199 protein-coding genes, 8 tRNA genes, 6 rRNA genes and 4 pseudogenes (1 of these 217 cut by a window edge) are annotated in these 230,092 nt (G+C 58.9%); 91 read left to right on the top strand and 126 right to left on the bottom strand.

All coding sequences use genetic code 11. The features are described 5' to 3' along the window. Positions 1-1,090, bottom strand: partial view of an FAD-linked oxidase C-terminal domain-containing protein gene (locus JZI28_RS01085; protein WP_349376460.1) — the 5' portion only. 359 nt of this gene lie to the left of the window's left edge; 1,090 of the gene's 1,449 nt are visible here — the first part of the coding sequence; it begins with the start codon at positions 1,088-1,090; the stop codon falls past the left edge of the window. Positions 1,091-1,240: 150 nt separating this feature from the next. Between JZI28_RS01085 and JZI28_RS01080 the strand changes: the two genes are divergently transcribed. Both JZI28_RS01080 and rpiB read left to right on the top strand, forming a co-directional pair. After that, positions 1,241-1,597, top strand: a complete 357-nt coding sequence (locus JZI28_RS01080; RefSeq protein WP_375698953.1) for a hypothetical protein — start codon at positions 1,241-1,243, stop codon at positions 1,595-1,597. A gap of 115 nt (positions 1,598-1,712) precedes the next feature. Further along, positions 1,713-2,162, top strand: a complete 450-nt coding sequence (rpiB, locus tag JZI28_RS01075; protein ID WP_375698952.1) for a ribose 5-phosphate isomerase B — start codon at positions 1,713-1,715, stop codon at positions 2,160-2,162. A 50-nt stretch (positions 2,163-2,212) separates the two neighbouring features. On the opposite strand, the gene rlmH is transcribed toward rpiB, so the two are convergent. Both rlmH and rsfS read right to left on the bottom strand, forming a co-directional pair. Next, on the bottom strand, positions 2,213-2,683 hold the full coding sequence (gene rlmH, locus JZI28_RS01070; RefSeq protein WP_295455438.1) for a 23S rRNA (pseudouridine(1915)-N(3))-methyltransferase RlmH: 471 nt from the start codon (positions 2,681-2,683) through the stop codon (positions 2,213-2,215). Between the two features lie 105 nt (positions 2,684-2,788). After that, positions 2,789-3,220, bottom strand: coding sequence for a ribosome silencing factor (rsfS, locus tag JZI28_RS01065; protein ID WP_295455436.1), 432 nt, complete (start codon positions 3,218-3,220; stop codon positions 2,789-2,791). 394 nt (positions 3,221-3,614) lie between these two features. On the opposite strand from rsfS, the gene leuC reads away from it, so the two are divergent. From leuC to JZI28_RS01045, 4 genes are all read left to right on the top strand, one after another. After that, positions 3,615-5,021 carry a 3-isopropylmalate dehydratase large subunit gene (gene leuC / locus JZI28_RS01060; protein ID WP_295455434.1) on the top strand — a complete coding sequence of 469 codons (1,407 nt, stop codon included), beginning with the start codon at positions 3,615-3,617 and terminating at the stop codon, positions 5,019-5,021. 13 nt (positions 5,022-5,034) lie between these two features. Then, positions 5,035-5,640 carry a 3-isopropylmalate dehydratase small subunit gene (gene leuD / locus JZI28_RS01055; RefSeq protein ID WP_375698951.1) on the top strand — a complete coding sequence of 202 codons (606 nt, stop codon included), beginning with the start codon at positions 5,035-5,037 and terminating at the stop codon, positions 5,638-5,640. A 503-nt stretch (positions 5,641-6,143) separates the two neighbouring features. Further along, complete coding sequence (locus JZI28_RS01050) at positions 6,144-6,977, top strand: hypothetical protein (RefSeq protein ID WP_295455430.1); 834 nt, start codon at positions 6,144-6,146, stop codon at positions 6,975-6,977. 29 nt (positions 6,978-7,006) lie between these two features. Further along, a complete protein-coding gene (locus tag JZI28_RS01045) occupies positions 7,007-8,107 on the top strand; it encodes an endonuclease/exonuclease/phosphatase family protein (protein WP_375698950.1) in 1,101 nt (366 codons plus the stop codon). On the opposite strand, the gene JZI28_RS01040 is transcribed toward JZI28_RS01045, so the two are convergent. Continuing rightward, positions 8,104-9,024: an epimerase gene (locus JZI28_RS01040; RefSeq protein ID WP_375698949.1), complete on the bottom strand. Its 921-nt coding sequence runs from the start codon at positions 9,022-9,024 to the stop codon at positions 8,104-8,106. The two genes, JZI28_RS01045 and JZI28_RS01040, sit on opposite strands and share 4 nt — an antisense overlap. Before the next feature lie 95 nt (positions 9,025-9,119). Between JZI28_RS01040 and JZI28_RS01035 the strand changes: the two genes are divergently transcribed. Together JZI28_RS01035 and leuB are read left to right on the top strand one after the other, a co-directional pair. Continuing rightward, positions 9,120-10,070, top strand: a complete 951-nt coding sequence (locus JZI28_RS01035; protein ID WP_375698948.1) for a LysR family transcriptional regulator — start codon at positions 9,120-9,122, stop codon at positions 10,068-10,070. A 30-nt stretch (positions 10,071-10,100) separates the two neighbouring features. Beyond that, positions 10,101-11,204: a 3-isopropylmalate dehydrogenase gene (leuB, locus tag JZI28_RS01030; protein WP_375698947.1), complete on the top strand. Its 1,104-nt coding sequence runs from the start codon at positions 10,101-10,103 to the stop codon at positions 11,202-11,204. A 109-nt stretch (positions 11,205-11,313) separates the two neighbouring features. Here the strand turns inward: leuB and JZI28_RS01025 are convergent, their stop codons facing one another. Next, positions 11,314-12,900: a Na/Pi cotransporter family protein gene (locus JZI28_RS01025; protein WP_375698946.1), complete on the bottom strand. Its 1,587-nt coding sequence runs from the start codon at positions 12,898-12,900 to the stop codon at positions 11,314-11,316. Between the two features lie 261 nt (positions 12,901-13,161). Here JZI28_RS01025 and JZI28_RS01020 point away from each other — a divergent pair, with 261 nt between their 5' ends. The 7 genes from JZI28_RS01020 to eda all read left to right on the top strand — a co-directional run bounded on the left by JZI28_RS01020 (position 13,162) and on the right by eda (position 19,875). After that, positions 13,162-15,084, top strand: coding sequence for a glycosyltransferase family 2 protein (locus tag JZI28_RS01020; protein WP_375698945.1), 1,923 nt, complete (start codon positions 13,162-13,164; stop codon positions 15,082-15,084). Positions 15,085-15,144: 60 nt separating this feature from the next. Next, positions 15,145-17,187 carry a hypothetical protein gene (locus JZI28_RS01015; RefSeq protein WP_375698944.1) on the top strand — a complete coding sequence of 681 codons (2,043 nt, stop codon included), beginning with the start codon at positions 15,145-15,147 and terminating at the stop codon, positions 17,185-17,187. Beyond that, positions 17,105-17,374 carry a hypothetical protein gene (locus JZI28_RS01010; RefSeq protein ID WP_375698943.1) on the top strand — a complete coding sequence of 90 codons (270 nt, stop codon included), beginning with the start codon at positions 17,105-17,107 and terminating at the stop codon, positions 17,372-17,374. Before JZI28_RS01015 ends, JZI28_RS01010 begins: the two co-directional genes overlap by 83 nt. Positions 17,375-17,407: 33 nt before the next feature. Then, positions 17,408-18,165, top strand: a protein-coding gene (locus JZI28_RS01005; protein ID WP_375698075.1) for an IS5 family transposase whose coding sequence is annotated in 2 segments (ribosomal slippage) — positions 17,408-17,735 and positions 17,735-18,165 — 759 coding nt in all. Because the reading frame shifts where the segments join, the coding sequence is not laid out codon by codon here. Beyond that, positions 18,119-18,286, top strand: coding sequence for a hypothetical protein (locus JZI28_RS01000; protein ID WP_375698942.1), 168 nt, complete (start codon positions 18,119-18,121; stop codon positions 18,284-18,286). Before JZI28_RS01005 ends, JZI28_RS01000 begins: the two co-directional genes overlap by 47 nt. Beyond that, positions 18,283-19,116 carry an NAD-dependent epimerase/dehydratase family protein gene (locus JZI28_RS00995; protein WP_375698941.1) on the top strand — a complete coding sequence of 278 codons (834 nt, stop codon included), beginning with the start codon at positions 18,283-18,285 and terminating at the stop codon, positions 19,114-19,116. Before JZI28_RS01000 ends, JZI28_RS00995 begins: the two co-directional genes overlap by 4 nt. A 108-nt stretch (positions 19,117-19,224) precedes the next feature. Next, positions 19,225-19,875 (top strand): bifunctional 4-hydroxy-2-oxoglutarate aldolase/2-dehydro-3-deoxy-phosphogluconate aldolase, encoded by a 651-nt coding sequence (gene eda, locus JZI28_RS00990; protein ID WP_295455401.1) that lies wholly within the window; start codon positions 19,225-19,227, stop codon positions 19,873-19,875. 79 nt (positions 19,876-19,954) lie between these two features. Here the strand turns inward: eda and JZI28_RS00985 are convergent, their stop codons facing one another. Both JZI28_RS00985 and murA read right to left on the bottom strand, forming a co-directional pair. Beyond that, complete coding sequence (locus JZI28_RS00985; RefSeq protein WP_295455400.1) at positions 19,955-20,431, bottom strand: DUF2948 family protein; 477 nt, start codon at positions 20,429-20,431, stop codon at positions 19,955-19,957. A 3-nt stretch (positions 20,432-20,434) separates the two neighbouring features. Next, complete coding sequence (gene murA, locus JZI28_RS00980) at positions 20,435-21,703, bottom strand: UDP-N-acetylglucosamine 1-carboxyvinyltransferase (protein ID WP_375698940.1); 1,269 nt, start codon at positions 21,701-21,703, stop codon at positions 20,435-20,437. Between the two features lie 245 nt (positions 21,704-21,948). Between murA and JZI28_RS00975 the strand changes: the two genes are divergently transcribed. Next, positions 21,949-22,023 (top strand) — tRNA-Thr (locus tag JZI28_RS00975). Positions 22,024-22,205: 182 nt separating this feature from the next. Then, positions 22,206-22,481 carry a hypothetical protein gene (locus JZI28_RS00970; protein ID WP_375698939.1) on the top strand — a complete coding sequence of 92 codons (276 nt, stop codon included), beginning with the start codon at positions 22,206-22,208 and terminating at the stop codon, positions 22,479-22,481. A 73-nt stretch (positions 22,482-22,554) separates the two neighbouring features. Here JZI28_RS00970 and hisD read toward each other — a convergent pair whose 3' ends face one another. Further along, positions 22,555-23,859, bottom strand: coding sequence for a histidinol dehydrogenase (gene hisD / locus JZI28_RS00965; protein WP_375698938.1), 1,305 nt, complete (start codon positions 23,857-23,859; stop codon positions 22,555-22,557). Positions 23,860-23,990: 131 nt separating this feature from the next. Beyond that, positions 23,991-25,152, bottom strand: a protein-coding gene (locus JZI28_RS00960) for an IS3 family transposase (RefSeq protein WP_375698937.1) whose coding sequence is annotated in 2 segments (ribosomal slippage) — positions 23,991-24,876 and positions 24,875-25,152 — 1,164 coding nt in all. Because the reading frame shifts where the segments join, the coding sequence is not laid out codon by codon here. An 85-nt stretch (positions 25,153-25,237) separates the two neighbouring features. Between JZI28_RS00960 and JZI28_RS00955 the strand changes: the two are divergent. Both JZI28_RS00955 and JZI28_RS00950 read left to right on the top strand, forming a co-directional pair. After that, positions 25,238-25,363: pseudogene (locus tag JZI28_RS00955) on the top strand (IS481 family transposase); the annotation flags it as partial. Positions 25,364-25,428: 65 nt separating this feature from the next. Further along, positions 25,429-26,516, top strand: a protein-coding gene (locus tag JZI28_RS00950) for an IS3 family transposase (RefSeq protein ID WP_375697739.1) whose coding sequence is annotated in 2 segments (ribosomal slippage) — positions 25,429-25,690 and positions 25,690-26,516 — 1,089 coding nt in all. Because the reading frame shifts where the segments join, the coding sequence is not laid out codon by codon here. Between the two features lie 495 nt (positions 26,517-27,011). On the opposite strand, the gene JZI28_RS00945 is transcribed toward JZI28_RS00950, so the two are convergent. The 7 genes from JZI28_RS00945 to JZI28_RS00915 all read right to left on the bottom strand — a co-directional run bounded on the left by JZI28_RS00945 (position 27,012) and on the right by JZI28_RS00915 (position 35,587). Next, a tRNA-Met gene (locus tag JZI28_RS00945) sits at positions 27,012-27,088 on the bottom strand. Positions 27,089-27,182: 94 nt separating this feature from the next. Beyond that, a 5S ribosomal RNA gene (gene rrf, locus JZI28_RS00940) occupies positions 27,183-27,297 on the bottom strand. Between the two features lie 262 nt (positions 27,298-27,559). Beyond that, positions 27,560-30,387, bottom strand: a 23S ribosomal RNA gene (locus JZI28_RS00935). 451 nt (positions 30,388-30,838) lie between these two features. After that, a tRNA-Ala gene (locus JZI28_RS00930) sits at positions 30,839-30,914 on the bottom strand. 21 nt (positions 30,915-30,935) lie between these two features. Beyond that, positions 30,936-31,012 (bottom strand) — tRNA-Ile (locus tag JZI28_RS00925). A gap of 259 nt (positions 31,013-31,271) precedes the next feature. Continuing rightward, positions 31,272-32,731: ribosomal RNA gene (locus tag JZI28_RS00920) — 16S ribosomal RNA — on the bottom strand. Together the 16S, 23S and 5S rRNA genes with 3 tRNA genes alongside form the textbook arrangement of a ribosomal RNA operon. 762 nt (positions 32,732-33,493) lie before the next feature. Continuing rightward, positions 33,494-35,587, bottom strand: a complete 2,094-nt coding sequence (locus JZI28_RS00915) for a molybdopterin oxidoreductase family protein (protein ID WP_375698936.1) — start codon at positions 35,585-35,587, stop codon at positions 33,494-33,496. 231 nt (positions 35,588-35,818) lie between these two features. On the opposite strand from JZI28_RS00915, the gene JZI28_RS00910 reads away from it, so the two are divergent. After that, a complete protein-coding gene (locus tag JZI28_RS00910) occupies positions 35,819-36,442 on the top strand; it encodes a TetR/AcrR family transcriptional regulator (protein ID WP_375698935.1) in 624 nt (207 codons plus the stop codon). Positions 36,443-36,450: 8 nt separating this feature from the next. After that, positions 36,451-37,485, top strand: a complete 1,035-nt coding sequence (locus tag JZI28_RS00905) for an NADP-dependent oxidoreductase (RefSeq protein WP_375698934.1) — start codon at positions 36,451-36,453, stop codon at positions 37,483-37,485. 116 nt (positions 37,486-37,601) lie between these two features. Here JZI28_RS00905 and JZI28_RS00900 read toward each other — a convergent pair whose 3' ends face one another. From JZI28_RS00900 to JZI28_RS00890, 3 genes are all read right to left on the bottom strand, one after another. Further along, entirely contained in the window at positions 37,602-37,784 is a 183-nt protein-coding gene (locus JZI28_RS00900) for a hypothetical protein (RefSeq protein ID WP_054463722.1), read from the bottom strand. 222 nt (positions 37,785-38,006) lie between these two features. After that, entirely contained in the window at positions 38,007-38,813 is an 807-nt protein-coding gene (locus JZI28_RS00895; protein ID WP_297339371.1) for a crotonase/enoyl-CoA hydratase family protein, read from the bottom strand. 80 nt (positions 38,814-38,893) lie between these two features. Further along, positions 38,894-40,663: an acyl-CoA dehydrogenase gene (locus tag JZI28_RS00890; RefSeq protein ID WP_375698933.1), complete on the bottom strand. Its 1,770-nt coding sequence runs from the start codon at positions 40,661-40,663 to the stop codon at positions 38,894-38,896. Between the two features lie 148 nt (positions 40,664-40,811). On the opposite strand from JZI28_RS00890, the gene JZI28_RS00885 reads away from it, so the two are divergent. Next, entirely contained in the window at positions 40,812-41,876 is a 1,065-nt protein-coding gene (locus JZI28_RS00885) for an AraC family transcriptional regulator ligand-binding domain-containing protein (RefSeq protein WP_353402505.1), read from the top strand. Between the two features lie 103 nt (positions 41,877-41,979). On the opposite strand, the gene JZI28_RS00880 is transcribed toward JZI28_RS00885, so the two are convergent. The 6 genes from JZI28_RS00880 to JZI28_RS00855 are packed head-to-tail and all read right to left on the bottom strand — an operon-like array spanning position 41,980 to position 49,128. After that, positions 41,980-43,602, bottom strand: a complete 1,623-nt coding sequence (locus JZI28_RS00880) for a GMC family oxidoreductase (RefSeq protein ID WP_375698932.1) — start codon at positions 43,600-43,602, stop codon at positions 41,980-41,982. Next, positions 43,583-45,235 (bottom strand): amidohydrolase, encoded by a 1,653-nt coding sequence (locus JZI28_RS00875; RefSeq protein ID WP_375698931.1) that lies wholly within the window; start codon positions 45,233-45,235, stop codon positions 43,583-43,585. The genes JZI28_RS00880 and JZI28_RS00875 overlap by 20 nt, the downstream gene beginning before the upstream one ends. A gap of 46 nt (positions 45,236-45,281) precedes the next feature. Then, positions 45,282-46,298 (bottom strand): extracellular solute-binding protein, encoded by a 1,017-nt coding sequence (locus JZI28_RS00870; RefSeq protein ID WP_348153106.1) that lies wholly within the window; start codon positions 46,296-46,298, stop codon positions 45,282-45,284. A gap of 45 nt (positions 46,299-46,343) precedes the next feature. After that, entirely contained in the window at positions 46,344-47,147 is an 804-nt protein-coding gene (locus JZI28_RS00865) for an ABC transporter permease (protein ID WP_295454315.1), read from the bottom strand. Then, a complete protein-coding gene (locus tag JZI28_RS00860) occupies positions 47,144-48,058 on the bottom strand; it encodes an ABC transporter permease (protein ID WP_348294486.1) in 915 nt (304 codons plus the stop codon). Before JZI28_RS00860 ends, JZI28_RS00865 begins: the two co-directional genes overlap by 4 nt. After that, entirely contained in the window at positions 48,055-49,128 is a 1,074-nt protein-coding gene (locus tag JZI28_RS00855) for an ABC transporter ATP-binding protein (protein WP_295454319.1), read from the bottom strand. Before JZI28_RS00855 ends, JZI28_RS00860 begins: the two co-directional genes overlap by 4 nt. A 497-nt stretch (positions 49,129-49,625) precedes the next feature. Between JZI28_RS00855 and JZI28_RS00850 the strand changes: the two genes are divergently transcribed. Continuing rightward, the gene (locus JZI28_RS00850; protein WP_375698929.1) at positions 49,626-50,555 is read left to right on the top strand and encodes a LysR family transcriptional regulator; all 930 of its coding nucleotides are present in this window, start codon (positions 49,626-49,628) and stop codon (positions 50,553-50,555) included. 6 nt (positions 50,556-50,561) lie between these two features. On the opposite strand, the gene argE (JZI28_RS00845) is transcribed toward JZI28_RS00850, so the two are convergent. From argE (JZI28_RS00845) to JZI28_RS00815, 7 genes are all read right to left on the bottom strand, one after another. Then, positions 50,562-51,698 carry an acetylornithine deacetylase gene (gene argE / locus JZI28_RS00845; RefSeq protein WP_375698928.1) on the bottom strand — a complete coding sequence of 379 codons (1,137 nt, stop codon included), beginning with the start codon at positions 51,696-51,698 and terminating at the stop codon, positions 50,562-50,564. Beyond that, positions 51,695-53,764: an FAD-dependent oxidoreductase gene (locus tag JZI28_RS00840; RefSeq protein ID WP_375698927.1), complete on the bottom strand. Its 2,070-nt coding sequence runs from the start codon at positions 53,762-53,764 to the stop codon at positions 51,695-51,697. Before JZI28_RS00840 ends, argE (JZI28_RS00845) begins: the two co-directional genes overlap by 4 nt. A 63-nt stretch (positions 53,765-53,827) precedes the next feature. Next, the gene (locus JZI28_RS00835; RefSeq protein ID WP_375698926.1) at positions 53,828-55,324 is read right to left on the bottom strand and encodes an aldehyde dehydrogenase; all 1,497 of its coding nucleotides are present in this window, start codon (positions 55,322-55,324) and stop codon (positions 53,828-53,830) included. A 17-nt stretch (positions 55,325-55,341) separates the two neighbouring features. Continuing rightward, complete coding sequence (locus JZI28_RS00830; protein ID WP_375698925.1) at positions 55,342-56,016, bottom strand: DUF1028 domain-containing protein; 675 nt, start codon at positions 56,014-56,016, stop codon at positions 55,342-55,344. A gap of 4 nt (positions 56,017-56,020) precedes the next feature. Beyond that, positions 56,021-56,437 (bottom strand): RidA family protein, encoded by a 417-nt coding sequence (locus tag JZI28_RS00825; RefSeq protein ID WP_027239228.1) that lies wholly within the window; start codon positions 56,435-56,437, stop codon positions 56,021-56,023. A gap of 19 nt (positions 56,438-56,456) precedes the next feature. Further along, complete coding sequence (locus JZI28_RS00820) at positions 56,457-57,734, bottom strand: flavin-containing monooxygenase (protein WP_375698924.1); 1,278 nt, start codon at positions 57,732-57,734, stop codon at positions 56,457-56,459. A 228-nt stretch (positions 57,735-57,962) separates the two neighbouring features. Next, positions 57,963-58,244, bottom strand: a complete 282-nt coding sequence (locus JZI28_RS00815; RefSeq protein ID WP_375698923.1) for a hypothetical protein — start codon at positions 58,242-58,244, stop codon at positions 57,963-57,965. 9 nt (positions 58,245-58,253) lie between these two features. Here JZI28_RS00815 and JZI28_RS00810 point away from each other — a divergent pair, with 9 nt between their 5' ends. Then, positions 58,254-59,072 carry a TetR/AcrR family transcriptional regulator gene (locus JZI28_RS00810; protein ID WP_375698922.1) on the top strand — a complete coding sequence of 273 codons (819 nt, stop codon included), beginning with the start codon at positions 58,254-58,256 and terminating at the stop codon, positions 59,070-59,072. A 58-nt stretch (positions 59,073-59,130) separates the two neighbouring features. On the opposite strand, the gene JZI28_RS00805 is transcribed toward JZI28_RS00810, so the two are convergent. The 11 genes and pseudogenes from JZI28_RS00805 to JZI28_RS00755 form a co-directional block, all read right to left on the bottom strand. Further along, positions 59,131-60,567, bottom strand: coding sequence for an NAD-dependent succinate-semialdehyde dehydrogenase (locus JZI28_RS00805; protein WP_375698921.1), 1,437 nt, complete (start codon positions 60,565-60,567; stop codon positions 59,131-59,133). Between the two features lie 2 nt (positions 60,568-60,569). Next, positions 60,570-61,616 (bottom strand): tartrate dehydrogenase, encoded by a 1,047-nt coding sequence (locus JZI28_RS00800; protein ID WP_375698920.1) that lies wholly within the window; start codon positions 61,614-61,616, stop codon positions 60,570-60,572. A gap of 22 nt (positions 61,617-61,638) precedes the next feature. After that, positions 61,639-63,102: an aldehyde dehydrogenase family protein gene (locus tag JZI28_RS00795; RefSeq protein ID WP_375698919.1), complete on the bottom strand. Its 1,464-nt coding sequence runs from the start codon at positions 63,100-63,102 to the stop codon at positions 61,639-61,641. A 321-nt stretch (positions 63,103-63,423) separates the two neighbouring features. Next, positions 63,424-63,984 (bottom strand): recombinase family protein, encoded by a 561-nt coding sequence (locus JZI28_RS00790; protein ID WP_047998007.1) that lies wholly within the window; start codon positions 63,982-63,984, stop codon positions 63,424-63,426. Positions 63,985-64,096: 112 nt separating this feature from the next. Next, entirely contained in the window at positions 64,097-67,024 is a 2,928-nt protein-coding gene (locus JZI28_RS00785; protein ID WP_375698918.1) for a Tn3 family transposase, read from the bottom strand. A 206-nt stretch (positions 67,025-67,230) separates the two neighbouring features. Beyond that, the gene (locus JZI28_RS00780) at positions 67,231-67,395 is read right to left on the bottom strand and encodes a peptidase inhibitor family I36 protein (RefSeq protein WP_375700060.1); all 165 of its coding nucleotides are present in this window, start codon (positions 67,393-67,395) and stop codon (positions 67,231-67,233) included. A gap of 458 nt (positions 67,396-67,853) precedes the next feature. Continuing rightward, a pseudogene (locus JZI28_RS00775) lies at positions 67,854-68,345 on the bottom strand (FAD-dependent oxidoreductase); the annotation flags it as partial. Next, positions 68,342-68,641 carry a (2Fe-2S)-binding protein gene (locus JZI28_RS00770; RefSeq protein ID WP_297339597.1) on the bottom strand — a complete coding sequence of 100 codons (300 nt, stop codon included), beginning with the start codon at positions 68,639-68,641 and terminating at the stop codon, positions 68,342-68,344. The gene JZI28_RS00770 and the pseudogene JZI28_RS00775, both read right to left, overlap by 4 nt. After that, entirely contained in the window at positions 68,638-70,629 is a 1,992-nt protein-coding gene (locus JZI28_RS00765) for a hydantoinase B/oxoprolinase family protein (RefSeq protein WP_375698917.1), read from the bottom strand. Before JZI28_RS00765 ends, JZI28_RS00770 begins: the two co-directional genes overlap by 4 nt. After that, the gene (locus JZI28_RS00760; RefSeq protein ID WP_375698916.1) at positions 70,622-72,688 is read right to left on the bottom strand and encodes a hydantoinase/oxoprolinase family protein; all 2,067 of its coding nucleotides are present in this window, start codon (positions 72,686-72,688) and stop codon (positions 70,622-70,624) included. Before JZI28_RS00760 ends, JZI28_RS00765 begins: the two co-directional genes overlap by 8 nt. A gap of 97 nt (positions 72,689-72,785) precedes the next feature. After that, positions 72,786-73,676 carry a LysR family transcriptional regulator gene (locus tag JZI28_RS00755; protein WP_375698915.1) on the bottom strand — a complete coding sequence of 297 codons (891 nt, stop codon included), beginning with the start codon at positions 73,674-73,676 and terminating at the stop codon, positions 72,786-72,788. 104 nt (positions 73,677-73,780) lie between these two features. On the opposite strand from JZI28_RS00755, the gene JZI28_RS00750 reads away from it, so the two are divergent. After that, entirely contained in the window at positions 73,781-74,875 is a 1,095-nt protein-coding gene (locus JZI28_RS00750; RefSeq protein WP_375700059.1) for an NAD(P)/FAD-dependent oxidoreductase, read from the top strand. Positions 74,876-74,877: 2 nt separating this feature from the next. Here JZI28_RS00750 and JZI28_RS00745 read toward each other — a convergent pair whose 3' ends face one another. Then, on the bottom strand, positions 74,878-76,203 hold the full coding sequence (locus tag JZI28_RS00745; protein WP_375698914.1) for an NAD(P)/FAD-dependent oxidoreductase: 1,326 nt from the start codon (positions 76,201-76,203) through the stop codon (positions 74,878-74,880). A gap of 171 nt (positions 76,204-76,374) precedes the next feature. On the opposite strand from JZI28_RS00745, the gene JZI28_RS00740 reads away from it, so the two are divergent. Then, on the top strand, positions 76,375-76,881 hold the full coding sequence (locus JZI28_RS00740; protein ID WP_375698913.1) for an Lrp/AsnC family transcriptional regulator: 507 nt from the start codon (positions 76,375-76,377) through the stop codon (positions 76,879-76,881). Here the strand turns inward: JZI28_RS00740 and JZI28_RS00735 are convergent. The 8 genes from JZI28_RS00735 to argE (JZI28_RS00700) form a co-directional block, all read right to left on the bottom strand. Further along, entirely contained in the window at positions 76,878-78,539 is a 1,662-nt protein-coding gene (locus JZI28_RS00735; RefSeq protein WP_375698912.1) for an ABC transporter ATP-binding protein, read from the bottom strand. The genes JZI28_RS00740 and JZI28_RS00735 overlap by 4 nt on opposite strands. Beyond that, positions 78,539-79,399 (bottom strand): ABC transporter permease, encoded by an 861-nt coding sequence (locus JZI28_RS00730; RefSeq protein ID WP_348484060.1) that lies wholly within the window; start codon positions 79,397-79,399, stop codon positions 78,539-78,541. Before JZI28_RS00730 ends, JZI28_RS00735 begins: the two co-directional genes overlap by 1 nt. Continuing rightward, positions 79,396-80,301 (bottom strand): ABC transporter permease, encoded by a 906-nt coding sequence (locus tag JZI28_RS00725; protein WP_375698911.1) that lies wholly within the window; start codon positions 80,299-80,301, stop codon positions 79,396-79,398. Before JZI28_RS00725 ends, JZI28_RS00730 begins: the two co-directional genes overlap by 4 nt. A 138-nt stretch (positions 80,302-80,439) precedes the next feature. After that, the gene (locus JZI28_RS00720; protein ID WP_375698910.1) at positions 80,440-82,050 is read right to left on the bottom strand and encodes an ABC transporter substrate-binding protein; all 1,611 of its coding nucleotides are present in this window, start codon (positions 82,048-82,050) and stop codon (positions 80,440-80,442) included. A 290-nt stretch (positions 82,051-82,340) separates the two neighbouring features. After that, entirely contained in the window at positions 82,341-83,252 is a 912-nt protein-coding gene (locus JZI28_RS00715) for a 2-hydroxyacid dehydrogenase (RefSeq protein ID WP_375698909.1), read from the bottom strand. Further along, on the bottom strand, positions 83,249-84,637 hold the full coding sequence (locus JZI28_RS00710; RefSeq protein ID WP_375698908.1) for an aspartate aminotransferase family protein: 1,389 nt from the start codon (positions 84,635-84,637) through the stop codon (positions 83,249-83,251). Before JZI28_RS00710 ends, JZI28_RS00715 begins: the two co-directional genes overlap by 4 nt. 3 nt (positions 84,638-84,640) lie before the next feature. Further along, positions 84,641-85,459: a GNAT family N-acetyltransferase gene (locus tag JZI28_RS00705; RefSeq protein WP_375698907.1), complete on the bottom strand. Its 819-nt coding sequence runs from the start codon at positions 85,457-85,459 to the stop codon at positions 84,641-84,643. Positions 85,460-85,586: 127 nt separating this feature from the next. Continuing rightward, positions 85,587-86,702 (bottom strand): acetylornithine deacetylase, encoded by a 1,116-nt coding sequence (argE, locus tag JZI28_RS00700; RefSeq protein WP_375698906.1) that lies wholly within the window; start codon positions 86,700-86,702, stop codon positions 85,587-85,589. Positions 86,703-86,910: 208 nt separating this feature from the next. On the opposite strand from argE (JZI28_RS00700), the gene JZI28_RS00695 reads away from it, so the two are divergent. Both JZI28_RS00695 and JZI28_RS00690 read left to right on the top strand, forming a co-directional pair. After that, entirely contained in the window at positions 86,911-87,576 is a 666-nt protein-coding gene (locus JZI28_RS00695) for a haloacid dehalogenase type II (RefSeq protein ID WP_375698905.1), read from the top strand. After that, positions 87,576-88,865 (top strand): NAD(P)/FAD-dependent oxidoreductase, encoded by a 1,290-nt coding sequence (locus JZI28_RS00690; RefSeq protein ID WP_375698904.1) that lies wholly within the window; start codon positions 87,576-87,578, stop codon positions 88,863-88,865. The genes JZI28_RS00695 and JZI28_RS00690 overlap by 1 nt, the downstream gene beginning before the upstream one ends. 16 nt (positions 88,866-88,881) lie before the next feature. On the opposite strand, the gene JZI28_RS00685 is transcribed toward JZI28_RS00690, so the two are convergent. From JZI28_RS00685 to JZI28_RS00670, 4 genes are all read right to left on the bottom strand, one after another. Beyond that, on the bottom strand, positions 88,882-89,829 hold the full coding sequence (locus JZI28_RS00685) for an N-acetyltransferase (protein ID WP_375698903.1): 948 nt from the start codon (positions 89,827-89,829) through the stop codon (positions 88,882-88,884). A gap of 265 nt (positions 89,830-90,094) precedes the next feature. Continuing rightward, positions 90,095-90,391 (bottom strand): AzlD domain-containing protein, encoded by a 297-nt coding sequence (locus JZI28_RS00680; protein ID WP_375698902.1) that lies wholly within the window; start codon positions 90,389-90,391, stop codon positions 90,095-90,097. Beyond that, positions 90,388-91,020: an AzlC family ABC transporter permease gene (locus tag JZI28_RS00675; protein WP_375700058.1), complete on the bottom strand. Its 633-nt coding sequence runs from the start codon at positions 91,018-91,020 to the stop codon at positions 90,388-90,390. Before JZI28_RS00675 ends, JZI28_RS00680 begins: the two co-directional genes overlap by 4 nt. A gap of 44 nt (positions 91,021-91,064) precedes the next feature. Beyond that, a protein-coding gene (locus JZI28_RS00670; RefSeq protein ID WP_375697739.1) for an IS3 family transposase occupies positions 91,065-92,152 on the bottom strand; the annotation gives its coding sequence in 2 pieces (ribosomal slippage) (positions 91,065-91,891 and positions 91,891-92,152; 1,089 coding nt in all). A gap of 72 nt (positions 92,153-92,224) precedes the next feature. On the opposite strand from JZI28_RS00670, the gene JZI28_RS00665 reads away from it, so the two are divergent. After that, positions 92,225-93,157, top strand: coding sequence for a recombinase zinc beta ribbon domain-containing protein (locus tag JZI28_RS00665; protein ID WP_375698901.1), 933 nt, complete (start codon positions 92,225-92,227; stop codon positions 93,155-93,157). Between the two features lie 359 nt (positions 93,158-93,516). On the opposite strand, the gene JZI28_RS00660 is transcribed toward JZI28_RS00665, so the two are convergent. From JZI28_RS00660 to JZI28_RS00650, 3 genes are read right to left on the bottom strand one after another with little or no spacing between them, the layout of a single operon-like run. Then, a complete protein-coding gene (locus JZI28_RS00660) occupies positions 93,517-96,615 on the bottom strand; it encodes an efflux RND transporter permease subunit (protein ID WP_375698900.1) in 3,099 nt (1,032 codons plus the stop codon). After that, complete coding sequence (locus tag JZI28_RS00655; protein ID WP_375698899.1) at positions 96,612-97,910, bottom strand: efflux RND transporter periplasmic adaptor subunit; 1,299 nt, start codon at positions 97,908-97,910, stop codon at positions 96,612-96,614. The genes JZI28_RS00660 and JZI28_RS00655 overlap by 4 nt, the downstream gene beginning before the upstream one ends. Before the next feature lie 4 nt (positions 97,911-97,914). Beyond that, complete coding sequence (locus JZI28_RS00650; protein ID WP_173486852.1) at positions 97,915-98,412, bottom strand: cytochrome b; 498 nt, start codon at positions 98,410-98,412, stop codon at positions 97,915-97,917. 96 nt (positions 98,413-98,508) lie between these two features. Here JZI28_RS00650 and JZI28_RS00645 point away from each other — a divergent pair, with 96 nt between their 5' ends. Beyond that, entirely contained in the window at positions 98,509-99,102 is a 594-nt protein-coding gene (locus JZI28_RS00645) for a TetR/AcrR family transcriptional regulator (RefSeq protein WP_173486853.1), read from the top strand. A gap of 138 nt (positions 99,103-99,240) precedes the next feature. Here the strand turns inward: JZI28_RS00645 and JZI28_RS00640 are convergent, their stop codons facing one another. Next, positions 99,241-100,233 (bottom strand): helix-turn-helix transcriptional regulator, encoded by a 993-nt coding sequence (locus JZI28_RS00640; RefSeq protein ID WP_375698898.1) that lies wholly within the window; start codon positions 100,231-100,233, stop codon positions 99,241-99,243. Between the two features lie 237 nt (positions 100,234-100,470). Here JZI28_RS00640 and JZI28_RS00635 point away from each other — a divergent pair, with 237 nt between their 5' ends. Next, entirely contained in the window at positions 100,471-101,067 is a 597-nt protein-coding gene (locus JZI28_RS00635; RefSeq protein WP_375698897.1) for a hypothetical protein, read from the top strand. 14 nt (positions 101,068-101,081) lie between these two features. Here the strand turns inward: JZI28_RS00635 and JZI28_RS00630 are convergent, their stop codons facing one another. Continuing rightward, the gene (locus JZI28_RS00630) at positions 101,082-102,347 is read right to left on the bottom strand and encodes a tyrosine-type recombinase/integrase (protein ID WP_375698896.1); all 1,266 of its coding nucleotides are present in this window, start codon (positions 102,345-102,347) and stop codon (positions 101,082-101,084) included. Positions 102,348-102,938: 591 nt separating this feature from the next. On the opposite strand from JZI28_RS00630, the gene JZI28_RS00625 reads away from it, so the two are divergent. The 5 genes from JZI28_RS00625 to JZI28_RS00605 are packed head-to-tail and all read left to right on the top strand — an operon-like array spanning position 102,939 to position 105,517. Further along, positions 102,939-103,187 (top strand): DNA-binding protein, encoded by a 249-nt coding sequence (locus JZI28_RS00625; protein ID WP_048599799.1) that lies wholly within the window; start codon positions 102,939-102,941, stop codon positions 103,185-103,187. Then, positions 103,184-103,447 (top strand): hypothetical protein, encoded by a 264-nt coding sequence (locus JZI28_RS00620; RefSeq protein WP_375698895.1) that lies wholly within the window; start codon positions 103,184-103,186, stop codon positions 103,445-103,447. The genes JZI28_RS00625 and JZI28_RS00620 overlap by 4 nt, the downstream gene beginning before the upstream one ends. After that, a complete protein-coding gene (locus JZI28_RS00615) occupies positions 103,444-103,839 on the top strand; it encodes a VRR-NUC domain-containing protein (RefSeq protein WP_375698894.1) in 396 nt (131 codons plus the stop codon). The genes JZI28_RS00620 and JZI28_RS00615 overlap by 4 nt, the downstream gene beginning before the upstream one ends. Further along, a complete protein-coding gene (locus tag JZI28_RS00610; protein WP_375698893.1) occupies positions 103,836-104,846 on the top strand; it encodes a helix-turn-helix domain-containing protein in 1,011 nt (336 codons plus the stop codon). The genes JZI28_RS00615 and JZI28_RS00610 overlap by 4 nt, the downstream gene beginning before the upstream one ends. Beyond that, positions 104,843-105,517 carry a hypothetical protein gene (locus tag JZI28_RS00605; RefSeq protein ID WP_375698892.1) on the top strand — a complete coding sequence of 225 codons (675 nt, stop codon included), beginning with the start codon at positions 104,843-104,845 and terminating at the stop codon, positions 105,515-105,517. Before JZI28_RS00610 ends, JZI28_RS00605 begins: the two co-directional genes overlap by 4 nt. Before the next feature lie 197 nt (positions 105,518-105,714). On the opposite strand, the gene JZI28_RS00600 is transcribed toward JZI28_RS00605, so the two are convergent. Continuing rightward, entirely contained in the window at positions 105,715-108,237 is a 2,523-nt protein-coding gene (locus tag JZI28_RS00600; protein WP_375698890.1) for an AAA family ATPase, read from the bottom strand. After that, positions 108,230-108,517 (bottom strand): hypothetical protein, encoded by a 288-nt coding sequence (locus JZI28_RS00595; RefSeq protein WP_375698889.1) that lies wholly within the window; start codon positions 108,515-108,517, stop codon positions 108,230-108,232. Before JZI28_RS00595 ends, JZI28_RS00600 begins: the two co-directional genes overlap by 8 nt. A 339-nt stretch (positions 108,518-108,856) precedes the next feature. Here JZI28_RS00595 and JZI28_RS00590 point away from each other — a divergent pair, with 339 nt between their 5' ends. The 4 genes from JZI28_RS00590 to JZI28_RS00575 all read left to right on the top strand — a co-directional run bounded on the left by JZI28_RS00590 (position 108,857) and on the right by JZI28_RS00575 (position 111,461). Next, positions 108,857-109,156, top strand: a complete 300-nt coding sequence (locus tag JZI28_RS00590; RefSeq protein ID WP_375698888.1) for a type II toxin-antitoxin system HigB family toxin — start codon at positions 108,857-108,859, stop codon at positions 109,154-109,156. A 19-nt stretch (positions 109,157-109,175) separates the two neighbouring features. Further along, the gene (locus tag JZI28_RS00585) at positions 109,176-109,565 is read left to right on the top strand and encodes a type II toxin-antitoxin system HigA family antitoxin (protein WP_110280934.1); all 390 of its coding nucleotides are present in this window, start codon (positions 109,176-109,178) and stop codon (positions 109,563-109,565) included. 427 nt (positions 109,566-109,992) lie between these two features. After that, positions 109,993-111,255 (top strand): site-specific DNA-methyltransferase, encoded by a 1,263-nt coding sequence (locus JZI28_RS00580; protein ID WP_375698887.1) that lies wholly within the window; start codon positions 109,993-109,995, stop codon positions 111,253-111,255. After that, on the top strand, positions 111,255-111,461 hold the full coding sequence (locus tag JZI28_RS00575) for a hypothetical protein (protein ID WP_375698886.1): 207 nt from the start codon (positions 111,255-111,257) through the stop codon (positions 111,459-111,461). Before JZI28_RS00580 ends, JZI28_RS00575 begins: the two co-directional genes overlap by 1 nt. Before the next feature lie 9 nt (positions 111,462-111,470). Here the strand turns inward: JZI28_RS00575 and JZI28_RS00570 are convergent, their stop codons facing one another. The 4 genes from JZI28_RS00570 to JZI28_RS00555 form a co-directional block, all read right to left on the bottom strand. After that, positions 111,471-112,040, bottom strand: coding sequence for a DUF3489 domain-containing protein (locus JZI28_RS00570; RefSeq protein WP_375698885.1), 570 nt, complete (start codon positions 112,038-112,040; stop codon positions 111,471-111,473). A 35-nt stretch (positions 112,041-112,075) separates the two neighbouring features. Further along, positions 112,076-112,477 carry a hypothetical protein gene (locus tag JZI28_RS00565; RefSeq protein WP_375698884.1) on the bottom strand — a complete coding sequence of 134 codons (402 nt, stop codon included), beginning with the start codon at positions 112,475-112,477 and terminating at the stop codon, positions 112,076-112,078. A gap of 111 nt (positions 112,478-112,588) precedes the next feature. After that, positions 112,589-112,864: a hypothetical protein gene (locus tag JZI28_RS00560; protein WP_375698883.1), complete on the bottom strand. Its 276-nt coding sequence runs from the start codon at positions 112,862-112,864 to the stop codon at positions 112,589-112,591. Positions 112,865-112,874: 10 nt separating this feature from the next. Then, positions 112,875-113,057 carry a hypothetical protein gene (locus JZI28_RS00555; protein ID WP_375698882.1) on the bottom strand — a complete coding sequence of 61 codons (183 nt, stop codon included), beginning with the start codon at positions 113,055-113,057 and terminating at the stop codon, positions 112,875-112,877. Between the two features lie 121 nt (positions 113,058-113,178). On the opposite strand from JZI28_RS00555, the gene JZI28_RS00550 reads away from it, so the two are divergent. From JZI28_RS00550 to JZI28_RS00515, 8 genes are read left to right on the top strand one after another with little or no spacing between them, the layout of a single operon-like run. Further along, on the top strand, positions 113,179-113,733 hold the full coding sequence (locus tag JZI28_RS00550) for a hypothetical protein (protein WP_375698881.1): 555 nt from the start codon (positions 113,179-113,181) through the stop codon (positions 113,731-113,733). Further along, positions 113,681-115,720 (top strand): phage terminase large subunit family protein, encoded by a 2,040-nt coding sequence (locus JZI28_RS00545; protein ID WP_375698880.1) that lies wholly within the window; start codon positions 113,681-113,683, stop codon positions 115,718-115,720. Before JZI28_RS00550 ends, JZI28_RS00545 begins: the two co-directional genes overlap by 53 nt. Before the next feature lie 3 nt (positions 115,721-115,723). Next, the gene (locus JZI28_RS00540; RefSeq protein ID WP_375698879.1) at positions 115,724-115,933 is read left to right on the top strand and encodes a phage head-tail joining protein; all 210 of its coding nucleotides are present in this window, start codon (positions 115,724-115,726) and stop codon (positions 115,931-115,933) included. Continuing rightward, the gene (locus tag JZI28_RS00535) at positions 115,933-117,429 is read left to right on the top strand and encodes a phage portal protein (protein ID WP_375698878.1); all 1,497 of its coding nucleotides are present in this window, start codon (positions 115,933-115,935) and stop codon (positions 117,427-117,429) included. Before JZI28_RS00540 ends, JZI28_RS00535 begins: the two co-directional genes overlap by 1 nt. Beyond that, positions 117,429-117,848 carry a hypothetical protein gene (locus JZI28_RS00530; protein WP_375698877.1) on the top strand — a complete coding sequence of 140 codons (420 nt, stop codon included), beginning with the start codon at positions 117,429-117,431 and terminating at the stop codon, positions 117,846-117,848. Before JZI28_RS00535 ends, JZI28_RS00530 begins: the two co-directional genes overlap by 1 nt. Then, positions 117,838-118,131, top strand: a complete 294-nt coding sequence (locus tag JZI28_RS00525; protein WP_375698876.1) for a hypothetical protein — start codon at positions 117,838-117,840, stop codon at positions 118,129-118,131. The genes JZI28_RS00530 and JZI28_RS00525 overlap by 11 nt, the downstream gene beginning before the upstream one ends. A gap of 2 nt (positions 118,132-118,133) precedes the next feature. After that, a complete protein-coding gene (locus JZI28_RS00520; protein WP_375698875.1) occupies positions 118,134-118,766 on the top strand; it encodes a hypothetical protein in 633 nt (210 codons plus the stop codon). After that, complete coding sequence (locus JZI28_RS00515) at positions 118,766-119,992, top strand: radical SAM protein (protein WP_375698874.1); 1,227 nt, start codon at positions 118,766-118,768, stop codon at positions 119,990-119,992. The genes JZI28_RS00520 and JZI28_RS00515 overlap by 1 nt, the downstream gene beginning before the upstream one ends. Positions 119,993-120,105: 113 nt before the next feature. Here the strand turns inward: JZI28_RS00515 and JZI28_RS00510 are convergent, their stop codons facing one another. The 18 genes and pseudogenes from JZI28_RS00510 to JZI28_RS00425 all read right to left on the bottom strand — a co-directional run bounded on the left by JZI28_RS00510 (position 120,106) and on the right by JZI28_RS00425 (position 143,152). Further along, entirely contained in the window at positions 120,106-120,576 is a 471-nt protein-coding gene (locus JZI28_RS00510; protein WP_375698873.1) for a hypothetical protein, read from the bottom strand. 82 nt (positions 120,577-120,658) lie between these two features. Beyond that, complete coding sequence (locus JZI28_RS00505; protein WP_375698872.1) at positions 120,659-121,189, bottom strand: hypothetical protein; 531 nt, start codon at positions 121,187-121,189, stop codon at positions 120,659-120,661. Continuing rightward, complete coding sequence (locus tag JZI28_RS00500; protein ID WP_375698871.1) at positions 121,186-122,340, bottom strand: DUF4268 domain-containing protein; 1,155 nt, start codon at positions 122,338-122,340, stop codon at positions 121,186-121,188. Before JZI28_RS00500 ends, JZI28_RS00505 begins: the two co-directional genes overlap by 4 nt. Before the next feature lie 5 nt (positions 122,341-122,345). Then, positions 122,346-124,454, bottom strand: a complete 2,109-nt coding sequence (brxL, locus tag JZI28_RS00495) for a BREX system Lon protease-like protein BrxL (RefSeq protein WP_375698870.1) — start codon at positions 124,452-124,454, stop codon at positions 122,346-122,348. Between the two features lie 11 nt (positions 124,455-124,465). Continuing rightward, on the bottom strand, positions 124,466-126,967 hold the full coding sequence (gene pglZ / locus JZI28_RS00490; protein ID WP_375698869.1) for a BREX-1 system phosphatase PglZ type A: 2,502 nt from the start codon (positions 126,965-126,967) through the stop codon (positions 124,466-124,468). Further along, positions 126,960-129,050, bottom strand: a complete 2,091-nt coding sequence (gene pglX / locus JZI28_RS00485) for a BREX-1 system adenine-specific DNA-methyltransferase PglX (protein WP_375700057.1) — start codon at positions 129,048-129,050, stop codon at positions 126,960-126,962. Before pglX ends, pglZ begins: the two co-directional genes overlap by 8 nt. Positions 129,051-129,109: 59 nt before the next feature. Continuing rightward, positions 129,110-129,931: pseudogene (locus JZI28_RS00480) on the bottom strand (IS5 family transposase); the annotation flags it as partial. A gap of 712 nt (positions 129,932-130,643) precedes the next feature. After that, a complete protein-coding gene (locus tag JZI28_RS00475) occupies positions 130,644-132,023 on the bottom strand; it encodes an exonuclease domain-containing protein (protein WP_375698868.1) in 1,380 nt (459 codons plus the stop codon). Between the two features lie 297 nt (positions 132,024-132,320). Further along, the gene (locus JZI28_RS00470) at positions 132,321-133,043 is read right to left on the bottom strand and encodes a hypothetical protein (RefSeq protein ID WP_375698867.1); all 723 of its coding nucleotides are present in this window, start codon (positions 133,041-133,043) and stop codon (positions 132,321-132,323) included. Between the two features lie 405 nt (positions 133,044-133,448). Next, positions 133,449-133,525: transfer RNA gene (locus tag JZI28_RS00465), tRNA-Met, on the bottom strand. Between the two features lie 94 nt (positions 133,526-133,619). Next, positions 133,620-133,734: ribosomal RNA gene (gene rrf / locus JZI28_RS00460) — 5S ribosomal RNA — on the bottom strand. 262 nt (positions 133,735-133,996) lie between these two features. Beyond that, positions 133,997-136,824: ribosomal RNA gene (locus JZI28_RS00455) — 23S ribosomal RNA — on the bottom strand. 451 nt (positions 136,825-137,275) lie between these two features. After that, positions 137,276-137,351: transfer RNA gene (locus JZI28_RS00450), tRNA-Ala, on the bottom strand. A gap of 21 nt (positions 137,352-137,372) precedes the next feature. After that, positions 137,373-137,449, bottom strand: a tRNA-Ile gene (locus JZI28_RS00445). 259 nt (positions 137,450-137,708) lie between these two features. After that, positions 137,709-139,168, bottom strand: a 16S ribosomal RNA gene (locus JZI28_RS00440). Positions 139,169-139,898: 730 nt separating this feature from the next. Continuing rightward, positions 139,899-140,510, bottom strand: coding sequence for a protein-methionine-sulfoxide reductase heme-binding subunit MsrQ (msrQ, locus tag JZI28_RS00435; protein ID WP_375698866.1), 612 nt, complete (start codon positions 140,508-140,510; stop codon positions 139,899-139,901). A gap of 166 nt (positions 140,511-140,676) precedes the next feature. Beyond that, positions 140,677-141,588 carry a protein-methionine-sulfoxide reductase catalytic subunit MsrP gene (msrP, locus tag JZI28_RS00430; RefSeq protein WP_375698865.1) on the bottom strand — a complete coding sequence of 304 codons (912 nt, stop codon included), beginning with the start codon at positions 141,586-141,588 and terminating at the stop codon, positions 140,677-140,679. Between the two features lie 73 nt (positions 141,589-141,661). Next, entirely contained in the window at positions 141,662-143,152 is a 1,491-nt protein-coding gene (locus tag JZI28_RS00425; RefSeq protein ID WP_348155523.1) for an FMN-binding glutamate synthase family protein, read from the bottom strand. A gap of 119 nt (positions 143,153-143,271) precedes the next feature. Here JZI28_RS00425 and JZI28_RS00420 point away from each other — a divergent pair, with 119 nt between their 5' ends. After that, positions 143,272-143,718 carry a DUF302 domain-containing protein gene (locus JZI28_RS00420; RefSeq protein ID WP_297340343.1) on the top strand — a complete coding sequence of 149 codons (447 nt, stop codon included), beginning with the start codon at positions 143,272-143,274 and terminating at the stop codon, positions 143,716-143,718. A gap of 95 nt (positions 143,719-143,813) precedes the next feature. Here JZI28_RS00420 and clpB read toward each other — a convergent pair whose 3' ends face one another. After that, on the bottom strand, positions 143,814-146,432 hold the full coding sequence (clpB, locus tag JZI28_RS00415; protein WP_375698864.1) for an ATP-dependent chaperone ClpB: 2,619 nt from the start codon (positions 146,430-146,432) through the stop codon (positions 143,814-143,816). Positions 146,433-146,695: 263 nt separating this feature from the next. Between clpB and pyrF the strand changes: the two genes are divergently transcribed. Further along, the gene (pyrF, locus tag JZI28_RS00410) at positions 146,696-147,403 is read left to right on the top strand and encodes an orotidine-5'-phosphate decarboxylase (RefSeq protein WP_348155482.1); all 708 of its coding nucleotides are present in this window, start codon (positions 146,696-146,698) and stop codon (positions 147,401-147,403) included. Positions 147,404-147,927: 524 nt separating this feature from the next. Here pyrF and JZI28_RS00405 read toward each other — a convergent pair. Beyond that, positions 147,928-148,326: an NUDIX hydrolase gene (locus tag JZI28_RS00405; protein WP_375698863.1), complete on the bottom strand. Its 399-nt coding sequence runs from the start codon at positions 148,324-148,326 to the stop codon at positions 147,928-147,930. Positions 148,327-148,423: 97 nt separating this feature from the next. Here JZI28_RS00405 and JZI28_RS00400 point away from each other — a divergent pair, with 97 nt between their 5' ends. Beyond that, entirely contained in the window at positions 148,424-149,677 is a 1,254-nt protein-coding gene (locus tag JZI28_RS00400) for a DNA polymerase IV (RefSeq protein WP_375698862.1), read from the top strand. A 33-nt stretch (positions 149,678-149,710) separates the two neighbouring features. On the opposite strand, the gene JZI28_RS00395 is transcribed toward JZI28_RS00400, so the two are convergent. Beyond that, the gene (locus JZI28_RS00395) at positions 149,711-150,577 is read right to left on the bottom strand and encodes an N-formylglutamate amidohydrolase (RefSeq protein WP_375698861.1); all 867 of its coding nucleotides are present in this window, start codon (positions 150,575-150,577) and stop codon (positions 149,711-149,713) included. Positions 150,578-150,734: 157 nt separating this feature from the next. Between JZI28_RS00395 and JZI28_RS00390 the strand changes: the two genes are divergently transcribed. From JZI28_RS00390 to JZI28_RS00365, 6 genes are all read left to right on the top strand, one after another. Next, positions 150,735-150,809 (top strand) — tRNA-Val (locus JZI28_RS00390). Positions 150,810-150,889: 80 nt separating this feature from the next. Next, positions 150,890-151,015, top strand: coding sequence for a type B 50S ribosomal protein L36 (gene ykgO, locus JZI28_RS00385; protein ID WP_008205324.1), 126 nt, complete (start codon positions 150,890-150,892; stop codon positions 151,013-151,015). A gap of 286 nt (positions 151,016-151,301) precedes the next feature. Next, entirely contained in the window at positions 151,302-152,318 is a 1,017-nt protein-coding gene (locus tag JZI28_RS00380) for a Fe(3+) ABC transporter substrate-binding protein (RefSeq protein WP_295455357.1), read from the top strand. A gap of 114 nt (positions 152,319-152,432) precedes the next feature. Beyond that, complete coding sequence (locus JZI28_RS00375) at positions 152,433-152,981, top strand: helix-turn-helix domain-containing protein (protein WP_375698860.1); 549 nt, start codon at positions 152,433-152,435, stop codon at positions 152,979-152,981. Continuing rightward, a complete protein-coding gene (locus JZI28_RS00370) occupies positions 152,978-153,523 on the top strand; it encodes a GNAT family N-acetyltransferase (RefSeq protein WP_375698859.1) in 546 nt (181 codons plus the stop codon). The genes JZI28_RS00375 and JZI28_RS00370 overlap by 4 nt, the downstream gene beginning before the upstream one ends. Before the next feature lie 113 nt (positions 153,524-153,636). After that, the gene (locus tag JZI28_RS00365; protein ID WP_375698858.1) at positions 153,637-154,500 is read left to right on the top strand and encodes a CobW family GTP-binding protein; all 864 of its coding nucleotides are present in this window, start codon (positions 153,637-153,639) and stop codon (positions 154,498-154,500) included. 20 nt (positions 154,501-154,520) lie between these two features. Here the strand turns inward: JZI28_RS00365 and JZI28_RS00360 are convergent, their stop codons facing one another. After that, on the bottom strand, positions 154,521-156,197 hold the full coding sequence (locus JZI28_RS00360; protein WP_348152889.1) for an iron ABC transporter permease: 1,677 nt from the start codon (positions 156,195-156,197) through the stop codon (positions 154,521-154,523). Between the two features lie 268 nt (positions 156,198-156,465). Between JZI28_RS00360 and JZI28_RS00355 the strand changes: the two genes are divergently transcribed. Beyond that, entirely contained in the window at positions 156,466-156,963 is a 498-nt protein-coding gene (locus tag JZI28_RS00355) for a DinB family protein (protein ID WP_375698857.1), read from the top strand. 153 nt (positions 156,964-157,116) lie between these two features. Here the strand turns inward: JZI28_RS00355 and JZI28_RS00350 are convergent, their stop codons facing one another. From JZI28_RS00350 to JZI28_RS00320, 7 genes are all read right to left on the bottom strand, one after another. Further along, positions 157,117-158,334 carry a phenylacetate--CoA ligase family protein gene (locus JZI28_RS00350; RefSeq protein WP_295455346.1) on the bottom strand — a complete coding sequence of 406 codons (1,218 nt, stop codon included), beginning with the start codon at positions 158,332-158,334 and terminating at the stop codon, positions 157,117-157,119. 18 nt (positions 158,335-158,352) lie between these two features. Further along, a complete protein-coding gene (locus JZI28_RS00345; RefSeq protein ID WP_295455344.1) occupies positions 158,353-159,189 on the bottom strand; it encodes an ABC transporter ATP-binding protein in 837 nt (278 codons plus the stop codon). A 132-nt stretch (positions 159,190-159,321) separates the two neighbouring features. Next, entirely contained in the window at positions 159,322-160,605 is a 1,284-nt protein-coding gene (locus JZI28_RS00340) for an ABC transporter substrate-binding protein (RefSeq protein ID WP_348152883.1), read from the bottom strand. Positions 160,606-160,704: 99 nt separating this feature from the next. Then, the gene (locus tag JZI28_RS00335) at positions 160,705-161,781 is read right to left on the bottom strand and encodes a branched-chain amino acid ABC transporter permease (protein WP_295455339.1); all 1,077 of its coding nucleotides are present in this window, start codon (positions 161,779-161,781) and stop codon (positions 160,705-160,707) included. A 3-nt stretch (positions 161,782-161,784) separates the two neighbouring features. Continuing rightward, positions 161,785-162,039 (bottom strand): hypothetical protein, encoded by a 255-nt coding sequence (locus JZI28_RS00330; RefSeq protein WP_295455337.1) that lies wholly within the window; start codon positions 162,037-162,039, stop codon positions 161,785-161,787. 111 nt (positions 162,040-162,150) lie between these two features. After that, positions 162,151-163,146 carry a branched-chain amino acid ABC transporter permease gene (locus tag JZI28_RS00325; RefSeq protein ID WP_295455335.1) on the bottom strand — a complete coding sequence of 332 codons (996 nt, stop codon included), beginning with the start codon at positions 163,144-163,146 and terminating at the stop codon, positions 162,151-162,153. 29 nt (positions 163,147-163,175) lie between these two features. Beyond that, entirely contained in the window at positions 163,176-163,994 is an 819-nt protein-coding gene (locus JZI28_RS00320) for an ABC transporter ATP-binding protein (protein WP_375698856.1), read from the bottom strand. Between the two features lie 88 nt (positions 163,995-164,082). Here JZI28_RS00320 and JZI28_RS00315 point away from each other — a divergent pair, with 88 nt between their 5' ends. Further along, positions 164,083-164,268, top strand: coding sequence for a hypothetical protein (locus JZI28_RS00315; RefSeq protein ID WP_375698855.1), 186 nt, complete (start codon positions 164,083-164,085; stop codon positions 164,266-164,268). 53 nt (positions 164,269-164,321) lie between these two features. On the opposite strand, the gene JZI28_RS00310 is transcribed toward JZI28_RS00315, so the two are convergent. After that, on the bottom strand, positions 164,322-166,286 hold the full coding sequence (locus JZI28_RS00310) for an AMP-binding protein (RefSeq protein WP_375700135.1): 1,965 nt from the start codon (positions 166,284-166,286) through the stop codon (positions 164,322-164,324). 275 nt (positions 166,287-166,561) lie between these two features. Here JZI28_RS00310 and JZI28_RS00305 point away from each other — a divergent pair, with 275 nt between their 5' ends. The 4 genes from JZI28_RS00305 (at position 166,562) to JZI28_RS00290 (ending at position 171,935) form a co-directional block, all read left to right on the top strand. Further along, entirely contained in the window at positions 166,562-168,901 is a 2,340-nt protein-coding gene (locus JZI28_RS00305) for a caspase family protein (protein ID WP_375698854.1), read from the top strand. A 71-nt stretch (positions 168,902-168,972) separates the two neighbouring features. Next, positions 168,973-170,874, top strand: coding sequence for a PAS-domain containing protein (locus JZI28_RS00300; protein WP_375698853.1), 1,902 nt, complete (start codon positions 168,973-168,975; stop codon positions 170,872-170,874). Then, complete coding sequence (locus tag JZI28_RS00295) at positions 170,871-171,575, top strand: response regulator transcription factor (RefSeq protein ID WP_295450257.1); 705 nt, start codon at positions 170,871-170,873, stop codon at positions 171,573-171,575. The genes JZI28_RS00300 and JZI28_RS00295 overlap by 4 nt, the downstream gene beginning before the upstream one ends. A gap of 132 nt (positions 171,576-171,707) precedes the next feature. After that, the gene (locus tag JZI28_RS00290; RefSeq protein WP_295450259.1) at positions 171,708-171,935 is read left to right on the top strand and encodes a WGR domain-containing protein; all 228 of its coding nucleotides are present in this window, start codon (positions 171,708-171,710) and stop codon (positions 171,933-171,935) included. A 19-nt stretch (positions 171,936-171,954) separates the two neighbouring features. Here JZI28_RS00290 and JZI28_RS00285 read toward each other — a convergent pair whose 3' ends face one another. Further along, a complete protein-coding gene (locus JZI28_RS00285; RefSeq protein WP_375698852.1) occupies positions 171,955-173,148 on the bottom strand; it encodes a hydantoinase/carbamoylase family amidase in 1,194 nt (397 codons plus the stop codon). A gap of 298 nt (positions 173,149-173,446) precedes the next feature. On the opposite strand from JZI28_RS00285, the gene JZI28_RS00280 reads away from it, so the two are divergent. The 8 genes from JZI28_RS00280 (at position 173,447) to JZI28_RS00245 (ending at position 180,106) form a co-directional block, all read left to right on the top strand. After that, entirely contained in the window at positions 173,447-174,097 is a 651-nt protein-coding gene (locus JZI28_RS00280) for a histidine phosphatase family protein (protein ID WP_375698851.1), read from the top strand. Between the two features lie 48 nt (positions 174,098-174,145). Beyond that, positions 174,146-174,760 carry a glutathione S-transferase family protein gene (locus JZI28_RS00275; protein WP_375698850.1) on the top strand — a complete coding sequence of 205 codons (615 nt, stop codon included), beginning with the start codon at positions 174,146-174,148 and terminating at the stop codon, positions 174,758-174,760. Between the two features lie 11 nt (positions 174,761-174,771). Then, positions 174,772-175,824 carry a saccharopine dehydrogenase gene (locus JZI28_RS00270; RefSeq protein ID WP_375698849.1) on the top strand — a complete coding sequence of 351 codons (1,053 nt, stop codon included), beginning with the start codon at positions 174,772-174,774 and terminating at the stop codon, positions 175,822-175,824. Continuing rightward, on the top strand, positions 175,824-176,072 hold the full coding sequence (locus JZI28_RS00265) for a SemiSWEET family sugar transporter (RefSeq protein ID WP_375698848.1): 249 nt from the start codon (positions 175,824-175,826) through the stop codon (positions 176,070-176,072). The genes JZI28_RS00270 and JZI28_RS00265 overlap by 1 nt, the downstream gene beginning before the upstream one ends. 12 nt (positions 176,073-176,084) lie before the next feature. Further along, a complete protein-coding gene (locus JZI28_RS00260; RefSeq protein ID WP_349387111.1) occupies positions 176,085-177,227 on the top strand; it encodes a saccharopine dehydrogenase family protein in 1,143 nt (380 codons plus the stop codon). A 165-nt stretch (positions 177,228-177,392) separates the two neighbouring features. After that, complete coding sequence (locus tag JZI28_RS00255; protein WP_349387112.1) at positions 177,393-177,986, top strand: Crp/Fnr family transcriptional regulator; 594 nt, start codon at positions 177,393-177,395, stop codon at positions 177,984-177,986. An 89-nt stretch (positions 177,987-178,075) separates the two neighbouring features. After that, entirely contained in the window at positions 178,076-178,267 is a 192-nt protein-coding gene (locus JZI28_RS00250) for a DUF2892 domain-containing protein (RefSeq protein WP_375698847.1), read from the top strand. Between the two features lie 162 nt (positions 178,268-178,429). Next, a complete protein-coding gene (locus JZI28_RS00245) occupies positions 178,430-180,106 on the top strand; it encodes a U32 family peptidase (RefSeq protein WP_375698846.1) in 1,677 nt (558 codons plus the stop codon). A 115-nt stretch (positions 180,107-180,221) separates the two neighbouring features. Here the strand turns inward: JZI28_RS00245 and JZI28_RS00240 are convergent, their stop codons facing one another. From JZI28_RS00240 to JZI28_RS00205, 8 genes are all read right to left on the bottom strand, one after another. After that, complete coding sequence (locus JZI28_RS00240; RefSeq protein ID WP_297339905.1) at positions 180,222-180,545, bottom strand: DUF3775 domain-containing protein; 324 nt, start codon at positions 180,543-180,545, stop codon at positions 180,222-180,224. A gap of 106 nt (positions 180,546-180,651) precedes the next feature. Then, the gene (locus JZI28_RS00235) at positions 180,652-181,938 is read right to left on the bottom strand and encodes an adenylate/guanylate cyclase domain-containing protein (protein WP_375698845.1); all 1,287 of its coding nucleotides are present in this window, start codon (positions 181,936-181,938) and stop codon (positions 180,652-180,654) included. Continuing rightward, on the bottom strand, positions 181,938-183,149 hold the full coding sequence (locus JZI28_RS00230; protein WP_375698844.1) for a DNA recombination protein RmuC: 1,212 nt from the start codon (positions 183,147-183,149) through the stop codon (positions 181,938-181,940). The genes JZI28_RS00235 and JZI28_RS00230 overlap by 1 nt, the downstream gene beginning before the upstream one ends. Next, on the bottom strand, positions 183,149-185,068 hold the full coding sequence (gene mutL / locus JZI28_RS00225; protein WP_375698843.1) for a DNA mismatch repair endonuclease MutL: 1,920 nt from the start codon (positions 185,066-185,068) through the stop codon (positions 183,149-183,151). Before mutL ends, JZI28_RS00230 begins: the two co-directional genes overlap by 1 nt. Before the next feature lie 122 nt (positions 185,069-185,190). After that, on the bottom strand, positions 185,191-186,120 hold the full coding sequence (locus tag JZI28_RS00220; RefSeq protein WP_375698842.1) for a metal ABC transporter permease: 930 nt from the start codon (positions 186,118-186,120) through the stop codon (positions 185,191-185,193). Continuing rightward, complete coding sequence (locus JZI28_RS00215; protein ID WP_375698841.1) at positions 186,117-187,322, bottom strand: metal ABC transporter permease; 1,206 nt, start codon at positions 187,320-187,322, stop codon at positions 186,117-186,119. Before JZI28_RS00215 ends, JZI28_RS00220 begins: the two co-directional genes overlap by 4 nt. A 13-nt stretch (positions 187,323-187,335) precedes the next feature. Then, positions 187,336-188,115, bottom strand: a complete 780-nt coding sequence (locus tag JZI28_RS00210) for a metal ABC transporter ATP-binding protein (protein ID WP_375700134.1) — start codon at positions 188,113-188,115, stop codon at positions 187,336-187,338. 41 nt (positions 188,116-188,156) lie between these two features. After that, positions 188,157-189,125: a metal ABC transporter solute-binding protein, Zn/Mn family gene (locus JZI28_RS00205; protein ID WP_375698840.1), complete on the bottom strand. Its 969-nt coding sequence runs from the start codon at positions 189,123-189,125 to the stop codon at positions 188,157-188,159. A gap of 203 nt (positions 189,126-189,328) precedes the next feature. On the opposite strand from JZI28_RS00205, the gene deoC reads away from it, so the two are divergent. From deoC to JZI28_RS00190, 3 genes are read left to right on the top strand one after another with little or no spacing between them, the layout of a single operon-like run. Then, on the top strand, positions 189,329-190,318 hold the full coding sequence (gene deoC / locus JZI28_RS00200) for a deoxyribose-phosphate aldolase (protein ID WP_375698839.1): 990 nt from the start codon (positions 189,329-189,331) through the stop codon (positions 190,316-190,318). Further along, positions 190,305-190,580: a DUF1272 domain-containing protein gene (locus tag JZI28_RS00195; RefSeq protein ID WP_375698838.1), complete on the top strand. Its 276-nt coding sequence runs from the start codon at positions 190,305-190,307 to the stop codon at positions 190,578-190,580. The genes deoC and JZI28_RS00195 overlap by 14 nt, the downstream gene beginning before the upstream one ends. Continuing rightward, on the top strand, positions 190,577-192,919 hold the full coding sequence (locus JZI28_RS00190) for an aldehyde dehydrogenase family protein (protein WP_375698836.1): 2,343 nt from the start codon (positions 190,577-190,579) through the stop codon (positions 192,917-192,919). Before JZI28_RS00195 ends, JZI28_RS00190 begins: the two co-directional genes overlap by 4 nt. Before the next feature lie 125 nt (positions 192,920-193,044). On the opposite strand, the gene JZI28_RS00185 is transcribed toward JZI28_RS00190, so the two are convergent. The 7 genes from JZI28_RS00185 to JZI28_RS00155 form a co-directional block, all read right to left on the bottom strand. Then, a complete protein-coding gene (locus JZI28_RS00185; protein ID WP_375700133.1) occupies positions 193,045-194,367 on the bottom strand; it encodes a M16 family metallopeptidase in 1,323 nt (440 codons plus the stop codon). Beyond that, positions 194,367-195,731 carry a M16 family metallopeptidase gene (locus JZI28_RS00180; protein WP_375698835.1) on the bottom strand — a complete coding sequence of 455 codons (1,365 nt, stop codon included), beginning with the start codon at positions 195,729-195,731 and terminating at the stop codon, positions 194,367-194,369. The genes JZI28_RS00185 and JZI28_RS00180 overlap by 1 nt, the downstream gene beginning before the upstream one ends. 349 nt (positions 195,732-196,080) lie before the next feature. Continuing rightward, positions 196,081-196,599 (bottom strand): DUF3035 domain-containing protein, encoded by a 519-nt coding sequence (locus JZI28_RS00175; protein WP_297340691.1) that lies wholly within the window; start codon positions 196,597-196,599, stop codon positions 196,081-196,083. Positions 196,600-196,654: 55 nt separating this feature from the next. Further along, positions 196,655-197,140 carry a signal peptidase II gene (gene lspA / locus JZI28_RS00170; RefSeq protein ID WP_375698834.1) on the bottom strand — a complete coding sequence of 162 codons (486 nt, stop codon included), beginning with the start codon at positions 197,138-197,140 and terminating at the stop codon, positions 196,655-196,657. An 18-nt stretch (positions 197,141-197,158) separates the two neighbouring features. After that, positions 197,159-198,748 carry a bifunctional phosphoribosylaminoimidazolecarboxamide formyltransferase/IMP cyclohydrolase gene (gene purH / locus JZI28_RS00165; RefSeq protein ID WP_295450316.1) on the bottom strand — a complete coding sequence of 530 codons (1,590 nt, stop codon included), beginning with the start codon at positions 198,746-198,748 and terminating at the stop codon, positions 197,159-197,161. A 31-nt stretch (positions 198,749-198,779) separates the two neighbouring features. Then, the gene (locus tag JZI28_RS00160; protein ID WP_349387118.1) at positions 198,780-200,534 is read right to left on the bottom strand and encodes a heparinase II/III family protein; all 1,755 of its coding nucleotides are present in this window, start codon (positions 200,532-200,534) and stop codon (positions 198,780-198,782) included. A gap of 106 nt (positions 200,535-200,640) precedes the next feature. Continuing rightward, on the bottom strand, positions 200,641-201,903 hold the full coding sequence (locus JZI28_RS00155) for an RsmB/NOP family class I SAM-dependent RNA methyltransferase (RefSeq protein WP_375698833.1): 1,263 nt from the start codon (positions 201,901-201,903) through the stop codon (positions 200,641-200,643). A 115-nt stretch (positions 201,904-202,018) separates the two neighbouring features. On the opposite strand from JZI28_RS00155, the gene JZI28_RS00150 reads away from it, so the two are divergent. Together JZI28_RS00150 and JZI28_RS00145 are read left to right on the top strand one after the other, a co-directional pair. Further along, positions 202,019-202,231 carry a DUF1674 domain-containing protein gene (locus JZI28_RS00150; protein ID WP_295450322.1) on the top strand — a complete coding sequence of 71 codons (213 nt, stop codon included), beginning with the start codon at positions 202,019-202,021 and terminating at the stop codon, positions 202,229-202,231. Between the two features lie 28 nt (positions 202,232-202,259). Beyond that, positions 202,260-202,592, top strand: a complete 333-nt coding sequence (locus JZI28_RS00145) for a putative quinol monooxygenase (protein ID WP_375698832.1) — start codon at positions 202,260-202,262, stop codon at positions 202,590-202,592. A 110-nt stretch (positions 202,593-202,702) separates the two neighbouring features. Here the strand turns inward: JZI28_RS00145 and dapB are convergent, their stop codons facing one another. Next, positions 202,703-203,512: a 4-hydroxy-tetrahydrodipicolinate reductase gene (dapB, locus tag JZI28_RS00140; RefSeq protein WP_375698831.1), complete on the bottom strand. Its 810-nt coding sequence runs from the start codon at positions 203,510-203,512 to the stop codon at positions 202,703-202,705. 111 nt (positions 203,513-203,623) lie between these two features. On the opposite strand from dapB, the gene rbfA reads away from it, so the two are divergent. From rbfA to JZI28_RS00100, 8 genes are all read left to right on the top strand, one after another. Next, on the top strand, positions 203,624-204,019 hold the full coding sequence (gene rbfA / locus JZI28_RS00135; protein WP_295450330.1) for a 30S ribosome-binding factor RbfA: 396 nt from the start codon (positions 203,624-203,626) through the stop codon (positions 204,017-204,019). A gap of 44 nt (positions 204,020-204,063) precedes the next feature. Beyond that, positions 204,064-204,783 carry a phosphodiester glycosidase family protein gene (locus JZI28_RS00130; RefSeq protein WP_375698830.1) on the top strand — a complete coding sequence of 240 codons (720 nt, stop codon included), beginning with the start codon at positions 204,064-204,066 and terminating at the stop codon, positions 204,781-204,783. A gap of 104 nt (positions 204,784-204,887) precedes the next feature. Continuing rightward, positions 204,888-205,802 carry a tRNA pseudouridine(55) synthase TruB gene (gene truB, locus JZI28_RS00125; protein ID WP_348152799.1) on the top strand — a complete coding sequence of 305 codons (915 nt, stop codon included), beginning with the start codon at positions 204,888-204,890 and terminating at the stop codon, positions 205,800-205,802. A gap of 71 nt (positions 205,803-205,873) precedes the next feature. Beyond that, the gene (locus JZI28_RS00120; protein ID WP_375698829.1) at positions 205,874-206,380 is read left to right on the top strand and encodes a DUF1643 domain-containing protein; all 507 of its coding nucleotides are present in this window, start codon (positions 205,874-205,876) and stop codon (positions 206,378-206,380) included. Between the two features lie 176 nt (positions 206,381-206,556). Beyond that, entirely contained in the window at positions 206,557-207,645 is a 1,089-nt protein-coding gene (locus JZI28_RS00115) for a calcium-binding protein (protein WP_375698828.1), read from the top strand. 227 nt (positions 207,646-207,872) lie between these two features. Next, entirely contained in the window at positions 207,873-208,142 is a 270-nt protein-coding gene (gene rpsO / locus JZI28_RS00110) for a 30S ribosomal protein S15 (RefSeq protein WP_009810119.1), read from the top strand. Positions 208,143-208,287: 145 nt separating this feature from the next. Continuing rightward, on the top strand, positions 208,288-208,593 hold the full coding sequence (locus JZI28_RS00105) for a DUF6525 family protein (RefSeq protein WP_375698827.1): 306 nt from the start codon (positions 208,288-208,290) through the stop codon (positions 208,591-208,593). A gap of 167 nt (positions 208,594-208,760) precedes the next feature. Beyond that, on the top strand, positions 208,761-208,928 hold the full coding sequence (locus tag JZI28_RS00100; RefSeq protein WP_375698826.1) for a hypothetical protein: 168 nt from the start codon (positions 208,761-208,763) through the stop codon (positions 208,926-208,928). 31 nt (positions 208,929-208,959) lie between these two features. Here the strand turns inward: JZI28_RS00100 and JZI28_RS00095 are convergent, their stop codons facing one another. Further along, positions 208,960-210,315 carry a pyridoxal phosphate-dependent decarboxylase family protein gene (locus JZI28_RS00095; RefSeq protein ID WP_375698825.1) on the bottom strand — a complete coding sequence of 452 codons (1,356 nt, stop codon included), beginning with the start codon at positions 210,313-210,315 and terminating at the stop codon, positions 208,960-208,962. A gap of 58 nt (positions 210,316-210,373) precedes the next feature. Here JZI28_RS00095 and JZI28_RS00090 point away from each other — a divergent pair, with 58 nt between their 5' ends. Then, complete coding sequence (locus JZI28_RS00090) at positions 210,374-210,700, top strand: helix-turn-helix transcriptional regulator (protein ID WP_295450356.1); 327 nt, start codon at positions 210,374-210,376, stop codon at positions 210,698-210,700. On the opposite strand, the gene JZI28_RS00085 is transcribed toward JZI28_RS00090, so the two are convergent. After that, positions 210,697-211,125, bottom strand: a complete 429-nt coding sequence (locus JZI28_RS00085) for a PACE efflux transporter (RefSeq protein WP_375698824.1) — start codon at positions 211,123-211,125, stop codon at positions 210,697-210,699. The genes JZI28_RS00090 and JZI28_RS00085 overlap by 4 nt on opposite strands. A gap of 307 nt (positions 211,126-211,432) precedes the next feature. On the opposite strand from JZI28_RS00085, the gene pnp reads away from it, so the two are divergent. Together pnp and JZI28_RS00075 are read left to right on the top strand one after the other, a co-directional pair. Next, positions 211,433-213,565, top strand: coding sequence for a polyribonucleotide nucleotidyltransferase (gene pnp / locus JZI28_RS00080; RefSeq protein WP_295450361.1), 2,133 nt, complete (start codon positions 211,433-211,435; stop codon positions 213,563-213,565). 163 nt (positions 213,566-213,728) lie between these two features. Then, positions 213,729-214,442: a glycosyltransferase family 25 protein gene (locus tag JZI28_RS00075; RefSeq protein WP_375698823.1), complete on the top strand. Its 714-nt coding sequence runs from the start codon at positions 213,729-213,731 to the stop codon at positions 214,440-214,442. Between the two features lie 50 nt (positions 214,443-214,492). On the opposite strand, the gene JZI28_RS00070 is transcribed toward JZI28_RS00075, so the two are convergent. Together JZI28_RS00070 and JZI28_RS00065 are read right to left on the bottom strand one after the other, a co-directional pair. Then, positions 214,493-215,152 (bottom strand): FkbM family methyltransferase, encoded by a 660-nt coding sequence (locus JZI28_RS00070; RefSeq protein WP_295450367.1) that lies wholly within the window; start codon positions 215,150-215,152, stop codon positions 214,493-214,495. A gap of 215 nt (positions 215,153-215,367) precedes the next feature. Beyond that, positions 215,368-216,021 (bottom strand): peroxiredoxin, encoded by a 654-nt coding sequence (locus JZI28_RS00065; protein WP_348152775.1) that lies wholly within the window; start codon positions 216,019-216,021, stop codon positions 215,368-215,370. 276 nt (positions 216,022-216,297) lie between these two features. Here JZI28_RS00065 and JZI28_RS00060 point away from each other — a divergent pair, with 276 nt between their 5' ends. Further along, positions 216,298-217,737, top strand: a complete 1,440-nt coding sequence (locus tag JZI28_RS00060; RefSeq protein WP_375698822.1) for an aldehyde dehydrogenase family protein — start codon at positions 216,298-216,300, stop codon at positions 217,735-217,737. A gap of 331 nt (positions 217,738-218,068) precedes the next feature. Here the strand turns inward: JZI28_RS00060 and JZI28_RS00055 are convergent. Beyond that, positions 218,069-218,506, bottom strand: a pseudogene (locus JZI28_RS00055) (glyoxalase superfamily protein). A 275-nt stretch (positions 218,507-218,781) separates the two neighbouring features. On the opposite strand from JZI28_RS00055, the gene JZI28_RS00050 reads away from it, so the two are divergent. Further along, positions 218,782-219,318, top strand: coding sequence for a VOC family protein (locus JZI28_RS00050; protein WP_375698821.1), 537 nt, complete (start codon positions 218,782-218,784; stop codon positions 219,316-219,318). Between the two features lie 109 nt (positions 219,319-219,427). Then, positions 219,428-220,276: an alpha-1,2-fucosyltransferase gene (locus JZI28_RS00045; RefSeq protein ID WP_375698820.1), complete on the top strand. Its 849-nt coding sequence runs from the start codon at positions 219,428-219,430 to the stop codon at positions 220,274-220,276. A gap of 34 nt (positions 220,277-220,310) precedes the next feature. Here the strand turns inward: JZI28_RS00045 and JZI28_RS00040 are convergent, their stop codons facing one another. Then, the gene (locus tag JZI28_RS00040; protein WP_375698819.1) at positions 220,311-220,964 is read right to left on the bottom strand and encodes an RluA family pseudouridine synthase; all 654 of its coding nucleotides are present in this window, start codon (positions 220,962-220,964) and stop codon (positions 220,311-220,313) included. 135 nt (positions 220,965-221,099) lie between these two features. Between JZI28_RS00040 and JZI28_RS00035 the strand changes: the two genes are divergently transcribed. Beyond that, positions 221,100-221,510, top strand: coding sequence for a nuclear transport factor 2 family protein (locus JZI28_RS00035; protein ID WP_375698818.1), 411 nt, complete (start codon positions 221,100-221,102; stop codon positions 221,508-221,510). An 86-nt stretch (positions 221,511-221,596) separates the two neighbouring features. On the opposite strand, the gene rarD is transcribed toward JZI28_RS00035, so the two are convergent. The 6 genes from rarD to dnaA form a co-directional block, all read right to left on the bottom strand. After that, entirely contained in the window at positions 221,597-222,502 is a 906-nt protein-coding gene (gene rarD / locus JZI28_RS00030) for an EamA family transporter RarD (protein ID WP_375698817.1), read from the bottom strand. A gap of 270 nt (positions 222,503-222,772) precedes the next feature. Beyond that, entirely contained in the window at positions 222,773-225,190 is a 2,418-nt protein-coding gene (gyrB, locus tag JZI28_RS00025) for a DNA topoisomerase (ATP-hydrolyzing) subunit B (protein ID WP_297341318.1), read from the bottom strand. A gap of 144 nt (positions 225,191-225,334) precedes the next feature. Beyond that, on the bottom strand, positions 225,335-225,955 hold the full coding sequence (locus tag JZI28_RS00020) for a LysE family translocator (protein WP_375698816.1): 621 nt from the start codon (positions 225,953-225,955) through the stop codon (positions 225,335-225,337). Then, positions 225,952-227,049, bottom strand: a complete 1,098-nt coding sequence (gene recF / locus JZI28_RS00015; protein WP_375698815.1) for a DNA replication/repair protein RecF — start codon at positions 227,047-227,049, stop codon at positions 225,952-225,954. Before recF ends, JZI28_RS00020 begins: the two co-directional genes overlap by 4 nt. 45 nt (positions 227,050-227,094) lie before the next feature. After that, complete coding sequence (gene dnaN, locus JZI28_RS00010; RefSeq protein ID WP_295449960.1) at positions 227,095-228,216, bottom strand: DNA polymerase III subunit beta; 1,122 nt, start codon at positions 228,214-228,216, stop codon at positions 227,095-227,097. Positions 228,217-228,619: 403 nt separating this feature from the next. Next, positions 228,620-230,092 carry a chromosomal replication initiator protein DnaA gene (gene dnaA / locus JZI28_RS00005; RefSeq protein WP_297341716.1) on the bottom strand — a complete coding sequence of 491 codons (1,473 nt, stop codon included), beginning with the start codon at positions 230,090-230,092 and terminating at the stop codon, positions 228,620-228,622.

Raw genomic sequence — 230,092 nt, 5'->3', positions numbered from 1 at the left:
TCCGGCGCAGCACCTGCGGCAAGGAGCCGACAGGGATGGTCCCATCCAGGCACATGTAGTCATTGATCTGTCCCATGGCGCCAAAGGCCGATTTGCGCCCCAACCAGATACGGGCCGCCTGATCCGCGTCCCCTGCCTCGCGCAGTTCTACCGGGTTATGGGTCCGGGCGATTTCGATAATCAGCTCCAGCTGATGGGCGATTTCCGCGTCACTGCCCTCCACCTCGATAATCAGCAAGGCCTCGCACATCGGATAGCCGGCCTTGGCGAATGCCTCGCAGGCCTCGATGCAGGGGCGGTCCATAAATTCGATCGCAACCGGCAAAACCCCTGCCTTGATGATATCGCTGACACAGGCGCCCGCGACTTCGTTGCTGTCATAGCCGATCAACACAGGACGCGCCCCTTCAGGTTTGCGCAGAATGCGCAGGGTCGCCTCGGTCACAACACCAAGCTGCCCTTCGCTGCCGCAGATCACCCCCAGAAGGTCCAGCCCGCCGGCATCCAGGTGGGCGCCGCCGATCTCCACCACAGTGCCATCCATCATCACCAGGGTTACGCCCAGCAGGTTATTGGTGGTCACACCATATTTCAGACAATGCGCCCCGCCCGAGTTCATCGCGATATTGCCGGCAATGGCACAGGCCAGCTGGCTCGACGGATCCGGTGCATAGAAAAACTCTTCTTCCTCTACCGCGCCGGACACGCTGAGGTTGGTGCGCCCCGATTGCACCCGGATCACCCGGTTATCGTAATCCGTGTCCAGCACCTCGTTCATACGCGCCACGCCCAGGATCACGCTGTCGGCCGTCGGCAAAGCGCCCCCCGCCAGCGAGGTGCCTGCCCCGCGCGGCACCACTGGCACGCCCTCTTCATGGCAGATCCGCAGGATATCCGAGACCTCCTGCGTGGTGCGCGGCAAGACAGCCAGCAACGGCGGGCAGCGATAGGCAGCCAAGCCGTCGCACTCATAGGCGCGCGTCTCCATTTCATCCTGAATCACCGCATCACTTGGCAACACCGCTGCCAAACGGGCAGCAAGATGTGCCTTGCGGGCCAGAATGGTGGAATTGGGGACAGGCATCTCCATGGGGCTCTCCTTTGGTGGCGCGACATCTGGTAAATTAATATTACCAATTACCCCATTCAAGCAAGCACGAAGTTGTCACAGCGGATAAACCAAGCAGGCAGACACGCCTTCGTGACTGTACCACCACCGCAGAAAGGCTAGGGTATATCCATGCAACGCCCTCTCTTCTCCCTCCTGCTTGCCCTCATGGCGCTGCCCGCTCTGGCCGACGCCCCAAAAATCGAAGCGGTCACTGCAGTGCCCTCTGGCACCACATGGCGCTTTGATGTCACCCTGTCCCACCCGGATACCGGCTGGGACCACTATGCCGATGGCTGGCGGGTGCTGGACATGCAGGGCAATGAGCTCGGGCTGCGGGTCCTGGCCCATCCCCATATACAGGAACAGCCCTTTACCAGATCCCTGTCCGGCGTGGTGATCCCTACGGGCACAACCCAGGTCCAAATACAGGCGCGCTGCCTGGTCGATGGCTGGGCAGACGCGCTGTTTGTGGTTGACCTCAAGTAACACCTGCAGCCCTTTGTCCAAGAGCAACGCCCGCCTCGTCCTTGCAGAAAGGGGCATCTTGTGACACAGGTCTGGCAAATCGCCACCTCCTCCTTTGCTACGGGACACCCCTGCCATGACAGCCTCAAAACGCGTCGTTCTTTCCAGCGATCACGCCGACATTCAGCTTCGCCAGACCATTGCCGATCACATCGCAAGCCAAGGCTGGGAAGTCATTGATATCGGCCCCACCACATCGGACAGCACAGATTACCCCAAACATGGGCGCGAAGCCGCCGAGCGCGTGGCCTCGGGTGACTGTGATCTGGGTGTTATCGTCTGTGGCACCGGTCAGGGCATCATGATGGCCGCAAACAAGGTCAAAGGCATTCGCTGCGGCGTCTGCGCCGATACCTTTTCCGCCCGCATGATCCGCCAGCACAATGATGCCAATATGCTGTCAATCGGTGCGCGGGTTGTGGGCAAAGGCCTGGCGCTGGATATCGTCGACGCCTTCCTGTCCGCGGAATTTGAAGGCGGTCGCCATGCCACCCGCATGGGAATGATTGAACCCGCCGAAGACTAAAACAAGATCGCGTGGCGCGACCGGGCTGGTCCCGGCGCGCCTGTGCGCGCTCAGCTTCGGTGATAGGGGCTGCCTGACAGGATGGTGGCGGCGCGGTAAATCTGCTCGGCCAGCATCACCCGCACCAGCATATGCGGCCAGACCATTTTCCCAAATGACAGTGAGAAATCCGCCTCGGCGCGCAGACTGGGATCAATGCCGTCCGCGCCGCCAATGATCAGCGCCAGATCCTGGCGTCCGGAATCGCGCCAGCTGCCCAGACGATCGGCAAAATCGGGCGAGCTGAGCAGCTTGCCCCGCTCATCCAGGGTGCAGATCACCGCCCCCTTGGGCAGGGCCTTGCGCAGCAAACCCGCTTCGGCGCCCATGCCGGCGTTTTTCTTATCTTCGACCTCAACGATGCGGGCCGGCCCCAGACCCAGCGCCCGCCCGGTGCGGTCAAACCGTGTGAGATAGTCGTCGATGAGGGTCTTTTCAGGCCCAGCGCGCAGACGTCCAACCGCGCAGATATGTATACGCATCGGAAGGGCCCTCGCTGGGAATTACGGCATAAAGCGACCTGTCGCGCTAGACACAGCAGAGACGGCACCCAAACAGGGCGCCACCTCCAGTGTCAAAACCGCAGCTTAGGCGCCATCCTGACCAGGGGTCACGCCGGGCTGCCAGAGCTTTTCGATCTGGTAGAACTCGCGCACTTCCGGGCGGAACAGATGCACAATCACATCGCCGGTATCAATCAAGACCCAATCGCCGGTGTCGCGACCTTCGACCTTGCTGAGAATACCATATTCCTGCTTCAGGCGATCGGTCAGCTTTTCCGCGATCCCTGCCACCTGACGGCTCGAACGACCCGTCGCAATGACCATGAAATCGGCGATCGCCGTCTTGCCGCGCAAATCAATCTGCACGACCTCTTCGGCTTTATCTTCATCCAGAGAGCTCAGGATCCGCTCCAACAATACAACATTGGATGGGCGGCTCTTGGCAGCACCCTCGGCTGCCTCGCTAGCAGCGGCAACAGCCGCTTGAGGTTCGGTCGACAGAACACTGTCCTCCATAAGGCGCGCCGACCCTCCCCCGGCGCTGGGGATATGCTAAAAATAGCAATTCCCGCGCCACATTTCAATAAATGCGGCAACGGGACTCGAATCATCGACACTCTCTGCCTGATCTGCCGCCGCACCGAAAGAGGGAACACATCATATTTACAAGGATTCAAAGGAAAGTTTGCCCAGATTACGACGTTCTCGCCAAGCCAGCCCTTGATCGCCTGCCCGCCCCCCTGTATCTGACGCACATGACCCTCGTATTGGCCCAGACTATTGAGTTGCAAGATCGCGCCCGCCTGCGCGAGCGATTCTATGGTGCCGCCCGCACGGTCCTGGCGCGCCTATAATCGGCAGCCCACGCCCTACGCCAGCTACTCACAATTGAATATACGGGAGAGGACACATGTCCCCCAAAACGCTCTATGACAAGATCTGGGATGCGCATGTTGCGCATGAAGCAGAGGACGGCACCTGCCTTCTTTATATTGACCGCCACCTGGTCCACGAAGTGACCAGCCCGCAGGCCTTTGAAGGTCTGCGCCTGGCCGGCCGCACTGTGCATGCGCCGGACAAAACGATTGCAGTGCCGGATCACAACGTTCCCACCACTGAGGGCCGCGATGATCCTTCGCAAATGACGCCCGAAAGCCGCATCCAGGTCGAGGCGCTCGACAAGAACGCCCGCGAATTTGGCGTGCACTACTATCCGGTCTCCGACGTGCGCCAGGGCATCGTGCACATCGTCGGCCCGGAACAGGGCTGGACCCTGCCCGGTATGACCGTAGTCTGCGGCGACAGCCACACTGCCACCCACGGTGCCTTTGGCGCCCTGGCCCATGGTATCGGCACCTCCGAGGTGGAGCACGTGCTGGCCACCCAGACCTTGATTCAGAAAAAATCCCTGAACATGAAGGTTGAGATCACTGGCAAGCTCAACCCCGGCGTCACTGCCAAGGACATCACCCTGGCGGTGATCGGTGAAACCGGCACCGGCGGCGGTACCGGCTACGTCATCGAGTATTGTGGCGAAGCGATCCGTGATCTGTCGATGGAAGGTCGCATGACCGTCTGCAACATGGCCATCGAAGGCGGCGCCCGCGCAGGTCTGATTGCACCGGATGAAACCACCTACGCCTATGTCAACGGTCGCCCCCACGCCCCCAAGGGCGCCCAGTGGGAAGCCGCGCTGAACTGGTGGAAGACGCTCTACACCGATGAGGGCGCGCATTTTGACAAGGTTGTCACCCTGCGCGGCGAAGATATCCAGCCGGTTGTGACCTGGGGCACCTCGCCCGAGGATGTGCTGCCGATCACTGGTGTAGTGCCTAACCCCGAAGATTTTGAGGGTGGCAAGGTTGAGGCCGCGCGCCGTTCGATCGAATACATGGGTCTGACCCCCGGTCAGAAACTGACCGACATCGAGATCGACACCGTCTTTATCGGCTCCTGCACCAATGGCCGCATCGAAGATTTCCGCGCCGTGGCCGAAGTGGTCAAAGGCAAGAAGATCAAGGACGGCATGCGGGCCATGATCGTTCCCGGCTCTGGCCTGGTTCGGGCCCAGGCCGAAGAAGAAGGTCTGGCGGATATCTTCCGCGAGGCAGGCTTTGAATGGCGTCTTGCGGGCTGTTCCATGTGTCTGGCGATGAACCCCGATCAGCTGTCCGAAGGTGAGCGCTGCGCCGCGACTTCGAACCGCAATTTTGAGGGACGTCAGGGCTACAAGGGCCGCACCCATCTGGTGTCGCCGGCCATGGCCGCCGCAGCTGCCCTCACCGGCAAGCTGACCGACATCCGTGATTTGATCTGAAGGAGCGAGACAGATGGAAAAGTTTCAAAAACTCACCGGCATCGCCGCCCCTATGCCCCTGGTCAACATCGACACTGACATGATCATCCCCAAGGTGTTCCTGAAGTCGATTGCACGGACGGGCTTTGGCAAGAACCTGTTTGACGAGATGCGCTATAATCGCGACGGCAGCGAAATTGCTGATTTTGTGCTGAACAAACCCCAGTATCGCAACGCCGAGATCCTGGTGGCTGGCGACAACTTTGGCTGCGGCTCCTCGCGGGAACACGCGCCTTGGGCGATTGCCGATTTTGGCATCAAATGTGTGGTCTCCACCTCCTTTGCCGATATCTTCTTCAACAACTGCTTCAAGAACGGCATCCTGCCGGTTGTTCTGCCACAAGAGCAGGTCGACCTGTTGATGAAGGACGCGGAAAAGGGCGCAAACGCCCGTATGACCGTGGACCTTGAGGCCCAGGAAATCACCACCTCGGACGGGGAAGTGATCAAGTTCGAGGTTGATAGCTTTAAGAAGCAATGCCTGCTGGAAGGGCTGGATGACATCGGCCAGACCCTGCAAAAGCAAAGCGCGGTTCACACCTACGAAGACAAGATGGCGCAGGAACGTCCCTGGGTCTAACCACCGCGTTTCCAGCGCTGCGTGCCTGTAGGGCCGCGCGCAGATCGAAATTGAATACAGCCGCTCCAGAACTCTGGGGCGGCTGTATGCATCCGGGCAGCCACTTTTGGGGCGCAAAGCCCAGCCACCAAAAGCTGAGGCCACACCATTTGAGTGCAAATTAAGACAAATACGCCACAAATGCGCCACATTCCCACCCCCTTGGCCTTGCCCAACCCAGCTTCAAATCGGACTGGGGGTCTAACGCCCTGCAACCACAAGATCTGGTATAAGCTGGACAAGTTGCTGATAGGTTTGGCCAAAATTGATGCATTCGGGCATCAGCCCCCATAGCTTTCTTAAGGAAAATCAAACTTCCGCAATTGGAAACTTGAGCCCAGCAGCCAATCCATGCAGAAATGGGGCAAAATTGAGGCGCGCATTCTGGGCAGTCCAGGATGCATCAAGTTGGAACAAGGGCACGGCAAAGTACCGTCCAGTCCAGTTTGAAGGGAAAAAAAGCAGTGATTGCTCGCATATCAGGCGCGGCAACTCGTAGTGTATTGGTTGCATTGCTGATCGCAATGCCATCGATGTTACTGCCGGTTTCTGCCACAGAATCTCCAGAGATCATCGTCCTGATGGCGATCCTTGGCGGAGCGTTGACCTTTGCCGAGTATTTCTCCAACTATCCCAGCTTTGTCGAATTTCGCGAGGCGCCACCGCTGAACCGAATGCGGTTTATCGCGGCCTTTGTTATGGTCGGTCTGCTCAGCCTGCTGACGCGTCACCCGCTGGACCCAACCGGTCTTACCGCGCTGGTGCAGAGCCTGGGAACGCAGCTGGGCGAGGCCCTGGATTTTGCCTACTCTCCAGTGCAATTGACAGTTTTGATGCTGCCACTGGACACCCCCAGCGAAAGCCTTCAGCTAACCCGCAGCGCTGCCGGCATCGCCTATCTTGTCTCGGCACTGGCGACCTTGGGGTTTATTATCGCCATACGGATCGGCAACTGGCCTGTCGCCAATGGGGCCTTTAATGTCTGGGTAAACCTGCCGCTGTTTGATCCCACCACCGGCGGCGATGTTGTCAGCCGGCTGCAGCGGGATGGCCGTATCAATATCGTCATCGGGGTGTTGCTGCCCTTTGCCATTCCCGCCATGATCAAACTCATGTCCGGCCTGATAGATGTCAGCCAGCTCACCTCCCCTCAGATGTTGGTTTGGGTAATAACGGCCTGGGCCTTTGTCCCGGCCTCGATGATCATGCGCGGGCTGGCGATGCTGCGGGTCGCCGATTTGATCGCGCAGAAAAGACGGGCCGTCTACGCCCATGCCGAAACCCTTCAGGCTGTATGATGCCTTGGGTGATGTGGAGATATCTCTCCATGTTGCCGCGTACTCCCGTTCTGTTTTCTTTGCTGTTCGCCTGCCTGGCTCCGCCGCTAATGGCGCAGGCGGAAACCCTACGCATCGCTACATTCAATACTGAGCTGTCCCGCAAGGGGCCGGGCCTGCTGCTGCGCGATATTACCCGCGGTGAGGACGCGCAAATTACCGCGGTGATCACCGTCATCACCCAGGCGCAGCCTGATATCCTGGTGTTGCAGGGTCTTGACTGGGACCACGACAATCTGGCGCTCAAGGCGCTGGCGCGGCAGCTGGCGCAGGAAGGCGCGACTTACCCGCATCTCTTTGCGGGTCAGCCCAATGCCGGCCTTGCCACCGATCTTGATCTGGATGGTGATGGCCGCCTGGGTGGCCCCGGCGATTCACAGGGATTTGGTGACTACACCGGGCGCGGTGGCATGGCGGTATTGTCGCGCTACCCGCTGGTGGTAGAGGAGCTGATTGACCTTAGCCCGCTGGTGTGGCGCGACATCCCCGGCGCCGCCCTGCCCCAGCACCCGGATGGTAGCCCCTTTCCGTCAAAGCCCGCCCAGGCAATCCAACGCCTGTCCTCCACTGCCCATTGGGTCTTGCCGGTGGAGCTGGCAAACGGCTCCCGACTGACGCTGTTGTGTTTTCAGGCCGCGCCGCCGGTATTCGACGGCATCGAAGACCGCAACGGGTTGCGCAATGCCGATGAGATCCGCCTTTGGCAGGTTTTTCTGGACGGGCTACTTGACGGGCTTCTTGACCGGCTTCTTGACGGGCAGCTCCCGGCAGAATTCGCGCGCCCACCAACCAAACGGTTTGTTATTGCTGGTGGTGCAAACCTGGACCCGGACACTGGCGCGGGCCGACGCGAAACCATCGCCAGACTGTTACAGGACCCCAGGCTACAGGAACCGCGCCCCCTGTCACCGCAGGGGGGAGCTCAGACCGTGGATTGGGGCGAAGGCCGCCGCATGCGGGTGGACTACCTGCTGCCCTCGCAGGACTGGCACGTTGCGGCCTCCGGGGTGATCTGGCCTGACAGCGCCACCTCCGCCGCCGCAATTGCCAGCCGCCACAGGCTGGTTTGGCTGGATATCCTCCTCGACTAGGCTGCTAAGCCGCCGCTTCCCTCTGCCTTCAGCCTTCTGCCCGTTTGAGGGATCAACAGCGCCTCGGGCAAGCAATGTGGCAAAGCCTGTGCCACCGGAGTCTCCTGAAAATCGGGCAAGAGCTGCTGTAGCAGATCCCCGCTCAGGCTATGTGGGGTATCCCACAGATACCGCATCTCTAACAGGAAGCGCCCCAATGGCCAGAACGGACGGGCCAGTTGCAGGGGAAGCCAGGACATCTGGCTCAGTTTGGCAGGCTGGTGCAGATGCGCGTTTATTGCCGCCAGCAGCTCATGCCCGGTGAGGGTATAGCCCGCAAAGGGAACATCCACAAAGCACGGCAGCGCAGCGCGTTTTTCAGCCAGCCCCACCGCAGCCCGGGCCTTGTCCGGCAGATAGCCCCAGGCATGAGGAATATCCGCCCGCCCTGGGTAGATGAATTTGCCCTTACCCAGCTTGGCTGTGATCATCTCATCAAACCAGTTCCCCGACGCCTCGGTATCCAGATAGTCCCCCGAGCGCAGTACGATCACCCGCGCCTTGGAGGCACGATAGGCCGCCTCCATCTCCACCCGGATACGTCCCAGCGGGTTTTGCGCCGCATGGGGGCTCTGCTCGGACCATGGAAACGGGGTTTGGGGACCAAAAACATAGACATTACCGGGCAGAATGACCGTCGCGCCGCTCATTTCAGCAGCCCTAATCACCTGCCGGTGCAGGCTCGGCACCTGTTTTGCCCAATCCGGATAGGCCGGGTTCCAGCTGTTCACGATCACATCGACCCCGACAGCGACCTGCGACAGGGTTTCCGTCCCGCGCCGAAAGCGCTTTACCTGCCATCCGGCCCGCTCAAAGGCAGCCGCTGCCGCGCGGCCAAACCGGCCCGAAGCACCGAGTATGAGAGCTGTCTGTGTCATAAAATCTTCTCCTATCCTGAACACTGGCCCAAGCCTCTCCTATTCAATTGACATATGGCATTGCCAAAATTTTCAGATCTGCCATTCATTAATGCATGAATGATGCACAGCTCACCGATTGGTCGCTCATCCAAAGCTTCCTGGCCGTCGCCGACTGCGGCTCGCTTTCGGCGGCGGCGCGGCAGTTAGACCGCAGCCAGCCCACCCTGGGCCGGCACATTCAAAGCCTGGAGGCCAGCCTCAACCAGCAACTGTTTGAGCGCCACCCGCGCGGATTGCGGCTGTCGCAGGCCGGGACTGCGCTGCTGCCCATGGCGCGGGAAATGCAGGCCCAGATGTATCGTTTGTCGCTTCAGGCCGCGGGCCAGTCCGAAGAGCTGGCCGGCACCGTCCGCATCACCGCCAGCGTTTTTGCCTCCCACTACCTGTTGCCCCCCATACTGGCCGATATTCGCCAGGCAGAACCGGGGATTGAGCTGGAACTGGTGCCAACAGATGAAAGCGAAAACCTGTTGTACCGGGCCGCCGACATTGCCCTGCGCATGTATCGCCCCAGCCAGCTGGATGTGATCACCCAACATATCACCGATCTGCCGCTGGGTATTTTTGCCGCCCACACATATTTGGCGCGACGCGGCACTCCCCGCAGCGCAGCAGAGCTGTGGCAGCATGACCTGGTGGGTTATGACAACAACGCGCTGATCCTCAACACCATGCGGGCGATGGGATGGCAGGTTGATCGCAGCACCTTTGCCATGCGCTGTGATAACCAGGCGACCTACTGGCAACTGGTGCGGGCAGGATGCGGCATCGGCTTTTGCCAAAGCGATGTGGCGCGCGCGGATACCACCGTGGCAGAGCTGGATCTGGGCGTCGAAATCCCGCCGCTGCCGGTCTGGCTCACCACCCATAGCGCCATGCGGGAAACCCCCCGCATCCGGCGGGTCTGGTCGCTGTTGGCAAAAGGCCTGAAAATGGCCAGTAAATCGCCGCCTTCGCCCTTGAAATCAGGGGCCGTTGTTGACCCTGAGGCCCCAGAGGGGTAGGCCGTTGCCAACTGTTTTTAGGAGGCACATATGTCCAATCCATCGATTCTGATTCTGCCCGGCGACGGTATCGGCCCCGAGGTCATGACCGAGGTTCGTAAAGTCATCACCTGGTTTGGTGAAGCCCGCGACATTCAGTTCGATGTGAGCGAAGATCTGGTCGGCGGCGCCGCCTATGACAAACATGGCATCCCCCTGGCGGATGAAACCATGGCCCGCGCACAAGAGGTGGACGCGGTTCTGCTCGGCGCGGTTGGCGGCCCGGCCTATGACGATCTGGACTTCTCGGTCAAACCCGAACGGGGCCTGCTGCGCCTGCGCAAGGAAATGGATCTCTATGCCAACCTGCGTCCCGCACAGTGCTTTGACGCACTGGCCGATTTTTCCTCGCTCAAGCGCGACATCGTGGCCGGCCTGGACATCATGATCCTGCGCGAGCTGACCTCGGGCGTCTATTTTGGCGAACCGCGCGGCATCTTTGAAGAAGGCAACGAGCGCGTCGGTATCAACACCCAGCGCTACACCGAGTCTGAGATCGAACGCGCTGCCCGCTCGGCCTTTGAACTGGCGATGCGCCGCAACAAAAAGGTCTGCTCGATGGAGAAGGCCAATGTGATGGAAAGCGGCATCCTGTGGCGCGAAGTGGCCACCCGTGTGGGCAAGGAATACCCCGAGGTAGAGCTGTCGCACATGTATGCCGATAACGGCGCTATGCAGCTGGTGCGGGCGCCAAAACAGTTCGACGTCATCCTGACCGACAACCTGTTTGGCGACATCCTGTCCGATTGTGCCGCGATGCTGACCGGCTCGTTGGGCATGTTGCCCTCGGCCAGCCTTGGCGCGCCGATGGCCAATGGCCGCCCCAAAGCGATGTACGAACCGGTACACGGCTCGGCCCCGGACATCGCAGGCCAGGGCAAGGCAAACCCGATCGCCTGTATCCTCAGCTTTGCCATGGCGCTGCGCTACAGCTTTGACATGGGGGCCGAGGCCGACCGTCTGGAAAAAGCCATCGAAAAAGTGCTCTCGGACGGTGCCCGCACCGCAGATCTGCTGGGTGAAGACGGTGTTGATCCGATTTCGACCAGCGAAATGGGCAACGCCGTGGTCGCGGCCCTGCAGGCCAGCCTGTAATCCTAGTGCCAGTGGCGGGCCTCTGAGGGGCGCTGCCGCTGGACCCCATTGGGAACCTAAAAACGAGGGCGGAAACGCCCTCTTTTCTTTTTTGAACAGATAGATATGGCTAGGGCATCGCTCTGGCGACAGGCAGGGCCGCTCTGGTGACCTGACGATAGTGTTCCAACCTTTCGAGATGGTGCAGGCAACGGGTCAGCCAACGCATTGCATCGGTGTTGGAAAACACCTCGTTCAGGTCAAATAGACCGGCGTGTTCTCCCAACAGCAACCCACGGCGATGTCGGTCCTTGCGGTGATTGACCAAAACCGAAAGCCGCTGCAACCGGGCTTGTTCGGCGTCAGTGGAACACCCCTCGATCAGCCGACGGAGCACCACCCCGGTGATCACTGCAGGCCGCCGCAACAGCGGATCCTCCTTCAGAACCGATATCCGCCCGGTCTGGCTCAACCGTTCCAGCAGCCGCAACAGATGGTCGGTCTGGTGCAGCAAAGCGGACAGCGCGACCTCCTGTCTTGCATGATCTGCCGTCAGGCGAATATCCGCAAGGAAGGCCTCGACCTCAGCCAAAGCGGCGCGACAGGGGGACAGCGCTGCAATCCCACGATAGTCCGCCGGCACCTGCAGCGCAGAGGCCATAGCCCCGTAGACCCGATGTTCCAGCAGCTCCAGCGCGGCCTGCACCGCCAAGAGCGCCGTGACCGGATCCGACAGCAAGGCCCGGTCCAGATCAACCAATTTTGTCTTAGGCGTCTCTGGCATCAGCCAGGTGATGAACCGCGCAAACTGCGCCGTGACCGGCAGGAACAGCATCGCGCCAACCACATTAAACCCGGTATGAAACACCAAAATCGCGGTCATGGGATTGGTCCGCACGGCCAGCTCCTGCAGCGCCCCCAGCCCAAACAACAACACAGGCACCGCTATCAGGCTGGTCGCCACATTGAAAAGCAGATTGGCAACCGCTGTCTGCCGCATGGGCCGCGACCCGCCCAGCGAGGCCAGCAAGGCGGTGCAGGTGGTGCCGATATTCATCCCCGCCACAATCGCCACAGCCTGCGTCAGGCTGATGGCACCACTTTGGATCATGACCAGGGCCAGAGCCATGGCCGCCGAAGAGCTTTGCATGACAACCGTCAGCCCTGCGCCCAGGGCTGCAAGGGCCAGCAGGCCAAGGACTGATCCAGACGGCAACATCTCGGGGCGCAGGATAGTGCCAGCATCCTTCATCCCTGCCTGCATCAGATCCAGGCCTATGAGCAAAAGACAGAGCCCTGCCAACATGCGCCCGGATCGTGCCCAACCACCCCGCGCCAAAAGGTCCAGCAGGCTGGCCGGAAACAGCAGCGCCATCGCCACAGTGCCCAGTTTGAGCTTGAAACCCAGCAGGCTGACCAACCAGCCCGTCGCCGTGGTGCCAATATTGGCCCCGTAAATCACCCCAAGCGCCTGCGGCATGGTCAATAACCCCGCCCCGACAAAGCCAACCGTCATCACGGTTGTCGCACTGGAAGACTGGATCGCAGCGGTGGTCAGCCCGCCTGATAGGACGCCGGTAAAGGGAGTGGTGGTAAATCTGGTCAGGATGGCCTGTAACCCGGAGCCGGCTGCTTCGCGCAGGGCCTCGGTCATCACCTTCATCCCCATCAGGAACATGCCAATTCCACCAAGAACATAGAACAGTTGCTCTGTCATGCTTACCCCTTTGCGCCCTTCTATATGCCCAGCAGACCAAACCTGCGCAAGACAGCGCCAGAGCCGTTCCAGCGCAGGAACAGACCACAGGATGGTCAGCAAACAGGCCTATGAGCCGTCTTTTTCGCCCAGCGCATCAAGGGCCTGGAAGAGCGCACCGCAATTAGGGTTAGTGACAGCGCAGCCCCTGGTGATGTACTAGTGCGCCCGCACCGGCCCTATTTGTAGAACCGGCCATTTTTGTAGAAGCTGTCTCATCGAATGCAACACTCCAAACCACGGCCTCTCATCTCTGTCATCATTCCAGTCTTTGATGTGGGTGACCATGTGGCGGATTGCCTGCGCAGTCTTCAGGCGCAGACCTTAGGTGATTTTGAAGCCCTGGTTATCGACGACGGCTCAACTGACAACAGCGCAGCCATTGCCGAAAAAGTGATAGGACAGGACCCTCGGTTTCAGCTGATAAAGCAACAGAACCAAGGGCTTTCCGGTGCCCGCAACACCGGATTGGATCTGGCCCAAGGGGATTTTATTGCCTTTCTCGACAGCGATGACAGGCTTGATCCCAGCTATCTGTCGCGGCTCTGGCAGGCCCTGGACACAACGGGGGCAGATTGGGTCTCCTGCGGCATCCGCTTTTGCTTTCCCAATGACCGCCATATTGATCATTCAGCTATTCATGGCCGGGCAGAGCGGCACAGCTCCGGCCAGATCACCCGCTACCCGCAACACAGCTGGAAAGACGCAATCCCGCACTTTCCCTCTGCCTGGAACAAGCTCTACCGCCGCAGCCTGATCGACGGGCTGCGCTTTCCCGAGGGCACCTGGTTTGAAGATCACGAGTTCTACTATCAAACAGTGGCCCGAACCGATCACCTGCTGCATATCGAGGCGCCGCTGTATCTACAAACCCGCCAACGGCAAGGGCAGATAACCGGCCGCGACAGTGATCGGGTGTTTGAGCAGTTCACGGTTCTGGACCGGGTCAAACTGCTGATGGAATCCTCTGACTGGCCGGACGCTGAGCAGGCCTTTGAACGGATCACCAGCCGCCTGCTGTTTGAGCGCAGCACAGCCCTGCGCGCGCCTGAGCGCCGGGCCCGTTACGCCAGCGCCTGTGCTACCTATCTCGCAACCCATCAAATGACCTATGCCCCCGATTGGGATCCTCATATCTCCCGGGCCTGGGGGCTGGAAATGGCAGGCACGCTGCCGCTGAGCGTGGTAATCCCCTGGGCAGGCCAGGACATAGACCTGCTAGAGGAAAGCCTGCAATCGCTGGCCCGGCAGGGCGCACCGGGGCGGGAGATCCTGATCCTGTGCAGCTCTGACCAAGCCCTGGCACAGGCCAAGACCATCGCAGAGAAGCACCCGGAGGCGCGGGTTTTGCACCATACAGGTGGAGAAGATCTGGGGGCCGCCTGCAATGCCGGGTTACAGGCAGCACAGGGGCTCTATGTGAATTTTCTTGTTGCCGGGGATACCCTCACGGAAATGGCGCTCCATGACTGGGTGGACGGGCTGCTTGCATCGCAGGCTGATTTTGCCGTGTCGGTGTTTCGCCTGAGGCAGGAGGGGGACAATTATCATTCGTCCTTTTATCAGAACGATACAGTTTCGCTGGACGATATGTGCGCGGCCGCATTTCGCTTTTCCCCCGAAGCCGCCATCGCGCTGGATGGTCAGGTGTCGCCAAAGCTCTATCGCCGGGCCTTTCTGACTGAGACAGGCCTGCAGTTTGGCACCGGAGCTTTGCCGGGCTGGACCATGGCTTTACAAGCGGCGCTGATGGCAGAGAGAGCAGCTTATTTTCAGCAGTCTGGCTGCAATGTGAACCAATCCAGCGAAGCGCGCGCTCAATACCACCCCCCGCATCACAAGGGGGCAGGGTTCCGGCAGGACCTGCGCTCTTTGGATCAATTGGCTGGGGATCTGGATCAAAACTTGGCGGCGAGGCTTTCAAAAGGCTGGCAGAGACGCCTGTTTGCCCGCGCCCTGCGCCAGCGGATTGCACAGCTGGAACCTCCCCTTCGGCAGCTGAAGCTGGCGCTATTGTCCGCCTCTGCCGCCTGGATCGCCTTTCGTCGTGGGTTGACCCGAGAGCAAACACCTCTAGACCCGGGAGAGGGGCGACGGATCGCAACCTTGCTGAGCATTGAAGCCCGGCTTCGCCGCGACACCTGAACACCCCCGCTCTGAACCGCAGACAAAAGACAACCTAACATTTGGGCCTAAAATATCGCCATGCAGTCGTTCTTCGTCAAAGATACCACGGTGTTTCGCTACACGGCGAGGTTCTCGCAGTTCCCCTATGCCAATATTTCGTTTTTTGATCGCGCCCAGGAAAACATCCTGTTCCATCTGTCGCTGCGCCAAGAAGACGGTCTCTGTGTCTGCAGCTCGCGCACCGGAACGCAGTGGTCGCCAGAAAGGCCCAAAAAGCACCGCCTGCCCAAAACCGGGGTTGAGGTGACAATTACCTTTGCGCCTCCCCAGGTGACTGTGGCGCTGGACGGAGAGAAGGTCTTCAGCTTTGGGCGCCGCCTGCTTAGCCGCACCTACCCAAACCTCGATAAGATCAGTTTTGTCAGCTATCAGGGCGGCATCTCCGCTGCTGAGGTTGATTTTGGCGATAGCACCAGTCCAAAACTCTCCCTTGGGGCGCTGAACCGCGCCAATCAGGCCCTGTTAAATAAGGGGCAGCTGTGCCTGAGCAACCGCCTGGAGCTGCGCGCCCGACTGAAGGTCCCAGCCCAGGGTGGCGCCCTGACATTGGATCTGCCTGGGGAGAGCTCTTCACCAAAGGTCATTCTGTACCCGGACAGCGGTAAACAGGGCAGTCGAGGTAGGGCGTCCCAGGTCTGCGATGTCATTGTGCTCCTGCCCGGTCGTGTCTGGGAGGGCCGCCCGCAGGGAGAGGCCCTGGATCTGGGGTTGCTGCATGCGGACGGTAGCCCAGCCTGCCCCCGCCTGCGCCTGACACGGGAAAATTTGGTCAAACAGATCGAAGATATCCTTGCAAAAACCGATCTGGGCAATGACGCTCTGGCCGCCATGCAGGTCTTTGAACATGTTCAGTTTGGCGGTCTCTTGGACCAGCTGTCCAGCCAAAGCCGGGCGAGCCTGGCCAGCGCTCAGCGCTTTTTTGGCCTTGATGACTATATCAAACCCACCACCCCCATGACCGAAGAAACCACCAATCCCGTCGTGGCTCCTGCGCTGGCACCGCAGGACCCGGTCGTGCAGGCCCAGGCGGCGTTTGGCCAGACAATGCGGCACAAGCCCGAAAGCGATCCGCTGGTGGTCCTTGAGGCGCTTTTGAGCGACCTTCCCAAGGCCCTGCGCCCCCATCTTTTTCTTTCTCTCAGTGAGTTTTTCTGCCACCCAACCCGAGATTTTGACGGATTCCACAGGCTTTTTTGCAGCCAGGGGTTTGGCTGCAGCCTGTCCCCTGAGGCTGGGAACCTTTTCAAAAACTCGGCTCTTTTGCCCTTTCTCTTTCTTGAAGGACGGCACGATCAGATTTGCCCGACCTTGCGATCTTTGATTGACCCGACAACCGGGTGGATTGTCACCCCGGCCCTGGCCTGGCTTATGCGGCGGGTCATTGCGGCGCAGGGGCTGGACGAAAAGACCCGCGAGAATATCCTAAACGCCTATATGGATCTGATCGACAAACAGGCCAAAAACTACTGGGGGCGGGCCCATTGCACGGCTCTGTCGCAGGTGGCCATCCTGTTGCTGCAGCAGCGCGATAGCTTTGCAGATGATGCGCAGCGGGTGATCCTGAAATTTGTCGTCCGCACCTATGGGCTGTCCCGGCAATTCTGGCATCAGCTTGACGACCAGTTCAGCTACGACACGGCCCCCGAACTCGTCGCTCTGCGGCAGGCTTTTGCAACCCTCGAAGCCGCCCCTGGCCGATCAGCCGCAGACAGCGCTGCAGATCGCCACCACCACTCAGAACTGGCGCAGGCCCTGGCCCTTTTCCGCCCCTATCAGTGTCGCGATCTGCAGCGCCTACGCCGCGAATTGCTGGGCCCATCCGGGGTTGGCGGCAGTCTGCGCGTCTTTGGCTGCCTGGACAGTGCGTCTCATGTCGCGACAGAGAATGTCACAAAGATCTTGGCAGCAGAAGTTGACGCAGGCCTTTTGAATGAAGACACCTATCGCGGTTTTCAAGACCGGGCTGAGAAGGTCAAGAATGGCCTGTTGCGGTTTTTGCTGGACGCCAAAGCTGAAGGGAAAACAGTCGTCGGTTACGGGGGGGGCCGCAGCAAAGGGTAATACGCTGTTGAATTTCTGTGGTGTGGGGCCGGATTTGATCCCGTTCATCAGTGACGCTGCCCCCTCTAAGATCGGCAAATTCATGCCCGGAAGCCATATTCCGATCAAAGCTCCCGCCGCACTGACCGCAGCGCAGCCCGACTATATTCTAGGGCCCGTGGACATTCAGGATTCCCAACCGGTCTGAATTCTGATTCAAGCTTCCAAAATGGAGGTTTGAATGAACGAAGAGCGGTTTGTGTTGACAGATGACGTCTGGCTTCGCCTCGCGCCGCACTTGCCTGGCAAGGAGGGCGATGCGGGTGTGACGGGCAAGGATAATCGTCTGTTTCTCGAAGCCGTGCTATGGCGTGTGCGGACAGGGTTGCCGTGGCGTGACCTGCCTGCTTATTTCGGCAACTGGAACAGCGTGTTCCGACGGTTTCGCAGATGGGCTGAGGGCGGCGTATTCGAGCGAATTTTCAAGGAAATCAGTGGGGATCCAGATTTCGAATACGCAATGATCGACGGCACGATTGTTCAGGCTCACCAGAAGGCGAGCGGCGCAAGGGGGGGACTCAAAATCAAGCCATCGGGCGGTCGCGTGGCGGATTGACCACCAAGATCGTTGCTTTGGTCGACGCCCTAGGAAACCTGGCTGACTTCGTACTCCTGCCTGGTCAGGCTCACGACATGAAGGGCGTCGAACCGCTCATCGATGGCGTGGCCTTTGATGCTCTCTTGGCCGACAAGGCATTTGATGCCGATTGGCTGCTCACAGAACTCGATGCGCGCGGTGCCACCGCCATCATCCCACCGAAAGCGAACCGCAAGTTCCTGCGCGATTACGATAAACACGCCTACAAATGGCGGCACTTGATCGAGAATTTCTTCGCAAAGATCAAGGAATTCAGAGCCATAGCGACCCGGTACGAGAAAACAGCGTCCAGCTATGCTGCCAACTGGCATCTCGCAGCTGTCATCATCGCTTCAAGATGAATGTCCACGGGCCCTAATTCTCCCCTGGAATATTGCGGATGAGGTTATGTCGCAAAACAAAGACTTGGCAAAAAATGGCAGCACCTTTGTGATTGCGGTGCCAGAGCTCAAGCTCACGTGACACCGCGCGTTCTCATAACCGGGGCGACAGGCTTTGTTGGTCGCCAGATCCTGGCGGCTTGTGTTGCCCGTGATGTGAACTTGCGTTTGCTGGTCCGACCGGGATGGCAGGAAAAACTGGGCGACCTTCCAGAGACTTGCGAAATTGTAGAAGTAGAGGATCTTTTTACCCAGAGCGCCGATTGGTGGGCCGAAACCCTGACGGGGATCGACACCCTCATTCATTCCGCATGGTATACCGAGCCGGGAAAGTACCTGACCTCTCCCAAAAACACTGACTGCCTCATCGGTACGCTTCAAATGGCGCGCGGTGCCCTGCAGGCAGACCTGCGTCGGTTTGTGGGGGTTGGCACCTGTATCGAATACCAGTTGGGACCCAAAATCCTCACACCCGAAACCGCCTTGGCGCCCAGCACCCCCTATGGTCAGGCCAAAGCCGCTGCATTTCATGCGCTGAGCGGGTTGTTTAGCGAAACCAAGACTGAGTTCCTGTGGTGTCGGCTGTTCCAGCCCTATGGCGAAGGAGAGCATGCACAACGGTTGCACCCGTATTTGCACAGCCGCTTGTCGGAAGGTAAACCCGTAACCCTGGGCTCGGGCCGGGAGGTGCGCGACTTTATTGACGTCAAAGTCGCTGGAGAAACCATTTCTGCTGCGGCGCTCGGGGCGGATGTCGGTGCAATCAACATCTGCACAGGCATCCCAAAATCGGTCCGCGCGTTTGCAACAGAAATCGCCGAAATATATGGTCGGACTGACCTGTTAAAATTTGGAACACTAGAAAGCAACGCAAGCGACTGGGATTTTATTGTCGGTCAACCATGGGCCTGATTAATCGCTGCTGTGGTTCCCCCCCAGGCCGGCTAATATGATCGGCGCTGTCGCGTCCATCCCGATACCTGTGGCTATTCCGGCCCGCATTCAAAAAGGTGATACATGATGACACATAATTCAGAAGCCGCGCAAAAGAAGACCCGTGAAGTCTGTGAACTGGCCCCCATCATGCCTGTTCTGGTGGTGCGGGATGTCGCCAATGCCGCTGCCCTGGCCAAGGCCTTGATCACGGGCGGTCTGCCCGCGCTGGAGGTCACATTGCGCACGCCAGCAGCGCTGGATGTGATTGCAGAAATGTCCAAAGTCCCCGGCGGTGTTGTCGGCGCAGGCACACTGGTCACCCCCCAGGATGTGCGACAGGCCAAAGCCGCCGGTGCCATGTTTGGTGTCTCCCCTGGCGCCACCGACGCCCTGATAGAGGCCTGCCTTGCAGAGGATCTGCCGCTGTTGCCCGGCGCCGCCACCGCAAGCGAAGCCATGCGCCTGCTTGAACGGGGGTTCACAACGCAGAAGTTTTTCCCAGCCGAGGCCTCAGGCGGCGCTCCCGCGCTCAAGGCGATTGGCGCGCCTTTGCCGCAGATCCATTTTTGCCCAACAGGCGGGATCAGCCTGTCGAACGCCCCTGACTACCTCAGTCTGTCCAATGTGCTCTGTGCAGGCGGCAGCTGGATCGCACCGGATGCTCTGGTCTCGGCCCAGGCCTGGGATGAGATTGAGGCATTGGCCCGCGAGGCAAAACAGCGCCTGACCGACTAGGCAGGCGCTGGTTCAGCACCGGTGTTCGCAAGCGGAGCAGCGAGCAGCGGCGCCACCGGCCCGACTGATCCCTCATAGTTTAGTCCCGGTGCGCCGGGGCCTGTTTTGAGGGGGCCAGATAGGGGCGGGTGACATCGCGCAGGCTGACCTCCAGTGTCTCTACTGCCAAACGGATGCTGCCATCCCCTGCCAGGGTCAGCCGCACATGGCCTGCGCCGTCCTCGCCGGGCTCAAAATGCACCGAGAGCAGCGAAAGAATGGTGTCTTTGTCGCCGCGATCAATCCCCTGCGAGGCAACCCCCAGAACCCCGTCGATGACCAACAGGGACTGCACCCGCTCAAAAGGGCGGCCGCGTTTTTCAGCACTGGACAGATCCTCCCAGCGAAACCGATTAAGCAGCAGCGCAAAACGATGCTCCTTGGCGCGCCAGCTCATCTCGCTGATGGGGAAGACCGCGTCCTGTATCAGCGTCGACACCACTTGCAGATCCTCGGCGCTCAGCGCCCCGAGGTTCAGCGGCGCCTCGCGCCCGTCGTGAAAGCTCGCGTCTGACATCGGTCAGCTCCCCTTGATACGTTCGATTTGAGCGCCAACCCCTGAGAATTTACGCACCACCTGCTCGTAGCCGCGATCCAGGTGATAGACACGATTAACGATGGTTTCCCCCTCGGCGGCAAGACCGGCCAGGATCAACGAGACCGAGGCCCGCAGATCGGTGGCCATGACTGGCGCCCCCTTCAGGTGGTCAACTCCCGTCACCGTGGCGAGGCCGCCCTGTACATCGATCTTGGCCCCCATGCGGATCAGCTCGGGCGCATGCATAAAGCGATTCTCAAAGATTTTCTCTTCCAGCACGCTGGTCCCCTCTGCGGTGCACATCAGGGCCATCATCTGCGCCTGCAAGTCGGTGGGGAAACCGGGAAAGGGTTCAGTGGTGACGCTCACCGCTTTGACACGGTCACCGCGGCGCTTGACCTTCAGGCCCGCCTTGGTCTCGGTGACATCAACACCGGCTTCGTTCAGTTTCTCAACAAAGGCACCAACCAGATCAAGACGCCCGCCCAGCAGCTCGACCTCGCCGCCACAAATCGCGGGCGCCAGCATATAGGTGCCCAGCTCAATCCGGTCAGTGACCACCGGATGCGTCGCCCCATGCAGGCGGTCCACGCCCTGGATGGTGATGTCCGGGCTACCGGCGCCTTCCACCTGGGCGCCCATCTTGTTCAGGCAGTCAGCCAGGTCAACGATTTCAGGTTCGCGCGCGGCGTTTTTGATCACCGTGGTTCCCTTGGCCAGGGTGGCCGCCATCATAATGTTTTCCGTTGCCCCCACAGAGGCAAAGCTAAGCTGTATCACCGCGCCTTTTAGGCCACGTGGCGCCTTGGCATGCAGATAGCCGTCTTTCAGCTCAATTTCGGCACCCAGCGCTTCAAGCCCATGAATATGCAAATCCATCGGACGCGCGCCAATCGCGCAGCCCCCCGGCAAGGACACCACCGCCTCCCCAAGACGCGCCAACATCGGCCCCAACACCAGGTTAGAGGCTCGCATCTTGCGCACGATCTCATAGTCAGCGACATGGTTGCCGATTGTGTGGCTCGACAGCGCCTGTACCTGGCCCTCCTGCAGGCTGGAGACTTCGGCCCCCAGGGATTGCAACAACTCGGTCATTGTTGCGATATCGCTGAGCCGTGGCGCATTGGTCAGGGTCAGCGGCTCCTCGCTGAGCAAGGTCGCGGGCATCAGCGCAAGGCAGGCATTTTTTGCCCCGGCGATTGGAATCTGGCCGCTCAGGGGGCCGTTACCTTTTACCAAAATCGAATCCATCTGCCTCTACCTTTCCGACTCTTCGGTCGTTGTGTTCTGTTTCACTGCACGCGCCTTGGCCTGCGCCTTACGACGCGCCATATTGGCCTTTAACGAGGCTTTGAGCCGGTCCTCACGCTGGGAGGTCGCTTGACTCGATTTCTGCGGTTTTTTCTCTACCATGAACCTTCTGTAACTTAGTGGGAAAAAACCGTCCAGAAGCTCTTGCGCCCTCCTGCGTTTATCCCTAAAAGCCCCCTCACGGCGCTGCTGTAGCTCAGAGGTAGAGCACTCCCTTGGTAAGGGAGAGGTCGAGAGTTCGATTCTCTCCAGCAGCACCATGAAAATCTCAATAGATGCAGATAGTTGCGCCAAAACAGCGCCTTACACTTGCAGACTCCGACACAGTGTCCCTGCCTATGCCCCGTCCTGCCAAAGAGCCAAAGAGTGGAATCTACTACATCCGCGTGCGCGTCCCGCTGACCTGACGGCGTCTTTCGGACGTGCTGAGGTGCCGAAGTCCTTGCGAACACGTGAAACTGCGGAAGCAAAGGAACGCTTTGCGACTGAGTATGCGGCCATCCAACGCCGCTGGGCTGCCCTTCGGGCCAAACCTGAGCCGCTTCCCCTCAAACAGATCGTCAGCTTGGCAGGGCGTGTTTATCAGCGCCTGACGGCAACCTTGGAAGACGAACCTGGCGAATCGCCCATCTGGGAAAATTTAGGCCGCCTGAACAAAAGGGAGGCGGGCAATGAAAGTCGATTGGAAAGCTGGCAACCGAGATCTGCTGAAGCTTAATTTGGCCCAGAATATCCCACAATGAAGTTACCCTTGGGCCCAGAGGGGGCGGCGCCCCCTGCTTTTGTTTCTCTTATTTTGTGTTCAAGGCGTCTAGCCGGGCGGTTACTGAAAGGCCATGAGCCTCCAAGCTTTCACTCTTTGCCAAGACTTCTGCCGCAGGACCAATGGCGCGCAAAGCAGCCGGTGTCATCTGGCTAAGTGTCGTGCGTTTGACAAAATCCATCACCGAAAGCCCAGAAGAAAACCGTGCTGAGCGCGCTGTTGGCAAGACGTGGTTGGGGCCACCAACATAGTCACCAATGGCTTCGGGGGTGTACTGGCCTAAGAAAATCGCCCCGGCGTGGATGGTTTTGAGGCTCAGCGCTTGCGGGTCGGCAACACAAAGCTCCAGGTGCTCAGGCGCAATCCGGTTGGAAAGTTCGGCTGCTTCATCCAGATCACGGACAGTGATCACGGCGCCAAAATCCTGCCAGCTAGCGCCCGCGATCTTGCGGCGGTCCAGGGTTTTTAGGCGATGCTCAACTGCCATGGCGACGGCGCGACCAAAGTCAGCGTCATCGGTGATCAACAGCGATTGCGCGCTTTCATCGTGTTCTGCCTGGCTCAACAAATCCAGTGCGATCCAATCGGGGGTATTGTTTTTGTCGGCGATGACCAGAATCTCGGAGGGGCCGGCGATCATGTCGATGCCAACCTTGCCAAACACACGTCTCTTGGCGGCGGCAACAAAGGCATTGCCCGGGCCGGTGATTTTGTCCACAGGCGCGATGGTTTGGGTGCCATAGGCCAGAGCCGCAATCGCCTGAGCGCCGCCAATTCGGTAAATCTCGGTGACGCCGGACAGTCGCGCGGCCAGCAGGACCAGTGGGTTCAGCACTCCATCTGGTGCTGGCACAGTGATCGCCAAGCGCGCAACCCCGGCCACCTGCGCTGGAATTGCATTCATCAACACCGATGACGGATAGGACGCAAGCCCGCCGGGAACATAAAGCCCTGCCGCCGAAACTGGTGACCAGCGCCAGCCCAATGTAGCGCCTGAAGCATCTTCCCACTGAGCGTCTGCCGGCATTTGCTGGGCGTGATAGGCGCGAATGCGATCCGCTGCCAGTTCAAGCGCGGCACGTTCTTGCGGCGACACGCTGGCGATGGCGGCATCCACTTCCGCTTCCGAGATGGCCAGCTTGTCTGCTGTAAGATCCAAGCGATCAAATTTCGCCGTGAGCTCAAGCACTGCAACATCGCCGCGGGCGCGTACATCAGCAATGATTTCAGCCACAGCGGCGTCTACATCCGGGCTGTCTTCGCGCTTGGCATTCAGCAACCTAACAAAGGCAGTTTCAAAATCTGCGTCAGAAGTGTCTAGAAAAACGGGCATATCGGTTCTCTCTGGCTGTTATGGCCGACATAACGTCCCATGGGCGCTGCGACAAGCGCTAGGACAGAACCAGCAGCCGTTTATCTGTTCGCTGAGCTACTCCCCAATCCTTGGACAGGATCTGGCGTGATTTAAGCTACTCTTTGCATCTGCTGATCGGGGTTGGTTGTTTCGTTTCTCTGCCAATAGATCACAGCGGGTGGTTTGCCGCCAAGGGCGGAATGAGGGCGCTTGTGGTTGTAGAACGCGATCCACTTTCTGACGCCAGCTTTGGCCTCTGATCCGGTCTCCCATGCGTGCAGATAAACGCATTCGTATTTCAGCGACCGCCACAGTCGTTCGACAAAGATATTGTCGAGGAACCGGCCTTTGCCGTCCATTGAGATGCGGATGCCGGATCGACGCAGGCGGTCGGTCCAAGCAAATGACGTGAACTGGCTGCCCTGATCCGTATTCATGATCTCGGGTGGGCCGAACTTGTGGATCGCTTCATTCAAGGCATCAACACAGAACTCGGCTTCCAGCGTGTTTGAGATACGCCACGCCAGCACCTTGCGCGTGTGCCAGTCCATGATGGCGACCAAATATAAAAACCCACGCCGCATCGGCAGGTAGGTGATGTCGGCGCAGCAAACTTGGTTGGGCCGATCCACGCGCAAGCCGCGCAACAGATAAGGGTAAATCTTGTGACCCTTCGCTGCCTTGCTGGTGTTGGGCTTCTGATAGATCGGCATGAGGCCCATCAGCCGCATCAGGCGTCTGATCCGCTTCTTATTGACGAGGTGGTCGTCATTGCGTAGGTGCCATGTCATCTGACGCACGCCGTAAAACGGCGTTTCCAGGAACTGCTTGTCGATCAGGCGCATCAGATCGAGGTTCATCTCACTTTCGCCCTTCGGCTCATAGTAGAACGAAGACCGCGAGATCGACAGCAGCGAACATTGCTTGCTGACTGACAGACCTTTTAGGTTCGGCTCAATCATCTTGCGCCTCACTTGCCGGTCCAAGGTTTGAGCTTTCTGGCCAAAAATCGTTGGCGACGGCCAACTCCCCAATCTTGGCGTGCAGGTCTTTGACCTGCTCCTCATCGATTTCCGGTGCCTTCCGTCCGCCACGCTCAAATACGCCCGATGCGCCTTCAAGTAATGCGCGCTTCCACTGATGGATCATCGTTGGGTGCACGCCAAACCGAATGGCCAAATCGCTGACCGTCTCTTCGCCTTTCAACGCCTCCAACGCCTCCAACGCCTCCTTGGCTTTGAATTCTGGATGATGTTGCTTCCGTTTCGACATTCCTGATCTCCTTCGTGTTGAAGATCAGCAGACAACAAATAGCAGCTTACGTCAGTGTCCGAATTTCGGGGGGTAGCTCATCTCGCCCCAAACAAACGGCATGGTCGAGCGCTTCAACGGTCGCATCGAAGACGTGCTGCAAAGCCACCACTTCCGATCAGGCGAAGAACTGGAGACCACGCTGCACCGCTATGTTTGGCTCTACGGTAATCCCCCCTAAAAATAGTGGTGTTCCAAAGTAGAATTTTCTCGGCAAGATATCTGAGGAGATTTATGATGAAGAATGGACGATTTAGCGACGCGCAAATCATGGCAGTGTTGAAGCAGGCGGAGGGCGGTGTGCCGGTCTCTGAGCTTTGCCGCGAGCACGGAATGAGCAGCGCGAGTTTTTACAAATGGCGGGCCAAGTTTGGCGGCATGGACGCGTCCTTGATTTCCGAGATGAAGGATATGGCGGAAGAGAACCGTCGTCTGAAGCGCATGTATGCCGAGATGAGCATGCAAAACGACCTGCTGAAAGAAGCGCTTGGAAAAAAGCGTTAAGGCCGTCTCATCGGCGAGAGATGGCCATGAATGCAGTTGCGCAATATGGGGTCAGCATAGCTCTGGCCTGCCGTGCGTTCGAGATCAGCGAGACCTGCTATAGATACAGCCCTGTGCTGAGCGATGACAACGAAGAGATCGCAGATTGGCTTGAACGCTTGACGGCTAACAAGCGGACCTGGGGCTTCGGCCTGTGCTTTTTGTATCTGCGCAACGTGCAGGGCTATGGCTGGAACCATAAACGTGTCTACCGGGTCTACTGTGAGCTGGCGTTGAACCTGCGTATCAAGCCGAAGAAACGCTTGAAGCGGGACAAGCCGGAACCACTGGCTGTGCCTGAAAGACCAAATGAAACTTGGTCCATGGACTTCATGGCGGATCAGCTGGCGGATGGCCGGTCGATCAGGGCATTAAACGTCTTGGATGACTTCAATCGCGAAGGACTGGCTATTGAGGTCGACTTCTCGCTGCCTGCTGAACGTGTCGTGCGTGCGCTGAACCAGATCATTGAGTGGCGCGGAAAGCCCCAAGCTATTCGTGTGGACAACGGCCCAGAATACGTCAGCGGGAAGCTCATGGAATGGGCTGAGAAACGCAATGTGCGGCTCGAATATATCCAGCCCGGTAAGCCCCAACAGAATGCCTATATCGAGCGCTACAACCGCACCGTTCGTGGCGAATGGCTGGGGCAATACATCTTCGAAACCATCGAGGAGGCACAGGACCAGGCAACACAATGGCTCTGGACTTACAACAACGAGCGACCCAACATGGGCATCGGCGGCATGACACCCGCCATGAAACTGAAAACGGCTGCGTGAATTCTACGGCTGGACCCAATTAAAAATGGGGGGATTACCAGTCCATCTGCGATGGCGTGCCTGCCGAGATGATCAAAGACCGCGCTGTCATCGTCAACAACCGCCTCAATGAGCTGGAACAGGTGCTGTCCACTCAGGAAGAAGAGAAGATCATCTTCCACCCCAATATGGCGGACCGCTACCACAAGGAAGTGCGCGGCCTGATGGACACCATGAACAACCCCGAGACACGTGCCGAAGCATCACAGCATCTGCGCGCAATGATCGACAAAGTAGTCCTCACCCCCAACGAGACGGGTGAAGAATTGACGGTTGATCTGATTGGCGACCTGGCAGGCATTCTGTCGGTTGCAACTACGTCAGAAAGCAGCCGCATTGCAGCGGAACTTTCTAAACTTCAACACGTGCATCAAGAGCTTAGGGTAGAAACGCAAACAGCCCCGCAAGGGGGCTGTGTGTCTGCGTATTCTACTGGCGCTACCTCACAAGAGGCGCTGGTTGCGGGAGTAGGATTTGAACCTACGACCTTCAGGTTATGAGCCTGACGAGCTACCGGGCTGCTCCATCCCGCGACAGTTATGATGTCCTAGCGCTTTGCTACTTGAGGACGATTTGTCCTAGTAGTTAGCGTTTATGTTATCGTTTTTGAGTTTTGGATTTTACTAGGTTTGGCAGTGACCTACTCTCCCACGCCTTAAGACGCAGTACCATTGGCGCAAAGGCACTTAACTTCCGGGTTCGGGATGGGACCGGGTGTTTTGCTCTCGCTATCGCCACCAAACCAAGAAAAATCCAAGAACCTGCGGTTCTTGGATTTTTTTGGTTGGCGGTCGGCAGGGTATTTGCATGGCAAATGCCCGAGAGACCGCACCCCAGTTATGTCACGAGGACATTTCCAAGATCGCAGGGAAACAATCAACACTGACGACTTTACGTTAGTAAAGTCTGTCACGCAGCAGGCAGTGCAAATGCACGTTGCTGCACCTTTGTTATGTCACAAGTCATGTGGTGCTTATTTGGTTCTTGGCTGTCTATTACTAGATCAGATCAAGCCAATCGGGCGATTAGTACCAGTCAACTGAACGTGTTACCACGCTTACATCTCTGGCCTATTGACGAGGTGGTCTACCTCGGCCCTCAGGGATACCTTGTTTTGAGGGGGGCTTCCCGCTTAGATGCCTTCAGCGGTTATCCTGTCCGAACATAGCTACCCAGCACTGCCGTTGGCACGACAACTGGTCCACCAGTGGTTCGTTCACCCCGGTCCTCTCGTACTAGGGGCAACTCCTCTCAAGTATCCTACACCCACGGCAGATAGGGACCGAACTGTCTCACGACGTTCTAAACCCAGCTCACGTACCTCTTTAAACGGCGAACAGCCGTACCCTTGGGACCTGCTCCAGCCCCAGGATGAGATGAGCCGACATCGAGGTGCCAAACACTGCCGTCGATATGGACTCTTGGGCAGTATCAGCCTGTTATCCCCGGCGTACCTTTTATCCGTTGAGCGATGGCCCTTCCACTCGGGACCACCGGATCACTATGGCCGACTTTCGTCTCTGCTCGACTTGTCAGTCTCGCAGTCAGGCTGGCTTTTGCCATTGCACTCAACGAGCGATTTCCGACCGCTCTGAGCCAACCTTCGCGCGCCTCCGTTACGCTTTAGGAGGCGACCGCCCCAGTCAAACTACCCGCCACGCAGGGTCCCGGATCCGGATAACGGACCGCGGTTAGACATCAAGAGTGCGAAGGGTGGTATCTCAAGGGAGGCTCCACCGAGACTAGCGTCTCGGTTTCGATGCCTACCACCTATCCTGCACGTCACAATCCTGATGCCAGTGCGAAGCTGTAGTAAAGGTGCACGGGGTCTTTCCGTCTAACCGCGGGAAGCCTGCATCTTGACAGGCAATTCAATTTCGCTGAGTCGATGTTGGAGACAGCGGGGAAGTCGTTACGCCATTCGTGCAGGTCGGAACTTACCCGACAAGGAATTTCGCTACCTTAGGACCGTTATAGTTACGGCCGCCGTTTACCTGGGCTTCAATTCAGAGCTCTCACCCCTCCTTTTAACCTTCAGGCACCGGGCAGGCGTCAGACCCTATACGTCGTCTTGCGACTTCGCAGAGCCCTGTGTTTTTAATAAACAGTCGCCACCCCCTGGTTTGTGCCCCCGGATTCCACTTGCGTAGGACCCGGGCCTCCTTCTCGCGAACTTACGGAGGTATTTTGCCGAGTTCCTTCAACATCGTTCTCTCAAGCGCCTTGGTATTCTCTACCAGTCCACCTGTGTCGGTTTAGGGTACGATCTTATAGAGGGGCTATTTCCAGGAACCGCTCAGCTGCTCATTCAATCCAATAAGGATGAACAACACCTGCGATCCGTCACCACCTCATGGCCCAGGAATATTAACCTGGTTCCCATCGACTACGCCTTTCGGCCTCGCCTTAGGGGTCGGCTTACCCTGCTCAGATTAGCTTTAAGCAGGAACCCTTGGACTTTCGGCGAGAGTGTCTCTCACACTCTTTGTCGCTACTCATGTCATCATTCTCGCTAGTGATCTCTCCACGGGATCGCTCACGCGCCCGCTTCATCGAAAGCTCCGTGTCTCCAATCCTACCGAAGTAGGTAAGGAGACATGGAACTATGTCACACTACGCTCTGCTACCATGCACTATGTGCATCCTCAGCTTCGGCTCATGGCTTGAGCCCCGTTACATCTTCGCCGCAGGACGTCTTAATTAGACCAGTGAGCTGTTACGCTATCTTTAAAAGATGGCTGCTTCTAAGCCAACTTCCTGGTTGTTTTGGACATCCCACCTGCTTTCCCACTTAGCCATGAATTAGGGGCCTTAGCTGGAGGTCAGGGTTGTTTCCCTCTCCACTACGGACGTTAGCATCCGCAGTGTGTCTGCCGTATAGTACTCCCGGGTATTCGGAGTTTGGTTAGGATCAGTAAGACGGTGAGTCCCCATTACCCATCCAGTGCTCTACCCCCCGGGGTATTCGTACGACGCTCTACCTAAATAGATTTCGCAGAGAACCAGCTATCTCCGAGTTTGATTGGCCTTTCACCCCTAGGCACAGCTCATCCCGATCTTTTTCAACAGATGTGGGTTCGGTCCTCCAGTGCATGTTACTGCACCTTCAACCTGGCCATGCCTAGATCACTCGGTTTCGGGTCTGATCCCACGAACTCATGCGCCCTATTAAGACTCGCTTTCGCTGCGCCTACACCTAACGGTTTAAGCTTGCTCGTGAGACCAAGTCGATGACCCATTATACAAAAGGTACGCTGTCAGGCCGCAAGGGCCCTCCAACTGATTGTAGGCGTTCGGTTTCAGGTACTGTTTCACTCCCCTCGTCGGGGTGCTTTTCACCTTTCCCTCACGGTACTGGTTCACTATCGGTCAGTAAGGAGTACTTAGCCTTCGAAGGTGGTCCTCCGATCTTCAGACAGAATTTCACGTGTTCCGCCCTACTTAATACGTCCTATCATGTTTCGAATACGGGACTATCACCCGCTATGGTCCTGCTTCCCAACAGGTTCTTCTCACACTCAAGGCTCGGCTGGTCCCCGTTCGCTCGCCGCTACTAGGGGAGTATCAATTGATTTCCTTTCCTCCGGGTACTTAGATGTTTCAGTTCCCCGGGTTTGCTCTTATAAACCTATGTATTCAGTTCATAAGTACCTGGTTAAGAACATTATTGGCTACCGAAGTAACAATAATGAACTTTCAGGTGGGTTGCCCCATTCAGAAATTCATGGATCAAAGCTTATTCTCAGCTCCCCATGACTTATCGCAGAGTATCACGTCTTTCATCGCCTCTTACTGCCAAGGCATTCACCAAACGCCCTTCTCGCGCTTGATCTGATCCAGAAATAGATAGCCTAAACCATCAGGATCCAGCCGCTGGTAAGTAGCCGGACCACAATCTCTGAACCAAAAAGCATACTTTCCCGCATTTATGATGCGAAAGTCGCTTCACTACTAAGGCTGTGATGTCGGTCGCAGCCCCTTCGCAAAACAAACATCATAAATACAATTGGTTCCAAAACCTTGCGGAATTAGAACCGGGTTAGTGTACTTGACTTGGACAACTCTGTCGTTTCAAACCGGCATACCCTGGGACGTCCGAGGAAACAGACGTATTCCAAAGCTCGCTGTGTAAAATCCGAAGATCTCACCCAGCACCAATCTGAGATCATCCCCACACTCGGGGCGATCAACAGTGTTGTTGATTGTTTCTCTCTTTACGATATCAATTCGTCCAATTGGACGGTTAAGAACTGCGCACAGTGCTTAACGATCTAATTGTTTAATGGTGGAGCCTAGGAGGATCGAACTCCTGACCTCCTGAATGCAAATCAGGCGCTCTCCCAGCTGAGCTAAGGCCCCATCTTAATCCCGAAGGATGAGTGGTGGGTCGAGGAGGACTTGAACCTCCGACCTCACGCTTATCAGGCGTGCGCTCTAACCACCTGAGCTACCGACCCGGTTTTCGATTTGCAAAGCAAATCAAAACCCGTGTGCGACAGGGTATTGCAAAGCAATGCCCGAGAGCAGCACTCAGTGGTTATGTCACCAGGCAGCGCCAGATAACGGCTGCTGCCGCGACTTGTCTGAAGAGATATGAGGACGGCTCGGTCCAAAGGACATCCAGTAGATGTCCCGATGTTGAACAGTTTTGATTACTGTTCATTGCTAAGTGTATCACGAGGAAGAACAAGTTCTTCTTGCTAGATACATCCTTAGAAAGGAGGTGATCCAGCCGCAGGTTCCCCTACGGCTACCTTGTTACGACTTCACCCCAGTCGCTGAACCCACCGTGGTCCGCTGCCTCAAAAGTTAGCGCACGGCCTTCGGGTAGATCCAACTCCCATGGTGTGACGGGCGGTGTGTACAAGGCCCGGGAACGTATTCACCGCGTCATGCTGTTACGCGATTACTAGCGATTCCGACTTCATGGGGTCGAGTTGCAGACCCCAATCCGAACTGAGACATCTTTTGGGGATTAACCCATTGTTGATGCCATTGTAGCACGTGTGTAGCCCAACCCGTAAGGGCCATGAGGACTTGACGTCATCCACACCTTCCTCCCGCTTATCACGGGCAGTTTCCCTAGAGTGCCCAGCCGAACTGCTGGCAACTAAGGATGTGGGTTGCGCTCGTTGCCGGACTTAACCGAACATCTCACGACACGAGCTGACGACAGCCATGCAGCACCTGTCACTTGGTCTCTTGCGAGAAAGCTAGATCTCTCTAGCGGTCCAAGGATGTCAAGGGTTGGTAAGGTTCTGCGCGTTGCTTCGAATTAAACCACATGCTCCACCGCTTGTGCGGGCCCCCGTCAATTCCTTTGAGTTTTAATCTTGCGACCGTACTCCCCAGGCGGAATGCTTAATCCGTTAGGTGTGACACCAACAAGCATGCTTGCTGACGTCTGGCATTCATCGTTTACGGTGTGGACTACCAGGGTATCTAATCCTGTTTGCTCCCCACACTTTCGCACCTCAGCGTCAGTATCGAGCCAGTGAGCCGCCTTCGCCACTGGTGTTCCTCCGAATATCTACGAATTTCACCTCTACACTCGGAATTCCACTCACCTCTCTCGAACTCAAGACCAGGAGTTTACAAGGCAGTTCCAGGGTTGAGCCCTGGGATTTCACCCTATACTTTCTGATCCGCCTACGTGCGCTTTACGCCCAGTAATTCCGAACAACGCTAACCCCCTCCGTATTACCGCGGCTGCTGGCACGGAGTTAGCCGGGGTTTCTTTACCAGATACTGTCATTATCATCTCTGGCGAAAGAGCTTTACGACCCTAAGGCCTTCATCACTCACGCGGCATGGCTGGATCAGGCTTGCGCCCATTGTCCAAGATTCCCCACTGCTGCCTCCCGTAGGAGTCTGGGCCGTGTCTCAGTCCCAGTGTTGCTGATCATCCTCTAAAACCAGCTATAGATCGTAGACTTGGTAGGCCATTACCCCACCAACTATCTAATCTAACGCGGGCCGATCCTTCTCCGATAAATCTTTCCCCCGAAGGGCGTATAAGGTATTACTCACCGTTTCCAGTGGCTATTCCTTAGAGAAGGGCACGTTCCCACGCGTTACTAACCCGTCCGCCGCTCACTCCGAAGAGTGCGCTCGACTTGCATGTGTTAAGCCTGCCGCCAGCGTTCGTTCTGAGCCAGGATCAAACTCTCAAGTTGAAAGCATCTCGCGATGCTATCCTTGACGTTCGAACCTCTGCACATCTCCAATACTCAGGACCGCTTTTGGGGGCAGATCCATATGTCCACCCGGCTAAGGATTGGACACGTATCGGAAGTCATCTGTTTGATTGTGCTTCAGTTTACAAAAGTAAACAAAAGTCCGTCAAACAGTGAAGCTGACACTAGATCATCGAACAGACCAAATGGCCCACCCTACTAGCGTTGATATACAGACGTTGATCCATCGAAACGAACCAAACCGCCCACATATCTCTTCAGTTATCATCAATGTCAAAGAGCAACACCTAAAGGCCAAAAACAAGACCACCGCGCCAATTCCTTAGCGCAACCGCCTCATAACATCCTCCAGATGCCCCAGTCTCTCCTGAGCGTCCAGCAGCCTTTCCTGCCAGTCAGCGACCTCTCAGCCGCCCCACCGTGCCGCGCCTCAGCGCCGCCGGTAGAGGGGGTTCTAGTGTTAACTCAACAAACCCGCAACACCTAAATTACAAAAATATCATCTTTTTTGGAAAAGGCCTGAAATAACGCAAAATCACGGGGTTAATCCCAAAAATCACCCGGCCAATCCAAAACCCAACACCCAGGACCACCCCCAACACCGCCCCGAACCACAACACTCAACACGCCCCAGCCAAGACTCACCCAAGACAACACATCAAAACCACGCCCGCGAACCAAACCACCCCCCTCACCCTTCCAAAAACATCCAAACCAAAAACACGGCGAATAGACGAAGCGCTACACAGCGCGGGCGCGCACGGGGATTCCGTTAAAGGCAGCGTTGCCACTGATGGGGTCAATGCGACGATCATCGGTCAGATCGTTGATTGATACCGTCTGCACCCTGGTCGCCGCCGAAAGCTTGCCCTTTCGCTGCCCCCACCCCTGAGGGATCGACACAACACCAGGCGCAATCTCTTCGGTGATCTCAACCGGAAACCTTGCCGCTCCTACTGCGCTTTCGATCTCCACATCCTTCGCTTCGGTCAGGCCAAACCGTGCGGCGTCAGCCGGGTTGAGCTGCACCGTGCAACGATTGCGTCCCTTAACCAGGCGCGGGCTGTTCTGTGTCCAACTGTTATGGCTGCGCACCTGACGGCGACCAATCATCAGCAAGGGGAAATCGTCACAGACCGGGGGCTGGAAGTCCAGCAATCGCGGCAAGTCCGCCAGGAACACTTCGGGCGCCAGGTTCAATCGTGCATCCGGGGTCTCCAGCCGATCGGCCAGGTTTGAGACCAGCGGGCCCAGGTCAATGGCGCCACTGGGCGCGTTCAACATGGCCTCTACCGTGACAGTTCCGCTGTGGAACCCCTGCTGCAGCAGCATCTCCAGCATTTTGGTTGGTGAAGGGCCAATGCTGCTGGATCCTGATATCTTCGCCGCCAAGCGGGAGATCACCTCCCATTCCTGCGGGTTGCCATTGGGCGGAGCAAAGACCGGTTTGGCAAAGGCTGCGGTATTGTGCACCGCAAAACTGTGGAAGACCATGTCATAGACCTCTTCCTCCAGCGCCACCGTGGCCGGCAGGATCAGATCTGCATGGCGGGTGGTGTCATTGATGTGAAGGTCGATCGACATCATAAAGTCGAGTGCCTCAAACGCGCGGCCAATGCGCTGACCATTCGGAGCCGTCAGGACAGGATTGCCCGCCACGGTGATCATCGCCTTGATCTGCCCCTCACCCGGCGTCTCCATCTCCTCTGCCATGACCGAAACCGGGAACTCACCATTATAGAGCGGCTGCTGGGACACCCGCGAGCGTCTCTCTGGGTAGCTGCGCCTCTTGCCCTTGCGGCTGTTCATGCCGACATTGTCCAGCGCCGGTGTGGTGAACATTGCGCCACCGGGGCTGTCAAAATTGCCGGTAATGATATTGAGCGCATTATTGGCCCATTGGCACAGGGAGCCAAAGCTCTGGGTTGAGGCCCCCATACGCGCGTAACACACAGCCGATTTTGCAGAGGCAAAATCGCGGGCCAGATCGCGGATGGACTGCGCCTCAATACCCGTCATCGCCGCAGCCTTGTCAGCGGTAAAGGGCTGCACCGCCTGTTTCAGCACCTCGACCCCATCGGTGATGTCAGCCAGCGCGCCAAGATCTTCCAGCCCCTGGGCAAAGACCTCGTGGATCAGCGCCAGAAGTAACAGGGCATCGGTTTCGGGTTGGATGAACATGTGCTCACCCGCGCGGGCTGCAGTTTCAGTGCGGCGCGGGTCGATCACCACCACGCGACCACCGCGCGCCTTGATCTCATCCATGCGCTTCCCAAAGCCCGGCGCCGTCATCATCGACCCATTGGAAACCACGGGATTGCCGCCCAGGATCAGCATGAGATCCGTGCGCGCCACATCCGGCACTGGCATCAGCATCGGGTGGCCCAGCATATGGATCGAGGCGACATGATGCGGGATCTGATCCGCGGTCGCCGAAGAATAGCGGTTGCTTGTGCCCAGCGCCTTGACCAGTCCCGGCAGGGTCAGGAGGTTGCCAAATTTATGGGCATTGGGATTGCCAAGATAGATGCCAACCCCGTCCTTGCCATGGGCCTGTTGCACTGCGGCCAGACGGTGCGCGGCAAACGCATAGGCCTCGTCCCAGCTGATTGGCACAAATTCACCGTCTACCTTTTTCAACGGCGTTGTCACCCGGTCCGGATCGGTGCGGAAATCCTGTAGCGCGATGGCCTTTGGGCAGATATGGCCGCGCGACAACGGATCCTTGGGGTTTGGCTTGATCGAATGCACCTCGGTCTCGTCGTAGGTGACAATCAGCCCGCACATGGCCTCGCAGATATTGCAGGTTCGAAACTGGGTTTTCAGGTCGCTCATGGCTGCCTCCGGCTGGGATCATGCGTCGTTACAAGGGTCCAAGACTAGACGAGGGATCCCCTGTTTTGCAGAGGGTTAATCCTGCGTCATAGCAGTTGGACCAAACGTCACTTTGACAGGCAAACACAAAAACGCCCTCATTGAAGCCGCCTTTTGCGGCGCAGCAAGTAACGTGGGGTTTCCAATTCATCGCACTAGACGACCGGTCTAATTCTTGTCATCTCATGCGCCATGACAACGCAAACCGATTCCACCCGCGACCATATTCTAACCACCGGCCGGGCCCTTGTGGCGCAGCGTGGATTTACCGGTATGGGGCTCGCAGAGCTGCTCAAAACCGCTGCGGTGCCCAAAGGCTCCTTCTATCACTACTTTGCCTCAAAAGAGGATTTTGGCTGCAAACTGCTGGAACAGTATCTCAGCCAATATGGCGAGTCGCTGACCGAGATACTGGAGAACAGTGCCCCAACGGCACGGGCCCGGCTGTTGGAGTATTGGTCACGCTGGGTGAGCAGTCAAAGCAGCCAAGAGGCCTGCAGCCAATGCCTGATCGTGAAACTGGGCGCAGAAGTCTCTGACATATCAAACGAGATGCGTCACCTTCTGGAGGCCGGAACACGTACCGTAAGCAGACGCCTGGCCAGGACCATTGCCGAGGGCCAGAAAGACGGCTCCATCGCCGCTTCAGTGCAGCCCGACCTGGTTGGTCCTGCGCTCTATCAGATGTGGCTGGGTGCCAGCCTGATGGCCAAACTGTCCCGCAGCGCTGATCCGCTGTTGCAGGCGATGGAGGCCACTCTGGCGCTCTTGCCCGAGCCACACCCCGAACCCGAACAAACATCCCCCAACACATAGGAAACCCAATGCCACAAACCGCCGATAAAAACCGCCAGATCGTTCTGAAGAACCGCCCGGTTGGCAAACCGGATGACACCACCCTCGCCCTGGAAACCGCCGATCTGCCCGTCGCAGGCAAGGGGGAAATGCTGTTGCGGGTCGAATACCTGTCACTGGACCCCTACATGCGTGGCCGCATGAACGACGCCAAATCCTATGCCGATCCGGTTGCCGTTGGCGATCCAATGGTCGGCGGCACCGTGGCACAGGTTGTGACTTCGGATGTGGAGGGCTTTGCCCCCGGCGACTGGGTGCTCAGCTTTAGCGGCTGGCAGGACTATGCCATTTCAGACGGGGTGGGCGTCACCAATATGGGGGCCGATCCGGCACAGCCGTCATGGGCGCTTGGCATTATGGGCATGCCCGGTTTCACCGCCTATTGCGGATTGCTCTATATCGGCGAGCCCAAGGCGGGTGAAACCGTCGTCACCGCAGCGGCCACCGGTCCTGTGGGGGCAACTGTTGGCCAGATTGCCAAAATCAAAGGCTGTCGTGCTGTCGGCATCGCGGGTGGGCCTGAAAAATGCGCCTATGCGGTAAACGAGCTGGGCTTTGACGCCTGTATCGACCGCAACGCTGCGGATTTTGCCCAGCAGCTCAAAGCAGCCTGCCCTGATGGCATTGATGTCTATTTTGAAAACGTCGGTGGCGCTGTGTTTGATGCCGTGCTGCCACTGCTGAACCCCAATGCGCGGGTGCCCCTGTGCGGATTGATTTCGCAGTATAACGCCACCAGCCTGCCCGATGGCCCCGATCGCATGGGGGCCTTGATGGGAGCCTTGCTGGTGAAAAAGATCAAGATGCAGGGCTTTATCATCTTTGACGACTTCCCGCATCACTACCCCGAGTTTTCCAAGGAAATGACCGGCTGGATCAAAAGCGGTCAGATCAAATACCGCGAGCAACTGGTTGAAGGCCTGGAAAAGGCGCCTGCAGCCTTCAACGATCTGCTTGAGGGCCGGAACTTTGGCAAGATGGTCGTGAAAACCGGCACGGCCTAAACAAATCTGACCTAAACAAACAGTCTCGCCCGGTTCGCAGGGCGAGACTACTCAATGCCTGTCACCGCAGAAAATCCGCGCAAAGCAGCCCGCTTGGTTTTGCGCACCGGGGGACGCTACTTCTTCGGCTTATCGCGGGCCGCTTTTTCTTCTTTGGTCATTTTGTTGTTCCAGACATTGTTACTCAGACCGAGCTCGCTTGGCATCGGTTTGGTCTTACCAACATTGACTTTGCCACCCTTGTTCAGAAATTCCTGAATAAGGGCGTCATCGGTGGTTTCTTTGGGGACATGTTTCATGCGGTCAATTCTTTCCTTCATCCCGTAGGCGGGCAACAAGAGCGATACAGATCCGGCAGTGGCACGAGACAAACAGCCACATAATTTTCCTATCTGATTCCCCTGCGCTTCACCAGCTTCCCCATTCAGGTGCTGTTGAACCCTGGACACTGCAGGGGTGAAAAAGAAAAACCCCGCCCCTTTTGCAAAGGGCAGGGCAGCAATGGGCTCGGGTCTTGGGTCTTAGTCGTTGCGACGCACCCGGGCGGCGCTTTTGTCAGCAAAGGCCGCAAGCCGTGCGCGGGCATCGGGTTGGGTGTTGACCACACCCGCCACCACAGCCTCGGCGTAGGCGGCATCCATCGCTGACATGTTCTGCATATGGCTAACAGCAGAGCAGATGGCAAAGTTCGACAGCGGCAGGTTCTCAGCGGTGCGGCGCGCCAGTTCCAGCGCTTTGTCAAAACTGGAACCTTCGACAATATACTGTGCCAGCCCCAGATCGCAGGCCTCCTGCCCCTGATAGACACGGCCCGTCAGCATCATGTCGATCATGCGGGATTTACCCACCAGATCAGTCACACGGATGGTGGCACCACCGCCGGTGAACAACCCGCGCTGCCCCTCGGGCAGGGCAAAATAGGTGCTCTGATCCATCACCCGAACATGGGCCGAACTGGCCAGTTCCAGCCCGCCCCCAACAACCGCGCCCTGCAGGGCGGCGATGACCGGAACGCCGCCGTATTCCATTTTGTTAAAGGCCTCGTGCCAGCGCAGGCAGACATGCATGAAATCCGCCGGGCTGCGGTCTTCGTCGTGATGTTCAATCAGATCAAGCCCAGCGCAGAAGTGATCGCCAGCCCCCGCCAGAACCACCGCCTTGACGCCAGCGCGCGGCGCGGTGGAGAAGAAATCAACCAGCTCTTCGATGGTGTCGATATCCAGTGCGTTGCGTTTGGTCGGGCGGTTCAGGGTGACAACCCAGACACCATCCTCATGGGCCTGAAGGTCGAGGTTTTTGAAGCGGGAGATGTCAATTTCGACAGTCATGGTTTGGTCCTTATAAGCATGAGAGGAGAAGCGGGCGCCGGGGCAAGCGCCGCCCTAAAAGAAGATTTTATGTGGTGCGGTTACAGCAGTGCCGCCGCGAGGCTTTCAGCGCCGGAAACGCAGCGGCTGCGCTGCACCTCAGTCTCACACAACACGTGATCAGCATAGAACCGGGCCGAGGCGACCTTGGCCGTCATAAACTCCGGGTCTTCGCCGCGCGCCAGGGCCGCTTCTGCAGCCAGCAGGCCACGCGCCATCTGCCAGCCAGAGACCAAATTCCCGGCCAGCATCAGATAGGGCACACCAGCGCCAAAGGCGGCAGGCATTTCCGCCTTATCCAGGCTGAGCAGATGCGCGACCACCTCTTCAAAGGCCTGCCGCGCAACTGCCAAGCGTGGCGCCACGGCCTGGGCCGCAGCTGAGCCTGCCGCCAGCTCTGCTTCTGTCTCAGCAATCCGTGCTGCCAGGGCACGGGCGGTTTTACCGCCATCGCGCAGCGTTTTGCGCCCCACCAGATCATTGGCCTGAATGGCTGTGGTGCCTTCATAGATCGGCAGAATGCGGGCATCGCGGTAATGCTGCGCCGCGCCGGTTTCTTCAATAAAGCCCATGCCACCATGTACCTGAATACCCAAGGACGCCACCTCGACACCATTTTCGGTGCTGAAGCCCTTGACCAGCGGCGTGAGGAATTCTGACAGTGCCTTGGCCTCTGCCTGCGCTTCGGGCGATCCCGCATTTCGGGCCAGATCCTGACAGCCAGCGGCAAAGGCGGCCATGCCGCGCGCCCCTTCGGTCAGCACCCGCATCCGCATCAGCATGCGGCGCACATCCGGGTGATGGACAATGGTCACCGCGTCGCGGCTGGAGCCATCCACCGGCGCGCTTTGGACCCGCTCCTTGGCAAAGGCCAGTGCCTGCTGATAGGCGCGCTCACCCACGGCGATCCCCTGCAGACCCACCGCATAGCGGGCCGAATTCATCATCTCGAACATATAGGTGAGACCTGCGTTTTCTTCACCGATCAAAAACCCGGTGGCGCCTTCGAACTGCAGCACGGCCGTCGGGCTGGCCTTGATGCCCAGTTTGTGCTCAACGCTTTGACAGTGAACCGCGTTACGCGTGCCCAGTGCACCATCGTCTCCGACCATGAATTTTGGCACCAAAAACAGGCTGATGCCCTTGACCCCAGCCGGGGCATCCGGGGTGCGTGCCAGCACCAGATGCACGATGTTTTCCGACATGTCGTGTTCACCATAGGTGATAAAGATCTTGGTGCCGCTGACTTTGTAGGTGCCATCCGCCTGGGGTTCGGCGCGGCTGCGTACCAGCGCCAGATCGCTACCGGCCTGGGGCTCGGTCAGGTTCATGGTGCCGGTCCATTTGCCGCTGACCAGATTGTCCAGATAGGTCGCCTTGGTGGCGTCAGACCCGGCGGTGAGCAGCGCCTCAATGGCGCCGTCTGTCAGCAGCGGACACAGCGCAAAACTGAGATTGGCCGCGTTCAGCATCTCGGTGGCAGAGGCCGCCACAGCGCGGGGCAGGTCCTGGCCACCAAAGGCGCTGGGATGGGGCAGACTTTGCCAGCCCATTTCAACAAATTTCCGATAGGCCTGCGCAAAGCCGCCAGCCAGCTGAACCTTGCCGTCCTGAAGATGGGATGCATCGGCATCGCCAGAGGCGTTCAGCGGCGCAATTTCCTCGGCACAAAAGCGGCCAAACTCTTCCAACACGGCGCCCGCGTCGCTCAGCTCCAGACCGTCATATTTGTCCAGCCCGGCAACCTCGGACCAGCGAGAGAGGTGTTCAATGTTGAAAAGCATGTCTTTTACGGGTGCATCAAAACTCACGGGCGGTCGCCTCCACTGGGATATCTGTCTGATCTGTCGCCCAATCGGGCTTGCTTTATATGCCAGATAGAGACGTCAAATTGTCGGAACAATCTCCGCAGTGGACGAAAACCTTGCAAAAAGTGACAAAGCTTCGCAAAAACCCCCTATGATATTTGACCCCAGCCCAGACTTTCTGCCCACCGTATCCCGCGCCTTTCTGGAAGACTGGCTGCAGGTCCTGCGTCAACATTGCCCGCCGCAACAGCTGGCCGGATTTCTGGATCAGATCGGTTTGGTCGGGTCCGCCCAACCCGGGGGGCGTGTGACTCATGATCAGATTGTCCGCCTGTATCAGCTGGTCGCGCAGGAGACCGGTGATGAAATGATGGGCCTGTGGAGCCGCCCTATTCGCACCGGCACCCTGAAACATCTCTGCGCCTCTATGCGGGGGGCCTCTTCGCTTTCGGCGGCGCTGTTTCGATTTACCTCCTTCTGGAACCTCTTGTTGGATGATTTCCAACTGGTGCTCGAGACAGAAGCCGGACAAATCTGCATCCTGTTGGCGCCACGTGGGCAGCACAGGCCTCAGCGGTTTGGCCATATGTTCTTGCTGAAACTTGCCCACGGGGTCTCGTCCTGGCTGACCGGGCGTGAACTGCCGCTGACTGAAGTCGGCTTTGCCTTTGAGCGCCCCGAATTTGCCGAAGACTACCCGGTGTTGTTTCCGGCGCCGATCCTGTTTGGTCAGGCGCAGTCCAGGATTGTTTTTGGCAGCCAGCCCGATGACCTGCCGGTCGCCCGCAGCGAGTTGGAAATGCAGGAATTCCTGCTGCGCGCCCCCCGAGACTGGATCTTTACCAGCTATCGCACCCATGCCCTGCCCCTGCGGTTACGGGACCTTTTGTTGCTCTCGGACAGGCTGGATTATCATCTCAAAGACGCGGCCAAGGACCTGAACCTGACCCCCCGAACCCTGATCCGGCGGTTGGACGGCGAAGGCACCTCCTTTCAGGCGATCAAAGACGGCCTCCGCCGCGATATTGCCATACGTGATCTATCGCGAGGTCTCAAAAGCATTGAGGAGATCTCGCAGGATATCGGCTTTGCCTCTGCTGCAAATTTCCATCGCGCCTTCCGGCGCTGGACCAATGCCACCCCAGGCGCCTATCGCCAACGAGAGACCAACAGCTCCGGGCCTCTGCACAGTGATTTGGGCTCGGCAGGTGGCTGATCTGTTTAGCCGATCTGTTTAACGGTGCTGGTTCAGATCATGTTGCTGAATAGGCAGACACAGCCGGAATGTGGGCGGGCATCCACAGTCACCCGAGCATCAGTCATCCAAGCATCGCACGGGCGCATTTTTCACCGATAACCATTGTGGGCGCATTGGTGTTGCCACCGATCAGCGTCGGCATGACCGAGGCATCGGCAACCCGCAGGTTCTGCAAGCCGCGCACCCGCATCGACACAGGGTCGACCACCGCCATGGGATCGGTGCCCATCTTTGCGGTGCCAACCGGATGATACACGGTCAAAGCTTCGGCACGCAGGTAGGCCTCGATCTCATCATCGCTTTGCACCGCTGGGCCGGGGAGAATCTCTTTACCGCCAAGACCCGCCATCGGCGCAGCCGCAAAGATCTGGCGCGCGGTCTTGATCCCTTCGATCAGGGTATCGAGATCGCGACGGTCTGAGAAAAACCGGTGATCAATCAGCGGCACCGGCGCGCCATTCTCATACCCCAGCCGGACTTCCCCAACCGAGCCGGGCCGCAACACGCAGGTATGAACGGCAAACCCATGGCCCCATTCCAGCAACCGCCCCCGGTGACTGCGATAGCCCGGCACAAAATGGAACTGGATGTCGGGCTGCGCGTCTGCGTAACGTGTCTTGGCAAAGCCACCAGCGACCACATAGTTTGTCGACAGCTCCCCCTTGCGCTGAGCGGCAAAAGCAAAGGGAGACATGACCAGCCGCCGCCAGTTGCGCATCGAAAGCCCAAGCGTGCGTGCCGAGCCACTGCGCACGGTAATCATCCCGTCAACATGGTCGCGCAGGTTCTGGCCCACGCCGGGCAGATCATGCGCCACCTCAATGCCCGCAGCCCGCAGCATCTCACCCGGACCGATGCCCGATCCCATCAGCGCCATCGGTGTGCCAATGGCACCGCCACTCAGCACCACCTCACCCCGGCAACCGACCTGCTGCACGGCTCCGTCGCGCTTCAGCGCCACGCCGCAGACACGGCCCTGATCAAGGATCAGCCGTTGCAGCTCTGTTCCGGTCCAGATCTCCAGATTAGGCCGGATTCGCACTGGCTCCAGAAAGGCATTGTAGGCAGAAAAGCGGATGCCATTTTTCTGGGTCACATCATAGACCCCAAGGCCCAGTTGCGAGGGGCCGTTGAAATCCGTGTTCCGGGGCAGTTGCAGCGTCTCGCCCGCAGCGATGAAATCCTGACAGACGGCGTTGGGATCCGTGGGATGCGAGACGCAAAGCTCGCCCTCGGTGCCGTGATAGGCAGGATCCTGACCAATGCCATTGCGCTCCAGCGCCTTGAACAGGGGCAACACCGCGTCCCAGCCCCATCCGGTACAGCCCAGATCGCGCCACTCATCGTAGTCCGAGGCCGCGCCGCGAATGTAGAGCATCGAGTTCATCGAGGAGGAACCACCCAGCATCTTGCCCCGGTTCACCGGAATTCGGCGGCCGTTCATTTCAGGCTGCGGCGTGCCAACATAGCCATAGTCAAAGCGCGGGCGGCCATACATCGCCAGGATGCCAGCGGGGACCTTTACCCGTGGGTCGCTCTGCGATCCCCCCGCCTCGACCACCAGAACCCGATGGGCCGGGTTGGCTGACAGCCGGTTGGCCAGAACACAGCCCGCAGATCCTGCGCCGATCACGATATAGTCGAACTCAACTTTGCTCTCAGCTTTATGCACGGTCTGCCTCATAGGTTATCTCTCCGTTGCACAGCGTCATATAGACCGAAGCAGCCTCGGCGCTGTCTGCGAGGCCTTCCAAGGCCCCGTCGATCAGCACCAGATCGGCGTCATATCCCGGTTTCAGCGCGCCGCGCCGCGTTTCACAAAAATCCGCATAGGCACCGCCCGTGGAATAGGCCGCAAGACAGGCATCAAGGCTGATCCGCTGATCCGGCATATCCTCGGCCCAGGGCCTGCGGGTTAAGGCGCAATGGATCGCGTAAAGGGGGGAAAGCGGCGACACTGGCCAATCGGTACCAAAGGCAAGCGGCACGTCCCGGTCACGGATCATGCGCCAGGGAAACGCATGGGCCCAACGGTCCCGCCCCATGATGGATGTGGTGGGTTCCAGCGGCAGCCCCGCCGATCCCGGCGGATGCACCGGCTGCATGGAGGCGATGATACCCAGGGGTTTTAACCGCTCCAGATCTTCCGCCGCAATCGTGTCGATATGTTCAATCCGGTGACGGGCATCGCGTGTGCCATTGGCCAGCGCTGCCGCCTCGTATCCGTCAATGCTGGCGCGCACCGCGCCGTCTCCCACCGCATGGGTGGCAACCTGAAGGCCGCGCCGGTCGGCTTCGATACAAATCGCCTTAAAAATCTCCGGGTCGATCAGCGGCTCCGAGCGAAAGCCAGGTTTGTCGGGGTAATCGCTCACCGTGAGCGCCGTCCAGGTGTCGTAAACGCCATCCATAAACAGCTTGATCCGGCCAAAGCTCAGCCAGCCGGGGACCTCTGCGCCAAACTGTTCAATCCGGGCCACGCCCTCGGCACCGTCGGCCTGCGCCAGCTTGAGCGGCAGGCTCACCCGTACGGGCATCTCACCCGCCTGGGCCAACTCGCGCATCAAACTGGCCTGATACGGCGTGCCATCCATATTGACTGCATGGGTGATCCCGTGCCGCGCGCAATAGGCGCCGGCCTCGGCGATCAGCGCCCGATCATAGGCGCGGTGCTCTTCGGGCATCTCATCCAGCCCCATTTGATCCATCCCGTCGCGCCCCTGCAGCCGCGACAGGGACTTGACCCGCTGCATGGCGGCAAACTCGCGCAGCTCACCAGTGGCCAAGCCGTCCGCGCCCATCACCACCTCAGATCCCGCTCCGACGTCGGCCCCCTGCAGGATACCGGCCAGTTCCAACGCGCGGGTATTGGCCCAGGCGCAATGCAGGTCGACCGAGTTCAGACAGATCGGACGGTCGGCACAGATCCGGTCCAGGTCATGCCGGTTGGGGCGGCGGTCCTCGCCAAAAATGGTGTAGTTGGTGGCAAAGCCCGAGATCAGGTCGTCTGCCGGGTTTTGCGCAATGAAGGCCAGGAAAGCCTCGCGCGTCGCCTCAAACCCAAAGGTCTCACCGAGATTCAGCATCGACAGCGACGCGCCCCCCATGAACAGGTGCAGGTGGCTCTCAATAAACCCGGGAAGCAGCTCACGTCCTTCCGCGTCAATGACCTGGGTCTCCGGGCCGATTTCGCCCCGCATGTCAGCGTCACCTCCCATGGCGGCGATGCGTCCGTCGCGCAGGGCAAGCGCTGTTGTGCCTTTGGCAGCAAAGAGCGGACGGATCTTAGCATTCAGGATGACGAGAGTGGCAGGCATGATGTTCTCCGGGAGGCGGGGGCCAGTGCGGCCCCCGCTGATGGTGTTACTGCAGAAGCTGGGTCCAGACGCGGGTCACGAGATCCTGCGCTTTGGGGCTACAGGTGCGCGACATTTCCACGGGCACCGTGGGGTAGAGCGCAGGAGCAACTTCCTTGGTGTAAATCTTCTCGGCCTCGATCACCTTCATCGGCGAAGAGTGGGCGTAGTGGTTCATCTCGATGGTTGCGTTCTCGGGGGTGGAGATGAATTCGATGAACTTGATCGCATTCTCGCGGTTCGGCGCCCCCTTGGGGATCACAAGGCTGTCGATCCAGCCAACCAGACCTTCCTTGGGCATGGCGTATTCCACCGGAGCACCGTCCGCGATGGCGCGCACCACTTCACCGTCCCACCAGAAATGGGTCGCCACCTCGCCCGAGCTGAGGCGGGTCGCGATATTATCCGAGGAATAGACCGCAACCGCCTCTTTTTGCGCCATCAGCAGATCCAGAACCTTCTTCATCTCGGCAGGATCTTCGGAGCAGAAAGGCACGCCCAGATACATTTGCGCCGCGCCAACGACCTCATCAGGATAGGACAGCAGGGCAACCTTGCCGGCCAGACCTTCGCCTGGTTCAAAGAAATACTTCAGGCTGTCGGTCGGTCCGTCATACTCGGCAGTGTTGACGGCAAAGCCTGCCGTGCCATAGGCCATCGGGATCGAATATTCCTGGCCTTCGTCCCACCACTGATTGCGCCAGCGTTCGTCGATATTGGCATAGGCCTCCAGCTCGTTGGCGGCAAAGTTCTCGATCAGACCTTCGTCGATCATGATCCGCAGGAAGTGCTGTGACGGCGCGGCGATGTCATAGCCCGAGGCGCCGGCCTGCAACTTTGTCAGCAGATCCTCGTTCGACGTGTAGCCGTCGAGGCTGACCTCAACGTCGTATTCTTTCGTAAATTTCTCGATCAGCTCAGGCGCGATAGATTCCGACCAGGCGTAGATGTTCAGGCTTCCTTCGGCCAACGCCGCAGATGCAAAGCACAGTGAAAGCGCAGTTCCCGTCATCAGTTTTTTCATGTTTTCTCTCCTGTTGGGGGCTTGTTGTTATGTGGTTCGGTGAAATCAGTTTGGCTCGCGCGCGCTGCGCGCTGCGACCGTCAGCGCAACCGTCGCCAGCACCAATGAGGCCGCAATCAACAGCGTGGCGATGGCATTGAGCTCCGGCGAGGTACCTGCGCGGATCAGCGAGAAGATGTAGACTGGCAGCGTTGTGGTCCCGCCCGAGGCCAGCATGTTGGAGGTGATGAAGTCATCCATCGAAATCAGAAAGGCCAGCATCGCCCCCGAGAACAGTCCGGGGAAAATCAGCGGCAGCGTGACTCGGCGAAAAACCGTCCAGCGCGGCGCGTATAGATCGGTGGCGGCCTCCTCAAAATCCAACGACATACCCTGAAGACGAGCCCGGATCGGCAAAAAGGCAAACGGTGTGCAAAAGGCCGAATGCGCAATCACCAGCTTGAGCAGACCATTTTGCAACCCGATCAGCGAAAACAGGATCAGCGTGGCCACCGCCAGAACGATCTCTGGCAGCAGCAGCGGCAGGTTGACCACTGTTTCAGACAGCCTGCGAAAGCGCAGGTTCTTGCCACGAATGATCGCCATGGCCGCCATCAGCGCAATGGTTGTGGCAACCACTGTGGCGATCCCGGCCACGATCAGCGAGGTCTCGACAGCGGCCATCAATGCGCTGTTGTTGAGCGCAGAGCCGTACCACTTGACCGAGAACTCGGTCCAGACACCGGTGATCCGGTTGGCATTGAACGAATAGATCACCACAATCAGCAAAGGGGCATAGAGATAGGCAAAGAAGGCCAGACTCAGGATCCCAAGGCCGGGATAGCGTTTGACGTCGTGATTGCGGCTCATGGTGTTGCCTCCTTCAGCGCGGCCCGGCGGGCCAGAACGATCAGCACAACCATGACAAAGACCAACAGCATCACGGCGATGGCAGACCCAAAGGGCCAATTACGGCCGCCGCCAAATTGCAGCTGGATCAGGGAGCCCATCATCATCTGTTTGCCGCCGCCCATCAGGATCGGCTCCAGCACCGCGCCCAGCGCCGGCACAAAAACCAGGATCGCCCCCGAGGCAATGCCCGGCGCCGTCAGCGGCAGGATCACCCGCCGCAGCGTCACCCAGCGGTTGCCATACAGATCATGCGCCGCCTCGATCAGCGTGCCGTCCAGCTTCTCGATCGAGGCAAAGACCGGCAACACCATCAGCGGGATGTAGGTATAGACCATGGCCGCCAGCGTCGCGCCGTCGTTGTACATCAGGCTCAACCCTTGCGGCGCACCAAAGATCTCCAGGAAACGCGGCAATGGGCCGTCTCGACCGAGGATGATCATCCAGGCATAGACCCGCAAAATCATCGACATCCAGAACGGCAGGGTGACCAGATACACCATCAGCGCCTTGCGGCGCGCTGGTTGCTGCGCGATGTAATAGGCGACCGGCACCGCGAGGCTCAGACAGATGATCGTTGTCACTGCTGCTAACAAAACCGTGCGCAGGATGATCATCAGGTATTGCGGCGTGAACTCCATCTCGCCGGTCCAGCCCTCGTTGAACAGGATTTGCCGGTAGCCGGTGAGATCAAAGCCCCAATCAAAACCGCCATAGGCGCCGCGCGTCGAGACAGAGACGGCGACGACGATCACAATCGGCATGAGCAGGGCAAACCCCATGAGCAGCCAAGACGGCACCAGCCCGAGATAGGCAAGGTTCAGGGCGCGGCGACGCTGCACTGCGGTGCTGGTTTGATCGGCATCGCTCATGAGCTCAGCACCCGGGCCGAGTGTTCGACAAAACCCACATGCACGGTGCTGCCCACTGCAATCGTGTCACCCTCGCGGGAGGCATTGCGGCGGGAGGCCCGCAGCTGGGTGCCATTGGCCTCAAGAACGTAGTGGGTATAGCCGCCCAGATAGTGTTTCTGCAGCACCTCGGCAGTGAAGTCGATGCCTTCCACCTGATCCCCGAGGCTGAGCTTTTCCGGGCGGATCGACAGGGTGGCATCACCCTTGCCTACATCCACAGGGGCAGGAATTTCAATCACTCGGCCAAAGGGCGTGCGCACAGTGGCCCTGTGATCTGCCGCCTCCAGGACCTCAACATCAAGAAAATTGGTTTCGCCGACAAAATCGGCCACAAAGCGATTGACCGGCTCTTCGTAGATCTCTGTTGGAGTGCCGATCTGTTGCACCTTTCCGCCGCCAAGAACGGCGATACGGTCAGACATGTCCAGCGCCTCTTCCTGGTCGTGGGTGACAAAGACAAAGGTGATGCCGGTGTCGCGTTGCAGGCTGCGCAGCTCGTCGCGCATCGCCTGCCGCAGTTTCAGATCCAGCGCCGATAGCGGCTCGTCCAGCAACAGCACTTCGGGTTCGGGGGCCAATGCGCGGGCCAGCGCCACACGCTGCCGTTGCCCCCCCGACAGCTGTGCCGGTTTGCGAGTGGCAAACTGGCCCATATGCACGCGGTCCAGAATCTCACCGACACGCGCCTTGATCCTGGCCCGGTCCCACCCCAGGTTTTCCAACCCAAAGGCCACGTTTTGCTCCAGCGTCATATGCGGGAACAACGCATAGCTTTGGAACACGGTATTCACCCGGCGTTTGTGCGGAGGGATATCGACGATGTTGCGCCCATGCAGACGCAGACTGCCGCGATCGGGCGTCTCAAAGCCTGCCATCATCCGCAACAGCGTGGTCTTGCCGCAACCCGATGGCCCCAGCATGGTGAAAAATTCGTTCTCGCGGATGTCAAAGCTGACCGAGCTTAGCGCGTCAAAAGTTCCAAAACTCTTGGAGACTTCGATCACTTCAACTGCGTTCAAATCTTTCATATGGCTTATCCCGTTCTCGCCCTACCACCAGTCCCGAAAAGAGATGGACGGTCGCGTGGCAGGTCATTTATTGACTGGATAAAGGCCGCGTCAGCGGGACAGGTAAATGAGTAGTTGCGAAATCGCTGATTAGGCAGGGGCTAAACGCCACGAAAAAATCCTCTGCTGTTTGCGCCTCAAACTCTAAATTTCTTTGGAATTCTAGCTAGATACAGCTTTCACCGGGTAAGCCGCATTTTCCTGCCATCCGCTGGCGGTCAAACAGCACCTGCGGGTTTACATCGTTCAGAGCTTAATTTTTAATCAGAAATGCCGCCCGGCCAGTGACGCCTCACGTCATCACTGGCTAAGCTGCCGAGGACAGGATAGATCGTTACTTCCGGCCAAGCCGCCTCCCCCGATACGTCGGTAGCGGCGCGGCACCCCGCGATGAGTATCGCCCCGCCCGGCACGGTTTGAACCGCAAGCGCCGACCAGAAGGAAACGAGGGTACCACCATGCCTATCAGATACACTTTGCGGCAGATTGAGTACTTTGTGGCCGTCGGCGAAACCGGCAGTATCACGGCAGCGTCGCACTTGCTCAATGTCTCCTCCCCGTCCATCTCTGCAAGCGTGTCGCAGCTTGAGGAGGAGCTGGGGGTGATGCTTTTTGTGCGACATCACGCACAGGGGCTGACACCCACGCCGGCGGGTCACGCAATGCTTGATCATGCAAAGGGCGTGCTGCAACAGGCGTCGGGTCTTGCCGATCTCGCCGCGTCGCTTTCTGGGTCGATCCGCGGACCGCTGTCGATTGGTTGTCTCAGCACCTTTGCCCAGGTTGTGCTGCCAGGCCTGCGCCGTAGTTTTACCGACCAGTACAGCGAGGTCCGCATCAGCCAGATCGAAGCCAACCAATCAGAACTTTTCATTCTGCTGCGCCAGGCCAAGATAGATGTGGCGCTGACCTATGATCTGGACCTGCCACGCGACCTGAGCTTTCACCCGATGGTGACCCTGCCGCCGCTGGTGGCGCTCAGCGAAACCCATCCCCTGGCCGATCAACACTCCGTCGCGATAGAAGACCTGGCGGACTATCCCATGGTTCTTTTGGATCTGCCCCATAGTGCGGACTATTTTTTGTCGTTTTTTACCCGCGCAGGGCTGCACGTAAACATCGCCGAGCGGACACAGGATATGGCGGTGATGCGGGGGCTGGTCGCGAACGGCTTTGGCTATTCGATCGTAAACATCCGTCCGCTGCATGATCTGGCGCCAGATGGTAAGCCCATGCGGTTCCTGCCACTGACGGGCAACCACCGCCCCATGAAGCTGGGCCTGCTGTCCATCGCCAGCAATGCCCGGATCCAGCTGCATGACGCCTTTCTGACCCATGCAAATGACTGGATCTCCACACATGTGCCCCAGCTTCTCAACTCGCGTTAAGCCAGGTCAGCTTAGCTCGGCCAGGAGGCGGTCCATCATCTCGTCACAGGCGGCCAGCTGCGCCTCTTCCAGGTATTCATCCGCCTTGTGCCCCTGCCCGGCCATGTCGCCAGGGCCACATACCACTGTCGGGATACCAAGCTCCGTAAAAAAGCCTGCCTCGGTGCCAAAGGCAACCTTGATCGCCGCCTTGCTGCCGCAAAGCGCTGCAACCCGCGCCACCTCTGGTGCATCTGGCGAGACCTCCAGGCCTGGGTAAGTATTGGTGCAGGTGATCTCAATCCCGGTGGTATTGCCAATTTCCCTGGCTAGCCTGGTCTCAAACACCTCACGCTGGTCAGTCGGCAAATGGCGCAGCTCGAACGCGATCTCGGCGTGGTCCGGCACAATGTTGAGCGCGGTACCGCCCTGCATTGTTCCGGCATGTACGGTGGAATAGGCAATGTCATAGGCCGCGTCCTGCGAGCCTGAGCTGGCGTATTCATCCTGCAGGGCGCGCAAGGCAGTCAAGACGTCTGCGGCCAGATGCAGCGCGTTCACAAACCGTGGGGCAAGCGCCGAATGGCCCGCCTCGCCGTGGCATATGGCACGAAACGCCGCCTTGCCCTTATGACCGATGGCCGGATGCATCGACGTTGGCTCGCCGACGATGCACAGGTCCGGGCGCCAGCCAAGCGCCTCAATCCCCGGTATCATCTTGCGAATGCCCTGGCATCCCACCTCCTCATCATAGGAGATCGCCAGCATCAAAGGCTGGGCCAGGGGCGCCTCCCCGGCGCGCTCTGCCAGCGACAGGGCGGAGGCCAGAAACCCCTTCATGTCGGTACTGCCGCGCCCATAGATGCGCCCATCCGCGCGCGTCATGTCAAACGGCGGGCGGGTCCAGTCCTGTCCCTCAACGGGAACCACATCGCTGTGGGCCGACAGCATCACGCCGCCCGGGCCGTTGGGACCGAGGCGCGCCATCAGCCCCGCCTTTGGGAGATCGGGGTCAGCAAGCCGACAGGTCTCAAACCCTGCGGTGTTGAGCAGGTCTTCGACATAGTCGATCAGCGCCAGATTGCTATCGGCGCTGACTGTTGGAAAACTAATGAGCTGGGCGAGAATGTCGCCGGTGCGGGCCTTGGGCACCGCCGCGCTCATTGCGGCGCCAGTTCGGTGATTTCCCGGCGGAATGGCAGATCGTCACCGATGTCAGCCTCATCCAATTCCCGCGCATAGCGATGCCCGGCATAGGTTGCCCAGGCAATCGGGCCAGCGGCCTCTGCATCGCCAAACAGCTTCACCGAGCGAATACCCGCATCGGCCCAGTCCGCCTGCCGCGCTGTCAGCCCCTGGAACAGCTGATCATTGCCACTGCGCGATGCAACCATGACAACCGCGTCACAGGGGTAGCTGCGGGTTTTGCCGGTATAAACGCAGTTCGAGATCACGTGATCGCCGGCCACTTCGGTGACGCCGCGGTTCAGCACGATATCGACCCCCATCTCGTCCAGCCGGGCATGGATCGTCGCCTGCTCCAATGTGTTGTTGGTCCAGTCCGAGACATAGGCCGATGGGGTGATCAGGGTCACTTTCGCACCCTGCTTTACCAAAAGCTCAGCCAGAACGCCGCCCATATAGTAGTGATCATCGTCATAAATCACCACGGTGCCGCCGGGCACGGTCCCATCCATCAGATCATCAGGCGTATAGACCTTTGCCGCCTCGGCGATGGGCATGGGCACCACATGTTGACGGGAGACCCCGTCGCGCCGCCAGGTGGAACCGGTGGCAATGGCGACGTTCTGGAACCCGAACTCAAGGATGCTGTCAACGTCCAGCTCGCTTTCGCGGTAGATCTCGACATTGGGGCGCTGCGACAGCTGGTAGTCCCGGTAATCGACAACACGGCCCCAGGCCGACAGCCCCGGCAAAGCGCGTTCGCGGGTGACACGACCGCCGATGACATCGCGGGCTTCGGCCACCGCCACGTCATAGCCGCGACGGCACAGCGCCCAGGCGGCCTCCAGCCCGGCGGGACCAGATCCGATGACCAGGACATTGTCGCTGTCGCCCTTTGCATTCATGGTTTCCGGGTGCCAGCCTTTGCGCCATTCTTCCATAAACGTGGGATTTTGCGTGCAGCGGCTGATCGACATTGTCATATCGCCGGTGATGCAGATGTTGCAGCCAATACATTCACGGATGTCTTCAATCCGGCCCTCTTCGATCTTTTTGGGCAGGAAAGGATCTGCAATAGAGGGCCGCGCGCAGCCGATCATGTCCAGGGTGCCGGACTTGATCATCTTTGCCATCACATCGGGCGAGGTAAAGCGCCCCACCCCCACAATCGGCTTGTCGGTCAGCTCGTGAATGCCGCGCACTAGGGCTTCCTGGGCCGCTTCTTCCTTGAAACGCGATGGGCCAGAGCAGTCTTCCCAGGTGCCCTGCGCCAGATCCCAGATGTCCGGCAGGTTTCTGTTCATTTCGACAAAATCGCGCACCTCGGCGTTGGAAAAACCCAGGTCGCCGATGGTTTCATCCAATGAGACCCGCAGCGCAAGTGCCATGGTGTCGCCCACCGCGTCGCGAATATCCGCGACCACTTCGGTAGCAAAGCGGGATCTGTTTTCCAGACTGCCGCCATATTCATCTGTCCGGTGATTGGTGGCGCGGCTGAGGAAGTGTTGGAAAATACCAAAGCCATGGGCGCCGTAGAGGTTGATCAGATCAAAACCCGCCTCTTTCGAGCGCTTTGCCGCGTTCACAAACCAGCGGCGCAGATCCTTGATCTCGCTCTTGGACAGGGCGCGGGCCTGCACCGGGTCATTGGTGAAGGTGCGGATCGGCAGAGCAGAGGGGGCCAGCGGCACCTCTTTGGAATAGAGGTTCGGGCCGTTGATCCCGGAATAGGCCAGCTGAATGCCCGCCAGGGCACCGTGTTCTTTCATCTTTTCAGACATGCGGCGCAGCTGTGGGATATCCTTGTCTTCCCACAGCCGCAGTTCGATGAACGGGGTGATCTCCGAGCTATGGTGCATCTCGCACTGCTCGGTAAAGATCACACCCCAGCCGCCCTGCGACTTGATCCCGCGCATTTCGGCCGCGGCAGACGGATCGCGGTACCCCCCACCGTTGCAATGGGGCACCTGATAAAAGCGGTTCTTGGCCGTGACCGGGCCGATTTGCATCGGTTCAAACAGAATATCGTAGCGGGAATCGCGCATTCTCGTCTCCTAAACGGCAATAATTCACCTCTCGCGCGCGCCTGTCAGAGCCGCGCCGGGCGATCAGGATTTGTATTTGATCCAGGTGGTCTTGAGGGCGGAGTATTTGTCCAGCGAATGCAGCGATAGATCACGCCCAAACCCCGACTGTTTCATACCGCCAAACGGCGTCTGCGCCGACAGGGCATCAACCGTGTTCACCGAAACCGTACCCACATGCAGCCGATCAGACACCCGACAGGCGCGGGACAGATTGTCGGTCCAGACCGAGGCCGCCAGACCATAGATTGAATCATTGGCCATGGTGACGGCCTCGTCTTCGGTGTCAAAGGGGATCACCGACAACACAGGACCAAAGATTTCATCGCGGGCAAGCGCGTCGTCATGGGACACGTCGGAAAAGATCGTAGGTTGTACAAAACAGCCCCTTCCATTCACCTGCACCCTTGCGCCGCCAGTCACCAGATCGGCAGTCTGTTTGCCAGCTTCGACAAAGCGCATGATGCCTTGGGTCTGTTTTTCATCGACGATTGCGCCCATTTTTGTCGCTGGACCCAGCGGATCGCCCGGTTGCATGCCTTCGGCCCGCGCGATCAGCTTTTCCACCAGCGCGTCTTTGATTGACCGTTCCACATAAAGCCGCGAATTGGCGGAGCAAACTTCCCCCTGATTGAAGAAGATACCAAAGGCCGCCATGTCAGCCGCCGCCTCCAGATCCTCGCAATCGGCAAAGACGAGGTTGGGGCTTTTGCCGCCGGTTTCGGGCCAGACCTGTTTCAGGTTCGATTGCCCGGAGTATTCCATAAAACGCTTGCCGGTTGCGGTTGACCCGGTAAAGGCCAGACAATCCACATCCATATGCAGGCCCAGCGCGCGGCCCGCTGTGGCACCAAATCCGGGCACCACATTGAACACCCCGTCAGGCACCCCGGCCTCAGCAGCCAGTTCCGCCAGTCGCAGCGCCGACAGCGGCGATTGTTCAGCAGGTTTCAACACCACCGAATTGCCTGCCGCCAGTGCCGCAGCCGATTTCCATGTCGCCATATCCAGCGGAAAATTCCACGGCACGACCGCCCCCACGACGCCCAAAGGCACCCGGCGCACCAGCGCCAGATCACCGGGGCCTGTTGGCGCGACCTCGTCATAAATCTTGTCGATCGCCTCAGCGTACCATTGGAAAAAATGGGCCGAACCCGGGGCATCGACGGTCATCGCATCGGTGATGGGTTTGCCCATATCCAGACAGTCAAGCAGCGCCATTTCTTCCAGATTGGCGCGGATCAGATCAGCCAGTTTCAGCAATACCGCCTTGCGGTCCCCCGGCGCCATGCGCGACCAGCGGCCATCGTCAAAGGCCCGACGCCCAGCGGCCACAGCCAAATCCACATCCGCGGCATCGCATTCCGCCACCGACGCCAGAACGGCGCCATCGGCTGGGTTTACGCTCTCAAAGGTCTTGCCTGAAATGGCATCGGTGAATTTGCCGTCGATAAACGCCTGACGGCGGATGTTCAGCGCAGCCGCCTTGGCCCGCCAGTCGTGAAGGGTGAAATCCCGCATCCCTGTTCCTTCCTGTTCTATTCGTCGCCCGGCACGCCGTAGGACGGCGCCTCGCGCGGGTCGAGCGCGCGCTGGGTATAGGCGTCAAGCTGCGGCTTGTAGACCTCCCAGGCGGTGGCGATGTTTTCAATCGGGCAGCCCTCGGTCCAGTCGCAGCGCAGCTCGGCCACCGGCCAGGCGACCTTGTCGACAATCAGCATTCCGGCGGAATGTACTGGCCCGGCTTCACCTCCGGCGGAGAGACCTGCGCGCATCGCGGCAATCAAGCGGTCACCGATATGGCCCTTGGCCCCCGAGAACCCCGCCACAATGGCTTGCGGGACGCTGTCATTGGCCAGAAGGTTCCCCCCCGAGGCCACATTTTCCGCCTCTGCCTGGGTCCAGATGCCCAGGCTTTTGGGGCCGGAATGGATCGCCGTGCGGCCCTGCCCGTCTACCGCCAGCACCTGGCGGTATTCCATGAACTGGCCACGGGCCTGCACCTCAGAAATGGCCTCAGGCGCGGACATACCGCCTTGCATCAGGTCAAGCGTCAGCGGCCCCAGCGAGGGATCGGTCACGTTCTGCGAGGCCACCGCGCCCACGCCTGCGCGGGCAAAAGCACAGCGCGCGGCGACCGCCGGTGACGAGGAGGAAATTGCCATGCCAAACATACCGGTTTCGGCGCAGCGCGCTACAAGAGAAAAGGTCATGCGCTCAATCCGGGATCACGGCGGTGCCGTCGATCTCAACCAGCCAATCGGGCCGCGCCAGCGCCTGCACCACAAGCCCGGTCGAAACCGGATGCACGCCTTTGATATATTCACCCATGGTGCGATACACCGCCTCGCGGTGGCGCACGTCGGTGATATAGACCACCACCTTGACCAGGTGGCTCATGTCGCCGCCGGCCTCTTCGATCAGCTGGCGAATGTTCTGCATCACCTTATGGGTCTGCTCCACCGGATCATGGCTGTCGATGTTTTTGGCATCATCAAGGCTCTGTGGGCATTGCCCCCGCAGCCAGACGGTCTTGCCGCCCTGCGTGACCACGGCCTGGCACAGATCATTGTCGAGATTCTGCTCGGGGTAAGTGTCACCGGTGTTGAATTTGCGAATGCGGGTATGTGCCATATGGGCGCTCCTGTCAGGTTTATTCTGCGGCGGCCGACACAATCGCCGCCTCGCCGTCATAAGCCATGTAGGCTCGCTGGATTTCAATTTGATCGGCGACATGTTTGGCGTCGTGCCACACGCCCCACAGGAAAGACGACCCCCGCCGCGACTGCCAGGGCAGCCCAAGGAAATACACCCCCGGCTCTGTGGACAGTCCGCGTTGGTGGATTGGCGCGCCACGCCCATCAAAGGCGTCAACCTTGAGCCAGTCAAAGTCCTGCCGAAAGCCGGTGGCCCAAATGATTGTGCCCACGTTCTCTTGTTTCAGGTCGATGGCGTTCAGCGGCTGGCTCAGACAGTCCGGGTCGGGGAAGGCCTGCCGCGCCTGCGGGTCCATGGGCAGATCAAGGCCTGTGCGCGCGACATAGGCATCGGCCATATCAAGCAACTCGGCGTAATCTGCATCGCCCTTTGCCACGTTGGCCTGCAGATCGTCAGCAAAGCGCAGCACGCCATCCTCATAGCCCGCAGTCAAACCGGTCAGCACCACGCCCTCCCCCGCGAGGCGACGGAAATCCATGGTCTGCCCGCCATAGGCTCCGCTGACTGAGATGGTCACATGCTCTGTGCCGGGCGCGGGTGCGGCCATGTCCCACAGGCCCAGCACCCCCAGCCACCAGACAAAGTCACGCCCCCGGTAGCGACGTGGTGGACGGCCATGCGAGCCCACCGACAGGAACACTTTGCGACCCGCGCGGTTCAGCTCGTCTGCAATCTGCGCCCCGGATGCCCCGGCACCGACCACCATAACCGCCCCATAGGGGAGCTGATCGGGGTTTTTGTAGTGAAACGAATGAAGCTGGGTGACCGGCGCGGTTTCCGGAACGATGGGTGGGATCACCGGATGCTGAAACGCGCCAGTCGCCGCCACGATACGGTCGGCCTCGATCTCGCCAGCGCTGGTTTTGACCAGGAACCGGCCAGTGCCGGGCTGACGCCGGGCTTCCAGCACCTCGACCCCTTCACGGATCGGCGCCTGTACCATTGCGGCGTAATCCACCAGATAATCCGCCACACGATCCTTGGAGACAAAGGCGTCAGGCGCCTCGCCCTCGAAATTCATATTTGGGAACCGGTCATGCCACACTGGCCCGTTGGTCACCAGCGCATCCCAGCGCCCGGTGCGCCAGGCTTCGGCCGTGCGGTTCTTTTCCAACACCAGATGCGGCACTCCGGCCCGGCCAAGGTGCTCACTCATGGCGATGCCAGCCTGTCCGCCCCCGACGATCAATGTATCAGTCTTTTCCACGGGCATGTCCGCCTTCCCCTGCTTTTAAAGGTGCTTTTGGCCCGATGTCGGGCGATCCTTTCCAAGCTAAAGGAGAAGACAATGCCCTAAAACTACGATTTCTCGCAGCACTGCTTAGGTTGTCCCTAAACAGTGTCACACCGCGCATCACGTGAGGCGGTTCATGCGCCGGTCGCGCGGATCAGAACCGCCGACTGCAGCGGTATGGATGAAATGTCCCAGAGCGCAGCGCCATCACGACGTTTCAAGCCGATATTTCCTGAAAACCTCACCGTCATATTCGATTTCTTTGGTAAACTTGGCCCCGGCGCGGACAAGCGCACCCAAATTCCTGCGAGAGGGCGGCAGCAGGACCGTCACGAATTCAATGCGCGGATCTGCCTTCGCAAATGCAATGGCTTTTCTTGAGATGAGCATCCCCAGACCAAAATTGCCCGGCGTGAGAACCAGGCCAAAGTCCCACTCTGTGCCTTCTTTTTGAAACCCGCCCCACCCGACATAGGCTTCATCGCTCAAGACCGCCCAATGGCCCAGACCATCGCGCTGCCAGTACTCTTCCTTCGCAGCAACAAACTGTCTGGCATCATCCAGGGTCCATTTCGCCCCCAAGAGCGGCATGTGTTCCGCAACACGCGGGGTATTCATATGCAAAACGATGTCTTCCAATGCGACATCCGTCAGCCGCACAAACCGTATCTTCGGTGGATGTTTCAAGTCACATTTACCCGCTTGAGATGTTTACATACGCCACCGTATATGATGCCTCTTGGAATTGTAAATACGGCAGCGTATATTTTGACGATGAACAAAACCAAATTCCCATCAGAGACCTGGTTGGCCGCCGGCTTTCGCGCTCTTACATCCGATGGCCCAACCGCAATCAGGGTCGAGGCCCTGGCGCGAAATCTTGGAGCCACCAAAGGATCGTTCTATTGGAACTTCGACGACCTTCCCGCCTTCAAACGCGAGATGCTGGCGCTCTGGCGCAATAGGGTTGCTGAGGAAATTGAAAGCGTCAGCGCAGTGGATGCATCACTGCGTCTGGAACGTTTGATTGCGCAGGCAGCAGGATCAGCACCCGACAGATTTGGCGGGCGGCGGGTTGAACCCGCAATGCGGTCATGGGCGTTAACGGATCCGGCCGCCTTAGCGGTGGTCAACGACGTTGATCACATCAGGCTGGCGTTCCTGACAGAGCTGCTAGGTGATATCGGGCAACATGATCCCGCTGTCGTTCACCTGGTTTACGGGGCCTATATTGGGTTGACCGATCTGGCAGCCAAGGGAGCCGTCGATATTGGCGCTGCCCTGGATGCACTGCTAAAAAGTGTTTCAATCCCCTAAACCGGACAAACATATGCCGCCCCAACAGGCGGCATAAGCAGAGCGACAGGCCATAGGATCAGTCTTGCAGGCCGCCAATATGGAGCGCTTTTGTTTCCAGGTACTCTTCGATCCCCTCCTGCGCGCCTTCGCGACCCAGGCCAGAGGATTTCACCCCACCAAACGGCGCTTCGGCATTGCTCACCGCCCCAGTGTTGAGCCCAACCAGGCCAAATTCGAGCGCCTCGCCAAACCGGAACGCGCGGGCGATGTCCTGGGTGTAGAAATAGGCTGCCAATCCAAAGGGGGTGCCATTTGCGATCTCGAGCGCCTCGTCTTCGGTTTCAAATCGAAAGATCGGCGCAACCGGCCCAAAGGTTTCTTCCGACGCCAACTGCATCTCGGTTGTGGCATCGCGCAACACCAGGGGGTCCGCAAATTGCGAGCTGAGCTGACGTTTCCGCGTGGTGCGAGCGGCGCCCTTTGCCTCTGCGTCGCGTACATGGGTATTGATTTTTTCAAGCGCGGCGGCGTTGATCATGGGGCCAATATCAACTCCTGCGTGATCCCCCTGCCCCACGGTCAGGGCATCTACCCGCGCGGTTAGCTTTTCCACAAAGGCATCATAGATTTCCGATTGCACCAAAATCCGGTTGGCGCAAACGCAGGTCTGGCCACCGTTGCGGAATTTCGACAGCATCGCGCCCTCAACAGCGGCGTCAATATTGGCATCATCAAAGACAACAAAGGGCGCGTTACCGCCCAGCTCGAGGCTCAGCTTCTTCAAGCTCGGCGCGCATTGTTCTGCCAACAAGGCCCCAACGCGGGTCGAGCCAGTGAAAGATAGTTTGCGCACAACCGGGCTAGAGGTCAGGGCCTTGCCGATCTCTGTGGGCAGACCTGTGACGACATTGATGACACCCTTGGGTATGCCGGCTCGCTCTGCCAGAACAGCAAGCGCCAGAGCTGAATATGGGGTAAAGTCAGAGGGTTTGATCACAACGGTACAGCCGGCCGCCAAGGCGGGCGCGACCTTGCGGGTGATCATCGCATTGGGGAAATTCCAGGGCGTGATGATCGCCGCAACCCCAACGGGCTCTTTCAAGGCAAGCAACTTTTTACCAGGAACCGGGATGACCTTCCCATTGATCCGGCGGGCTTCTTCGGCGAACCACCGCACAAAACTTGCCCCATAGTCAATCTCACCTTCGGCCTCAACCAGGGGTTTGCCCTGTTCAGCGCTGAGAATACGACCCAGATCCTGTTTGTGGGCCAACATCAGGTCATGCCAGGCCATCAAAAGATCCGCCCGCTCTGCATTGGAACGTGCGCGCCAGGCGACCATTGCCGTCTCAGCTGCCGCGATGGCGGCCTCGGTCTCGGCCCCGGTGCAATCCGGAACCTTGCCGATCACAGATCCGGTTGCAGGGTTGGTCACTGACATGTCAGGGCGTTCCAGCCATTCGCCGTTGATAAATGCGGCGTGGCGCAACAATTTGGGGTCTTGTAGGTTCATGGTCAAAGCTCCAGTTCTGCGATGATTGCAGCGGTAATGACAGCAGTCGCGTGTTTGCCGGGATGGGTGCCAATGCCTTTTGCAGTCGCCGCTTCGATCGCCGACAGCACAGCGGAGGCGGCCTCGGCTTCGCCCAGATGATCCAGCATCATGGCGGCAGACCAGATGGCGGCGATGGGGTTTGCGATGTCTTGTCCCGCGATGTCAGGGGCCGAGCCATGCACCGGCTCAAACATGGATGGGCCGCTATGATCTGGGCAGATATTGGCGGAGGCCGCAAAGCCAAGCCCGCCCTGAATGGCCGCGCCGAGATCTGTCAGAATGTCGCCAAACAGGTTTGAGGCAACGATCACATCCAGGTCCTGCGGCGCCATCACCATTTTTGCCGCCATGGCGTCGATGTGCATTTGGCTAACCGTGACATCTGGATATTCTGCCGCCAGTTCACGGGTGACCTCGTCCCAGAACACCATCGAGTATTTTTGCGCATTGGATTTGGTGACCGATGTCAAATGCCCACGTCTGGCGCGAGCCTGTTCAAACCCATATCGGAGAATGCGTTCGACACCGGTGCGGGTGAAAACCGAGGTCTCCACCGCCACTTCGTCCGCCGTGCCTTGATGCACACGCCCCCCCGCCCCAGAGTATTCACCTTCGGTGTTTTCGCGAATGCAGAGAATGTCAAAGGCGTCGGCGACCAAGGGCCCTTGGACCCCGGGCAACAGCCGGTGCGGCCGGATATTGGCGTATTGTGTGAACGCTTTGCGGATCGGCAAAAGCAGCCCATGTAAAGATACCGAATCTGCCACAGTTTCAGGCCAACCCACAGCGCCAAGAAAGATCGCATCAAAGGCTCGAAGGGTTTCAATCCCGTCCTTTGGCATCATGGTGCCATGCTTCAGGTACCATTCACAGGACCAGGGGAATTCTGTGTTATTCAGCTGAAAGCCGAATTTTTGGGCCGCAGCATCCAGAACCTGAACCGTTGCATCCGTCACGTCGACGCCAATGCCATCACCGGGGATCAAAGCGATCTGGTAAGATTTCATATTTAAGAGCTTTCTTTTAGTGTCACAGATCAATCAGCACGGATTTGCTGCGGCGGTTGGCAAGAAAGGCTTCGCGCCCCAGGTCCTTGCCCAGGCCGCTCGCCTTCCAGCCCCCTGTGGGCAAGATGTGATCCTGCGAACGCCCATAGCGATTAACCCAGACAGTGCCCGCTTCCAGCGCCTTGGTGACACGCAGCGCCCGTGAAAGATCACGGGTATAAACACCGGCACAAAGCCCATAGGTCGGATGATTGCCCAGGGTTAGAGCCTCTTCCTCGCTTGCAAAGGTCTGCAAGGTGACGACGGGGCCAAAGATTTCTTCACTCACCGCAGGGTTGCGGTCAGTGACACCGGCGATGATCGTTGGCTGATAGAAACTGCCCTTCCGATCAAAGGCTTTGCCGCCACACAGCAGCTCTGCGCCCTCGGATTTGGCGGCCTGGACGATGCTGTCGATCCGCTGCAGCTGCTGCGACGAAATAATAGGTGAAAACCCGGCAGGATCCTCCCAGGTCGCGGCTGGTTTTTCCTGAGCAAAGGCCAGGATGAGCTTTTGCGCCAGCGCATCCGCAATATCGCGATGAACAATCAAACGCGTCCCCGCAACACAGGTCTGCCCTGCATTGGGCAGAATGCCACGGGCAAGACAATCGGCCACCAGCTCCAGGTCCGCATCCGCAAAAACGATCTGCGGCGACTTGCCGCCCAGTTCTAGGGTCATCGGCTTGACCCCCGTCTTGGCGATGTTTTCCATGATCGCTCCGCCTGCGCGGGTTGAGCCGGTGAAACTGACCTTGGCAATATCTGGGTGGCCGGTGATGGCCGCGCCGGTGGTTTGGCCGTCGCCCAGAACGATATTGATCAACCCGGCGGGGATACCTGCCCGCACCGCCAGTTCTGCCATATATAGAGTCGAAAATGGCGTCATCTCGGAAGGTTTCAAAACCACCGCGTTTCCGGCGGCCAAAGCCGGGGCCAGCTTCCAGCCCGCCATTGAAATCGGATAGTTCCAGGGGGTGATTGCCCCAACAACCCCATAGGGTTCATGGGAGATAAAGCCCAGCTGCCCAGCAGAGGTCGGGGCCAGATCGCCCCCTTCCTTGTCGGCAAATTCGGCAAAAAACCTGATCTGTGTTGCGGTGATCAAGACATCACCCACGGCTGCTTGTCCCACAGGCCGGGTGGAACAGACCGCTTCCAGTTTGGCCAGTGTTTCGGCTTCGGCCTCAATAAGGTCAGCCCAGGCCTGCAGCGCGCGAAGACGGTCGCGCGGGGCACATGTCGCCCAACCCGAGGTGCGCAGCGCTTGTTTTGCCGTCTCAACAGCCTGATCGACGATGGCGGCATCCGCCCTGGCGATGCCTGCCAGGCTGCGGCCATCGGAGGGAGCTGTCACCGCAATCTCTGCCGCTGCCGGGACATAGGCGTTTCCGATGTAGTGCCCTGTGGGCAGGGTCAATGTGCTGGGATCAAATGAACGTTTCATGGGCGCCGATCGTGATTGGATTTGTGCTCAATCTAAGCCTTGGGGTTCGGCAAGAAGGGCCGAAATCCCGCCAAATGCGGCACAAAATTTTCCTTACTGCGGGTCTTTCACGCTTTCGCTCTCGATAGCGGCTGAAACCGGTAGCGGGCGCAGCGGCGGTTGCGCCCGCAAACGACCGATTTTTGCAGGCCCCACCTGGCCCATTTCTGCAAGAATGCGCCCCGCAGCAAATTGGCAATAGCGCCCCTGACAGCGCCCCATGCCGATGCGACACTGGGATTTGGCCCCGTACGCACGAAGGGGTTCAAAAACGGCCACATTTCATGAGAGTGCTGTTGTGCGCTTGATGCGGTCGATTGTTGCGACACCGACGTTGAAGTCGCGCGCGATGGCACGAATGGATTTTCCCTCTTTGAGCATGGCCCTGACCTGATCCTGCTGGTGTGGTGTCAGCTTCAGCTTGCGTCCGAACTTCACGCCGCGTTTCTTTGCGGAGGTCCGTCCTTCTTCTGTGCGTTCATTGATGATGTTGCGTTCAAGTTCAGAAAGTCCAGCAAAAACAGTAAGTAAGAACTTTCCCATGGAGCTTGTTGTGTCGGCCCAGGGTTCCCGCAGGGAGCGGAATGATGCTCCGACGGCCTCTACCTTCTGGGTAATCACGAAGAGATCACTGGTTGATCGGGCCAGACGGTCGAGGCTGGTGACGACCAACGTATCACTGGGCTGTAGGGAAGCGATCATCTTTTCAAGCTGAGGCCTGCGCCGGTCAAACCCCGTGATTTTTTCCTGGAAGATCGTGTCACAACCTTCGCTCTGGAGGTGTTCGATCTGACTTTCTAGGTTCTGGCCAGTCGTCGAGACCCTCGCGTACCCGATCAGCATGGATTTTGCCCGGATTTAAGGCGCCATATACGGAACAAATATACGGATTTTACAAGGCGCTGATTTTGCGCACAAAAAAGGTCGTTCCGTTTGTTATAAGTTTCGGAACGCATCATGCTGCCATCCTCATCTCTTCGAGGGGAAGGCGCGTATCCATATCGAGATCAAAGACACCATATGGGTTGAAGTGGCTGTGCGGCAGCGGGTTCAGCGCTGCCATGTCGCGGGCGGTCATCTTTTCGCGCCAGGGGCGCTCACGAAGTACCTGCTGGATCATGAGCGTATTCACATAGACCATCGCCGCTTGCAGCAGGTGCAGGCTGAGGACAGAGATTTCATGATCGTCACGACGGTTGGACACCAGCTCATTACCATTGCCGTAGAAGATGAAGTCGTTCACCCCGTTCCAGCGCTCTATGACATTGAGCCCGGAATGGATTTCGCGGCGCAGCTCCGCGTTGCCGAGATACCGGCATAGAAAGATCGTTTTGACCGCCTTGCCCAATTCCAGAAGTGCCGAGAACACTGGGTGCGTTTGGCCCCGTGTGAAGCGGCGGAGGATGGTCTCCGCATCGGCTGTCCGCAGCTTGAGGGCAATCGCAAGGCGGATCATCTCATCGTAATGCCGCGCGATCAGATCCCAGTCGATGGGTCGGGCCGTGCAAATCGGCTCAATATTTGCGAAGCGGCGGTCGGCCTGCTTGTCTGCGCGGGAGAGTTTTTGGCCGGCGATACCTCTCAGGCGTGGCATCAAGTCGAAGCCAAGAAGGTGGCAAAAAGCAAACCCCACGACGCTTTGTCCGTGAGTATCAACAAACTGGCGGTCGATATCCAGGTCCGTGCCGTGGTGCAGTACGCCCTCAATCATGGACGCAACCTCGGAAGACGAGACTTGTTTCAACTGTGAATGGACACAGGTGGCCTGCTTATCGACATGCCAATAGATCATTACACCACGCCCGCCATAGCGCTGATGCCACTCGGTCATCAGGTTCTGGTCCCAGGATGCCAGTTGCGTGGAATCCGAGGCGCAGCTCGTACCCGAATCTCCCCAGATATCGGAGCTGCGAATGCGGTAGGTGGCATCTGCAATCCGGCGGGTTGCATCCTGCAGTGCTGTTTTGTGAATGAAGCGTTGCCGGATGTAGAGCAACTCCTTGTAGCTGACCTTATGGGGGCCCGCCGCAATGGCCTTGAGCCCGATATTTGTCCCGATCCCGAACAGGGCGAGCAAGAGACGCCGGGAGACCTCTTCCTGCGGCAAGTTCTGCCGAGACCCCGCTGCACGGAACAGCGGCGTGAACTCTGTGCGCAGATCGACTTCCTTCAGCACATCCAGAAGGCTGGTCATCGGCCACCGTCGGCCAAGCTCCGCTTTAAGGTCTTCCAACCCCACAGGATCAGTCTGTGGACTCAAGGGACGCAAGGATAGGCGCGCGCCTCCGGCCCGAGCCTTGAGTTTGACATCCCTGTTGGCCGGGAAGCCTTGATCAAAGGCGCTCAGGGCCTCTCTCATGCCGTCTCGCAACGCCTGGACAAACTGAGCCGCACTCTGGGGCTGATCAAGCAAGTCGAAGTAGTGCGCGCGGCGCGTATCAAAATCGGCTGGTAGATCTTGGTCCGGATCGCAATATCGCTTTGCACCCTCTATCCAGATTTCTTTTGTCCGCAGCTTCTCACGCAGAGTCTGAAGGACACATATCTCGTAGTTGATGCGATTGACGCGGACCACGTCTCCAGGGCCCACCTCGAGAACAATGTCTCGCCACTTGGGGCGAATAACACCGTCGATCGGAACCTCCTCCTCAGCATAAAATTGTGGCTTCCGGTCCGATGGCTCCGTCAATACGGCAAGGGCGGCCAACAACGGCTCGGCACTGGTGCTGCTCGTCCGGAACGTCAGTGCTCTCAAGATCACTGGCAGGACGCGCCGGTAATGCCGCGCATAAGAGCGGCGGATTGTATGATGCACGCGGGTCGTGAATGAAGGCGTGTCTGCCTGGTAGGTTTTCGCCAGCTCACGGATCGTCTCACGCGGGACGACCGGGTAGATGACCTGCGGGATGTCGCCTTCCGGCTGCCCATCGACTGCGAGCACGATCTTGCCCAAAACCGTGTCTTTGCTTTCCGCCTTCCGAAAGTCAGCGACATATTCCTTGATCACCTTACTCTCAGCGCGCGCAGATATCTTGTGGATGATGCTGATCACCAAATCGCCCAGATCATCTGTCAATTCTGCGGCTCTGATCGCGCAAAAGCAACTGAGCAGGGCATGCCGTACAGCCTCGGGACGGCGGCGCATGTCCCAAGCATCTTCGCTGGCGGCGCGGCGAGCCAGGCTGGCGATATGGTCTGGATGAATGCCCTCCAAGAGATGAGGCGGTAGGCCGATGGCACGAACCATCTCTAACCGCGCCACAGCATCCTGAACGGCCTGTACGCTTGCCCCGCCTGGACCTCGCGCAAGCTGCGCAAATCGCGATGCGGCCTCATCGGTCGTCAGCAAAGCATCCAAGGCGTGTTTGTGCGCCAACGTCAGCCGCCCTGAAATCTTGGCGTATTGCCTGTGATCGAACTGGCGTTCCGATTGAGCCATCAGCTTGTCCAAGCGCGATTGCTCTGGTCGGATGAAACGATTGGCTAGAAACCACGCTGTCATCCGCTCATCAAGCGCCGACACCTGCGGCGCGTTCGGCAAGACCTCAACCACAAGCCATTCCACAAATTCGCCAGAAGCGGCTCGATCAAATCGCCGCAGCCGCAAATGATCCGAAACCAGACGGCGATACCGGCGATCCGAGCGCTCTGGTACATCTGATGGCAGCGGACCGTCATACTCGATCTGTTCCGCCAAAAACTGCACAACAGCCTCTGGCATGGCATCCATTCGGTTAGGAAATCTGGCATGGCGTTGGAAAAACTTCAGGTAGTATCCGAGTACAAGCCGTTTCGGCCCAGGCAACCCCTTCAGCAGCGGCTGCTCTGAGGGTTGCAAAACCCAATGTAAACGCAGGGCCTCTGCTGACCAAAGCTGTTCCATGCACGCTCCAAGTTAATTTATATCGGAGCATATATACGGATCAGTCCGCCATATCAACTCAAAATGCACAACCAGAAAATGTGGCCGTTTTTGACCCCTTTCGTGCGTACAGGGCCGATTTGACCCGATTGATTTCAGGGCCAACCCGCCGCGCCGCAGCCTGAATGTCGCCAAGCGCCACCCCTTCGCATCGGCAAATCACCGTATCAGACGGCAGTTGTGAAATAAGCTCCTGCGGCACCTGAAAAGCCTGCGCCAGACCAGAGGCAAACCGTTGCATCCGGGCATAGCGTCGGTGCACGCGCTTGCGCGGGTTGCAGGCACGCCCCATGTCCTCCAGACAAGCGGTTGCGGCGATCTGTCCGGCACATTCTGCGGCATCAGCCCCCAGAATGCGCAGCCCGTCCCCAGCCAGATAGACGCCATTGCCAAGGCGCCCGGCAGGATCACTTGTCGGCAGCCACTGTGACCATTCAGGTGACCAGCAGAAATTTGCCCCAGCCAGATCCGCAAGCTGTGTATCGGCCATAAGGTGCCAGCCCAGCCCCACCCCGTCACTGGCTGTTCTACGGTCTTGGCCTCTGTGATCTTGCCAGCTGATTTGGGTCGGCCCGGCCTCATTTGTTGTGATCTGCAAGTTGCGCACGCCTGCCTGGTAGCGTCGCCCCAGTATTGCCCGCAGATAGGCCCCGCGGAGCGTCACGATGGGGCGCGCCCTGGCCATAGCCCAGGCTCCCTTAACCTGTTGTCGCATCGGGGCCGTATCCAACACCGCTGCCACCTCGGCCCCCGCCCGGATCAGTTGCGCCGCCACCAAGGTCAGCAATGGGCCGGTGCCGGCCAGAACCAGCCGCCGCCCCAGGGCGATCTCTTGTGTTTTTAGGGCAATTTGCATGGCCCCCAAGGAAAACACACCAGCCGATTGCCATCCCGGAACCGGCAGCAAACGGTCGCCCGCGCCGGTGCACAAAATAAGGTTCTCATAGCCTATGACCTTGATACCATCCTGTGTCAGGACTTGCGCAGACTGATGGGCGATGGCTGTGACCGAGCTTTGGGACAGATGGGTCACCTGTCCATGTGACACCATCTGGTCAAAGCACTTATGCAGTGCCAATGCCTTACCCGCTTCCGACCCATACCGGTCCTTGGCACTGCGCGACGCTGTGCTCGCAGGGCGTCGGTAAATTTGCCCCCCCGCCTGGCTGGCCTCGTCCACCACTATCGGATGCAGACCTGCGGCTACGCAGGTTTGCGCCGCGCGAATTCCGGCAGGCCCAGCGCCTACGATGAGAACACCAGTGCTTAACGCCTCTGTCATGACAGCCATCCATCAGGGGCTTTTGACCTCAGCCGCAAGCCCGCGTGCAGTTGAGTTGAGCAGGCCCGCAAGCGGGCTCCCTCTTCTCGCCAGACCCAGCAGTCCTGGCAGGCCCCCATCAGGCAAAACCCGGCACGTTGTTCTGGCCCGAACTCAGCCGCGCGCAACGCGCCCCTGTTGGACAATATCGCGGTGAGGATGGTATCCCCCTGCTGGCCGGACAGCGGCTGCCCATCGAACAGAAACTCGATTTTAGGCCGCGTGACCGCTGTCAGCCGTTGCACGCGGGCCGTCATGCGTCACCCGGTTGTGCATCTCGTGCAAGCAGTGCCGCAAGTTCAGGGAAACGCGTGCAAATCTCGCCCAGCGCCGCCTCTACCCCCTCGGCGCCCTTGCGGTCGGTCATCCGCGCAAAAACCTCGGTTTTGGTAAAGAACCGCCAATGAATAGGCAGTTTGCCCAGGGTCGTGTTCAAGACCTCATAGGCGGCATCGCTCCATTGGGTCTCATAGGCAGTCCGCTCCGCTCCATAGTCGAACATGCTGTCCCGCAACGGGCGTTTCTTGCGCAGGGCCTGTGTCTGTTTCTGATCAACGATGCCGTTGTCGATGACGACACCGTAGTCATGGGCCGCCGCCTCTTGCGAGACATAGCCACAGGCGACATCGCGCGCCACGCGTTCAGGGGCGCGCAGGTATGGATCACCTCGTCCGCCACCGCCGGCAGAGCGGATCATCAATACGTCACCGGGTTGCAGCACGGCTGTATCACGGTTGCCCAGATCCGTTTCTGCAGGCTGACCGGGGTTCAATACCATATGCGCCAGGCCCGCAGATTGCCCGCCCAGAGTGCCCCATGGCCGGAACTTTGAACGATCCCGATTGCGCGCTGTAATCCGGGTGTCGGGCGCAAAGACGCGAAACGAGAGCTCCGTCGCCAGCCCGCCGCGCCATTGCCCTGCCCCGCCGGTATCCTGCGCAAGACCATAGCGCAGCACCTCTACGGGGACCTCGGTTTCGGTTATCTCGATCGGTGTGTTCTTGAGATAGGCCGCATCCGCGCCAGACCCGTTGGTCCCATCGCGATGGGGCATCCCGCCACCGCCGCCCACAACCGGGTTCACCGCTGCAATCACCGTTTTTTGGTGGCGCTCGTCCCGTGTCATCACATTCACGATGCAATTGTTGCCTGCAGGGGCTGCGGGCATTTTATCGGGAATGGCCTGGGCAAAGGCTCCAAAAATGACCGACCGCAGCCGGGCACAGGTCAGGGACCGCATCCCTACCGCAGCCGGCGCTACCGGATTCAGCACCGATCCTTTGGGAGTGATGCAGGTAAAAGCGCGGGTCAGGCCCGTGTTCAACAAAATTTGCGGATTCAGGGTGTACAGCACATAATAGATCCCCACCAACAGTATCGTATGTCGAGGATCCCCACCTGAGGGTACGTTCAAAGACGAGCCCAGCTGCGGATCAGAACCGGAGAAATCGAGAACCGCCTGGTCCCCCTGGATGCAGAGCTTCAGGTGCAAGCGGCATGGATTGCCCGCATCGCTGTCTTCGTCGGCGTAGTCCGCAAAGATGTATTCCCCGTCCGGCGTCGCCCGTAGAATGGCCCGCGCTTCGGCTTCGGCCTGGTCCATCAACTGCGACACCCCATCGACAAAGCCGGTTTTGCCAAACCTTTGGATCATCGCCTGCACCTTGCGTTCACCGGTGTTCAAAGCCCCGACAAGCGCCTTGATGTCGCCGATGTTCAGCCCTGGCTTACGGACATTGGTTTCCATGATCCGCATCACCGTCTCATCAAACTGGCCTTCGTGCACCAGCTTCATCGGGGGGAAGCGCAGACCCTCCTGGTGGACCTCTGTCAGCGACCGGCTAAGGGAGGCAGGCACAGCGCCCCCCATGTCGGTGTTGTGAATATGCCCGCCCGTCCAGGCAACGATTTCACCCTCGCTGAACACCGGTTTCCAAAGATGAGTGTCGGGGGCATGTGTTGCGACGTGGCCGGAATAGGGATCATTGGTAAAGGCGACATCGCCCGGTCGATAGTCCGACACCATATCAATCGCACGGCCATAGGTCAGACCCGGATACCAGGTTGCCCCCAGGTCCATTGGCACAGCAAAGGTATCGCCGCGCCGATCCATCAGCATGACGGTGAAATCCTGCGTTTCTTTTACAAATGCCGAATGCGCTGTGCGGTGCAGGGTATGCGCCATGTTTTCAGCGGCGGCGCGGGCATGGTTTGCCAAAACCCGCAGTGTCATTTTATCAGTCATGAGCAGAGCCCTCGATATGCACAACGATGTTCGAAGCAAAATCCACCTCGGCCGTGCACTCCTGTGGAATGATCAGCGTCGTGTCTTCTTGTGAAACAATTGCTGGCCCGCGCAGCTGGGTGCCAGGGGACAAGGTCTCGCGCCGATACAGCGGAACATCGCGGTAGCTGCCGGTGTAGACCAAGACGGTTTTTTCTGACTCTGCCGTGCTGGCACTGACGGTTTGCGCCGGAATTTCAGGATTTGGGCCTGCGCCAACAATTGCCAGCCGCAGATTCACAACCTCGATCAGCCCCTCTGGATCCGCAAAGTCATAGATACGGGCATGGGTTTTGTGGAAAGCGGCAGCGATGTCACAGGCACTCTCCAGCCACTCTGGTTTGAGCGTAACTTCGATCTCAAAGCTTTGACCTGAATACCGCATGTCGGCGGTCAGCTGCAGTTCAGCGGGGCCATCATGGCCCTGCCTGCTCAGCCACGCATGGCCCTCTTGCGCAAGCTCTGTGAACTGCGCCTGTAAAGCAGGGACAAGTTTATCATCAAGCCCCGCAAAGACGGTGCGGATGAAATCCCCCCTCAGGTCAGCCACCAATCCACCAAGCGCTGACACAACACCCGGGCGACGGGGGGCAAGAACCCGTGTCATACCCAGATCCCTTGCAAGGAAAGCCCCCAGCATCGGCCCGCCGCCGCCAAAGGGCAGCAATGTGAATTCCCTCAGATCGACACCTTCGCGTGACGCGAGCTTTTCGACCTCGACGAACATTTCGGACAGCGCAATGTTCAAGATCGCCTGGGCCGTTTCTTCGGTGCTGCGCTCTAGCTGCGCGGCCAACACAGCCACGGCTTGGAGTGCCAGATCCCGATCCATCCGGAGCTGCCCATAGGCCAGATCACTATGCCCCAGCCAGCCGCAAACAGCCATTGCATCTGTCACCGTCGCCTCGGTGCCACCGCGCCCATAGCAGGCTGGCCCCGGGGTGGATCCAGCAGACCCCGGTCCCACCCGCAGGACACCATGGTCATCAACTGACGCAATGGAGCCGCCACCGATGGCAATTGAGCTGACCGAAACCGAAGGAATATACAGCGGGAAATCACCAATCATTTCCCCAGTGCCAAAATTCGCCGCGCCGTCGATGATCAGGGCAATATCGGCAGAGGTGCCGCCAATATCCAGGGTCAGGATGCGGTCTTCTCCGGCCTGACGTGCCAGCCAGGCAGCGCCCGTCACACCAGATGCCGAGCCTGACAACAGCATGGAAACGCAGTTCTCTCGCCCGTCGCCTGCGCTCATCACACCGCCGTTTGATTTGGTGAGCAAAGCCTTTGCCGGGATATTCTTGCTGGCCAAACGCGTCTCTAGCGCGTCGAGATAACCGGCGACACGCGGGTGCACATAGCCATTCATAATCGCTGTACATCCGCGTTCATACTCGCGGATCACCGGCCAGACTTCGGAGGAAGTGAAGGCAAAAACCCCCGGTGCCATGTCCAAAATCATGTCTTTCACCCGCCGCTCATGGGCGTCATTGCGCCAGCTGTGCAAGAAAGAAACGATAATGCCCTCAGCCCCTGCCAAAAGCGCCTTTTGGATGGCTTCTGCAACAGAGCCTTCCTCCAGTGCGGTGGTTTCTTCCCCCTGTGCATTCAGCCGGGCTGTCACACCAAAGATATGATCACGCGAAATCAGCGGCGCAGCGCGGTGGCAAAACAGGGAATACATCTCGGGCATGCGCAGGCGCGCCAACTCAAGCACATCTTCAAAGCCGGCGTTGGTAATCATCGCCAGCTTGGCGCCTTTGCGCTGCAACACCGTGTTAATTCCCACGGTGGTCCCATGCACAAACCGCGTCACTGTCTCGGGCAAAAGCTGGTCCCGCTCTTCCAGCAGTGACAACCCTGTGGTCAGTTCCGCGCCCGGATCATCGGGAGTTGTCAGAACTTTCAAAGTTGCCAAACGGCCGGAATTCACTTCCAGCGCACAGAAGTCCATGAAGGTGCCGCCAATATCGACGCCGATCTTCCAGTCTTCACGATGAGGTCTAGTCCCATCCATAATTTGCGTCCCTTTCAATCTGTTGTCCCTAAGGGAACAGATTGAGCGGAGACCGTCCAAGACGCTTACGGTGCAAATCCATAAGCCACACTTATGGCTATTCCGTGTCGTCCCTTTCACAGATCGCCCGCAACTCTGCGGACATGATCTGATCGGCCTGGGACAATGGCCTGTCCTTTAGCGTCAACAAAGATAGGGGCAATTTGGGACTGTTGGCCAAGGGACGCACCACCACACCCTGAAATTGATGCCAAGGCAGCAGGGCATCCACCAAAGCGACACCTAACCCGGCCTGAACAAATCCAACCGCTGTAATTGAGGAATCAATTTCCAAATCGGGTTGAAACCCCAGCCCCTGCGCCTGCGCCGCCTGTTGCAATTCATCTCTGGGACGGGTCTGCGCCCGGTATGAAATAACGGTGCGATCCGCCAACATATCAAAACTGATTTCCGAGGCGCTGACCAGATCAGACTGTGCCGACATCAAGCAGCAGAAGGATGTCCTATCAATGACGTCTGCGCATATGTCTGGCGGCATTTGATCATCTAACGCCAGCGCCAATGTGGCGTCCCCTGCCCGCAACATGGATATCAAGGTGTTGATCGGGGCCACATGCGCGCGCAATTGAATGTTCGGGTGTTTTTGCCGCAGCATGGCCAATGCATTGGGTAAAACCGACATGGACGGCGGTGCCGACGCGGCAATACGGACAAGCCCCGACCGCCCCTTTCGCAGATCTGTCGATTTGCGGCGCAGACCTTCGAGCCCGGCAAAAAGGCGTTCGGCATCGGGATAAAGCTCTAGCGCCTCGGGGGTGGGATGCAGGCGTCCCTTTTCGCGACTAAACAGCAGAAACCCAAGCTCGTCTTCGGTGTGACGCAAGACCTGGCTGAGGGCCGGTTGCGAAATATTCAGCATACGGGCAGCACCGGTCACGGTGCCGATCCGCATGACGGCTGTAAACACTTCCAATTGGCGCGCGCGCATAACAACTCCATAGGCTATCCTTATAGGTGTCACAGAAAGCCGTCTTTGACGCAAGCGGTCGTTGCCTCTTTGATGGATGCAGGGGGTATTGTGCTGTGCATGTGATGATCTTAGGCGGCGGTCTTATGGGAACCGCCACGGCGTATTTTCTAACCCAACGCGGAGTCCGCGTGACGCTGATTGAGCGCGGCCATATTGGTGCCGGTGCAACCGTGGCCTCCTTTGGGAATATCAGACGGTCGGGGCGGTATCTGCCGCAGATGCCCCTGGCCAATCGCTCACTGGGACTGTGGTCAAAGCTGGAAACCTGGCTGGGTATGGATGTCGAGTTCCGCGCAACCGGGCATTTGCGGCTTATCTTTGACCACGATGGCCTGGCCCTGATGCAGCAATTTCGCAAAGACGCGCTGGATTGGGGGCTGGAACTGGAGGTTCTGGAGCCAAAGGCCATTCGCGAACGGTTTCCGGGGCTGGGTCCCGATGCAATTGCGGCGTCTTTCTCCCCCGATGATGGCTCTGCCAACCCGCGTCTCATCAGCCCCGCCTTTGCAGGTGCTGCGGCGCGCGGCGGCGCCACCATTCACGAGCAGGCCCATGTTTCTGAAATCAGTAAAACGGCCAGCGGCTTTGAAGTGGTGACCTCAGCTGGTACATTTTCTGCCGGCCGGCTTGTGAACTGCGCCGGCGCCTGGGGGCCTGACATCGCGCGCCGCTTTGGCGAAGAGGTTCCTATCACTTTGGCAGGGCCACAAATGGGGGTCACAGAGCCCCTGCCCCATCGCATTTTACCTGTGGTCGGGGTTTGGTCAAAACAACACGGGGCCTATTTGCGCCAAGTCGAGCGCGGCAATGTGGTCTTTGGCGGCGCGGTTGCGCGCACCCGGGTTGGGGCAGACGGATTTGCCAAAATTGATCCACACAACCTGTCAAAGCAGTTGCAAGAGGTTGTGAAACTGGTGCCCGCCCTGCGCCAGGCGACCGTTATTCGGCAGTGGTCTGGCGTCGAGGGCTATGTCGAAGACATGCTGCCCGTGATGGGGCCTTCCGGCACCACCGACGGTCTTTTTCATGCCTTTGGCTTTTGTGGACATGGCTTCCAGCTGGGGCCGGGCGTGGGTGATGCCATGGCGGAACTTATCACAACGGGGAGCTGCACCACGCCGCTGGCGCCTTTTGAAATCGCACGGTTCAGCGCATGAGGTCAGAACTCAGAAACTTTGCCCCATTGGCTCTTTGCAAAACGGGACAGTTTGTATTGTCCCGTTTCAGTAACCGGTGTCCGCCCCAACACCATATCCGCCATCAGGTGGCCGACACCGGGGCCAATACCAAACCCATGCCCGGACAGACCCGCCGCCAGAGCCAGCCCCGGCATTCCGATATCGCTATCAATGACCGGAACGCCGTCTGGAGTGCTGTCGATATACCCGGCCCAGGAGGCCTGCAGAGGCACATTTTGCAAAGCCGGAAACAACTGGCGCCCCTGGGCCAGAGTTTTTGCAATTGTGGGCGCATCCGGGCGCGGGTCCAATATACGCATGTGCTCCATCGGCGTCGGCTGATCCAGCTTCCACTTTTTCAAACCGTCAAAATTGCAACGCCAGGCCTGCGGCCCGCCAGGGGCCAGGGAGCGCCAGCGGCGCAGAAACATCGGCAGAAAGTGCTTAGATCCGCGCAGCATACGCGGGGTAGGATCGACCTTTGCCAGGCCCGAGATGGCCAACGTATAGCCGCCATCGCCGCGCCGGGTGACAGAGACCTCTTTGGTGTGCACCGCATCTGGCAGGCCCTGCGCCCCGGGTGCCACCGAAAGGATCGAGCTGCGCACCGAGGACTGCGGGAAGAAAATACCCAGCTGATGCAGGAAACTGCCGGCCCAGGCGCCGCCAGAAAGCACAACTTGTTTGGTCTGGATCACCCCTTTTTCGGTGACCAAGGCGCTGACCGCTCCGCCGCTGGTTTCAAGTCCGCGCGCCGCGCAGCCCTGCAGGACAATTCCGCCGTGCTTCACGACCCCCTGCGCAATCATCGGCGCCGCCGCCGCAGGGTCGGCAATACCATCCGTCGGAGACCAGACCCCGCCCTTCCAAGCCTGCCCAGTGGCCGCCACGTGTTCGGCAGCTTCCGTAGCGGTCAACATACGGGTATCAACGCCCTCACCACGGGCAAAATGACCCCACCGGGCCCAGCCTTCGATTTCGGCCTCATCGTTGGACAGATAGATCAAACCACAGCGACGAAACCCAATTTCAGCGCCGCAATCCTGCATCATCTCTTCCCACAGAGACAGACTCACACGCGACAAGGGCAATTCACGGGCATCCCGGTTTTGCTGTCGGCACCAGCCCCAGTTTCGGCTGGATTGCTCAGCTCCGATACGGCCCTTTTCCAGCAGCACCACTTTTTGCCCGGCCCGCGCCAGCCAGTAGGCGGTGCTGACGCCAACAATACCTCCGCCAATAACCACTGTATCCGCGTGTTGCGGACAATCGGTTGCGGACAAAATGTGCAAGAGCGGAGCAGTCATCAAAAAATCCCAAATCTTTTCTTAGGAAGTAACTTGAAACAAGCGATGCGAACTACCGGATTGGGTGGAAATTCAGCATATTCTGTTAAAGAGCCACCCAGCGAATGGTTACAGGACCAGCAAATAGTATGCTCTTATGAAGAACGCACAGCCATTCACGTGGAATTTTGAATGACCCAGACCTACAAACTCGACCGTATCGATGTGAACATACTGGCTGCTCTGCAAGAGAATGGGCGGATTACCAATGTTGAGCTCTCGGAGATTGTCAACCTGTCGCCCTCCCCCTGCCTGATGCGGGTGAAGAAGCTTCAGAAGGCTGGCTATATCTCCGGATACACCGCTTTGATTGATGTTGCGAAACTGGGTGAGACGCTGACGGTGTTTACGGAATTCACTCTCAAAAACCACCGCCAAATCGACTTTGCGCGCTTTCAAGAGACCCTGGAAAAGATCGATAACTGCGTTGAATGTCACCTCGTTTCAGGCGGTTATGACTACCTCGCCAAATTTGTAACCGCCGGCATTTCGGACTATCAGAATATTGTGGAAGCCCTGATCGACAAGGATGTTGGCATCGACAAGTACTTTAGCTTTGTCGTGATGAAGACGCCCTTTGTGAAAAACCATCTTCCACTCGGGCGTCTGTTTGGGGATCGGGTTCACGACCAGAGCTAACGGCCCTGCATGGCTTTTGCCAGCTCTGGGTTGTGTTCGAGGTTGGCCAGCCAGTCTGGGTCCAGCTTGGGCACCGATGAGATCAACAGCCGTGAATAGGGATGTTCCGCGCTCTCGTTCATCTGTGCTGCGGGCAAGGATTCGACGAGCTCCCCTTTCAGCATGACAAGAACATCATCGCAGATCGCTTCGACCGTCGAAAGATCATGGCTAATGAACATATAGCTGAGCCCCAGGTCCCGTTGCAGGTCCTTGAGCAAATCCAGCATGGCCGCAGCTACTACCGTGTCCAAAGCCGATGTGATTTCATCGCAAAGGATCAGGTCCGGTTCCGCCGCAAGCGCCCTGGCAAAATTCACCCGCTGTTTTTGTCCGCCCGACAGCTCCCCCGGGAGCCGGTGCCGCATTGCCGCTGGCAGCTGCACCATATCCAACAGTTCAATCACACGCCGCTCACGTGCCTTGCCAGTCATACCGTGATAGAACTTCAGCGGTCGGGACAGAATGGATTCAATCGGCTGGGCTGGGTTCAAAGCCGTATCTGCCAATTGAAACACAATTTGAAGCCGCCGCAGTTGATCTTTGGAGCGGTCTTTCAGATCTGGCGAAAGGGCCTCACCCTGGGAAAATACGTCGCCCTTGTAGCGGGGCAAAATGCCGGCAACCGCCCGAGCAAGCGTCGATTTTCCCGACCCGCTTTCGCCGATGACCCCGAGATTTGTGCCTCTTTCCATCTGAAAGTTGATGTTATCCAGAACTTTGAACTCTGCCTCGCCCGAACGTGTCGGCCCGTAGCCCGCAGAGAGGTTGTTGACCTCAAGAATGGGGGCTTCGGCCTTGGCCACGGGAGATTTGACCGAGGCAAAAGGCACCGGTTTGAAGGCGGCTAACAATTCCTGGGTATAGGGGTGTTGCGGCGCGTCCAAGATGTCTCGTGTCATCCCGACTTCCTGAATTTGCCCTTCTTTCAGAACAATAATGCGATCCGCAACCTGCGCCACCACTGCCAGATCATGGCTGACATAGACACCGGCCATGCCGCTCCCCTGCATCACCGATCGAAACGCCCTGAGAACCTCAATCTGCGTGGTGACATCCAGCGCCGTGGTTGGTTCGTCAAAGATGACAAGCTGTGGATCGCCGATCAGCGCCATCGCCGCCGACAATCGTTGCAGCTGCCCACCCGAGACCTGATGGGGATAGCGTTGCCCAATGCTGTCAGGCTCAGGAAGCGCCAGCGCGCGGAACAGCTCAACCGCCTTGGCTTCGGCTTCGGGACGGGGCATCAGATTATGAATGTCGGTAATTTCGATGACCTGATCCATGATCCGTTGCGACGGGTTAAAGGCCGCCGCAGCGGACTGCGGAATGTAGGAAACTTCTGTCCCACGCAACCGGGCGCGTTGGGGTTCTGTCAGTTTGGTAACATCCTGCGCGCCCAACTGAATAGAGCCGCCATTGATGGAACAGCCCGGGCGACAATGGCCCATCAGCGACAGCGCGATCGTTGTCTTGCCCGATCCGCTTTCGCCAATCAGTGCAACGATCTCACCCGGTTGGATGTCAAAACTGACATGGCGAATAATCTCGACCTCGCGGCCAGAATCCGTCACCGCGCCGATCACAAGATCTCGAACAGACACAAGGGGTTGGCTCATCAGTTGCTCCTGTCGCGGATTTTTTGTGGAAGGTTATCGATGAACATATTCACCGAAATAGTCAGGGAGGCGATTGCGATACAGGGGAAGATCACCGCAGGCGCCCCAAGGCTAAGGCCCTCGATGTTTTCACGTACCAACCCGCCCCAGTCAGCATGGGGCGGTTGCACACCAATGCCGAGGAAGGACAGTCCCGACAAAACCAAAACGATAAAGACAAAGCGCAGGCCAAGGTCCGCCAGCACCGGCCCCAGGATGTTAGGGAATATCTCGGTGCGAATAAGATATCCCGTTTGCTCACCGCGGGCACGGGCCACGGTGACAAAATCCATCGTGTTCACATTCACCGCCAAAGCCCGCGCAAAACGGTAGCTTCCGGGCAGGTAAATCGCGGCCAGCGTCAGAACCAGCACAGGGATGGACGAGCCAACGGCAGCAACAACAACCAGGCCAAACAACAAGGAGGGAATGCCGTTAAACGCATCCAGCAGGCGTGACAGGATCGTATCAAACCATCCGCCAATCACAGCCGCGATCATGCCCAGAACAATACCGCCGCTACAGGCCAGGGTGACTCCGGCCAGTGAGATGCCGACGGTATATCTTGCCCCCATCAAAACCCGACTCAGGATGTCCCGACCCAGATAATCCGTGCCCATCCAATAGCTTTCGCTGATTGGGCCAAAGTAGTCCCAATCCACAATTTTGCCCGGCGGATAGGGAATAATCCAGGGGGCGATTATAGCGATCACCGCCCAGAACAGGATTATGGTCAGGCCAATTCGTCCCGCCATATTAAAGGAATAGCCATGACCAGTGATTGAGAATTTGCGTTCGGAGCCTTGAGTATCTTGCATCATTTCCGCAGCCTTGGGTTGGACAGAGTGGCGATCACATCAGCCAAGGTGATCAAAGAAAGATAGCTCACACAGAACACCATCGCGCAGGACTGGATGAGCGGCAGGTCACGCGTTGCAACGGCATCCACCATCAGTTTGGCCACCCCCGGATAGTTGAAAACGGTCTCGACGATGATGACGCCACCGACGAGATAGGACAGCGACAGCGCCACCGCATTGGCGATAGGGCCCAGCGCATTGGGCAAGGCATGATGTAGAACCATGCGTCGACGGCTTGCCCCTTTCAGAAGGGCCATTTCGACATAGGGTGTTTTGATTGTCTCGATCACGGCAGCGCGGGTCATGCGGATCATCTGCGCCGACACAACACAGGTCAAGGTGATGACAGGCATCGCATAGGCTTTGAGCAGCGCGGCAAAATTGCTGGCATCCGCCCCGTAGCTCAGGGCTGGCAGCCAATCCAGCCAGACCGCAAACACCAGAACCGCCAGTGTGGCGACCATAAATTCCGGAATGGAGATCACCGAAATCGTCAGGATCGACACAAGCCGATCCAGCAGGGAATCCTGCCACATGGCTGCAGCGATACCGCAGGTCAGGGCAAAGGGGACGCAGATCACGGTGACAACCCCTGCCAGCCGCAGGGAGTTGGAGAGCCGGCGTCCAATTAAATCAGCAACACTGATGTCGTTGACATAAGAGCGCCCCATATCGCCAGTGGCGAGCCCGCCCAGCCAGGACAGGAACCGCGATAATGCGGGTTCGTTCAACCCCATGGCATCCCGCAACCCGGCGACAGCATCGGGGGTTGCCGCCTGCCCCAATAGGATCTCAGCGACATCACCGGGCAACAGTTCGGTGGCGAAAAATACCGCAAATGAAACAATGATTAATGTTATCAATGCGATGCCAATTCGGTGTGCGACAAGCAGCCAGGTTTGAGACGATCTATGCAACGCGGGCTCTCCGGATCTGGGTCTTAAAAATGCGCGTTCCCTGCGCCGGGAAACCCAGCGCAGGGACATACTGATTTAAGTCTGTTAGGCGTCGAGCCAGACGTATTCGGCAAATGCATAGCCCATTTGGCCGCCCAACGGGTTTGAGCGCAGACCTTTCACAGAGGTGGACAGTGCATCCACGTTTGCCAAATAGGCCGGAATGACCGTGCCCGCGTCATTGGCAATCATCTCCTGCATCTCCCAATAGATTTCCTTGCGGAGATCCTCGTTCAAAGCGCCACGCGCCTCGATCAGCATCTTGTCGAACTTTTCGGATTTAAACTGGCTCTCGTTCCACTTGGCATCCGAGCTATAGAGCAGCGAGAACAGAATATCCGGTGTGGGACGTGGGTTGATATTGCCAAAGTGAATGGGCGCTTTCAGCCAGTATTTGGACCAGTAGCCATCTGCCGGCACCCGCTGAACGTCAAAGGTCATGCCGATTTCCGACCCTGCCTGCTGAACCACCGTCGCCATATCAACAGAGGCCGTTGCCGCATCAGAAGCAACGATTGGAACCGACTCGCCCAGCAGGCCGGACTTGGCGAACAATGCTTTGGCCTTCTCCGGGTCATAGGCTTTGGGGGCCAGCTCAGAGTTGTGATAACGGTTTGCCGCAGACACTGGCTGGTCGTTGCCGACGGTCGCCATACCGCGCAGAACCGATTTTTCGATCACTTCGCGATTGATCAGATGCTTCATCCCTTCGATGAAGCCCGCTTTGGCACCGGGCTCCATGTCCAGACGAATGTTCAGGTTGGTATAATTGCCGGAGCTGGTAACAGATGACCAAACGTGGTCCTGGCCTTCCAACATACGGCGCGAACGACCCTTGATGGAAGCGCCCATGTGAATGTCACCGGACAGAACCGCATTTACACGCGCGTTGTTGTCGGTGATGGCAAAATACTCAAAGCTGTCCAGATAGGGGCCATCCTTAAAGTAATTCGGATTCTTCACCGCGATGGATTTCACACCCGGTTCAAAGGTCTCCATCATAAAGGCGCCGGTGCCGTTGCCCTTTGAGAAATCAGTCGTGCCATCCGCCACAATCATAAAGTGGTGCAACGACAGGATCGTGGGCAGGTCGGCGTTGGATTCCTCGAGAACAATTTCAACGGTCAGATCATCAACCGCCTTAATCGCGGTCATCTGCTTGGCGATGGAATTGACCTTGGACCCAACCGCCGGATCCAGGTGACGGTTCATGGAAAACACCACATCCGCCGCAGTAAAGGGCTTACCATCGTGGAAAGTGACGCCGGATTTCAGCTGAACAGTCCAGGTTTTTGCATCGGCAGACTCAATGCTGTCGGCCAGTTCCATTTGCACCTGACCAAATTCATCCAAGAAGGTCAGCCGGTTGTAGATCGCACAGCAGCGGACGTAATCAGTGGACAATGAGGCCTTGGCCGGGTCGAGCGTATCGGCGGTGGATGACGACCAGCCCGCCGCTTTCAAATGGCCACCAAAGACCGGTGTTTCAGCCACCGCGCCTGTTGCGCCCAGCAGCAAAGATGATCCTGCGCCGACGGCAACCCCCGAAGCAGCCAGCATCTTCAGCAAGTCGCGCCGCGTTGCACCACGCCGGATCGCATTTTCGACCATTGTATCGTCGCGACCGGTCCAATTTGTTGGTTTATTATTGGTCATGTTCAATCCCTGTTTGTTGTGGGGCCCGCGCAACCGCACAGGCAAGAAGCATTCTTGAAGAGTGACAGCCTTAGTCTGGTCAGCAACAGATTGCGTCGCGAGACGGTGAGACCCGTTCCTCTGGTGAAACCAGAAGAGAGGTAGACCCCAGTGCCACAGCACTTCCTGAACTCATCATCCGCCAGTAAACCTGCGCATATTGTTTGATATCCGGGCCTCCTGCGGCAGAATCTTCCAAGTTGGTGAAGTCCGCAGAACATCTGATTGCCGACCTTCGCCACCCGCGCCTTTCAATAGCCATTGGTTTGATCCACCAAACCCGGTGGAATTTCCCCACGTTTCAGGGCCTGGATAACATTCAGCGCGTGGTGCGCCCCTTCATATGCGTCGGTCTGCGCCGCAATATGCGGCGTGATGATCACCTGCGGATGTGCCCAGGCCCAATGGCCTTTGGCAAGCGGCTCAGGATTGGTGACATCCAACATGGCAAAGGTCAGATCCCCGCTGTCCAAGGCATCCCGCAGATCATCCATATGCAGGTGCGCACCGCGCCCGGCATGAACCAAATGGGCACCTTTGGGCAGCGCGGCAAAGGTTTTTGCGTTCAGAATGCCCTTGGTTTCCTGGGTCAGGGGCAGCAGACAGACCAAGATGTCAGCCTGTGCCAGCACCGCCGACAAGGCCTCGGCGCCATAGATTTCAACCCCGTCAACAGGCCGCCCAGAGCGCGACCAGCCAACAACCGGAAAGCCCAAAGCGGTCAAGCTTTGGGCCACCAGTCGGCCGATCCGCCCCATGCCCAGCACGCCAACCCGGCGCGTGGTCGTGGCCCTGGTGTCCCGACTGTTCCACGCCCCTGTGCGGGCCTGCTGCAGATACGCGGGCATATCCCGATGCATCATCAAACAGGCCATGGTCACCCAGTCGCGCACCTGCGTTTCAATCCCCGGCGCCGCAGACCGGCACAGCATGATATGCTGAGGCAAAGCAGGCATCTGATCCACCCCAGCCCCAACGGACAAAACCAGTTTCAGGTTTTGGTATACCGTCAAATCAGATGGCGGCTGCCAGCAGGCCAATGCCGTGACGTCTTTGGCCTCCGCCCCCGAAGGAGCCTGGGTGAAAAGAGGCTCTCCTGCGGCGGCAAAGACCTCACTCCAGACCTTGGCCCGCGCAGGAAAGCTTTGAAGCAGTAGAGTCATCCGCGCAGCACGGCTCTGATTTCCGGATCTTCCAGGGTGAGATCAAGCACCTGTTTGGTTCGATCAACGATGGCGTCGATTTCATCAGCGGTACAGCACAGCGGCGGCGCAAATCCAAACACGCCCTGCGGAAAGGCGCGAATGATCAGGCCGTTGTCCCATGCACGATCAAACAGACGTGTCGCGGCCTGGAGCTCGGCGGGCACTGGAGTTTTCTTTGCCTTATCCGTGACCAGTTCAATCGCGGCCAACATCCCCCGGCCCCGCACATCCCCAACAAGGGGGTGATCTGACAATCCGGCCAGCCCCTTTTGCAAACGGTCCCCCATCTTGATGCCGTTTTCAAACAACCCGCCCTCATAAAGCTTCAGCACTTCCAGCGCCACAACCGCACTGACCGGATGCGCTGAATAGGTAAAGCCGTGGCCAACGGCCTTTGGCCCCGCCCCTTCGGAAATTGTTTGGTAGACGTGATCTGACAGGAACACGGCCCCCATTGGCGAATAGCCAGAGGTCAGCCCCTTTGCCGTTGTCATCATGTCGGGCACGATGCCTTCTTCTTCGCAGGCAAACATCGGGCCGGTACGGCCAAACCCGGTGATAACCTCATCCGCGATAAAAAGGATGTCCAGCTCGGCGCAGGTGTCGCGCATTGCCTTGATCCAGCCTTTGGGTGGCACCAAGACGCCTGATGAACCCTGGATCGGCTCTACATAGAAGGCGGCAACGCGTTCTTGCCCCAGCTCTGCAACCTTTGCCCTTAGGGCGGCAACCGATGCGGCAATAACGGTCGCAGGGTCGCTTCCCACCGGGTTGCGATACAGGTAATGCGACGGGATTTTATGCTGCCAATTGAACGGCACACCAAACCCGTCGTGAAACGCCGGCAGCGCAGTCAGGCCCGCGCCTGCAGAGGTGGAGCCGTGGTAGCCCTGTTCAACCGAGATATACTGGTCTTTCTGGGGCTGGCCTTTGGAATGCCAATAGTAGCGCACAAACCGAATGGTGCTATCCACCGCGTCAGAGCCGCCAAGCGTAAAGAAGATGTGGTTCAGATCCCCCGGCGCGCGGTCCGCCAACTCGGCCGCCAATTTAATGGGGGCCTCAGAGCCGAGATCAAAATACCCTGTCGCATAGGGCAGACGGCGCATTTGCTCGGCCGCGGCCTCAACAACGCTTTCATGGCCATAGCCGGCGTTCACACACCACAGACCGGCAAAACCATCCAAAAGCTGGCGACCATCAGAATCGGTGACGGTGGCCCCTTTTGCGCTTTTCAGGATGCGAACACCCCGTGCTTCGTGTCCCTGCCAGGACGAGACCGGATGCACAAAATGCTGACGGTCCAATTCGTGTAACGCGTTTGAATGCAGTTGAGTGTTCATTGTTTACCCCAAAGCCTGAGAAACCAGACCATAGGTCTGAAAGGTGTTGCCATAGGTGACCTGCTGCGGCTGAAGCACCATGCAGGTGCCGCCGCCGACGGGTTCCAGACCCAGCTCCTGCGCAAATGTGCCCAGTTCTGGAACCGGCGTATCAAGGCGCAGAAAAGAGCCGTTTTCTGTGTGCGCCGCTGTCGCCAGCAAACTGCGGGCCGTTTCCAGATTCTGCGCGACAATCGGGCCAAGCACCTTGCCACGGCCAAAATCACGCAGCATGGCAAAGCCCTGGTCGGTATAGAACACCTGCCCCTGCTCTGAGATCTGCTTCAGCAGATCGCCGCGCTCCAAGCCAGAGGCGGCCCTATCCATCGCGACCATACGGTCCAGATCGTAGCCATCGGTGTTCACCCCATCGGCGGGTGGAGCGGCCCGAACCAGCCCTTGGAACTGCGCGACGTCACCGATCGCTTTGAACCCCAGCTTTTCATAGAGCGGCAGCCCGTCCTGGGTTGCAATCAGCCGCATTTCACGTGCCCCAGCATACGCAATAACCGCATCCATCAGACCACGCCCCAGGCGGCGACCGCGCAGGCGCTCATCAACGATGATCATATTCAGGGTGGCAACATCGCCAAAAACCGAGGCAAGCGCCGTGCCCACAACTTCACCCTCTTGTAGCGCTACAACCCCTGTGGAGTGCGAAAGCGTCAGCGCCCAATCCTGTGTCCGGTGTGGCCATCCAGCCTCTTGGCTGAGCCGCACCGCTCCGGGCAAGTGATCTGCGGAGAAATCCACCAATTGGATCCTGTCCAAAGTTGTCGTCATAATTTCAATTCCATGATTACTTGCCCCCAGCCTACCGGCTTTGCCATACGCGTTGCGCTGCGTTTGAGGTGGGGAAAGCAGCAAAGAAACTGCATCGTGAGTGTTTGCAGCACAAAATGCTACGCAGCTAGTTTGCCAGGTGCTGGCCCAGCTTACAGATCATGTCCCGCGTTGCCTCCAGCTCTGCGCGGGTCAGATACTCTTCTGGTTTATGCGCCCGCGAGATGTCCCCCGGACCGCAGATGATCGAAGGGATTCCAGCCTGCTGAAACAGCCCTGCTTCGGTGCCAAAACTGACAGCCCCAAGGGGTGGTTTTCCAGAGAGTTCGCTCATGAGCCGGCTCAGGTCGGACTCTGTCGGTAATGCCAGCGCCGGGTAGGAGGAAATCCAGTCAACCTCCAGCGAAGATCCGGCCTGTGCGATAATCGGCGCCATCAGCTGCCGGGGATCGACACCGGCAATGGCCCGTGTTTCGATCAGCGCTTCGGCGTGATCCGGTATGATGTTGACCGCTTGCCCGCCCTGCACAACACCAATCTGAAGGGTCGAATAGGACGGCGCAAAACGCGCATCCTGCGATTGGGTCTTTAAGGCCTCAGCCTGCGCCGCAGCCGCACTAAGCGCCGGAAGCAAAGCGTGAATAGCATTTTGCCCCTGATCAGGGCGCGAGCTGTGACCGGACAAACCTTTGGCCCGCAGCCGCAGCGCCGCTTTCCCCTTGTGGGCCAACACGGGCTGCAATCCCGTTGGCTCCCCAACAATGCAGCCCAACGGCCTGGCACAAAGGTTTGGCAGCTCCGCAATCATATGGGGCACCCCTTTGCAGCCGGCCTCTTCATCATAGGACAGTGCAATATGAACCGGGGCAGACAGCGACAGGGCTGCCAGATCTGGCACCGCCGCCAGGACAGCGGCATCAAAGCCTTTCATATCGCAGGTTCCGCGCCCAATCAGGCGGTCCCCATCGCGGCGCATTTTGAAAGGATCCCCTTTCCATTCAGGCTCGCCGGCGGGCACAACATCCACGTGCCCAGACAGGATGTATCCCGGAACTGAGGGATCGCCAATGGTGGCAAACAGATTGGCGCGGTCGCCTTCTGGCCCGGTCAAAACACGAACCTGGGCTCCGTAGCTCTCAAGGTAATCAGCAATGAACTGTATCAGGTTGAGGTTTGCGTGCCCTACAACGGTGGGATACCCCACCAGCCTGCCTAACAGGTCTTCGGCGGTTAAAATTGTCATCTGCTGCCCCATTTTCTAACGTCACCTTATCTGCAGATAGTCTGCACCGGCTTCACAAGGCGCATCGGTTAAGCCCGCCGGTCAGATGGCAGGCTCTGCTGTTGTGCATTTGTATTTCAGAATTTCCTGCCTTGGTTTTGGCAAACCCGGCATCTGGCGCGCCTTGGAAAGCGACAAGATGGTCTCGACGAAACACTGGAGAGCTCGGATGACCTTCCGCCCTAAATACATCACCTTTGACTGCCACGGCACCATGATTAACTTTGATATGGCCGGTGCGGCGACGGATCACTACAGCAACATTCTGTCCGCAGAGGCACTGGCAAAATTCATCCAGGATTTTTCAGCCTATCGCCTCGATGAAGTTCTGGGGGCCTGGAAGCCATATGCTGAGATCGTTTACAACGCGCTTGAACGGGCTTGCAAACGGAACAATCTGGCCTTTGATCCTGCGATTGCGAAAGAAATCTACCACCGCGTCCCAACCTGGGGACCCCATGCCGATGTGCCCGCTGGGCTGGCCAAAGTGGCCCATGAAATACCACTGGTGGCGCTGACCAACTCGATGAACGCGCAAATCCCCCACAATATCGAAAAACTGGGCTCGCCCATCGCGCATGTGTTCACAGCCGAAGACGCGCAGGCCTACAAGCCGCAAATGCGGGCGTTTGAGTATATGTTTGATCAGCTTGGGTGCGGACCAGAAGACGTCCTGCATGTATCGTCGTCTTTCCGCTACGATCTGATGACAGCCCATGATCTGGGGATCACCAATAAGGTCTGGATCAACCGCGGCCATGAGCCGGCAAACCCATACTACGGCTACACAGAACTCCCCGATCTTTCCGGTCTGGCAAAAGTGGTTGGTTTGTAATGCAGTTTGCCTCCTATTGGCATGAAACAGCTGCCCCGTTCGAGGCGGCATGCCCTGCCCCGGTAAGCGGTCACTTTGATGTTGCCATCATCGGGGCCGGCTTTACCGGGCTCAGCGCCGCACATCGCCTTGCCAAGGCGGGGGTGTCTGTGGCGATCCTGGAGGCAGAACACGTTGGCGCCGGGGCCTCTGGACGAAACGGTGGCCATCTGAACAACGGCCTGGCCCATGATTTTGCCTCTGCCAAATCCCACTTGGGCGCGACACGCGCCCAGGCGCTGTATCAGGCCTACGATCACTCTATTGATGTTATCGAGGAACTTATTGAGGCTGAGGGCATTCAATGTGATTTTCGCCGCTCAGGTAAACTGAAACTGGCCTCTAAGCCGTCTCATGTTACGGCTATGAAAGCGAATTTTGAGCTGCTGAACAAAGAGGTCGACCCAGAGACCCGCTGGCTCGACCGCTCTGAGCTGAAGGATGAGGTTGGCAGTGATCGCTTTCATGGTGCGATCCTTTATGGAAAGTCTGCCATGATGCATATGGGGCGCTATGTCTGCGGCCTGGCGCAGGCGGCACAGCGGCACGGGGCCACGATTTGGGAAAACGCTCCAGTTACTGCGCGATCCAAAACCGCAAAGGGCTGGCAGCTTGACACCATGCGCGGCAGCCTGACCGCAGATCGTGTGATCGCCGCCACCGGGGCCTATTCTGCGCAGGTTAAAACCGCCCCCCTGGGGTTCTTTCGCAGGCGCATCATTCCTGTTGGCTCCTTCATCGTGGCCACCCGTCCGTTGTCCCAAATCGAAGTCGCGGAGGTCATGCCGGGGAATCGCACCTGTGTAACCTCGCTGAACATCGGGAACTACTTTCGCCTGTCCCCGGATAACCGGCTGATCTTTGGCGGGCGGGCGCGGTTTTCTGCGGATAGCAATCAGCGCTCAGACGCAAAGTCGGGCGCCATTTTGCGCAAATCCATGACCGAAATCTTTCCGCAGACCCAAAACATCGACATCGACTACTGCTGGGGAGGTCTTGTTGGCATGACCAAAGATCGCTTTCCCCGGGCGGGCGAAGCTGATGGCATGATCTATGGCATGGGCTATTCCGGCCATGGGGCGCAGTTTTCAACATTGCTGGGGCAAAAACTGGCGAACAAAGCTATGGGCGTCAAGGAAGACACGCCTCTGGATGGGTTGAATTGGCCGACAATTCCCGCCCATTCCGGCCAGCCCTGGTTTCTTCCGCTAGTGGGCCTGTGGTTTGGTCTCAAAGACCGCCTGTCGTAACCCTGGGGCAGGCCCCTTACCCCAGGGAGTGCGCAGCCAATCCATACAACACAGCGCCCGTTGTGGCGCGCCGCTGTTTGCCTAGGTACATTTCTGTCACAGTGTCATACAGGCCCAGCCCGACAGCTGACAGAAACTCGGTCAATTCGCCTTCCTCCACCAGGGTATCCAGGCGCAGAAAGGTTCCTGCGCGTTTCTGAATCAACGGCGCGATCAATTGTATCGCCAGCGCGTCACTGTCTGCCACCACGGGTCCAATCACCTGACCTCGGCCAAAGTTGCGGATCATCGCATATCCCGCAATCTGTCCTGCGCGCTCTGCGACAATACAGTCAGATTTGACCTGCAGCGCCTGAAGAATGGTTTGGCGATCGGCACCATAGGCGCCTGTGTCCAGTTCCAGCAGCTTTGGCCAGTCTCTCTCTTCAACAGCGCGCACATCGGTATGAGCCAGTGGTGGCGGCGGCACAATCGCCCGCGCGATGCCCTGTTGCTGCCGGATCGTTGCCACCGGTTGAAAGCCCACATTTTTATACAAGCGGTAGCCCGCACGCGTTGCACTCAGACGTAGATCCCGCGCGCCACAGTCCTCCATGATTTGCTCCAACATCCAGCGCCCCGTCCCCAGTGTCTGCAAACGCGGAGCAGTGATCATCATACCCAACATCGCAAATTCCGAGCCCATTTCGAACTTCATCGCAGAACTCAAAGGGCGGCCAATTTCATCCAAAGCAAGGTATCCCTGCCCCAGCTGTATCAGCATTTCGAGATCCCTGTCGCGATGCGGCCAAAAGACACCGACAATCAGTTCCTGAAGCAAGGACAGATCTTTTAATGAAATCTCACGCGTCGCAGCTTGAAAAACATCAACCTTCAGATGGGAATCCGATCTTACCTGTTGCGGCGACGAAACCTTTAGCTCTCTAAGGGACTCATCCTGCTCACCCAGATCTTTTGCCGTCATATGCCCCCCCTACAACATCAGGCCTCGTGCCCACACGTGTGTTCAGTATGTAGTTTACCCGAATAGCGCAGTCGAATCTTTTGAAGTCATCGTTCTTACGACAGATTATTTCAGAACAGTCAGAGACGGTTCATCTGGGTGGGTTCAGGAGACTGTCTAAGGACCAATGGCGAGACTGTTGTAACGGAACGCAAATCCTCTTTCGAGAAAGCTGAGGCTCGACTAAGGACCTGCAGCGGGGTACTCGCCAGGCCCCGTTCCAATGTCACAGCCCAAAGGCTGCGAGACCCGCAAAGGCCACCACACCAACCACCATCGTGGCAATAACGTGATTGGTTAAAACTGCCGCTCCGAGTGCCGCGCCGGCAGCAACCCATGTCTGCAACGGTTGACCCGCAAGCGATGCTGCAACCAGACTGACAACGATCAAACCCGGTAAATCGTCTAACACCCACGCATGGCGTGAGCCACGGATGCGTCCGCCTGCAATCAAACCGAGAATGCGAATGGAGAACGCGGCAAGAGCTAAAATGCCGATGCCCCCCCAGTGCGCGACGCTCATGCGACCACTCCGCTGGCACGATGCAAGATCAAGGACATCGCCAGCCCGGCAACCGTCCCAGCGACGATTGCATAGGCCTTCGGCAATCCAAGTGACACGACCGCGATGGTTACGGTGGCGGCGACCACCCAGGGCAACATCTGTGACCTTCCACGCCAAAGCCCTCGTGCCATTGCAATGAATGCGGCTGTAAAGGCGAACCCCAATCCAAAGCGTTCAAGGTCGGGCAGCACCGCCCCAATCACTGCTCCAACCGTTGTTGAAACTGTCCAGACAGCGATCATCACAAGGCCTGATCCCATGAGGAAGGCCGCCCCAACATCTGGCGATTTGGCGCGTTCCGCCATCGTCAACGCCCAGTTTTCGTCGCCCGTGATGTGGATCGCCAAGAGTTTGGCCCTCAACGATAGACCTGCCAACACATCCGACAGCGATGCGACAATCCCTATATAGCGGAGATTCAGCGCAGCACCCGCCAGGGCAGCACCGGCCACCGTTTGCGTGGAGGCAAACTGTTCCACCGCGACGATCTGAGACGACCCTGCATGAACGGTGGCGCTCATCAGTCCAACGCCCCACCATGGGAAACCAACTTGGGCAGCAAGAAGACCGAACGCAAAGCCATAGATAGCTGGGTAATCCCCCCATTTTTAATTGGGTCCAGCCGTAGAATTCACGCAGCCGTTTTCAGTTTCATGGCGGGTGTCATGCCGCCGATGCCCATGTTGGGTCGCTCGTTGTTGTAAGTCCAGAGCCATTGTGTTGCCTGGTCCTGTGCCTCCTCGATGGTTTCGAAGATGTATTGCCCCAGCCATTCGCCACGAACGGTGCGGTTGTAGCGCTCGATATAGGCATTCTGTTGGGGCTTACCGGGCTGGATATATTCGAGCCGCACATTGCGTTTCTCAGCCCATTCCATGAGCTTCCCGCTGACGTATTCTGGGCCGTTGTCCACACGAATAGCTTGGGGCTTTCCGCGCCACTCAATGATCTGGTTCAGCGCACGCACGACACGTTCAGCAGGCAGCGAGAAGTCGACCTCAATAGCCAGTCCTTCGCGATTGAAGTCATCCAAGACGTTTAATGCCCTGATCGACCGGCCATCCGCCAGCTGATCCGCCATGAAGTCCATGGACCAAGTTTCATTTGGTCTTTCAGGCACAGCCAGTGGTTCCGGCTTGTCCCGCTTCAAGCGTTTCTTCGGCTTGATACGCAGGTTCAACGCCAGCTCACAGTAGACCCGGTAGACACGTTTATGGTTCCAGCCATAGCCCTGCACGTTGCGCAGATACAAAAAGCACAGGCCGAAGCCCCAGGTCCGCTTGTTAGCCGTCAAGCGTTCAAGCCAATCTGCGATCTCTTCGTTGTCATCGCTCAGCACAGGGCTGTATCTATAGCAGGTCTCGCTGATCTCGAACGCACGGCAGGCCAGAGCTATGCTGACCCCATATTGCGCAACTGCATTCATGGCCATCTCTCGCCGATGAGACGGCCTTAACGCTTTTTTCCAAGCGCTTCTTTCAGCAGGTCGTTTTGCATGCTCATCTCGGCATACATGCGCTTCAGACGACGGTTCTCTTCCGCCATATCCTTCATCTCGGAAATCAAGGACGCGTCCATGCCGCCAAACTTGGCCCGCCATTTGTAAAAACTCGCGCTGCTCATTCCGTGCTCGCGGCAAAGCTCAGAGACCGGCACACCGCCCTCCGCCTGCTTCAACACTGCCATGATTTGCGCGTCGCTAAATCGTCCATTCTTCATCATAAATCTCCTCAGATATCTTGCCGAGAAAATTCTACTTTGGAACACCACTATTTTTAGGGGGGATTACCGGTGGTCACTGATGTGCCGCACCTGCGCATCATCGATCAGAGCCTTTGGGACAAAGTCAAAACCCAGCAAGGCGTCTACAACCGCAAAGACAAACCGCTGCACAAGCGCAATCGCCCAACTTACTTGCTGTCGCACCTCGTCAAATGCGGCTGCTGCGGCGGAGGTTTCGCGATGCACAACCAAACACGCTTAGCCTGCTCCACAGCGAAGAACAAAGGCACTTGTCGCAATGGCCTCACCATCAAGCGTGAAGACCTGGAACAGACGGTTCTGAACGCCCTCAACAAGAACCTGATGGATGAACGCCTGGTGGCTACCTTCTGTGCGGAATACACCAAGCGGATGAATGCCCTGCGCAGCCAACACAACGCCTCACGCAATGACTTCATCAAGGAACAGCGCAAGCTGGAACGCGAGAAGCAGAAGATCGTACAGTCCATCTGCGATGGCGTGCCTGCCGAGATGATCAAAGACCGCGCTGTCATCGTCAACAACCGCCTCAATGAGCTGGAACAGGTGCTGTCCACTCAGGAAGAAGAGAAGATCATCTTCCACCCCAATATGGCGGACCGCTACCACAAGGAAGTGCGCGGCCTGATGGACACCATGAACAACCCCGAGACACGTGCCGAAGCATCACAGCATCTGCGCGCAATGATCGACAAAGTAGTCCTCACCCCCAACGAGACGGGTGAAGAATTGACGGTTGATCTGATTGGCGACCTGGCAGGCATTCTGTCGGTTGCAACTACGTCAGAAAGCAGCCGCATTGCAGCGGAACTTTCTAAACTTCAACACGTGCATCAAGAGCTTAGGGTAGAAACGCAAACAGCCCCGCAAGGGGGCTGTGTGTCTGCGTATTCTACTGGCGCTACCTCACAAGAGGCGCTGGTTGCGGGGGTAGGATTTGAACCTACGACCTTCAGGTTATGAGCCCATTATTGAGCGATTTCAATTGCTTAATAAAATCAAAAGATTAGTCGACAAGCCTTTGAAATCACAAAATTACAGGCCCAAAACTCGCTGACATTGGCCAACACTCACGGTGCCTCACACTCAAAAAATGACGTACGTTCGTTGACATGGCGTTGACATGGACGATCGCTCAATGAACTGGAAGATAATCGTTTTCGGCCCTTAGCTGCCGGTCGCCGTTTTCAGGCCGTTTCACTTGCTTCAGCAAAGCTGCCGGTCATCTATGAAATGACGATCCAGCGAGGCAGCCCCAGCTCATGCCGGGCAGCAGGCATGATGCATCTGCCCGTGCGTCGTGCCCGTGCCATAATGTCGGGTCAGCGACCTCCTGACAGTTCGACATTGCCCCGTTTCCCGCCCCGAAGATCTTCGAGTGCCGTATAGAATGCGGGCAACACCAGCAGGATCAGAACCGTCGCAGCCAAGAGCCCGAAGACAACCGAGATCACTAGCGGCTTGAGCGTCTGGGCTTGGGTTGAGGTTTCCAGCAGCAAGGGCGCCATGCCCATGATCGTCGTCGAGACCGAGACGAAGATGGGACGGAACCGCGATCGCACAGCTTCGCCTGCAGCCAGCGCAGCTGACAATCCCTCGGCGCGGCGGGTGTTGATGACGCCGACCAGCAGGATCGCGTTGTTCACTACAATGCCCGCGAGCGACGCCGCGCCCACCAGAGATGGCATGGAGATGTTGTAGCCCATCAGAACATGACCCCAGATCACCCCGAGGAATGCCAGTGGAATGGTGATCATCACAATCAGTGGCTCGACATAGCTGCGGAACTGGAAGCTGAGCACAAGGTAGATGCCCACAAGCCCGATCAGGAACCCCCGCAGGATCGAGGCGACGGTTTCCGCCGAATTCGCGGCCTGCCCACCAATGTCGAAGGTCAGGCCGGAGTTGTTGGCCGCCAGAGTGGGCAGGAAGTCCTCGGCCAGCCGAGCGGTGATCGCGTCGGCATTGCCGATCCGCCCGTCGACATCGGCTGAAACAGTCAGCGTGCGTGATCCGTTGCGGCGCGTGATGCTGCCCCAGCCGCGCGCTTCGGTTATCGTTGCGACACTGGAAAGCGGCACGGTGCCACCGTTAGGCAGAGCGATTTCGAAAATGTTCAGATTGGCGCGGGTGGCACGATCGTCATCAGACAGCCGCACCTCCAGATCCCAGGCCAGATCGCCGCGCCGGATTTCCGCAAGCTGCGTGCCAAGGAAAGCCGCACGAAGCTGGCTGGCCACATCCGTGGCGGTCAGGCCCAGTGCCTCGGCCCCTTGTGACAGGTTCAACCGCAACTCGGGTGAACCTGGGCGCAGGTCAAGGATGGCGTTGCGCACGCCGGCGTAGGTTTCCAGTTCTGCCAGCGTGGTGCGGCCAGTCTCCTCCAGCGTGGCGAGGTCGGGATGGCTCAGGCGCAGTTCTACCGCGATCCCCTGCGGGCCGATCCCGGGCTCGGTCAGAATCAGCGAGGAAACGCCAGCCAGAGCGCCGATTTCTTCGCGCCAGAGCGTGACGATATCATCAAGCGTGCTGGTGCGGGTCTCTGCCCCCAGAAGGTCTACCGCGACGGTGGCGACATTGGCCCCGCTTTCACCCGCGGACAGGTTGCGGCCCAGCCGGGTGATGCGGCGGATCACAAGCGGTTGCGCCTGCGGTTGGTCAGGGGTCAGGCGCGCGTTCACACGGTCCAGCGCCGCCTCGACCTGTGCGACCGCCTCGGTGGTGCGGTCCAGCGGTGTGCCTGCGGGCAACATCAGCCGCGCCTCCAGCACATCGCCGTCAATCTCGGGCATCGCCTCGCGCTTGACGACACCGCCGCCCAAGGCACCGACGGTCAGGATCAGCGCGCCGATGGCCAGACCGGCAACCAACCAGCGGCCCCGGATCGCGGTATCGGCCAGACGGCCCATGCCCTCGCGCAAGGCATCGAACCCTGCGTCGAAGCGGATGCGGAAACGCGACGGGGTGGTTTCCTTCATCCCGCCTTTCAGATGATGCGGAAGGATCAGGAAGGCTTCGATCAATGACGCAAACAGAGCGGCAAGCAAGACAACCGGCAGAACCTCGAGCACCGCGCCAAGTTCGCCCGCCAGAAAGGCGAGCGGCAGGAACACGGCGAGCGTGGTCAGGAAGGATGAGGTGACGCCAGGTGCCACAGCGGCAACGCCCGCGGCCACGGTCTCCACCGTTGCGCCCTTGGCTGCATGCACGGCGATGGAATCCGCGATCACGATGGAATCGTCCATCACGATCCCGATCGCCATCAGCAGCGCCACCAGCGTCATCATGTTCAGGCTGAGGCCCGTCAGGGCCATCCAGACGAAGGCCCCGGCAAAGGCCACGGGCAGGCCCATCGCAGCCCAGATCGCGAAACCGGGGCGGAAAAAGAGGCTCATCACGATCACGACCAGCACAAGGCCGATCACGCCATTCTGCACCAGCATCACCAGCCGGTCGCGGATGATGGATGTCACGTCCTGCACCACCTCGACCTTGATCGTGTCGGGCAGGCGTACGGTTTCCTCGGCCACCAGCGCCGCGACCCCGTCGAGCACGCGCAGCGCGTCGGCATCAAGTGCCTTCGCCACGTCGATCAAGATGGCCGGGGTGCCATTTACAAAGGCGCGGTCCTGCGGTGGCTCGAAGCGTTCTTCGATCACGGCCACATCACCCAGTGTCAGGGTTGCGCCATTCGGCAGGACCAGCACGGGGATGATCGCAAGGGTGATTGCCGTATCGCGCTCGGCGGTGAAGCGCAGGGTCAGGTCAGCGCCCGGACCCTCCAGCGCTCCGGCGGGCAGATCGATGTTCTGTGCGGCGATGGCGGCGGCCAAAACGGCAGGTGTCAGGCCGTGGCTGTCAAGCACGGCGCGGTCCGCTGTGATGGAGAGCGTCCGGGCACCGAGCCCCCCACGCGTCACTCGCGCAACGCCGGGCAAGGCGGCCAGACGGTCGGACAGGCCATCGGCGTAGAGGTCCAACTCGCCCAGCGGCAGATCGCCCGAAATGGCGACCGATGTGACCGGATCGGAGCGGTGCAATTCGCGCACCACGGCAGGATCGGCGCGATCGGGAAAGCTGTCGATGGCCGAAACCTCGGTGCGCAGCGAATTGACGAAGCGCAGCGCGTCATTGCCCGGCGCCATGGTCGCTACGGCACGCGCGCGGCCTGTCTGCGCGGTGCAGGTGAAGGTCTCGAGCCCCTCGACACCCTGCACACCGTCCCAAAGCGGCGCGCAGATGGCGGTTTCCACATCTTCGGCGGCGGCCCCGCGATAGGGGACAGTGATCTCGGCCTCGACCGCGCGGAAATCGGGGAAGGTTTCGCGCAATAGGCCGGGTGCTGCAAAGGCACCGGCGGCAAGAAACAGCAGCAGCAGGAGGTTGCCCGCCGTCGGGTGACCGGTGAACCAGCGGATCATGGCGCGGCCTCGACGGGGGTCAGGGCGATGCCGGGGATAGCGGGAGCGATGTCGTCGATCACGACGCGGTCGCCTGAGGCGAGCCCTTCGGCAATGACCACGTGGCCCTCTTGCGCGAAGGTGGCGATGACAGGGCGCAGTTCCAGCAGGTCATCGGCACCGGCAACCCGCACAAAGCCGCCATGCAACGCCGCCTCGGGGATTGCGATGGCACCCATCAGGGTCGCGCCTGCGAAGGAAAGCTGCACCTGCATGTTTGGAACCAGCGGCAGACGGTGTGGCGGATCCGCATCCTCGTAGGGAGCATCGACCGTGACCACCACGGGCACGGTGCGCGCGCGGGCGTCCAGTGCACCTTCGATCCGGGTCACACGAGCGGGCCACGTCTGGGACTGATCCGACAATGGGCTGAGGGTAACGTCGATCTGCGTGGCCGGCCCATCGCGCATCATGTCGGCAATGGTGATGCCTTCGGGCACATCTCCGACCAGGCGGCGAAAGCTGTCGATCGGCAGATGCGCCACGACCTCGGCGGCTGCGATGCTGTCGCCCCGGATCAGGACCTGTCCCGGGGCCACGGTCTGAAATTGTTCTGCGCCCACGTCGATCACGCGCAGGTCGAAGGGCGTGGTCAATGTGGTGCGTTCCAGCGATCGCTGGGCGCGATCAATAGCGGCTTCACTGCGGGCCACTTGCGCTTCGATCCGCGCCTCGCGCGGCGGGATCAGCGCGAGGATGTTTTCTAGCTCGGCAACCGTGCGCCGGGCAAGAAGCGTAGCGCGCTCGGCCTCGTCAGCGCGGGATTGCGGGACGGTGCCCTGTTCGGCCAGCGTGCGAGTGCGGGTCAGGTCGGCCTCCGCCAGCGCCAGCCTAGCACGTTCCAGATCAAGGATTCGGGCTGTATTGGCCGCCTCAGCGGTCAGTTGCGCGCGCTCGGCGGCAAGTGCCGCAAGATCGGCTTGCGATTGCGCAAGAGCCAGTTCGTAATCGGCCGGGTCAATCCGCAACACCTCGGTTCCGGCCGGGATCAAGCGTCCGGCTTCCAGATTCGGATGGCGCCAGATAACCTCGCCCTGCACCTCGGCCACGGCGACCCAGGTGTCAGCCGCCCTCAGATTCCCCCAGGCGGTTGCGGTCGGGCGAATTTCCTCCGCTGCGACCGTCATCACCCGGACGTGCAGCGCGGACGCGCGCCCTTCGATCTGTGCCGGACCGGGCGCGTTAGAGATCATCCAGACCGCAACGGCAGCACCAAGGGCAATGGGCGGAAGGGCAAGAAGTGGGGCCAGACGCATGGGCTCAGTCCTGCGCACGACGCATCCGCGCCAGCGTTCCGTCACGCAGCACGAACTGGTGGTAAAGCGCACCGACCACATGCAAGGCCAGGAGCGCCAGCAGGACGATCTTCATCACGTTGTGGCCCTGTGCGGCCGCCTCAACCCCGCCGAACCACGCGACCGAGCCGCTGACCGGCAACAGAACCATCAGGGCATAGAGGCCGACATGAGTGAGCTTGGCAAGGACGCCCTGCACCTTGTTGGCCTCGATCGCCGGAGGCACACCGCGCCGGGCGCGCAGCGTCAACCTCCAAAGCGCGAAGATCATCACAAGCGCGCCGCCCGCCACATGGGCCAGCACGAGCGGATCGAACCCGGCTTCCAGCCCATCGGTGACGCGGTCCCATGCCGCCGACATCGCGTCCTTGAAGAGGTATTGCTGCGCGATCAACGCGAAGACGAGCCAATGCAGCGCGATCTGCAGGCGGGAATAGCCGATGGGGGCAGTTGTGGCGGGCATGGCCGGTGTCCTTTTGGTCTGGGTGCGCGACTCGTGATAGAGATTGCGGTTATCAACGCTATATGTTAGTTAGTAATAACTCACAAGGGGTGACGCATGTCGGCTCGTCAAAGTGCGGGAGACCGAAAAGCACAAATCGTGGCCGAGGTGCTGCGGCTGGCAGATGAGATCGGACCAGACCGGCTCAGCACGATGGATGTCGCCCGCGCGGTTGGCATAAGCCAGCCTGCGATCTTCCGGCACTTCCCAACCAAAGGCGCGCTCTGGTTGGCGGTGGCCGAGGACATCGCGGACCGGTTGCAGCGTGATTGGGCCTCAGCGGAGGCCGGGGCCAGCGGGCCGCAGGCGCGCCTCGGAGCGCTGATCGAGGCGCAACTTAAAGCGATCTCCGAGACGCCAGCCCTGCCATCGATCCTGTTCTCGCGTGAATTGCAGGTGGACAATCATAGCCTGCGCGACGTGTTCCGGGGAGTTCTAGGCGCGTTTCAGGGCCGGCTCGTCGTCGTGCTTCGTGATATGCAGGCATCAGGCGATTTGCGTAGTGATGTCAGCCCGGAGGATATAGCAATCCTTCTGACGTCACTGGTGCAGGGTGTCGCCATCCGCTGGTCCCTTGGCGCGCGGGGGTTTTCGCTGGTCAACGAGGGGCAGCGACTGTTCGATGTGCAGATGGCAATATTGGCAGCTTAGGAGGATGTTCTGTTCTCGGTGAGAAGCCGAGTGTCCGCTTCCAGCTTAATGCCGCAGTCCTCAGCCGCGCCGGCGTCAGGCCGCTTACCACCCATTGATGCTCACACAAGCCCTTCGTTCGATCTGTAGAACCTCGCGTCATGGCAGCACGCGAATGGACGCATTCCGGTATGCTTCTGCCATCTCCCGCAACGCTGCCGGCTCAACGACCTCGACCTCCATGCCCCATTTAGCCAGATGCCAGGCCATTTCGACCAGCCCACTGGCCTCGAAGCTGACCAGTAGCCCGCCATCCTCCAAGTCGGTCATTTGCTGCTTGGGATGAAACTCAAACTCCCGGGCCGTCGGCGCAGCGGCCGGGCTGAACCGCCACACGACCCGGTTGAACTCGTCGTCTGAGTGAAACGACCCGAATGACCGCGCCGCATAGGCCTCAAGATCGAAGTCCCTGTCTTTTTCGAACCAGTCGTTGGTGATCTCGGCCTTTTCGATGCGATCTATGCGGAAGCGGCGCAGGTTGGCATCTTTGGCGGTATCACGGGCAATCAAGTAATGCCGCGTGCCGAGCAGAATCCCATAGGGCTCGATCACGCGCTTGCGCGGTTTGGCATCCTGCGCACCCTGGTATCGGATGATGAGCCGGAAGGGCCCTCTGAGGGCAGCCGAAACGATGTTCAGTACAGCCGGAGAGGTTTTGACCTTAGGGCCTGGGCGGCAGGCATAGCCTTTGGCCTCGAGGATCGCCTCAGCATCCACCTCCATGCTTCGGGCCTGCGCTGATGGCAAGGTTGCCACCAAGCGATCTCGCAGCGACCGAAGCGCCTCCACTTCCATATGCGCGCCCTCCCGCTCAGCCCGCGTGATGCTGGCCTCGAGCGCGACGAGTTCCCGGCGGTAAAGCCCTTGCATGCCAAGCATGCTGGTGTCGCGCAACTTCCAGCGTCGGCGCCGCTCGTTGTCCGTCTGGTGGGAGATACTTGGGAAGACATCTTTCAGGGCAGCAATCATGCGCTGGGCGGTCCGCTCGTTCACGCTGAACGCTTCGGCGACCTCCTTCACAGTGATCCCACCGTGCCGGCTGGCCGACATGCCTGCAAGCTTCAACAGGTCTTGTGCCTTTTGGAACGACATGGCGCTTATCCCCGACAGTTCTTGACGTAGTGCCTGGGTTATAACCCGAGAGAGGACGATTCGTCCTAAGGATGCCGATCGATTGGAGAATTTGGCAGTCGCCGCATGAGCGTGAGTGCGGGGGTGCAGCTTCATGCGGCCTGCAGCCCGGAGTTTCTGCCTCGCTGCCACTTGGGCGGCGTCAGCAACTTGCCAGGCCGCCCGCTGTCTTACCTCGACATCAGAACTGGAGCCCACATGGCACTACCTCAAAGAGCATTCTTCACCCTGCACGAAACCGCGTCCCGATGGGGCTGCACCATCGCCGACATTGGCGGCTGGGCCACAGAAGGCAAGCTGGACATCGTCACAGGGGTTTCTCTCGCGATCTGCGGCGACGAAAAGGTCTCCGGCAAAATCACGATCTCGCCGATGGACATGCTGCCCCTCTTTCGCCGCAGCGGAACCGGCCCCACGGTCATTAAGCTACAGCGGATCAAGCCCGAGCATTCCGAAGATTGGTGCTATGTGACCGAGCCCGCAGATGGGGTTGAGGTGTCCATCGCGGACCTTTTGATCACCGGTCAGGACGTGCTTCGGTTCGAAGACGAATATGACCTGCTGCGCCGCATTGGCGGCGGCACGGGCGCGCTCTCGCCCTACGACTGGGAAGGCATGTATGTGGCGCTGCTGAAGCGCGTCCACGAACATGGCATTCCAGAGACCCAGGCCGAACTGATCGGTTATCTTCAGGACTGGTTCGCCGATGTGGCCGAGAACGGGGAGATCCCCGACGAGAGCACCATCCGCCGTCGTTTGCGCCCCTTCTGGCGCGCCATGCGCGGCGAGAAGTAAGCAGGCCCCAGCTTTTAGGCCCGCTTGGCCTCTTTCTCGGCATCCGCGTCATGCACAATCTTCGGGCGTGGCCGGAACATGCCGGCCACGGCATCAACCCCGGCGCGCAGCGGCGAGTCCATCAAATGCGCATAGCGTAGGGTCGTCTGCATTTGGCTGTGGCCAAGAAGCTTGCCGATCATTTCCAGCGAAGCGCCCCCGCTGACCAAGAGCGAGGCAAATGTATGGCGCAGGTCATGGATGCGCACATCCGGTAGGTCCGCCTCGCGCTGCACCTTCACCCAAAACCGGCGGATTTCCTTGACGGGCTGGCCCGGAACATCACCGGGGAAAAGCCACGGGTTGCCCTTGGGTACCACAAGCGCCCGCTGGCGCACGATCGCCGCGACGTCAGCTGAGATCGGCACTCGGTGGATCTTGCGCTGCTTCGTGGTCGCTGCGGGCTTCGACCAAATCCCCAGCTCCAGATTGAATTGCTCAAACTGCGCCTGTCGCACCTCCCCCACGCGGGCGCCTGTCAGCATGCACATGCGGATGATGCCCGCGGCGCGTTGATCCTCGGCCGCATCCAGCACTTCGGCCAGCCGGCCGATTTCTTCATGGGAGAGGAAGCGCTCGCGCGCCGTCTCGACGCGTTTCTTGAAGCCAGCAGCCGGATTGTCCGTGCGCCAGCCCCACTGGATGGCGAGATTGAACATCTTGCGCAGCACTTCTCCCACGCGATTGGCGCGCACCGGCGTGGGCTTGCGCCCCTGCAGCTTGCGCGCACGATTGTTGGGCTTCGCCTTCGATGGCCGCGCCCTGCCCTCTGCAATGAGGTTTAAGAGCTTTGTCACATCATGTGGCGTGATCTCCGTGACCAGCTTGTTGCCCCAGTGCGGTGCGACCAGTTTGGTCAGGAAGGATTTATGATCACCCGCGCTTAGGGGCGTCAGAGTCGAGGCATGCTCGATCAAATACCGCTCGATCATGTCGTTGAAGCGAGGGGCCTCGCGCAGCGTGTCGCGTTCCTCCATTGGATCTGTGCCCTCGTCGATCAGGCGGCGCAGTTCCCGGGCGCGTTCCCGAGCAGCCGTAACGCTCCACTCCGGCCAGCGCCCAATCGCCATGCGGCGCTGCCGTCCGGCAAAACGGTAATCCATCACGAAGGAGCGCTCGCCTGAGGGCATCACACGGATGGAAAGACCCCGTATCTCGGTATCGAAGACCTGATACGCCCGATCCTCTTCCGGGATCTGCTCGCGCACGGTTTTATCATTTAAACGCAATCGGTTGACCATATTCACACCTCCTTGATGCGCATGACACAGGCGTAGATGCGCAGGCTTATCAAGCGAAGCATGGGACTTTGGGCGGCACATAGGCGGTGACCGGCGGTGATGCGCCAAAACTCTGCCGGTCATTGAAAACATGGGAGAAAATACCAACGAGCGCTCATTGTGCTGGGCGAACCTATCGGCCAGCGGAGTATGTTTCGCGCCCCAAAGTACGCCCCACAGGCCATTTCGTTCCCAGACCAAGCCCTGATTTTGTAAATTCCGTTTAAAATCAATGACCGGCAAGGGTTCGGACCCCTTGCCGGTTGGGCGAATACTTTTGAACGCACGAGAAACCCGCTGAAACACGGCGAAATCTTGTAAATTGGCCGATTTTGGACCGCTGCGACTCTGTATCGGTCAATTTGCGAGGGTTCTGCGCCGTCCTGTGTCACTAACTCGACCGGCGCCAAAACCGTAAAACCTCAATGAAATCAATGACCGGCAGCCATTTGGCGCATCACCGCCGGTCTCCGCCTTCCCGCCACCCTTTCCGCTCTGCGCTTCTGAAGCCCTGAATCCTGCCCGCGTCGGGCCAAACTCAGGAGAACCCAGATGCCAGACCTTGGAACTGCCCCCCGATCCAGTAGCCCTCAGCGCCTGATGAGCGGCTGGATCAGCCGCCTCGACCTCGCCCTTGAACTTGGGGTCACCGTTGAAACCCTGCACCGCTGGGAGAAGATCCGCTTCGGCCCACCCTGCGTGCGCGCCGGTCGCAAGATCTATTACCGCCGTGATGCGGTACAGGAATGGCTGATGCTGCAGGAAGCCCCTGCACCGCGTCGTGCGGGGTCACGCCGATGAGCCTCCCCCTTCCCTTTCGCAAGCCCAGCGCCCGGGACCGTGTCCGTCAGGAGTGGATTGAGGAGCGTCGGCGCGAAGCGCGCATGGTGATCGCCGATATGGTTCACCATTCCGACTATCTCGTTCGCCTCGCCTGCAATGTGTTGGTCCAGCATGGCGAAACCCCAGAGGAGCGCGAGGATGCACGCATCCTGCTTGTCGTCCTCGATGCCAAAACGCCTGGGCGGCTGCCTGCACCAGCTCGGGAGGGCCGCTCATGAAGCGACGCGGAACTCCAGAAGCTGATCTGCAGCGCGCGGTCGTGACCGCGTTGCGCTTTGCGCTCCCCAAGGGCGCCATCATCCATCACTGTGCAAATGAGGTGACTGAGGCAGGCCCGCGTGGGGCCAAGCGGCAGGCGATACTTATCGGCATGGGCGTCCATCCCGGCTTTGCCGACTTGATCATTCTGTGCGACGGTCGCGTGCTGTTCCTCGAGCTGAAGTCCGTCAAAGGTCGGCTTAGCCCAGCGCAGGAGGCATTCCGCGACACGGTGCTGGCCCAGGGCTTTGGCTGGGCGCTTGTGCGATCGCTTGATGACGCGCTGGGCGCACTGGCAGACCACGGGTTCACAACGCGTGTGGCCTCTCCAAATGGGAGGGCCGCGCCATGAGCCATGCCGCCACCAACTGGGCCATTCAGCAGCGCGGGCTAAAGCCCACCACCAAGATTGTGCTTTGGCATCTCTGCGACAGGTTCAACCCGGACTTCGGCTGCTTCCCGTCCCAGGAGCAGCTGGCCCATGACTGCGAGATCAGCCGATCAACGCTCAATGACCACCTCACGCTCCTCGAGAGCGCTGGGCTGATCCGCCGCGTACAGCGGCTAAACCCAGGCACCAAGCGACAAATGCCGACCCGCTACATCTTGGCCTTCGAGCCGGGCTTTACCCAAGATCGCGCGGACCCGGGTCCGGAAACCGGACACGACGTCGAAGCGACATACGCAGACGAAGCCAAGGGTTCTGAAATCACAGCTATTTCTGAGGATAACTCTGTGGATAACCCGCACCCGTGTCCGAAATCCGCACACGGAGCCGTGTCCGATTTTGACCCCGACCCGTGTCCGGAAAATGCCCATTCCCGTGTCCGAAATCCGGACAGTAACCTTGTAAGAGAACCAGTAAGTAAACCAGTAAAGGAGGAGGAGGACGCGCAAACGCGCGAACTCGTCGATGAAGAGTTTTTCGGATCGCTCCTGGCAGCGCTGGGCTTTGACCCTGACGGGCCACTACCTGGCTGGTGGCAGGGTTGGCCACCCCGAGAGCATGTTCGGCGCTGGCAAACGGACCTCGGGCTGACTGAGACGGATATCCTCGAGGCTGCGGAAACCTCTCGCGAGGAACATCCTGAACCACCAGATGGGCCCAAGGGCCTGGATCGCATCATGCAGCGCGCGGCCCAGCGCAAAGCGGATGAGAAATCCCGAGGTCGGCGCAAGGCGCAGAAGCCAACGCAACCGGAACGCCAGCCGATCACCGATCTGCCTGCATTCTACGCCGACTGGGTGCACTCGGAAAAATACCTTCCGCCCAGCGCAATCAGCAACGGCATGCGCGACCAGATGCTCGCCCGCGGCCTTGTCACAAAAGACCAACTTCGCGTGCGGGGCATCCAATGAAACACGATCGCAATCTTCACACCTACTCCCCACGCACCGGTCATGGGCGACCAAAGCGCGTCATGTCCGTGCAGCAGGCGCTGGAATGGGCGTTTCGCACTGAGCACGCGCAGCTAGAACTACCAGAGCCTCCAGACACAGAACGTGGTCAAGGATTTGGCTTCGGCCTCGAATACGTGCTCATGCAGCGGGCAGCGCTGGGCTGCAAAATCGACGGCGGCCAGTACAAGATGGGCACCTACACCCACGAAGATGCCGAAGTGATAGCGGCCACAGTGGCTGGGATGCCCGACAACCTAGGCGGCAAGCGCATGGCTATTCGCGTGGCCGAACTCGCCCGCGCTGGGCTGACACCGGATTGGATGCCAGGGGCTGTGCCGCGCTGTGTCCCTGTGGAAATGAAACGCAACCGGCATGGGGATCATGCAACGACCGTCGTAGTCGGCACCGAGCGCGTGCTGTCGCGCGGGAAGTGGCGGACCGTGGAGGTGCGCGCCTGTCCAGTGATGTTTCGGCCAGATGCCAGGCAGATTGAGGGGGCGAGGCAGGCCTATGGCGAGTGGCGGCAGGCGCTGGTTTGGGTCCGCGATGGGCTCATTTCGGGTGGTATGTTGAGAGAAGTCGATGTGGCAGGCATGACGCCGAAGGCCAAGCCGTGGGAGCTGTATTGAAAACTGTCAATACGGGCGGGAAGCTGACCTTAGCGGCGGTTTCTTCGAACGACCGGTTTGGTGAAGGATCCCGAGGTAGTGGTGAATCGACCTTGGCTCCGCCACCAACCATTCAAATAGAGTATCCCGCCGACCATAATATCATCTTCACAGAGACCCCCCTGCTGAAATCGGCAAGGGCCGGCCCATCCCAAGGTTCATTCTTTTGCAATTGGGCCAGCACCGCCTGTGGAGGCGACATCCACATGTTCAGCAGGCACTCTGAAGGCGAACTGCATTTCGCACTTGTGGTGTGCGCACACTGGTTTGCTTAGGCCGAACGGACGCTTATACTTCGTGCGCCCGCAGACGCATTCAAACTGCTTGCGGAAATACTTGAATTCGTCCCATCTGGCTTGTTCGTCCCCGATCGAGCCGTCTCCATAGGGCCCGTCCTGAAAGTGGCTGCCGAAATTCTCTATCTCGCCCTTAATGAGGCTGTTGATAAAGCGGTTATTGACGCCCGGCACATTAGGGGGAGTTAGTTTGAGGTCGCTGAGGAACCCGCCAATCGCCGCTGCCAGCTCCGAGCGCTCATAGGAGTAGGCCTTTTCGAGCTGTCGTATCCGGACATTGACGCCAAACCCACGCGCAATGCTGAGAAGCCATTCCTCCTCGGCCTGACGCATCTCGTTTGCTGCGGAATTTCCGTCGGCCCAGCGGTCGGCGATCATCTCATCACTAACCCTGTGATCGGCGAATTGCGGCCCGGACGCCGGGTCCAGTCTAATGATGCGGGTGAACTGCCAATCTTTCTCTGAGAGCTGATCCTTCAGGTGATTGAAGAAACGCTCGTCATGGGTGACAAGTATGATCTGGCCGCCTGTGAACATCTTCGCGAGCATCGCACCGATCGCGCGCCGATGATCGGCATCATAGGATGTTACGATATCGTCCAATGCGATCATTGGTGCAGCGCTGTTGAATTGCTTGATTGCCGCGAGGCGAAGCGCGAGCGCAACCGAGTGAATTTGGGAGTCGCTCAAATAGCCGCCCGGCGCAACGCTTTGACGGTTCTTCGCGAAATCGATCACCAAATGCATTCGTTGTTGGTTGCTATCGTCCTCGGGGGGCAGCTCCAGTCGGATCGGCTTGGCGCTGCCGCCCTGGATCTCCTGATAGATGCCGTTCATCGGCGCCTGAAGTGTGTCGAGCAGCGACTGAACCTTGTCGCGGATTTTGCCGGAAACGAGCGTGGCTTGCGCGATGAGTGCCTCATGCAGTGCCGACAGTTCCTTGGTCGTACGTATCGCCTGGGCCATCTCCTGTTGAAGCTCGAACAAACGGTCGATACGTGCCTTGGCATTGGCCCAAGTGTGCTCGCCCTGTTTTGCCTCGATGTCCGCAATCTCTTGGTCGAGATCGGCCAGACGGCACTCCAGGTCGGCGACAATAGTGGCTGACTCTGGCGCATCGGAGGCTGGCCATTTGGCAACGTCGGCCTGATAGCCAATTAGCGCAGATTTAGAGCCGGTGCCGTCATCGTCGGGCAGATGCTCGATCATGGCGGGAAGACGCGCAACGAGTTTTTGGTGCGCCTGAACAGCGGCGGTCTCAGCGGCGTCGAGTGCAGTCTTTGCCCTATCGTAGCTTTGCAGGTCTTCGAGGTGGTTTTTTAATAGATCACGGATCTCGGGCACGCTCCCAGCAGCGGTGTCACCGATCGCCGTGGCGCATACAGGGCATGCGTCAGGCGCAGTTGCGTCGTCGCCAAATAGCTTCTCGGCTTCTCTCCACACCGATCGGAAAACGATGTCGGCCGCTTTGTCTCGTTCGTCGGCCTCTGTTGAACTGGCATCGGCTAAAATTATGAGCGCCTCATTGAACGCAGCGATAGCGCCGGAAAGCTCCGCTTCGTCGCCATCCTCAGGGACGATCTTCCGCCATAGCGCTATAACCGAATTACGGATCTGTTTCAGCCCAGTGAGGCCTAACCGCTTTTCCTCGGCCTCGACACGTTTGACGACCTCGAGATAGCCCTCGTCTTCGGAATCCAGCGCTGTCAGCGTCACTTCAGTATCGAGTGGTGCGGTGACGCTTCCGTTGATGAAAGCAAGGACGGCGTCGTCGTCCCATGCCTGAACGGCGTGGTCGCTTTCGGTCCGCAACAGCTTGGCAATGCGATCTTGTTCCTCGGAGCTTTCGGCAGCGGCCTTCACATCGCGGCGCAGGAGGCGAAGGTTTCTCTGAACATCTACCAACGGCGAAAGCTGGAGCCAGTCGGCTACGTCTTTGTAGCGATCTTCGGGACTATGAGACTCAACAAAGTTGCGCAGCGCGTAGCCGCGAATGATTGGGGGCACAACGAAACCAGCCTTCATCGCGGCCGCAGCCGGGTGCATCGGGCGGGAACTGCCTGCAGCGACACGACTGCCCTCGGCCTTCGTCTTGCCAGTGATCGTCGTGAACTTGACCTTGGGCTCGATGCCAGATTCCTGCGCATCGTGGTGCATGAGCGCGGCCGGTCCGGCCCGGTTGTCGCGAGCCCGCTGCCCGAGCCGTTCGAGGGTGCCCTGTTCGGAGAATAGGTATTCGAGCGCGTCGATGACGCTCGACTTGCCCAGACCGTTCGGCGCGAAGATTGCCAAGCAGGGCTTTTTGCTTAAATCGAAGGTCTTGGGCTGAAGATATGCACGAAAGCCCTCCAGAGTCAGCGAGTGCAAGAAAGTGGGATCAGGCATCGCTCTGCTCCTCGTCTGGAGCCGCGCGCTTCGACGCAATTAAGACGATCGCGGCCTTCGCATTGGCCACTGCATCAGCATGCGGAGTGGCAGTAAGCAGGTGATCAGAAAGAATGCTGGCAAGGTCGGCGTCGACATCAGCCGAAGCCTTAAGGTCCTTCGATACGCCAGCCAGAAAAACTTCAGGCGTCTCCACTGGTTCGACTTCTGGCTGCCCGAGTTCCATTGGCATACCCAGCGCTGTCGTATCTCCCTGCGCTCCCGTTTCGTCCTCTTCCACAAAACCCCCTTCACATACTCCAAGATTCGAAACAGCGAAATGCTCGGCTGCCGCGTCCGTATAAAACGAGATCAGAGTAGCACAGAAGATCTCAAAAACGCGATGGGCATGGGGACGTTTTCTGGGAGACTATCGAACGGCAGCTGAGGGCCGATTGTGAATGAGGCCAAGATAGTTCTCACCAGATCGCGTCGTCTCTTCCGCAAAGCAATGACTGATGATGCCCAATGCCCCTTCAGTCATGTCGTCATAGCTCCTGCACTCCAAACACACTTGACAAGTTCCCAATTTGGTAACATATGAGGGGATGTTCTCATACAGGGAACACGATGAGGTGGCATGCGGATCCTGTCGAGACGAACACTTGTTGAGTACTGGACCAAGCATGCGGCGGCGAAAGCCCCGCTGCTGTTCTGGTACGCTGAGGTCGAGCGGGCCCAATGGGAGCGCCCGCAGGACGTGAAGGACATGTTCGGTGGGTCGGTGGACTTCGTTGGAGACAGCAGGATCGTGTTCGACATCGGCGGCAACAAGTTTCGGCTGGTCGCCCGTGTTGTGTACGGCCCGTATTACCGTGTGATGATCAAATTCGTGGGTACCCACGCAGAATATGACAAGATTGACGTAACCAAGATCTAAGTAAACCAGGAAGAAACAAATGGAACTCCGCGCCATTCGAACCGATGAAGATCTGGATTGGGCACTTGCGGAAATCGAACAATACTTCGATGCACCGCCTGCGCCTGGAACAGAGGAAGCTGATCGCTTCGACATCCTGACCGATCTCATCGAAGCCTACGAGAACCGTGAATACCCCATCGAAGCGCTCGATCCTATTGAGACGCTCAAGGTCTTCATGGACATCAAAAAGAAGAAACAGAGTGATCTGGCAGAGCTGGTGGGCGGCAAGCCACGCGCCTCCGAGATTATGAACCGCAAGCGTCCGCTCACACTGCGCATGATCCAGAAGATCAACACCAGCTGGAAAATCCCAGCGGCCTCTCTGATCGCACCCTATCACCTCGAGGCTAACGGCGAGGGGGCCTGACCCCCCTCCCATGGTTCCTCCCCGGGCCTTTGCGTATACGGGGGGGCTAAGCGCGCAAGTTTCCTAGCGTCTGGCCTTTTCACCGGGGAATCCACCTGGAAGCCAGCACGCTGGCAATGCGCCAAAACCTGACTCATTATCAAAGGGTTACGCGCTTCGATGGCCTTGCAGGTGGATTCCATCGAGGAATCCAAGGAAGCCACCTTTCGTGGATTCCACCCGTCCCCTTAAGAAGCCTTTGATTCAAAACAGAAAACGGATTGACATTTCTAGCCCCCTTGACCTATCGAAGAAACATCGAAGATTTGCGCCCGGAGGAGACCCTCGTGGGCGCTTTTGTTTTTCTGGCACCGCGATCGCTGACACGCCCATGCATTTGGAGCTGGCTTCAGCATGCCTTGCCTGCAGCCAGTGAGCGTCCCGCCCCATGGATCTTGTCTTTGCACCGCGCCAGATCGAGCTCTGGCCGATCGAGAAGCTGCGCCCTTATGCCAAGAACGCGAAGATCCATGGCGAGGCCCAGGTTGCGAAGATTGCGGCCAGCATGGCGAAGTTCGGCTGGACCGTCCCGTGCCTGGTGGCCGACGACGGCGAGTTGATTGCCGGCCATGGGCGCGTGCTGGCAGCCGGCGCGCTGGGCCTGACCGAGGCCCCTGTCATCAGGCTTGGCCATCTAGATGAAGCGGAACGGCGCGCCTATCGGATCGCCGACAACAAGCTGACCGAGCTCGCCGAATGGGACGAGGCGATGCTGCGTGACGAGATCGCAGGGCTCTTGGCGGAAGACTTCGACCTCGATCTGCTGGGCTTCTCAGATGAGGATCTGGATGCCCTGCTGCAGGATCCAGAGACGGTGAGCGACGATGGGGCCGTTGAGGGCGAGGATGATATCCCGGAGCCGCCGGTTAACCCGGTGTCGGTGGCAGGCGACCTTTGGCAGCTAGGGTCGCATCGGCTGATCTGCGGTGACAGCACCAGCGCCGATGTGGTCGGGCGCCTACTGGGCAGCGTCAAACCATTGCTGATGGTGACTGACCCACCCTACGGCGTGGAATACGACCCGTCTTGGCGCAACCAAGCGGGCGCGGCCAAGACGAAACGCACAGGCAAGGTCCTGAACGACGACCGCGCTGATTGGCGCGAGGCCTGGTCCCTCTTTCCCGGTGATGTGGCCTATATTTGGCATGGCGCGCTGCACGCAGCGACTGTGGCCGACAGCCTGATCGCCGCGGGCTTCGCCATCCGCTCCCAGATCATCTGGGCAAAGGACAGGCTGGTGCTCAGCCGCGGCGACTATCACTGGCAGCATGAGCCCTGCTGGTATGCGGTGCGGGCCAAGGGCAAGGGCCATTGGGCCGGCGATCGCAAGCAGACAACGCTCTGGCAAATCGCAAACAAGGACCAAGATGCCGAAACCGTACACGGCACGCAAAAACCGGTCGAATGCATGCGCCGCCCGATCCTTAACAACTCCAGCCCCGGCCAAGCAGTCTATGAACCGTTCATGGGATCGGGCACCACGCTGATCGCGGCTGAGACCACCGGGCGCATTTGCTACGGGGTAGAGCTGAACCCGGTTTACGTCGATGTCGCTATCGAGCGCTGGCAAGCCTTCACCGGCGAGGAGGCAGTTCTGGCAGACAGCGGGGAGAGTTTCGCCAGCCTCAAGTCCAAGCGCCTGGCAGCGTGATGCAGTCACGACGCCAATCGCTGATCGAGGCGATCACCAATGTCGCGGTGGGCTATGCGCTGGCCGTGCTGACGCAGATCGTGGTGTTTCCGTGGTTCGGGTTGAAAGTAAGCCTGAACGAAAACCTCGCGATCGGCGCGATGTTCGTGATGATCTCGCTTCTGCGCAGCTATGCGCTGCGCCGGCTGTTCGAGCGCTGGCGATGACTGGCGGAATCAGGCCGCGTCCAATTTGTAAACAGTGCCGCGCTCGGGGTGTTTCTCAGAAGTGATTGGCAGGCCAAGCTTCTTCTTGAGCGCACCAGAGATTGCGCCTCTCGCCGTATGTGCTTGCCAAGATGTCGCCTCAACGATCTCGGTGATCGAGGCACCTTCGGGGCGCTGCAGCATTTCGATCAACAGGGCCTGCTTGGTACCTTGCCGGATAGAAACCAGCTTGGGGCCTTCACTTGCGCCAGCGGCCACTTCCTTAGATTTGGCCGCTGGCCGAGCCTTGCGGATATTGCTGACCGTGCTCGCGACAACCGGATCAATGCCGATGGCATCAAGTCCGGCCTCAGTTGCGATCAAGGTCGTGCCATGACCATCACCGGTCTCACGCCAGAGTGGTTCGCGACGACGGAGATTGGCATTAACCTCTTCAAGCCAGCCGCGCTCGATCATCTTGGTGACGGTCATCTTGGCCGCAGCGCCAGCCAGCCCGTCGGGCAGAGGCATGGCCAAGTTGCCGGGGCGGGATGCGGCGCGCGTGAGTATAATGGTTTGTGTATCGGTGAGTTTGGGCATCGTTTGCTCCTTTTCAAAAAGTGTCGTGAAGCAGGTCAGTGGGCATCATCCATCGCGGCAGTGACCGCGAAGTGCTGCACCCAACCGGTTAGGTAAGACAGCCCAGCAGGGATGCCGTGCTCACGTTCGGTCTTGCGATCGATGCGCCAGCCCTGCCAGCGGCGGATCGCGGAGGCGATGGCGGCTTCGAGCCCAATGCCACAGCCGGTCATGTTGCCAACGACATCGTCGGCGAAGTGGCGGCCCATGCGACTGTCGAGAAAGTCGCGGATGCCGATGATCTCGTCCTCACTGTCGGCATGGATGGCTTCAGCGATCAGGCGAGAAGCAAGGCTCCAGACCTCCGAGCTGCGGCGGTCGCGCTGAGGGCAGACGGTCAGCGTGCGAAAGAAGCCGTAATCCTCATTGCGGCTGGGCGGGATGGGGTGTGTGGTCATGGCGTGGGCCTTTCAGGTGAGTTGCATCGTTTTGGTGCAATCACAATCGCTCTGAAGAGCCGATTAACGTAGCAAAATCAGAGCACTATAATTGCTATCTGATCACTGCGCTTAATCCGTCGCATCGATCCAATGCCCGTCCTGCCAGAGGTAGAGATGGGACAATTCACAGGTCGGCCGCGAGAGGAACCGGGGCGGCCGAGGCGGGTTGAAACAATCCAGCGCCTCGGCGCTGACCTGCCGGATTTCCCTTGCGGCAAGGATGTCTTCGGGCGTCCACGCGGCTAGCGCGGTAAGCATGTGCGCGGGGTAGCCATCGTAATGGACATATACATGCGCCCATTCTTCGGGCCCGGTCTGGATAGCGATCTGTGCGCGGGTGCTCATAGGATCGCCCTCATTTCTGCTGCGCAATCAGCGCGAGGAGGACCGCCGCCATGCCGCCCAGGTATTCGCTGCGGTGGAACACGATCTCGTCGATGAGGCCGGCGTTGTCGATCGCGGGGTCAACCACGAGATCGTCTGCCATGTGCGGCATGAGGCGTTTGGCTTCTGCGTTGTAGCGGGTGGCAAGGGTCATCTGTGCTTCTCCAATCAGGCAATTTGCTTGATGTGAGAATCGCTCTAAGCGGAAGTGTAATCAACTCAAATAGGCAGATATTTCTATTTATTTTCAATATATTGAGGCCGATCTAGCCGCCATGGAAGGTATGTCTGAACGCGCCTATGCCGAGCATGCCGGGATCTCACGCGGGGCCGTGCAGAAGGCGCGCAAGACCGGTCGGCTGGTGCTTTTTGCAGACGGGTCCATCAACGCAGTGGCGTCCGATGCGCGGCGCGGTTCAGCGACCGATCCGGATCAACAGATGCGCTCTCGCGGTGGCCTCAGTGCAGTAGGTGACGGGCCTGCAGTCTCCGGCCCGGGCAACAGCACGTCCTATATCAAGGCGCGCACCGCACTTACCGTCTATCAGGCTCAGGAACGGCAGCTGTCGATCCAGAAGAAAAAGGGCGTGCTGGTCGATCGCGCGCGCGCCGAGACCTTGGTGTTTCGCCTTGCGCGCCAAGAGCGGGATCTTTGGGTCACCTGGCCCACACGCGTGGCGGCGCTGATGGCCGCACAATTGTCCGCAGATATGGAGAAGGCATCCGGCAAGGCGGTGACGATCGAGACTGCGATCTTGCAGAGGGTGTTGGAAACCCATGTCCGAGAGCAGCTCGACGCCCTGGCCGACCTCAGGGTCTCGCTTGAATGATGAGGAGAACACATCTGATCTGACCGAGGGCCTTGATCTCGCCTTTGATGGCGCAGAGGATATCCTGCGCGCATGGCGCCGTGGGATGCGGCCCGACCCTGACCTGACCGTATCCGAATGGGCAGATAAGCATCGCAAGCTGTCATCGCGTGCCTCGGCTGAACCCGGACAATACAGAACAGCCCGAACGCCATATCTGCGCGCCATTATGGATGCGCTGTCGCCAAACCACCCAGCACAGCGGATCAGCTTCATGAAGGCCGCCCAAGTCGGGGCTACCGAGGCAGGGAACAACTGGATCGGCTTCGTGATCCATCACGCGCCCGGCCCCATGCTGGCGGTGCTGCCCACCGTGGAGATGGCAAAGCGCACCTCGCGTGGGCGGATCGATCCGCTGATCGAGGACAGCCCAGCGCTAAAAGAACGCGTGCAGCCCGCGCGCTCGCGGGATGCGGGCAACTCAATGCTGTCAAAGGAATTCCCAGGCGGCATTCTGGTGCTGACCGGTGCGAACAGCGCGACGGGCCTGCGCTCGATGCCCGCACGCTACGTGTTTCTGGATGAGGTCGATGCCTATCCGGCCTCGTCCGACGAAGAAGGCGATCCGGTCACGTTGGCCGAGGCGCGCACCACGACCTTCGCGCACAGGCGTAAGGTGTTCATGGTCTCGACACCCACGATACGGGGGCTCTCGCGCATTGAGCGAGAGTTCGAGGCCAGCGATCAGCGGCGCTATTTCGTGCCATGTCCTCATTGCGACCATATGCAATGGCTGCAATTCGAACGCCTGCGCTGGGATAAGGGACGACCGGAAACCGCGGCCTATGCCTGCGAGGGCTGCGAGCGCCCTATCGCCGAGCACCACAAGACGGACATGCTGGCGCGAGGTGAATGGAGGGCCACCGCGACCAGCGCGGATCCCAACGCCATCGGGTTCCACCTCTCGGCCCTCTATTCGCCGATAGGCTGGAAAAGCTGGGAGCAAATCGCACGGGATTGGCTGGCAGCGCAGGGCTCGGACGAAATGCTACGCGCGGCGCGCAACACGCTCTTGGGCGAGACCTGGGTTGAAAGCGGCGACGCGCCGGAATGGCGTCGGCTGGCGGATCGGCGCGAGGCTTATGCGGCGCAGATCCCTATGGGTGGTCTGTTCCTGACCGCGGGGGCCGATGTGCAGAAGGACCGCATCGAGGTCGATGTCTGGGCTTGGGGCCGAGGTCTGGAAAGCTGGCTCGTCGATCACATCGTGATCCCGGGCGGGCCAGATGACCCGGCCTGCTGGGAGAGGCTGACCGCCCTCTTAGGCCAGACATGGCAACATGAGAACGGCGTCGTGATGCCGCTCGCCAAGCTGGCGATCGATACCGGCTACGAAACCTCCGCCGTCTACGCCTGGGCGCGGGCACAGGGTATTGCGCAGGTGGCACCCGTGAAGGGGCTCGAAGGCTTCAACCGTGCGACACCTGTTTCGGGCCCGACCTTCGTCGATGCGACCGTGAATGGGCGGAAGCTCAAGCGCGGAGCACGGCTTTGGACAGTGGCGACGGCCACCTTCAAGGCGGAGACCTATCGCTATCTGCGCCTTGAGCGACCGTCCGATGAGGATCGCGCGCTGGGCGTGCCCAACCCGGCGGGCACCATCCACCTGCCCGACTGGACGGACAGCGAATGGCTCAAGCAGCTGGTGGCCGAACAGCTGGTCACCATCCGCGACCGGCGCGGTTACGGCCGCCAGGAATGGCAAAAGATGCGCGAGAGGAACGAGGCGCTGGACACAAGGGTCTATGCGCGGGCCGCCGCGTGGATCCTCGGCGCCGACCGCTTTGATGAACGGATGTGGCGCCAGTTGGAGAAGCAGGCCGGTGTGGAGACGGCTGTGCCAGCGCAGGGTGCCGAGCCCGAGAAACCGACTGAACCTCAGGCGGGGCGGATCGCATCGCCCCGGCGGCGCGGCTGGAAGATCAGCACGCCCAAATACATGGAATGATGAATGACCCTCGACGAGCTAAAACTCCGGCACAGCGCGCTCTTGGCCGCGCGCTACAGCGGCACACGGTCTGTGAGCTATGACGGCAAGACGGTGAATTATGGCACCGACGCCGAGCTTGCCGCGGCCATAGGTGATGTCGAACGGCGCATCGCGAAACTCGAACGCGGCGCTGGGCGCGTGTTGCGCCCAAATGCCGTGAAGGATCTCTGATGAACTGGCGACAGCGCCTTGGGGCCTTCATAGGTGGCTTCGATGCTGGCCAGCATCATCGCCGCCTGCGTGGGTTCCAAGCGACACGCGCGCATGTGAATGCCTTGATTGCGGCCTCCGGGCCCGACATCACCGCCCGTGCCCGCTGGCTCGTGCGCAACAATGGCTATGCCGTGAACGCGGTGGAAAGCTGGGCGGCCAATACGGTGGGCGACGGGATCAAGCCTATCTCGAAGCTGGCGGATGCCGCCCAAAAGGAAGAGCTGCAGCGGCTCTGGTTCGCCTGGACGGATGAGGCCGATGCCGAGGGCTTGACGGATTTCTACGGGCTTCAGCGGCGAGCGGCGCGTGAGGTGTTCCTGGCAGGCGAAGTCTTTGTTCGGATCAGGCCGCGGCGGGTGGAGGACGGCCTCACGGTACCGCTCCAACTCCAGATGCTGCCCTCGGAAATGCTGCCGCTTCATGAAACGGGCGTGGCGCGCAACGGTAATGCCATCCGGCAGGGCATCGAGTTTGACCGGATCGGGCGCCGTGTGGCCTATCACTTCTTCCGCCGCCATCCGAGCGACAGCACCGATCCGGGGCTCTCTGGAGAGATTGTCAGGGTGCCCGCCTCGGAGGTCATCCACGTCATCGACCCAGTGGAGGGTGGTCAGCTGCGCGGCGTCTCGAAACTGGCGCCCGCCATCGTGAAGCTGTTCCTGCTCGACCAATATGACGATGCCGAGCTCGACCGCAAAAAGGTCGCCGCGATGTACGCGATGTTCGTGACCTCGCCCGCCCCGGAGAACCCGCTCGCGCCCTTGGACGATGAAGAGATGCCCGCAGGCGTCGAGATCAGCCCCGGTCAAATCGTGCGACTGGATCCCGGCGAGGATGTGACCGTCGGCCAGCCCGCCGATAGCGGGGCAACCTACGAGCCTTTCCAGTACCGGACGCTACTGCAGATCTCGGCAGCGTTAGGCATCCCGTACCCCTATCTCGCGAATGACATGGTGAAGGGGAACTTCTCCAACTCGCGCCTGGCGCTGATCGAGTTCCGCCGCCGCGTCTCCGCCTGGCAGCATTCGGTGATGGTCTACCAGCTCTGCCGCCCGGTCTATGCGCGCTGGCTCGATCTGGCCGTTCTGTCCGGCACGCTGGCCCTGCCGGGCTATGAAGCTGAACGCCCGCGGATGCTGGCAGCAGATTGGTTGCCCACCAAATGGGATTGGGTCGACCCACTGAAAGACGCCAATGCCGAAATCGCCCAGATCGAGGCGGGCCTGAAATCCCGAACGCAGGCCATCGCCGAACGCGGCTATGACGCGGAGCAAGTTGATCGGGAAATCGCATCCGAGCGGGAACGCGAACGTGCACTGGGCCTTGATTTCCGCCGGCCAGGATCGCCCGCGCAAGGCGTGCAGGCGGTTCCTATCGAGGACGATGAGGCCGAGCCAAACAATGAGACCGATGACGCGGAAGACCGCTCGCGCCCTGACGAGGACCAAGCCTGATGCTCCATGCCCGCATTGCCGCACGCGCTTTCAACACTCCGCTGCTGGTTGAACCCACCAAGGCCATGGCGTTCCTGTCGGGGCTCGGGCCGCGCATACTGGGGCGGCAGGTGGAACTAGCGGAGGGCGGCGACGCGTCAGATGGCGCTGCCAGTCTCCCCGCTCGCGCCAGCATTCTGGCCGGGAACCTCACCGAGCGACTGCAGCAACATGGCGATGCACCCTATGCAGTCGAGCCACGCACGGGCTCCATGCTCGTCTTCGAGGGCCACTTGCCCCATGACAGCACCTATTTCGAGGGCGACGAACGGATGTGCATCCCCGTCCTTTGCTCCCTCGATCTACCCAATTCTCACTGCAAGGCCGGTCTCTCTGAGATCCTGGCCCATCAGGCGCAAGGAGGCTGCCATGGCCTATAAGGTCGGAACCACCATCGTGATTGACGACAGCGGAAACGTGGATTGGTCGCGTATCGCCAACAAGCCGGCGATTGGAACCGGGGACATCACGGGCGTGACGGTGAGCAATACCACGCCAACCTCAGGCCAAAGTCTATTTGGCTTGCTCTACCAAAGCTGTGGAGGGGGTGCTTGCACATCCAACTGCTATGTTGGCTCGCTTTCCGGCGGCGGCAGCAGCGGAGCAGTGACCATAACAGCGAACCGCCAATATTATAACTGCAACTGCAATTGCCGGTGCTGACGATGGAAATCCGAAGCACGAGTGTCGACCTCTGGCCGACGCGGGTCACGTTCTTCGAGACGCCAGTGGATTGGGCGGTGAACCGGCAACTGGCCAACCAGGCCATCGCCGCCGTCGAGGCCACCGAAAACGGGTCGATGGCCAACGCAGCAAAGCGCCGTGTGCGCGGCATTCTCGAGCGGAGCGAAGCCGGTCAGGCGCTGAAGGCCCATCTCTTCACCTGCGCGCGCGCCGTCCTTGGCCCTTGGGCCAAATATCTCGACCCCGACCATTGCGAAAACCGCGCATTGGTCATCGAACCGGGCGGCTTCATCTCCACCCACAAGGACAGCCGCGAGGGGGATCTGACCTGCGTGCACTTCCTGACTGGCGGCGGGGTGGGGCAGCCAGTGAATTCTGTCGGCACCCCCCGCTTTGTAATCGAGGATCCGTCGCGGTACTTTGACGAGGGCCGGCTGCCCTTCGAGGCGCGGCACGGCTACTCGGTCAATCCGCGACCAGGACTCTCGGTCTTCTTCCCCTCCCATATTCCCCACAACCAGCACCCCTATGAGGGGAGCGTGCCCCATGTCCAGGTGGTCGCAAACTTCCGCGTCAACCTGCCTGTGGCGATCGAGGAAAGGCTTTTTGACTGATGTGGTTCGATCTGACCCTGGAAGCGCGTGACGGCAGCCGCCATCACGTGAGCTACAACCCGCACACCTCCGAATGTGAAGGGCTGCCGCTGCCGGTTGAACCAGGAATATTTGCGCAGGTTGCCCGCGTGGCCAAAGACAAGCCCCTCGGAAAATCTCGCGCTCCCCGCATCCTGAAAATCCAGCTCGGGCTCTCGTGCAACTATGCCTGCAGCTATTGCAGCCAGGCCTTCCAGATCGCCGATGCCACGGTCTCGAAGCTGGCCGATGTCGAGCACTTCCTGACTGAGCTTGACGGCTGGATCACCGACGCCCCGGAAAAGGTCGAGCTTTGGGGCGGGGAGCCGTTTCTTTACTGGGCAAAGATCAAGCGGCTGATCCCCGCGCTGGCGGAGCGCTTTCCGGCGGCGCGCTTCTCGATCGTCACGAACGGCTCGCTCCTCTCCCGCGAAAAGCTGGATTTCATCGCCGAACACGACATTGAAATCACGATCTCACACGACGGGCCCGGTCAGCATCTGCGCGGCCCGGATCCGTTCGACGATCCCGACAAGAGCCACTGGATCCACACCCTGTTGGCCGAGCGCCCGGAAAAGACCGGGTTCAATGCGGTGCTGACGCGCCAGCATCATGACCTTCGCAAGCTCAAGGCATGGTTCGCCGAAAAAGTTGGGCCGGACATCTTCGTCGGGCTCGAGGGCGTCGTGAATGTCTATGACGCAGCGACCGCCGTAGGGACAGGTCGGTTCGAACCGGTGGAGCTGAACAGCCTGACGCACTCGATCTTCGAGGCGCTGGTTGAGGATCCGAACGCTTTTGGCCTCGGCGAGCGCATCAACGAGTTCTTTGCCTCGATTCAGCGGCGGCGCCCCATCGAGGCCCTCGGCCAGAAATGCGGCATGGACAGCCCCGACGCCATCGCCGTCGACCTGCGTGGCAATGTTATGACCTGTCAGAACACCGGCGCTAAGGGGGCCCACAAGATCGGCCATGTTGCCGACTTCGACGCCATCGCGCTCGATACCGCGACGCATTTTGCGTTCCGGGACGAATGCATGTCATGCCCCGTCGTTCAACTCTGCAAGGGATCCTGCATGTTCCTCGAGGGGGACTTCTTCAAGCAGAGCTGCGCTAACGAGTTTGCATTCAATATGGGGATCCTGATGGCGGCAGTCTGGCATTTGACGGGGATGGTGGTGAGGGAGGTCAAAAGACCAGATCGATAAAACCATGCACCGCTAGGAACGCGATAACAAACCAGACGAAGAACTGCAGCGCTCCTTTCATTCTATCTCCAGCGTTTGGCCCGCTTTGCGCCAACAGTCTTCAGCACAGCCCCTCACGGATTTATCGGGCTGAGATCAATTTCGCCGCCCTTGCTTCTGAAGGTCGCCACGTCGGCATCCCAAGTTGCCACCACATAGCACGGGTCTGCGCCTGCCCCGCTGTTCCCGTCACTTGTGACACAACCGCTCCCATGGATGGGGATCAGAACAAATGATTTCTCCCCTTGCAGCACTGAGAACGGACGAAATCCACTCCGGCGGAAAAAGGCGACCCCGTCCACGATCAGATGGAAGCCGCAGCCACCCGAGCCGCACCAGCCATATCCAACATTGGTGCAGTGAAACTCGTTATAGAGAACCGTGCCCGTGACACCGTCTGGTGTCAGCGCAATGTCATAAATGGCATCCTCGGACAGGCTCAAGACGCCCTGCAGCGGCGCATCAAGATCGTCGTCAATCCCGCGGAAATTCGCCTGTTCAGCATCGCACTGTTCCTGGAACTGCTCGATGATGAAGTCGACCATTGGGTCTGCTTGGACGGGCTGGACCATCATAGGGACGCATAGCAACGCGGGGCATGAGTGGCTAAGAAACCGAAGAGCCCAGCTACGCATCACGCATCCCCTCCACAAATCCGACTAGAAGATCCCACACGAACAAAATCGGCAGAGCCAAGAGCCACAAAAGATAAATTGCAGCACGCGCCATAAAGGCCAGCAAGACCACGGCTGCGGTGATCAGCATGTAGATGACCTGCAGCTGGGCCGCCTTCTTGCCGCGCAGCTGTACGCCGGCAAACTTGAACGACGAGTACTGGGGCTTCAGGAAGTTTAAAGTACCTGCCTTGTTCTTCACCGACGCGCTGACACCGGTTTTGGACAGGTTGAAGCCATGCGGTCCTGCCCGCCAACGACCGATCAGCTGAAACCTTCCGTTCTGCAGTGCCATACGTGTGCCGTTGGCAACCCGGGTGGACGCCCGCAGGCCCTTCGACGAGTTGGCCGTCAAGTTGACCGGGCCCACCTTCTCTTCAGCCCGAACCGCCACACCGCCCGTGCGAGAAGCGCGGGTGTATTTCCCTCGATGTTCGATCCGGACCTGCTTGCCGTCTTCGTCTTTTTTGCCAAGACCAATCACGAACCGTCCCCACCAGCCTCCGGCTCGAACGTGCGTGACCGGACATCGGCGTTCAATTTCTGCAGCGGATCGCGAAACGCCTTTTCAATGCGCACCATCGCATCCGTCATGAACTCGATCATGCGCGGCCAGTCCTCACGCTCGAACATATCGGCTTCGGTCTCGCATTTGATCCGACACGCGCGTCGATGATCGAGGCGCTCCCATACCAACGGCCCACCAAACGCCGCCTCAAGGGCTTCGCGCTGGGCGAGAAGCTGATCGAAGACATACTTGTTCTCGGCCTGCTCACCCCGATCGATATAAATCTCCGCGCGCCCGTACTTGCCCGCCGCGGCAAAATTGAAGCCAACGCCACGCATGCCAGACCCCGCACCGATCCAATTGGCGACCCCCGCGGAAATATTGTCGTATAGGCGTGATTTGGTCTGCATGACGCGGATCACTTCGCCCCAGAACTCGCGCCGTATGGTGTTCCGGGCGGCTTCCGCAGAAGAGGTTTGCACTTCGTCCTGAGCCTTGTCTGCCAGGCCAATCACGAAGTCCTGTGTATCCTTCACAGGGATGATCTGCTCGACGTTTAGAAAGAGATCGTCTCCCATCGACCACGGCGTGACCTTGAAGCACTGAACCTGGAGCTTGAAGTTCATCAGCCACAGAACGGTAGAGGTCACCTCTTTGCGAAAGTTCGCAGCAATCAACATAATCCGCTGTGACACTCCACGGTTGAGCGTGACCTCCGACAAATCGGCCACTTCCAGGAAATCGGCAATCAGCTCGCTCGCCGTACCGGGCTGGCCAGTCTTGGTCAGGTGATCCTGATAGATGCCACAGATGCTCTCAGTTTTCAGGCTTGCGCAGTAGGAGGCGTATTTCATGGCCTGCCAGGTGACGTCCTTGCCTGTGTCGTCGAGCTTGTTTTCGATGATGACCAAGCGGCCCTTCTTGTCCAACGCCAACAGATCGAGGCGCTCTTGCGTATCGGAAAACCCCGCAAATTCCTTCTGGATGATCAACAAATCCTCACCAAGACAGGATGGATACTTGGCGATCCACTCCTGCAGGTGCTGACGCTCCTTGAATCCCAATTCGGAAAAGCTGCGGGCCTTGAGCGGCTTGATCGAGTTGTCGTCTTTATCGATGCGGAACATGCGGCTTACCCCTGCTCGGCGCGAACGTAGGTCACATAAAAGCCCTTGATGATGCGGTGCTCCTGCAACCGATCACTGAGCGAAAACCCGTCCTTCTTGATCGGCGCCTGGAAAATATCGAGGCCACGATCCAGCACGATCTTCCAGCCAGTATCGGTAACGATATCACGCGCATGCGCTGTTCCTGTGCCATCGAAGGCCCATGTGAATTCAACGCCCGAGCCAACACAGGCGTCCAGGATCGAGTCCAACAGCTCGCGTTGCTTCCCAACATTGCCATCGTCTGGCCCTGTGACGAGGTGAACGCTGACCTGGTCCTCGGGCGATTTCCGCCGGATAACCATTTCAACGAATTCCATCATGTTTCGGATTTGGTAGAAGTATCGGACATAGGGGTCTGTCACGATGATCTTTGATGCGCCTTGGATGTAAGGGCCGAAGAGCCGATCGTAGCTGATCCCCTTGCGATCCTCTGTAAAGACATGGTGGCCTTCTTCGAGAACGGGCTTCGCCTTTACTTTGACGGGGCGCGCAGCCTCCGAAGCAGACTCTGACGTCGATACCCCTTCCTCACCGGCAGATGTGGCCTCACCAGCACCAGCTGACGTTTCTGACTGTTCCTGCTCCTTCGGGTCCAGCGCGGGCTTTAGGTGGTAGAATTGCGGGTATTCTTCCTCCTCAACCGTGGTCACACGGCGCTTGGCACCATCCGTGCCAAGGTAATGGAAATCGACCTCGGGATAAGTACTGTCGATGCGGGTCAACTGGTCTTTGACCCGCTTGCGACTTTCCATGGCAAGGCGCAGCAACTCTTCGACATCTTCCGCAGTCTCACCGCCATTCGGGAAGATCAGCTTCAGAAGACCCGACATCGTCTTGTAGATCGCGTCCCGATCCCGTGTCGAAATTTTCTCGCTGATTTTGAAATGCTGGTCCGGCCGGTGCGAGAAATCCTCCTGGCGCAGGTGGCGCAGGATCTCGGCGAGGTAGTCGACGATGAAGCCATACCCCTTCGTGAACATCTCGCCGCGGATCACGTCGATTTCCCAGCCGGGCAGATAGGCATGCAGACGATCGATGAAGGCCGAGTCATGGAACTGCGGCGGTAGGGCTTCAAAGAGGTCGCTGTTTTTCAGCATGAAGGGCACGTTGTGGTCGGTGTTGCCGACAAACGCGAAACTGGCCTCGGCCCCCATGGGGTTCACCCCCCGGGAGAAGGTCTTGTTGGCCATATAGTTTTTCATGATGTCGACCAGCGCCTTGTTCGCGGTCTTTTCCCGGCCGGCGAACTCGTCGAAAGCCACGACGTCCCAGTAGCCGACAAGGCCAATGCGACCGTTCGAGTTGTTCACGAAGAGCTTCGGGATCGTCACCTCGCCACCCGAGATCAGCTGACCATGCGGCGAAAACTCCGAATAGATGTGCGACTTGCCCGTCCCCTTGGGGCCGAGCTCGATGATGTTATAGTTCCGTTCCACGAAGGGGATCAGGCGCATCAACTGCAAGAGCTTCGCCCGACGCCCAAAGGCCTCCGGGTTGAACCCGATGCTCTGCATCAGAAGGTCAATCCAATCGTCAGTGTTAAAACTGCCCCGCGCTTCTCGGTAGCCGTCATAATCGACCTTGGCGATCTGAATGGGCTTAATGGTCTCGAGGATCCACGGCGAGATGCGCGCATCTTCCGAGAACTCGTATTGCACATCTGCGATGCACCAGACGCCCGTCACTAGCAGCTTTGGGTGCGCTTTGATCGTACCGCTGTCGACCGCAACCTTCTTGATGCCGAGGTTGTCGAAGGTCGCCTCGTAGCTATCGGTCTTCTCGTTCAGCGACACGCTGATCTGGTCGATGACCTTGTAACGGCCCTTTTCCTTGATCGTCGACTGAATGAGCCCCGCCTCGCTGCGATGGACATAATGTTTGCGCAGGATTTCTTTGACGGTCTCGATACCTGTGGCGATCGAAGCTTCGTCGTCCGTGGCACAGTACTGGCCGAGGAGATACTCGAGCACATAGGTCGGAACGATCGCGTTGCCCTTGACCGCCTTGACCAGGTCCTTGCGCACGACAAAGCCCGCGAAATGTTCATTGATCCTGGCGTCGAGATCACTCATGGGCCCGCTCCTCAAAAGTCAAAATCTGTTGTGATGCCACGTTTCAACTGGAAGCGGTGGCTTGTGTAGTCCTGATAGTGGCTCGTCTTGCCAACCCGCTCGCGCAGTTTCAGGAATACGTCTTGGTGGTTGAATTTGTCCGCCTCTCGCGACAGCAGGAACTTCCGAGGCATTTCGCGCTCGCGGGCGTTCTCAGAGGTGAAATCGAACTGCAGGACATGCTCGTCTGAAATCAGTGTGTCGTCGGCGGCATAGATACCCGCGACCAGCTCGCGCGCCTGCATCTTCTCGGAGACCGGTTGCGCCTGGTAGAAGATCACCGCCGTCTGTCCAGAAGTGATCTGGCTGCGGCCGGACACAATAATCTGCACCTCGACCTGGTTCACATCCGCTTCGCGCTGCTTGCCAACGCGAATGACCGGGATAACGATTTCCTGCAGCGAGGCCCCACCATGCACAAACCGGCTGCCCGCCCCTTTGACCCGAAGACGGTTGATCGAGTTCGGGATCAAGACTTCGAGGTCACCAGTGAGGCCGAGGTTGGCCGAGGTGAACTTTTTCATGCCGGCGGTTTCGTCCAGGCCGCGACCGATGACGAAGCGGCGATTGCGCAGCATGATTTCGTCGCCCTTGGGATCAGCGACAGCAAAGTCGCTCTCATCCAGCGCTCGATGTTGATAGAGGAAGCCATGATCCGCTGTGATCAGGATATTTGAGAAATTCGCCGACGTCAGTTTCCGAACGAGCTTGGTCAGCTCTTCGATCGCATCTTCTGCCGCCTTGGGCAGCTGATCCTCGGTCTGCAGCTTGTCGCCAATCGCATCGATCAAGTTGTGGTAGATATAGACCACGTCATTGTCGCGGAAGAGCTCTTTGCCTTCATCGACTCGCATATCGAGCACATCGCGTGCGGATAGAGCCTTGGCGCGATCGCCTGCACGTCCTGTTGCCAATATCTTCTCGCGCGCCGCGAGGCCTTGGGTGCTTTCGCCCCCCGACAGAACCGATCCGCTGCCATCAGTTGCGAAAGACAGCTCTCTGTTCGGCAAGAGCGCTGCCATCCCGAGCTGTGTATAGCTGGGTAGCGCGCTGATCATGGGCTTCAGCTCTGCATCAAACCGATTCAGCGCCCGGATACGACGCAAGCATTCCTCGGCCACCTCGAAGCGCAGGGCATCCGAGACTATGACCACGACTTTTTGGTCTCGACGGCGGAACTCTGCAGCCTGTTCGACATAGAAAGCGCTCTGGCGTGCGTAGCCGGGGATTGTCCAACTGGTCAGTCCGGCAACCTGATCCTGCCAGGCGTCATTCAGCTTCAAGAGGAAGCTATTGGTGTATCTGTTTTCGACCGCCTCGTAGAGTTCTGAAAGCAGCGAGGCATGACCACTGCGCTGCATATGGTAGATGAACTTGCGATAGAGCTGGTCGAGCTTGTACCAGCTGCTGACGTACCGCTTCACCCCTTCGGCAGGGCTCGTCATCCCCAGATTGGCCTCGGCGAGCGCCTGCTGAAATTCGGTCGCAAAGCCGATCGCCTGATAGATGTCCTCGTAGGTGCCATACCAATGGCTCTGCCGGCGTTCGCGCACCCATTTCAGCACCTCAGACGCGCTGACTGTCTGGGTCGACATTGCATGCACGAGCTGCCGGATGATGTGGCGATCGATTTCCTCGAAATGGTCGACGGCCATGACCGCACGAAAGTCGCGCTTGGACAAGTCCTCTGGGATCTTGAGCAAGCCCTGATAGCGCGCGGCCAACGTCTCGAATGCAGTTTCCCAGTGGCGGTTGTTCTTCCACCGACGGAAGACCAAAAGCGCCTCGGCGTTCAGCTTCCCATCCTCGCCAAGCGCCCGCAGGTACGCCGACTGAAAAAGTGCGATCGCAAAGTCTTCAAGGTCGGGCTGATCCGGCTGATAGCCATAAGCATTTCCGACTTGCTTCCAGAACACCTCGGTCAGACCAGACCGCTCGATCAGCCGCATGGCATCATCGCGGCCATCCGCCAACTCACCCAAGAGCGCCTCGACAACCGTATCAAGCCCACCTTCAGCACCAGCGCAGACGGCCAGCATGCGCAGCCGCACCTGGGACTGCGTGTCTGCAGCATGCAAAAGGCGTTTCAGCTCGGCCACACGGGCTTTGGAGCGGTAAAACTCCATGTGATCGCGCACAACGCTTTCGAATTGCGGCGGCAGGCCCAGCTCACCCAGCCAGATCCCAGCCTGATCCGCCTTGAACACCGCCGTTGCCAATTGCAGGTCCAGCAGCCAGTTCGCCGCATTCTCAGGCTCTGACCCGTCATGGAATACTAGAAACTTCGCCTTCGGCTCCTGCCGCAGCATCCGGTATTTGAGGCCGAACTGGTTGTTGGCGATCTCCACCTTGGTCACGCCAGCCAGCTCAACCGCGTCGAACTCCCCCCGCATGTCGCGCGCAGCGTCATACCAGAAGACGATGCGATGCTCGTCAAAGAGGCGTGTCAGGCTGGCGGTGATCCGGTCAGTCATCCTTCGCCTCCAGCCCTGGTATCTTCTTCAGTGCCTCGCCAAATTTGGGATAGTTCGCCTTCACCCCGTCATCGAGGTCGATCTCGATCTTGGCCTGCGCCAACGGGAAGACGACATCGCGCTCCCATTCGTTCAGCTCGTCGATTTGTTTGGCGATGACGGCCATGTCCTTCAGCGCCTTGGTGCGCTGGCCTTGGCTGGCGCTCATGTCATCTGACAGCTTCTCAAGCCGCCCGCGCTCCCCTTCAAGCTTGCTGATGAATTCGCGCAGATAGTCGTTGAGCAGCACCGACACCGTGTCGGCCCGATACCGGTGCATGTAGATCAGCGCGTTGAACGTCCCCTTGGGTGAGGAGAACATCCAGTAGATCGGGCGCTTTTTGTAGCGCTTCACGTGGTCGGTGTAGAAATCCTTGGTGAAATACTTGCGGATGTCCTTGCCAAGGGCGTCCTCGATATACCTCAGGTTCTCGCGGAAATGCGCCTCGCCAAATGTCACGCGCAGGAACAGGCGGAAGCGTTCGGTGATGTCATCGGCGAACCAGTCGCCATCAAGCACGGGGATGACGTTGTCTTCGTCCGGCATGAAGGTCGGCTCGGGGATGCGGGTGAGGTAGTCGGCCAGTGTCTCGCCCTGATTGGCGAGGATCAGGCCCGGCGCATCAAGGCTGTAGCGCCCGAACATGCAGCCCACGGCATAGCTGAGGAACTCGGCCATGGTATCCGCGCGCAGGCGGGTTTCGCGGTCGGCCTCGGAGTTCTTCACGCCATAGCGATAGGCGGGGTTGCAGGTGAGGGTGATCTCCTCGATCGGCACTTCGGGGGTCAGCTCGTTCTGCAGGCCGTAGGCGTCGATGAAGATGCGGTTGTTCTCTTCCTCCAGCCGCTGCATCTCATCCGTCATGGACTGCCAATTGGCGCGCAGTTGGGCGTAGGTGTCCTCGAGCGTGTTGGCGCGGTGATCGAGCGAGAGCAACGGGAGCGTGGTGAAATCCCAAGAGGTTTCGTAGGCGTCCCAGTCGGAGCGTGAGATAGCAACCAATTTTTTCTCGGCATTGCCAACATTCGTTGCAACGGTGTCAGCAAGACTTGCTGTAGGGAGGGACAAAACGTCGTTAACTTGCGTGTTTATTGTTGGGTTGATGGCGTCCAGAAAGAACCTTGTCGGCTGGCTGTTCAAAGCTGCCAAGGCTACATAGTCGCAACTATAGTCATCGTTAAAAATGACAGGTCCACCGGAATCGTATTCAGCTATATCTCGCTTGATGCGGAAGGTTGGGTTGGCCGAAGTAACTTTAGTCCAAGTTATCCCTTCTTTGCGCTGGAAGCTCTCGGGGTATAGGCCTCCGACTGAATCGTAGTGTTTGACTGCTTCGGCAGACCAGTCGACCAAGTGTTCCTCGTTCCCATAGTGCTTGCGAACCTCACCACCTTTGGTCAAACGACGCCAGTGCTTCTTGTCTTTGGCTGTTTCCCAAACGAAGCGAATGTATCTGTCGCTTCCATGCGTTTTCAATCTTCCGCCGGATGTCCAGATATCACGAAATAGCTGTCCTTCAAAAATGGAGAAGTTAGGCAGCCAATATGCAATAGGGCTTGCTGGAACTTTGAGAAACTCGTCATTTCTTACGGAAATGACTTCGTTTTCCGTTAACCTCTCGTGGAATAGCTGATGCTTATCGACGACGGCAGGAACATTGCTCAGATTGATATAATTTCCGACACCTTGGTTCGCACTGGCCTGCACAGTAAAACCAACCCCCCGGTTATAAACATGGCCGTCAGGAAAACAGTTCCAGCCTACGTGCATCAGTGTTTGAATAGAAGCGTTTCGGATCAGTTGCTGTCGAAGGTCTTTGAACGAAGAGAGGAACATCCAACTATCCAGCGTCACTATCGCGGCTGTCCCTTTTGACTTGTTCAATCTTTGGCACGCGACAATGAAAGCCGTCATCAGGTCGGCCTTGCCCGATGGGTAGTTTTTCTCAATCCAACTCTTGAGTGTGGGGTTCATTCCTCCGTTGCCCATATAAGGCGGATTGGCCACCACCACATGATACTTCGGCGAGAGCGCCTCGGCCATGCGCAGCACGGCGACGACACGCGCCTGCACCTCTTTCAGCAGCAGGTCGTCGCCGAAGTCTGGCCCAGCAGTTTCACACAGTGCATCTTCGTTTCGACGCGGCTGCGGCGGTGGTATCCGCTCCATCGTCGCCAGAGCGCGCGGCCGAGGTACTTCGATGTCCGCAGTGCTTCGTTTCGTGCGACCGCGCCGGCGGTGACTGTCTTCCACGGTTTGGCGTTCTTGCGGGGCGGAATGACAGCGTGGGCGCCACGGTCAGCGATGGCATCGTGGCATTTGCGGGTGTCGTAGGCGCCGTCGGCGGTGACGCTGCCGATCTGCTCGTCCGCCGGGATCTGACCGAGCAGGTCGGGTAACACCGGCGCATCACCGATGTGGCTCCCGGTGATCTCGACAGCGCGGACCTCCAGTGTTTCCTCATCAATCCCGAGATGAATCTTGCGCCAAACGCGACGTTTAGGGCCGCCATGCTTGCGCGCGTGCCATTCGCCTTCACCTTCGACCTTGATCCCGGTGCTGTCGATCAGCAGGTGCAGCGGGCCCTTGGAACCGCGATACGGGATGTTCACGGCCAAGGTCTTCTGGCGGCGGGACAGGGTGCTGAAGTCAGGCACCGTCCAGTCGAGGCCAACCAGCCGCAGCAGGCTCTCGACGAAGCCGCTCGTCTGCCGGAGCGCCATGCCGAACAGAACCTTCATCGTAAGGCACGTTTGAATGGCAGCATCGCTGTAGGTCTGTTGGCGGCCACGCCTGCCTGTCGGCACGGCATCCCATCTCATCTCGGGGTCGAACCAGATCGTCAGCGAGCCCCGGCGCTTGAGCGCTTCGTTATAGGCTGGCCAGTTCCTGGTCCTGTAGGTCGGAGGTGTAGGTCTGCTCATGCATCCCAGCTACCATGCTGGATTCACGAGATGAATCCCTCGCGCGATTTGTGCAACAGAGCCTGTTGTAGGTGAACCAGTCATCCCACTGGTCTGTCCAAAGGTAGCCAACCTCCATACCTTCTTTGGGCGCATGGTCTGACTTAGTTGGGACAACGATGAATTTCATAGCGCTATATTTCCTCAGAAGCGCCCGCGTTTACAGGCACTCTTGATGCAGGGTTGCAGGCATTTTGACATTAGCGTCGGAAAAATAGACCTTTCGTTTCTTTCTCAAGCTACGCAGGATAATCACGCAACACGACCTAAAGAGCATTGTTGGCGCATCGATCGAAAAAGGCCCGCAAAAACGTCCTCCGAGTTCCACTTGGCCCGTGGCTCCTGAGTGCGGACTCACGGTCATCTCGGGGGCCAAGAAAGTCAATAGTGGCACAGATCCACGCCGGCGCAGCGTCAAACGTGGCGCTGAGCTTCCGACGCGAGTCCTAAATAGCTGATCTTTGCGCATATCGGTCGTTTGCGCATCTCGCAGCGAACGACCGCTCCCCTCCCAACCTACCAGATGCTGCCAGTGCAAAGCCACCGTAATCCATTCAAATTGGGGGCCCCCTTCAGCCCCACAGTTGCGGCAGTCGTACGGTGGAATTTTCTTTTTTTCGCCGGCCAACCGAGGCGAGATATCGCACCCCGAATACTGCAAGTGTTGGGACTCCTAGGAACCACCTGCACACCGCTCACACAGAAATGAAGCAATCGCGTCAAGCTCGCGGGGCTCCGCAGCACCGGCAGCACGCAAATCGCTTAGTGCGGGCTCCGCTTTTTTGAAGGTCATCCATTCGGTTTCAGGGACGTCGGGCGCCGACCACTTATCGCGCAGATAGACTTTGAAGAGCGCCATCTCATCTGCCGTCAGCAGTTCAGCGCTGTAAAACGCCACCAGCCGCCGACCGAGCTGACGCAGCCGAGTATCTGAAAAACTTGCAGCGATTTCTTGCCGGCGCGGCCAGGTCGCATGCTGAAACTCCTGCAAGAGCTGCTTGTCGGCGTTGGAGTAGAATTCCCCATAGATTTGCCGCTCAACCGGTTTGGGCGGAGCGTCGGGATCTTCGACGAAGCGAGCGGCCATTGCCGCGCCTACTCGCTGACGAAACTCAGGCGCGTTAGCGATGACCGTCGCCCGGCGCAGATGCTCCGCGCTGGGCGCAGTGTGTTCGAGAAGCGCAGGGGCCTTATTTGTGGACACGCCCCTAATGATCTTCGGCGTGGCATCTACTGCTGCAAAGACCGCCTCATCAGAGGCTTCGAGAAAATCGGCTGGGTCCGCAGCATCCAGGTCAAAAAACGCGGCCTGCGCGCTGTTGCCGTGAGAGTATCCGCAGAAACACCCCACGTAGGATCGCGGCTCACCACCGCCAAAGCGTGTGATCAGCTCATAGGGCCGAAAGCTTTCAAGCTTTGCCTGCACGCGTGCCTTATGAGCGTTGTCGATCAATTCAGACCAAAGCGCCGGGCTGCGCGTTGCGATTAGGCGTGCGATGTGGATGGTCGCCTCAACATCCCCCTGGGCATCATGCGCGTTATGGGCATTGAAGCCATTTGCAGGCGCCAGCCGATCAAGCTTGAAGCTTCGCCGGCCAGTGTCATCGGTGGGCCAGGCGAGTAGATCCGGGTGTCGGGCATAAGCGGCATAGACAGCAGGCAAAATGTCAAAGCGCGTGTTGCCATTGAACTGCGTGGCATAAATGTTCGGCGACAGGTTCTGGTAGAAGGTCTGACGCAGCACCTCCTCGTCGAACTTCATCGTGTTGTAGCCAACCCAAATCGCCGGCGCCCATCGCTCGGTGAACTCAGCCACCTGCTGCGAAAACTCAAACAGCGACGGCAGGTTTGGGTCAGTCAACTGATCAGGGGTGACGCGGGTCACAACCAACGCTTGCGGTGAGGGCAAAATATGGGGCGCCAACCGGCAGCGGATGTTGACCCGATCCTTTTCCACGAAATTCTCATCCGTCCAGATCGCGGCGAACTGCAGCGGCTGGTCGAACTCGGGCGAGATCCCCGTGGTTTCAAGATCGTAGAAGACAAAATCCATGATGGGTTCCTACACCCTATCATGAGGCAAATCCATATTCAGGCACCGCAGAGTCAATACAACCATTTGCTTCCCAATGCTCAGTGGTGCCAAGTTTATAGGGAAGTTGGTTGGCAACAACCGCGTAATTGCCTTGCCGCCAAGGCGTTACGTTGGCAGCTACAGAAGGTCAAAGTCTTTGATGGCAATATTAAGGGATATTCCGTTGGCAACGGAGTTTGATGGTAATGGACCACCATCAAATTTTAGGGACGTCAACTTAGGTCATAAATGATCACCAAAATCCACTGCCGCTGATCACTGAACGTGTACCGGTCGCAGCATCTCATCGGTGTCGAGTTTGAGGGCGCTGCGCCAAAGCTGGGTCTTGAAGACGTGACAATCGTGTTTGCCCGGAGCGTTGTCTCGGGTCTCCATCAACAATCCCGCCCACTCAAGCGGCCGCAAGACACATGATGAGAATGCGGCCATCGCCCGCCATCCTGCGGTGTGCCAATCCTCTGGCTCGCCATAGAAGGCCTGGTACAAAGCTGCCTCAGTGGTGCCTTGGTCAGCCTCGACGTTGATGACATTCATCCAGACGTCCCATTTGCCAAACGGCTGATCGTCAAAACGCGCATAGGACGCGTGATCGATGCGAAGCACGAAGTATGGGATCAACTCGGCAAACAAGTGCCCTGGCGATCGTGCCAATTCTGCGCCTTTCTTCGTCAACCGAAACGCCCCCTTGTAGTGCCGGCCGAGGCGCAATGAGATTAGAAGAAAGTGCAGAACCTCAAGAGGTGGGAATTCATACTCGTTGATGACCCTGTTGTAGCGGAACATTTCTTCGGCGCTTTTCCCCGGCCAATCGAAGTGCTCCACGGCCCAGTGGACGAAAACACGCTTAAACGCCTTGGTTTGGGTGAGGCCGATCGATCCGTGCTCCTGGACATATTGCAGCGTCAACAGGGCACCGCGCAGCAGCGGCGAGCGCATTAAGTCTGGGTGATCATCAGGAAGCGTGCGGAATTCAATCATGCGCAAGTCATGCCACGAGCGCCACGGCGATGCCAAGAGGCCCGTGTGTGCATGCCCAAACGAGATCGTTGAGCATCCATGCTAGGCGCGGAATGGAAAAAGCGGATCTAGCGGACGATCCTGGATAGGCTAGGCGTGCTGTGCGGAGATTATCCGACCTATACTCCGCATTCTTTGCGGAGATTATACTGTGGTGGTCACGATCGCCGTCACCGGCTGGTCTGGCCAATCCGTTCCAATATGCCCGAACATAATCGACCGTCCTTGGGTTTGGCTGATTACCAACGATTACGGCTTTTCGGAGGATGCGACTCGCCAAACGTTGACATGGCGTTGACATGAGATGCGCTTATAATTCCCCAGTATTTCTGTCGGGAACCAAGTATTTGATATTGTGTGTGATTTTGGTTGCGGGGGTAGGATTTGAACCTACGACCTTCAGGTTATGAGCCTGACGAGCTACCGGGCTGCTCCATCCCGCGACAGTTATGATGTCCTAGCGCTTTGCTACTTGAGGACGATTTGTCCTAGTAGTTAGCGTTTATGTTATCGTTTTTGAGTTTTGGATTTTACTAGGTTTGGCAGTGACCTACTCTCCCACGCCTTAAGACGCAGTACCATTGGCGCAAAGGCACTTAACTTCCGGGTTCGGGATGGGACCGGGTGTTTTGCTCTCGCTATCGCCACCAAACCAAGAAAAATCCAAGAACCTGCGGTTCTTGGATTTTTTTGGTTGGCGGTCGGCAGGGTATTTGCATGGCAAATGCCCGAGAGACCGCACCCCAGTTATGTCACGAGGACATTTCCAAGATCGCAGGGAAACAATCAACACTGACGACTTTACGTTAGTAAAGTCTGTCACGCAGCAGGCAGTGCAAATGCACGTTGCTGCACCTTTGTTATGTCACAAGTCATGTGGTGCTTATTTGGTTCTTGGCTGTCTATTACTAGATCAGATCAAGCCAATCGGGCGATTAGTACCAGTCAACTGAACGTGTTACCACGCTTACATCTCTGGCCTATTGACGAGGTGGTCTACCTCGGCCCTCAGGGATACCTTGTTTTGAGGGGGGCTTCCCGCTTAGATGCCTTCAGCGGTTATCCTGTCCGAACATAGCTACCCAGCACTGCCGTTGGCACGACAACTGGTCCACCAGTGGTTCGTTCACCCCGGTCCTCTCGTACTAGGGGCAACTCCTCTCAAGTATCCTACACCCACGGCAGATAGGGACCGAACTGTCTCACGACGTTCTAAACCCAGCTCACGTACCTCTTTAAACGGCGAACAGCCGTACCCTTGGGACCTGCTCCAGCCCCAGGATGAGATGAGCCGACATCGAGGTGCCAAACACTGCCGTCGATATGGACTCTTGGGCAGTATCAGCCTGTTATCCCCGGCGTACCTTTTATCCGTTGAGCGATGGCCCTTCCACTCGGGACCACCGGATCACTATGGCCGACTTTCGTCTCTGCTCGACTTGTCAGTCTCGCAGTCAGGCTGGCTTTTGCCATTGCACTCAACGAGCGATTTCCGACCGCTCTGAGCCAACCTTCGCGCGCCTCCGTTACGCTTTAGGAGGCGACCGCCCCAGTCAAACTACCCGCCACGCAGGGTCCCGGATCCGGATAACGGACCGCGGTTAGACATCAAGAGTGCGAAGGGTGGTATCTCAAGGGAGGCTCCACCGAGACTAGCGTCTCGGTTTCGATGCCTACCACCTATCCTGCACGTCACAATCCTGATGCCAGTGCGAAGCTGTAGTAAAGGTGCACGGGGTCTTTCCGTCTAACCGCGGGAAGCCTGCATCTTGACAGGCAATTCAATTTCGCTGAGTCGATGTTGGAGACAGCGGGGAAGTCGTTACGCCATTCGTGCAGGTCGGAACTTACCCGACAAGGAATTTCGCTACCTTAGGACCGTTATAGTTACGGCCGCCGTTTACCTGGGCTTCAATTCAGAGCTCTCACCCCTCCTTTTAACCTTCAGGCACCGGGCAGGCGTCAGACCCTATACGTCGTCTTGCGACTTCGCAGAGCCCTGTGTTTTTAATAAACAGTCGCCACCCCCTGGTTTGTGCCCCCGGATTCCACTTGCGTAGGACCCGGGCCTCCTTCTCGCGAACTTACGGAGGTATTTTGCCGAGTTCCTTCAACATCGTTCTCTCAAGCGCCTTGGTATTCTCTACCAGTCCACCTGTGTCGGTTTAGGGTACGATCTTATAGAGGGGCTATTTCCAGGAACCGCTCAGCTGCTCATTCAATCCAATAAGGATGAACAACACCTGCGATCCGTCACCACCTCATGGCCCAGGAATATTAACCTGGTTCCCATCGACTACGCCTTTCGGCCTCGCCTTAGGGGTCGGCTTACCCTGCTCAGATTAGCTTTAAGCAGGAACCCTTGGACTTTCGGCGAGAGTGTCTCTCACACTCTTTGTCGCTACTCATGTCATCATTCTCGCTAGTGATCTCTCCACGGGATCGCTCACGCGCCCGCTTCATCGAAAGCTCCGTGTCTCCAATCCTACCGAAGTAGGTAAGGAGACATGGAACTATGTCACACTACGCTCTGCTACCATGCACTATGTGCATCCTCAGCTTCGGCTCATGGCTTGAGCCCCGTTACATCTTCGCCGCAGGACGTCTTAATTAGACCAGTGAGCTGTTACGCTATCTTTAAAAGATGGCTGCTTCTAAGCCAACTTCCTGGTTGTTTTGGACATCCCACCTGCTTTCCCACTTAGCCATGAATTAGGGGCCTTAGCTGGAGGTCAGGGTTGTTTCCCTCTCCACTACGGACGTTAGCATCCGCAGTGTGTCTGCCGTATAGTACTCCCGGGTATTCGGAGTTTGGTTAGGATCAGTAAGACGGTGAGTCCCCATTACCCATCCAGTGCTCTACCCCCCGGGGTATTCGTACGACGCTCTACCTAAATAGATTTCGCAGAGAACCAGCTATCTCCGAGTTTGATTGGCCTTTCACCCCTAGGCACAGCTCATCCCGATCTTTTTCAACAGATGTGGGTTCGGTCCTCCAGTGCATGTTACTGCACCTTCAACCTGGCCATGCCTAGATCACTCGGTTTCGGGTCTGATCCCACGAACTCATGCGCCCTATTAAGACTCGCTTTCGCTGCGCCTACACCTAACGGTTTAAGCTTGCTCGTGAGACCAAGTCGATGACCCATTATACAAAAGGTACGCTGTCAGGCCGCAAGGGCCCTCCAACTGATTGTAGGCGTTCGGTTTCAGGTACTGTTTCACTCCCCTCGTCGGGGTGCTTTTCACCTTTCCCTCACGGTACTGGTTCACTATCGGTCAGTAAGGAGTACTTAGCCTTCGAAGGTGGTCCTCCGATCTTCAGACAGAATTTCACGTGTTCCGCCCTACTTAATACGTCCTATCATGTTTCGAATACGGGACTATCACCCGCTATGGTCCTGCTTCCCAACAGGTTCTTCTCACACTCAAGGCTCGGCTGGTCCCCGTTCGCTCGCCGCTACTAGGGGAGTATCAATTGATTTCCTTTCCTCCGGGTACTTAGATGTTTCAGTTCCCCGGGTTTGCTCTTATAAACCTATGTATTCAGTTCATAAGTACCTGGTTAAGAACATTATTGGCTACCGAAGTAACAATAATGAACTTTCAGGTGGGTTGCCCCATTCAGAAATTCATGGATCAAAGCTTATTCTCAGCTCCCCATGACTTATCGCAGAGTATCACGTCTTTCATCGCCTCTTACTGCCAAGGCATTCACCAAACGCCCTTCTCGCGCTTGATCTGATCCAGAAATAGATAGCCTAAACCATCAGGATCCAGCCGCTGGTAAGTAGCCGGACCACAATCTCTGAACCAAAAAGCATACTTTCCCGCATTTATGATGCGAAAGTCGCTTCACTACTAAGGCTGTGATGTCGGTCGCAGCCCCTTCGCAAAACAAACATCATAAATACAATTGGTTCCAAAACCTTGCGGAATTAGAACCGGGTTAGTGTACTTGACTTGGACAACTCTGTCGTTTCAAACCGGCATACCCTGGGACGTCCGAGGAAACAGACGTATTCCAAAGCTCGCTGTGTAAAATCCGAAGATCTCACCCAGCACCAATCTGAGATCATCCCCACACTCGGGGCGATCAACAGTGTTGTTGATTGTTTCTCTCTTTACGATATCAATTCGTCCAATTGGACGGTTAAGAACTGCGCACAGTGCTTAACGATCTAATTGTTTAATGGTGGAGCCTAGGAGGATCGAACTCCTGACCTCCTGAATGCAAATCAGGCGCTCTCCCAGCTGAGCTAAGGCCCCATCTTAATCCCGAAGGATGAGTGGTGGGTCGAGGAGGACTTGAACCTCCGACCTCACGCTTATCAGGCGTGCGCTCTAACCACCTGAGCTACCGACCCGGTTTTCGATTTGCAAAGCAAATCAAAACCCGTGTGCGACAGGGTATTGCAAAGCAATGCCCGAGAGCAGCACTCAGTGGTTATGTCACCAGGCAGCGCCAGATAACGGCTGCTGCCGCGACTTGTCTGAAGAGATATGAGGACGGCTCGGTCCAAAGGACATCCAGTAGATGTCCCGATGTTGAACAGTTTTGATTACTGTTCATTGCTAAGTGTATCACGAGGAAGAACAAGTTCTTCTTGCTAGATACATCCTTAGAAAGGAGGTGATCCAGCCGCAGGTTCCCCTACGGCTACCTTGTTACGACTTCACCCCAGTCGCTGAACCCACCGTGGTCCGCTGCCTCAAAAGTTAGCGCACGGCCTTCGGGTAGATCCAACTCCCATGGTGTGACGGGCGGTGTGTACAAGGCCCGGGAACGTATTCACCGCGTCATGCTGTTACGCGATTACTAGCGATTCCGACTTCATGGGGTCGAGTTGCAGACCCCAATCCGAACTGAGACATCTTTTGGGGATTAACCCATTGTTGATGCCATTGTAGCACGTGTGTAGCCCAACCCGTAAGGGCCATGAGGACTTGACGTCATCCACACCTTCCTCCCGCTTATCACGGGCAGTTTCCCTAGAGTGCCCAGCCGAACTGCTGGCAACTAAGGATGTGGGTTGCGCTCGTTGCCGGACTTAACCGAACATCTCACGACACGAGCTGACGACAGCCATGCAGCACCTGTCACTTGGTCTCTTGCGAGAAAGCTAGATCTCTCTAGCGGTCCAAGGATGTCAAGGGTTGGTAAGGTTCTGCGCGTTGCTTCGAATTAAACCACATGCTCCACCGCTTGTGCGGGCCCCCGTCAATTCCTTTGAGTTTTAATCTTGCGACCGTACTCCCCAGGCGGAATGCTTAATCCGTTAGGTGTGACACCAACAAGCATGCTTGCTGACGTCTGGCATTCATCGTTTACGGTGTGGACTACCAGGGTATCTAATCCTGTTTGCTCCCCACACTTTCGCACCTCAGCGTCAGTATCGAGCCAGTGAGCCGCCTTCGCCACTGGTGTTCCTCCGAATATCTACGAATTTCACCTCTACACTCGGAATTCCACTCACCTCTCTCGAACTCAAGACCAGGAGTTTACAAGGCAGTTCCAGGGTTGAGCCCTGGGATTTCACCCTATACTTTCTGATCCGCCTACGTGCGCTTTACGCCCAGTAATTCCGAACAACGCTAACCCCCTCCGTATTACCGCGGCTGCTGGCACGGAGTTAGCCGGGGTTTCTTTACCAGATACTGTCATTATCATCTCTGGCGAAAGAGCTTTACGACCCTAAGGCCTTCATCACTCACGCGGCATGGCTGGATCAGGCTTGCGCCCATTGTCCAAGATTCCCCACTGCTGCCTCCCGTAGGAGTCTGGGCCGTGTCTCAGTCCCAGTGTTGCTGATCATCCTCTAAAACCAGCTATAGATCGTAGACTTGGTAGGCCATTACCCCACCAACTATCTAATCTAACGCGGGCCGATCCTTCTCCGATAAATCTTTCCCCCGAAGGGCGTATAAGGTATTACTCACCGTTTCCAGTGGCTATTCCTTAGAGAAGGGCACGTTCCCACGCGTTACTAACCCGTCCGCCGCTCACTCCGAAGAGTGCGCTCGACTTGCATGTGTTAAGCCTGCCGCCAGCGTTCGTTCTGAGCCAGGATCAAACTCTCAAGTTGAAAGCATCTCGCGATGCTATCCTTGACGTTCGAACCTCTGCACATCTCCAATACTCAGGACCGCTTTTGGGGGCAGATCCATATGTCCACCCGGCTAAGGATTGGACACGTATCGGAAGTCATCTGTTTGATTGTGCTTCAGTTTACAAAAGTAAACAAAAGTCCGTCAAACAGTGAAGCTGACACTAGATCATCGAACAGACCAAATGGCCCACCCTACTAGCGTTGATATACAGACGTTGATCCATCGAAACGAACCAAACCGCCCACATATCTCTTCAGTTATCATCAATGTCAAAGAGCAACACCTAAAGGCCAAAAACAAGACCACCGCGCCAATTCCTTAGCGCAACCGCCTCATAACATCCTCCAGATGCCCCAGTCTCTCCTGAGCGTCCAGCAGCCTTTCCTGCCAGTCAGCGACCTCTCAGCCGCCCCACCGTGCCGCGCCTCAGCGCCGCCGGTAGAGGGGGTTCTAGTGTTAACTCAACAAACCCGCAACACCTAAATTACAAAAATATCATCTTTTTTGGAAAAGGCCTGAAATAACGCAAAATCACGGGGTTAATCCCAAAATCACCCGGCCAATCCAAAACCCAACGCCCAAACACCGCCCCAAACCACAACACTCAACACGCCCCAGCCAAGACTCACCCAAGACAACACATCAAAACCACGCCCGCGAACCAAACCACCCCCCACCCTTCCAAAAACATCCAAACCAAAACCACTAAACCCGCAAAGCGACAAAACTGCGGACAACAAAGCCAAACAAACGAAGCGCCAGCAAAACCACAATCACCGTCAAATAGATCAAGGGCTCGATCTGAAACCCTTTCGCCAGCATCACGTAGTGTAGGCCGCCCAGGAAAGCGGCGGGATAGGTGAGCAGATGAAGACGTTTCCATTTGCGGCCAAGACGTTTGACTGAGGCATCATTCGAGGTGAGCGCAAGCGGCACCATGAGAACCAAGCCCGCCATGCCAATGGTGATATAGGGTCGCTTGGCGATGTCAGCGAGGATCTGACTGACAATTTGCACATCCAATAGCAGCCAGACCAGCAGATGCAGAGCCACATAGGTAAAGGTCAGCAGGCCCAACGCCCGACGGAACCTGATCAAATTCACCCCGACAAAGCGGCGCAACGGCGTGACCGCCAACCCCAAGATCAATAGCTGCAGGGCGCGTTCCCCCAACTCATGCTCCAACGCCTTGACAGGATCAGCCCCCAGCCCCCCGGTCATTCCTAAATAGAGCAGCCAGACAGGATAAAGAGACCCAAGCAAATACAGAACCCAAGTAGGAAGTCTGCGCAGAGCAGTATTTATGGCGTCGATCATCTGGCGAAACGTCCTCATCCGTTGTTCTGGCGCGTTCTAACGCGGGTAACTCCACCCTCTTGAATACGAGGCGATGAGGCCTCCAGCGAGGAGACCCCAATTACGCTGCCCCGCCACAATGGGTCCTCTGCCGCTCAGGGCCCAACCGGGGCACCAGAGCGGAGCGCTAAAAGAACTTGGCCAGATCCATTCCCTCATACAGTGATGCAACCTCATCGCCGTAGCCATTGAACATCAGCGTGTCCTGACGGCTGGCAAACAACCCGCCGCCAAGACGACGCTCAGAGGCCTGGCTCCACCGTGGGTGAGAGACCTCCGGGTTCACATTGCTGTAGAAACCGTACTCCCGCGCGTTTGCCATGTTCCAGCTGGTCTGGGGTTCTTTATCCGTCAGGGTAATCCGCACAATGGATTTGATTGATTTGAAGCCGTATTTCCACGGCACCACCAATCGCAAAGGCGCGCCGTTCTGGTTTGGCAGGTCTTTGCCAAAGATTCCGGTCGCCATCAGGGTCAGCGGGTGCATGGCCTCATCCAGGCGCAGACCTTCGCGGTACGGCCAATCGAGCACCCGGTACGCGGTGCCGGGCATTTCAGAGGGACGATAGAGCGTTTCAAAGGCCACGTATTTGGCCTCTGACTGGACACCAGCCAGGGCCAGCAAGTCGGCCAATTCAAACCCGGTCCAGGGCACCACCATCGACCAGGCCTCGACACAGCGGAAGCGGTAGATCCGTTCTTCCAGGGTCATCTCGCCCAGGATCTGCTGGAAATCATAGTCGCCGGGGCGCTCCACCATCCCGTCAATCTTGACGCTCCAGGGAGTGGTGGTCAGCTGACCGGCATATTTGGCAGGGTCACCTTTGCCGGTGCCAAACTCATAGTAGTTGCAATAGTTGGTCACATCTTCCCAGGAGTTTGGCTCCAGAGTTTCTGCCTGTGCTGGCCCTGGCAACCCGCCAATCCCGGCCAGCCCCGCCATACCGCCAAGCCCCGCCATGATCTGGCGGCGGTTCATAAATGTAGCTTTGGGCGTCACATCTGCGGCAGTCAGAGTATTGGTCCAGCGACGGGCCATGAGGGCGTCTCCTAAAATGTATCAGTCCCAACTGACCTAGCCCAGTACGCCGCGCAGGCCAAAACATATCCTGTCACGTCTGCGCGACGGCACTGTAACTTGGCATGATTTCATTCATCGGGCGGGAGTGACCATCCTCCTGCATGATGCGCACATGACGGCGGCGCAGCTTGCGCGGTTCAGTCACCCCAACCGAATGCGCGATGGTTTCAACCTCATGGATGATCTCGGTGGCATAGCGCGCCACGCGTTTGTATTTATCTTCGACCACCAGGCCTTTTTGAAACCGTGGATCATGGGTGGTAATGCCAGTGGGGCAGGTGTTTTTGTTGCATTTCAGCGCCTGAATACAGCCCAGCGAAAACATGAAACCACGCGCCGAGGTGACAAAATCCGCGCCCGCCGCCAGCGCCCAGGCCACATCGCCAGGATTGACCAGCTTGCCGCTGGAAATCAGCCGGATACGATCGCGAAAGCCGTATTCATCCCGCAGATTACAGACCAGCGGCAGGGCTTCGCGCACCGACATGCCCACCAGATCAATCAGCGGCATCGGCGCCGCCCCGGTGCCGCCTTCGCCGCCATCAATGGTGATGAAATCCGGCGCTGCCTTGGGACGCGAGGCAATCACCATGAACATTTCCCGCATCACCACTTCCGAGCCAACCACGGTTTTGATGCCAACCGGTTTGCCCGTCACCTCCCGCACATGAGAGATCATGTCCAGCAAGTCATCAAAGTCCCGCATCTCGGGGTGCCGGTTGGGCGAGATGCTGGCCTGCCCCTCGGCAATGCCGCGAATGGCGGCGATCTCGGCGCTGACCTTTGCCGCCGGCAGGATGCCACCTTTGCCCGGTTTGGCCCCCTGAGACAGTTTCAGCTCAAACATCCGCACCGTGGGGTTGGCAGCAATCTCGCGCAGCTTGGTGTCGCTCAATCCACCCTCAGGGTTGCGCACGCCATATTTGGCGGTGCCAATCTGAAAGACAATATCGCAGCCGCCCTCCAGGTGAAACGGGCTGAGCCCGCCCTCCCCGGTGTTCAGCCAAACCCCGGCCTCGCGTGCGCCCCGGCTCAGGGCCCGCACCGCCGGCTGCGATAGCGCGCCATAGCTCATGCCCGAGATATTAAAGAAAGAGGGCGCCATGTAGGGCACCCGTGCATCCGCGCCAATACACAGGGGTTCGGTACTGGCATATTGATCATCCAGCGGCGGAAAGGGTGCGTTTACAAAAATGGGTGTGCCCGGCACGGTAATGTTGCGGGTTGATCCAAAGGCAACGGTATTTCCCACCCCTTCGGCAGCGCGGCCAACCCATTCGCGTTGAGCCCGGTTAAAGGGCATCTCTTCCCGGTCCATGGCAAAGAAATACTGACGGAAAAACTCTCCCATGGTGCTGAACAAATGACGAAATCTACCAACAACAGGGTAGTTCCTGCGGATCGCATCCTGGGTCTGCAGCCGGTCCACAACAAACAAAAGCAAGCCCACCAGCACCAGAGCGCCAAGAAAGAAAACAAATCCAAGTGCAAGAAACTCTATAGCCTTTGCCGCGAAACCCATGCAAAAACTCCTATATATAAATACAACAGGCGACCCTGTGCTGCCTGTCTCTATCGCCCTAAAATGAGGGGGATGCCCACAATGGGCAAGGTACTGCTGTTCACATTGGGAGAAGTCAGATGAAATATTTCACCGTCGCCGCCAGTTTTGCCATGAGCACGCTGTTGTTCACCCCAGCACAAGCCGACGACATGGTCAGCTACACCACCGGGCTTGACTATGGGGATGTGACCTTTGGTCTGGAAAGCGCCATAACCGACCGTGGCTTTGTGGTCGACCACATCAGCCACGTGGGCGAGATGTTGGAGCGCACCCGCGCCGATGTTGGATCCGATGTGGTTCTGTTTCAGCAGGCTGATGTCTATTCCTTCTGCTCCGCCACACTGTCACGTCAGGTGATGGAGGCCGACCCGATGAACATCACCTTCTGCCCCTATGACATCTTTGTCGCCCAGCGCCCCGGCGAAGACAGCGTCACCGTGGGTTTTCGCAGCTTCCCAGAGGGGGCGATGCAGGTGATCCAGACCCTGTTGGATGAGATCGTGCAGGAAGCCATTGAGGAATAACCTCACCCGCAGCCCGTTGCCCCAACACAGATCTCTAATAACAAAAGCCCGCCAACACTGGCGGGCTTTCTCATGTTCAGCGTGCAAACCGCGTGTCAGTGCACCACGGCGTCATCCGGTTTTGGCCGCTCAGTGGTGCCAAGGCGATCGCCGATGATCAACCCTTCGCCACCTGCCGAAACGGGGATGGTATCGCCGTCTTTGACTTCGCCGCTCAGCAGCAGCTCCGCCAGGGCGTTCTGCAAGGCGCGCTGGATCACCCGCTTGAGCGGACGCGCCCCAAAGACCGGGTCATAGCCTTCATCCGCCAGCCAGGTCTTAGCGCCCTCGTCCAAAGACAGGGTGATCTTGCGCGCGGCCAGACGTTTGGCCAGGCGGGCGATCTGGATATCAACGATACCGTCCATATCCTTGCGCGCCAGACGGTCAAAGATGATGGTCTCATCCAGACGGTTGAGGAATTCTGGCCGGAAATGCGCCCGCACTGCATCCATGACGTCCCGTTTGGCATCCGAGGCATCCGCCCCTTCAGGCAACTGGCTCAGCGCCTGGGCGCCAAGGTTCGAGGTCAGGATGATCAGCGTCTGCTTGAAATCAACCGTGCGCCCCTGACCATCGGTGAGCATGCCGTCGTCCAGAACCTGCAACAGCACGTTAAAGACATCCGGGTGCGCTTTTTCCACCTCGTCAAACAGCACCACCTGATAGGGGCGCCGACGCACTGCTTCGGTCAAGGCGCCACCTTCGTCATAGCCAACATAGCCGGGAGGTGCCCCGATCAGACGGGCAACGCTGTGCTTTTCCATGTATTCTGACATGTCGATCCGCACCATGGCGTTGTCGTCGTCAAACAGGAAGTTCGCCACCGCCTTGGTCAGCTCGGTTTTCCCTACCCCAGTTGGCCCCAGGAACAGGAAAGAGCCCAAGGGGCGGTTTTCATCATTGAGCCCAGCCCGTGCCCGGCGCACTGCATTGGCCACCGCCGTCACCGGCGCGTTCTGGCCAATGACACGGGAATGCAGCGCGTCTTCCATACGCAGCAGTTTGTCGCGCTCGCCCTCCAGCATTTTGGAGGTCGGGATACCGGTCCAACGTTCCACCACCCCGGCGATTTGCTCGGGGCGCACCGCCTCTTCGACCAGCACATCCTGCTCTTCACGGCTTTCGGCCGCGACCAACTGCTTTTCCAGATCCGGGATAACGCCATAGGACAGCTCCCCGGCGCGGGCCAGATTGGCCTCACGCTTGGCGATTTCCAGATCAGCACGGGCGCGGTCCAACTGTTCCTTGATGTCGCGGGCACCGGCCAGTTTATCCCGTTCGGCCTGCCACTGGGCGGTCATCTCAGAGGACTGTTCCTGCAGATCCGACAATTCCTTTTGCAGGGTTTCCAGCCGATCCTTGGAGGCGGCATCGTCTTCGACCTTCAGCGCCTCTTCCTCGATCTGCATCTGCAGGATCTGACGGTCCAGCGCATCCAGTTCTTCTGGTTTGCTGTCCACCTGCATGCGCAAACGGCTGGCGGCCTCATCCACCAGGTCAATGGCCTTATCCGGCAGGAAGCGATCAGTGATATAGCGGTTCGACAGGGTTGCCGCCGCGACCAGGGCGGCATCGGCGATCCGTACCCCGTGGTGCAGCTCATACTTTTCCTTGATGCCGCGCAGAATCGACACGGTGTCTTCTACCGTGGGTTCCTGCACCACAACGGGCTGGAACCGGCGGGCCAGGGCCGCGTCTTTTTCCACATATTTGCGGTACTCATTCAGGGTTGTGGCCCCGATACAGTGCAGCTCACCGCGCGCCAGCGCAGGTTTGATCAGGTTGGCCGCATCCATGGCGCCATCGGATTTGCCCGCGCCCACCAGGGTGTGCATCTCGTCAATGAACAGAATGATTTCACCCGCAGCCTCGGTGACTTCGGTCAGAACCGCCTTCAGGCGCTCTTCAAATTCGCCACGATATTTGGCCCCGGCAATCAGCGCGCCCATGTCCAGGGACAACAGCTGCTTATCGCGCAGAGATTCGGGCACATCCCCGTTGACGATGCGCAGGGCCATGCCTTCGGCGATTGCGGTTTTACCCACGCCCGGCTCACCAATCAGAACCGGATTGTTCTTGGTACGGCGCGACAGCACCTGCATGGCGCGGCGGATTTCCTCATCGCGGCCAATAATAGGGTCAATCTTGCCTTCGCGCGCCGCCTCGGTCAGATCGCGAGCGTATTTCTTCAGCGCGTCATAGCCTTCTTCGGCGGTGGCGCTGTCCGCTGTGCGGCCTTTGCGAATATCGTTGACGGCTTCATTCAGCTTCTGCGCGGTGACGTCACCTGCCTCCAGCGCGTCTTTGGCCTTGGATTTCACCATGCACAGCGCCATCAGCACCCGCTCGACGGGAACAAAGCTGTCGCCGGCCTTCTCGGCGATTTTGCTAGCCTCATCCAGAACCTTGGCAGTCTGGCCGTCCAGATAGACCTGCGCGGCATCGCCGCTGACTTTGGGCAGCTTGCCCACGGCGATATCGACAGCCACAACCACCTGGGCGGCATTGCCACCAGATTTACCAATCAGATTGCTCGCCAGCCCCTGATCGTCATCCATCAATGCTTTGAGTAGATGCTCCGGCATCATCCGCTGATGCTCTTCGCGCATCGCAATGGTCTGCGCTGCCTGCACGAAACCCCGTGCCCGCTCGGTGAACTTGTTCAAGTCCATGTCTTTCTCCTTTTACAAGCGCCCGAATAGATGTGGTTGCGCCCGCTTTGCGGCACGCCCCGGTCCGGGCCTCACAGATCAATTTGGGAGGTCTTAGCGCCTCTTCAAGATCATACTGTGGCAAAAATCCTGAAAAATCCCTGATATGTATCAATGCCAAGGAAAGACTCCCCCTTTTGGGGCTTTCCCCACTCTCACCAGCGCAGTAGGAAAGCGCCAATCCCTCAGCCCTGATACTCAGCCCAGATTTCCGGAGAAGCCTCATGTCCCAGACCACAGCCGACGACCGCCTGATTGTTGCCATGGATGTTCCCGATGCCTTGGCCGGGTTGAAGCTGGCCGAACAGCTGGGCGATGCAGTTTCATTCTACAAGATCGGCCTTGGCATGCTGACAGGCGGCGGGTTGGCGCTGGCCAATGAGCTAAAGCAGGAGCTGGGCAAGCGGATCTTTCTCGACATGAAGCTGTTTGACATCGGCGCCACCGTTGAAAGCGCCGTGCGCGGCCTGGCGCAGTTTGACCTGGATTTTCTCACCGTGCATGGCGACCCCTATGTGGTGAAAGCCGCCAAAGAGGGCGCTGCAGGCAAAGACATGAAGATCCTCGCCGTGACCATTCTGACCTCGCTGGATCGCGGTGATCTGGATGGTGCCCTGATCAAACCCGGTGAGATCCGCGATTTGGTGCAGGAACGCGCCGGCAATGCCTTTGCCGCTGGTGCCGATGGGGTGATTGCCAGCCCACAAGAAGCGGCGCTCATCCGCGCCCTGCCCGAGGCCGCAGGCAAGCTGATTGTCACCCCAGGCGTGCGCCCGGTGGGGGCAGATCTGGGTGATCAAAAGCGTGTGGCGACTCCGGCCAGTGCCATTGCCGATGGCGCCGATCACATTGTGGTAGGACGCCCCATCTGGCAAGCCACTGATCCACGGGCAGCAGCCCTGGCCATTCTAGACGAGCTCCGCGCGGCCTGAGCCGTAAAAAACCAGTCAGCGTGGATCGCATCCGCTCCCTTTGGCGATCAGGAGGGAGCGGCAATTGTTGGGGCGCTTTTCTGGCGCATTACCTGATCGTTCGCCACTGAAAAGAGTTGCAAACCCCGATCAATGCCACGTCTGCCCAAAAATGCATCAAACAAATTACTTTGGGATCGCCTTCCCAGCGACGAAGGCTTGATACGCAATCTCGCAGCTTACCCTACGTCAACACCCTGTATTCAAGTGAAAATTCCATCCCACGCGCCTTGCTGTGCCAAATTGCCACGTGACACGAAAGCCACATCGAACGGTTGCGCACCAATACGCACACACGATGAAATTTGCGTAACGCCCCGCTATGGGCGATTCTGATCCCGAGACACTCCCCTGACGAGCTCCTCTTCCTGAGGCTCGTCTTCCTGCCCCCGCCTGAGAGCGGGGGAATTTTTTACCCTGATCATAGAAAAACCACGGTGCGCTCTTGCAGCGCCGCGACCCAGCCCATCGATGCAGACCGCGGCTCAGCCCGCCAGGTAGCTTTGCAACTGCTCGGCAAAATGCGGCACCGCCAGGGCGTGGCTGCAATAACTCTGCGGCGCCATCAGGCGCCAGCATTGCCCTTCAGAGCCAAGCCGGACCTGCTTCACCAGCTCCGCCGGTTGATGGCTGGCAAAGAACCAAACAGTGCCACGTGGACGCTGGTAACTTTGGGACCAGGTCAGATCTGACGCAGGGATCGACAGGCCGACTTCTTCCAGGGTTTCGCGCAGCACACAGGCCTCGGGGCTTTCCCCGTCTTCGCGCCCGCCTCCGGGCAGATCCCAATAGCCCGGATAGGGAATATCCGGCTTGTCATCGCGCTTGATCACCAACAGATCGTGCCCCAGAAACAGGGCCAGTTTTGCACCGGAAAAAGACATGTTCTTCACTTGTAAGCTGATAGTCCTACAGACAAGCCGAAACAGCCGGGGTAAAATGCTGTATCGCTCCACACAGAGATAAAGCCTCCACTGCGCCATGCAAGCCCTATGCCGTGATTGCCTCAGCCAGATCGCTCCGACGCGACGCTGCCCAAACTGTGGCAGCCCGCGCATCAAACAGCATGACGAGCTATTCTCTTTGACCATCGCCCATATGGATTGCGATGCCTTTTACGCCAGTGTCGAAAAACGCGACAATCCCGAGCTCGCCAGCAAACCGGTGATCATCGGCGGCGGCAAGCGCGGGGTTGTGTCCACCGCCTGTTATGTGGCGCGCATCCGCGGCGTTCGCTCTGCCATGCCGATGTTTCAGGCGCTGAAGCTCTGCCCCGATGCGGTGGTGATCAAACCGCGCATGTCCGCCTATGTCGAGGTCAGCCGGGCGGTGCGCGCGATGATGGATGAGCTCACCCCAGAAGTGGAGCCCCTGTCGCTGGATGAGGCCTTTATGGATTTGTCTGGAACCGAGAAACTGCACGGCCGCCCGCCCGCAGTGATGCTGGCGCGATTGGTCAAACGGATGAAAGACGAGCTGGGGATCACCGGGTCCATCGGGTTGTCGCACAATAAGTTCCTGGCCAAGGTCGCCTCTGACCTGGATAAACCGCGCGGATTTTCGGTGATCGGCAAGGGCGAGACCGCCGATTTCCTGCGCGACAAGCCGGTGCGGCTGATCTGGGGAATTGGCCCGGCGGCGCAGGCCTCTTTGGACAAGGCCGGTATTCGCAATTTTTCTGATCTGCTGCGCTGGGAGCAACAGGATCTTGTCGCCCGTTTTGGTGGCACCGGGGAGCGGCTGTGGCATCTGGCCCGCGGCGAAGACCGCCGCCGTGTGTCGGCAAACGCCCCGGTGAAATCAATCTCAAAAGAGACCACCTTTATGGAGGACACTGCCAGCCTGGATGTGCTGGACGGGCATCTGTGGCGGCTGGCAGAACAGGTGGCCGATCGCGCCAAGGCCAAATCCATGGCCGGCCGGGTAGTGACTCTCAAACTCAAGCGGGCCAATCATTCGGCTCTGACCCGACGGCTATCACTGCACAGCCCGACCCAACTGGCCGATGTGATCTATCGCCAATCCCGCGCCCTGTTGGATCAGGTTGGCGATCAGGGCCCGTACCGGCTGCTTGGCTGTGGCATCTCTGATCTGACCCCCGAGTCGCAGGCCGATACCAGTGGCGATCTGCTGGACCCTCAGGCAGGAAAGCGCGCCCAGGCAGAGCGCGCCACGGATGCGATTCGAAAACGATTTGGCGACAGCGCCATTCTGAAAGGGCGCGCCCTGCGCTAAGGCGCCTGGATCCGCCCTCCATTCGCCGCCGGTCTATTCGGCCGCCAGGGGCATGTTACTATCCTCTGGTTTTATCGCGGCAATTTCCCCCGCGACCCGCCCCAACAGCTCACGGAAGGCCGCGAAATCTTCATTTGGGCGCACCTCGGCCTCATTCATATAAAGAGAGCGATCAATCTCGATCTGCACCGCATGCTGCCCCCGCGATGGGCGCCCATAGGTGCGGGTAATATAGGCGCCGGCAAAGGGCGCATTGCGCGCCACCCGCAATCCCGCCCCAACAAAGGCTGATTCGACCTGGTCCATCACCGCCGCCCCGGCGGAAGAGCCAAACCGATCGCCCAGCACAACCTCGGGCGGGACAGCCCCCCGCGCGGGCAGAGTTGCAACGGCCTCATGGGGCATGGAATGGCAATCAATAAGAATGGAATGGCCAAACCGGCCCTGTGCCTTTCGCATCAACCCCTGAAGGGCGGTGTGGTAGGGATGCCAATAGTCCTGAATGCGCCGCTGCGCCTCTTGCTGGTGCATTTTACCCCGGTAAATCGCCCGACCATTTGCCACCACACGGGGAATCACCCCAAGCCCCGAAGCAACCCGAGGATTCTGCCCCCGGCGCGACACCCCCTGAATCAGGGCTGGGTCCAGTTCGTCTGTGGCGCGATTGAGATCCAGAAAGGCGCGGGGTTTTTGCGCCGTAAGCAAAGGTGCCCCGAATCTGGTAACATCCGCAAAAAGCTGATCCACAAAGGCATCTTCCGAGCTGCGAATCTGCTGGGCATCCAAAATTGAACTCTGCAAAAAGGCAGAATCGTAATCAGATCCGCTATGAGGTGAGGCAAAAACCACCGATGACGTCAGTTCAACCGGCGAAAAAACGGAAAATGCTTGCTTTGACATAGGTGCTTCTGCCCTTGGTTTCTTGAAATCACCATAGAGCGAAAATTCTAGCATCAAAAGCTCTTGCGCCCCTTCGCGACTCTGATTATAGACCCCTTCACCGGCGCGGTTCTCCGCGTCCCATTTATTTTGGGACAGGGGGTCGCAAGGGTTTCATGGGCGCTTAGCTCAGCGGTAGAGCACTTCGTTGACATCGAAGGGGTCACAAGTTCGAACCTTGTAGTGCCCACCATGAATTCACTGTTCTGGCCATTCGGTCGGGACATCCGCAAACCCAGGCGCTGGTTCGCGCCGCAGAACAGGAGAATGACTATGAAAGTCAAGAATTCGCTCCGCTCGCTCAAGAACCGGCACCGTGATTGCCGCATTGTGCGTCGCAAGGGCCGCGTCTACGTGATCAACAAGACACAGCCGCGCTTCAAAGCACGCCAGGGCTGAGACTAAGATCTCGCTCTAATCGGAAGAACCGCATCCTTGGATGCGGTTTTTTTGTGTTTGGACACTGCCCAGTCCGTCCTTGATCCAGTACGTCCTTGATCCGGACTTCCCTTGTTTCCTTTCCCCACCCCGATGGCGCTTTCATCCGCAGCTGCGGGTCCGTCAGGGATTTTTTCTGATGGTTTTTGTCAGTTTTCATTTCCCTTCTCCGGTTTTTTCTATAATTGACAAAATCAGTCGGAAACTCCGCAGACCCAACGCGGACTATTTGTAGATCGGAATCGCTATGTTGAAAGCCACAACCATCCTTGCAGGCGCTCTTGCAGCCGCCGTTGCAACCTCTGCCGCTGCCGAAGGTGAGTTGAACCTCTATTCCTCACGCCACTATGACACCGATGAGCGCCTCTATTCCGATTTTGAGGAGGCCACCGGCATCACCATCAACCGGATCGAAGGCAAAGCAGACGAGCTGATCGCCCGCATGTCCGCCGAAGGCGCCAATTCTCCTGCCGATATCCTGCTGACCGTGGACACCTCGCGGCTGGCCCGCGCCAAAAATGCAGGCATCTTGCAGCCCGTGGACAGCGCGGTTCTGGAAGCCAAGGTTCCCAGCTACATCCAGGACAGCGACAACCAGTGGTTTGGCTTCTCACAGCGCGCCCGGATCATCTTTTATGACAAAAACGATGTCGCCACCCCACCGCGCACCTATCTGGAACTTGCCGATCCGGCCTACAAAGGTCAGATCTGCATTCGCTCTTCCAGCAACACCTATAACCAGACTTTGCTAGCCTCTATCGTCACCCACCACGGCGTGGAAAAGGCTGCGGACTGGGCCAAAGGCGTTGTCGCCAATATGGCCCGCGCGCCCCAGGGCGGTGACACCGACCAAATGCGCGGCATCGTTTCCGGCGAATGCGAAATTGCCGTTGGCAACAGCTACTATTTTGCCCGCTCGATCCGCAAGAACGTCAAAGGCCTGTCCGACAGCCGTGACATGATCGGCTGGGTCTTCCCCTCGCAGGATGCCGAAGGCGCCCACATGAACCTTTCTGGTGCCGGCGTTGCCGCCAATGCACCCAACCGCGACAATGCGGTGAAGTTCCTGGAATATCTCGCCTCGGATCAGGCGCAGCAGTATTTCTCGGCGGGCAACGACGAATACCCCGGCGTGCCCGGTGTTGGTCTGGCGCCAAGCATTGCCGCCCTGGGCTTCTTCAAGCCTGACGATGTGAACCTGTCTGAGGTCGCCAAGAACATCCCCGAAGCGCAGAAAATCTTTGATCAGGCCGGCTGGGAATAAACGCCCTCCCCTGACCGCAAATCCACCCGGAGCAGAAATTCTGCTCCGGGTGTTTTTTTCTTGCGCGAATCTCACATATGGGAAATATTCCCTCATGATAGAGGGGTGACACAGATGCAAAACTTTAACAGCCGTCTGGCCAACCGGTTGGCGACGCTCAGACAGGACAGGGGCTGGTCACTGGACCAGTTGGCGCAGGCAAGCGGCATCAGCCGGGCCAGCCTGTCACGTTTGGAAAAGGGTGAGGTCAGCCCAACCGCTGAAAGCCTCGGCCAGCTGTGTGCCGCATATGCGCTGCCAATGTCGCGGCTGATGATGCAGGTAGAAAACAGCCACGCGCCGCTGATAGCCGCCGCTGACCAACAGATATGGCGCGATCCAACAACCGGGTTTGAGCGGCGGCAGCTCTCGCCCCCCGCGCCGACCTTGGCTGGCGAGGTCATTGCCGGCTATTTGCCACCTGATCAGACCATCACCTATGATTCCCCGTCGCGCCCTGGTCTGGAACACCATCTGATCCTGCAACAGGGGGCGCTGCAGCTGACCCTCTCCGGGAAAACCCATGCGCTGCAAGTCGGTGATTGCCTACGCTATCACCTGACCGGATCCTCACAATTTTCATCAGGCTCTCAGGGGGCCCGCTACATTCTGGTACTGATATGACACTCGACATACGCCCTGTGACTGCCACTGAACTGCATGGCCTGACCGACGCGCTGGCCGAGATCCTATGGGCCTGCGTTCAGGCCGGTGCCAGTGTCAGCTTTGTCCTGCCCTTTTCCCCCCAAGATGCCGCCCGGTTCTGGAGCGATCAGATCTTTCCCGCAGTGCAACGCGGCGACACCATACTGTTTGGCGCCTTTGTTGACGGTGAGCTGCAAGGCACCGCGCAGCTGGTGGTTTCGCAGCCTCCCAATCAACAACACCGCGCAGATGTCGCCAAACTGCTGGTTCACCCAAAGGCCCGCCGCGGCGGCATGGGCCGGGCACTGATGCAGGCCCTAGAAGCGCAGGCGCGGCACCAGCACAAGACGCTGTTGGTTCTGGACACCCGCTCTGGCGACCCATCGCAGCATCTGTATGAAAGCCTCGGCTATCAGGTTGCCGGCACAATCCCCGGATATTGCCGCAGCCCCAGCGCGGATGTTTTTGAAGCCACCACCTATCTGTTCAAGCCGCTCCTGCCCGTGGATCAGGCCCCCTAGACCCGGTCCTGTCTGCTGGCCTATAGCTGCAGCAATACTAGGGACAGGCAGGAGGCCCAAATGGTTCAGATCACGGCAGCATCCCGGCGGCATAATCTCTCGCGAGGCGCGTTATGACCCGCCTGCCTGTCACCGTTCTCAGCGGCTATCTGGGTGCGGGGAAAACCACCCTGATCAATCGCCTGCTGGCCGAAGACCACGGGTTGCGGCTGATGGTTGTGGTCAATGATTTTGGTGCGGTAAACATTGATGACGCCCTGATCCAGGCCGAAGAGGGCGAGACCCTGGCGCTGACCAATGGCTGTGTTTGCTGCAGTATGGATCAGGATCTGCAGATGGCGCTGCGCAGGATCGCAATTCAGGCCGACCGCCCGGATCATATCCTGATCGAGGCCAGCGGCGTGTCAGATCCGTCTGCGATTGCGGCCACCATCCAAAACATCCCAGACCTGATCTATGGCGGTATCGTCTCCTTGGTGGATGGCACAAACACCCCGGAGCTGTTGGCCGACCCGGCAGTGGCCGACCTGGTGCGTCAGCAAATCAGCAGCGCCGATCTGGTGCTGGTGAGCAAAACCACCGCGCTGGATACGGATCTGCAGGCGCAGCTGTCCCAGATCGGCGCCCGTGGCTTGCGCCTGTTGGATGCGACGCCATTGGCTGACCTGCTGTTTGATGTGCTGCCGCTGCCGCAAAGCCGCAGCCGGATCACAGCGCATCCGGCCTTTACCACCTGGCAATTTGACAGCGAAACACCCCTTGATCGCCGTAAACTGGGCGACAAGCTGGCAGCGCGGCCACATGGGCTATACCGGATGAAGGGATTTGTGCTGACCACCGGCGGTGCCTATGAGCTGCATATTGTCGGCCAGAACGTCGAGGCCAAGCGCTGCGACGCGACCCAGACCCAACTGGTGGCTCTGGGGCCGAAGGACCAGATCAGCCGGGATCAGATTGAGGATTGGTGGAACGGTTGAGCGGCGACAGCAGCGCTTGCCTAGCGCCGTCCTACCTGACGACAGATCAGGATCACCGGCAACAGCCCAAGTGCTACGATGACCAATGACGGCACCGCCGCGCCTTCCAGCCGCTCATCCGAGGCCAATCGGTAGGCCTGCACCGCCAGGGTGTCATAGTTGAAGGGGCGCATGATCAGAGTGGCCGGCAGTTCCTTCATCACATCGACAAAGACTATCAGTAGGGCGGTCAGCAAACTGGGGGTAAGCATCGGCAGGTGCACGCGGCGCAACATTCCCAGGGGTCCCTGCCCCAATGACCGCGCTGCCGCATCCATATTGGCATGCACCGTGGACTGCCCGCTTTCATAGGCGCCAAGCGCCGCCGCCAGAAAGCGCACCATATAGGCCGCCACCAACAGCCAGATCGAGCCGGAAATCAACAGCCCGGTACGGATCTCAAAATTGGCCCGCATCCAGGCGTCCAGGGCATTGTCAAAGGCGGCAAAAGGCACCATCAGCCCCACCGCAATAACTCCACCGGGCACCGCATATCCCAACCGGGACATATAGGCCGCCGTCGAGGACGTCCGCCCGGGGCGCAGCCGCTGATAAAAGCCAAGGCAGACCGCCGCCAGCACCGTCAGCAGCGCAGCCAGTGTTGCCAGGGTAAGGGAGTTTTGCAAAAAGCCAATATAGCGGCGGCTTAGCAGGTTTTGTTCGGACTGCAGCCCCATATTGAACAGGATAATCACCGGCAGCAAAAAGCCCAGACAGACCGGCAGCGCACAAAGCACCCAGGCGCCGCCAGATTGCCAGCCTTTCAGCTCAGCCGGTGGCATCGCCGCGTGCTGTTTACCCGCCTGATGATAGCGCGCCTTGCCCCGAGTCGAACGTTCCACCACGGCCAGCGCCAGCGCAAAACTCAGCAAGCACAGCGCCAGTTGCGCGGCCCCTGCCCGATCCCCCATGGAGAACCAGCTGGTGTAGATCCCGGTGGCAAAGGTCTGTACGCCAAAATAGGACACGGTGCCAAAATCCGCGATGGTCTCCATCACTGCCAGCAACACGCCCGAGGCAATTGCAGGACGTGCCATTGGCAGGCTGACCAGCCAAAAGGCCTGAAAGGCGTTTTTTCCCAGCGCCCGCGCCGCCAGAAAGGCACCGCCGCTTTGCTGCAAAAAGGCAGCCCGCGCCAACAGATAGACATAGGGATACAGCACCAGCACCAGCATCACCGCCGCGCCCCCCAGGGACCGGATCTCGGGGAACCAGTAATCGCGCGGCCCCCAACCGGTCACCTGGCGCAAACTGCTCTGCACAATGCCGGGATGGTCCAACACAAAGGTATAGGCATAGGCCAAAACATAGGCCGGAAAGGCCAGCGGCAAGACCAGGGCGATTTCAAACAGCCGCACGCCGGGAAACCGTGTCATGGTCACCAGCCAGGCAGCACCAACACCAATTCCCAGTGTGCCCACAGACACCAGAGCCACCAAAGCAAAGGTGGTCAGCGCATAGCCGGTTAGCACGGTATCGACCAGATGCCGGATTGTCTCTGTGCCGCCGGTCAGCGCCGCCAGAGCCACCGCAACCATCGGCAAGATACAAGCCAGCGCAACAACCCAGGCCAGAAACGAGAACACCCCGGTTCCCGACCGTCGCCCACGGCGGTTGCCCTTTGGGGCGTATTCATCTGTCTCGCTCACGGCGGTCATGTATCTGGCTCTTGGCTGTCTAGTTGGCTTTTCCCCTTATTCGATCATTTTGGTCAGAAACTCCAGCAGGAAACCCAACGCGGCTGTTTTTGCTGCGCAGGCTTTTGTAGCTGAGCAAAAGCTAGGGTCAGAAAAAGCCTACCCAAATCCGCTGACACCTATACACTGACACTCACCCCACGGTGCCACAGCCTGTGTGGGTCTTTGTGCATCTGGCTTGGCCTAGGCAAGACATCCAATCCCCCCAATTACAGTAAGGCCCTGAAAGATGATTTCAGCCGACTATTGCCGTCTCATGGCACGCTACAACAGCTGGCAAAATACCTGCCTCGTTGCTGCAGCCGATGGATTGACCGATTCTGAGCGCTGGCAGGATCGGGGCGCGTTTTTTAAATCCATAGCTGCAACATTGAACCATCTCTATTGGGCAGACGCCCTCATGCTTGAGCGCATCAAAGGCAACCAACGCCCGCAGGATTCGATCAAACATGCGCTGACCAGCCCCTCAGATTGGGCTGAGTTCAAGCACCTCCGCACAGGCCGGAATGCAGAAATCGAAGACTGGGCAGCCAGCCTGACCAACGCAGAGCTCAATGGCACGACCAGCTGGTATCCGCCTGACGGTGCTGCCAGGATCGAAATGGCAAAAGCGATCTGCGTCGTTCAGCTGTTCAACCACCAAACCCACCACCGGGGGCAGATACACGCCATGCTCACAGCGGCGGGTGCTGAACCTGCGCCAACGGACATTCCGGCGATGCCATAAGCATGCTCGCGCATGGCCCCGGTCAGCGTTGTCCCCCATCCCTCCCATATAAAAATCCCCCCGACAGCCGCCAGGCAGATCGGAGGGCAAGGACACCGACAAGCAGTGCGGGGATAAGAGAGCCCGGCATCAGGCTGCCGGGCCGAGGAGTGTTTAATCGTAGCTGCGCTGATCCTCGATCACCAAGCCATCCTTGGGCAGGGCACCCGGGGCGACCACTTCGATCTTAGCCTTCATCTTCAGCACTTCGATTACCGATTTACCAAAGGTGATCTCATCGCCGGCATTGGCTTCGATCTGCACCGTCATGGTGTCCATCTCGCCATCACGGGCGGCAATCACACGGGCCTTGACGATCTCATCATGCTTTTCAACCAGCGCCGCGACCTGTTCAGGACGGACAAACATGCCCTTGATCTTGGTGGTCTGATCCGCGCGCCCCATCCAGCCCTTGATCCGCAGGTTGGTCCGCCCGCAGGGGGAGGTGCCCGGCAGGATGGCCGACAGATCACCCGTGGCAAAACGGATCAGCGGATAGTCTGGGTTGAGCGTTGTCACCACCACCTCGCCCACTTCACCGGGTGCAACAGGTGTGCCGGTACCAGGTGTGACGATCTCGACGATGACGTTTTCATCAACGATCATGCCCTCCATCGCGGCGCTCTCGTAGGCGATACTGCCAAGATCCGCTGTGGCGTAGCTTTGCAGGCAGGTAATACCGCGATCCGCATATTCCTGACGCAGCGAGGGAAACAGCGCACCGCCGCCAACCGCCGCCTTGGTAAAGCCCAGCTTTACGCCCATGGTTTCGGCCTTGTCGAGAATGACCTTCAAGTAGTCAGGCGTGCCGGCATAGGCCGTGGCACCCACATCCCGTGCCGCTGTCACCTGCAACTCGGTCTGGCCGGTGCCAGCCGGTAGCACCGCAGCACCAACGGCGCGGGCGCCGTTTTCAAAGATCATGCCAGCAGGGGTCAGATGGTAGCCAAAGCAGTTCTGCACCACATCACCAGCGCCGATGCCAACCGCATGCAGGAAGCGCCCCATGCGCCACCAATCGTGATCAACGCCGCCCGGTTCATAGATCGGGCCTGGGGATTGGAAAATATGGGCAAACCCAGAGGCCGGTTTCACAGTGAAACCACCAAAAGGCGCATTGCCGCCCTGAGCCTTGCTGAGGTCAGACTTGCGCAGTACCGGCAGTGCCGCCAGATCCGCAGCCGACGTTATGCTACTGGCTTCAATCCCGCTCAGGCTGTCCGCATAACCGGCAGCCGTTTGGGCCAAAGCAATCTGTTTGGGCAGCGCCGCGGCCAGATCACTGGCGCGCTGGTCGTCGGACCGCGTTTCTAGGGTATCAAAATAGGTCATAGGTTCACCATCACTCCCTTAGCTCAACCACCGCTTACGGCGGCGATAGGAACGCACATCGCGGAAGCTCTTGCGGCCATCATCGGACATGCCAAGGTAGAACTCTTTTACATCAGGGTTTTCGCGCAGCTCTGCTGCGGGACCATCCATCACCACCCGGCCGGATTCCAGAATATAGCCATAGTGGGCATAGCGCAGCGCCACATTGGTGTTCTGTTCCGCCAGAAGGAAGGTCACGCCTTCCTGTTCGTTGATGGTTTTGACGATCTCAAAGATCTGTTCCACCAGCTGGGGTGCCAGCCCCATCGAGGGCTCATCCAGCAGGATGGTTTCAGGGCGGCTCATCAAAGCGCGGCCCATGGCCACCATCTGCTGTTCCCCACCCGAGGTATAGCCCGCCTGGCTTTTGCGGCGTTCTTTCAGACGTGGGAAATAGGTATAAACCATTTCAAGATCTTGCTGGATCTTCGCACCCCGGTCAGCTCGGGTATAGGCGCCAGTCAGCAGGTTTTCTTCGACTGTCAGGTGCTCAAAGCAGTGGCGGCCTTCCATCACCTGGATGACGCCGTTGCGCACCAGTTCGGCAGGGTCTGCATCGTGAACATTCTTGCCACGGTATTTCACCGATCCCTTGGTCACCTCGCCACGCTCCGAGCGCAGCAGGTTCGAGATCGCCTTGAGCGTTGTAGTCTTACCGGCACCATTGCCGCCCAAAAGCGCTGTAATGCCGCCTTTTGGAACATTGAGGCTGACGCCTTTCAGCACCAGGATCACGTGATTGTAGATCACCTCGATATTGTTGACCTCTAGCAGGGTCTCGGCCTGCACATCAGTGGTGTTGGCTGCATCCAGCATCAAAGCTTGTCCTCATACGGTCCAGGGCGCTGTTTTTGGCGCATCCGGGTCTGGTCGGTGTGGCGCGGCAGGATGAAGCCGCCGCGCCGGATTAAGGCCCGACCCCACACAGATGTGGGATCGGATTAGTCTTTAGTTACACTGGGATTCGATGTTGTTTTCAGTCGCGTAAGACGCAGAGTCTGCATCGATCAGCGGCTTGATCACATCCGTGTCGGTCTTTTGGAAATCGGACACCAGGCTCCAGGTTTTGGACTCAGCGTCCCACTGGGTCATACCAACGAGGCCAGGGCCACCGTGGTTTTCACAGGACACGTTGAAGGAGGGGCCAAAGTAGGGCATGCCAAGCGAGGACATCCGGGCTTCGGGCATTTCCAGAGCTTCCATGCCATCGCGCATCATCGCAGGGGTGATGTCAGCTGTGCCGTGGATTTCCTGAGCGGTTTTGGCGGCTTCAACTGCCAGCATCGCCGCATAGAGACCACGGTTATACAGCACGTTGCCGATTTGATCGCCAGCGCCAGCTGCCTTACCTGTGTCAACAACATATTTCTGGATGTCGTCAAATACAGGGAAGTCACGGCCAACATTGTGGAACGTCACAGCTTTGTAGCCATCAGCAGCAGCGCCCGCGGACAGAACGTCATGCTCAGCACCGGACCACCAGACACCAATGAAGTTTTCCATTGGGAAACGGATGTTTGCGGCTTCCTGAACAGCAACCTGGTTCATCACGCCCCAGCCCCACATCACGACAAAGTCAGGACGCTCGCGGCGGATTTGCAGCCACTGGGATTTCTGTTCCTGACCAGGGTGGTCAACAGGCAGAGCGGTCAGTTCAAAACCGTGCTTTGCAGCCAGCTCTTCCAGGGTGCGGATTGGTTCCTTGCCGTAGGCAGAGTTGTGGTAAACCAGAGCAATTTTCTTGCCCTTCAGGTCGCCACCGTTTTCGTCCAGCAGGTAGTTGATGATGCCGGATGCTCCATCCCAGTAGTTGGCCGGGTAGTTGAAGACATTGCCAAAGACATCACCATTGGCAGCCGAGGTCCGGCCATAGCCCATGGTGTGGAGCGGGATGCCGTCAGCAGCGGTTTTTGGGATCAGCTGATAGGTAATACCAGTGGAGAGCGGTTGATACACCAGGGCACCTTCGCCTTTGGTGGATTCGTAGCATTCCACACCTTTTTCGGTGTTATAGCCGGTCTCGCACTCGATCAGGCGTGCCTTTACACCACCGATACCGCCATCACGCTCGTTTACGAGGGTGAAATAGTCAGCATAGCCATCCGCAAACGGGATACCGCCCGCAGCATAGGGGCCTGTACGATAGCTCAGCGATGGGAACACCAGGTCCGCCATTGCCGGACCCGCAGCCATCATGGCGCCCAGCGCCAAAGTGGTAAGTTTCATTTTCATCGGTATTCATCCTCCCTTGGTCTCATCCGATAGTCGTCTTGGGTAGGCGGGGCTGAAATATTGCTCTTGTCCCCGCCGCTCTTCTCATACCTTGCCGCGTTAGTGCGGGAAGGGCCATAGCCTCAGTTTCTCTTTTGCAACGCGCCAAAGCTGCGCCAGCCCATGTGGTTCCACAATCAGGAAAAACACGATCAGTGCCCCGACGATCACCAGCTGGAAGTGGGCCACGATATCTGTGGGCCAACCCAGCACATCCACGCCAACCACCTTCAGGATCACCGGCAGCAGGACCAGAAAGGCCGCGCCAGCAAAGGAGCCAAAGATCGAGCCCAGGCCACCAATGATCACCATGAACAAAACCTGGAACGACTTGGTGATGCCAAAGGCCTCGCCGACTTCTACCGCACCAAGGTACAGCGCAAAGAACAGCGCCCCAGAGATGCCGATAAAAAAGCCAGAGACTGCAAAGGCGGTCAGTTTCGCCTTCAGCGGGTTTACCCCGATGATTTCCGCCGCGATATCCATGTCGCGGATCGCCATCCAGCTGCGGCCGACGGTGCCACGGGTCAGGTTACGGGCCACCAAAGCAGAGAGCGTCAGGAAGGCCAGGCAGAACAGATAGGTTGCCCAGGCGGGTGCGTTGGGGCCGGTGATCAGGATGCCAAAGACATCACGCTCAGGCGCGTTGATCTGGCCAGAGGCAGAATAGTTGTAGAACCATGGCACTCGGTTGAACAACCAGACCAGGAAGAACTGCGCCGCCAGTGTCGCCACCGCCAGGTAAAAGCCCTTGATGCGCAGGCTTGGCAGGCCAAACAGCACACAGACCAGGCCGGTAACCCCGCCTGCCAGCAATACATGGATAAACATGCTCACTTCGGGGAAGGCGGTCATCAGCTTGTAACAGGCATAGGCGCCCACAGCCATAAAACCACCAGTCCCAAGGCTCACCTGACCGGCATAGCCAACCAGGACATTGAGGCCGATCGCAGCGATCGAATAGATCAGAAACGGCAGCAAAATGGCGCTGGCCCAGTAGTCATTGATAAGGAACGGAATGACCAGAAAGGCGATGAGCAGCACAAAGTAATACCGATAGCGATCAAACTTGATCGGGAAGGTCTGGCTGTCCTGTTCATAAGAGACTTTGAAGTCTCCGGCTTCGCGATAGAACATGGGTTAGATGCTCCCCTGTTGGTGCGCGCGATTACGATCCGCTGCGCTCATTTGATTGGATTTTTTTGCATATCCGCTCGACTCAGCAGAACGGGCCAGGCGCAGATAAGCAATGATGCCGGTAAAGAGCCCCCCAGCCGCCAGCAGCGCCGCGGTGACAATCTGAGCTTCGGAAAATCCATTGGCGCTGATGGCCAGGTATCCAAAGGCCCAGAAACCGGACCAGGCAATCACGTTGATGATGGCGATAAGCTTCATCCTAAATGGTCTCCTAGTTTACGGTGCGCACACACATGGCACAGGCTGCGAGGGGTTCTTGATGCCTCCCCATCCGGAACGGAGCGGGAAGGCCAGTCTTGCTTTGGGGGATCAGACCCTCTCGATGATCTTTTCGCCAAACAGGCCCTGCGGTCTGAACACCAGGAACAAGAGCGCCAACACATAGGCAAACCAGTTCTCGGTGGCACCGCCCACCATGGGGCCGATGGCAAATTCAAACATCTTTTCGCCGACGCCGATGATCAAGCCACCAACAATGGCGCCGGGGATGGAGGTAAAGCCGCCCAGCATCAGAACCGGCAGGGCCTTGAGCGCAATCAGGGACAGCGAGAACTGCACCCCCGACTTGGTGCCCCAGACGATCCCGGCCACCAGGGCAACAAAGCCCGCAACCGACCAGACCAGAACCCAGATGAAGTTCAGCGAGATACCAACCGACAGCGCCGCCTGGTGGTCATCCGCCACAGCCCGCATGGCGCGGCCCTGTTTGGTATACTGGGCAAAGAGCACCAGCCCGACCACCAGAAGCGCCGCAATCACAGTCGCCACGATGTCCAGTTGGTCGATGAAGAAGCCGTAGAAATTGTCAGAGCCAAGACCTGCGGTCATGTCTTCGATCCAGAACGAGCCACCCTGGGGCAGACCCACATCCAGCTTCTTGATCTCGGAGCCCCACATCAGATCGGAAAATCCTTCGAGGAAATACGCCAGGCCAATGGTTGCCATGAACAGGATGATCGGCTCCTGGCCCACCAGATGACGCATCACAATGCGCTGCACCAGCCAGGCAAAAATCACCATCACCCCAACCGTCAGCAAGATGGCCAGCAGCGCCGGCACATGCCAGCCAAAGTGGTGAACCTCGGTGCCAAACATCGCGTTGATGATATGGCTGAACGGCACCTGCCCCTGCATGATGCCCACCAGGGTCATCGCCGCAAACAGCGCCATAACGCCCTGGGCGTAGTTGAAAATGCCGGAGGCCTTGTAGATCAGGACAAAGCCCAGTGCCACCAGTGCATAGAGCACCCCGGCCATCAGCCCGTTGAAGAAGACTTCGGTTGCAAAAAGAAACTGGTCAGACATCAGTCGCTCTCCTCATATCTGTCAGAACTTTAGTCATGTGCCACCCCCAGATAGGCGTCGATCACATCCTGGTTGTTGCGCACTTCGTCCGGTGTGCCGTCGCCAATTTTTTTGCCGTAATCCATCACCACCACGCGGTCCGACAGATCCATCACCACGCCCATGTCATGTTCGATCAGGGCGATGGTGGTGCCAAATTCGTCGTTCACATCAAGAATAAAGCGGGACATGTCCTCTTTTTCCTCGACGTTCATCCCCGCCATTGGCTCGTCCAGCAGCAGCAGCTTTGGCTCTGCCGCCAGGGCCCGCGCCAGTTCCACCCGCTTTTTCAAACCATACGGCAGACGCGACACAGGCGTTTTGCGAATGTGCTGAATTTCAAGAAAGTCGATAACCTTTTCAACCACTTCACGGTTGGCGGTCTCTTCCTTTTCAGCCTTTCCCTTCCAAAATGCCTGCTGAAGCAAGTTGGTTTTCATGTGGTTCAGGCGGCCCGTCATAACATTGTCCAGAACGCTCATGCCTTCAAACAGCGCGATGTTCTGGAAGGTCCGGGCAATACCCTGCTGTGCCACCTCATAGGGGCGCATCTGCGGGCGCGGCTTGCCATGAAACTCCACCGTGCCTTCTTGCGGCACATAGAAGCCCGAGATGACGTTCAACATCGAGGATTTGCCGGCGCCGTTGGGGCCGATGATGGCGCGAATTTCGCCTTCGCGGATATCAAAAGAGATATCCTTGATCGCCACCACACCGCCAAAGCGCAGGGTGATGTTTTTCATTTCCATCACCACACCGCCGATGGTGCGACCGTCTGCGGTGACATAGCTATCGGATTGGTCAAGCATATGCGACGTCTCCATTTTTTCGCCACACTAAAATGTTAACCAAATCAGCGGACACTTGAGAAAGATGAGCAGCAAGGAGATCCCTGCAATGTTTAGCGAGTTCGAGCACAGTTGCCTGTTGGACATGGCGCTTGAGTGCAGACGCAACGGCCTGTCCCCATCCGAAAGCAGCGCCAGTCTCAGACGCAGAACCCGTGAGTTCAGCGCGCCGCTTATGATCCGCCAGGTGGTGCATACCGCCTTTCATCCCGAACACTGCCCCGACCTCGTTTGAGATCAGGCCAAGTGGTTTGAGACGGGCGCTAAGCCTGTCTGAGTATTGCGTACTCATTCTGCGGCCACCCGCTGCTGGGCCGTAGCGGACAGATCCGCGTCAATAATGGTCAGCGTAGCGCTGATCGATCCCTTGCGACCGTCTTCATAGGTAACTTCGGTGGTGGTCGAAATCTCACCCGCCCCGTCATACAGCGCGCCAATGATGTCAGCGAATTTTTCTTCGACGATCCGACGACGTACCTTTCGGGTCCGGGTCATCTCACCATCATCCGCATCCAGTTCCTTATGCAGAACCACAAAGCGGTGCACCTGACAGCCCGACAGCATCGGATCCGCAGCCACTGATTTGTTCACCTCCGAGACATGCTCCTGGATCGACTGCAGCACCTTGGGGTGACCCGCCAATTCCTGATAGGAGGCATAGGCGATATTGTTGCGTTCTGCCCAGTTACCCACCGCCGAAAGGTCGATGTTGATGAAGGCAACGCAACGGTCCTTTTCATTGCCAAACAGCACCGCCTCCAGAATGTCGGGATAGAACTTCAGTTTGTTCTCGACAAATTTGGGGGCAAACATGCTGCCATCAGCCATTTTCCCAACGTCCTTGGCCCGGTCGATGATGCGCAGATGGCCGGAGTCAGCCTCAAAGAAGCCCGCGTCACCTGTGGCAACCCAACCTTCGGAATCCTTGGTATCTGCCGTGCTTTCGGGGTTTTTGTAGTATTCCACAAAAGTACCCGGGCTCCGGTAGAAGATCTCGCCATTGTCGGAGATGCGGATTTCTACATCTGGCGCTGGTACGCCAACGGTATCCGCCCGCACTTCGCCATCTGGCTGCACGGTGATGAAAACAGTGGCTTCGGTCTGACCATAAAGCTGTTTGAGGTTGATCCCCAGCGAGCGGTAGAACTCAAAGATCTCTGGGCCGATGGCTTCACCGGCGGTATAGCCAACGCGGACATTGCCAAAACCAAGCGTGTCTTTCAGCGGACCATAGACCAGCAGATCGCCCAGCTTGTATTTCAGCCGGTCCATCATGCCAACGGGCTTGCCGTCCAGAATATCAGGACCAACCCTTTTGGCATGGGCCATAAAGTGGTGGAACATGTTGCGTTTGAAATTACCCGCGTCTTCCATGCGGATCATCACATTGGTCAGCTGGGTTTCAAACACACGTGGCGGTGCAAAGTAGTAGCTGGGGCCGATCTCACGCAGATCGGTCATCATGGTCTCAGGGCTTTCCGGGCAGTTCACGCAGAACCCGCTCCAATAGGCCTGACCAATCGAAAAGATGAAGTCCCCAACCCAGGCCATCGGCAGATAGGCCAGGATCTGATCTGTCTGTTTCAGCTTATCAAATTCGCAAGCGTTCTTGGCGCTCTCGATGATGTTGCGGTTGGACAGCACCACGCCCTTGGGCTTGCCGGTGGTGCCCGAGGTATACAGCATCACGCAGGTGCTGTCGTAGGTCAGCTTGGCGCGACGTGCGTTCAGATCGGTGATCCACTCGTCATAGGCGGCGCGACCCTGGTTCTGAACATGGGAATATTCATGCAGCGCGTGGTGGTCGTATTTGCGCAGGCCCCGTGGATCCAGGTAGATCAGGTGCTCAAACTGGTGCAACTGATCCTGCACCTCGATCACCTTGTCGACCTGTTCCTGGTCAGCGGCGATCACAAAGCGTGCGCCACAGTGGTCCAGCACATAGGCCATCTCTTCTGCGTTGGCGTCCTGGTACAGCGGCACCGGGATGGCGCCCACGGATTGGGCTGCAACCATCGACCAGTACATATAGGGGCGATTGCCGCCAATGATGGCGATAAAGTCGCCTTCATTCACACCAAGATTGATAAGACCAAGCGCCAATGCCTCGATCTCCTTGGCGGTTTCCGCCCAGGTCCAGCACTGCCAAATGCCAAATTCTTTTTCCCGGTAAGCCGGCTGGTCACCGAATTCCGCTACGTTGCGTTCAAGCAGCGCCGGCAGGGAGAGTTTCCCCGCAGCGCCTGACTGCATCTGAGCCAATGTCTTTCTCCTCCCATTCCGGCCTTCCCCGACCGGCAGATCGCTGTCACACGATTCTGGTCCCGACTAGGGACTGCAACATGCTAGCCGGTCAACTTTTTCGTGAAGTTTTCACAAATCTAACGAATTGTAACAGCCGTTCTCAGACTGCCTAATTTTTAGATGTCGGCAAAAAACTATGGGCCTGGAAATCACACCCCTTGCCAAGATGGGCTGCGGTCAGCCAACATTGCTGCCATGGAATCTGGTGCTTTGCGGGGAATATGATGAGACGTTTTCTGGCTCTGGTTCTGACCCTTTTTTTCGCCTCGCAGGTCTCTGCGGCACGGCATGCCTTTATTTTGGGAAATTCCGACTACGCAGAACTAGGGGATCTGGCCAACACCCATGCCGACGCTGAAGCCTATGCTAAAGCACTGAAAGGTCTGGGTTTTGCGGTTACCTTGACCAAGGATCTCAGCAGACGCCAGACCCTGCATGCCTTTTACAGCTTCCTCAATCAGGTCGCCCCCGGCGATGATGTTGCCTTTATCTATTCCGGGCATGGCTGGAGCAATGGCCGGGTCAACTATATTGTTCCAACCGAGGTGCAGCGCCCGCAGCCCGAGTTCCAAAAGCTTCTGGAAGACGCCACCATTCCGCTGCAGAACGGTCATAACGGACTGCTGGATGAGCTGGAAGCCAGAGGTGTCGCGCTGACCATCGCGGTGATTGATGCCTGTCGCGACAGCCCGTTTTTGCAAAGCCCCGGCACAAAATCCATTGGTGTGACACGCGGGTTGACGCCAGTTCTGCCCAGCACCGGCACCTTTATTGTCTATTCCGCCGGCAAGGGGCAGCAGGCCCTGGATCATCTGCCAACAGACAGTCCGGATCAAAAGCTCTCTGTCTTTACCCGAAATTTTGTCCAGCACCTGAAACCGGGCACCTATCTTCAGGATGCCATTCTGGACGCCCGCAGGCAAACCACCCGACAGGCCGCCTCTTATGGCGGGCACCAGCAGCTGCCTGCCTATTATGACCAGACGACCGAACGCATTTGTCTGGCCGGGCAATGTGGCGTCCAGCCACCCACCGCCCCTGACGAAACCGAAGCAGAGACCTCGGAGCTGGATCAATGCAGCGCCTTGTTCCAAGTCGCCCAGCAGGCCGACCAGTGTTATGCGTATTCTGCCTATCAGACCACCTGTTCGGATCATGTCTTTGCGCCCATCGCCGAGGCCTATTTGCGACTGCGCTGTGACCCCGCAGCGGTGTCTCCCTCGACCACTACGCAAACCCGAGCGCAGACATCCCCAGCCCCCCAGCCCTCCGCGGCGGTGACACCCACGCAGCCAGATCCTGCAGCGGAGGCCCCCAGCCAGGCGGACCAATCGGCAGCAAATCCAGCCGCAGACCAGTTTGTGGCGCTGCTGTCCAAAGGAAAGGGCAATCGACCAACGGTCGCAGTCACACCCCCTGCCTCTGCAGCCGCATCTATTGCGCCCAGTTCGCCCTCGCCTGCTGCACTCTCACCAGCTGTTGCGACGCCGTCGTTCTCGGCCCAGCAGGCAGCCCTGCGGTCCTGCGCGGATGCCGCCGGGCATCCGCGCCACCCGCAGCTGATCAGCCAGCGCATCCAGTCTTCTGGGGTGGACTGGAAAGAACTGAACGCATTCTCTGCGATCCCGGCCTGCAAACGGGCGGCAAATCTCAACCCTGACACCCCGGCGGTGCAGGCGTTTTTGGCCCGGGCCTATGACAAGGCCGAAGATCTGCAGCAGGCCCTGTCCCATTACCGCACTGCGGCGGCGGCGCAGGATCCTATGGCGCAAACCAATCTGGCACTGATGTACCGCAAGGGTCAGGGCGTGACCCAGGACGATCAGATCGCCGTAAGCCTGCTGAAACGCGCCGCAGACCAAGGCTACCCCATTGCCGAAACCCAGCTTGGCTGGATGTATGAAAAAGGCCGCGCCGTGCCACAGGATGATGCCCTGGCCCTGTCCTGGTATCGTAGGGCCGCCAACAGGGATCACCCCCGCGCCCAGTATAATCTGGCCTGGATGTATGAAAAGGGTCGCGGCGTCAGCCAAAGCTATTCTCGCGCCTTCAGCTGGTATCAAAAGGCGGCGCAGGCGGAGCATCTGAACGCATTGTACAAGCTTGGCATCTTTTACCGCGAAGGGCATGGCGTGTCCCAGAACGACGTCGAAGCGGTGCGCTGGTTCCGCAGGGCTGCCAATCGTGACCTGGCAAAGGCCCAGACCTCGCTGGGGTGGATGTATGAAAAGGGCCGGGGCGTTCAGAAAAGCTACAGCCAGGCTCTGGAGTGGTACCACAAGGCGGCGGCGCAGGGACATGCGACCGCGACCGTCAACATCGGTGTCCAGTATGAGCTGGGGCGTGGGGTTTCGCAAAACGACCAGCGCGCGGTGTCCTATTACATCGACGGTCTGAAACTGGGCAGCGAGACTCCGTTGGGCTGGTCCAGCGATTCCTGGCGGCAAAGCACCCTGATGGCGATGCAACGCAGGCTGCGCGATATGGGGCTGTATTCGGGGGCGATCGACGGCAAGATCGGCCCCGGCACCCGCTCTGCCATGCGCGCGCTCATAAACGGGTAACTCTTCCCCGCGTCAGCGCGCCGCCCTTGCTCTTTTGGGTCAGGATGGTACCCCATGCCCGGGGAGGCACCATGAATACATCCGACAAAACACGCGCCGCGATGACCACTGCCGGGCTGAACCTGATTGCCCAGGCGATCTCGATCTATGACAGTGAGCTGCGGCTGGCGGTTTGCAACAACCGGTTTCAGGAAATGTTCAACCTCCCCAATGATCTGGTCAGCCCCGGAGCGCATTTTGAGGACACCATTCGCCATATCGCCGCCAGCGGTGAATATGGGCCAATGGAGGATATCGAGGAATTTGTCAGCGCCCGGGTGGAACAGGCGTTGGATTTTGAACCCCACTATATCGAACGCACCCGCGCCAATGGTCAGATGATCTCGATCGAAGGCGCACCGCTGCCCCAGGGCGGTTGGGTTGCGGTCTACACCGATATCAGCCGCACCAAACGGGTGGAGCAGTTGTTGCGCGCCAAATCAGAGGAAATGTCAGACCGGTTGATCTCTCACACCGAGGAGCTCTCGGCGACCAACCGCAAGCTGGCCGCTACCATCACCGCCCTGGAAGAGGCAAAACGCCAGCTCACCGAAATCGAAGGCCGCACCCGGCTCACCACCGAGATGATGCCAGCCCATATCGCCCATGTCGACGGCGAGGGCTATTACACCTATACCAACAGGCGGCTGAGCTCGGTGTTTCCCAGCCGCCCCTCTGAAATTCTGGAAATGCATATCTCCGACGCGCTGGGGCCCCAGGCTTTTGCCAAGATCGAGCCACATCTGATGGCCGCCTACAAGGGCGGCAGTCCGGTGTTTGAATTCACCGAAGCCCATGACAGCCGCCGCATCCGGGTGGCCTTTACCCCAGACAAAAGCGGCGGCGTTTATATTCTGTCGATGGATGTCACCGAGGAAACCCAGGCCCGCGTTGCCCTGCAACAGGCGCGCAGGCGTGAAATGGCAGCGCAGATGACCTCCGGGCTGGCGCATGATTTCTCCAATCTCTTGACCATCATCCTTGGCATGCAGGGCAAGCTCGACAAGATGCAGCTGCCGCCCCAGGCCCAGGACATGATACGCGGCACCCTGGCCGCGGCGCGGCGCGGTGGCCGGTTGCTGAATCGGATCGCCGAGATGACCGGCCAGCGCAGCCTGCGCCCACAGGCCACCAATATGCACGCGCTACTGTCCGAGCTGAAAATCCTCGCCACCCCTTCGTTGCCGCAGGGCATGGGGTTGAGCGTGCTGGACAATACCCCCGATGTCTTGTTGCTGCTGGATGCCGGCAAACTGCAGGACGCGCTGCTGAACCTGATCCTCAACGCCCGTGACGCCTGCGGCATCAACGGGCAGATCACTGTAAGCGCCCATGTGGTGGGTCAAATCTGGCTGGAAATCAGCGTCACGGACACTGGCCCTGGCTTCTCCAGCGAGGCGCTCAAAAACGCTCTAAACCCGTTTTTCACCACCAAGGGCAGTGAAGGGTCAGGCCTGGGTCTGCCCATGGTCTATGACATGGCAAAATCCGCAGGCGGCGACATGCGGGTGGGCAACACGGTGTCCGGGGCCAGCATCACCCTGCGCTTGCCCTATCGGGTGGCCCCCGATGCCAAAGGCGGCCTGGCGCTTTTGGTCGAGGACAGCGAAGAGCTGCGCGCCACCTTCCGCGATATGCTGATTGATCTTGGCTATTCGGTGATCGAGGCCACCAGCGTCGACGAGGCCTCAGCCCTGGCCGCCGACCTGCCGGATATCGCATTGGTGCTGTCAGATGTGCGGCTAGAGGGGGAGGCGACCGGCATTGATCTGGCGCAACGCCTGAAAGGCACCCATCTGCCTATTGTATTGATGACCTCTTTGCCGCCCAGTGATCCGCAGTACCGCATGGCTCTCAAGTCTGGACCGGTGCTGCAAAAACCCTTTACGACCCAGCAACTGTCGGCCCTCATCACTCCGGAGACACAAGCATGACCGCGCCCCTCGTCACCATTCTGGACGATGAACCCGAAATTCGCCAGATTCTCACCGATTGCCTGCAGGACGCCGGGTTCCGCACCCAAAGCTTTGCCCGCGCCCGCGAGTTTGAGGCCTCCCTCAAACGGGTGACACCGGATGTCTGCCTGGTTGACCTGTCGCTGCCGGATGTGGATGGGCTTGCCCTGGTGCATCGCCTGGCGCTGGAACAGGGCGCTGCCGTCATCATCATTTCGGGCCGCGCCCAGGTGCAGGATCGCGTCACCGGGCTGGAACTGGGAGCCGATGACTATATCACCAAACCCTTTGATCCCGCCGAGGTGGTCGCCCGCATTCGCGCCCGCCTGCGCGCTGGCCCCCGCAGTCAGCCAGTCAGTGGCAACGCCGCCGAGTTTGCCGGCTGGACCGCATATTTTGACCGCTATCTGCTCGAAGATGACAAAGGCGTCGAAGTGCCCTTCTCCCATGCCGAGGGAGAGGTACTGCGGCTGTTTCTCGACAGTCCAAAGCGGCTGATTTCGCGGGCGCAGATGCAAGAAAGCCTTGGCGGTGGTGCTGGTGACAGCTTTGACCGGGCCATGGATGTGCGGGTGTCCCGCCTGCGGACCAAACTGCGTGAAGATCCCAAAAACCCGCGCCTGATCAAAACCATCTACGGGGCGGGTTATATTTTCCTTGGGGATGTGACCTGGCGCTAACAGGCATTAAGCCAGAACTGGCCCGGAGACAAAAATTCAAGGGTGACGCGGTGCCAGCCTCTTGCCAGCGCGGCGGGAAATCCTGACAGACCGCTCTTGCCGCAACGATTCGCTCTGGTATAGAATCACCCTATGGCCACCTGTCTGCTTTATTGCCAAACCCAAAACCGCCGCTCCCGGTTCTACCGGATCGAGCTGGCGTTGAACCTGTTTTCCGAGGTTTCGGTCCTCCGGGAGTGGGGCGTTGCAGGCCGCAATGGCCAAAGCACCATCAACATCTATGACAACCTGCGCGAGGCCTCGCTGGCGGCGGACAAACACCGCAACCGCATGCTGAAACGGGGCTACGCCCGCGACTGACCCGAGCCAAAGGCTTGACTCACAAAGACAATGCCGCCTGGTTCAGAACTTCCAGCCCCTTTACCAGGTCCGCCTCTTTGGTGTCCTCATCAAACGCGTGGCTGATGCCGCCAATCGAGGGAACAAAGAGCATTGCACTGGGCATTACCTGAGACACATTGGCCGCGTCATGCAGCGCGCCTGATGGCAGGTCCAGCCATTTTCCTGGCGCCAGATCCTCTGCTGCGGTGCGCAGCGCCTGTTTGAGGTGCGAATCCATCGCCGCGGGTTCAATACCGCCAACCTCCCCCAGTTCGATCTTGACCCTTTGCGCGCGGGCAACCTCTGCCGCCACCTCACGCATGATCTTTTCCATATGGATCAAACGTTCCCGATCCCCATCGCGCCACTGCAATGCGAACCGCGCCAGACCTGGAACAACAGAGGAGGCATTCGGGCTCAGCTCCGCGTGGCCCAGCGTCCAGACGGTTTCAGGCGTCGCCACCGCCGAGAACCGCTCGTTGATCCGCTGGTTAAAATTGGACAGCGCCTGAAACGCATCCTGACGCAGCGCCATCGGCGTGGTGCCTGCGTGGTTCTGACGACCCGTTATTGTGATCCGAACCTCGCGAATGCCAACAATGTCGCTGACCACGCCAATCTGATCTCCCGAGACATCCATGCCCGGCCCCTGTTCGATATGCATCTCGATAAAGCCGGTGAACATGTCATGGGGCAAAAACTCGCGGGTCCGACCGGCCATACGCGAGCGGGCCACGCTCAGCGTCAGGCCATCTGTGTCGGTCAGGGCATCCGCCTCTGCCAGCGAGATTTTTCCAGTCCAGACATCAGAGCCGGTGAGAATGCCAAACCGCCCCTCTTCGTCCTGAAAATTCACCACGGAAATAGGTGGGCCACCTGCTTCTTTGGCAGCGCGGGCGATTTCCAGCCCTGCCACCACCCCCAGCGCCCCATCGAGCCAGCCACCTTCAGGCTGACTGTCACTGTGAGAGCCGATCAACAGAGATTTTTCTCCGTTCAACCCGAAGAGATTGCCGACGGGATCAAGATGGGTTTTCAGACCTGCCTCCTGCATCCGAGACGCCAACCAGCGGCGCGCCGCGATCTCCACTGCGGTAAAGGCCGGGCGGACAACGCCCTTGCCCTGTCCCGAAGCACCAAAGGACCGCAACCGGTGCAGATCCTCGAGAAAGCGATCAGGGTTCAGGGTCATGAGCGTACCTCTGTTGGGGATTGTCAGGCGTCGAGCGCCGGGCATCAGTCTTGTCGCATTCTGCGATACCTTGACTAATTCATGGCTTTGCCCCCAGTGCAATGGTCAAGACGTGGATCTGCAACATTTACATCTAATTGCGGCGAAATAGCCAAATCGAACATTTTCAGGCTCAAACCGGCCTAACAGGGGTGAACTTTTTCCATCCCATCAAAAAGCTGCACCCATCCCAAACACGCTCTTCCATGTCGCTGCTGGCTCACCTATGAAATTGAGGAACAGAAATAGGATCCGTCGCATGACACATATCACCCTGGTCCGCCACGGGCAGGCCAACACCGAGGCCCGCGATGAAGTCAGCTATGACCGGCTGAGCGAGCTGGGGCACCAGCAGGCCGCCTGGTTGGGGCGCTATCTGGATGCCTGCGGCAGCCATCACCCCCGCGTCTATTGCGGCACCCTGACCCGCCATATTGAAACCGCTGCGGGCATGGGCTGCGCCGAGGTCATTCAGGATGCCCGCCTCAACGAGATGGAGTATTTCACCATGGCCCAGGCCATGGAGGTCCAGCAAGGGCTGGCCGTTCCGCAGGAACGCGAAGGCTTTATCGCGCATCTGCCAAAGGTGTTCAAAGCCTGGTCAGCCGGAGAAATCAAAAATCCTCCCGAAAGCTGGGAAGACTTTGAAAACCGGACCCAATCAGTCCTGACCGAGATTGCTGACGGGGATGGTCCCGCCCTGGTGGTCACCTCGGGTGGCTTTATCTCAATGGCGATGCGTCAGGCCATGGGGCTTGATACCGACGGGATGGCCCGTATGGCCCTGGCAATCATGAATACCTCGATGCACCGGCTGTTTCCCATCGGCGGTCATCTGAGCCCGGTCCTGTTCAACGCGGTGCCGCATCTGGACACTGCGGATCGGCTCTACGCGCAGACCCACCTTTGACGCCCAATCCGCGCTCTGCCCCACCCTAGCCCCAACAGGAGATCTGACATGCAACTCTATTACGCCCCGGGGACCATTTCGATTGCGGTCGCCATCGCGCTGGAAGAGGCTGGTCTCGACTATGAGGCCATCAAGATTGATTTTGCCAACAAGGAACAGACCAGCCCCGCCTATGCCCAGATCAACCCCAAATCGCGGGTGCCTGCCCTGGCGGTGGATGGCGGCATCCTGACCGAAACCGGTGCGCTGCTGGATTATATTGCCGATATTGCCCCCGACGCAGACCTGCGGCCCACGGACTCGATACTTTTGGCCCGGATGCGGGAGGTGATGTATTATCTCGCCTCGACCATGCATGTGAACCACGCTCACAAGATGCGCGGCAGCCGCTGGGCCAGCAAGACCTCCAGCTACAAGGACATGCAGGCCAAGGTGCCACAGACCATGGCCGACAGCTGCGCTCACCTGAGCCAATACGGGCTGCGCGGTCCCTTTGTTCTGGGGGACAGGCTCAGCCTTGCCGATTGCTATCTCTACGTGGTCTGCACCTGGCTGCAAGGCGATGGCGTGACCCTTGCAGATTTTCCCAAAATACAGTCCTTCATGGCGGCAATGGAACAGCGCGACTCCGTGCGCGCAGTCTCTGCCAAGGACATGCTCTAAAGGATCCCACAATGACACATCTCTGGGTACGGGCCGAACAGCGCCCCAATGAAGACCGCGTTGGCCTGACGCCCGAAGGCGCCAAGGCGCTCATGTCAGGCGGCATCAAGGTCACGGTGGAGGAGAGCGCGGTACGCGCAATCCCTCTGCAAGGCTACATCGATGCCGGCTGTGAGATCGCAGCCGAAAACTCCTGGCCCAGTGCCCCGGCGGATGCAATTATCTTTGGCCTCAAGGAACTGCCCGAGGATGGCACCCCACTGCCCCATCGCCACATCATGTTTGGTCATGCCTTCAAAGGCCAGCATTCGGGCAAGGCGCTGCTGAATCGTTTTGCCGCTGGCGGCGGCACGCTGTATGATCTGGAATATCTGGTGGACGAGGCAGGCCGACGGGTTGCCGCCTTTGGCTATTGGGCCGGCTATGCGGGCGCTGCCGTCACCCTGAAAAGCTGGTGTGCCCAGCAACGCGGCGACATCTGCGGCCCCGTGGGTGTCTACCCCGGCAAGGATGCCCTGCTGGCGGAATTGAACGCCGAGTTGAAAGCTGTGCAGGCAGATGTGCCCACGGCCATTGTCATCGGCGCCATGGGTCGCGTCGGCACCGGCGCTGCGGATCTATGCGAGGCAATGGGGATCACCGTCACCAAATGGGACATGGCAGAGACTGCAAGCGGTGGCCCCTTCCCCGAGATCCTGCAGCACGATCTGTTTCTCAACTGTATCTTTGCCCGCCCCGGCACCCCTGTCTTTGTGCCTGCCGAGGCGCTCTCGGCGGCGCGTAAACTGACGGCGATTGGCGATGTCGCCTGCGATCCCGACAGCGATTACAATCCGGTGCCGATCTATGATCAGGCCACCAGCTGGGAGGCCCCGGCGCTGCGGGTTGCCAGTGATCCGGTGATGGATGTGATGGCGATCGACAACCTGCCGTCAATGCTACCGGTCGAAAGCTCCCATGACTACGCCGGACAGCTGCTGCCCTCGCTGCTGACGCTGGCTGATCTTAAATCCGGCGTCTGGGGCCGGGCAGAGGCCACATTCCGCGAATTTGTACCCGCCTGATGGAGCTGTATGTGGGATATCTCGCGGCCTTTATGGGGACCATCTGCTGGCTGCCACAGGCCTGGAAGGCCTGGGCCAGCCGGGATACATCTGGTCTATCTCTGGCTGCAAACTTGATGTTTCTGCTCACCGTCAGCCTGTGGTTCGTATACGGGATCATGGTCAACGACTGGCCGATCATGATTGCCAATATCTGTGCCATTCTCATTGTGGTGAGCATTGTCGCCGCCAAACTGCGTTATAAATAAGGGAGAACTCTCATGACTATTCATTGGTGCGGCACCGGCCTCTCCGCCATTCCCGGCCTGCGTCGCCTGCTTGAGGCGGGCCACGATGTTGCCGTCTGGAACCGCACGGCCGACAAGGCCCGCGCGGCAGTCGGCGATCTGACCTCCAATATCCATGCCTTTGACATCAACAACCTGGGCGAGATGCTGAGCCCGGCGGATGTTGTTGTCTCGATGCTGCCCGGCGACTGGCATGTAGCGCTGGCAGAGCTGGCGATCTCAAAAGGCGCCCATTTTGTGTCGTCCTCCTACATCGCGCCTGAAATGCGCGCGCTGGATGGCAAGGCCAAAGACGCCGGTGTGGCGCTGGTCAACGAGGTGGGGCTTGACCCTGGCATCGACCACCTGATGGCCCATGCGCTGGTGGATGAGTACAAGGCCTCTGCCGCCTTTGATCCGGCCAATGAGGTGAGCTTTCTGTCCTATTGCGGCGGCATCCCAAAGACCCCCAATCCCTTCCGCTACAAATTCAGCTGGTCGCCCCTGGGCGTGCTGAAAGCGCTGCGCTCGCCCTCGAAATCAATTCGTGATTTCAAGGAGCTGGACGTCGCCCGCCCCTGGGACGCGATCTCTACCTTTGACGCGCCGCTGCCCACACCAGAGAGCTTTGAAGTCTATCCCAACCGCGATTCCCTGCCCTTTATCGGCCAGTATGAGTTTGGCGCTGACTGGAAAGTAAAAGAGTTCGTCCGCGGCACCCTGCGCTTGAATGGCTGGGCGCAGGCTTGGGACGCTGTGTTCAAAGAGGTAGAAACCCTGGAAGGCGAAGCCGGAGATGCCCGGCTGAAGGAAATGTCGGATCAGTTCTGGGAAGAAAACTCCTATGATGAGGGCGAGCCCGACCGGGTTGTGCTCTGCGTCGATCTGAAGGCGGAAAAGGCAGGCGAGACCGTCTGGCACAAAACCTATGTGATGGATGCCTGGGGGGACGAACGTGGCACCGCCATGGCGCGTCTGGTCTCTTATCCGGTGTCCTATGCTATTGAGGCGGTGATGAACGGCAAGATCGCCCCCGGCGTACACGCCGCCCCCAGCGATGCCGGGCTGGTCGCAGACTGGATGGGCAAGATCGGCACATTGGCGCAGCACCTGGAGGTCACCGACCGCCTCGCCTGAGACTTCGGATAATCGACATTCAAAGGGCCTGCGCAAGCGGGCCCTTTTTTGGTTCTCCCCCTATTTTGATACGTCCCAAGTCTCGCCGGACTGCGACTTGGATGTCGCTTGCACTTGCCAGCCTGCTGGTGTCGGGTAGACCCAGTTCTGTTAGGAGTGGCCCTGGTGAAGATCGGTAGAAAATTCTCGGCCCCAAAGGGCACCACACTGTTCAGCCCCGGACAGGAGTGCCCCGGATTTCTGGTCCTGAAACAGGGCTGTATCAAGGTCACCCTGACTGGCAGCAGCGGCCGCGAGGTGGTGCTGTACCGGGTGCACCCCGGTGAGGTCTGTCTGCAGACCTTTACCTGCCTGATCGAGGATCAAACCTATGCCGCCGAGGGTGTAGTCGAAGAAGATCTGCACGGAGATCTGATCCCGGCAGGCCAGTTTCGACAGGTGATCGAACAGGATGAGGCCTTTCGCAATGACGTGCTGACCTCCGTTGCGCTGCGGTTCAGCGAATACCAGCAACTGATCGAAGACGTCGCGCTGACAGGGTTTGACGCCCGCCTCGCAAAGGTTTTGCTGCGTCTTGTCGATGCAACTGGGGTTGTGCCTGTCACCCACACCGCGCTGGCGGCTGAAACCGCCTCGGGGCGCGCATATGTGTCGCGTCGCCTGGCAGAATTTGCCCGCCGTGGCCTGGTCGAACAGCTCTCGGACGGTATTCACATCTGCAATGCACCTGAGCTGGCGCAGATTGCCGAACAAAAATAGATTTCTTGGCCTATCTGGTGACTCTGTCACCGCCCCTCATATCTTGGTTTTGCTATGCTCTTCTCAACACCGCAAAAGGAGATCTTCCCATGACCAAGAACGAAGGCAAAATCGACCGCACCCTGCGCGTCATCGCCGGTATCGTCCTGCTCTCGCTTGTCTTTATCGGCCCCCAGTCGCTTTGGGGCTTGATCGGGATCGTGCCTCTGGCCACTGGCCTGCTGGGCAACTGCCCGCTCTACACAATCCTGGGTATCAACACCTGCCCGCTGAAAAGCTGACGGCAGAAGGCGTATAATTTGGCGGAATCATGCGCACTTTGGCCAGCCTGTTTCACTGGGCTGGCCTTTGCAGATGCGCGCCTCTTTGCGCTAGATCATATCTTTCTGTCCCGGCCCGTTCTATAGGCGCGCTTCCCCATTCCTGGTGAAGAGACCCAGCCTATGACCCGCGCCGCAACATCACCTATGAAACGCTCCGAGCTTTTGATGCCCGCAGGCAACCTGCGCAAGCTCAAGCTGGCCATTTTATACGGGGCTGATGCGGTCTATCTCGGCACCCCGGATATGTCCCTGCGCACCAAATCCGAGTTCTCGCTGGAGGAGGTGATCGAGGGTGTAGCCTTCTGTCACGCCCATGGGCGGCGCGCCTATCTGACCCTGAACCTGTTTTCCCACAACAAAGACATCGAAAAGCTGGACGAATATATCGATACCGTCCGCAAGGTGCGCCCTGATGGTTTGATCATCGCAGACCCCGGCGTCTTTCAATACGTCAAGGACCGCGCCCCCGAGCTGCCGCTGCATATCTCAACACAAAGCAATATCTGCTCCTGGCTGTCGGTCAAATTCTGGCAGGATCAGGGGGCTGAGCTCTGCGTTCTGGCCCGCGAAGTTTCGTTTTCTGAGCTGAAAGAGATCCGCGAGAAATGCCCGGATATCAAGCTGGAGGCCTTTGTACATGGGGCCATGTGCATGACCTATTCCGGCCGCTGCCTGCTGTCGAACTTTATGGCGGAACGTGGTGCAAATCAGGGCAATTGCGCCAATTCCTGCCGCTGGAACTATAGCTTCCGCATGCGCCTGAAGGACGGCACCGTGCAGGACCTTCAGATCACCGATGACAACGCTGATATGTTCGAATTCCTGCTGGAAGAGGGCTGCCGCCCCGGTGAGCTGATGCCAATCGAGGAAGACGCGCGCGGCTCCTACATCCTCAATTCCAAAGATCTCTGCATCATGCCAAAGCTGAACGAATACCTGGAAATCGGCGTTGACAGTCTCAAGGTTGAGGGACGCGGCAAGTCTGAATACTACTGCGCCATCGTCGCCCGTGCCTACCGCATGGCGATTGATGACTACTACGCAGACCCGGAAAACTGGGACCCCAAACCCTATATGCGCGAGCTGGAGGCGGTGGGCAATCGCGGCTACACCCTGGCCTTCCATGAGGGCCGGTTGACCAATTACGCTCATAATTACGAACACACCGCCTCCCTGGCGCAGTGGGAGTATGCCGGTGTTGTCACCGAGGTGACAGAGGATGCCTTTCTGGTGGAGGTGAAGAACAAGCTGGTCGCCGGTGAAGTGCTGGAGTTTGTCTCTCCCATCGCGCGCGAGACTGTGCTGTTGCGGGTCTACGACTTTGAAGACGCCGCCACTGGCGAAAGGGCGCAGGTGGTACAGGGCAGCACCAAGACGGTGATTCGCCTGCCCTTCACCCTGTTCGACCACGAAGACATCGACGCGCTAAAGCTGCGGTTCCCGCAGTATTCGGTGATGCGCAAGGAACGCGCCCTGACCGAGGAGCAATGGAACCGGGTGCGGTTTGACAAGCTCACCCAGGGGTTGGAGATCAGCGGCAAGGAAAACCCCGCCGCCTATGCCAAGCGTCGCGACGCCCTGACCAAAAGCATCGAGGAAGACGGCAATACCCGCCGCTTAAAAACCAATCGTGTTGGTGTCGAGGGCTGTTGCGGCAAGGGTTGCAACGGCTGCATGATCTTCTGGCAGGATGACCAATACGCCCGCGCCCGCGACGTGCTGCTCAAGCGTAAACAGGGCCAACAGCTCAGCCGCGCCGAAGCCGCTGAGCTGAAACAGGTAGTCCCGCAGCTGTAAATGATCTGCCCGCGAATGCCCCTGCTTCAGGGGGCACAGGGTCCGGGGCCTCAGGTTACACGACCTCGAATTTCGGGGGCTCAGGCCACTGGGTTCTGGCCCTCATCAGATCGGCCTAACGGCCGATCACATCGTCCTCGACATCCTGCACATCGACGCCCAGCGCATCCAGACCAGCCTCTATGTTGTCGGCCAGATGTGGGGTGCCAATCAGATAGTCAGCCGTCGGGGTAGAGGCCTCAGATTTGGCTGTTGCAATGGCTTCGGCCAGCTCTTCCGGCTCAAAACTGCCCCGGCCAACCCACATGATTGCGGTGAGTTCCGCCTGCTCATCCATGCCCAGGCGGTCGATAAAGGCGCGCAGTTCGCCCTCTGCCCGTCCCAGCTCCCGTGCCATCAGGGCCACCTGTGCAATCTTGCGTGTGGAAATCTCCAGCATTTTCCGTCTCCTTCTGTTCGCCGTTAAGAACATCAGACAGCAGCACAACCCGAGGGTCTTTGATCTGGGGCAAGAAACCAGCGATGGAGCAAATGGCCCGGCGCGCTTAGCCCTCCAGTGCCCCACGTCCGAAGATTTCGACCCAGCTGCTGCGCCCGCGCAAGTGCTCCGCCGGCAGCGCAGACCAACCCTCGCGCGCGGGCTCGCTTCCTGCCGCCTGCAGCACCGCCGCCGAGGCAATCACATCCACCTCTGCCGATTTGGTCAGCTCTTCCAGACGCGCCGCCGTGTTCACCGTATCGCCAAAGACCGAATACTCCAAACGCTGGGCATCGCCGACCACACCGGAAAAAACCTCGCCCAGATGCAGACCAATCCCTACACGCACCGGTTCGCGCCCCTCAGCCTGACGCTCCCTGCCCCAGTCCTTCAGCTCCACCAGCAGGTCATCAACACAGGATAGGGACCGGGCCGCAGCGCTCTCGCCTTCAAACAGGATCATTGCAGCATCGCCGATGAACTTGTCGATCATACCCTGGTTCTGTCCCACCGCACGCTGCACGCGGCGGCGAAACTCGCTGATATAGGCGCCGACTTCTTCCGGTGCCCGCCCCTCGGACCACTGGGTAAAGCCGCGAATATCGACAAACATCACCACCATTTCCTGCTGGCGCCCTTTGCGCAGCTCGCTCAGCTCACCCGCCGCCAGCCGGTCCGCCATCTGCGCCGGTAGATAACGGGTAAGATTGGCGCGGGCGCGGGCATCCGTGATCGAACTATGCAACAGCTGCCGCGCCCGGTAGGCGGCCACAATCAACACCAATCCGCCCAGCGCAATCATCACAATCCGCACCATATTTGGGGGCAACAACAGCATGAACTCGGCACGCGCAGCCAGGTCAGGTGTGATTTCTTCGGGTTGCCAGAGCGTCAGATAGAACAGACCTCCCACCGTCAGCACCACACAATAGGCCTGCAGATAAGGATTAAACCGCAACACCGCAAAGGCCAGAATAACCGGCACCAGCCAGGTGGGCGGCAACAAAAAGGTCAGCTCCCCGGGAAAGCCGGTATTGCTCAGTCCCGCCCATGTGTTCACCAGCATGAACAGACAATCCAGCGTCACCGCTGGCCAGACCATCCAGCGCCGAAACCGCCCCGAGGTGGCCAGCCAATAAGAGATCGCCCCCAGGACAAAATACGACAGCAGCGTGAGCAGCGCCAATAGCCACTGGATCCTCAGATAAGACTGGTCTGCGCCCTCTCCCTTTACCAGGATCAAAAAGGCGGCCAATAAACAACCAGCCACGGCGACACGCAGAACGGCCACCATCCGCTCAACCTTCACCTCCGCCTGACGCAGTAGTTTTGTATCCAGAGGTTCGCTTTTCATTATGGGGTCTGCTCCAGGGGCGCAATAGTGCCAGCGACATCGCCGGCGATCTCTTCAAAATCAAAATTATCCAAACGCTTGGCCCGTTTTCCGGCCTTTTCAGCGCTGACTTGGATCTCGGCTATATCCTTGGCGGCCTGGCCAAAATGGCGGTCCAGATTGCCCACCCGTTCCCCTAAGCGTTCCATATCCCGGTACAGAAGCCCCAATTCAGATCTTATCGCCCCGGCCTGTTCGCGCATCCGCGCATCCTTGAGGATCGCGCGCATGGTATTCAGTGTCGCCATGCAGGTGGTGGGGGAGACAATCCAGACCTTGGCGGCAAAGCCTTCCCGCACCACGGCGGTGAAATTGGCGTGCAGCTCTGCGTAAACTGCCTCTGAGGGCAGAAACATCAACGCGCCTTCGGCGGTTTCGCCCTCAACAATGTATTTTTCCGAGATCGCAGTGATATGGGCCCGCAGCGCCGCTTTCATCTGCCGAATGGCATAGGCTTTCTCGTCGCGACTCTCGGCCCGGTGCAGCGCCTCATAGGGTTCCAGCGGGAATTTACTGTCGATGACAATTGGCCCCGGTGGGTTGGGCAGATGCACCAGGCAATCGGCGCGTTTGCCGTTGCTCAGGGTCGCCTGCATTGTGTAGCTGCCCGCCGGCAGCGCCTTGGAGACAATGTCAAACAGCTGAATTTCCCCAAAGGCACCGCGAGTTTGCTTGTTGGACAAGATATCCTGCAGCCCCAGCACATCCCCCGACAGCTTGGTGATATTGTCCTGTGCCTTGTCGATCACCGCCAGACGTTCCTGCAACTGGGTGAGCGAGGTCACCGTGCGTTTGCTGCTGCCATGCAGGCTTTCCTGCATGCGCTCCTGCATCTGCGCCATGGACTGCGCCTGGCGCAGGGCATTGTCCGCCAGCCGGTCATTCATATGCTGCTGCACCGCAGTCAGGCGCGCCTCTACCGTCTGCACCATCTGCACCTGTGCGCTCGCCTGGGTGTCGGACACATGCTGCAAACCGCCCTGCAATTGATGCACAGATTGGCCCAGCTGGCCGATCTGCCCCGTGAGCGGCCCCATGGCCCGCGCCACCCGCGCCGAAGCCCGCAGGGACAGGATCAGCAGCAACACCAGCAGCGCGGCAAACCCGCCTGCCAGAAGGATCAGCAGCCCGACTTCATTCATTGCCTGAACTGCCTCCTCCATGCCCTCCATCAGCTGCGCCCAAACAGCCGTTCGATATCGGCAAGCTTCAGCTCCACATAGGTGGGGCGACCATGGTTGCATTGGCCGGAATGCGGTGTTGCCTCCATTTCGCGCAGCAGCGCATTCATCTCTTCGCCGCGCATGCGCCGACCGGACCGGATCGACCCGTGGCAGGCAACCCTGGACAGGATCGCCTCCAGCCGCGCCTGCACCAGCTGGCTTTCGCCCTGGTCGTCCAGCTCATCCAGAATATCTTTTACCATGGCCTCTGCGTTCACCTCTCCCAGCAATGCGGGGGTTTCACGCACGGCGAGGGCATTTCCGCCGAAAGCTTCCAACCCGAGGCCAAATTTCTTCAGCGCCTCCGCATGGGCGAGGATACGCGCGCAGTCATTGCTGCCCAACTCAACAATCTCGGGGATCAACAATGCCTGGGCCGCGACGCCATTCTCCGCCATCTGCTGCTTCAGCTTTTCATAGACCAGCCGCTCATGGGCCGCATGCTGATCGACGATCACCATACCGTCAGCGGTCTGGGCGATGATGTAGTTTTCATGCACCTGCCCGCGTGCCGCCCCAAGCGGCAATTGCTCGGCCCCGGGCGCGGTGGTCTCGGGCGCATCCGACACTGGCCCCGGGGCCTCTGTTATACGGCCACTGTATTCTCCTTGCAGCTCGGCAAAGCCTTCGGTCTCCGGCGCGCCATATGTCGACGGCGGTGCTGGCGGAAACGCGGGGTGTTGCCCGGCATAGGATGCCGTGCGCGCGCCCATCGAGGGGCGATCCATCTGATAGACCCGCGCCGCGCCGGTTGCGGTTGGCGCCTCTGGCCGCATTGCTCCCAATGTGGCCCCGGCCACCGTGGTCGAGGCCCGGTGCCCGGCCTCGGCCAGGGCGTGTCGCAGTGCCGAAACAATCAACCCACGCGCAAGCCCAGGATCGCGAAAGCGCACTTCGGACTTCGCCGGATGCACATTCACATCCACCAGGGTAGGGTCACAGTCGATAAACAGCGCCGCCGCTGGGTGGCGGTCACGGCTGAGAAAATCAAAATAAGCGCCCCGCAGTGCGCCGGTGAGCATTTTGTCTTTGACGGGCCGCGAATTCACAAACAGGAACTGCGCCACCGCAGCCCCGCGCGAATAGGTCGGCAGGGCGGCATAGCCAAACAGGCGAATACCCTCGCGGGTGGCATCTATACGCAGCGCGTTTTCCGCAAATTCCCGCCCCAGCACCGAGGCCAGGCGCCCATGCAGCGCGTCAAACAAATCGCCAGTCAACGGATCTGCCCGAAAAGTCACCCGACCTTCACCGCCACCAGAAACATCGCGCAGGGTGAACCCCACCGAAGGCTCTGCCATGGCGAGCCGTTTCACCACATCGCCAATCGCTTGGGATTCCGCCCGGTCCGTGCGCATGAATTTCAGCCGTGCCGGGGTGGCATAAAACAAATCGCTCAGCTCGACGATGGTGCCGGAGCGCAGGGCGGCTGGCCGTACCTGCTCCATCTTGCCCCCCGCCACCCGGATCTGCGCCGCGTCATGGCCTTCGGCCCGGCTGGTTATGGTCAACCGCCCCACAGCACCCAGACTTGGCAGCGCCTCGCCGCGAAAGCCGAAGGTATGGATATTCAGCAGATCGGTGCCATCAATTTTTGAGGTCGCATGACGCGACAGCGCCAGCGGCAGATCGCGGGAGGTCATGCCACAGCCATCATCCGTCACCCGGATCAGGGTCTTGCCGCCATCTGCGATCTCGATGGTTATCCGCTGCGCGCCGGCATCAATGGCGTTTTCCACCAATTCCTTGACGGCCGAGGCCGGGCGTTCCACCACCTCGCCAGCGGCGATCCGGTTGATTGCACTGTCATCAAGCTGACGAATGGTCGGGCGATCATGATCGCTGATATGGGGGTCTTGGCTGCTCATACCGCTAAATTTAGCAGCTTCCCACGATTCTACCACAGGGTCTGGTGCAAAAAACGAACAAGAGGGGAACAAAAATATGCTCCCCTCTCTGTGGTCTGACCTGTCAGCTGCTGCGATCTGCGTCAGACGCCCACTGGCGCGCCGGACCGGCCACGACAGGGACCAAAACGAGCGGCAATGACCAGGATCACCCCAGAAACCGTGGCAATCATGCCCGCAGCGCTAACAGCATCTGCCGCCCCCAGCCACAGCGGCCCAAACCCTGCAAAGATATAGCCCAGCACCGCCGAGAGTACCGCAAAGAGAACACTCCAGGTAATCTGCGCTTCCAACCGGTTGGTCATCATGCGCGCCGCCGCGGGCGGGCAGATAAACATGGCGATCACGATGATCGAGCCCACCGCATCAAAAGCCGCCACAGCGGCGACAGCGGCGGTGATCACCAGTCCCAGCCCCAACAGATTGGTGCGGATCCCCATGGTGCGGGCAAAGCCTTCGTCAAAGGTGGAGATTTTCAACGCCCGCCAAAACAGCGCAATGAACAGGCAAACCCCAACCAGCGTCAGCGCCATACGCGGCAGCTCAGCCGGGAGATAGCGCAGCGCCTCCGGGTCCAGCAGCGAGGCCCAGCCGGTGGCATCCAGCCAGATCAGGCTTTCCAGGTTGCCATAAAGCGCATGTTCCACATCCAGATGCACCGCTGAGGTATCACTTTGTTCCAGCAACAACACCCCACCGGCAAACATGGAGGTGAACACCACGCCCATGGCTGCGCCCGGCTCAATCCGGCCCAGACGTCGGATTGCTTCGATCATCACCACGGCAAAAACCGCTGCCGCCGCCGCGCCCAGCATCATCGGCCAGGCGGCGATCATCCCGGTCACCAAAAAGGCCACAACAATGCCCGGCAGCACCACATGGCTGATGGCATCGCCGATCAGGGCCTGTCGCCGCAACAACAGGAAGTTCCCCGGCAAGGCACAGGCCACGGCGGCAAAAATGCCAATCAGCATTGGCGTCAGCGACAGGGGGACGAACTCTTCACCGCTCATGGCATAACCTCGCGTGGGCCACCGATCTGGCGGTCGATTTCCTGAATTTGATCCTGCGTCAGCACCGTTTCAATGTCGCGTAGCCCATCATATAGCGCCGCTGCCGCCTCATGGGTGATATCACTGCGCACCACTTGCCAGCGGCGCTCGTCGCGCAGCGCCTTGGCAGCGCGGGCGCGGCCCCTGGCGGTTGCCACCCCATCGGCGCGGGTCAGGCCTGCGCGGCGCAACAATCGCAGGGTGAGTCTCTCGTAGATTGCCTGGCCCTGCGCCAGCGCCAACAGCCCCTGACGCAGATGCACCCGGCGCTGGAACCGCAGATGGCGCAGCACTGCCGCCAGCACACCGCGGTTGGGTGCCAGAAACAGGGACAGCACAAAAAAGGCAAAACTAACCAGAACAATCAGCGGCCCCGTCGGCAGGTTGGGCGCCGAGGCGGACAGGGCCGCCCCCAGATAGGCAGCCACACCGCCAAACAGACCGGCAAGAAAGACCACATGGTCGGATCGTTCCGACCAGAACCGCGCGGTAACAGCGGGAATGATCAGCAGCGCCACGATCAGGATCAGTCCGACAATTTTCAACCCCACAACAGTGACCGCCATGACCAGCCCCATCATCAGCATGTCGATACGATCTACCGGCAGACCACGGGCGGCGGCATATTCGGGATCAAAAGCCACCAGGGTCATCGGCCTGCGCATCAGCAAAACCAGAAACAGCGTCACAGCTCCGCCTGCCGCAATCACCACCGCATCGCTATACAGCATGCCTGCAGTAGAGCCGAGCAGGAAGCCCTCCAGCCCCGCCTGACGTCCGACACCAAGCGTCTGAATAACCGTCAGCAATACAATGCCAAGGCCAAAGAACACCGACAGAACCGCACCAATAGCGGCGTCCTCCGCCAGGCGTGTGTTGCGGGTCAGCCAGTTCATGCACCACAGGCCAATCGCAGCAGAGACCGCCGAGCCCAGCAAAAGCCCCGCCAGATTGCGGCCATCTCCCCCGGCGAAGGCCATCACCAGAAAGGCGATGCAGACACCGGGCAGGGTGGCGTGGCTGACCGCGTCCGAGACCAGCGCGCGTTTGCGCAGAAATAAAAAGGTGCCCGTGATCCCCGCCGAGGTGCCCAAAAGCGCGGCCCCCAGGGCAACAAGCGTGGCGTTATAGCCGAGCTGAAGCAGCAGAGCGTCCAGTAGCATAGGGGTGCTCCTCTCAGACCTTGGCCAGTTGATCAATTTGCGAGGTTGCCAGCCGCCCGCCATAGGCCGCCTGCAGGGTCTCTTCGGTAAAGGCCTGGGCCACCGGGCCTTCGGCAATGCTGCGGGTGTTGATCAGGAAGACATTGTCGAAATACTCGGTGACGGTGGCCAGATCGTGATGCACCACCACCACGGTTTTCCCGGCCTCACGCAGGGATTTCAAAACCGCGATAATCGCCTTTTCAGTGGCCGCATCCACCCCGGCAAAGGGTTCGTCCAGCAGATATAGGTCCGCCCCCTGTGCCAGAGCACGGGCCAGAAACACCCGCTGCTGCTGACCACCCGAAAGCTGGCCAATCTGGCGGCTCGCAAAATCCGCCATGCCAACACGGGCAAGACAGTCCAAGGCTTTGGCGCGATGGGCGCGTTTGACCCGCCCCAACAGGCCCAGTTCGCGGTATAGCCCCATCAGAACCACATCGATCACCCGTGTCGGGAAATCCCAATCAACGCTGGCGCGCTGCGGCACATAGGCGATCCGGGCGCGTTGCTCTGCCAAAGAGCGGCCAAAAACCGTCACCCGGCCAGAGACAGGTGGAACAATGCCCAAGGCCGCTTTGAGCAGGGTTGATTTCCCCGCCCCATTGGGGCCGATGATCGCTGTCATCTGTCCCGGTTTAACGGTCATATCTACCGAGAATACCGCCGGTTTTTCACCGTAAGTTACGGTAAGGCCGCGAATGGCAAGGGGGCTTTGAGCGATCTTTGCATTCTGCGCCGCGCCGCTGTCCATATGGGCCGCAACCGGTGTTTCTACAATTTCTACTGTCACAGTCATAATCCCGCCGAAAGCTTTCCATCCATGCCGCGGGCCGGGGTTTCTACCGCCCCAAGCGCCCTGGCAATGCTTGTCATATTATGATCCAGCATCCCGAGGTATGTGCCCTCATAGGTGCCGTCAGCGCCCATCGCATCGGAAAACAGCTCCCCGCCGATAGAGACCTCATGCCCCTGGGCAGCCGCTCCTTCGATCAGGGCCCGCATGGAGCGATCAGAGACCGAGCTTTCGACAAAAACCGCTTTGATATCGCGTGAGACCAGCAGATCAACAAGTTCGCCAATCCGGTTCAACCCGGCCTCTGACTGGGTGGAAATGCCCTGGACTCCCAGAACCTCAAATCCAAAGTCACGGCCAAAATAGCCAAAGGCATCATGGGCGGTCAGCAAAACCCGGTTGTTTTCCGGCACCTGAGACAGGACATCTGTCCCATAGGCGATCAGCCGGTCCAGATCTGCCAGATGCGTCGCGGCATTGGCGGCGAATACCTCTGCCGACTCGGGGCGTGCCGTGGTCAGGGCCTCTTGCACCTCTGCGACAACCAGTTTCCACAGCACGGGGGTCATCCAGACATGGGGGTCATATTTGTCAGCATAGTCATCATGGCCCCGCAGCAGATCCTTTGGCAGCCCTTCGGCCACCGCCACCACTGGCCGCTTGCGTTCCAGATCATGGAAGAAATCCTGCATCTGCGCCTCAAGGTACAGACCATGCCACAGCACCAGATCAGCCCGGGTCATCGCCACAATGTCCGAGCGCGTCTGGCGATAGCCATGGGGATCCACCCCCGGTCCCATCAGGGCCTGGACCTTTACCGCATCGCCACCAATCTGACGCGCCGCATCTGCGATCATTCCAGTGGTCGCCACCACTTTGAGCGGCGCCTCGGCCAGCACCCGGCCTGCGGTCATCGGCAAAGCCAGAAGCATCATCAGGCCCAGATAGGCAAAGTGTCTCATACGCATAGGCCGGAGCCTCCTGTTTGTAGCTGTTGGGCTGAATATGAGAATGATTCTCAACTTAGTCAATGAAATTGCGACTTATTCGCAAGAAACTTCTCTGACGTTTGTCCAAAAGGTCAAAATCGGACCCGCCTCCTGCGTGGTTTACTTGCCAAGATGCCGCACCCGTGCGACTTTTGCGCAGAACTCTGTTGAGGATCCCCGGAATGGAAAGCCAAACCTTGCAAGATACAAAACCGCTGGCACTGGCCCAGGAGCCCCGCAACCCGGGCATGGACCTGGATCTGGATTGGGTCGCAGGCGTGCAGGCCAATACCTCTGCGATCGAACGTCGCTGCGCCACGCTTCCTGCACGGCGCAGCGTCAAAAAGGACTATCAGGCCGCCTGGTTGCTCAAGGCGGTGACCTGCATCGACCTGACCACCCTGTCCGGGGATGACACCGAAGAGCGCGTGCGCAGGCTCTGCGCCAAGGCGCGTCAGCCGGTCCGCGGGGATATCCTGCAGGCGCTCGACATGCCGCCACTCACCACCGGGGCGGTCTGCGTCTATCACGAAATGGTCGCAGCAGCGGTTCAGGCACTGAAAGGCACCGACATTCCCGTCGCGGCGGTCTCGACCGGCTTTCCTGCCGGGCTGTCGCCCTTTCACCTGCGGGTCGCCGAGATCGAGGAAAGCGTCAAGGCGGGCGCCAAGGAGATCGACATCGTGATCTCGCGCCGCCATGTTCTGGCGGGCAATTGGCAGGCGCTGTATGATGAAATGCAGGCCTTTCGCGCGGCCTGCGGCGAGGCCCATGTCAAGGCGATCCTCGCCACCGGAGAGCTGGGGTCGTTGCGCAATGTGGCGCGGGCCTCGCTGATCTGCATGATGGCCGGGACGGATTTCATCAAGACCTCCACCGGCAAGGAGAGCGTTAATGCCACCCTGCCTGTCAGCCTGGTGATGATCCGTGCCATCCGCGACTATTACGACCGTACCGGCTTCCGCGTTGGCTACAAACCCGCCGGCGGTATTTCCAAGGCCAAGGATGCGCTGGTCTATCTGTCATTAATCAAGGAAGAGCTGGGAGATCGCTGGCTCCAGCCCGATCTGTTCCGCTTTGGCGCTTCCTCCCTGCTGAACGACATTGAACGTCAGCTGGAACACCACACCAGCGGCGCCTACTCTGCCAGCTACCGCCATGCGATGGCCTGAGCAGATGCTGGAGCTGAGACCAAATTGTGAGTGCTGCGACGGCGATCTGCCGCCGCAGAGCCCAGAGGCCCGTATCTGCACCTTTGAGTGCACCTTCTGCGCCGATTGCGCCGACAAAATCCTCAAAGGCACCTGTCCAAACTGCGGCGGCAATCTTGTGCCGCGTCCTCTTCGTCCCGCAGCGGCCCTGCTGCGCCATCCTGCCTCCAGCCAACGGGTGCTCAAACCCCAGAGCTGCACGGCTAAGGAGCCGATACAATGACCATCAAAGAGAAGTTCGACGCCATGGATTACGGCCCTGCCCCCGAAAATGCCGCCGAGGCCTTGGCTTGGCTGATTGATCAGGGCGACCGGTTTGGCCATTTCATCAACGGTGCCCTCACCGCGCCTCAGGATGGGTTTGACAGCCGCAATCCCGCAACGGGTGAGGTACTGGCCACCCTGAGCCAGGCAACCCAGGACGATGTTGATGCGGCGGTAAAATCCGCGCGCACAGCGCAGCCAAAATGGGAAAAGCTCGGCGGACCGGGACGCGCCCGTTTCCTCTATGCTATTGCCCGGCTGCTGCAGAAACACGCCCGCCTGTTTGCGGTGCTGGAAACGCTCGACAATGGCAAACCAATTCGCGAAAGCCGTGATATTGATATCCCGCTGGCGCAGCGCCATTTTTACTATCACGCTGGCATGGCCCAGCTGATGGAAAGCGAACTGCCCGAGGCCCAGGCGCTTGGGGTCTGTGGCCAGATCATCCCCTGGAACTTCCCGCTCTTGATGCTGGCCTGGAAGGTCGCGCCTGCGATTGCCATGGGCAATACCGTGGTGCTGAAACCGGCAGAATATACCTCGCTCACTGCGCTGCTGTTTGCAGACATCTGCCAACAGGCTGGCCTGCCCAAGGGCGTGGTCAATATTGTCACCGGCGATGGCGCCGTAGGTGAAATGATCGTCGCCGCAGAGGTGGACAAAATCGCCTTTACCGGCTCCACCTCTGTGGGGCGCCGCATCCGCGAAGCCACCGCAGGCACCGGCAAGGCGCTGACCCTCGAGCTGGGAGGGAAATCGCCCTATATCGTGTTTGACGATGCCGATCTGGACTCCGCTGTAGAAGGCCTGGTCGATGCCATCTGGTTCAATCAGGGGCAAGTCTGCTGCGCCGGCTCGCGGCTGTTGGTGCAGGAAAACATTGCCGATCGGTTCTATACCAAGCTCAAAGCCCGCATGGACAAGCTGCGCATCGGCAACCCGCTGGACAAATCCATCGACATCGGCGCGGTGGTGGATCCGGTGCAGCTAGAGACCATCACCACGCTGGTTGCCGGCAATCAGGCCGGGGAAACCTATCAGCCCAGCCTGCGTCTGCCGCCCCAGGGCAGCTTTTTCCCACCCACCCTGATCCAGGGTCTGGCCCCGTCAGATCCGCTGATGCAGGAAGAGATCTTTGGCCCAGTGCTGGTCTCCTGCACCTTCCGCACCCCCGCCGAGGCGGTGGAGCTGGCCAATAACAGCCGCTACGGGTTGGCCGCCACGGTCTGGAGCGAAAATATCAATCTGGCGCTGGATCTGGCGCCAAAACTGGTGGCCGGCGTGGTCTGGATCAATGGCACCAATATGTTTGACGCCGCAGCCGGGTTTGGCGGTGTCCGTGAAAGCGGATTTGGCCGCGAAGGCGGCTGGGAAGGGCTCAGCGCCTATACCCGCCCCAAAGGCAAAACCAAACCGCTGGCACCTGTCGCGGCCTTTGCCGGCAAACAGGATAGCCACAGCGCCGATCCGGTGGATCGCACCGCCAAGATGTATATTGGTGGCAAGCAGGCACGCCCCGACAGTGGCTATTCAAAGCCCGTCTTCAGCAGCCACGGCGCACTATTGGGCCATGTGGGCATGGGCAGCCGCAAAGACATCCGCAACGCAGTCGAGGCCGCCGCCGGAGCCAAGGCCTGGTCCAAGACCACCGGCCATCTGCGGGCGCAAATTCTGTATTACATCGGCGAGAACCTGTCAGCGCGGGCGGATGAATTTGCCCATCGCATTGATGCTATGACTGGTAAAAAGGCAGGAGCCAAAGAGGTTGAGACCGCGATTGAACGGCTGTTCACCGCTGCCGCCTGGGCCGACAAATACGACGGTCAGGCCCATGGTGTGCCCATGCGGGCGGTTGCCCTGGCCATGAAAGAACCCGTCGGGGTGATTGGCGCGCTCTGCGCCGATGAGGCGCCGCTGTTGGGGCTTGTCTCGGTCATGGCGCCTGCCCTGGCCATGGGCAACCGGGTGGTGCTTGCCGCCTCGGGTCCCTTCCCGCTGGCCGCCACTGATTTCTATCAGGTGCTGGAAACCTCGGATGTGCCCGCCGGCGTGGTCAATATTCTGACCGGCGAGGCTGCAGAGCTGGCACAGCCCCTGGCCGCCCATATGAATGTGGATGCGGTCTGGAGCTTTTCTTCAACCGATCTGGCGCAGACCATCGAAGAGGCCTCGGCGCTCAACCTCAAACGGACCTGGGTCGCCCATGCCGCGTCGCTCGACTGGAGCCACGATCACAGCCGCAAGTTCCTGTTGGAAGCCACCGAAGTGAAAAACATCTGGGTGCCCTACGGCGAATAGGGAAAACCCCCAGATTCAGGCCCGGCGAAAGCGCGGGTGCAAAACAACAGGGCCGGGGAAATCCCCGGCCCTGAACGCTATGCTGTGTCGCCTTTTGTTGGCCCTACGCCTGAGCGCTTGACCCGTCAGGGGCTGGCGATCAGCCCCTCAGGTCGGCCAACCACAACAAAATGTAGCGCCTCGGGCAGCAGAATTTCACTGGCCACCTGATTGATCTCCTCCAGGGTGACCGCGTTAACCTTATCATTGCGGGTCTGGACATAGTCGATGGGCAGGTCATCTATTTGCATCCCCACCAGGATTGAGGCAATCCGGCCATTGCCGTCAAAGCGCAGTGGATAGGCCCCGGTGAGATAGGTCTTGGCGTCTGTCAGCTCTTTTTCAGTGACGCCATCGCTGGCAAGCCGCTGCCATTCGCCCTGAATTACCTCCACCGCTTCGGCCATTTTGCCATTCGCAGAGCCCAGCTGCCCCATATAGACAGAGGCCAGATCCTGCGGCACCAGATAAGAATAGACCCCATAGGTCAGGCCCCGCTTTTCGCGCACCTCTGTCATCAGGCGACTGTCAAATGAGCCACCGCCGAGGATCTGATTCATGATATAGGCGGCAAAGAACCGGGGATCATCCCGGGTGATCCCCATATGACCAAACAGCGCCACCGATTGCGGCGTGTCGTAATCAACAATGCTGATGCCGCCAGAAATCGTCACCTCGGCCGGGCCGGGCAATGGCGCGCCCGTAGGCGCCATGTCCCCCAAAAGCCGGTCCAACAGCGCGCCCAGCTCTTCTGGCGTGATATCACCGACAGCACTGACATAAAGCCTGTCGCGGGCAAAAACGGCCTCATGGGCGGCAAAGATATCCTGACGGGTCAGCGCGGAAACACTGTCTATGGTGCCCTTGCCAGAGCTGCCATAGGGGTGATCGCCATAAGCCATTTCGGCAAAGGCCCGGCTGGCGATCTTGTTGGGGTCTTTCAGATCCGACCGCAGCCCAGCCAGCACCTGCGCCCGCACCCGGTCAAGCGCATCCTGATCAAAGCGTGGCTCTTGCAGGGTTTGGCGCAGCAAACCCACAGCCGCATCGCGGTTTTCACTGAGAAACCGCGCCGAGACCGACAGGCTGTCCCGGTCCGCGTCATAGCCAAAGCTGGCCGCCAGATTTTCAACCGCACGGGCATAGGCCTGCGCCCGCATCTCGCCAGAGCCCTCTTCGAGCAATCCGGCCATCATATAGGTGGCGCCGCGTTTGCCCGGCGCATCCAGCGAAGTGCCGCCGCGAAAGCGCAGCTCAAGCGCAGTAAAGGGGATCGAGTGGTCCTCGACCAGCCAGGCGGTAATCCCGCCGGGAGAGGTCACTTCGTTGATTTTAATCTCGGCCTGCGCGGGCAGGACCAACAGGGAAACCCAGGCAAAAACTGCCGTCGTCAAAGCTGTAAGACGCATCATTCGCCCTCCTCCTGCCGCATCATCCAGCCCGTCACCGAGGCTTCGGGGCGGAGCAAGTTTTGCGCTGCGGCAATGATTTCATCCGAGGTGACAGACTGCAGTATCTGCGGCCAGTCCTGTACATCCTGCACCGTCAAGCCCGAGGTCAGCGCCCGGCCATAGCGATTTGCAATCCCGTCCACATTATCGCGGGCATAAATCTCCGACGCCCGCAGCTGCAGCTTGATCCGCTCCAGCTGTTCGGCATCGACGCCCTCGGCCAGGAAGGCACTCACGGTGGCATCCAGCGCCGCTTCGGCCTGGTCCAGGCTGACGCCCTCGGCAGGTACAATCAGAAAGTCAAAACTGGTCTTGTCCAATGACACACCCGAATAAAACGCCCCGGTATAGACCGCGACCTGCTGGTCAAATTGCAGCGCATTGGACAGGTAGGAGGTGGACCCACCCCCCAACAGCTCTGCCAGCAGATAAAGCGCTGCCGCCTCTTCCTGGGCTCCGGCGTTGCGCTCGGTTGCCAGATAGGAGCGCTGAACATAGGGCTGGGCCACGCGGGGATCGCGAAAGATCAGCCGCCGCTCGGCGTTTTGCGGCGGCTCTTTGCTGCGCGCCCGCACCTTTGGCAGATCAGGGTTGGCTGGAAGTGCGCCATAATAGGTCTCGGCCAGGGATTTGACCTCTGCGGGGTCAACGTCCCCTGAAACCACCAGAATGGCGTTATTGGGCGCATAGAATGTACCGTAAAAGGACAGGGCATCGTCGATGTCCAGGGCTTCCATCTCGTGGCGCCAGCCAATCACCGGCTGACCGTAACGATGGTTGAGATACTGCGCCGCGTTCAGCTGCTCGCCAAATAGTGCACGGGGACTGTTATCGGTGCGCTGGTTGCGCTCTTCCAGAATGACTTCCCGCTCAGTGACAATCTCTTCTTCGGAAAGACGCAGATTGACCATTCGGTCACTCTCCATCCGCATCATCAGCTCTAGCCGATCTGAGGCAACGCGCTGGTAATAGGCGGTGTAATCATAGCTGGTAAAGGCATTGTCGCGGCCACCATTGGCCGCCACGGTCGCCGAGAGCTCACCAGGGGCAAGGGTATCGGTGCCCTTGAACAGAAGATGTTCCAGAAAGTGCGCCACCCCGGATTGACCAATGGGTTCATCCGCGGAGCCGGCGCGATACCAGACCATATGCTGCACCACCGGCACCCGGTGGTCCTCGACGACGACAACTTCCATGCCATTGTCCAAAGCAAAACTGGTCACCATATCATCCGGTCCCGCAGCGCCATCCTGCGTATCGGCCAGAGCCGCCGTCAGGCTGAAGCTTAGCACGGTGGCCGCCAAAGCAATCCTTGGGAACATTCGGCACTCTCCTCATTGTTGACCTTGCGGCCCTTGGGCCAGGCCCCATATTTGGGGCAGCCCTGTACTCTATTCAACCTACGCCCCTGACATCTGGGTGCAAGCGACACTCTCGCAAAGGTGAATACTGGCAGAGCCTCTTGCCCCAGCCCATTTCCAGCCCAATTTCCGTCGTCATGACGGTAGCAAGACCGGGTGAAACATAGATGAAACACCGGGAAATGAAGCAGCGGAAACAGCAGCACCAGACAGATCCGCCAACGCATACGGGGCCGCGCAAGCAGCCCCAGTAAGCCAGGTGACGCGATCCAGGCAAATCACCCTCGATCCAGCAGAGGAAACGGGGCTGTTACTCGTTGCTGGGCGGTGCCGAAGGCGTTGCAACCCCAGCCCGGCGGAAGGCTTCATTGACCGCAAAGGGATCAAGCGTTTGTTTGGAATAGATCTGTTCGTAGCGATCAACAGGCGCAATCTTGATCCGCCCACCGCGACGTCTGCGTTTGAGGAAAGCTGCGTCCTCGCTGGCCAGCACCTGGCGCACATCCGCGGACACACCATAACGGCTGGAGGCGGTGACCAGACCAGAATCGCTGGCAGGGATCGCGTTGCCGGGCAGCAGGGCAGCAGGTTTGCCTCCCAAGGCAACAACAGCCTCGGCCTGCGGGTTCACATCACTGCGGTTTTGCCCACCCGGAGTTGGGGTTGGCAGGGCAGTATAGTCCTCAGGGGCGCTCAAAGGTTTGGGCGGCAAGACAAGGAACTCATCCGGTCCGGTGCCGGTACTGCGGATATCCCGCAGCTCTTTTCGGCCGCAGCCAGATACAGCCACAGCACAAATCAGACCGATAATCGCCAGAGGAATTCGCATTTCCCCAATACTCCCGACAGTTTCAACGCGGTTTTAGCCTATTTCCCAATGGAGGTCACGCAGGCTTTTTTATGCGCCCCTCAAACAGGATCAAACCCGCTGCTCCGGCAAAGATGAACACATCCGCCAGATTAAAGACATAGGGATTGTTCAGCCCACAACAGGACATGTTGAGAAAGTCGAGAACGTAGCCATAAAGCAGACGATCGGCGACATTGCCAAGCGCACCGCCAATGACCAGCCCCGCCGAGACCTGCATCAGGGCGCCCTTGTCGCGCCCGCGCCCGATCCAAAGCACCAGCGCCAGGCAAATCGCCAGCGACAGAGCAATCAAAATCCAACGGGCACTCTCGGCGCCATCGCCAAACAAACCAAAATTGATACCAGTGTTTTCGCCATAGCGAAAATTCAGCAGCGGCGGCAGCACATCAATGCTGAGACGCCGTGACAGGCCCATCCAGTGGATGACCAGGTATTTGCTGGCCTGATCCAACAGAAAGGCCCAGAAGGCGCCCCAAAATATCATACGTGCTGCTGCCATGTTTTGCTCGTGTCTGGTTTAGTGACGGAAGTGGCGCATGCCGGTAAAGACCATGGCGATGCCCTGGGCATTGGCCGCCGCGATCACCTCATCGTCGCGCATCGAGCCACCGGGCTGGATCACGCAGGTCGCGCCTGCAGCCGCCGCTTCCAGCAGGCCATCCGCAAAGGGGAAGAAGGCGTCTGAAGCCACCGCCGATCCTTTGGCGAGGCTTTCGTCCAAGCCCAGCTCATCCGCCATGCGCTGCGCCTTGGAAGCGGCCACATTGGCACTGTCCAGGCGGCTCATCTGGCCGGCGCCGACGCCAACGGTGGCATTGCCTTTGACATAGACGATGGCGTTGGATTTGACGTGTTTGGCAACCTTCCAGGCAAAGAGCAGATCCTGCATCTGTTCCTCGGTCGGTGCTTTTTCGGTGACAACCTTCAGATCATCCAGCCCGACATAGCCCACGTCCTTGTCCTGCACCAGAACACCGCCGCCAACCTGTTTGTAGGCGGTTTGGGCCGCGCGGGTGTCTGGCAGACCATCTGTCAGCAGCAGGCGCAGGTTTTTCTTGGCGGCAAAGATCGCCTTGGCTTCATCCGAGGCACCGGGGGCAATCACCACCTCGGTGAAGATCTCGACGATCTTGGTGGCGGTTTCTGCGTCCAACGGCTGGTTCAACGCCACAATGCCACCAAAGGCCGAGGTGCGGTCGCAATCAAAGGCCTTTTGGTAGGCCTCTGTCAGCGTGGCGCCCTTGGCCACACCGCAGGGGTTGGCGTGTTTGATGATGGCCACGGCGGCGGTTTCAGCCGGGTCGAACTCGGCTACCAGCTCATAGGCGGCGTCGGTGTCGTTGATATTGTTGTAAGACAGTTCCTTGCCCTGCAACTGCTGCGCGGTGGCAACGCCGGGGCGGTCGGTGCCATCGGTGTAAAAGGCCGCTTTCTGGTGGCTGTTCTCACCATAGCGCAGGGTCTGTTTCAGCTCACCGGCAAAGGCACGGCGACGGGGCGCTTCCAGCTCCAGCGCGCCAGCCAGCCAGGTCGACACAGCCGCATCATAGGCCGCGGTGCGGGCATAGGCGATTTGCGCCAGCTTACGGCGGTATGCGGGGTCGGTGGCCCCGTTGTTCTGGTCCATGTCAGCCAGGACCGCGTCATAGTCGGCCACATCCACCACCACGGTCACATCGCCATGGTTTTTTGCAGCGGCGCGAATCATCGCCGGGCCGCCGATGTCGATGTTTTCGATGCAGGTGTCATAATCGGCACCTTTGGCCACGGTTTCCTCAAACGGGTAGAGGTTCACCACCAACAGGTCGATGGGACCAATGCCGTGCTCGTCCATGGCTTTGACGTGATCGGCATTGTCGCGCAGCGCCAGCAGCCCGCCATGCACCATCGGGTGCAGAGTTTTCACCCGGCCATCCATCATTTCAGGAAAGCCGGTGATATCAGCCACATCTTTGACCGTGAGGCCCGCCTCGCGCAGGGTCTTGGCAGACCCACCGGTGGACAAAAGCTCAACGCCGCGGGCGCTCAGCGCCTTGCCCAGGTCGATGAGACCGGTCTTGTCGGATACGGAAAGCAGGGCGCGGCGGATGGGGGTCTGGTCGGTCATGGCAGGGCGGTCCTTTACAGGCTCATTAGGCTCAGTCAAAAATTTCGGGCTCATCCCGATTCAGGTCGCGCACGGCAATCGCAGTCTCCTGCGCCTTGCTGAGCGTCCACCGGACGCGTGTCGCATACTCGATTGCGCGACCAGATAAAACGATCTGCTTTGACGCACGAGGCTTTAATCGCGTTTTTTCCAGATAAACACTGGGTTCCAGCTTCAAATCGCAGCTGCCGTCGTGGCGAAACACCCAAATCTCGCCGCTCTTCAGCGCCATCGACACCGCCGAGCCTCCCAGATCCAGCGCAGAATCCACCTCTGGGTGGAGATGCAAGCGCAGCTCAAACCCGACGCCCTTGGTCCCCGAGTGATCAAGCACCTTGGAAAAGACCCGTTTGGCCGGGTCTTCGATGGCCACCAGCAGATCTTCGCCAGACAGGCTGCGGCCATCATCCGACAGCACCAATGTGCGGGCATGGGTCAGGCCAAAGCCTCGCAGATAGCCGTCATGCCCGCCCTGAAAGCGATGACCTTCGGCCTGCTCATCCAAAGCGACCTGCACCTCGCCGGGGCCTTCCACCAGCAGTTCCTGGCCAGTGGTGCGATCCGGAGCCGCCAGCCGGGCGCTGGAATGCCCTGCCAGACACAGGGTTGAATGCGACGGCGTTGCCCGTCCGGCGCGACGCCATTCCAGACCAAAGGTCTCTCCCGAGCCGCAGTTGACAATCAAAGGCCGCCGCCCCGAAGTCAGTTCAAACGCCAGTGTCGATGCATGGCCATTGCTGGAGGCCGCACCCTGTGGGGGCACTGCAGCATCAATCACCACAGAGGTTCTGCGCGCCGCCAGACGGGCATACCCCATGGCCAGCCCGTCACGGTGATCCCCCGTCACGTGGCTGGCCGCCAGGGCATGATCCAGCCAGCCTTCCAAGCCACGCCCGCCACCATGAAACCGCGCCAGCCCGCCATCCGCATGACGCAGCGTGCGCAGTGCCGGGGCAATCCGCTCGATCGCCGCTGTCTGTGCCGCAGGCACCGTGCGACCGGCCTCATGCAGGGCGGCGGCGGCCCAGGTCAACAGGGTAAAGACTTCCAGCAGCTCTTCGGGATTGCGCGTCGGCACGCCGCCCTCGGCATCTATCTGGCGCTCGCATTCCGCCGCCAGGGCCCGGATCGCCGGATCCGCCAGCTCTTCGCGGCCCTGCAGCGCCAAACCGGCATAGATCAGACCTGTCAGGGCCTCAAACCGGGGCAATCCCGGCGAAGCTCCCTGCCAGCGCTGGGACAGAAACCAAGTCTGCTGTGACAGGGACTGATAGAACACTTCGGTCTCGGCGCGGTCTTTGCTGCTGAGCAGGAACAGAGCATGGTTGATCCAGCGGATCACCCGGCGGCCGGTCAGATCCGGCGACCAGGCCAAAGCCGCCCCCCGCCCATTGCCAGCGCCATGGGTTTCGATCCAGCCCCAGACCCATTTCTGCGCCTTGACCCGGGCCTTGATATCGCCAACCGCCGCCAGATCATCGAGCCAGCCAAAGCCCTGACGTTCCGCCTCAAAGGCCGCATCCGGTGCGTTGACGTCCCACAGGCCGGTGGTTTCTGATTCGACCAGATAGCCGGCAAACAGCAGATTGCCCGCCACCAACTGACGGCCACGGGCAAAACTGCCAATGGTGCGAGGTTCGGGCTGCGAGACAAACCCGGTGGCTGCTGGCTGCTTGCGGGCGCGCCAGGCGTATAGCCTATTCATCATGCGAGTCCCGCGACCCGCTACTCTGTCGTATCTGGACATGCTCTCTGCCTCACGCCTGTGTGCCTGTGATTGGCCGACGTTTTGGCAAAAGGATAGCCGCCTTGGCGCATCAAGTCACCGATGAAAGCGACCTCACGGTGCAGCCCTAGGCAGATTTGCGCAAAAGCGCCATGTAAAACCCGTCTATCCCGCCCTGCTGGGGCCAATAGTCTGGCCGCAGACGCAAGCCACCTTCTTCGGTGATCCAGGCCGGATCAATCCCCAGCGGCGGCAGCACATCGCGGTCTACGGTCATATCCGGGAACATCTCCAGCGCCTCCTCAACTTGGCACTCGCCCTCATCCGGCAGCAACGAACAGGTGCAAAACACCATGCGCCCACCGGGTTTGACCAGGCTCCAGGCATGGGCCAGCATCTGCGCCTGCAGCTCGATCAGCGCACCAAAGGCGCTGCCGTCTTTGGCATGGGGCAGGTCCGGGTGGCGCCGAATAGTGCCGGTTGCCGAACAAGGCGCATCCAGCAACACCGCATCAAACTGCCCGTTCTGCTCCAACGCATCCCCCACAACCAGATCAGCTGTCAGCCCGGTCCGGGTGAGGTTTTCCTGCAACCGTTCCATCCGACTGGCCGAGGTATCCACGGCCGTCACGCTGGCACCACTGGCCGCCACTTGCATGGTCTTGCCCCCAGGAGCAGCACAGAGATCCAGCACCCGCTCGCCCGCTTTGGCCTGCAACATCTGGGCGGGCAAGGCGGCGGCTGCATCCTGCACCCACCAATCACCCGCACCATATCCGGCCAGGGCCGAAACCTGACCGGCCTCTTGCAACCGGAGTGATCCTGTCGCCAGGGCAGTCCCGCCCAACGGCGTCAGATCCGCGCCCGGCTTGCCGGTGATATCCAGGGGCGCCCCGGCATAGTGCGCCGCCTCGATCTCCAGCATCGCCTCAGCCCCCCAGGCCTCCGCCAGGGGCTTGCGCAGCCATTTGGGCAGGCGCGGCACCCGCAGCTTTGCCCATTCCGCCGGGCCTTGCTCCGCCACTTTGCGCAAAACCGCGTTGACCAGGCCTTTCAGCTGTCCATGGCGGCGATGCTTAGAGACAATTGCCACCATATCGTTCACCACGCCATGCGCCGCCGCCCCGTGGCACAGCTCAACCGCGCCCAGACGCAGCGCATTCTGTACGGTCAGCGGTGTCGATTTCTTCAGGTGTTTTTGCAGCACCCGATCGGCGCGTTCCAGGCTGCGCAGGGTTTGCAGGGTCAACCGCTGGGTCCGGGCGCGATCCTCAGGCGTCAGACGCTCCAAGGCGCCCGCCGCATAACACTCCGCCAGAAGGCGCCCTTCACCCAGAACCTGATCCAAAAGATAGATCACCGTACGGCGGGCCTGAGTTCCATCGGACATTGCTGCTCTCCTTGGCATAGACGCGCGCCCCGCTTGCCACAGCGCCGACGCCAGAGGTGGCTTGTCCCCACCAAAAAGGGGCGTATATCATGGCCACAGCATAAAGGAACCCGCCATGAGCGCCGAAACCCCGCCCGCCAAACAGGCTGAACCAACCATTGATCCCGATCTGCCCGCCGCCGCCCAGCGCGCCCTGGCAGAAGCCGCCGAACGGCGCAAAGCCGCAGAGGCCAAAGCCAAACCACCGGTAGAGTTGGGCGGGCGCGACGGCCTGGACCCGGCCCGCTACGGCGACTGGGAGAAAAAAGGCATCGCCATCGACTTTTGAGGCCCTGTTTTTGCAAGGATCACCGCTGATGATTCTGGAAATCCGCCGCTACACCCTGCACCCAGGCCAGCGCGAGACCTTTATTAAGGTCTTTGAAGAGATGAACCGCGCCGCCCTGCGCGAGGCCGGCATGTTGGTCTTTGGCCCACTGCGCGACCTCGACGATCCAGACAAAGTCCATTGGATGCGCGCCTTTCAAAGCCTTGAACACCGCGATGCAATCAAACAGGCCTTCTACGACGGTCCGGTCTGGGCGCAAGACGTCGAACCCTTGGTGATGCCACTCATTGCCCATTATGAGGCCTCAGTGGTGGAAACCACCCAGGGTTTTGAGGGCTTTAACGAGACCGCCTCACTCTGATCCCGGCGACAAAGCCCATATCCAGATCAATAGAATAGGGCTTTCATCTTGCTAAAAATACCTCCGCCGGAGGCAGCGGCCTGCAAAGGCCGCCCCTGCAACCTGGCCTGTCAAAGCCCCAGAACATCCAGCATGTCATATTCGCCCGGTGCCTTATCCTGGCCCCACAACGCGGCTTTCAAAGCGCCACGGGCAAAAATCGCCCGGTCAGTGGCCATGTGGCGCAACACGATGCGCTCCCCAGCGGCGGCAAACAGCACGTCATGCTCCCCGACGATGTCACCACCCCGGATAGCGCTAAACCCGATATCGCCGCGCTTGCGCGCGCCCGTAATGCCATCACGCCCAGAGTCCGAGACATCCGCCAGGGTCACACCGCGACCCTCGGCGGCGGCCTCGCCCAGCATCAGCGCGGTGCCCGAGGGCGCGTCGACCTTGTGATGGTGATGGGCCTCGATCACCTCAATATCAAAATCCTCATCCAGGGCTGCGGCGACCTTTTTGGTCAGCTGTACCAAAAGATTGACCCCCAGGCTCATATTACCAGCCCGCACCAGAACCGCATGGCGTGCTGCGGGTTCCAGCTGGGCGATCTGCGCCTCGGACATGCCGGTGGTGCCAATCACATGCACCGCCCTTGCCTGCGCCGCCAGTTTGGAGAAGGCAAGCGTCGCCTCCGGTGAGGTGAAATCAATCACCGCTTGGGCCTTTGAAAAGGCCTCCAGCGGATCATCGGTGACCACGACACCAATGGCGCTGCCCCCCATGGCAAGCCCCAGATCCTGACCGACCCAGGCATGGCCCACGCGTTCCACGGCCCCAACCAGCCGTGCCTTGTCGCTGTCCAGAACCGTCTTGATCAACATCTGCCCCATACGGCCAGAAGCCCCTGTAATCACGATGCCTGGTGTTTCGGTCATTGCTGTGGTCCTCGCCCTTGGATGGATGGGATGTTAAAAAACTCTGCTGGTTTTCTCCTACCCGCTTGGCGATGACTTGGCAAAGGGGTGGTTTCGGCTTAGATCCAAGATATGGCAAAGAACAAATCTCCCGAGGGGCGCGCCCCCTCCCAACGGCAGCTGCGCGTCGGCGAGCTGATCCGCCGGACCCTGTCCGAAGTCCTGTCCCGTGGCGAGCTGCACGATCCCGAGCTGAATCGCATGTCGATCACCGTTGGCGAGGTCCGGGTGACCCCGGATCTGCGTATCGCCACTGCCTATGTGCTGCCTCTGGGCGGCAAGGGGCAGGAGGATCTGCTCAAGCTGCTGGCCCGCAACAAATGGGAGTTGCGCACCCTTGCGGGCAAGAAACTGGGGATGAAATACACCCCCGATCTGCGGTTCCAGCTGGATCTTACCTATGATCAGATGGATGCCACCCGGCGGATGCTGGAACAAGACGCGGTGCGCCGCGATCTTGAGGATTGATCCTTAGGGCTCTCATACTGCTGGCGGCCCTCTGGGTCTTGCCAGTGGTCGGGCCTATCGTTGGGCCGGCAAACGCCGGCGACAGCAGCGCGGTCAGCTGCAGCGATCTCAGCTACGAAGGCAATCGCTATACGATCTGCGACGTTGATGCGACCCGGGCCCAGCTGAAGCTGTTCCTGCGCGACGACAAAGACCAGGTATTTGGCCATTTCTCCAACATCGCAAAGGCGCTGGAATCGGAAGGCAAAGAGCTGATCTTTGCCACCAATGCCGGGATGTATCACGCCAATCGCGCCCCTGTTGGCCTGTATATCGAAGACGGAAAGCAAGAAATGCGGCTGATCCCCAATGCCGGCCCTGGCAACTTTGGCCTGCTGCCCAATGGGGTGTTCTGCCTGCGCCAGGGCCGCGCCGATGTCTTTGAAACCCTGGCTTTTCGCGATGCCGGCATCAGCTGCAACTCAGCCACCCAATCGGGTCCAATGCTGGTGATCAACGGCGAGCTGCACCCGCGGTTTCTGCCCAATTCGACCTCTGCCTACATCCGCAACGGCGTTGGCACCTCAGCCGATGGCAGCCGCGTGGTTTTTGCAATCTCACGCAATGCGGTGACCTTTCACCAGTTTGGCAGCCTGTTTCGCGACCACCTGCAGCTGCCCAGCGCGCTTTATTTTGATGGCAATATCTCGCGGCTGCATGCACCGCAGATCGGACGCAGTGATGCGGGTTTCATGATGGGGCCCATTGTGGGCGTGGTTGAGTAAACCACCAGCGCCCAGGGGAGGCCTGCCCAGTGAGCGACAGCAGAATTGACAGGGCTACTTCCTTGGGATAGGCCGCGCGCCTCACTAGAATTTAGGGAACAGGCATGGCACGCAAACGCAAAGGCCGCGATATTTCGGGTTGGCTGGTGGTGGATAAACCCGCCGGGCTGACTTCCACCGCCGTGGTGAACAAGGTGCGCTGGGCGCTGGAGGCCAAGAAGGCCGGCCATGCAGGCACTCTGGATCCCGAAGCCACCGGCGTGCTGGCTATTGCCCTCGGGGAAGCCACCAAGACCGTTCCCTATATTACCGATGCGCTAAAGGCCTATAGCTTTACCGTGCGGCTAGGTCAGGCCACCAATACCGATGACGCCGAGGGCGAAGTCATTGCCTCCAGCGAGGCGCGGCCCAGTGACGATGAAATCAAAGAGGCCCTGTCGCAGTTCATTGGCGATATCCAGCAAATCCCGCCCAAGTTTTCTGCCGTCAAAATCGACGGTCAGCGCGCCTATAAACTGGCCCGCGACGGGGATGAGGATTTTGAAATCGCCGCACGGCCCCTGTGGGTCGAAGAGCTGGTGCTGGTGGACCGCCCCGACGCCGATCACGTTGTGCTGGAAATGACCTGTGGCAAAGGCGGCTATGTGCGCTCCATCGCCCGTGATCTGGGCGCCGCGCTGGGCTGCCATGGCCATGTAAAAGTGCTGCGCCGCATCTGGTCCGGCCCCTTTGAGGCCGCCGATGGGCTGACTCTGGACGAGGTATTGCGCATGGAGCGCACCCCCGAGCTGGACACCCATCTGCGCCCCTTGGAAGAGGGACTGGCCGAGTTGCCCGAGCTGAAATGCACCCCCGAAGGCGCCACCCGTCTGCGCAATGGCAACCCCGGCATGGTGCTGGCCTCAGACCTGGAATACGGCGATGAAGCCTGGGCCTCGCTGGATGGCAAGGCCGTCGCCGTGGGCATCTACAAGGCGGGCGAGCTGCATCCCTCCAGGGTGTTCGTACAGCCCGACTGAAGCCGCCCCGGGCAAGCCCGCTCTTAACGGCTGGGCTTGCCTCGTGACGACGGGACTGGCAGGACAGCGCCATGATCACTCGCAGCCATACCAAGGGCGACGCGCCCTCTACCGCCGTCTATTCCGATTGCGAGACCTTTCGCTACAGCCTCACCCGTGTCTGGGACCCGGCGGGGCAGCGGGTGATGTTTGTCATGCTGAACCCCTCCAAGGCGACCGAAGTGCAGAACGACCCCACCATCGAGCGCTGCGAACGGCGCGCCCGCGCCCTGGGCTTTGGTGGGTTTCAGGCCACCAATATCTTTGCCATTCGCGCCACTGATCCAAAGGTGATGCGCAGCGCCGCTGATCCGGAAGGCCCCGACAACAGGGCGGCGATCCTTAAAGGGCTGGACTGGGCCGATATGGTGATCTGCGCCTGGGGCACCCACGGCGTCCACCGCGGCCAGGGCGCCGAGATCGAGACCCTGCTGCGTGCCGATGGCAGACCGTTGCACCACCTGGGTCTCAGCAAGCACGGACACCCCAAACATCCGCTCTATATTACCTACAGCCAGCGCCCCCTGCGCTGGGATTAATGCATTTTTAACGGTGGCTCTATCGCCGGTATTTCGCCAAGCCATTGAAGTCTGGCGATAAGTGTCGTTAACCGATGTTCTCTATTTGTTTGGATACAATTAGGGAAAATATGGCAGACTGATCACAAATAGACGGTCTGGTTGCGCTCTGCCCTGGCCGGTTTTGGAGAGATGCCATGTTGTGGATTGCAGGCCTGTTGGGCCTCATGGGAATCGGTGGTGCCGCCCTGCTGGATTTTGGCGACGACGGGCCAACGGATGACACCGACGAGGCGCAAACCACTGGCGGCGGCTCTGACCCCAATTCTCCCGACGATGTCCCAACCATCCCTGCTGATGAATTTCTGGATGGCGAAACCAGCGGCACCGACGAGGGCCTTGAGATCTGCGATTTTATCGACACCGAAAGTGACGACAGCGACGGTGATACAGACGTGCGGCCGATTTTTGATGGCGACCGGCTCACCGGGTCGGAGCTGACGGATATCCTGGGTGGCAGTGACTTCGATGACGAGATCTTTGGAGAAGACGGCGATGACCAGGTTAACGGCTATGGCGGCAATGATTCCATTGACGGCGGCGCCGACGACGACAGGCTGCACGGCGGGACGGGCGACGACACGTTGATGGGCGGCAGCGGCGCTGACCTGCTGCACGGCGAATACGGTGATGACAGCCTGGCAGGCGGCGCAGGCAGCGACAGCCTGTTTGGCCATTTTGGTGCCGATACGCTGATGGGCGGCGACGGTGATGATCAGGGCCATGGCGGCCAAGGGGATGATTCGCTTAACGGTGAGGACGGCAACGACGCCCTTCACGGCAATGACGGCAACGACAGTCTGCAAGGCGGCGCTGGTCAGGACAGCCTGTTCGGTGGCGTGGGAAACGATTTTGTCTGGGGCGCCGATGATGGCACCGACGTGGATTACCTCAATGGCGGCGCTGGCGACGATACACTCGTTGCCGGAGCAGGCGATATCGTCACTGCCGGCGACGGTGCCGATGAGATCTGGGCCGAAGATCTGGCTGGCAGCGGCGAAGCTGTCCAGCTGATGGATTTTGACAGCGCTGAGGATCAGCTGGTGGTGTTCTGGAACCCGGACAGTGAGCCCGAGCCCGAGATTTCGATTGAGCCAGACAGTGACGACCCCGACCAGCAGATCATTCGCGTCAACGGGACCGAGGTTTTGCGCCTCACCGGGGCCGAAGGGCTGAGCGTTGGGGATATTGCTTTGGTGGATGCCCAGCTTGGCCTCACAGTCTAGGCTGGTTGGTCCGCATACCAGATAGGTAACGCCAGATGATCTAGCCCGAAAAAGGCAGGCGTTTTGACTGCAATTGCAGTTCTTCTTTGCCTTTTCTTGCAGTTCCGCCTATACGCCCGCATCTGCCTCGGCTTCCCAAGGGATTCGCGGCGGTTTCTACTCCATGGGCCTGCGCTGGACGACATCCCGGCCTGTGCCATCACTCTAACCTTTTAAAGGAGACCCCGATGTCGATCACAGCTGAAGAAAAAGCACGCCTGATGAAAGAATTCGCAACCAAAGAAGGCGACACCGGTTCGCCCGAAGTCCAGGTTGCTATCCTTACCTCGCGTATCAACACCCTGACCGAGCACTTCAAAACCCACAAGAAAGACAACCACGGTCGTCGTGGCCTTTTGAAAATGGTTGCTCTGCGTCGGAAGCTGCTGGACTACACCAAAGGCAAAGATGTGGCCCGTTACCAGGACCTGATCAAACGCCTTGGCATCCGCCGCTAAGAATACCAATCCTTCTGGATTATCAACGCCCGCTCAAATTTGAGCGGGCGTTTTTTTGTCTTTTGTCTCCCCCGGGTCAGGCGCGCTTGCATCGAGTGGGTCCGAGCGGTAAGAGGTTTTGATACGTTATAACATTTGTGTACTCATGCAGCCTCACCCTCTCCGCCATATGGCCAAACGTAACCTGGGCGAAACGCGGGTAAAACGCCGCCGACGCCGCGAAGATCCGATGCAGGTCTACGATCAATTGCCGCGCGACCTGCGCCTGTGGATGCAGAGCGCCAAATTGCCCTGGTCACCAGCCTCCTGCCGCAGGGTCTGGCTCAAAACCAAAGCCAGGGGTGACAGTCTGGAACAGGCCCTCGCGAGTCTCGACCGGGCCGAGGCCGCAACGCTGGCCCGCAGCGAAAAGCCTCGGCAGGGGCAGGCTTTGCCAGACAGGCGATCATAGCGCTGGCGGCGGCAGCACGGTGCAGAACATCTCCCAATGTGCCGCCGACCCCTACACTTTTGGATATACCCTGCCCCTATCGCTCCCCAAAACCACCCCCTGCATATCTTAGCCGGGGCAAAGAAATCAGGTACTCAGGTCGTACAACAACTACGAGGAGACGTACCTTGACCTTTTCACTGAGCCTGCACAGATCCATCCAAAAAGGCGATTTCAAGCCTTTGATCCTGAAACGCACCAGAGCAAAAACCAGCCCGGCCCAGCCCTTGGGACCTGTCTATGGCCCCGCCACGCGCAAGGTGCGACTGCCAAAGTTCAAACAGACCGCGGTATAAGGATCGCCCCGCCCTCCTCTGCGCTATTCAGTCAGCCCGCGCCATTTGCGCCGATCCTGACCAGCAGAGAGATAAGCTGATCCACATGGCTGTCCTGGGTGCGGAAAGAAGAGAGGCTGATGCGAAAAGCCGGGCGGTCCTGCCAGATGGTTCCCCCAAACCAAGAAGTGCCGCTTTGCTGTACTTTCTGCAAAATGGCCTCGGTCGCAGCGTCATCCCCACCGCGCACCAAGACCTGATTGAGCACCACCCGGTTCAACACCTCAAACCCTGCAGCCTCCAGGGCAGCCCCAATGCGACGGGCCTGATTGTGATGGCCCGTAACCAGATCTGCGACACCCGCCTTGCCCAGTGTGCGCAGAGCTGCCCAGATCGGAATACCCCGCGGCCGGCGGGAAAACTCCAGCGTCAGGTTTTTCTGCGCATCTGCCGAGGCGGTGGAATAGGCCGCATCGCTGTTCATCACCCGGGCCAGCGCCTGGGGATCACGGCAAATGGCCATCGCGCCGTCATAAGGCGTGTTGAGCCATTTATGGCCATCGGTTGTCCAGCTGTCGGCGTCCTCGATCCCTCTGGTCAAGTCGCGCAATCCCTGCGCAGCCCGGGCCCAAAGCCCAAAGGCCCCATCCACATGCACCCAGGCCCCTGCGGATTTGGCGCCAGGAATGATCGCGGCAAAATCATCAAACTCGCCGGTGTTAACCTCGCCGGCCTGTAACACCAACAGGGTTGTGGCATCCATGTCGGGCAACTGGTCCGGCAGGATCCGCCCCTGATCATCCACCGGCGCCTTGATCACTTGGTTCCAGCCAAAGCCCAGCACCTGCAGCGCCTTACGGACGGTGACATGGGTGTTGGCAGGCACCATAACCTTGACCTGCGGCGCCCCGTGCAGCCCGTCATTTACCACGTCCCACCCCTGCCGCGCCAACAGCGCGGCCCGGGCAGCGGCCAAACAGCTGAGCCCACAAGCAGTGGCAGAGGTGCCAAAGGCCACGGCGCTGCTGCGCGGCAAATCCAGAATATCCAACAGCCATTTGCTGGCCTGCTGTTCCAGGGCATAGGCCGCCGGGCTGCCGTCCTCGGCCGAGGCGCATTGATCCCAGGCTATCGCCAGACGTTCCGCCGCTGCTGCCACCGGCAGGCTGGCGCCAATGACAAAGCCAAAGTAGTTCGGCCCGTTGGAGGCCACCGTGGCCGGGGAGCCAAGATCATCCATCAAGGCAATGGTTTCCGCCGCCGGGCGCCCCTGGTCTGTCAGGGTCTCATCGAATCCCGCAAGCGCCGCAACATCCTGATCACGGGGGAAAACCCGACGTGCGTCTGCCCCCGCCACATAGTCGCGGCCGCGCCTGTCGGCTTCCTGTAGCAACTGATCTTCATTCATGGCAATCTCGTCCTATTCGAAGCAATATCGAAAATATTCTATATAGAAGATTTACTATATGAACAAGTCGCTTGTCACCCACCTTGCCGCGCTGCGTGCCCTGGCCAACCCACATCGGGTTCAGATCATGGAATGGCTGCTGGATCCCCAAAGCCATTTTCCGCCGCAGCGCGATGGCGACCTGGTGGAGGATGGCGTTTGTGTTGGCTTTATCACCGACAAAACCGGCCTCAGCCAACCGACAGTGACCAGCCATATGAAAAACCTGGAACAGGCCGGATTGGTGAGCTCGAAAAAGATCAAGAACTGGGTCTTTTACAAGGCAAACCAGGCAGCGCTGCAACACATCGCCAGCAGCTTCACCCAAGCGGGCCAAACGCTTTAGTCACGGATGGGCTGCCTCGGGACGGGAAAGATCACATCATAGGCCCAGTTAAAGCAAAAGGCGTAGACGAGGTAAAACCCGGAAAAACCCAGATCCATGATCAAGGCGGTCCATAGCCCAATCTGCAAATACCAAGCGGTAAAGGGCAGCAAAACTGCCAGCAACCCGGCCTCCAGCAACAGCGCGTGCAAAACCCGCATCAGCGGCGATTTGCGGCAATGGCCAAGCCACCGCAACATGGCGTGGTCAAAGCCCAAATTATAGATATAGGTCCAAACAGTTGCGAGGCTCGCTCCGGCCAGCACCACCACACCAATCGCATGTATCTCCATGCCAAAAACCCAGGATCCAAGCGGTGTCACCGCCAATAATCCTATTACCTCAAAGCTGATCGCGTGGCGAATTCTGTCTGCTGTACTGCGCATGAGATACCTGTTGTCCTGCCCCACGGGATGCCTGTGATCGGGGCCGTCCCCTGCGCTGTCCCACCACTGTGAGGGAGGTCGTCCTCTCATCCTGGTACTATATCGCCAGTGCGAAGGGCCACAAGAGACAGCAACCGGCTCTTTTGCTTTCTTTTCGGGCCAATCTCATGTATGGGCGGCCTATCTGAGACACGTGCTTGGCTTCGACACGCGAAATAAAGATGGAAGAAGCCGGCGGCAATGCGGCCGCTATATGCAACGGGAGACCCGGGATCCGCCTGGGAGTGCTCCCAATTAGGATGCTGACATGTTCAACGTTACGAAAAAATCTATGCAGTGGGGCGAAGAGACGCTGACACTGGAAACGGGCAAGGTTGCCCGTCAGGCCGATGGCTCTGTCATCGCCACACTGGGTGAAACCAGCGTTATGGCCAACGTGACTTTTGCCCGTAAGCAAAAGCCCGGTCAGGACTTCTTTCCCCTGACAGTCCACTACCAGGAAAAATACTATGCCGCGGGTAAAGTACCCGGCGGTTTCTTTAAGCGCGAAGCGCGCCCAACCGAAAAAGAAACACTGACTGCGCGCCTAATCGACCGTCCGATCCGCCCGCTGTTTGTTCCCGGCTTCAAAAACGAAGTTCTGGTCATGTGCACCGTGCTGAGCCACGACCTGGTCAATGACCCGGACATGGTTGCAATGATCGCGGCCTCCGCCGCGCTGACCCTGTCTGGTGCGCCCTTCATGGGTCCAATCGCAGCGGCCCGCGTTGGTTTTGAAGGCGGCGAATACGTCCTCAACCCAACCGTTGACGACATGCAGGACCTGCGCCTGAACCCTGAACAGCGCCTGGATCTGGTTGTTGCCGGCACCAAAGACGCGGTGATGATGGTTGAATCCGAAGCCTATGAGCTGTCGGAAGCCGAAATGCTGGGCGCGGTTAAATTCGCCCATGACGCCATCCAGCCGGTGATCGACCTGATCATCTCGCTGGCGGAAGACGCGGCAAAAGAGCCGTTTGACTTTGCAGCACCTGATTATGCAGATCTGTTTGAAGCGGTAAAAGCTGCCGGTGAAACCGAAATGCGCGCTGCCTTTGCAATCAGCGACAAGCAAGAGCGCACCAGTGCTGTTGCCGCTGCCCGCGAAACCATCAAGGCCGCTCTGAACGAAGAGCAGCTGGACGATGCCAACCTTGGCTCGGCGATGAAGAAGCTGGAAGCTGGCATTCTGCGTGGCGACGTTGTCAAAACCGGTAAGCGTATCGATGGCCGTGCCACCGACGAAATCCGCGACATCGTGTCTGAAACCGGCCTGCTGCCACGGACCCACGGCTCTGCCCTGTTCACCCGTGGTGAAACCCAGGGTCTGGTTGTGACCACTTTGGGCACCGGCGACGACGAGCAGTTCATCGACGCGCTGCACGGCAACTTCAAATCCAACTTCCTGCTGCACTATAACTTCCCTCCCTATTCGGTTGGTGAAGTTGGTCGTGTGGGCGGCCCCGGCCGTCGTGAAATTGGTCACGGTAAGCTGGCATGGCGTGCGCTTCAGGCGGTTCTGCCTGCGGCAACCGACTTCCCCTACACCATCCGCGTGGTCTCCGAGATCACCGAATCCAACGGTTCCTCCTCGATGGCCTCCGTTTGTGGTGGCTCCCTGTCGATGATGGATGCAGGCGTTCCGCTGAAAGCACCGGTTGCTGGTGTTGCCATGGGTCTGATCCTGGAAGACGACGGTTCTTATGCGATCCTGTCCGACATTCTGGGCGACGAAGATCATCTGGGCGACATGGACTTCAAAGTGGCCGGTACCGAAGCAGGGATCACCTCTTTGCAGATGGACATCAAGATCGCAGGCATCACGCCCGAGATCATGGAAAAAGCCCTGGAGCAGGCCAAAGCTGGCCGTATCCACATCCTGGGTGAGATGAACAAAGCGCTGTCCGGTGCTGCGGACTTCTCGATCCACGCGCCCCGCATCGAGACCATGCAGGTGCCCACCGACAAGATCCGTGAAGTGATCGGTTCCGGCGGTAAGGTCATCCGTGAGATCGTTGAAGTCTCCGGCGCCAAGGTCGACATCAATGACGAAGGCATCATCAAGATCGCATCGCCCAACGGCGACTCGATCAAGAAAGCCTACGACATGATCTATTCGATCGTGGCCGAGCCCGAAGAAGGCAAAATCTACACCGGTAAAGTTGTCAAAATTGTCGACTTTGGTGCCTTTGTGAACTTCTTTGGCAAGCGCGACGGCCTGGTGCACGTGTCCCAGATCGAAAACCGCCGCCTGAACCACCCTTCGGATGTTCTGAAGGAAGGTCAGGAAGTGAAAGTGAAGCTCTTGGGCTTTGACGATCGCGGCAAGGTGCGTCTGTCGATGAAAATGATCGATCAGGAAACCGGCGAAGAAATGGCTCCTGAGAAAAAAGAAGACTAATCCCGTCTTCTGACAATTAGGAAAGGCCCCGGAGCAGTGCTCCGGGGCCTTTTTGCTTACAGGGGCCTCCCCGCCACTCCCCGCCCCCCGGTGTGTCCACACGCAATCCCGCCTAGTGGCCAGAACGCTTTTCTAACGCGCCTTTCTGCGGTAGATGCAGCCCATGCATTCTCTGATCATTCATATGCCGGGCAGCGGCAAACGTGCCGCCAATGTGGAGCACCTGCTGTTTACGCTCCCCGATGCCGAAGTCATTGAGGCCGTGAACGGGCGCGCGGTGGCTGCGGAGGTCAGTGACATCCTGCACCCCGGTGATCTGCACAAGCCAGGCTACCCTTTCCGCCTCTCCCCCGGAGAAATCGGCTGCTTTCTGTCGCATCGGCGCTGTTGGCAGCGCATTGTCGATGCAGGGTGGGACTATGCCCTAATTGTCGAAGATGATCTGGCGCTTGACCACTCTCTTTGGGCTGATGTGCTGATGCTGATCACAGAACAGGCCAGTACCGATAGCTTTATCCGGCTGCCAGCCAAGCGCCGGGAGGTGCCTGTGGCGCAACACGCGCAGCAGGGGGAGAGCAAGCTATTCCTGCCCAGGGTCATCGGCCTGCAAACCGTTGCACAGATCGTGGGTCGCGCCGCTGCCAAGCGGTTGCTGGCGGCCACCGAACAGCTGGACCGCCCCGTCGATACCTTTTTGCAGATGCATTGGATTCACCAGCAGCAAATCCAGACCATCCTGCCCAATGGGGTCTCGGAACAGACAGAGGCCCTTGGCGGCTCCACCATTCAAAAACGCAAATCCGGCAGTAAGCTGGGCCGCGAATTCAAACGCAGCCTCTACCGGGCGCAGGTTTCGACCCGGCCGCAAAGAGACTGATCTTTAATACGGGCCTGTCAAACTGACCTGAAAAGCTGCCCGGACAGCGCCTATTTCAGACGCCATTCCTCCCAGACGAAGGTATAACACCAGGCGCAGGAATGGGTTGCATCCAGCTGCTTTCTAATGGCGTCGCGATCGGCGCTCCACGAGGGATCAAACAGGTGAAACTGCACCTGAAGCCGTTTGATCCGCCCGATCAGCCCGGTATCAATCAACCCCGGCAGCAGATCGTATTCCCCGCCTTCGATATTGATCTTGGCCAGATCGACGCTTTGCAAACCTGACGCGGCAAAGAAATCCGCAACCGAGCGGACCTCGGCCACATAGGTCTGGCCGGATTTTGCCCCAAAGGCAGAGGAGGCATCCGCAGAATCGCTCAGCGTTATCTGCCCCGGCTGTGCGCCAATGGCACACTCGTGGACCGTGATGTTTGCATTGGCTGAAAACTTGCGACGCAGCTCTTTGGCAAAACCTGGGTGAGGCTCAAAAATATGAATGATCGCCGCAGGCCGAACCGCCAGGACCACGTCACTCCAGCCGCCTTCATAGCCACCGATATCCAGCACAACCGGCTGCTCAGGCAGGTCGTCATACTGCAACAGATGGCTATCCGAAGCCTTGTCAGCTTTCCAGGCCTTCATCCCCTTGTGCAGCGGCGCCTTCCACGGGTTTCGCTTGAGATCGATCCAACGCTTAAGAGATGCCACCTGTTTTCCTCTTCCAGATCACTTCAGAGCCACACCATTCCCGGATAAGCGTTTTTGTGGCTGATGCCAACCAAACAGCAGCATCCAGACGGTGCGACATGGGACGGGTTGCCCAAGTGGTAGAAAAGCGGGCCAGCCAAAACTGACTGGCCCGCTCATTTCTATTCCTCGGCTTGCTTGCCCGGTTCACTTACCAGGGAGCTTATTCCGGCGTCTTATTCCGGCGCTTTGGTTTTGCGCAGATAGGGGAAGATGGTTTCGAACTCGCCAAACTTTGCTGTGGCGTCCTCGTTCGACACAGTGGGCGGGATGATCACATCTTCACCAGGCACCCAGTTGGCCGGAGTGGCTACGCCATTGCCGGTCGCCATCTGCAACCCGTCCAGGGCGCGCAGGATTTCGGCAAAGTTACGCCCCACGGACATCGGGTAGGTCATCGACAATTTCAGCTGCTTGTCTGGCCCAATGATAAAGACCGAACGCACAGTGGCGCTATCGGCAGGGGTACGACCGTCGGGCAAATAGGCTTCGGCGGGCAGCATATCAAAGGCTTTAGAGACCGCCAGACCTTCATCCGCGATGATCGGGAAGCCAGCGGCGGCATTGCCGTATTTCTCGATGTCGCCTTTCCACTTTTTGTGGTCCTCAACACCATCAACGGAAACACCAATCACCTTGGTGCCGCGCTTGGCCCATTCGTCATTCAACTGCGCAACAGCGGAAAACTCGGTGGTGCACACAGGGGTGAAATCCTTGGGGTGGGAAAACAGGATGGCCCAGCTGTCACCGATCCAATCGTGAAAACTGATCTCTCCCTGGTCGGTGTCAGCCGTGAAATTTGGAACGACATCATTAATGCGCAAACCCATGACGGTCTCCTCTCATGTTTAGTCCGGGCTGCAAAACAGCCCGCTGTCTGTGATGCCGCAACGTTACAGCCCGAGGCTGGATTGGCCAGCCCAAAAGGCAAAGACTATGGCGGAATGCAGCGAACTTTGCGAAACTTCGCTTGCGCCCGTTTCTCTCTCGAATAATATGATCAAATTATTGCAGGTGATCGCTTGCCCCTCCGGAAGCGCGATGACACACTGCTATCTGACGTCCGGCCAACCTGCCGGATTCTGCGTCTGAATGGGAGACCGGACATGATTGAGAAACGCGACTTTTACATCAACGGTGCGTGGGTTGCCCCCGCGCAGGCAAATGATTTTGAGGTAATCGACCCCTCAACCGAAGAAACCTGTGCGGTGATCTCGTTGGGCGACAAGGCTGATACCGACGCAGCTGTTGCCGCCGCCAAGGCCGCTCTGCCAGGCTGGATGGCCACACCCGTGGCCGAGCGTATCACCCTGGTTGAGAAACTGATCGAGATCTACAGCAAGCGCAGCGAAGAGATGGCGCAAGCCATGTCGATCGAGATGGGGGCCCCGATTGATATGGCCCGCAGCCAGCAGGTTGGCGCCGGCAGCTATCACCTGCAAAACTTTATCAACGCCGCCAAGGCCTATGACTTTGACGCGCCGCTGGGCGATCACGCCCCAAATGACCGTATCATCCACGAAGCGGTTGGCGTTGCGGCGCTGATCACCCCGTGGAACTGGCCCATGAACCAGGTGACGCTGAAAGTCGGTGCGGCTGCGGTTGCCGGCTGCACGATGGTGCTGAAACCCTCCGAGCAAAGCCCGCTCAACGCGATGCTCTTTGCCGAAATGATGGACGAGGCCGGCTTCCCCAAGGGGGTGTTCAACCTGGTCAACGGCGACGGCACCGGTGTTGGCTCTCAGCTGACCGCGCATCCTGACGTGGATATGGTCTCCTTCACCGGCTCGACCCGCGCCGGTACCGCGATCTCCAAATCGGCAGCGGACACCTTGAAAAAGGTGCACCTGGAGCTCGGCGGCAAAGGCGCCAACGTGATCTTTGATGATGCCGATGACAAGGCCGTCAAGCGTGGCGTGCTGCACATGATGAACAACACCGGCCAAAGCTGTAACGCCCCCAGCCGGATGCTGGTTCAGAAAGGCATCTACGATCAGGCAGTTGCCACAGCGGCCGAGGTTGCCTCCAAGGTCACCGTTGGTCCCGCCTCCGAAAGTGGTCGCCATATCGGCCCGGTGGTGAATGAGCTGCAATGGAACAAGATCCAGGATCTGATCCAAAAGGGCATTGACGAAGGCGCCAAGCTGGTTGCTGGCGGCACCGGACGCCCAGACGGGTTGAATAAGGGCTTTTATGTCAAACCCACGGTGTTTGCGGATGCCAACAACCAGATGGTGGTTGCCCGCGAAGAGATCTTTGGCCCGGTTCTGACCATGATTCCCTTTGACACCGAAGAGGAAGCCATCGAGATCGCCAATGACACCCCCTATGGTCTGACCAACTACGTTCAGACCCAAGACAGCGCCCGCGCCAATCGTATGGCCCGTGTGCTGCGCTCTGGCATGGTTGAAATCAACGGCAAATCGCGCAGTGCTGGCGCGCCTTTTGGCGGCATGAAACAATCTGGCAATGGCCGCGAAGGCGGCAGCTGGGGGATTGAGGATTTCCTCGAGGTGAAAGCCGTCGGCGGCTGGACTCCAGAATAAAGACCGTCTCGCCAGAGACGGACATTTTAAAAGGTCGCCCAAGGGGCGGCCTTTCTTTTTGTCTGTCATCGAACTCTTATCTCAGCTTCCTGGTCTGCACAGATCAGACCGCAATTGGAAAAAGGTAGCCCAATTTAGGAAAGGTAGCTCTCCCGCGTCCCGCCGCTGTCCTGGCTTTGCCAGAACAATGGCGGATCTTGGGCCCGGCGCCGCGCTAAAGCGCGGCGCCGGGCCCAAGGGGAGGAAGGGTTTCGCCAGAAACACTGCCGACGCGCGGGAGCTCCCCCTTTTTTGAACGCGCTGGTTCAAAGCCTGCAGGGCAATGCCCTCTTCAGGCGGGGCCTTCGACAATAAGCTGCGGTACTCCATCAGAGGTTTTCTGTGGCGAACAGCCCCCCCAACCGATCACCCCTTTGACCCGCTGGCGCAGCGCCGAAAAGCTCTCGAACTACACCACATCGACTGGAGTGTCAAAATGCAGCGTGACCTGGCGGTGTTCACCATCCCCCATCAGGGACAACCCGCGTATTTCGCCGGTAAAGGCCTGTCCGAGGTAGCGTCCACGCACCCGGTCGCCAACCCGCAGCTGCAACCGGTTTGAGGACCGCGCCTGCAGGGTATTCCAGTCACGGGCACCATATTGCTGCGCCACCAATTCCAGAGATTTGGAATGGCCGACCTCAACGCCGTTCGTTTTCAGTTGTTGACGCAGGCGCTTTGCCTGCAGCTTCAACGCATCCGTTGAAGGTACATTAGAAAAATCAGTCATCTGTTTCTCGTCCCATAAAGGGCACGCAAGTCACGATGGTCACCGCATTGCCATCCAGCGCGCCATAGGTTGAGCGATAGATGTCGTCTTGATCTTCTCAGGGTTTCACCATGGCCCTCAAAACGGGCTGCGGCAGGCAGGAGACCCAAACCTCGCGCCTCGCTTACGCCAGTTTCCCCGTCTCCGTCAAGTCGCACAGATGGCTAAAATTGTGCCTTGACCTAAAGCCGGGTTGAGACAGCACAGTCAAATGCATCTCAATCAAAGGCACACCAATGACATCACATCAGCTGCAACACCTTGACCCTGCCCCTGACTGCGAAGGACAGCCCAATCAGATCTCTGGAACAATCACTGGGCTGTATGAAACCCATATTCCGGTTGCAAATCTGGCGCGTGCCCGGGCCTTTTATCAGGATATCCTTGGCCTGAAGCTGGCCCATGATCTGCCACAACGCCGGGTGACCTTTTACTGGGTCAGCAGCCCGGAAACCGCCATGCTGGGCCTCTGGGAGACAGGCAGCGCGCCGCTTTCCATGAAGTTGCATTTTGCCTTTCGCATGGCCGCCCGGGACATCCACGGGCTCTGTGATCAGCTCAGCCAGCGCGGCATTCAGCCTCTGGGACTGACAGGAGAGGCGATCAGCGAGCCCACCGTCATTGGCTGGATGCCTGCCCTATCGGTCTATTGCAAAGATCCCGACGGCCACTCAATCGAGTTCATCGCCAAATTGCCAGAACCGCCAGATCCTGCATTCAACCACGGCCCCTTTAGCCGCTGGCAACAGCGCCCCACCCCGTCGCGCGGCTAGTGTTTCGCGTGCGAAACACTTGGGGCACCCGCGCAAACTGGTCACCGGATCAAAAGCACTCTATGGAGAACAGGCGCCCTATTGCCTGCCATCTGATGAGGAACCCGCCATGATCACTGCCCGTCTGCACGGTCGTCTCGGCAACCAGATGTTTCAATATGCTGCCGCCCGCGCGCTGGCGCACCGGTTGCACACCACCGTCGCGCTGGACAGCCGCGGGGCTGAGCTGCGCAATGAGGGCGTGCTTACCCGGGTGTTTGATCTGGATCTTTCCCCCGCCGCCAAGCTGCCGCCGCTCAAACAGCAGGCGCCGCTGCGCTATGCCCTCTGGCGTGGGCTGAGGCTGGCACCACGGTTTCGCCGCGAACGCGGCCTTGGCTACAATCCAGCCTTTGAAACCTGGGGAGATGACAGCTACCTGCACGGTTATTGGCAAAGCGAGAAGTATTTTCACGGCATCGCTGGTCTGATCCGGTCCGCCTTCACCTTCCCGGATTTCAGCAATAGCCAAAACGCGGAAATGGCTGCGCAAATCACCTCTGGCCCTGCCATTTCCCTGCATGTGCGACGCGGTGATTATGTGGCGCTTGCGGCCCATGTGCTCTGTGATCAGGCCTATTACGAGGCCGCCCTGGCCCGAATCCTAGACGGCCTGCCGGATGCGGCTCCGACCGTCTATGTCTTTTCCGATGATCCCGATTGGGCCAAGGCCAATCTGCCGCTGCCCTGCCGCAAGGTGGTAGTGGATTTCAACGGGCCGGAGACCGATTTTGAAGACATGCGCCTGATGAGCCTGTGCAATCACAACATCATCGGCAATAGCTCGTTTTCCTGGTGGGCCGCCTGGCTCAACCAAAATACACAGAAACGTGTGGCAGGGCCAACCAACTGGTTTGGCGACCCCAAGCTCAGCAACCCCGACATTCTGCCCAGCGACTGGTTGAAAATCACCGCCTAGGCCAATCAGTCGCAGGGGGGGGCCGCAGTTGCTGTCAGAAAGGCGCCTTGGCGCGGAACTTCATCGATTCCCCGCTGTCAGGATGTTTGATCCGCAATTCTTCTGAATGCAGCATCATCCTGGGAAATTCACGCGCCGCCCCGGTGGCATAGAGCGGATCCCCAAGGATCGCATGACCCAATGCCATCATATGCACCCGCAGCTGATGGGTGCGTCCGGTCTTGGGCGTCAATCGCACGCGGGTCTCACCCTCACCGTATTTCACCACCCGGTAGTCGGTGACAGCGGGCTTGCCCGTGTCATGGCAGACCATCTGCCGGGGCCGGTTGGGCCAGTCCACAATCAGCGGCAGATCTACCTCTCCGGCGCGGGGCTCCAGATGGCCGGTCAGACGCGCAACATAGGCTTTGCGGGTGGTGCGTTTTTCAAACTGCATCGACAGATGCCGCTGCGCATGGGGCGTCACCCCAAAGACCAGAACCCCCGAAGTATCCCGGTCCAGACGGTGCACCAGTAAAGCCTCGGGAAAGGCCATCTGTAGGCGACTGAGCAGGCAGTCGGCCAGATGCTCACCGCGCCCAGGCACGCTCAGCAGCCCCGCCGGTTTGTTCACCACCAGAATCTGCGCATCGTGATGCAGGATCTCCAGCGGGTCCTGCGGCGGGGTATAGTCACTTGAAACAGCCATAGGCGCCTGCCTACTGTGCCTTGCCCGCCACGGCAAGTTCCCGTGACGTCGCGCTTGCCCCGATTGGGGAGGAACCGCAGAGTTCCCCCAACAGAGACATGTCAAACACATGTCAAAATTTGAGGGAGAGAGACCATGCATCCAACCATCACCCGCATGCAGGAGGTTGTTGCCAAAGGCGACGAAAGCCTTATCGCCGATCTGCTGGCCGAAGATGTGAGCTTCCTGCCGCCGACCTATTGGAAAACCTGGAAAGGGCGCGCACCGGTTGCCGCGGTGCTGGGCCATGTGGGCAAGGTGTTCTCTGAGTTCCGCTATCGCCGCATCATGGGCGAGGGCAAGGACTGGGCGCTGGAGTTCCAATGCAAGGTTGGCGATCTCGACACTGTCGGCGTTGATCTGATCACCCTGAATGACGACGGGCTGATCCAGACCTTCGAAGTGGTTATGCGCCCCCACAAAACCATTGGCGCCCTGCGCGACGCCATCAATGCGCGGGTCAGCACAGATGCCCGCTTTTTGGAATTCCGCAAAGCCCTGAGCTGAGCAAATAATCCCAAAACTGACAGGGCTGCCGTCGCAGGCAGCCCCCGGCGGCGGTATGGCGGTCGTGTGGCGGGGTCGCCCCGGCGTTAAACGGCGGGCTTGGGCTGGCTACGCAGCTGTCGGATCAGCGGGATCGAATAGATCACCAAGGCCATCCAGATCATCGGGAAGGCAATCATCCGGGCGCGGCCAAACTCCTCACCAAAGACAAAAACCGCGATCAGAAAAATCATCGTTGGCGCGATGTACTGCAAAATGCCAATAGTAGAAAGCCGCAGCAGTTTTGCGCCATTGGCATAGACAATCAGCGGCACTGCTGTCACCAGCCCACAGCCCATCAACAGCCAGATATCCACGCCCTGGAAATGGGTTCCGCCGGTGGCCGAAGCATAGGCCAGATACCCCAGCGCCGGAGGTGTCAGGATCAGCACTTCCAGCATAAAGCCCTGATTGGGGCCAACCGGCAGCTGTTTCTTGAAGAATGCATAAAAGCCCCAGCTCAGCGTCAACGCAATTGCCACCCAGGGCAGCCGCCCGGCCTCGACCGTCAGGACCACCACAGCAGCAGCAGCCAGTGCGATGGCAACCAGTTGCGTCGGCGTCAGTCGCTCGCGCAGCAGCAGGGAGCCCAGGGCAATACTGAACAGCGGGTTGATGTAATAGCCAAGGGCAGCGTCCAGCGCATGGCCCGAGGCAATCGACCAAACGTAAATCCCCCAATTCACCGAGATCAGCGCCGCCGTCACACAGGCCATAGCCAACGTGCGCGGGCTTTTCAGCGCGGCGCGCAGATCCCTGGTCCGCCCCATGACCACCAGCAACAGCCCCGCCACCGGCACCGACCAAAGCACCCGATGCGCCACCACCTCTGCCGCAGGAATTTGGGACACCAGTTTCATGTATAGCGGCAGGAACCCCCACAAAACATAGGCGGAAATAGCAAAGGCCAACCCCTGCGGAGTATCAATGTTTTCACGCGTTTTCTGGGACATGGTCGGGCTCCTCTGACACACCTTTATCGCAGCTCATCCGCAAAGAAGAAGCACAGTTTCTGTTAACGGCACATCACCAGAGATGATGAATGGCGCTCAAACCCTACTTGGCCTCATCAAGGGTAAACCCGCCTGATCGCAATTGCACCCACTCGGTTTCGCGCCCTTAAAATCCGGGCGATCAGTAACAAAAGCAGTACGGAATAATGCGCCGTCATTCGGGCGAGATAGACCGCCCGAATGCAAAACTCTGCGAGAACCAGAAAAGGCTTAGAAATCCAGGTTTTCGACGCTCAGGGCGTTTTTCTGAATGAACTCCCGCCGTGGCTCAACCACGTCACCCATCAGTTTGGTAAACAGATCATCTGCCCCAATCACATCGTCGACACGGACCTGCAACAGGGTGCGGGCGTCCGGGTCCAGGGTGGTTTCCCACAGCTGATCCGGGTTCATTTCGCCCAGACCTTTGTAGCGCTGCAGTGTCAGGCCTTTTTCGCCCTCTTCCATGATGGCCTTCAACAGATCAAGCGGCCCATGGATTGCCTGGGCGCGGTCCCGTCGCACCAACTGGCCAGAGGTTCCGTAAACTTCCTGCAAGCTTTTGGTAAAGCTGCCGGTTTTACGCGCTTCACCGGATCGCAGCATGGGGCCGTCCAGGGTGCGCACCTCTTCGACACCGCGCAGAATGCGGGCCAGACGGATGCCGTGATCCTGGGTAATCCGGCCCTGCCAGCCCTTTTCATATTCCAGCGCGATGAGATCAAGCCGCGTCGCAACCCGGTCGGCAACGCCCTGCAAGTCGGCATCAACGGCACCTGGCACAAAGGCGCCGGCCACGGCTGCCTGCTCCAGAATATGGCGCGGATAATGGGTCGGGAAGGCGTCCAGAACCCGTTTCAACTGACGCGCCTCATCGACAACGCGAATAAGATCCTGGCCAACCAGCTCTTCGCCGGAGCCCAGTTTCAGCGTCGCCCCTTCGACGCCCTGATTGACCAGATAGTCATCCATTTCGGCTTGGTCTTTCAGGTACACCTCTGACTTGCCGCGCGCCACTTTGTACAGCGGTGGCTGGGCGATATAAAGGTAACCGCCTTCGATCAGCTCAGGCATCTGGCGGTAGAAGAAGGTCAACAGCAGCGTTCGGATATGGGCGCCATCAACATCCGCATCAGTCATGATGACGATTTTATGGTAGCGCAGCTTGTCGATGTTGAACTCATCCCGACCAATGCCGGTGCCCAGGGCCATGACCATGTTGCCAATTTCCTGGCTGCCCAGCATGCGGTCAAATCGCGCGCGCTCGACATTCAGGATTTTACCCTTGAGCGGCAGGATCGCCTGGGTTTTCCGGTCACGCCCAGTCTGGGCAGAGCCACCAGCGGAATCCCCCTCCACCAGGAAGATTTCGGTATTGACCGGATCCTTGTCCGAGCAGTCTTTCAGCTTGGAGCTGAGAAAGTTGAGATCCATCGGGTTTTTGCGGCGGGTCAGCTCGCGCGCCTTGCGGGCGGCTTCGCGGGCCAGCGCTGCCTCGACAACCTTGCCGACGATCTGCTTGGCCTGGTTTGGGTTTTCCTCAAACCATTCCGCCAGCTTTTCATTCACCAGGCTCTCGACCACCGGGCGTACCTCAGAGGAGACCAGTTTATCCTTGGTCTGGCTGGAGAATTTGGGATCCGGCACCTTGACGGACAAGACGCAGGTCAGCCCTTCGCGGGCATCATCGCCGGTGAAAGAGACCTTCTCTTTTTTGGCAATGCCGCTGGACTGGGCATAGTTGTTGATGGTCCGGGTCAGCGCCCCACGGAACCCCGCCAGGTGGGTGCCACCGTCGCGCTGTGGAATGTTATTGGTAAAGGGCAGCACCGATTCATGGTAGCTGTCGTTCCACCACATCGCCACCTCGACACCGATGTCATCCTTTTCGCCGGTGATATAGACCGGGGTATCCATCACTGGGGTCTTTGAGCGGTCCAAGTATTTGACAAACTCTTTGACGCCGCCTTCATAAATCAGCTCCGATTCCAGCCGTTCCGCCGGGCGTTCATCAATCAGGATGATCTTGACGCCGGAGTTCAGGAAGGCCAGCTCACGCAGGCGCTTTTCCAGCGTCTCAAACGAGTATTCCAGGTTCGAAAACGTGTCGGTCGAGGCCATAAATCGCACTTCGGTGCCGGTTCTATCGCCACACTCCTGCACAACCTTCAGATGCTCAGCAGTATCGCCATGTTCAAACCGCGCGACGTGTTCTTTGCCTTCGCGCCAGATCCGCAGTTCCAGCCAGTCGGACAGGGCGTTTACAACCGAAACACCCACCCCGTGCAAACCGCCGGACACCTTATAGGAGTTGCTGTCAAATTTGCCGCCGGCGTGCAGCTGAGTCATGATGACTTCAGCCGCTGAAACGCCTTCTTCTTCGTGGATGCCCACCGGAATCCCGCGCCCGTTGTCATAGACGGAAACGGAACTGTCCGCATGAATTGTGACCCGAACGTGATCGGCATGATTGGCCAGGGCCTCATCAATTCCGTTGTCCACCACCTCATAGACCATATGGTGCAGACCAGAGCCGTCATCGGTGTCACCGATATACATGCCAGGACGTTTGCGAACTGCCTCCAACCCTTTGAGAACCTTAATGGAATCGGCACCATATTCGGCTGGGTTCTGTTCGTTATCAGACATTCGCGACTTCCTGTTTTAACTTTCTGATTTTATACGCAACTTGGCCCCCAATGTCACCCACGATGGGGCTTTTTCTTAGCCCCGAACAGGGACGAGAACAAAGCCGCCGACCCGCTGTCAGTTCGCAGAAAATCGTGGGTGAAATCAGGTAAAGGGCAGCAGCAGCCCAACCCCGATCAGCAATGCGCCCGAGGTCAGGTTGAGCCGCCGCATGGCCTCTGGCGAGGCAATCACCGCCCGCAGGGAATGCACCAAGGCCGCCATCGCCAAGTTGCCCAACAGCGGCACCGCAAAGGACAGGCAAATGATCACCACAACATCGACCCAGCCAAGCGCGCCAAGGTCAAAAAAGCCGGGCAACAGCCCCATGTAGAACAGGATTGCCTTGGGGTTTCCCATGATCACAGCAACCCCCGCCACAAATCCGGCCCAGGCACCCGGCCGGGTCAAGGCCCGGTTCTCGGCAACCTTTCGTCCCGCCCCGCGGATCACCAGACAGCCCATGATGACAAACATCAGGCAGGCCCCCCAACGCAGCACCAGCATCACCTCGCCCAGGCTTCTGGCCAGCCAGGACATGCCGCCAATCGCCACCAACGGCCAGATCAGATCGCCAATGGCCACGCCCACAGCCAGGGGCCAGGCCGCCTGAAACCCGCCAGAGACCGCCCGCGCCATCAGCGCCAGCCACACCGGCCCCGGCGTCAGAAACAGCACAAACAGGGCACCCGCATAGAGCAGAAGATCCCAGACAGAGAGGCTCATTCGCTGACCACCTGCGATGCCCCGTCCACCTCACCGATTTCAAAAGTCTGAGCGCGGCTTCCCAGCTCTGCAAACAGCTCTGGCCCGGTGCCTGTCATCCAGGCCTGCGCCCCAAGAGCGCAGATTTCATCATATAATGCGGCGCGACGATCGGCATCCAGATGTGCTGCAACCTCATCCAGCAGCAGGATTGGCGGCGCCCCCTCGCTGGCGGCCAGGGCGCGGGCATTGGCCAAAATCAACGAGACCAAAAGTGCCTTCTGCTCCCCGGTGGAACATTCCTTGGCAGCAATCCCCTTGCGCGCATAGGTGCCAATCAGATCGCTTCGGTGCGGCCCAACCAGGGTCCGGCCAACCGCCATGTCCCGCATCCGCCCTTCAGCCAGAGCCTGAACCAGATCCGCTTCGCTTGTCGGCATCTCGCCCTCGGACTGCACCAACTCCAGTTGCGCCGTGGGAAAGGCCGTCTCGGCGGTGGCCTGCGCCGCCGCCAGCCGCTGCACCGCAGCACACCGCGCGCTGTGAATCCGATGTCCAGCTGCGCCCATCTGGGCCTCAACCACCCGATACCAGGCCGCATCGCGAACCTGATCCTTCAGCAGCTTGTTGCGCTCGCGCATGGCCTTTTCATAGGTCAGTGTCGCCTCAGCATGGTTGGGATCAAAACTCAGCGCTATGCGGTCCAGAAACCGGCGACGCCCCTCAGCGGCCTCGACCCACAGACGGTCCATCACCGGCACCAGCCAGACCACCCGACAGATCTGCCCCAGGGCAATCTGGTTCGACGCCTTGTTGTCGATCCGCACTTGGCGCGCAGAACCCTCGTCCGACCAGGTCTCGATCTCATAGGCCTGATCCGGCGCTTGCAAGACCGCTTTCAGCTTCCAGCCCAGCCCTTCGGGACGGCGCACCATATCGGCGGCACTGGACCGCCGCAGGCCACGCCCCGGGGAAAACAGCGAAACAGCCTCTAGGATATTGGTCTTGCCGGCACCATTATTGCCATGAATGGCCACGGGGCGCCCATCCAAATGCACTTCCGCCCGCAGATGCGAGCGGAAGTGGGACAAAGTCAATTCAGTTAAGGCCAACATGAATGGGCGCGCCTTTTGCTACACGGCGCAGCCGCAAACCACCAATTATACGCGCATCGGCATAACAACATAGACCGCGCTTTCGTCGCTGCCTTCGCGCATCAGGGTCGGATCGCCAGAGGAATTGAACATAAACACCGCGTTCTCACGATCAACCTGATTGGCGATTTCCAGCAGATACTTGGCATTAAAGCCAATCTCCAGGCGCTCATCCGCATAGGCCACCGCCAGCTCTTCTTCGGCGGCACCGCTGTCGGGCGCATTGACCGACAGGATCAGGCGATCTTCTTCCAGCTGCAGCTTCACTGCGCGCGACCGCTCAGACGAAACCGTTGCAACCCGGTCCACCGCGCGGGCAAATTCATCCGCGTCCACCTCAAGCCGGCGGGTATTGCCGACCGGAATGACCCGGGTGTAATCCGGGAAAGTGCCATCAATGACCTTGGAAGTCAGGGTGATATTGGGGGTGGCAAAACGGACTTTGGTCTCGGAGACGGAGACCGCAATATCCATGTCGTCATCATCCAGCAGCTTGCGCATCTCGCCGACGGTTTTGCGCGGCACGATCACGCCCGGCATGTCCTCGGCGCCCATTGGCAGCGGCGCATCAATCCGGGCCAGACGGTGACCATCGGTGGCCACGCAGCGCAACACCTTGCCGCCCTCCGCCGCATCCGAGACATGCATATAGACGCCATTAAGATAATAGCGGGTCTCTTCGGTGGAGATGGCAAATTTGGATTTATCAAAAAGCCGACGCAGCATCGCCGCATTGGCGGTGAAGTTCGAGTGGTATTCAGAACTGGCCATAACCGGGAAATCTTCCCGTGGCAGGGTGGCCAGCGAGAAGTTCGAGCGCCCGGCCTCAACCGTCAGGCGGCCAGTTGCCGCATCCGCCGTGAGCGTCACCAAGGCGCCATCCGGCAGCTTGCGCACAATTTCATGCAAGGTTGTGGCAGCGACGGTGGTGGCACCTGCGCGCTCAACCTGCGCCGGGGCCTTGTCGACAACTTCGATATCCAGATCGGTGGCGCGGAACTGGGCCACTTCGCCTTCGGCCTCGATCAGGACATTTGCCAGGATAGGAATGGTATTGCGACGCTCCACCACTGACTGGGCCTGCGCAACCGCCTTCAGCAGTGTGCCGCGTTCGATGCTGATCTTCATGTCGCTTTCCTCTTCGTCGCGCCCGTCTCGTCAAAGCTGTTTCGCTGTCCCTGCGGGCTCCCGCCCCGGGCCCTGACAGAGCAAGGGTCGGGACAAGCAAAGTAGCGGTTTGCCCCTCATGCACAAGGCTTTTATTGAGTTTTCTAAGGGATTCCCGGCAGCGTCAAGAGGTGAGATCCCACAACAGCCTGAAAGCCACAGAATCGTTGCGATTGAACCCGGTCCACAGGCGAAACGCAGGCAGCTGTACGGGCTGCCACACAGGCTGACACACAGGCAGCTACACAGGACAAGACGCCGAACAACAGACCGGGCCGCAGACTGGACCGCAGACTGGGCGACAAACAAAAAACGGCCCCGGAAATCCAGGACCGTCTCTTTTAATCATAGCCGGGTCGGCAGATTAGGATTCAAGCGCGCGGCGCAGCATTTCCACATCTTCGGCGATCTGACCGTCGGTTGACTTCAGCTCTTCGATGCGGCGCACCCCATGCATGACCGTTGTATGGTCCCGGCCCCCAAAGCGGCGGCCAATCTCTGGCAGGCTGCGGCTGGTGAGCTTTTTGCACAGATACATCGCCACCTGCCGTGGCCGCGCGTAAGAGCGCAGACGTTTGGGGCCAATGATATCCGACATCCGGATGTTGTAATACTCTGACACCTTGCGCTGGATTTCCTCGACGGTGATCTTGCGCTCAGAGGCGCGCAAAACATCCGCCAGGCAATCCTGGGTCAGATCCATGTCGATCTCGCGCCCCACCAGCGATGCAAAAGCAAACAGCCGGGTCAGCGCGCCTTCGAGAACACGTACGTTGGTGGAAATCCGATGCGCCAGGAATTCCAGCACCCCATCGGCAATTTCCAGATCCGGATAGGTCTTTTGCTGCAGCTGCACTTTGGTTTGCAGAATGCCCAGACGCAGCTCATAGTCTGTTGGGTGCAGATCCACCACCAGGCCACATTGCAGACGCGATTTCACCCGGTCTTCCAGATCCTTGATCTCCCCCGGGGCGCGGTCGGCTGAGATAATGATCTGTTTGTTCTGATCCACCAGAGCGTTGAAGGTATGGAAGAATTCTTCCTGAGTTGAATCCTTGCCAGCGATGAATTGCACATCATCCACCATCAGCACATCAACCGAACGGAACAAGTGCTTAAAATCCATCATCTTGCGTTCGCGCAGAGCCTGCACAAAGCGATACATGAACTGTTCAGCCGACAGGTACAGCACGTTCAGACCAGGATTCTGAGCGCTGATTTCCCAGGCAATCGCATGCATCAGGTGCGTTTTACCCAGCCCGACACCGCCATACAGTACTAGCGGATTAAAGGTCACGGGGCCGCCTTCGGCAACCCGGCGCGCTGCGGCATGGGCCAGCTCGTTTGGTTTACCAACGACAAAGTTGTCAAAGGTAAACCGTGGATCCAGCGGCGCCGCCTGCAATGTGTCCATTGGCGCTGCGGCAGCTGCTTTGGCAGACAAAGACGCGCCAGTATTTGCAGAACCAGTATTTGCAGAACGCGCAGGCTCCTGGTGCCACTGAGACTCATTGCTCTCCTGGCCAGAGCCGCCCTGCATTTCAGCAAAGGGCTCTGCGGGTTGTTCGACCTGACGCACGGGGCGTGCAGGCGAATTGGCAGCAACCCGAAAGGCCAGGCGTTGAACCGGTTCGCCAGAGATGCTGAACTCATGCAGAATGAGATCGGCAAAGTTCTGGCTTACGTAGTTGCCCATAAAATTGGTTGGCACGTGAAACACCGCCACACCATCGTCAACTGAATTGAACTCCAACGGTTCGATCCAGGTCGTAAAGTTATTTTGGCCGACAGTCTTCAAAAGCCGTGTTCTGAGCTGTCCCCATTTTTCTTCCGTCAT

This window comes from Pseudophaeobacter sp. TrK17 (assembly GCF_042192375.1).
Lineage (GTDB): Bacteria > Pseudomonadota > Alphaproteobacteria > Rhodobacterales > Rhodobacteraceae > Pseudophaeobacter.
This window is presented reverse-complemented; position numbering and strand designations above follow the sequence as displayed.

What these genes read in the sequence shown, in the direction of transcription:
- JZI28_RS01080 (WP_375698953.1), top strand. Translation starts at nt 1,241, where the DNA reads ATGCAACGCCCTCTCTTCTCCCTCCTGCTTGCCCTCATGGCGCTGCCC.
- rpiB (WP_375698952.1), top strand. Translation starts at nt 1,713, where the DNA reads ATGACAGCCTCAAAACGCGTCGTTCTTTCCAGCGATCACGCCGACATT.
- rlmH (WP_295455438.1), bottom strand. Translation starts at nt 2,683, where the DNA reads ATGCGTATACATATCTGCGCGGTTGGACGTCTGCGCGCTGGGCCTGAA.
- rsfS (WP_295455436.1), bottom strand. Translation starts at nt 3,220, where the DNA reads ATGGAGGACAGTGTTCTGTCGACCGAACCTCAAGCGGCTGTTGCCGCT.
- leuC (WP_295455434.1), top strand. Translation starts at nt 3,615, where the DNA reads ATGTCCCCCAAAACGCTCTATGACAAGATCTGGGATGCGCATGTTGCG.
- leuD (WP_375698951.1), top strand. Translation starts at nt 5,035, where the DNA reads ATGGAAAAGTTTCAAAAACTCACCGGCATCGCCGCCCCTATGCCCCTG.
- JZI28_RS01045 (WP_375698950.1), top strand. Translation starts at nt 7,007, where the DNA reads ATGTTGCCGCGTACTCCCGTTCTGTTTTCTTTGCTGTTCGCCTGCCTG.
- JZI28_RS01040 (WP_375698949.1), bottom strand. Translation starts at nt 9,024, where the DNA reads ATGACACAGACAGCTCTCATACTCGGTGCTTCGGGCCGGTTTGGCCGC.
- JZI28_RS01035 (WP_375698948.1), top strand. Translation starts at nt 9,120, where the DNA reads ATGAATGATGCACAGCTCACCGATTGGTCGCTCATCCAAAGCTTCCTG.
- leuB (WP_375698947.1), top strand. Translation starts at nt 10,101, where the DNA reads ATGTCCAATCCATCGATTCTGATTCTGCCCGGCGACGGTATCGGCCCC.
- JZI28_RS01025 (WP_375698946.1), bottom strand. Translation starts at nt 12,900, where the DNA reads ATGACAGAGCAACTGTTCTATGTTCTTGGTGGAATTGGCATGTTCCTG.
- JZI28_RS01020 (WP_375698945.1), top strand. Translation starts at nt 13,162, where the DNA reads ATGCAACACTCCAAACCACGGCCTCTCATCTCTGTCATCATTCCAGTC.
- JZI28_RS01015 (WP_375698944.1), top strand. Translation starts at nt 15,145, where the DNA reads ATGCAGTCGTTCTTCGTCAAAGATACCACGGTGTTTCGCTACACGGCG.
- JZI28_RS01010 (WP_375698943.1), top strand. Translation starts at nt 17,105, where the DNA reads ATGGCCTGTTGCGGTTTTTGCTGGACGCCAAAGCTGAAGGGAAAACAG.
- JZI28_RS01000 (WP_375698942.1), top strand. Translation starts at nt 18,119, where the DNA reads ATGCTGCCAACTGGCATCTCGCAGCTGTCATCATCGCTTCAAGATGAA.
- eda (WP_295455401.1), top strand. Translation starts at nt 19,225, where the DNA reads ATGACACATAATTCAGAAGCCGCGCAAAAGAAGACCCGTGAAGTCTGT.
- JZI28_RS00985 (WP_295455400.1), bottom strand. Translation starts at nt 20,431, where the DNA reads ATGTCAGACGCGAGCTTTCACGACGGGCGCGAGGCGCCGCTGAACCTC.
- murA (WP_375698940.1), bottom strand. Translation starts at nt 21,703, where the DNA reads ATGGATTCGATTTTGGTAAAAGGTAACGGCCCCCTGAGCGGCCAGATT.
- hisD (WP_375698938.1), bottom strand. Translation starts at nt 23,859, where the DNA reads ATGCCCGTTTTTCTAGACACTTCTGACGCAGATTTTGAAACTGCCTTT.
- JZI28_RS00915 (WP_375698936.1), bottom strand. Translation starts at nt 35,587, where the DNA reads ATGAGCGACCTGAAAACCCAGTTTCGAACCTGCAATATCTGCGAGGCC.
- JZI28_RS00910 (WP_375698935.1), top strand. Translation starts at nt 35,819, where the DNA reads ATGACAACGCAAACCGATTCCACCCGCGACCATATTCTAACCACCGGC.
- JZI28_RS00905 (WP_375698934.1), top strand. Translation starts at nt 36,451, where the DNA reads ATGCCACAAACCGCCGATAAAAACCGCCAGATCGTTCTGAAGAACCGC.
- JZI28_RS00900 (WP_054463722.1), bottom strand. Translation starts at nt 37,784, where the DNA reads ATGAAACATGTCCCCAAAGAAACCACCGATGACGCCCTTATTCAGGAA.
- JZI28_RS00895 (WP_297339371.1), bottom strand. Translation starts at nt 38,813, where the DNA reads ATGACTGTCGAAATTGACATCTCCCGCTTCAAAAACCTCGACCTTCAG.
- JZI28_RS00885 (WP_353402505.1), top strand. Translation starts at nt 40,812, where the DNA reads ATGATATTTGACCCCAGCCCAGACTTTCTGCCCACCGTATCCCGCGCC.
- JZI28_RS00880 (WP_375698932.1), bottom strand. Translation starts at nt 43,602, where the DNA reads ATGAGGCAGACCGTGCATAAAGCTGAGAGCAAAGTTGAGTTCGACTAT.
- JZI28_RS00875 (WP_375698931.1), bottom strand. Translation starts at nt 45,235, where the DNA reads ATGCCTGCCACTCTCGTCATCCTGAATGCTAAGATCCGTCCGCTCTTT.
- JZI28_RS00870 (WP_348153106.1), bottom strand. Translation starts at nt 46,298, where the DNA reads ATGAAAAAACTGATGACGGGAACTGCGCTTTCACTGTGCTTTGCATCT.
- JZI28_RS00865 (WP_295454315.1), bottom strand. Translation starts at nt 47,147, where the DNA reads ATGAGCCGCAATCACGACGTCAAACGCTATCCCGGCCTTGGGATCCTG.
- JZI28_RS00860 (WP_348294486.1), bottom strand. Translation starts at nt 48,058, where the DNA reads ATGAGCGATGCCGATCAAACCAGCACCGCAGTGCAGCGTCGCCGCGCC.
- JZI28_RS00855 (WP_295454319.1), bottom strand. Translation starts at nt 49,128, where the DNA reads ATGAAAGATTTGAACGCAGTTGAAGTGATCGAAGTCTCCAAGAGTTTT.
- JZI28_RS00850 (WP_375698929.1), top strand. Translation starts at nt 49,626, where the DNA reads ATGCCTATCAGATACACTTTGCGGCAGATTGAGTACTTTGTGGCCGTC.
- argE (WP_375698928.1), bottom strand. Translation starts at nt 51,698, where the DNA reads ATGAGCGCGGCGGTGCCCAAGGCCCGCACCGGCGACATTCTCGCCCAG.
- JZI28_RS00840 (WP_375698927.1), bottom strand. Translation starts at nt 53,764, where the DNA reads ATGCGCGATTCCCGCTACGATATTCTGTTTGAACCGATGCAAATCGGC.
- JZI28_RS00835 (WP_375698926.1), bottom strand. Translation starts at nt 55,324, where the DNA reads ATGCGGGATTTCACCCTTCACGACTGGCGGGCCAAGGCGGCTGCGCTG.
- JZI28_RS00830 (WP_375698925.1), bottom strand. Translation starts at nt 56,016, where the DNA reads ATGACCTTTTCTCTTGTAGCGCGCTGCGCCGAAACCGGTATGTTTGGC.
- JZI28_RS00825 (WP_027239228.1), bottom strand. Translation starts at nt 56,437, where the DNA reads ATGGCACATACCCGCATTCGCAAATTCAACACCGGTGACACTTACCCC.
- JZI28_RS00820 (WP_375698924.1), bottom strand. Translation starts at nt 57,734, where the DNA reads ATGCCCGTGGAAAAGACTGATACATTGATCGTCGGGGGCGGACAGGCT.
- JZI28_RS00810 (WP_375698922.1), top strand. Translation starts at nt 58,254, where the DNA reads ATGGCCCAGACCATCGCGCTGCCAGTACTCTTCCTTCGCAGCAACAAA.
- JZI28_RS00805 (WP_375698921.1), bottom strand. Translation starts at nt 60,567, where the DNA reads ATGAACCTACAAGACCCCAAATTGTTGCGCCACGCCGCATTTATCAAC.
- JZI28_RS00800 (WP_375698920.1), bottom strand. Translation starts at nt 61,616, where the DNA reads ATGAAATCTTACCAGATCGCTTTGATCCCCGGTGATGGCATTGGCGTC.
- JZI28_RS00795 (WP_375698919.1), bottom strand. Translation starts at nt 63,102, where the DNA reads ATGAAACGTTCATTTGATCCCAGCACATTGACCCTGCCCACAGGGCAC.
- JZI28_RS00790 (WP_047998007.1), bottom strand. Translation starts at nt 63,984, where the DNA reads ATGCTGATCGGGTACGCGAGGGTCTCGACGACTGGCCAGAACCTAGAA.
- JZI28_RS00785 (WP_375698918.1), bottom strand. Translation starts at nt 67,024, where the DNA reads ATGGAACAGCTTTGGTCAGCAGAGGCCCTGCGTTTACATTGGGTTTTG.
- JZI28_RS00780 (WP_375700060.1), bottom strand. Translation starts at nt 67,395, where the DNA reads ATGTGCCGGACAGATCGCCGCAACCGCTTGTCTGGAGGACATGGGGCG.
- JZI28_RS00770 (WP_297339597.1), bottom strand. Translation starts at nt 68,641, where the DNA reads ATGACGGCCCGCGTGCAACGGCTGACAGCGGTCACGCGGCCTAAAATC.
- JZI28_RS00765 (WP_375698917.1), bottom strand. Translation starts at nt 70,629, where the DNA reads ATGACTGATAAAATGACACTGCGGGTTTTGGCAAACCATGCCCGCGCC.
- JZI28_RS00760 (WP_375698916.1), bottom strand. Translation starts at nt 72,688, where the DNA reads ATGGATGGGACTAGACCTCATCGTGAAGACTGGAAGATCGGCGTCGAT.
- JZI28_RS00755 (WP_375698915.1), bottom strand. Translation starts at nt 73,676, where the DNA reads ATGCGCGCGCGCCAATTGGAAGTGTTTACAGCCGTCATGCGGATCGGC.
- JZI28_RS00750 (WP_375700059.1), top strand. Translation starts at nt 73,781, where the DNA reads ATGATCTTAGGCGGCGGTCTTATGGGAACCGCCACGGCGTATTTTCTA.
- JZI28_RS00745 (WP_375698914.1), bottom strand. Translation starts at nt 76,203, where the DNA reads ATGACTGCTCCGCTCTTGCACATTTTGTCCGCAACCGATTGTCCGCAA.
- JZI28_RS00740 (WP_375698913.1), top strand. Translation starts at nt 76,375, where the DNA reads ATGACCCAGACCTACAAACTCGACCGTATCGATGTGAACATACTGGCT.
- JZI28_RS00735 (WP_375698912.1), bottom strand. Translation starts at nt 78,539, where the DNA reads ATGAGCCAACCCCTTGTGTCTGTTCGAGATCTTGTGATCGGCGCGGTG.
- JZI28_RS00730 (WP_348484060.1), bottom strand. Translation starts at nt 79,399, where the DNA reads ATGATGCAAGATACTCAAGGCTCCGAACGCAAATTCTCAATCACTGGT.
- JZI28_RS00720 (WP_375698910.1), bottom strand. Translation starts at nt 82,050, where the DNA reads ATGACCAATAATAAACCAACAAATTGGACCGGTCGCGACGATACAATG.
- JZI28_RS00715 (WP_375698909.1), bottom strand. Translation starts at nt 83,252, where the DNA reads ATGACTCTACTGCTTCAAAGCTTTCCTGCGCGGGCCAAGGTCTGGAGT.
- JZI28_RS00710 (WP_375698908.1), bottom strand. Translation starts at nt 84,637, where the DNA reads ATGAACACTCAACTGCATTCAAACGCGTTACACGAATTGGACCGTCAG.
- JZI28_RS00705 (WP_375698907.1), bottom strand. Translation starts at nt 85,459, where the DNA reads ATGACGACAACTTTGGACAGGATCCAATTGGTGGATTTCTCCGCAGAT.
- argE (WP_375698906.1), bottom strand. Translation starts at nt 86,702, where the DNA reads ATGACAATTTTAACCGCCGAAGACCTGTTAGGCAGGCTGGTGGGGTAT.
- JZI28_RS00695 (WP_375698905.1), top strand. Translation starts at nt 86,911, where the DNA reads ATGACCTTCCGCCCTAAATACATCACCTTTGACTGCCACGGCACCATG.
- JZI28_RS00690 (WP_375698904.1), top strand. Translation starts at nt 87,576, where the DNA reads ATGCAGTTTGCCTCCTATTGGCATGAAACAGCTGCCCCGTTCGAGGCG.
- JZI28_RS00685 (WP_375698903.1), bottom strand. Translation starts at nt 89,829, where the DNA reads ATGACGGCAAAAGATCTGGGTGAGCAGGATGAGTCCCTTAGAGAGCTA.
- JZI28_RS00680 (WP_375698902.1), bottom strand. Translation starts at nt 90,391, where the DNA reads ATGAGCGTCGCGCACTGGGGGGGCATCGGCATTTTAGCTCTTGCCGCG.
- JZI28_RS00660 (WP_375698900.1), bottom strand. Translation starts at nt 96,615, where the DNA reads ATGATCCGCTGGTTCACCGGTCACCCGACGGCGGGCAACCTCCTGCTG.
- JZI28_RS00655 (WP_375698899.1), bottom strand. Translation starts at nt 97,910, where the DNA reads ATGCGTCTGGCCCCACTTCTTGCCCTTCCGCCCATTGCCCTTGGTGCT.
- JZI28_RS00650 (WP_173486852.1), bottom strand. Translation starts at nt 98,412, where the DNA reads ATGCCCGCCACAACTGCCCCCATCGGCTATTCCCGCCTGCAGATCGCG.
- JZI28_RS00645 (WP_173486853.1), top strand. Translation starts at nt 98,509, where the DNA reads ATGTCGGCTCGTCAAAGTGCGGGAGACCGAAAAGCACAAATCGTGGCC.
- JZI28_RS00640 (WP_375698898.1), bottom strand. Translation starts at nt 100,233, where the DNA reads ATGTCGTTCCAAAAGGCACAAGACCTGTTGAAGCTTGCAGGCATGTCG.
- JZI28_RS00635 (WP_375698897.1), top strand. Translation starts at nt 100,471, where the DNA reads ATGGCACTACCTCAAAGAGCATTCTTCACCCTGCACGAAACCGCGTCC.
- JZI28_RS00630 (WP_375698896.1), bottom strand. Translation starts at nt 102,347, where the DNA reads ATGGTCAACCGATTGCGTTTAAATGATAAAACCGTGCGCGAGCAGATC.
- JZI28_RS00625 (WP_048599799.1), top strand. Translation starts at nt 102,939, where the DNA reads ATGCCAGACCTTGGAACTGCCCCCCGATCCAGTAGCCCTCAGCGCCTG.
- JZI28_RS00620 (WP_375698895.1), top strand. Translation starts at nt 103,184, where the DNA reads ATGAGCCTCCCCCTTCCCTTTCGCAAGCCCAGCGCCCGGGACCGTGTC.
- JZI28_RS00615 (WP_375698894.1), top strand. Translation starts at nt 103,444, where the DNA reads ATGAAGCGACGCGGAACTCCAGAAGCTGATCTGCAGCGCGCGGTCGTG.
- JZI28_RS00610 (WP_375698893.1), top strand. Translation starts at nt 103,836, where the DNA reads ATGAGCCATGCCGCCACCAACTGGGCCATTCAGCAGCGCGGGCTAAAG.
- JZI28_RS00605 (WP_375698892.1), top strand. Translation starts at nt 104,843, where the DNA reads ATGAAACACGATCGCAATCTTCACACCTACTCCCCACGCACCGGTCAT.
- JZI28_RS00600 (WP_375698890.1), bottom strand. Translation starts at nt 108,237, where the DNA reads ATGCCTGATCCCACTTTCTTGCACTCGCTGACTCTGGAGGGCTTTCGT.
- JZI28_RS00590 (WP_375698888.1), top strand. Translation starts at nt 108,857, where the DNA reads ATGCGGATCCTGTCGAGACGAACACTTGTTGAGTACTGGACCAAGCAT.
- JZI28_RS00585 (WP_110280934.1), top strand. Translation starts at nt 109,176, where the DNA reads ATGGAACTCCGCGCCATTCGAACCGATGAAGATCTGGATTGGGCACTT.
- JZI28_RS00580 (WP_375698887.1), top strand. Translation starts at nt 109,993, where the DNA reads ATGGATCTTGTCTTTGCACCGCGCCAGATCGAGCTCTGGCCGATCGAG.
- JZI28_RS00575 (WP_375698886.1), top strand. Translation starts at nt 111,255, where the DNA reads ATGCAGTCACGACGCCAATCGCTGATCGAGGCGATCACCAATGTCGCG.
- JZI28_RS00570 (WP_375698885.1), bottom strand. Translation starts at nt 112,040, where the DNA reads ATGCCCAAACTCACCGATACACAAACCATTATACTCACGCGCGCCGCA.
- JZI28_RS00565 (WP_375698884.1), bottom strand. Translation starts at nt 112,477, where the DNA reads ATGACCACACACCCCATCCCGCCCAGCCGCAATGAGGATTACGGCTTC.
- JZI28_RS00560 (WP_375698883.1), bottom strand. Translation starts at nt 112,864, where the DNA reads ATGAGCACCCGCGCACAGATCGCTATCCAGACCGGGCCCGAAGAATGG.
- JZI28_RS00555 (WP_375698882.1), bottom strand. Translation starts at nt 113,057, where the DNA reads ATGACCCTTGCCACCCGCTACAACGCAGAAGCCAAACGCCTCATGCCG.
- JZI28_RS00550 (WP_375698881.1), top strand. Translation starts at nt 113,179, where the DNA reads ATGGAAGGTATGTCTGAACGCGCCTATGCCGAGCATGCCGGGATCTCA.
- JZI28_RS00545 (WP_375698880.1), top strand. Translation starts at nt 113,681, where the DNA reads ATGTCCGAGAGCAGCTCGACGCCCTGGCCGACCTCAGGGTCTCGCTTG.
- JZI28_RS00540 (WP_375698879.1), top strand. Translation starts at nt 115,724, where the DNA reads ATGACCCTCGACGAGCTAAAACTCCGGCACAGCGCGCTCTTGGCCGCG.
- JZI28_RS00535 (WP_375698878.1), top strand. Translation starts at nt 115,933, where the DNA reads ATGAACTGGCGACAGCGCCTTGGGGCCTTCATAGGTGGCTTCGATGCT.
- JZI28_RS00530 (WP_375698877.1), top strand. Translation starts at nt 117,429, where the DNA reads ATGCTCCATGCCCGCATTGCCGCACGCGCTTTCAACACTCCGCTGCTG.
- JZI28_RS00525 (WP_375698876.1), top strand. Translation starts at nt 117,838, where the DNA reads ATGGCCTATAAGGTCGGAACCACCATCGTGATTGACGACAGCGGAAAC.
- JZI28_RS00520 (WP_375698875.1), top strand. Translation starts at nt 118,134, where the DNA reads ATGGAAATCCGAAGCACGAGTGTCGACCTCTGGCCGACGCGGGTCACG.
- JZI28_RS00515 (WP_375698874.1), top strand. Translation starts at nt 118,766, where the DNA reads ATGTGGTTCGATCTGACCCTGGAAGCGCGTGACGGCAGCCGCCATCAC.
- JZI28_RS00510 (WP_375698873.1), bottom strand. Translation starts at nt 120,576, where the DNA reads ATGGTCGACTTCATCATCGAGCAGTTCCAGGAACAGTGCGATGCTGAA.
- JZI28_RS00500 (WP_375698871.1), bottom strand. Translation starts at nt 122,340, where the DNA reads ATGTTCCGCATCGATAAAGACGACAACTCGATCAAGCCGCTCAAGGCC.
- brxL (WP_375698870.1), bottom strand. Translation starts at nt 124,454, where the DNA reads ATGAGTGATCTCGACGCCAGGATCAATGAACATTTCGCGGGCTTTGTC.
- pglZ (WP_375698869.1), bottom strand. Translation starts at nt 126,967, where the DNA reads ATGACTGACCGGATCACCGCCAGCCTGACACGCCTCTTTGACGAGCAT.
- pglX (WP_375700057.1), bottom strand. Translation starts at nt 129,050, where the DNA reads ATGGCCGAGGCGCTCTCGCCGAAGTATCATGTGGTGGTGGCCAATCCG.
- JZI28_RS00475 (WP_375698868.1), bottom strand. Translation starts at nt 132,023, where the DNA reads ATGGATTTTGTCTTCTACGATCTTGAAACCACGGGGATCTCGCCCGAG.
- JZI28_RS00470 (WP_375698867.1), bottom strand. Translation starts at nt 133,043, where the DNA reads ATGATTGAATTCCGCACGCTTCCTGATGATCACCCAGACTTAATGCGC.
- msrQ (WP_375698866.1), bottom strand. Translation starts at nt 140,510, where the DNA reads ATGATCGACGCCATAAATACTGCTCTGCGCAGACTTCCTACTTGGGTT.
- msrP (WP_375698865.1), bottom strand. Translation starts at nt 141,588, where the DNA reads ATGGCCCGTCGCTGGACCAATACTCTGACTGCCGCAGATGTGACGCCC.
- JZI28_RS00425 (WP_348155523.1), bottom strand. Translation starts at nt 143,152, where the DNA reads ATGGGTTTCGCGGCAAAGGCTATAGAGTTTCTTGCACTTGGATTTGTT.
- JZI28_RS00420 (WP_297340343.1), top strand. Translation starts at nt 143,272, where the DNA reads ATGAAATATTTCACCGTCGCCGCCAGTTTTGCCATGAGCACGCTGTTG.
- clpB (WP_375698864.1), bottom strand. Translation starts at nt 146,432, where the DNA reads ATGGACTTGAACAAGTTCACCGAGCGGGCACGGGGTTTCGTGCAGGCA.
- pyrF (WP_348155482.1), top strand. Translation starts at nt 146,696, where the DNA reads ATGTCCCAGACCACAGCCGACGACCGCCTGATTGTTGCCATGGATGTT.
- JZI28_RS00405 (WP_375698863.1), bottom strand. Translation starts at nt 148,326, where the DNA reads ATGTCTTTTTCCGGTGCAAAACTGGCCCTGTTTCTGGGGCACGATCTG.
- JZI28_RS00400 (WP_375698862.1), top strand. Translation starts at nt 148,424, where the DNA reads ATGCAAGCCCTATGCCGTGATTGCCTCAGCCAGATCGCTCCGACGCGA.
- JZI28_RS00395 (WP_375698861.1), bottom strand. Translation starts at nt 150,577, where the DNA reads ATGTCAAAGCAAGCATTTTCCGTTTTTTCGCCGGTTGAACTGACGTCA.
- ykgO (WP_008205324.1), top strand. Translation starts at nt 150,890, where the DNA reads ATGAAAGTCAAGAATTCGCTCCGCTCGCTCAAGAACCGGCACCGTGAT.
- JZI28_RS00380 (WP_295455357.1), top strand. Translation starts at nt 151,302, where the DNA reads ATGTTGAAAGCCACAACCATCCTTGCAGGCGCTCTTGCAGCCGCCGTT.
- JZI28_RS00375 (WP_375698860.1), top strand. Translation starts at nt 152,433, where the DNA reads ATGCAAAACTTTAACAGCCGTCTGGCCAACCGGTTGGCGACGCTCAGA.
- JZI28_RS00370 (WP_375698859.1), top strand. Translation starts at nt 152,978, where the DNA reads ATGACACTCGACATACGCCCTGTGACTGCCACTGAACTGCATGGCCTG.
- JZI28_RS00365 (WP_375698858.1), top strand. Translation starts at nt 153,637, where the DNA reads ATGACCCGCCTGCCTGTCACCGTTCTCAGCGGCTATCTGGGTGCGGGG.
- JZI28_RS00360 (WP_348152889.1), bottom strand. Translation starts at nt 156,197, where the DNA reads ATGACCGCCGTGAGCGAGACAGATGAATACGCCCCAAAGGGCAACCGC.
- JZI28_RS00355 (WP_375698857.1), top strand. Translation starts at nt 156,466, where the DNA reads ATGATTTCAGCCGACTATTGCCGTCTCATGGCACGCTACAACAGCTGG.
- JZI28_RS00350 (WP_295455346.1), bottom strand. Translation starts at nt 158,334, where the DNA reads ATGACCTATTTTGATACCCTAGAAACGCGGTCCGACGACCAGCGCGCC.
- JZI28_RS00345 (WP_295455344.1), bottom strand. Translation starts at nt 159,189, where the DNA reads ATGCTGGATGCAGCCAACACCACTGATGTGCAGGCCGAGACCCTGCTA.
- JZI28_RS00340 (WP_348152883.1), bottom strand. Translation starts at nt 160,605, where the DNA reads ATGAAAATGAAACTTACCACTTTGGCGCTGGGCGCCATGATGGCTGCG.
- JZI28_RS00335 (WP_295455339.1), bottom strand. Translation starts at nt 161,781, where the DNA reads ATGTTCTATCGCGAAGCCGGAGACTTCAAAGTCTCTTATGAACAGGAC.
- JZI28_RS00330 (WP_295455337.1), bottom strand. Translation starts at nt 162,039, where the DNA reads ATGAAGCTTATCGCCATCATCAACGTGATTGCCTGGTCCGGTTTCTGG.
- JZI28_RS00325 (WP_295455335.1), bottom strand. Translation starts at nt 163,146, where the DNA reads ATGTCTGACCAGTTTCTTTTTGCAACCGAAGTCTTCTTCAACGGGCTG.
- JZI28_RS00320 (WP_375698856.1), bottom strand. Translation starts at nt 163,994, where the DNA reads ATGCTTGACCAATCCGATAGCTATGTCACCGCAGACGGTCGCACCATC.
- JZI28_RS00315 (WP_375698855.1), top strand. Translation starts at nt 164,083, where the DNA reads ATGTTTAGCGAGTTCGAGCACAGTTGCCTGTTGGACATGGCGCTTGAG.
- JZI28_RS00310 (WP_375700135.1), bottom strand. Translation starts at nt 166,286, where the DNA reads ATGCAGTCAGGCGCTGCGGGGAAACTCTCCCTGCCGGCGCTGCTTGAA.
- JZI28_RS00305 (WP_375698854.1), top strand. Translation starts at nt 166,562, where the DNA reads ATGAGACGTTTTCTGGCTCTGGTTCTGACCCTTTTTTTCGCCTCGCAG.
- JZI28_RS00300 (WP_375698853.1), top strand. Translation starts at nt 168,973, where the DNA reads ATGAATACATCCGACAAAACACGCGCCGCGATGACCACTGCCGGGCTG.
- JZI28_RS00295 (WP_295450257.1), top strand. Translation starts at nt 170,871, where the DNA reads ATGACCGCGCCCCTCGTCACCATTCTGGACGATGAACCCGAAATTCGC.
- JZI28_RS00290 (WP_295450259.1), top strand. Translation starts at nt 171,708, where the DNA reads ATGGCCACCTGTCTGCTTTATTGCCAAACCCAAAACCGCCGCTCCCGG.
- JZI28_RS00285 (WP_375698852.1), bottom strand. Translation starts at nt 173,148, where the DNA reads ATGACCCTGAACCCTGATCGCTTTCTCGAGGATCTGCACCGGTTGCGG.
- JZI28_RS00280 (WP_375698851.1), top strand. Translation starts at nt 173,447, where the DNA reads ATGACACATATCACCCTGGTCCGCCACGGGCAGGCCAACACCGAGGCC.
- JZI28_RS00275 (WP_375698850.1), top strand. Translation starts at nt 174,146, where the DNA reads ATGCAACTCTATTACGCCCCGGGGACCATTTCGATTGCGGTCGCCATC.
- JZI28_RS00270 (WP_375698849.1), top strand. Translation starts at nt 174,772, where the DNA reads ATGACACATCTCTGGGTACGGGCCGAACAGCGCCCCAATGAAGACCGC.
- JZI28_RS00265 (WP_375698848.1), top strand. Translation starts at nt 175,824, where the DNA reads ATGGAGCTGTATGTGGGATATCTCGCGGCCTTTATGGGGACCATCTGC.
- JZI28_RS00260 (WP_349387111.1), top strand. Translation starts at nt 176,085, where the DNA reads ATGACTATTCATTGGTGCGGCACCGGCCTCTCCGCCATTCCCGGCCTG.
- JZI28_RS00250 (WP_375698847.1), top strand. Translation starts at nt 178,076, where the DNA reads ATGACCAAGAACGAAGGCAAAATCGACCGCACCCTGCGCGTCATCGCC.
- JZI28_RS00245 (WP_375698846.1), top strand. Translation starts at nt 178,430, where the DNA reads ATGACCCGCGCCGCAACATCACCTATGAAACGCTCCGAGCTTTTGATG.
- JZI28_RS00240 (WP_297339905.1), bottom strand. Translation starts at nt 180,545, where the DNA reads ATGCTGGAGATTTCCACACGCAAGATTGCACAGGTGGCCCTGATGGCA.
- JZI28_RS00235 (WP_375698845.1), bottom strand. Translation starts at nt 181,938, where the DNA reads ATGAAAAGCGAACCTCTGGATACAAAACTACTGCGTCAGGCGGAGGTG.
- JZI28_RS00230 (WP_375698844.1), bottom strand. Translation starts at nt 183,149, where the DNA reads ATGGAGGGCATGGAGGAGGCAGTTCAGGCAATGAATGAAGTCGGGCTG.
- mutL (WP_375698843.1), bottom strand. Translation starts at nt 185,068, where the DNA reads ATGAGCAGCCAAGACCCCCATATCAGCGATCATGATCGCCCGACCATT.
- JZI28_RS00220 (WP_375698842.1), bottom strand. Translation starts at nt 186,120, where the DNA reads ATGAGCGGTGAAGAGTTCGTCCCCCTGTCGCTGACGCCAATGCTGATT.
- JZI28_RS00215 (WP_375698841.1), bottom strand. Translation starts at nt 187,322, where the DNA reads ATGCTACTGGACGCTCTGCTGCTTCAGCTCGGCTATAACGCCACGCTT.
- JZI28_RS00210 (WP_375700134.1), bottom strand. Translation starts at nt 188,115, where the DNA reads ATGGACAGCGGCGCGGCGCAGAATGCAAAGATCGCTCAAAGCCCCCTT.
- JZI28_RS00205 (WP_375698840.1), bottom strand. Translation starts at nt 189,125, where the DNA reads ATGCGTATGAGACACTTTGCCTATCTGGGCCTGATGATGCTTCTGGCT.
- deoC (WP_375698839.1), top strand. Translation starts at nt 189,329, where the DNA reads ATGGAAAGCCAAACCTTGCAAGATACAAAACCGCTGGCACTGGCCCAG.
- JZI28_RS00195 (WP_375698838.1), top strand. Translation starts at nt 190,305, where the DNA reads ATGCGATGGCCTGAGCAGATGCTGGAGCTGAGACCAAATTGTGAGTGC.
- JZI28_RS00190 (WP_375698836.1), top strand. Translation starts at nt 190,577, where the DNA reads ATGACCATCAAAGAGAAGTTCGACGCCATGGATTACGGCCCTGCCCCC.
- JZI28_RS00185 (WP_375700133.1), bottom strand. Translation starts at nt 194,367, where the DNA reads ATGCGTCTTACAGCTTTGACGACGGCAGTTTTTGCCTGGGTTTCCCTG.
- JZI28_RS00180 (WP_375698835.1), bottom strand. Translation starts at nt 195,731, where the DNA reads ATGTTCCCAAGGATTGCTTTGGCGGCCACCGTGCTAAGCTTCAGCCTG.
- JZI28_RS00175 (WP_297340691.1), bottom strand. Translation starts at nt 196,599, where the DNA reads ATGCGAATTCCTCTGGCGATTATCGGTCTGATTTGTGCTGTGGCTGTA.
- lspA (WP_375698834.1), bottom strand. Translation starts at nt 197,140, where the DNA reads ATGGCAGCAGCACGTATGATATTTTGGGGCGCCTTCTGGGCCTTTCTG.
- purH (WP_295450316.1), bottom strand. Translation starts at nt 198,748, where the DNA reads ATGACCGACCAGACCCCCATCCGCCGCGCCCTGCTTTCCGTATCCGAC.
- JZI28_RS00160 (WP_349387118.1), bottom strand. Translation starts at nt 200,534, where the DNA reads ATGTCCAGATACGACAGAGTAGCGGGTCGCGGGACTCGCATGATGAAT.
- JZI28_RS00155 (WP_375698833.1), bottom strand. Translation starts at nt 201,903, where the DNA reads ATGTCCGATGGAACTCAGGCCCGCCGTACGGTGATCTATCTTTTGGAT.
- JZI28_RS00150 (WP_295450322.1), top strand. Translation starts at nt 202,019, where the DNA reads ATGAGCGCCGAAACCCCGCCCGCCAAACAGGCTGAACCAACCATTGAT.
- JZI28_RS00145 (WP_375698832.1), top strand. Translation starts at nt 202,260, where the DNA reads ATGATTCTGGAAATCCGCCGCTACACCCTGCACCCAGGCCAGCGCGAG.
- dapB (WP_375698831.1), bottom strand. Translation starts at nt 203,512, where the DNA reads ATGACCGAAACACCAGGCATCGTGATTACAGGGGCTTCTGGCCGTATG.
- rbfA (WP_295450330.1), top strand. Translation starts at nt 203,624, where the DNA reads ATGGCAAAGAACAAATCTCCCGAGGGGCGCGCCCCCTCCCAACGGCAG.
- truB (WP_348152799.1), top strand. Translation starts at nt 204,888, where the DNA reads ATGGCACGCAAACGCAAAGGCCGCGATATTTCGGGTTGGCTGGTGGTG.
- JZI28_RS00120 (WP_375698829.1), top strand. Translation starts at nt 205,874, where the DNA reads ATGATCACTCGCAGCCATACCAAGGGCGACGCGCCCTCTACCGCCGTC.
- JZI28_RS00115 (WP_375698828.1), top strand. Translation starts at nt 206,557, where the DNA reads ATGTTGTGGATTGCAGGCCTGTTGGGCCTCATGGGAATCGGTGGTGCC.
- rpsO (WP_009810119.1), top strand. Translation starts at nt 207,873, where the DNA reads ATGTCGATCACAGCTGAAGAAAAAGCACGCCTGATGAAAGAATTCGCA.
- JZI28_RS00105 (WP_375698827.1), top strand. Translation starts at nt 208,288, where the DNA reads ATGCAGCCTCACCCTCTCCGCCATATGGCCAAACGTAACCTGGGCGAA.
- JZI28_RS00095 (WP_375698825.1), bottom strand. Translation starts at nt 210,315, where the DNA reads ATGAATGAAGATCAGTTGCTACAGGAAGCCGACAGGCGCGGCCGCGAC.
- JZI28_RS00090 (WP_295450356.1), top strand. Translation starts at nt 210,374, where the DNA reads ATGAACAAGTCGCTTGTCACCCACCTTGCCGCGCTGCGTGCCCTGGCC.
- JZI28_RS00085 (WP_375698824.1), bottom strand. Translation starts at nt 211,125, where the DNA reads ATGCGCAGTACAGCAGACAGAATTCGCCACGCGATCAGCTTTGAGGTA.
- pnp (WP_295450361.1), top strand. Translation starts at nt 211,433, where the DNA reads ATGTTCAACGTTACGAAAAAATCTATGCAGTGGGGCGAAGAGACGCTG.
- JZI28_RS00075 (WP_375698823.1), top strand. Translation starts at nt 213,729, where the DNA reads ATGCATTCTCTGATCATTCATATGCCGGGCAGCGGCAAACGTGCCGCC.
- JZI28_RS00065 (WP_348152775.1), bottom strand. Translation starts at nt 216,021, where the DNA reads ATGGGTTTGCGCATTAATGATGTCGTTCCAAATTTCACGGCTGACACC.
- JZI28_RS00060 (WP_375698822.1), top strand. Translation starts at nt 216,298, where the DNA reads ATGATTGAGAAACGCGACTTTTACATCAACGGTGCGTGGGTTGCCCCC.
- JZI28_RS00050 (WP_375698821.1), top strand. Translation starts at nt 218,782, where the DNA reads ATGACATCACATCAGCTGCAACACCTTGACCCTGCCCCTGACTGCGAA.
- JZI28_RS00045 (WP_375698820.1), top strand. Translation starts at nt 219,428, where the DNA reads ATGATCACTGCCCGTCTGCACGGTCGTCTCGGCAACCAGATGTTTCAA.
- JZI28_RS00040 (WP_375698819.1), bottom strand. Translation starts at nt 220,964, where the DNA reads ATGGCTGTTTCAAGTGACTATACCCCGCCGCAGGACCCGCTGGAGATC.
- JZI28_RS00035 (WP_375698818.1), top strand. Translation starts at nt 221,100, where the DNA reads ATGCATCCAACCATCACCCGCATGCAGGAGGTTGTTGCCAAAGGCGAC.
- rarD (WP_375698817.1), bottom strand. Translation starts at nt 222,502, where the DNA reads ATGTCCCAGAAAACGCGTGAAAACATTGATACTCCGCAGGGGTTGGCC.
- gyrB (WP_297341318.1), bottom strand. Translation starts at nt 225,190, where the DNA reads ATGTCTGATAACGAACAGAACCCAGCCGAATATGGTGCCGATTCCATT.
- JZI28_RS00020 (WP_375698816.1), bottom strand. Translation starts at nt 225,955, where the DNA reads ATGAGCCTCTCTGTCTGGGATCTTCTGCTCTATGCGGGTGCCCTGTTT.
- recF (WP_375698815.1), bottom strand. Translation starts at nt 227,049, where the DNA reads ATGTTGGCCTTAACTGAATTGACTTTGTCCCACTTCCGCTCGCATCTG.
- dnaN (WP_295449960.1), bottom strand. Translation starts at nt 228,216, where the DNA reads ATGAAGATCAGCATCGAACGCGGCACACTGCTGAAGGCGGTTGCGCAG.
- dnaA (WP_297341716.1), bottom strand. Translation starts at nt 230,092, where the DNA reads ATGACGGAAGAAAAATGGGGACAGCTCAGAACACGGCTTTTGAAGACT.